This is a genomic window from Streptomyces sp. NPDC020747 (genome assembly GCF_044334695.1).
GTDB lineage: Bacteria > Actinomycetota > Actinomycetes > Streptomycetales > Streptomycetaceae > Streptomyces.
This window is the reverse complement of sequence record NZ_JBIRTJ010000005.1, coordinates 57,672-285,157: the sequence shown is the minus strand read 5'-3', so window position 1 is coordinate 285,157 and position 227,486 is coordinate 57,672. Positions and strand designations below refer to the sequence as shown.

Annotated in this window: 201 protein-coding genes, 6 tRNA genes, 1 other RNA gene, 1 pseudogene and 1 riboswitch (2 of these 210 cut by a window edge); of the genes and pseudogenes, 94 read left to right on the top strand and 115 right to left on the bottom strand. The window is 70.0% G+C overall.

What is annotated here, in order from left to right; genetic code table 11:
- Positions 1-32, top strand: the end of a protein-coding gene (locus tag ACH4YP_RS16465; RefSeq protein ID WP_398490954.1) for a DUF4429 domain-containing protein. Its footprint begins 847 nt before the window's first position; 32 of the gene's 879 nt are visible here — the last part of the coding sequence; the start codon falls outside the window, past its left edge; it ends in the stop codon at positions 30-32.
- 57 nt (positions 33-89) lie between these two features.
- Here ACH4YP_RS16465 and ACH4YP_RS16460 read toward each other — a convergent pair whose 3' ends face one another.
- The gene (locus tag ACH4YP_RS16460; protein ID WP_398491076.1) at positions 90-1,664 is read right to left on the bottom strand and encodes a purple acid phosphatase family protein; all 1,575 of its coding nucleotides are present in this window, start codon (positions 1,662-1,664) and stop codon (positions 90-92) included.
- Between the two features lie 163 nt (positions 1,665-1,827).
- Here ACH4YP_RS16460 and ACH4YP_RS16455 point away from each other — a divergent pair, with 163 nt between their 5' ends.
- Together ACH4YP_RS16455 and glmS are read left to right on the top strand one after the other, a co-directional pair.
- On the top strand, positions 1,828-2,085 hold the full coding sequence (locus ACH4YP_RS16455; RefSeq protein WP_143632453.1) for a hypothetical protein: 258 nt from the start codon (positions 1,828-1,830) through the stop codon (positions 2,083-2,085).
- A gap of 114 nt (positions 2,086-2,199) precedes the next feature.
- The gene (gene glmS, locus ACH4YP_RS16450) at positions 2,200-4,017 is read left to right on the top strand and encodes a glutamine--fructose-6-phosphate transaminase (isomerizing) (RefSeq protein ID WP_398490953.1); all 1,818 of its coding nucleotides are present in this window, start codon (positions 2,200-2,202) and stop codon (positions 4,015-4,017) included.
- A 111-nt stretch (positions 4,018-4,128) separates the two neighbouring features.
- Here glmS and ACH4YP_RS16445 read toward each other — a convergent pair whose 3' ends face one another.
- Both ACH4YP_RS16445 and ACH4YP_RS16440 read right to left on the bottom strand, forming a co-directional pair.
- Positions 4,129-4,698 carry an acetate uptake transporter gene (locus ACH4YP_RS16445; protein ID WP_398490952.1) on the bottom strand — a complete coding sequence of 190 codons (570 nt, stop codon included), beginning with the start codon at positions 4,696-4,698 and terminating at the stop codon, positions 4,129-4,131.
- Between the two features lie 213 nt (positions 4,699-4,911).
- Complete coding sequence (locus ACH4YP_RS16440; RefSeq protein ID WP_055616056.1) at positions 4,912-5,436, bottom strand: universal stress protein; 525 nt, start codon at positions 5,434-5,436, stop codon at positions 4,912-4,914.
- 510 nt (positions 5,437-5,946) lie between these two features.
- Between ACH4YP_RS16440 and ACH4YP_RS16435 the strand changes: the two genes are divergently transcribed.
- The 5 genes from ACH4YP_RS16435 (at position 5,947) to ACH4YP_RS16415 (ending at position 9,829) form a co-directional block, all read left to right on the top strand.
- Positions 5,947-6,330, top strand: a complete 384-nt coding sequence (locus ACH4YP_RS16435) for a hypothetical protein (protein WP_398490951.1) — start codon at positions 5,947-5,949, stop codon at positions 6,328-6,330.
- A 377-nt stretch (positions 6,331-6,707) separates the two neighbouring features.
- Positions 6,708-7,940: a helix-turn-helix domain-containing protein gene (locus ACH4YP_RS16430; RefSeq protein WP_361059712.1), complete on the top strand. Its 1,233-nt coding sequence runs from the start codon at positions 6,708-6,710 to the stop codon at positions 7,938-7,940.
- 205 nt (positions 7,941-8,145) lie between these two features.
- Complete coding sequence (gene orn, locus ACH4YP_RS16425; protein ID WP_361059715.1) at positions 8,146-8,748, top strand: oligoribonuclease; 603 nt, start codon at positions 8,146-8,148, stop codon at positions 8,746-8,748.
- Between the two features lie 94 nt (positions 8,749-8,842).
- Positions 8,843-8,915 (top strand) — tRNA-His (locus ACH4YP_RS16420).
- Positions 8,916-9,058: 143 nt separating this feature from the next.
- Positions 9,059-9,829 carry a hypothetical protein gene (locus tag ACH4YP_RS16415; protein WP_398490950.1) on the top strand — a complete coding sequence of 257 codons (771 nt, stop codon included), beginning with the start codon at positions 9,059-9,061 and terminating at the stop codon, positions 9,827-9,829.
- Between the two features lie 132 nt (positions 9,830-9,961).
- On the opposite strand, the gene ACH4YP_RS16410 is transcribed toward ACH4YP_RS16415, so the two are convergent.
- Complete coding sequence (locus ACH4YP_RS16410) at positions 9,962-11,017, bottom strand: LacI family DNA-binding transcriptional regulator (protein WP_361059742.1); 1,056 nt, start codon at positions 11,015-11,017, stop codon at positions 9,962-9,964.
- 766 nt (positions 11,018-11,783) lie between these two features.
- Between ACH4YP_RS16410 and ACH4YP_RS16405 the strand changes: the two genes are divergently transcribed.
- The 4 genes from ACH4YP_RS16405 to ACH4YP_RS16390 all read left to right on the top strand — a co-directional run bounded on the left by ACH4YP_RS16405 (position 11,784) and on the right by ACH4YP_RS16390 (position 16,654).
- Positions 11,784-13,109 (top strand): ABC transporter substrate-binding protein, encoded by a 1,326-nt coding sequence (locus ACH4YP_RS16405; RefSeq protein WP_361059745.1) that lies wholly within the window; start codon positions 11,784-11,786, stop codon positions 13,107-13,109.
- Positions 13,106-14,134, top strand: a complete 1,029-nt coding sequence (locus tag ACH4YP_RS16400; RefSeq protein ID WP_398490949.1) for a carbohydrate ABC transporter permease — start codon at positions 13,106-13,108, stop codon at positions 14,132-14,134. Before ACH4YP_RS16405 ends, ACH4YP_RS16400 begins: the two co-directional genes overlap by 4 nt.
- Entirely contained in the window at positions 14,131-15,048 is a 918-nt protein-coding gene (locus tag ACH4YP_RS16395; RefSeq protein ID WP_398490948.1) for a carbohydrate ABC transporter permease, read from the top strand. Before ACH4YP_RS16400 ends, ACH4YP_RS16395 begins: the two co-directional genes overlap by 4 nt.
- Positions 15,049-15,223: 175 nt before the next feature.
- Entirely contained in the window at positions 15,224-16,654 is a 1,431-nt protein-coding gene (locus ACH4YP_RS16390; RefSeq protein WP_361059750.1) for a GH1 family beta-glucosidase, read from the top strand.
- Between the two features lie 182 nt (positions 16,655-16,836).
- Here the strand turns inward: ACH4YP_RS16390 and ACH4YP_RS16385 are convergent, their stop codons facing one another.
- The 3 genes from ACH4YP_RS16385 to ACH4YP_RS16375 form a co-directional block, all read right to left on the bottom strand.
- Positions 16,837-18,324 carry a cellulose binding domain-containing protein gene (locus ACH4YP_RS16385; protein ID WP_398490947.1) on the bottom strand — a complete coding sequence of 496 codons (1,488 nt, stop codon included), beginning with the start codon at positions 18,322-18,324 and terminating at the stop codon, positions 16,837-16,839.
- Between the two features lie 135 nt (positions 18,325-18,459).
- Entirely contained in the window at positions 18,460-19,863 is a 1,404-nt protein-coding gene (locus ACH4YP_RS16380; RefSeq protein WP_398490946.1) for a sensor histidine kinase, read from the bottom strand.
- Positions 19,860-20,573, bottom strand: coding sequence for a response regulator transcription factor (locus ACH4YP_RS16375; protein ID WP_361059759.1), 714 nt, complete (start codon positions 20,571-20,573; stop codon positions 19,860-19,862). Before ACH4YP_RS16375 ends, ACH4YP_RS16380 begins: the two co-directional genes overlap by 4 nt.
- 145 nt (positions 20,574-20,718) lie before the next feature.
- Here ACH4YP_RS16375 and ACH4YP_RS16370 point away from each other — a divergent pair, with 145 nt between their 5' ends.
- Positions 20,719-21,273 (top strand): hypothetical protein, encoded by a 555-nt coding sequence (locus ACH4YP_RS16370; RefSeq protein WP_398490945.1) that lies wholly within the window; start codon positions 20,719-20,721, stop codon positions 21,271-21,273.
- A gap of 70 nt (positions 21,274-21,343) precedes the next feature.
- Here the strand turns inward: ACH4YP_RS16370 and ACH4YP_RS16365 are convergent, their stop codons facing one another.
- Together ACH4YP_RS16365 and ACH4YP_RS16360 are read right to left on the bottom strand one after the other, a co-directional pair.
- Positions 21,344-22,234 carry a spermidine synthase gene (locus ACH4YP_RS16365; RefSeq protein ID WP_398490944.1) on the bottom strand — a complete coding sequence of 297 codons (891 nt, stop codon included), beginning with the start codon at positions 22,232-22,234 and terminating at the stop codon, positions 21,344-21,346.
- A 66-nt stretch (positions 22,235-22,300) separates the two neighbouring features.
- Positions 22,301-22,669, bottom strand: a complete 369-nt coding sequence (locus tag ACH4YP_RS16360) for a hypothetical protein (protein ID WP_361059806.1) — start codon at positions 22,667-22,669, stop codon at positions 22,301-22,303.
- A gap of 276 nt (positions 22,670-22,945) precedes the next feature.
- Between ACH4YP_RS16360 and ACH4YP_RS16355 the strand changes: the two genes are divergently transcribed.
- Entirely contained in the window at positions 22,946-24,430 is a 1,485-nt protein-coding gene (locus ACH4YP_RS16355) for a hypothetical protein (RefSeq protein WP_398490943.1), read from the top strand.
- A gap of 104 nt (positions 24,431-24,534) precedes the next feature.
- On the opposite strand, the gene ACH4YP_RS16350 is transcribed toward ACH4YP_RS16355, so the two are convergent.
- On the bottom strand, positions 24,535-25,131 hold the full coding sequence (locus ACH4YP_RS16350; RefSeq protein WP_361059767.1) for a histidine phosphatase family protein: 597 nt from the start codon (positions 25,129-25,131) through the stop codon (positions 24,535-24,537).
- A gap of 206 nt (positions 25,132-25,337) precedes the next feature.
- Here ACH4YP_RS16350 and ACH4YP_RS16345 point away from each other — a divergent pair, with 206 nt between their 5' ends.
- The 7 genes from ACH4YP_RS16345 (at position 25,338) to ACH4YP_RS16315 (ending at position 32,852) form a co-directional block, all read left to right on the top strand.
- Positions 25,338-26,333, top strand: a complete 996-nt coding sequence (locus ACH4YP_RS16345) for a phosphatase PAP2 family protein (RefSeq protein WP_361059769.1) — start codon at positions 25,338-25,340, stop codon at positions 26,331-26,333.
- A complete protein-coding gene (locus ACH4YP_RS16340) occupies positions 26,266-27,672 on the top strand; it encodes a hypothetical protein (protein WP_398491075.1) in 1,407 nt (468 codons plus the stop codon). Before ACH4YP_RS16345 ends, ACH4YP_RS16340 begins: the two co-directional genes overlap by 68 nt.
- 202 nt (positions 27,673-27,874) lie before the next feature.
- Positions 27,875-29,557 carry a hypothetical protein gene (locus ACH4YP_RS16335; protein WP_398490942.1) on the top strand — a complete coding sequence of 561 codons (1,683 nt, stop codon included), beginning with the start codon at positions 27,875-27,877 and terminating at the stop codon, positions 29,555-29,557.
- Positions 29,554-30,888 (top strand): AAA domain-containing protein, encoded by a 1,335-nt coding sequence (locus ACH4YP_RS16330; RefSeq protein WP_361059775.1) that lies wholly within the window; start codon positions 29,554-29,556, stop codon positions 30,886-30,888. Before ACH4YP_RS16335 ends, ACH4YP_RS16330 begins: the two co-directional genes overlap by 4 nt.
- A 312-nt stretch (positions 30,889-31,200) precedes the next feature.
- The gene (locus tag ACH4YP_RS16325; RefSeq protein ID WP_361059778.1) at positions 31,201-31,566 is read left to right on the top strand and encodes a hypothetical protein; all 366 of its coding nucleotides are present in this window, start codon (positions 31,201-31,203) and stop codon (positions 31,564-31,566) included.
- Between the two features lie 433 nt (positions 31,567-31,999).
- The gene (locus tag ACH4YP_RS16320; protein ID WP_398490941.1) at positions 32,000-32,788 is read left to right on the top strand and encodes a hypothetical protein; all 789 of its coding nucleotides are present in this window, start codon (positions 32,000-32,002) and stop codon (positions 32,786-32,788) included.
- Positions 32,779-32,852 (top strand) — tRNA-Lys (locus tag ACH4YP_RS16315). Before ACH4YP_RS16320 ends, ACH4YP_RS16315 begins: the two co-directional genes overlap by 10 nt.
- A gap of 100 nt (positions 32,853-32,952) precedes the next feature.
- Here ACH4YP_RS16315 and ACH4YP_RS16310 read toward each other — a convergent pair.
- The gene (locus tag ACH4YP_RS16310; protein WP_398490940.1) at positions 32,953-34,404 is read right to left on the bottom strand and encodes a M6 family metalloprotease domain-containing protein; all 1,452 of its coding nucleotides are present in this window, start codon (positions 34,402-34,404) and stop codon (positions 32,953-32,955) included.
- A 404-nt stretch (positions 34,405-34,808) separates the two neighbouring features.
- On the opposite strand from ACH4YP_RS16310, the gene ACH4YP_RS16305 reads away from it, so the two are divergent.
- On the top strand, positions 34,809-36,953 hold the full coding sequence (locus ACH4YP_RS16305; RefSeq protein WP_361059787.1) for an EAL domain-containing protein: 2,145 nt from the start codon (positions 34,809-34,811) through the stop codon (positions 36,951-36,953).
- Here the strand turns inward: ACH4YP_RS16305 and ACH4YP_RS16300 are convergent.
- The 3 genes from ACH4YP_RS16300 to ACH4YP_RS16290 all read right to left on the bottom strand — a co-directional run bounded on the left by ACH4YP_RS16300 (position 36,944) and on the right by ACH4YP_RS16290 (position 39,919).
- Positions 36,944-38,101, bottom strand: coding sequence for an LLM class flavin-dependent oxidoreductase (locus tag ACH4YP_RS16300; protein WP_361059790.1), 1,158 nt, complete (start codon positions 38,099-38,101; stop codon positions 36,944-36,946). The genes ACH4YP_RS16305 and ACH4YP_RS16300 overlap by 10 nt on opposite strands.
- Before the next feature lie 283 nt (positions 38,102-38,384).
- Complete coding sequence (locus ACH4YP_RS16295) at positions 38,385-39,116, bottom strand: decarboxylase (protein WP_361055745.1); 732 nt, start codon at positions 39,114-39,116, stop codon at positions 38,385-38,387.
- Positions 39,113-39,919 (bottom strand): aspartate/glutamate racemase family protein, encoded by an 807-nt coding sequence (locus ACH4YP_RS16290; protein WP_398490939.1) that lies wholly within the window; start codon positions 39,917-39,919, stop codon positions 39,113-39,115. The genes ACH4YP_RS16295 and ACH4YP_RS16290 overlap by 4 nt, the downstream gene beginning before the upstream one ends.
- A 315-nt stretch (positions 39,920-40,234) precedes the next feature.
- Here ACH4YP_RS16290 and ACH4YP_RS16285 point away from each other — a divergent pair, with 315 nt between their 5' ends.
- Together ACH4YP_RS16285 and ACH4YP_RS16280 are read left to right on the top strand one after the other, a co-directional pair.
- Positions 40,235-41,209 carry a D-2-hydroxyacid dehydrogenase gene (locus tag ACH4YP_RS16285; RefSeq protein ID WP_398490938.1) on the top strand — a complete coding sequence of 325 codons (975 nt, stop codon included), beginning with the start codon at positions 40,235-40,237 and terminating at the stop codon, positions 41,207-41,209.
- A gap of 32 nt (positions 41,210-41,241) precedes the next feature.
- The gene (locus ACH4YP_RS16280; protein ID WP_398490937.1) at positions 41,242-42,642 is read left to right on the top strand and encodes an amidase; all 1,401 of its coding nucleotides are present in this window, start codon (positions 41,242-41,244) and stop codon (positions 42,640-42,642) included.
- 98 nt (positions 42,643-42,740) lie between these two features.
- On the opposite strand, the gene ACH4YP_RS16275 is transcribed toward ACH4YP_RS16280, so the two are convergent.
- Complete coding sequence (locus ACH4YP_RS16275; protein ID WP_055615649.1) at positions 42,741-43,241, bottom strand: DUF3830 family protein; 501 nt, start codon at positions 43,239-43,241, stop codon at positions 42,741-42,743.
- A 95-nt stretch (positions 43,242-43,336) separates the two neighbouring features.
- Here ACH4YP_RS16275 and ehuB point away from each other — a divergent pair, with 95 nt between their 5' ends.
- From ehuB to ACH4YP_RS16245, 6 genes are all read left to right on the top strand, one after another.
- The gene (gene ehuB / locus ACH4YP_RS16270; RefSeq protein ID WP_398490936.1) at positions 43,337-44,272 is read left to right on the top strand and encodes an ectoine/hydroxyectoine ABC transporter substrate-binding protein EhuB; all 936 of its coding nucleotides are present in this window, start codon (positions 43,337-43,339) and stop codon (positions 44,270-44,272) included.
- On the top strand, positions 44,269-44,994 hold the full coding sequence (ehuC, locus tag ACH4YP_RS16265) for an ectoine/hydroxyectoine ABC transporter permease subunit EhuC (protein ID WP_398490935.1): 726 nt from the start codon (positions 44,269-44,271) through the stop codon (positions 44,992-44,994). Before ehuB ends, ehuC begins: the two co-directional genes overlap by 4 nt.
- Complete coding sequence (ehuD, locus tag ACH4YP_RS16260; protein ID WP_055615646.1) at positions 44,994-45,644, top strand: ectoine/hydroxyectoine ABC transporter permease subunit EhuD; 651 nt, start codon at positions 44,994-44,996, stop codon at positions 45,642-45,644. The genes ehuC and ehuD overlap by 1 nt, the downstream gene beginning before the upstream one ends.
- A 10-nt stretch (positions 45,645-45,654) precedes the next feature.
- Entirely contained in the window at positions 45,655-46,464 is an 810-nt protein-coding gene (gene ehuA / locus ACH4YP_RS16255) for an ectoine/hydroxyectoine ABC transporter ATP-binding protein EhuA (RefSeq protein ID WP_361055734.1), read from the top strand.
- Positions 46,465-46,839: 375 nt separating this feature from the next.
- On the top strand, positions 46,840-47,595 hold the full coding sequence (locus ACH4YP_RS16250; RefSeq protein WP_361055731.1) for an IclR family transcriptional regulator C-terminal domain-containing protein: 756 nt from the start codon (positions 46,840-46,842) through the stop codon (positions 47,593-47,595).
- A gap of 87 nt (positions 47,596-47,682) precedes the next feature.
- Positions 47,683-47,756: transfer RNA gene (locus tag ACH4YP_RS16245), tRNA-Lys, on the top strand.
- A 95-nt stretch (positions 47,757-47,851) separates the two neighbouring features.
- On the opposite strand, the gene ACH4YP_RS16240 is transcribed toward ACH4YP_RS16245, so the two are convergent.
- The 6 genes from ACH4YP_RS16240 to ACH4YP_RS16215 all read right to left on the bottom strand — a co-directional run bounded on the left by ACH4YP_RS16240 (position 47,852) and on the right by ACH4YP_RS16215 (position 54,206).
- The gene (locus ACH4YP_RS16240; protein ID WP_398490934.1) at positions 47,852-49,513 is read right to left on the bottom strand and encodes a long-chain-fatty-acid--CoA ligase; all 1,662 of its coding nucleotides are present in this window, start codon (positions 49,511-49,513) and stop codon (positions 47,852-47,854) included.
- A 73-nt stretch (positions 49,514-49,586) separates the two neighbouring features.
- Positions 49,587-50,105, bottom strand: coding sequence for a hypothetical protein (locus tag ACH4YP_RS16235; protein ID WP_398490933.1), 519 nt, complete (start codon positions 50,103-50,105; stop codon positions 49,587-49,589).
- Positions 50,106-50,234: 129 nt separating this feature from the next.
- Positions 50,235-50,837, bottom strand: a complete 603-nt coding sequence (locus ACH4YP_RS16230) for a lytic polysaccharide monooxygenase (protein WP_398490932.1) — start codon at positions 50,835-50,837, stop codon at positions 50,235-50,237.
- 65 nt (positions 50,838-50,902) lie between these two features.
- Positions 50,903-51,562 (bottom strand): nucleoside/nucleotide kinase family protein, encoded by a 660-nt coding sequence (locus ACH4YP_RS16225; protein ID WP_398490931.1) that lies wholly within the window; start codon positions 51,560-51,562, stop codon positions 50,903-50,905.
- Positions 51,549-52,736 carry an SPFH domain-containing protein gene (locus tag ACH4YP_RS16220; protein WP_398490930.1) on the bottom strand — a complete coding sequence of 396 codons (1,188 nt, stop codon included), beginning with the start codon at positions 52,734-52,736 and terminating at the stop codon, positions 51,549-51,551. Before ACH4YP_RS16220 ends, ACH4YP_RS16225 begins: the two co-directional genes overlap by 14 nt.
- A 90-nt stretch (positions 52,737-52,826) precedes the next feature.
- Complete coding sequence (locus tag ACH4YP_RS16215) at positions 52,827-54,206, bottom strand: peptidoglycan-binding protein (protein ID WP_398490929.1); 1,380 nt, start codon at positions 54,204-54,206, stop codon at positions 52,827-52,829.
- A gap of 179 nt (positions 54,207-54,385) precedes the next feature.
- Here ACH4YP_RS16215 and ACH4YP_RS16210 point away from each other — a divergent pair.
- The 4 genes from ACH4YP_RS16210 to ACH4YP_RS16195 all read left to right on the top strand — a co-directional run bounded on the left by ACH4YP_RS16210 (position 54,386) and on the right by ACH4YP_RS16195 (position 59,610).
- Positions 54,386-54,462: transfer RNA gene (locus ACH4YP_RS16210), tRNA-Lys, on the top strand.
- Positions 54,463-54,558: 96 nt separating this feature from the next.
- Positions 54,559-55,269: a FadR/GntR family transcriptional regulator gene (locus tag ACH4YP_RS16205; RefSeq protein WP_361055649.1), complete on the top strand. Its 711-nt coding sequence runs from the start codon at positions 54,559-54,561 to the stop codon at positions 55,267-55,269.
- Positions 55,270-55,583: 314 nt separating this feature from the next.
- Positions 55,584-57,575, top strand: coding sequence for a glycosyltransferase family 2 protein (locus ACH4YP_RS16200; protein WP_361055646.1), 1,992 nt, complete (start codon positions 55,584-55,586; stop codon positions 57,573-57,575).
- A gap of 97 nt (positions 57,576-57,672) precedes the next feature.
- Positions 57,673-59,610 (top strand): kelch motif-containing protein, encoded by a 1,938-nt coding sequence (locus tag ACH4YP_RS16195; protein ID WP_361055643.1) that lies wholly within the window; start codon positions 57,673-57,675, stop codon positions 59,608-59,610.
- A 105-nt stretch (positions 59,611-59,715) separates the two neighbouring features.
- Here ACH4YP_RS16195 and ACH4YP_RS16190 read toward each other — a convergent pair whose 3' ends face one another.
- Complete coding sequence (locus tag ACH4YP_RS16190; RefSeq protein WP_361055640.1) at positions 59,716-60,756, bottom strand: glycoside hydrolase family 6 protein; 1,041 nt, start codon at positions 60,754-60,756, stop codon at positions 59,716-59,718.
- Positions 60,757-60,893: 137 nt separating this feature from the next.
- On the opposite strand from ACH4YP_RS16190, the gene ACH4YP_RS16185 reads away from it, so the two are divergent.
- Positions 60,894-61,709 (top strand): ANTAR domain-containing protein, encoded by an 816-nt coding sequence (locus ACH4YP_RS16185; protein ID WP_398490928.1) that lies wholly within the window; start codon positions 60,894-60,896, stop codon positions 61,707-61,709.
- 295 nt (positions 61,710-62,004) lie between these two features.
- On the opposite strand, the gene ACH4YP_RS16180 is transcribed toward ACH4YP_RS16185, so the two are convergent.
- The 6 genes from ACH4YP_RS16180 to ACH4YP_RS16155 all read right to left on the bottom strand — a co-directional run bounded on the left by ACH4YP_RS16180 (position 62,005) and on the right by ACH4YP_RS16155 (position 67,757).
- Positions 62,005-62,673: a class F sortase gene (locus ACH4YP_RS16180; RefSeq protein ID WP_361055634.1), complete on the bottom strand. Its 669-nt coding sequence runs from the start codon at positions 62,671-62,673 to the stop codon at positions 62,005-62,007.
- 6 nt (positions 62,674-62,679) lie between these two features.
- Positions 62,680-63,315, bottom strand: coding sequence for a hypothetical protein (locus ACH4YP_RS16175; RefSeq protein ID WP_398490927.1), 636 nt, complete (start codon positions 63,313-63,315; stop codon positions 62,680-62,682).
- A 118-nt stretch (positions 63,316-63,433) separates the two neighbouring features.
- Entirely contained in the window at positions 63,434-64,213 is a 780-nt protein-coding gene (locus ACH4YP_RS16170) for an HAD-IIA family hydrolase (RefSeq protein ID WP_361055628.1), read from the bottom strand.
- Positions 64,214-64,382: 169 nt separating this feature from the next.
- Entirely contained in the window at positions 64,383-65,138 is a 756-nt protein-coding gene (locus ACH4YP_RS16165) for a hypothetical protein (protein WP_398490926.1), read from the bottom strand.
- A gap of 314 nt (positions 65,139-65,452) precedes the next feature.
- Positions 65,453-66,484, bottom strand: coding sequence for a DUF6215 domain-containing protein (locus ACH4YP_RS16160; protein ID WP_398490925.1), 1,032 nt, complete (start codon positions 66,482-66,484; stop codon positions 65,453-65,455).
- A 115-nt stretch (positions 66,485-66,599) separates the two neighbouring features.
- Positions 66,600-67,757, bottom strand: a complete 1,158-nt coding sequence (locus tag ACH4YP_RS16155; RefSeq protein ID WP_398490924.1) for an ROK family transcriptional regulator — start codon at positions 67,755-67,757, stop codon at positions 66,600-66,602.
- 146 nt (positions 67,758-67,903) lie between these two features.
- Between ACH4YP_RS16155 and ACH4YP_RS16150 the strand changes: the two genes are divergently transcribed.
- Both ACH4YP_RS16150 and ACH4YP_RS16145 read left to right on the top strand, forming a co-directional pair.
- Positions 67,904-69,025 (top strand): Gfo/Idh/MocA family oxidoreductase, encoded by a 1,122-nt coding sequence (locus tag ACH4YP_RS16150; protein ID WP_398490923.1) that lies wholly within the window; start codon positions 67,904-67,906, stop codon positions 69,023-69,025.
- Positions 69,022-69,498, top strand: a complete 477-nt coding sequence (locus ACH4YP_RS16145; protein ID WP_398490922.1) for a heme-degrading domain-containing protein — start codon at positions 69,022-69,024, stop codon at positions 69,496-69,498. The genes ACH4YP_RS16150 and ACH4YP_RS16145 overlap by 4 nt, the downstream gene beginning before the upstream one ends.
- 144 nt (positions 69,499-69,642) lie before the next feature.
- On the opposite strand, the gene ACH4YP_RS16140 is transcribed toward ACH4YP_RS16145, so the two are convergent.
- From ACH4YP_RS16140 to ACH4YP_RS16130, 3 genes are all read right to left on the bottom strand, one after another.
- On the bottom strand, positions 69,643-70,500 hold the full coding sequence (locus tag ACH4YP_RS16140; protein ID WP_361055613.1) for a fumarylacetoacetate hydrolase family protein: 858 nt from the start codon (positions 70,498-70,500) through the stop codon (positions 69,643-69,645).
- A gap of 169 nt (positions 70,501-70,669) precedes the next feature.
- Positions 70,670-71,437 (bottom strand): YidC/Oxa1 family membrane protein insertase, encoded by a 768-nt coding sequence (locus ACH4YP_RS16135; protein ID WP_398490921.1) that lies wholly within the window; start codon positions 71,435-71,437, stop codon positions 70,670-70,672.
- A gap of 172 nt (positions 71,438-71,609) precedes the next feature.
- Positions 71,610-71,924 carry a DUF6412 domain-containing protein gene (locus ACH4YP_RS16130; RefSeq protein ID WP_361055607.1) on the bottom strand — a complete coding sequence of 105 codons (315 nt, stop codon included), beginning with the start codon at positions 71,922-71,924 and terminating at the stop codon, positions 71,610-71,612.
- A 217-nt stretch (positions 71,925-72,141) separates the two neighbouring features.
- Between ACH4YP_RS16130 and ACH4YP_RS16125 the strand changes: the two genes are divergently transcribed.
- The 3 genes from ACH4YP_RS16125 to ACH4YP_RS16115 are packed head-to-tail and all read left to right on the top strand — an operon-like array spanning position 72,142 to position 77,470.
- The gene (locus tag ACH4YP_RS16125) at positions 72,142-73,014 is read left to right on the top strand and encodes a hypothetical protein (RefSeq protein ID WP_398490920.1); all 873 of its coding nucleotides are present in this window, start codon (positions 72,142-72,144) and stop codon (positions 73,012-73,014) included.
- Entirely contained in the window at positions 73,011-75,191 is a 2,181-nt protein-coding gene (locus tag ACH4YP_RS16120) for a bifunctional serine/threonine-protein kinase/ABC transporter substrate-binding protein (protein WP_398490919.1), read from the top strand. Before ACH4YP_RS16125 ends, ACH4YP_RS16120 begins: the two co-directional genes overlap by 4 nt.
- Positions 75,192-75,250: 59 nt before the next feature.
- Complete coding sequence (locus ACH4YP_RS16115; protein ID WP_398491074.1) at positions 75,251-77,470, top strand: bifunctional serine/threonine-protein kinase/ABC transporter substrate-binding protein; 2,220 nt, start codon at positions 75,251-75,253, stop codon at positions 77,468-77,470.
- A 74-nt stretch (positions 77,471-77,544) separates the two neighbouring features.
- On the opposite strand, the gene ACH4YP_RS16110 is transcribed toward ACH4YP_RS16115, so the two are convergent.
- On the bottom strand, positions 77,545-78,357 hold the full coding sequence (locus ACH4YP_RS16110; protein ID WP_398490918.1) for a class E sortase: 813 nt from the start codon (positions 78,355-78,357) through the stop codon (positions 77,545-77,547).
- 200 nt (positions 78,358-78,557) lie between these two features.
- Between ACH4YP_RS16110 and ACH4YP_RS16105 the strand changes: the two genes are divergently transcribed.
- From ACH4YP_RS16105 to ACH4YP_RS16070, 8 genes are all read left to right on the top strand, one after another.
- Positions 78,558-79,574: an SEC-C domain-containing protein gene (locus ACH4YP_RS16105; protein ID WP_398490917.1), complete on the top strand. Its 1,017-nt coding sequence runs from the start codon at positions 78,558-78,560 to the stop codon at positions 79,572-79,574.
- 362 nt (positions 79,575-79,936) lie between these two features.
- Entirely contained in the window at positions 79,937-80,329 is a 393-nt protein-coding gene (locus ACH4YP_RS16100) for a very short patch repair endonuclease (RefSeq protein WP_398491073.1), read from the top strand.
- A 267-nt stretch (positions 80,330-80,596) separates the two neighbouring features.
- Complete coding sequence (locus tag ACH4YP_RS16095; protein ID WP_398490916.1) at positions 80,597-83,152, top strand: Z1 domain-containing protein; 2,556 nt, start codon at positions 80,597-80,599, stop codon at positions 83,150-83,152.
- Complete coding sequence (locus tag ACH4YP_RS16090; RefSeq protein ID WP_398490915.1) at positions 83,149-84,174, top strand: PD-(D/E)XK motif protein; 1,026 nt, start codon at positions 83,149-83,151, stop codon at positions 84,172-84,174. Before ACH4YP_RS16095 ends, ACH4YP_RS16090 begins: the two co-directional genes overlap by 4 nt.
- Positions 84,171-86,162, top strand: coding sequence for a hypothetical protein (locus ACH4YP_RS16085; protein WP_398490914.1), 1,992 nt, complete (start codon positions 84,171-84,173; stop codon positions 86,160-86,162). Before ACH4YP_RS16090 ends, ACH4YP_RS16085 begins: the two co-directional genes overlap by 4 nt.
- A 65-nt stretch (positions 86,163-86,227) precedes the next feature.
- Complete coding sequence (locus ACH4YP_RS16080) at positions 86,228-87,055, top strand: hypothetical protein (protein WP_398490913.1); 828 nt, start codon at positions 86,228-86,230, stop codon at positions 87,053-87,055.
- Positions 87,055-88,887: a DUF6339 family protein gene (locus tag ACH4YP_RS16075; protein WP_398490912.1), complete on the top strand. Its 1,833-nt coding sequence runs from the start codon at positions 87,055-87,057 to the stop codon at positions 88,885-88,887. The genes ACH4YP_RS16080 and ACH4YP_RS16075 overlap by 1 nt, the downstream gene beginning before the upstream one ends.
- A gap of 9 nt (positions 88,888-88,896) precedes the next feature.
- Positions 88,897-90,249: a DNA cytosine methyltransferase gene (locus tag ACH4YP_RS16070; protein WP_398490911.1), complete on the top strand. Its 1,353-nt coding sequence runs from the start codon at positions 88,897-88,899 to the stop codon at positions 90,247-90,249.
- Positions 90,250-90,404: 155 nt separating this feature from the next.
- On the opposite strand, the gene ACH4YP_RS16065 is transcribed toward ACH4YP_RS16070, so the two are convergent.
- Positions 90,405-91,064: an ATP-binding protein gene (locus tag ACH4YP_RS16065; protein WP_398491072.1), complete on the bottom strand. Its 660-nt coding sequence runs from the start codon at positions 91,062-91,064 to the stop codon at positions 90,405-90,407.
- A 227-nt stretch (positions 91,065-91,291) separates the two neighbouring features.
- Between ACH4YP_RS16065 and ACH4YP_RS16060 the strand changes: the two genes are divergently transcribed.
- The 4 genes from ACH4YP_RS16060 (at position 91,292) to ACH4YP_RS16045 (ending at position 93,333) form a co-directional block, all read left to right on the top strand.
- Positions 91,292-92,140 (top strand): helix-turn-helix domain-containing protein, encoded by an 849-nt coding sequence (locus ACH4YP_RS16060; RefSeq protein ID WP_398490910.1) that lies wholly within the window; start codon positions 91,292-91,294, stop codon positions 92,138-92,140.
- Entirely contained in the window at positions 92,137-92,352 is a 216-nt protein-coding gene (locus ACH4YP_RS16055) for a DUF397 domain-containing protein (RefSeq protein WP_361055582.1), read from the top strand. The genes ACH4YP_RS16060 and ACH4YP_RS16055 overlap by 4 nt, the downstream gene beginning before the upstream one ends.
- 83 nt (positions 92,353-92,435) lie before the next feature.
- Positions 92,436-92,726 carry a DUF6087 family protein gene (locus ACH4YP_RS16050; RefSeq protein ID WP_361055579.1) on the top strand — a complete coding sequence of 97 codons (291 nt, stop codon included), beginning with the start codon at positions 92,436-92,438 and terminating at the stop codon, positions 92,724-92,726.
- 181 nt (positions 92,727-92,907) lie between these two features.
- Positions 92,908-93,333, top strand: coding sequence for a nuclear transport factor 2 family protein (locus ACH4YP_RS16045; protein ID WP_361055576.1), 426 nt, complete (start codon positions 92,908-92,910; stop codon positions 93,331-93,333).
- A gap of 145 nt (positions 93,334-93,478) precedes the next feature.
- On the opposite strand, the gene ACH4YP_RS16040 is transcribed toward ACH4YP_RS16045, so the two are convergent.
- Both ACH4YP_RS16040 and ACH4YP_RS16035 read right to left on the bottom strand, forming a co-directional pair.
- A complete protein-coding gene (locus ACH4YP_RS16040; protein WP_361055748.1) occupies positions 93,479-93,751 on the bottom strand; it encodes a DUF1876 domain-containing protein in 273 nt (90 codons plus the stop codon).
- Positions 93,752-93,899: 148 nt separating this feature from the next.
- On the bottom strand, positions 93,900-94,562 hold the full coding sequence (locus ACH4YP_RS16035; protein ID WP_398490909.1) for a maleylpyruvate isomerase family mycothiol-dependent enzyme: 663 nt from the start codon (positions 94,560-94,562) through the stop codon (positions 93,900-93,902).
- A 295-nt stretch (positions 94,563-94,857) separates the two neighbouring features.
- Between ACH4YP_RS16035 and ACH4YP_RS16030 the strand changes: the two genes are divergently transcribed.
- Entirely contained in the window at positions 94,858-95,574 is a 717-nt protein-coding gene (locus tag ACH4YP_RS16030; RefSeq protein WP_361055570.1) for a hypothetical protein, read from the top strand.
- Between the two features lie 47 nt (positions 95,575-95,621).
- On the opposite strand, the gene ACH4YP_RS16025 is transcribed toward ACH4YP_RS16030, so the two are convergent.
- Entirely contained in the window at positions 95,622-96,479 is an 858-nt protein-coding gene (locus ACH4YP_RS16025) for an alpha/beta hydrolase (protein ID WP_361055567.1), read from the bottom strand.
- A gap of 157 nt (positions 96,480-96,636) precedes the next feature.
- Between ACH4YP_RS16025 and ACH4YP_RS16020 the strand changes: the two genes are divergently transcribed.
- Both ACH4YP_RS16020 and ACH4YP_RS16015 read left to right on the top strand, forming a co-directional pair.
- Positions 96,637-97,449 (top strand): rhamnogalacturonan acetylesterase, encoded by an 813-nt coding sequence (locus ACH4YP_RS16020; RefSeq protein WP_361055564.1) that lies wholly within the window; start codon positions 96,637-96,639, stop codon positions 97,447-97,449.
- A 120-nt stretch (positions 97,450-97,569) separates the two neighbouring features.
- A complete protein-coding gene (locus tag ACH4YP_RS16015; RefSeq protein ID WP_398490908.1) occupies positions 97,570-97,872 on the top strand; it encodes a hypothetical protein in 303 nt (100 codons plus the stop codon).
- A gap of 42 nt (positions 97,873-97,914) precedes the next feature.
- Here the strand turns inward: ACH4YP_RS16015 and ACH4YP_RS16010 are convergent, their stop codons facing one another.
- Positions 97,915-98,868, bottom strand: a complete 954-nt coding sequence (locus ACH4YP_RS16010; protein WP_398490907.1) for a GlxA family transcriptional regulator — start codon at positions 98,866-98,868, stop codon at positions 97,915-97,917.
- 197 nt (positions 98,869-99,065) lie between these two features.
- Between ACH4YP_RS16010 and ACH4YP_RS16005 the strand changes: the two genes are divergently transcribed.
- The gene (locus ACH4YP_RS16005) at positions 99,066-99,602 is read left to right on the top strand and encodes a protease (RefSeq protein WP_361055555.1); all 537 of its coding nucleotides are present in this window, start codon (positions 99,066-99,068) and stop codon (positions 99,600-99,602) included.
- Here ACH4YP_RS16005 and ACH4YP_RS16000 read toward each other — a convergent pair.
- Entirely contained in the window at positions 99,565-100,113 is a 549-nt protein-coding gene (locus tag ACH4YP_RS16000; RefSeq protein ID WP_361055552.1) for a hypothetical protein, read from the bottom strand. The genes ACH4YP_RS16005 and ACH4YP_RS16000 overlap by 38 nt on opposite strands.
- Positions 100,114-100,279: 166 nt before the next feature.
- On the opposite strand from ACH4YP_RS16000, the gene ACH4YP_RS15995 reads away from it, so the two are divergent.
- Positions 100,280-101,368 (top strand): helix-turn-helix domain-containing protein, encoded by a 1,089-nt coding sequence (locus ACH4YP_RS15995; protein ID WP_398490906.1) that lies wholly within the window; start codon positions 100,280-100,282, stop codon positions 101,366-101,368.
- 166 nt (positions 101,369-101,534) lie between these two features.
- On the opposite strand, the gene ACH4YP_RS15990 is transcribed toward ACH4YP_RS15995, so the two are convergent.
- Together ACH4YP_RS15990 and ACH4YP_RS15985 are read right to left on the bottom strand one after the other, a co-directional pair.
- The gene (locus ACH4YP_RS15990; protein ID WP_361055546.1) at positions 101,535-102,485 is read right to left on the bottom strand and encodes an alpha/beta hydrolase; all 951 of its coding nucleotides are present in this window, start codon (positions 102,483-102,485) and stop codon (positions 101,535-101,537) included.
- 187 nt (positions 102,486-102,672) lie between these two features.
- On the bottom strand, positions 102,673-103,281 hold the full coding sequence (locus ACH4YP_RS15985) for a TetR/AcrR family transcriptional regulator (protein ID WP_398490905.1): 609 nt from the start codon (positions 103,279-103,281) through the stop codon (positions 102,673-102,675).
- Between the two features lie 104 nt (positions 103,282-103,385).
- Between ACH4YP_RS15985 and ACH4YP_RS15980 the strand changes: the two genes are divergently transcribed.
- A complete protein-coding gene (locus ACH4YP_RS15980) occupies positions 103,386-104,135 on the top strand; it encodes an SDR family NAD(P)-dependent oxidoreductase (RefSeq protein WP_398490904.1) in 750 nt (249 codons plus the stop codon).
- A gap of 45 nt (positions 104,136-104,180) precedes the next feature.
- Here ACH4YP_RS15980 and ACH4YP_RS15975 read toward each other — a convergent pair whose 3' ends face one another.
- Positions 104,181-105,542: a DUF445 domain-containing protein gene (locus tag ACH4YP_RS15975; protein WP_398490903.1), complete on the bottom strand. Its 1,362-nt coding sequence runs from the start codon at positions 105,540-105,542 to the stop codon at positions 104,181-104,183.
- 219 nt (positions 105,543-105,761) lie between these two features.
- Here ACH4YP_RS15975 and ACH4YP_RS15970 point away from each other — a divergent pair, with 219 nt between their 5' ends.
- Positions 105,762-107,078, top strand: coding sequence for an SGNH/GDSL hydrolase family protein (locus ACH4YP_RS15970; RefSeq protein WP_398490902.1), 1,317 nt, complete (start codon positions 105,762-105,764; stop codon positions 107,076-107,078).
- A 250-nt stretch (positions 107,079-107,328) separates the two neighbouring features.
- Here the strand turns inward: ACH4YP_RS15970 and ACH4YP_RS15965 are convergent, their stop codons facing one another.
- From ACH4YP_RS15965 to ACH4YP_RS15950, 4 genes are read right to left on the bottom strand one after another with little or no spacing between them, the layout of a single operon-like run.
- A complete protein-coding gene (locus ACH4YP_RS15965; RefSeq protein WP_361055531.1) occupies positions 107,329-108,216 on the bottom strand; it encodes a DUF1707 domain-containing protein in 888 nt (295 codons plus the stop codon).
- Between the two features lie 11 nt (positions 108,217-108,227).
- On the bottom strand, positions 108,228-109,229 hold the full coding sequence (locus tag ACH4YP_RS15960; RefSeq protein ID WP_398490901.1) for an ATP-binding cassette domain-containing protein: 1,002 nt from the start codon (positions 109,227-109,229) through the stop codon (positions 108,228-108,230).
- Positions 109,230-109,235: 6 nt separating this feature from the next.
- A complete protein-coding gene (locus tag ACH4YP_RS15955) occupies positions 109,236-110,102 on the bottom strand; it encodes an ABC transporter permease (protein WP_398490900.1) in 867 nt (288 codons plus the stop codon).
- Complete coding sequence (locus ACH4YP_RS15950) at positions 110,095-110,904, bottom strand: ABC-2 family transporter protein (RefSeq protein ID WP_361055522.1); 810 nt, start codon at positions 110,902-110,904, stop codon at positions 110,095-110,097. Before ACH4YP_RS15950 ends, ACH4YP_RS15955 begins: the two co-directional genes overlap by 8 nt.
- A 199-nt stretch (positions 110,905-111,103) precedes the next feature.
- Between ACH4YP_RS15950 and ACH4YP_RS15945 the strand changes: the two genes are divergently transcribed.
- A complete protein-coding gene (locus ACH4YP_RS15945) occupies positions 111,104-113,539 on the top strand; it encodes a transglycosylase domain-containing protein (RefSeq protein ID WP_398490899.1) in 2,436 nt (811 codons plus the stop codon).
- A 79-nt stretch (positions 113,540-113,618) separates the two neighbouring features.
- On the opposite strand, the gene sugE is transcribed toward ACH4YP_RS15945, so the two are convergent.
- From sugE to ACH4YP_RS15930, 3 genes are all read right to left on the bottom strand, one after another.
- A complete protein-coding gene (sugE, locus tag ACH4YP_RS15940; RefSeq protein WP_361055516.1) occupies positions 113,619-113,939 on the bottom strand; it encodes a quaternary ammonium compound efflux SMR transporter SugE in 321 nt (106 codons plus the stop codon).
- 42 nt (positions 113,940-113,981) lie between these two features.
- Positions 113,982-114,052, bottom strand: a riboswitch (guanidine-III (ykkC-III) riboswitch).
- A gap of 100 nt (positions 114,053-114,152) precedes the next feature.
- On the bottom strand, positions 114,153-114,455 hold the full coding sequence (locus ACH4YP_RS15935) for a co-chaperone GroES (protein ID WP_055611843.1): 303 nt from the start codon (positions 114,453-114,455) through the stop codon (positions 114,153-114,155).
- 148 nt (positions 114,456-114,603) lie between these two features.
- Positions 114,604-114,942: a DUF3618 domain-containing protein gene (locus ACH4YP_RS15930; RefSeq protein ID WP_398490898.1), complete on the bottom strand. Its 339-nt coding sequence runs from the start codon at positions 114,940-114,942 to the stop codon at positions 114,604-114,606.
- 156 nt (positions 114,943-115,098) lie between these two features.
- On the opposite strand from ACH4YP_RS15930, the gene bcp reads away from it, so the two are divergent.
- Positions 115,099-115,566 carry a thioredoxin-dependent thiol peroxidase gene (gene bcp / locus ACH4YP_RS15925; RefSeq protein WP_200397919.1) on the top strand — a complete coding sequence of 156 codons (468 nt, stop codon included), beginning with the start codon at positions 115,099-115,101 and terminating at the stop codon, positions 115,564-115,566.
- A gap of 183 nt (positions 115,567-115,749) precedes the next feature.
- A tRNA-Leu gene (locus ACH4YP_RS15920) sits at positions 115,750-115,834 on the top strand.
- A gap of 79 nt (positions 115,835-115,913) precedes the next feature.
- On the opposite strand, the gene ACH4YP_RS15915 is transcribed toward ACH4YP_RS15920, so the two are convergent.
- The gene (locus ACH4YP_RS15915) at positions 115,914-116,525 is read right to left on the bottom strand and encodes an ArsR/SmtB family transcription factor (protein WP_398490897.1); all 612 of its coding nucleotides are present in this window, start codon (positions 116,523-116,525) and stop codon (positions 115,914-115,916) included.
- A 104-nt stretch (positions 116,526-116,629) separates the two neighbouring features.
- On the opposite strand from ACH4YP_RS15915, the gene ACH4YP_RS15910 reads away from it, so the two are divergent.
- The gene (locus ACH4YP_RS15910) at positions 116,630-117,406 is read left to right on the top strand and encodes a hypothetical protein (protein ID WP_398490896.1); all 777 of its coding nucleotides are present in this window, start codon (positions 116,630-116,632) and stop codon (positions 117,404-117,406) included.
- 238 nt (positions 117,407-117,644) lie between these two features.
- On the opposite strand, the gene rdgB is transcribed toward ACH4YP_RS15910, so the two are convergent.
- From rdgB to ACH4YP_RS15890, 4 genes are all read right to left on the bottom strand, one after another.
- Complete coding sequence (rdgB, locus tag ACH4YP_RS15905) at positions 117,645-118,247, bottom strand: RdgB/HAM1 family non-canonical purine NTP pyrophosphatase (RefSeq protein WP_398490895.1); 603 nt, start codon at positions 118,245-118,247, stop codon at positions 117,645-117,647.
- Between the two features lie 188 nt (positions 118,248-118,435).
- On the bottom strand, positions 118,436-118,840 hold the full coding sequence (locus ACH4YP_RS15900) for a hypothetical protein (RefSeq protein ID WP_398490894.1): 405 nt from the start codon (positions 118,838-118,840) through the stop codon (positions 118,436-118,438).
- A gap of 168 nt (positions 118,841-119,008) precedes the next feature.
- Positions 119,009-119,746, bottom strand: a complete 738-nt coding sequence (rph, locus tag ACH4YP_RS15895) for a ribonuclease PH (protein ID WP_361055501.1) — start codon at positions 119,744-119,746, stop codon at positions 119,009-119,011.
- A gap of 107 nt (positions 119,747-119,853) precedes the next feature.
- Positions 119,854-120,087, bottom strand: coding sequence for a PTS glucose/sucrose transporter subunit IIB (locus ACH4YP_RS15890; RefSeq protein WP_361055498.1), 234 nt, complete (start codon positions 120,085-120,087; stop codon positions 119,854-119,856).
- Between the two features lie 228 nt (positions 120,088-120,315).
- Between ACH4YP_RS15890 and ACH4YP_RS15885 the strand changes: the two genes are divergently transcribed.
- Together ACH4YP_RS15885 and ACH4YP_RS15880 are read left to right on the top strand one after the other, a co-directional pair.
- Positions 120,316-121,602, top strand: a complete 1,287-nt coding sequence (locus tag ACH4YP_RS15885) for a PTS transporter subunit EIIC (RefSeq protein WP_361055495.1) — start codon at positions 120,316-120,318, stop codon at positions 121,600-121,602.
- A gap of 263 nt (positions 121,603-121,865) precedes the next feature.
- Positions 121,866-123,116, top strand: a complete 1,251-nt coding sequence (locus ACH4YP_RS15880) for a PTS transporter subunit EIIC (protein ID WP_361055492.1) — start codon at positions 121,866-121,868, stop codon at positions 123,114-123,116.
- Between the two features lie 131 nt (positions 123,117-123,247).
- Here the strand turns inward: ACH4YP_RS15880 and ACH4YP_RS15875 are convergent, their stop codons facing one another.
- Positions 123,248-124,000, bottom strand: coding sequence for an MBL fold metallo-hydrolase (locus ACH4YP_RS15875; RefSeq protein WP_361055489.1), 753 nt, complete (start codon positions 123,998-124,000; stop codon positions 123,248-123,250).
- A gap of 187 nt (positions 124,001-124,187) precedes the next feature.
- On the opposite strand from ACH4YP_RS15875, the gene ACH4YP_RS15870 reads away from it, so the two are divergent.
- Positions 124,188-124,706: a type II toxin-antitoxin system PemK/MazF family toxin gene (locus ACH4YP_RS15870; RefSeq protein WP_361055486.1), complete on the top strand. Its 519-nt coding sequence runs from the start codon at positions 124,188-124,190 to the stop codon at positions 124,704-124,706.
- Positions 124,707-124,975: 269 nt separating this feature from the next.
- Here the strand turns inward: ACH4YP_RS15870 and ACH4YP_RS15865 are convergent, their stop codons facing one another.
- From ACH4YP_RS15865 to clpS, 7 genes are all read right to left on the bottom strand, one after another.
- On the bottom strand, positions 124,976-125,926 hold the full coding sequence (locus tag ACH4YP_RS15865) for a cysteine synthase (protein ID WP_361060173.1): 951 nt from the start codon (positions 125,924-125,926) through the stop codon (positions 124,976-124,978).
- 23 nt (positions 125,927-125,949) lie between these two features.
- Positions 125,950-126,228 (bottom strand): MoaD/ThiS family protein, encoded by a 279-nt coding sequence (locus ACH4YP_RS15860; protein WP_361060171.1) that lies wholly within the window; start codon positions 126,226-126,228, stop codon positions 125,950-125,952.
- Positions 126,229-126,340: 112 nt separating this feature from the next.
- On the bottom strand, positions 126,341-126,442 hold the full coding sequence (locus tag ACH4YP_RS15855) for a putative leader peptide (protein WP_313904860.1): 102 nt from the start codon (positions 126,440-126,442) through the stop codon (positions 126,341-126,343).
- 79 nt (positions 126,443-126,521) lie between these two features.
- Entirely contained in the window at positions 126,522-126,944 is a 423-nt protein-coding gene (locus ACH4YP_RS15850) for a M67 family metallopeptidase (RefSeq protein WP_361060168.1), read from the bottom strand.
- 99 nt (positions 126,945-127,043) lie between these two features.
- Entirely contained in the window at positions 127,044-128,522 is a 1,479-nt protein-coding gene (locus tag ACH4YP_RS15845; RefSeq protein ID WP_398490893.1) for an amino acid permease, read from the bottom strand.
- Positions 128,523-128,855: 333 nt separating this feature from the next.
- Complete coding sequence (locus ACH4YP_RS15840) at positions 128,856-129,461, bottom strand: DUF2017 domain-containing protein (protein ID WP_055617034.1); 606 nt, start codon at positions 129,459-129,461, stop codon at positions 128,856-128,858.
- 84 nt (positions 129,462-129,545) lie between these two features.
- Entirely contained in the window at positions 129,546-129,863 is a 318-nt protein-coding gene (gene clpS / locus ACH4YP_RS15835) for an ATP-dependent Clp protease adapter ClpS (RefSeq protein WP_055617033.1), read from the bottom strand.
- A 184-nt stretch (positions 129,864-130,047) separates the two neighbouring features.
- On the opposite strand from clpS, the gene ACH4YP_RS15830 reads away from it, so the two are divergent.
- Positions 130,048-131,376: a nicotinate phosphoribosyltransferase gene (locus ACH4YP_RS15830; protein WP_361060164.1), complete on the top strand. Its 1,329-nt coding sequence runs from the start codon at positions 130,048-130,050 to the stop codon at positions 131,374-131,376.
- A gap of 168 nt (positions 131,377-131,544) precedes the next feature.
- Positions 131,545-132,129 carry a nicotinamidase gene (locus ACH4YP_RS15825; RefSeq protein WP_361060162.1) on the top strand — a complete coding sequence of 195 codons (585 nt, stop codon included), beginning with the start codon at positions 131,545-131,547 and terminating at the stop codon, positions 132,127-132,129.
- A gap of 43 nt (positions 132,130-132,172) precedes the next feature.
- Here the strand turns inward: ACH4YP_RS15825 and ACH4YP_RS15820 are convergent, their stop codons facing one another.
- A complete protein-coding gene (locus ACH4YP_RS15820) occupies positions 132,173-132,508 on the bottom strand; it encodes a hypothetical protein (protein ID WP_361060160.1) in 336 nt (111 codons plus the stop codon).
- Positions 132,509-132,629: 121 nt separating this feature from the next.
- Positions 132,630-134,996: an immune inhibitor A domain-containing protein gene (locus ACH4YP_RS15815; RefSeq protein WP_398490892.1), complete on the bottom strand. Its 2,367-nt coding sequence runs from the start codon at positions 134,994-134,996 to the stop codon at positions 132,630-132,632.
- Between the two features lie 474 nt (positions 134,997-135,470).
- Between ACH4YP_RS15815 and ACH4YP_RS15810 the strand changes: the two genes are divergently transcribed.
- Positions 135,471-135,767 carry a hypothetical protein gene (locus tag ACH4YP_RS15810; RefSeq protein WP_361060157.1) on the top strand — a complete coding sequence of 99 codons (297 nt, stop codon included), beginning with the start codon at positions 135,471-135,473 and terminating at the stop codon, positions 135,765-135,767.
- A gap of 111 nt (positions 135,768-135,878) precedes the next feature.
- Here the strand turns inward: ACH4YP_RS15810 and ACH4YP_RS15805 are convergent, their stop codons facing one another.
- Positions 135,879-136,586 (bottom strand): RDD family protein, encoded by a 708-nt coding sequence (locus tag ACH4YP_RS15805; protein WP_361060155.1) that lies wholly within the window; start codon positions 136,584-136,586, stop codon positions 135,879-135,881.
- Positions 136,587-136,647: 61 nt separating this feature from the next.
- Positions 136,648-138,243 (bottom strand): RDD family protein, encoded by a 1,596-nt coding sequence (locus tag ACH4YP_RS15800; protein ID WP_398490891.1) that lies wholly within the window; start codon positions 138,241-138,243, stop codon positions 136,648-136,650.
- A 252-nt stretch (positions 138,244-138,495) separates the two neighbouring features.
- Here ACH4YP_RS15800 and ACH4YP_RS15795 point away from each other — a divergent pair, with 252 nt between their 5' ends.
- Positions 138,496-138,969, top strand: coding sequence for an SsgA family sporulation/cell division regulator (locus tag ACH4YP_RS15795; protein ID WP_361060151.1), 474 nt, complete (start codon positions 138,496-138,498; stop codon positions 138,967-138,969).
- A gap of 82 nt (positions 138,970-139,051) precedes the next feature.
- Here ACH4YP_RS15795 and ACH4YP_RS15790 read toward each other — a convergent pair whose 3' ends face one another.
- Positions 139,052-140,467, bottom strand: a complete 1,416-nt coding sequence (locus tag ACH4YP_RS15790) for an FAD-binding oxidoreductase (protein WP_055617025.1) — start codon at positions 140,465-140,467, stop codon at positions 139,052-139,054.
- 103 nt (positions 140,468-140,570) lie between these two features.
- Here ACH4YP_RS15790 and ACH4YP_RS15785 point away from each other — a divergent pair, with 103 nt between their 5' ends.
- On the top strand, positions 140,571-142,052 hold the full coding sequence (locus ACH4YP_RS15785) for a tetratricopeptide repeat protein (protein WP_398490890.1): 1,482 nt from the start codon (positions 140,571-140,573) through the stop codon (positions 142,050-142,052).
- A gap of 69 nt (positions 142,053-142,121) precedes the next feature.
- On the opposite strand, the gene hppD is transcribed toward ACH4YP_RS15785, so the two are convergent.
- A complete protein-coding gene (gene hppD / locus ACH4YP_RS15780) occupies positions 142,122-143,267 on the bottom strand; it encodes a 4-hydroxyphenylpyruvate dioxygenase (protein WP_361060147.1) in 1,146 nt (381 codons plus the stop codon).
- 123 nt (positions 143,268-143,390) lie between these two features.
- Between hppD and ACH4YP_RS15775 the strand changes: the two genes are divergently transcribed.
- The 5 genes from ACH4YP_RS15775 (at position 143,391) to ACH4YP_RS15755 (ending at position 147,686) form a co-directional block, all read left to right on the top strand.
- Entirely contained in the window at positions 143,391-143,864 is a 474-nt protein-coding gene (locus tag ACH4YP_RS15775) for an Lrp/AsnC family transcriptional regulator (RefSeq protein WP_055617039.1), read from the top strand.
- 52 nt (positions 143,865-143,916) lie between these two features.
- The gene (locus ACH4YP_RS15770; RefSeq protein WP_361060144.1) at positions 143,917-144,564 is read left to right on the top strand and encodes an ABC transporter permease; all 648 of its coding nucleotides are present in this window, start codon (positions 143,917-143,919) and stop codon (positions 144,562-144,564) included.
- A gap of 79 nt (positions 144,565-144,643) precedes the next feature.
- Positions 144,644-145,861: a betaine/proline/choline family ABC transporter ATP-binding protein gene (locus tag ACH4YP_RS15765; protein WP_361060179.1), complete on the top strand. Its 1,218-nt coding sequence runs from the start codon at positions 144,644-144,646 to the stop codon at positions 145,859-145,861.
- A complete protein-coding gene (locus ACH4YP_RS15760; protein ID WP_361060142.1) occupies positions 145,858-146,721 on the top strand; it encodes an ABC transporter permease in 864 nt (287 codons plus the stop codon). Before ACH4YP_RS15765 ends, ACH4YP_RS15760 begins: the two co-directional genes overlap by 4 nt.
- Complete coding sequence (locus ACH4YP_RS15755; RefSeq protein ID WP_398490889.1) at positions 146,718-147,686, top strand: glycine betaine ABC transporter substrate-binding protein; 969 nt, start codon at positions 146,718-146,720, stop codon at positions 147,684-147,686. The genes ACH4YP_RS15760 and ACH4YP_RS15755 overlap by 4 nt, the downstream gene beginning before the upstream one ends.
- Positions 147,687-147,717: 31 nt before the next feature.
- On the opposite strand, the gene ACH4YP_RS15750 is transcribed toward ACH4YP_RS15755, so the two are convergent.
- The 3 genes from ACH4YP_RS15750 to ACH4YP_RS15740 all read right to left on the bottom strand — a co-directional run bounded on the left by ACH4YP_RS15750 (position 147,718) and on the right by ACH4YP_RS15740 (position 150,570).
- Positions 147,718-148,509 carry a S16 family serine protease gene (locus tag ACH4YP_RS15750; RefSeq protein WP_361060138.1) on the bottom strand — a complete coding sequence of 264 codons (792 nt, stop codon included), beginning with the start codon at positions 148,507-148,509 and terminating at the stop codon, positions 147,718-147,720.
- Positions 148,510-148,597: 88 nt separating this feature from the next.
- On the bottom strand, positions 148,598-149,707 hold the full coding sequence (gene menC / locus ACH4YP_RS15745) for an o-succinylbenzoate synthase (RefSeq protein ID WP_398490888.1): 1,110 nt from the start codon (positions 149,705-149,707) through the stop codon (positions 148,598-148,600).
- Positions 149,704-150,570 carry a chorismate synthase gene (locus ACH4YP_RS15740; protein ID WP_361060135.1) on the bottom strand — a complete coding sequence of 289 codons (867 nt, stop codon included), beginning with the start codon at positions 150,568-150,570 and terminating at the stop codon, positions 149,704-149,706. Before ACH4YP_RS15740 ends, menC begins: the two co-directional genes overlap by 4 nt.
- Positions 150,571-150,724: 154 nt before the next feature.
- Between ACH4YP_RS15740 and ACH4YP_RS15735 the strand changes: the two genes are divergently transcribed.
- Positions 150,725-152,275, top strand: coding sequence for a helix-turn-helix domain-containing protein (locus ACH4YP_RS15735; protein WP_361060133.1), 1,551 nt, complete (start codon positions 150,725-150,727; stop codon positions 152,273-152,275).
- Here ACH4YP_RS15735 and dapE read toward each other — a convergent pair.
- From dapE to ACH4YP_RS15700, 7 genes are all read right to left on the bottom strand, one after another.
- Entirely contained in the window at positions 152,265-153,395 is a 1,131-nt protein-coding gene (dapE, locus tag ACH4YP_RS15730; protein ID WP_398490887.1) for a succinyl-diaminopimelate desuccinylase, read from the bottom strand. The genes ACH4YP_RS15735 and dapE overlap by 11 nt on opposite strands.
- Positions 153,392-154,846 (bottom strand): amino acid permease, encoded by a 1,455-nt coding sequence (locus tag ACH4YP_RS15725; RefSeq protein ID WP_361060131.1) that lies wholly within the window; start codon positions 154,844-154,846, stop codon positions 153,392-153,394. The genes dapE and ACH4YP_RS15725 overlap by 4 nt, the downstream gene beginning before the upstream one ends.
- Before the next feature lie 402 nt (positions 154,847-155,248).
- Positions 155,249-155,890: a helix-turn-helix domain-containing protein gene (locus ACH4YP_RS15720; RefSeq protein ID WP_361060129.1), complete on the bottom strand. Its 642-nt coding sequence runs from the start codon at positions 155,888-155,890 to the stop codon at positions 155,249-155,251.
- A 441-nt stretch (positions 155,891-156,331) separates the two neighbouring features.
- The gene (locus ACH4YP_RS15715) at positions 156,332-158,131 is read right to left on the bottom strand and encodes a DEAD/DEAH box helicase (RefSeq protein WP_398490886.1); all 1,800 of its coding nucleotides are present in this window, start codon (positions 158,129-158,131) and stop codon (positions 156,332-156,334) included.
- 237 nt (positions 158,132-158,368) lie between these two features.
- Positions 158,369-158,737 (bottom strand): Fic family protein, encoded by a 369-nt coding sequence (locus ACH4YP_RS15710; protein ID WP_361060125.1) that lies wholly within the window; start codon positions 158,735-158,737, stop codon positions 158,369-158,371.
- Complete coding sequence (locus ACH4YP_RS15705) at positions 158,737-158,934, bottom strand: hypothetical protein (protein ID WP_266762988.1); 198 nt, start codon at positions 158,932-158,934, stop codon at positions 158,737-158,739. The genes ACH4YP_RS15710 and ACH4YP_RS15705 overlap by 1 nt, the downstream gene beginning before the upstream one ends.
- Before the next feature lie 32 nt (positions 158,935-158,966).
- Positions 158,967-160,481: an MFS transporter gene (locus ACH4YP_RS15700; RefSeq protein ID WP_398490885.1), complete on the bottom strand. Its 1,515-nt coding sequence runs from the start codon at positions 160,479-160,481 to the stop codon at positions 158,967-158,969.
- Positions 160,482-160,760: 279 nt separating this feature from the next.
- Between ACH4YP_RS15700 and ACH4YP_RS15695 the strand changes: the two genes are divergently transcribed.
- The 7 genes and pseudogenes from ACH4YP_RS15695 to ACH4YP_RS15665 all read left to right on the top strand — a co-directional run bounded on the left by ACH4YP_RS15695 (position 160,761) and on the right by ACH4YP_RS15665 (position 165,769).
- Positions 160,761-160,832 (top strand) — tRNA-Cys (locus tag ACH4YP_RS15695).
- Between the two features lie 262 nt (positions 160,833-161,094).
- Positions 161,095-161,706 carry a hypothetical protein gene (locus tag ACH4YP_RS15690; RefSeq protein WP_398490884.1) on the top strand — a complete coding sequence of 204 codons (612 nt, stop codon included), beginning with the start codon at positions 161,095-161,097 and terminating at the stop codon, positions 161,704-161,706.
- Between the two features lie 87 nt (positions 161,707-161,793).
- Positions 161,794-162,944 (top strand): annotated as a pseudogene (locus ACH4YP_RS15685) (IS3 family transposase); the annotation flags it as partial.
- A 322-nt stretch (positions 162,945-163,266) separates the two neighbouring features.
- Positions 163,267-163,419, top strand: coding sequence for a hypothetical protein (locus tag ACH4YP_RS15680; protein WP_398491082.1), 153 nt, complete (start codon positions 163,267-163,269; stop codon positions 163,417-163,419).
- A 150-nt stretch (positions 163,420-163,569) separates the two neighbouring features.
- On the top strand, positions 163,570-163,818 hold the full coding sequence (locus ACH4YP_RS15675; protein WP_398490883.1) for a hypothetical protein: 249 nt from the start codon (positions 163,570-163,572) through the stop codon (positions 163,816-163,818).
- Between the two features lie 221 nt (positions 163,819-164,039).
- Positions 164,040-164,279, top strand: coding sequence for a hypothetical protein (locus ACH4YP_RS15670; RefSeq protein ID WP_398490882.1), 240 nt, complete (start codon positions 164,040-164,042; stop codon positions 164,277-164,279).
- A gap of 1,109 nt (positions 164,280-165,388) precedes the next feature.
- Positions 165,389-165,769 (top strand): VOC family protein, encoded by a 381-nt coding sequence (locus tag ACH4YP_RS15665; protein ID WP_398490881.1) that lies wholly within the window; start codon positions 165,389-165,391, stop codon positions 165,767-165,769.
- Here ACH4YP_RS15665 and ACH4YP_RS15660 read toward each other — a convergent pair.
- From ACH4YP_RS15660 to ACH4YP_RS15600, 13 genes are all read right to left on the bottom strand, one after another.
- Positions 165,766-166,577 (bottom strand): IS5 family transposase gene (locus ACH4YP_RS15660; protein ID WP_398490880.1). Its coding sequence is split into 2 segments (ribosomal slippage): positions 165,766-166,251 and positions 166,254-166,577, totalling 810 coding nucleotides; the frame shifts between segments, so codons are not numbered across the junction. The two genes, ACH4YP_RS15665 and ACH4YP_RS15660, sit on opposite strands and share 4 nt — an antisense overlap.
- Before the next feature lie 187 nt (positions 166,578-166,764).
- On the bottom strand, positions 166,765-167,127 hold the full coding sequence (locus ACH4YP_RS15655) for a hypothetical protein (RefSeq protein WP_398490879.1): 363 nt from the start codon (positions 167,125-167,127) through the stop codon (positions 166,765-166,767).
- 249 nt (positions 167,128-167,376) lie between these two features.
- Positions 167,377-168,849 carry a hypothetical protein gene (locus tag ACH4YP_RS15650; protein ID WP_398490878.1) on the bottom strand — a complete coding sequence of 491 codons (1,473 nt, stop codon included), beginning with the start codon at positions 168,847-168,849 and terminating at the stop codon, positions 167,377-167,379.
- 538 nt (positions 168,850-169,387) lie between these two features.
- Positions 169,388-170,560, bottom strand: coding sequence for an SUKH-4 family immunity protein (locus tag ACH4YP_RS15645; RefSeq protein WP_398490877.1), 1,173 nt, complete (start codon positions 170,558-170,560; stop codon positions 169,388-169,390).
- 402 nt (positions 170,561-170,962) lie between these two features.
- The gene (locus ACH4YP_RS15640; protein ID WP_361060089.1) at positions 170,963-173,272 is read right to left on the bottom strand and encodes a molybdopterin cofactor-binding domain-containing protein; all 2,310 of its coding nucleotides are present in this window, start codon (positions 173,270-173,272) and stop codon (positions 170,963-170,965) included.
- Positions 173,269-174,852 (bottom strand): (2Fe-2S)-binding protein, encoded by a 1,584-nt coding sequence (locus ACH4YP_RS15635; protein ID WP_398490876.1) that lies wholly within the window; start codon positions 174,850-174,852, stop codon positions 173,269-173,271. The genes ACH4YP_RS15640 and ACH4YP_RS15635 overlap by 4 nt, the downstream gene beginning before the upstream one ends.
- Positions 174,849-175,742: an FAD binding domain-containing protein gene (locus ACH4YP_RS15630; protein WP_361060086.1), complete on the bottom strand. Its 894-nt coding sequence runs from the start codon at positions 175,740-175,742 to the stop codon at positions 174,849-174,851. The genes ACH4YP_RS15635 and ACH4YP_RS15630 overlap by 4 nt, the downstream gene beginning before the upstream one ends.
- Positions 175,743-176,018: 276 nt before the next feature.
- A complete protein-coding gene (locus ACH4YP_RS15625; RefSeq protein ID WP_398490875.1) occupies positions 176,019-177,683 on the bottom strand; it encodes a beta-N-acetylhexosaminidase in 1,665 nt (554 codons plus the stop codon).
- 3 nt (positions 177,684-177,686) lie between these two features.
- A complete protein-coding gene (locus ACH4YP_RS15620) occupies positions 177,687-178,571 on the bottom strand; it encodes a carbohydrate ABC transporter permease (protein WP_398490874.1) in 885 nt (294 codons plus the stop codon).
- Complete coding sequence (locus tag ACH4YP_RS15615; RefSeq protein ID WP_398490873.1) at positions 178,568-179,647, bottom strand: ABC transporter permease subunit; 1,080 nt, start codon at positions 179,645-179,647, stop codon at positions 178,568-178,570. Before ACH4YP_RS15615 ends, ACH4YP_RS15620 begins: the two co-directional genes overlap by 4 nt.
- A gap of 5 nt (positions 179,648-179,652) precedes the next feature.
- On the bottom strand, positions 179,653-180,939 hold the full coding sequence (locus tag ACH4YP_RS15610) for an extracellular solute-binding protein (protein ID WP_398490872.1): 1,287 nt from the start codon (positions 180,937-180,939) through the stop codon (positions 179,653-179,655).
- Positions 180,940-181,267: 328 nt separating this feature from the next.
- Entirely contained in the window at positions 181,268-181,564 is a 297-nt protein-coding gene (locus tag ACH4YP_RS15605) for a DUF3039 domain-containing protein (protein ID WP_055614622.1), read from the bottom strand.
- Between the two features lie 29 nt (positions 181,565-181,593).
- The gene (locus tag ACH4YP_RS15600) at positions 181,594-182,166 is read right to left on the bottom strand and encodes a YqgE/AlgH family protein (protein WP_361060078.1); all 573 of its coding nucleotides are present in this window, start codon (positions 182,164-182,166) and stop codon (positions 181,594-181,596) included.
- A gap of 251 nt (positions 182,167-182,417) precedes the next feature.
- Here ACH4YP_RS15600 and murA point away from each other — a divergent pair, with 251 nt between their 5' ends.
- Positions 182,418-183,764 carry a UDP-N-acetylglucosamine 1-carboxyvinyltransferase gene (murA, locus tag ACH4YP_RS15595; protein WP_398490871.1) on the top strand — a complete coding sequence of 449 codons (1,347 nt, stop codon included), beginning with the start codon at positions 182,418-182,420 and terminating at the stop codon, positions 183,762-183,764.
- Positions 183,765-184,111: 347 nt separating this feature from the next.
- On the opposite strand, the gene ACH4YP_RS15590 is transcribed toward murA, so the two are convergent.
- From ACH4YP_RS15590 to ACH4YP_RS15565, 6 genes are all read right to left on the bottom strand, one after another.
- Entirely contained in the window at positions 184,112-184,393 is a 282-nt protein-coding gene (locus tag ACH4YP_RS15590; RefSeq protein WP_007382399.1) for an HU family DNA-binding protein, read from the bottom strand.
- Positions 184,394-184,909: 516 nt separating this feature from the next.
- Positions 184,910-186,325: an NAD-dependent malic enzyme gene (locus tag ACH4YP_RS15585; RefSeq protein WP_361060182.1), complete on the bottom strand. Its 1,416-nt coding sequence runs from the start codon at positions 186,323-186,325 to the stop codon at positions 184,910-184,912.
- A gap of 405 nt (positions 186,326-186,730) precedes the next feature.
- The gene (locus ACH4YP_RS15580) at positions 186,731-189,208 is read right to left on the bottom strand and encodes a UvrD-helicase domain-containing protein (RefSeq protein ID WP_361060184.1); all 2,478 of its coding nucleotides are present in this window, start codon (positions 189,206-189,208) and stop codon (positions 186,731-186,733) included.
- An 82-nt stretch (positions 189,209-189,290) separates the two neighbouring features.
- Positions 189,291-190,064 (bottom strand): zf-HC2 domain-containing protein, encoded by a 774-nt coding sequence (locus ACH4YP_RS15575; protein ID WP_398490870.1) that lies wholly within the window; start codon positions 190,062-190,064, stop codon positions 189,291-189,293.
- A 38-nt stretch (positions 190,065-190,102) separates the two neighbouring features.
- Positions 190,103-190,624, bottom strand: a complete 522-nt coding sequence (locus tag ACH4YP_RS15570) for a sigma-70 family RNA polymerase sigma factor (RefSeq protein WP_010039908.1) — start codon at positions 190,622-190,624, stop codon at positions 190,103-190,105.
- A 196-nt stretch (positions 190,625-190,820) separates the two neighbouring features.
- Entirely contained in the window at positions 190,821-191,420 is a 600-nt protein-coding gene (locus tag ACH4YP_RS15565; protein WP_361060188.1) for a CGNR zinc finger domain-containing protein, read from the bottom strand.
- A gap of 256 nt (positions 191,421-191,676) precedes the next feature.
- Here ACH4YP_RS15565 and ACH4YP_RS15560 point away from each other — a divergent pair, with 256 nt between their 5' ends.
- Complete coding sequence (locus tag ACH4YP_RS15560; protein WP_398490869.1) at positions 191,677-192,258, top strand: DUF1772 domain-containing protein; 582 nt, start codon at positions 191,677-191,679, stop codon at positions 192,256-192,258.
- Here the strand turns inward: ACH4YP_RS15560 and ACH4YP_RS15555 are convergent.
- From ACH4YP_RS15555 to ACH4YP_RS15515, 9 genes are all read right to left on the bottom strand, one after another.
- On the bottom strand, positions 192,207-193,481 hold the full coding sequence (locus ACH4YP_RS15555; protein ID WP_361060192.1) for a uroporphyrinogen-III synthase: 1,275 nt from the start codon (positions 193,479-193,481) through the stop codon (positions 192,207-192,209). The two genes, ACH4YP_RS15560 and ACH4YP_RS15555, sit on opposite strands and share 52 nt — an antisense overlap.
- Positions 193,482-193,696: 215 nt before the next feature.
- On the bottom strand, positions 193,697-195,079 hold the full coding sequence (locus ACH4YP_RS15550) for a nitrate/nitrite transporter (protein ID WP_361060193.1): 1,383 nt from the start codon (positions 195,077-195,079) through the stop codon (positions 193,697-193,699).
- A 148-nt stretch (positions 195,080-195,227) separates the two neighbouring features.
- Positions 195,228-196,172, bottom strand: coding sequence for a hypothetical protein (locus tag ACH4YP_RS15545; protein ID WP_361060195.1), 945 nt, complete (start codon positions 196,170-196,172; stop codon positions 195,228-195,230).
- 1,159 nt (positions 196,173-197,331) lie between these two features.
- Entirely contained in the window at positions 197,332-198,342 is a 1,011-nt protein-coding gene (locus ACH4YP_RS15540; protein WP_398491071.1) for a hypothetical protein, read from the bottom strand.
- A gap of 29 nt (positions 198,343-198,371) precedes the next feature.
- Positions 198,372-199,061 carry a hypothetical protein gene (locus tag ACH4YP_RS15535; protein ID WP_398490868.1) on the bottom strand — a complete coding sequence of 230 codons (690 nt, stop codon included), beginning with the start codon at positions 199,059-199,061 and terminating at the stop codon, positions 198,372-198,374.
- 290 nt (positions 199,062-199,351) lie between these two features.
- Complete coding sequence (locus ACH4YP_RS15530; protein ID WP_361060199.1) at positions 199,352-200,725, bottom strand: acyltransferase; 1,374 nt, start codon at positions 200,723-200,725, stop codon at positions 199,352-199,354.
- A 179-nt stretch (positions 200,726-200,904) separates the two neighbouring features.
- On the bottom strand, positions 200,905-203,100 hold the full coding sequence (locus ACH4YP_RS15525) for a glycosyltransferase (protein WP_361060200.1): 2,196 nt from the start codon (positions 203,098-203,100) through the stop codon (positions 200,905-200,907).
- Positions 203,100-204,005: a hypothetical protein gene (locus ACH4YP_RS15520; RefSeq protein WP_398490867.1), complete on the bottom strand. Its 906-nt coding sequence runs from the start codon at positions 204,003-204,005 to the stop codon at positions 203,100-203,102. The genes ACH4YP_RS15525 and ACH4YP_RS15520 overlap by 1 nt, the downstream gene beginning before the upstream one ends.
- 655 nt (positions 204,006-204,660) lie before the next feature.
- Complete coding sequence (locus tag ACH4YP_RS15515; RefSeq protein WP_398490866.1) at positions 204,661-205,632, bottom strand: LysR family transcriptional regulator; 972 nt, start codon at positions 205,630-205,632, stop codon at positions 204,661-204,663.
- Between the two features lie 83 nt (positions 205,633-205,715).
- Here ACH4YP_RS15515 and ACH4YP_RS15510 point away from each other — a divergent pair, with 83 nt between their 5' ends.
- The 6 genes from ACH4YP_RS15510 (at position 205,716) to ACH4YP_RS15485 (ending at position 213,994) form a co-directional block, all read left to right on the top strand.
- Positions 205,716-207,167 carry an MFS transporter gene (locus tag ACH4YP_RS15510; RefSeq protein WP_398490865.1) on the top strand — a complete coding sequence of 484 codons (1,452 nt, stop codon included), beginning with the start codon at positions 205,716-205,718 and terminating at the stop codon, positions 207,165-207,167.
- Between the two features lie 346 nt (positions 207,168-207,513).
- Entirely contained in the window at positions 207,514-208,812 is a 1,299-nt protein-coding gene (locus ACH4YP_RS15505) for an ABC transporter substrate-binding protein (RefSeq protein WP_398490864.1), read from the top strand.
- Positions 208,809-209,819: a carbohydrate ABC transporter permease gene (locus ACH4YP_RS15500; RefSeq protein WP_398490863.1), complete on the top strand. Its 1,011-nt coding sequence runs from the start codon at positions 208,809-208,811 to the stop codon at positions 209,817-209,819. The genes ACH4YP_RS15505 and ACH4YP_RS15500 overlap by 4 nt, the downstream gene beginning before the upstream one ends.
- Positions 209,816-210,637, top strand: a complete 822-nt coding sequence (locus ACH4YP_RS15495; protein ID WP_398490862.1) for a carbohydrate ABC transporter permease — start codon at positions 209,816-209,818, stop codon at positions 210,635-210,637. Before ACH4YP_RS15500 ends, ACH4YP_RS15495 begins: the two co-directional genes overlap by 4 nt.
- Positions 210,638-210,671: 34 nt before the next feature.
- Complete coding sequence (gene yicI, locus ACH4YP_RS15490) at positions 210,672-212,984, top strand: alpha-xylosidase (protein ID WP_398490861.1); 2,313 nt, start codon at positions 210,672-210,674, stop codon at positions 212,982-212,984.
- 2 nt (positions 212,985-212,986) lie between these two features.
- Positions 212,987-213,994: a LacI family DNA-binding transcriptional regulator gene (locus ACH4YP_RS15485; RefSeq protein WP_361070961.1), complete on the top strand. Its 1,008-nt coding sequence runs from the start codon at positions 212,987-212,989 to the stop codon at positions 213,992-213,994.
- 104 nt (positions 213,995-214,098) lie between these two features.
- Here ACH4YP_RS15485 and dacB read toward each other — a convergent pair whose 3' ends face one another.
- The 6 genes from dacB to ftsE form a co-directional block, all read right to left on the bottom strand.
- Positions 214,099-215,655: a D-alanyl-D-alanine carboxypeptidase/D-alanyl-D-alanine-endopeptidase gene (gene dacB / locus ACH4YP_RS15480; RefSeq protein ID WP_361070978.1), complete on the bottom strand. Its 1,557-nt coding sequence runs from the start codon at positions 215,653-215,655 to the stop codon at positions 214,099-214,101.
- Positions 215,656-215,840: 185 nt separating this feature from the next.
- Positions 215,841-216,229: a transfer-messenger RNA gene (gene ssrA, locus ACH4YP_RS15475) on the bottom strand.
- A gap of 151 nt (positions 216,230-216,380) precedes the next feature.
- Positions 216,381-216,914, bottom strand: coding sequence for an SsrA-binding protein SmpB (gene smpB, locus ACH4YP_RS15470; RefSeq protein ID WP_361070974.1), 534 nt, complete (start codon positions 216,912-216,914; stop codon positions 216,381-216,383).
- Between the two features lie 104 nt (positions 216,915-217,018).
- Positions 217,019-218,185: a S41 family peptidase gene (locus ACH4YP_RS15465; RefSeq protein WP_361070958.1), complete on the bottom strand. Its 1,167-nt coding sequence runs from the start codon at positions 218,183-218,185 to the stop codon at positions 217,019-217,021.
- A 67-nt stretch (positions 218,186-218,252) separates the two neighbouring features.
- The gene (ftsX, locus tag ACH4YP_RS15460) at positions 218,253-219,170 is read right to left on the bottom strand and encodes a permease-like cell division protein FtsX (RefSeq protein ID WP_361070955.1); all 918 of its coding nucleotides are present in this window, start codon (positions 219,168-219,170) and stop codon (positions 218,253-218,255) included.
- 88 nt (positions 219,171-219,258) lie between these two features.
- Entirely contained in the window at positions 219,259-219,948 is a 690-nt protein-coding gene (gene ftsE / locus ACH4YP_RS15455) for a cell division ATP-binding protein FtsE (RefSeq protein WP_143632723.1), read from the bottom strand.
- A 282-nt stretch (positions 219,949-220,230) separates the two neighbouring features.
- Here ftsE and ACH4YP_RS15450 point away from each other — a divergent pair, with 282 nt between their 5' ends.
- Positions 220,231-220,425 carry a hypothetical protein gene (locus ACH4YP_RS15450; RefSeq protein WP_361070951.1) on the top strand — a complete coding sequence of 65 codons (195 nt, stop codon included), beginning with the start codon at positions 220,231-220,233 and terminating at the stop codon, positions 220,423-220,425.
- A gap of 180 nt (positions 220,426-220,605) precedes the next feature.
- On the opposite strand, the gene ACH4YP_RS15445 is transcribed toward ACH4YP_RS15450, so the two are convergent.
- The 4 genes from ACH4YP_RS15445 to ACH4YP_RS15430 all read right to left on the bottom strand — a co-directional run bounded on the left by ACH4YP_RS15445 (position 220,606) and on the right by ACH4YP_RS15430 (position 225,988).
- A complete protein-coding gene (locus ACH4YP_RS15445) occupies positions 220,606-221,220 on the bottom strand; it encodes an LPXTG cell wall anchor domain-containing protein (protein ID WP_361070948.1) in 615 nt (204 codons plus the stop codon).
- Positions 221,221-221,522: 302 nt separating this feature from the next.
- The gene (prfB, locus tag ACH4YP_RS15440; RefSeq protein WP_361070945.1) at positions 221,523-222,629 is read right to left on the bottom strand and encodes a peptide chain release factor 2; all 1,107 of its coding nucleotides are present in this window, start codon (positions 222,627-222,629) and stop codon (positions 221,523-221,525) included.
- A gap of 253 nt (positions 222,630-222,882) precedes the next feature.
- Positions 222,883-224,127, bottom strand: coding sequence for a serine/threonine-protein kinase (locus ACH4YP_RS15435; protein WP_398490860.1), 1,245 nt, complete (start codon positions 224,125-224,127; stop codon positions 222,883-222,885).
- Between the two features lie 181 nt (positions 224,128-224,308).
- Positions 224,309-225,988 (bottom strand): serine/threonine-protein kinase, encoded by a 1,680-nt coding sequence (locus ACH4YP_RS15430; RefSeq protein ID WP_361069725.1) that lies wholly within the window; start codon positions 225,986-225,988, stop codon positions 224,309-224,311.
- Between the two features lie 439 nt (positions 225,989-226,427).
- Here ACH4YP_RS15430 and ACH4YP_RS15425 point away from each other — a divergent pair, with 439 nt between their 5' ends.
- A protein-coding gene (locus ACH4YP_RS15425; RefSeq protein WP_398490859.1) for an FHA domain-containing protein crosses the window boundary here: on the top strand, positions 226,428-227,486 show its start. 2,733 nt of this gene lie beyond the right edge of the window; 1,059 of the gene's 3,792 nt are visible here — the first part of the coding sequence; its start codon is at positions 226,428-226,430; its stop codon lies off the right edge, out of view.

The window sequence follows — 227,486 nt, the reverse complement described above, 5'->3', positions numbered from 1 at the left end:
TGGCCAAGCAGGCGGTGCTGAGGGGCATGTAGGGCTTCGAGGGAAGGCGCCCCCCGGAGGAGGCGCCTTCTTCAGGGGTGCGGGGGCCTTTACCGAACCCGCCGCGCCACAGTGAAGTGGTCGACCTCCTCCCCCGTCTCAGCGATCCCCCGCACCTTCAGCGTGGCGGTGCGCCCCTTCGACGCCGGCGTCACATCCACCCGCAGGAACGAGTAGTCGAGATACCGCACCCGGGACCAGGCGACCGTCTCGTTGACCTTGCCGTCCTTGGTGTTGATGAAGGACGCCACCGACTCGACCTCGTTCTCGTGGCCCTCGTAGGACAGCGGCGCGGTGAACCCGTACAGGCTGCGACCGGCCGCACCGGCCGTCACGTACACCACACCGTCCGTCTCGGGATACGCCGTACCGCCGATCGGAAGCTTCTTGGCGACCTTGCCCGCCTTGATGACGTCCGTGCGCTCGTACTGGTGGTTGTGGCCGTTGATGACCAGGTCGACCGTGTACTTCTCGAACAGCGGCACCCACTCCTGGCGCACGCCCCCCTCCGAGGCGTGCGAGGTGGAAGTGCAGTAGGCGCAGTGGTGGAAGAAGATCACGACGAAGTCGACGTCCTTGGACGCGCGGAACTTCTTGAGCTGCGCCTCCAGCCACTTGGTCTGCGTACCGCCGGAGATGCCGAGGTTGGCCGGGATCTCGAAGGAGATGTCGTTGGCGTCGAGCGAGATGACCGCCGTGTTGCCGTAGACGAAGGAGTAGACGCCCGGCAGGTTCTTCTTGTCGGGGCCGTTGTCGGGAAGGTTCCAGCGGGCGTCCTCGCCGCCGTAGCCGTTGGGCGAGTACCAGGCCTCCATGTCGTGGTTGCCGTAGGCGGGCATCCAGGGCACGGACTTGGCGACCGACTCGGTCTGCGCGAGGAACTGGTCCCAGACACGCGAGTCGAAACCGGTGTCGGAGGACTGGCCGGAACCGGACGGGTCGGCGTACGCGATGTCGCCCGCGTGCAGGTGGAAGGCCGGATTCTGACCGAGCAACAGGCTGTTGTTGGCGAGGCCGTGGTAACCGACGCCCTCGTCGCCGAAGGCGGTGAAGGTGAAGGGCTCCTTGTGCGCGGGGGCGGTGGTGAAGGTGCCGAGCGTGCCCAGCAGGTGCGCCTCGGCCGGGTCGAAGCCCGCGTGGCCGACTCCGTAGTAGTACGTCTTGCCGGGCCGCAGGTGGGTGAGCTTGGCATGCACGTAGTACTGGGTGTGGTTGCCGCTCGCGCCGACGCCGGCCGGGGTGAAGAGGGTGCGGACCTCGGCGTCGATCCTGTGGGAGAGGTCCCAGGGGTGGGCGCCGATGCGGACGAAGGGCCTCTTCACCTCGACCGGGACCTGCCAGGAGACGGTGATCTCCGTACGGGGGTCGTTGCCCCAGGCGAGGTGGCGGCCGAAGGGGGCGACGAGCGCGCCGTCGGCCTTCTCGGCGGTGGTGTACGTCTGCGTCGGTACGGAGGTCCGCGTCGCGGCCTGGGCGACGGCGCCCGGGACGAACGCACCGCCCGCGACGGCGCCCAGCGTGACCGCGCCGCCCCTGATCATCGTGCGCCGCGAGAATCTGGCGCGAAGGTATTCGTGCTGCTCGGCCATGCTCATGCGCGCGGCGAGCTTCTCCGGTACGCCCATGCGTGGAGTGTCCATGGCCGAAAAGGTGCTCCTGGCAACCATCGCACCGCGGGCCACAGGATGAACAGGCCGCTAACAGCCCCCCATAAGAGTTTCAACAGCCCCCTGCCCGAAATCGGGCAGGATTCTTGCGATTGCCAGCGCTTTACCTCAGGATCGACGGGTGCACGACGAACTTGTTGATCATCTGACGCGCTCCTCGCCCCTCAGCCGGGGCGAAGCACTGCGGGTGGTCCAGGACGTCCTCGCCTACTTCGACGAGGCGACCGACGACTACGTCCGTCGCCGCCATCGCGAGCTCCAGGCTCAGGGACTGGTGAACTCGACGATCTTCGAACGGATCGCGGCGGACCTGAAGTACCGCGCGGTCGCACCGCCCGAGCTCACACTCAGACAGCTGCGCCGCATCGTCTACGGCTGACGGCCGAACGAGACCTACAGCACGACAGCACGACAGAGCCGAACAGAACGACAGAGCCGGTCACGACGGAGCCGCTTCGGCGCGGCCGGCCGACAGAGGGGAACCGAAGAACGTATGTGCGGAATCGTGGGATACATCGGCAGGCGTGATGTGGCACCGCTCCTCCTCGAAGGCCTGCAGCGCCTCGAGTACCGCGGCTACGACTCGGCGGGCATCGTCGTGACGTCTCCGAAGACGGCCGGCCTCAAGATGGTCAAGGCCAAGGGCCGCGTCCGCGACCTGGAGGCCCGCGTCCCCAAGCGCTTCGCCGGCACCACGGGCATCGCCCACACCCGCTGGGCCACCCACGGCGCCCCCTCCGACGAGAACGCGCACCCGCACATGTCGGCCGACAACAAGGTCGCCGTCGTCCACAACGGCATCATCGACAACGCCTCCGACCTGCGGAAGAAGCTTGAGGCCGACGGCATCGAGTTCCTCTCCGAGACCGACACCGAGGTCCTCACCCACCTGATCGCCCGCTCGCAGGCCGAGAAGCTGGAGGACAAGGTCCGCGAGACCCTCCGGGTCGTCGAGGGCACGTACGGCATCGCCGTCATGCACGCCGACTTCCCGGACCGCATCGTGGTGGCCCGCAACGGCTCCCCGGTCGTCCTCGGCATCGGCGAGAAGGAGATGTTCGTCGCCTCGGACATCGCCGCGCTCGTCACGCACACCCGTCAGATCGTCACCCTCGACGACGGCGAGATGGCGACGCTGAAGGCCGACGACTTCCGTACGTACACGACCGAGGGCACGCGCACCACGGCCGAGCCGACCACCGTGGAGTGGGAGGCCGCCTCGTACGACATGGGCGGCCACAACACGTACATGCACAAGGAGATCCACGAGCAGGCCGACGCCGTGGACCGCGTGCTGCGCGGCCGGATCGACGACCGGTTCTCGACCGTGCACCTGGGCGGCCTGAACCTGGACGCCCGCGAAGCGCGCCAGATCCGCCGCGTGAAGATCCTCGGCTGCGGCACCTCGTACCACGCGGGCATGATCGGCGCCCAGATGATAGAGGAGCTGGCCCGTATCCCCGCGGACGCCGAGCCCGCCTCGGAGTTCCGCTACCGCAACGCGGTCGTCGACCCCGACACGCTGTACGTGGCGGTGTCCCAGTCCGGTGAGACGTACGACGTGCTGGCCGCCGTGCAGGAGCTGAAGCGCAAGGGCGCGCGGGTCCTGGGCATCGTGAACGTGGTCGGTTCGGCCATCGCCCGCGAGGCCGACGGCGGCATGTACGTGCACGCGGGCCCCGAGGTGTGCGTGGTCTCCACCAAGTGCTTCACCAACACCACGGTCGCCTTCGCGCTGCTCGCGCTGCACCTGGGCCGCACCCGTGACCTGTCGGTCTCCGACGGCAAGCGGATCATCGAGGGCCTGCGCAAGCTGCCCGGCCAGATCACGGAGATCCTCGACCAGGAGGACGAGATCAAGAAGCTCGCCGAGCAGTACGCCGAGGCGCGCTCGATGCTCTTCATCGGCCGGGTCCGCGGCTATCCGGTGGCCCGTGAGGCCTCGCTGAAGCTGAAGGAGGTCTCGTACATCCACGCCGAGGCCTACCCCGCCTCGGAGTTGAAGCACGGCCCGCTCGCGCTGATCGAGCCCGCGCTGCCGACCGTCGCGATCGTCCCGAACGACGACCTCCTGGAGAAGAACCGCGCGGCCCTGGAGGAGATCAAGGCCCGCAGCGGCAAGATCCTCGCCGTGGCCCACGAGTGCCAGGAGAAGGCCGACCAGACCATCGTCGTCCCGAAGAACGAGGACGAACTGGACCCCATCCTGATGGGCATCCCCCTCCAACTCCTCGCCTACCACACGGCCTTGGCCCTGGGCAGGGACATCGACAAGCCGAGGAACCTGGCGAAGTCGGTCACGGTGGAGTAGCACCCGCCCGCAGAGGACGGACAAACGGAACGGACCCCCACGTGTTGCCACCGGACACGCGGGGGTCCGTTCTCATCGCCGGGGCCGCCCAAAACCCCGGCAGGCTGCCAGTTAGCCGGTTGCCGTCACGCCCCGGCCGGCAGCACGACGCGGCATGGCCGTAGGCCAGTGAGCCAGCGCCGCGGTCGCGGCATACCAGGCGGCCAGCCCGCCGACCACCGCGAACCACCCGCCCACCTTGGCGAGCCCCGCGGAGTCACCGAACTGCGCGACGGCGAGCAACACCATCGCCACGGACAACAGCCCGTACGCACCCCTGGTGAGCGGCTCCGAGGCGGACGCACCCAGCGTCAGACTCAGCGCGACCAGTGCGAAGAGCAGCAGGAACAGCCCCGCCGCGTTGTCGGAGACCTGCGCGTCGGCTCCGACGCCCCAGGTGAACCAGAACGCCCCGAGCCCGGCGAAGGCCGTACCCGTGAACGTGTCGCGGTCGCGGAAGGCCATGAGACCGGCGACGAAGAGCGCGATGCCACCGACATAGGTGGCGAGAGAGACGGAGTCGGCTGCCGTGACGCCGTCGATCACTTCGGTGTGACCGAGGCCGAAGGCCAGCAGGGTGAGTCCGAGTGCGAGGTGGCCGAGGGTCCAGGTGGTGCTTCCCGCGGAGACGTCATTGTCCACGGCGGGCTCCCTTCGTGCATGTGCTGTCGTGCGGTGACCGGTATATGCCCTTCACAAGCGCACAAACACATCTACGCGCGAGTAGATTTACCCGACACGTAAAGGAAGTTGACCTCTCCCACGGCTCATCTCACCTGGGACAACGCCGAGTTGCGAAACGACAACACCGAAGGCGTTCGATCAAAGGCCGGTCCGGGGACGGCCGGAGGCCGTTCAGGGGATGACGACCACCGGTCGCTGCGCACGCTTCGCGAGCCGGCCGGCGACGGAGCCGAAGATGCGTCCGACGATGCCGTGGGTCGATCCGACGACGATCGCGTCCGCCTCGTACTCCCGCCCCACCTCTTCGAGTTCGTGGCAGATGTCGCCGCCGCGCTCGACGAGGATCCAGGGGACCTCGGCCAGATACTCCGCACAGGCGAGTTCGAGCCCGAGCACCTCGGTGCGGTGATCGGGGACGTCCACGAAGACCGGGGGCTCGCAGCCCGCCCACACCGTGGTGGGCAGCCGGTTGGCGACGTGGACGATGATCAGGCCCGAGCCCGAGCGGCAGGCCATGCCGATCGCGTACGCGAGGGCGCGCTCGCTGGACGTCGATCCGTCGAAGCCGACGACGACCCCGTGCTTGAAGGCGGGATCGCAGGACTGACGTGGTTCTTCCGCCGCCAAGGGCTCGGCCGCCGTGGGATCGGCGACGGGGCGCTTGCGGTCCGCGGGTTCGAATTCGTGACCGGCCATGAGTGTCTCGGCGTTCGGATCCTCGTGGGTGGGACGACAGGTGCTACGGAGCTGTGTCCGGGAATCATCTTCCCAACCCCATACCCCCAAGGGTACGGCGGCACGCCTCCTCTGCCCAGATCCCGCTCTCGCCGCGGGAGGGTTCCAGGGAGCATGCACGAGAGAACGCCCGTAACGCAATGGTTGCTGCCCCGTACAGGCGGTTTGCACGGCGTTCACCCAGCCAGAAAGCCCCAGGGCGGGTATTCAGGCCGCCGGGGTGGCCGGGAGCGGTGTTCCAGGGGCGCGGGGCTGATCGATACTCGGCTCCGCCGCGTGGGCGCGGCCGGCCCCCAGGCGTCCGCGGGCGGCCTCCACTCACCCGCGGACAACACGCAGGGCCCCGATGGACAAGACACAGGGCGCCGGTACGGCATCCGGAGTTTCCCTGGGCCCCGGGGAAACTCCCCGTGACCGCCCGGTCGAACACGCGTTGAACCCCTGTAAGCCACCGCCCCAGGGAGCCCCACCGTGTCCGGACGACCCTCGACCGCGCCCCAGCCCCCCTCCAGGACACCCGCCGCCCGGACCGCCGCCACCCAGGACACGGTGAGCGACGTGGTCCGCTGGGCGGCCTTCAGCTGCGTCCTGGTTCCGGTCGTCCTCGTCGGGTACGGGGCCTCGCTGGCGGGCGCCGCCGGTACGGCCCTCGGTCTGGCCGCGGTGACGGGGACGTGCCGGGTGCTGCTGCGCCGGTCCGAGCGGGGCGCGGCACGGCTGCGCGCGGAGGAACCGGCGCCGCGTCACGAGCTCCGCGGCGGGGAACCGGGAGCGCATCATGAGCGCCGCGGCAGGGTCGGCGCGGGTGCGCACCGGGGCGGTCGGCATGCCGGTGGAAATACGCCGGTTGACTGACCGGTTTCCGCGCACGGGCCCGTTGCTTTTCAGCCAACTTCTGGACACCGCACACCCCTTGGCCGACCAGGCCCCCAACCCCCGTTCGACCTGCGCTGAAAGGGTCCAGTAGGGTGCCCGCACCCTACTGGGACCGGCCACGCGAGCAAGGCGCACTTCCCTGCACGGCCCACGAGTGCAACGCTTCGTGATCGAATGCTTCACGCCAAGTTGCCATGTCGACAATCTGCCGAGTGCTGAACTGGCCACCTCGGCACCACGGGACACAGTAGATTCGATCTTGACGTCTTACGGCGGGGGACTCGTGCAGGACCGAGGGGAAACGTGCAGGAGCGACACAACCGAGGAGCCGCGACCACCGAGGGGGGCTTAGCAGTATGAGCCACGACTCCACTGCCGCGCCGGAAGCCGCGGCCCGGAAACTTTCCGGGCGACGCCGCAAGGAGATCGTCGCGGTGCTGCTGTTCAGCGGCGGCCCCATCTTTGAGAGTTCCATACCGCTGTCGGTGTTCGGGATTGACCGCCAGGACGCCGGCGTGCCGCGCTACCGACTACTGGTGTGCGCCGGCGAGGAAGGCCCACTGCGGACCACAGGAGGCCTGGAACTCACCGCGCCCAATGGGCTGGAGGCGATCTCCCGGGCAGGCACGGTCGTCGTGCCGGCCTGGCGGTCGATCACCTCACCACCACCGGAGGAGGCGCTCGACGCACTGCGCCGGGCCCATGAGGAGGGTGCCCGCATAGTCGGGCTGTGCACCGGCGCCTTCGTACTCGCGGCGGCCGGCCTGCTGGACGGCCGTCCCGCGACGACACACTGGATGTACGCGCCGACGCTGGCCAAGCGCTATCCGTCGGTGCACGTCGATCCCCGCGAGCTGTTCGTGGACGACGGCGACGTACTGACGTCGGCGGGCACGGCGGCCGGGATCGACCTCTGTCTGCACATAGTGCGGACGGACCACGGGAACGAGGCGGCCGGAGCGCTGGCCCGCCGTCTGGTGGTCCCGCCCCGGCGCAGCGGCGGTCAGGAGCGCTATCTCGATCGGTCTTTACCAGAGGAGATCGGCGCCGACCCGCTCGCGGAGGTCGTCGCCTGGGCACTGGAGCACCTCCACGAACAGTTCGACGTGGAGACGCTGGCGGCACGCGCGTACATGAGCAGGCGTACGTTCGACCGCCGGTTCCGCTCGCTCACCGGGAGCGCTCCCCTGCAGTGGCTGATCACGCAGCGGGTGCTCCAGGCGCAGCGGCTCCTGGAGACGTCCGACTACTCGGTGGACGAGGTGGCGGGCCGTTGCGGCTTCCGCTCCCCGGTGGCCCTGCGCGGCCACTTCCGCCGACAGCTCGGTTCGTCCCCCGCCGCGTACCGGGCCGCCTACCGGGCCCGCCGACCGCAGGGCGAGAAGCAGCAGTCGGACTCGGACGGCTCCGGGGCGCCACCACCGCCACCGGTGCAGCAGGAGGCACCCGTGCCACTGCAGACCCGGCGTACGGCGGCCGCGCACGCGGTCGGCCCGGCGACGTCGTCCCTCTCCACCGAGGGACGGACCGGCGCGGAGATGTACGCGGGAGGCCGGGCGAGCCTGCCCGGACAACGGAGCGCGCCCTAGCCACGGCAGCTTCAGAGCGTTGCGCGCCGGCCCCGGACCGTTGTGGTCCGGGGCCGGCGCGGTTCCTGCCGGGGGTCGGTTCGGTTCCTGTCGGGGGCCGACGTGGTTCTTTATCCGGGGCCGGCGCGGTTTTTGTCCGTCATCGGCCTCGACTGCCGAGGTCCCGGGCCTGCCCGGGCGCGGGAGCGGGCCGTAGGGTGAGCCCATGAACGATCGCATGGTGTGGATCGACTGCGAGATGACCGGTCTCTCGCTGTCGGACGACGCGCTCATCGAGGTGGCCGCGCTGGTGACCGACTCTGAGCTGAACGTACTCGGCGAGGGGGTGGACATCGTGATCCGCCCGCCGGACGCCTCGCTGGAGACGATGCCGGACGTGGTGCGCCAGATGCACACGTCCTCCGGCCTCCTCTCCGAGCTGGCCGGTGGCACGACCCTGGCGGACGCGGAGGAGCAGGTCCTCACCTACATCCGTGAGCACGTCAAGGAACCGGGCAAGGCCCCGCTGTGCGGGAACTCGGTCGGCACCGACCGCGGCTTCCTCCTGCGTGACATGGCGACCCTGGAGGAGTACCTCCACTACCGCATCGTGGACGTCTCCTCCGTCAAGGAGCTGGCCCGCCGCTGGTACCCCCGGGCGTACTTCAACAGCCCGGAGAAGAACGGCAACCACCGCGCGCTCGCCGACATCCGCGAGTCCATCGCGGAGCTCCGCTACTACCGCGAGGCGATCTTCGTCCCGCAGCCCGGCCCCGACTCGGACACGGCCCGCACCATCGCCGCGAAGCACGTCCTACCTGCGGGATAACCCCCACCGAAACACGGGCGCGAGCACCCCTTCGGACCCTGTACACTTTTTCTCGGCCGGTCGGTGAACCACTCGGAGAACCAGCCCGGTCATGGTGGGTGTAGCTCAGCTGGTAGAGCACCTGGTTGTGGTCCAGGATGCCGCGGGTTCAAGTCCCGTCACTCACCCTGGAGGTCCTGAGGGCCGGTCCGTGAAAGCGGATCGGCCCTCAGGCGTTTCCCGCACCACTCGGCACAACACCGCCACCGGACCCATCGGATTCCCCGGTGGTACTGGACTGTCCCTCCCGCCCCCCGCCACAGTTACGAGCATGCTGGAGGCAGTCGTCGGAGTGGTCGGGGTCGTTGTCGGGGTGGCGGGGCTGGTCACGAGCTATGCCGGGCATCGGCACTCCGTGCGGGAGGCGGTGCGGGTGGCGGCCATGGCCCGGGAGGTCGAGGAGCGGGAGCGGGAGCTCGCGAGGGAGGCCGAGCGGCAGGCGGAGGTGGTGCAGGCCTCCCTGGTGCAGGTGATGATGAGGAGCCGGCCGTCGCCGCTGACCGAGCAGTGGGTCGGCTGGAGTCTTCAGGCGACGAACGGCAGCAACCAGCCGGTCAGGGACATCGCTCTGCACTACGACGGCCGGCCACTCCCCACGAGCCTCACCGGCGGACTGCTGCACGCCGGGGAGAGCGTCAGCGCCCTGCTGCCCACGAGCGACACGAGCGACGGTCCCGCCCATCCCTCCCAACCCGCCCTCGGTGTCGTGGAGTTCACGGACGCGGCGGGAGTCCGGTGGCGGCGGTCGGCCGCGGGAACGCTGGAACAGCGGTACGAGAGCGGGAGTTGGGACGCCCGGCCCCCGCGGGTGGCTCCCTTTCAACCGCCCGCGACACAGACGGGGGCGTACGGCCGGCCGGGCCCTGCCGGACCGCCGGGCACGGGCGCGTCACAACAACAGCCACAACCACAGCTGCGGCCACAGCCGCAGTTGCGATCGAAGTCGCGGTCCCAGAAGCCGCTGCCTCCGTCGGTGTCCGCCGTGATGGTGCTCGTCGGCGCGGGTCTGGTCGCCTGGGCCGTGTGGTCCCTCACCCGGTAGGGCACCACCCGGGGGCCTGCGCCACCGGCGAGCCGGCAACCACCCGGCGGGCCCGCGCCACCGGAAACCGGCACCGCTCGGGGACCCGCGCCGCCCGGAGACCCGCGCCGCCCAGGGGCCGCCGCCCTCCCCCTACGAAGAAGCCCGCGCCACCAGCTCCGTAGGAAGAACCAGCTGTCGCCTCTCCAGCTCTTTGGACACCGCCGGGCGGCGGTCCGCGATCTCGTCGATCAGGAGGTCGAGCATCGCGCGGCCCATGTCCTCGATCGGCTGGCGCACGCTCGTCAGGGGCGGGTCCATGTGGCGGGCGATGGCCGAGTCGTCGTAGCCGACGAGGGCCACGTCGTCGGGTATGCGGCGGCCCGCCTCGCGCAGGACCTGGCGGGCACCGGCCGCCATCACGTCGGAGCCCGCGAAGACCGCGTCCAGGGTCGGGCAGACGGAGAGCAGCTCCTTCATCGCCCGGCGGCCGCCCTCCTCCGTGAAGTCACCGGGGACGATGAGGCGGTCGTCGACCTCGCGCCCCGCCTCGTGCAGGCCCGCGCGGTAGCCGTCGACCCGGCGCTGGGCACCGAACACGTCGAGGCGTCCCGCCAGGTGGGCTATGGTCTGCCGGCCCTGCGCGATCAGGTGTTCCACGGCGAACCGGCCGCCGCCGAAGTTGTCCGAGTCCACCGACGGCAGCGTCTCGTCGGCCGAGCGCCGGCCGCTGATCACCGCCGGGATCTCCAGCTGGGCCAGCAGGTCGGGAAGCGGGTCGTCCGCGTGGACCGAGACCAGCAGGACCCCGTCCACCCGGTGGGCCGCCAGGTACTGGGCCAGCCGGCGCCGCTCCCGGTCGCTGCCCGCGAAGATCAGCAGGAGCTGCAGCTCGGTGTCGGAGAGCGCCGCGCCGACTCCGCGCAGCATGTCGGAGAAGTAGGGCTCGGCGAAGAAGCGGGTCTCGGGCTCGGGGACGACCAGGGCGATCGCGTCCGTACGGTTGGCGGCGAGGGCACGGGCCGCCGTGTTGGGTACGTATCCCAGCTCCGCGACCGCCGCCTCGACGGCCGCGCGGGTGGCGTCGCTGACCCGCGGGGAACCGTTGATCACGCGGGAGACCGTGCCGCGGCCCACACCGGCGCGCGCGGCGACCTCTTCGAGGGTCGGCCGTCCGCCGCTCCGGCTACGCGCTCCGTGGACTGCCATGGTCCGCCTCCCGTCCGGCACGGCTCGCACCGTGCTTGGCCTGGAATGTAACAGTCGTGATCGGGACCGGGCTCCCGGAGTCGGAGCCTCCGCACTCCGGCCGCACTCCCCCGGCACTCCGGTCGGCGCTCCGGCCAACGCCTCGGTCGGCGCTCCGACCAACGCCTCGGCCGACACCCCGGCCGGCACTCCGGTCGTACTCGCTCAGCACCCCGGCCGCACCTCCTCGCTCACCCGCCGCACGTCCTCGTACTCCGCCGCGAGGCCCGCCCAGCGCTCGGACGCCACCCGGACCGGCACTCGGAACGCCGCCCGGACCGGCATCCGGACCGTCGTCCCAGGGCCTGCCCGGACATCCGCCCCGAAGCCACTCCGCGTCCACGACACATCCGTAACGCATCGACGATCCGCGTCCGCGACGCGCCGCACCACGCCCGCACCACGCCCGCGACGAACCCGCGACGAACCCACTCCGACGCCGATCCGGAGCCTTCCCGAGGCCGTCCCGAAACCGTCGGAGACCTACTCTCCCGAACCCAACCTCCGTTAGCTAACAGCCCGATAACTGAAGACATATCTCTATGCCCTCTCCCTTGACACCCCCGCGCCGAGCGACGAACCTTCAACACATCACCTGTGGGAGCGCTCCCACAGTACCTGACACATACACATCCCGCACGTTCCCCGCCCGAGCCGCAGCGTGAACTAACGGGCCCAACAATGCAGTTGGCCGGGGGGTCGGCACGTCAGGCAACAGGAGGACGCAATGCTCACGAGTACCCGCGGGTCCCGCAGGCTGATGACCCTCGCGGTCGTCGCCGCGCTGACGACGGGGCTGCTCGCCGGCTGCGCCGAGGACTCGGACGACGGCTCGTCGAACTCGGACGGCGGCAGCGGCGGCGGTGGCAAGACCACGCTGACCATCGGCACTTTCGGAGTCTTCGGCTACAAGCAGGCCGGCCTCTACGACGAGTACATGAAGAAGAACCCGGACATCACCATCAAGGAGAACGTCACCACCAAGACCGACGTGTACTGGCCGAAGACCCTGACCCGTCTGCAGGCCGGTTCCGGTACCGACGACATCCAGGCGATCGAGATCGGCAACGTCGCCGAGGCCGTGCAGACGCAGGCCGACAAGTTCGTCGACCTCGGCAAGGAGGTCGACAAGTCCCAGTGGCTGGACTGGAAGACCGCGCAGGCCACCACCAAGGACGGCAAGACGATCGCCCTCGGCACCGACATCGGCCCGATGGCGGTCTGCTACCGCAAGGACCTGTTCAAGAAGGCCGGCATCGAGACGGACCGCACCAAGCTCGCCGCGCAGTGGAAGGGCGACTGGTCCAAGTTCGTCGACCTCGGCAAGGACTACATGAAGAAGGCGCCGAGCGGCACCAAGTTCGTGGACTCCGCCTCCTCGGTCTACAACGCCTCGCTCGGTGGCGAGACCGAGCGGTACTACGACAAGGACGGCAACGTCATCTGGGACAAGTCCACGGGCGTGAAGCAGGCCTGGAACGACGCCATGACCGTGGCGACCAGCAACATGTCGGCGAAGCTGAAGCAGTTCGAGGACCCGTGGAACCAGGCTCTCTCCAAGGGCAGCTTCGCGGCGCTGGCCTGCCCCGCATGGATGATCGGCTACATCCAGGAGAAGTCCGGTGAGTCGGGCAAGGGCAACTGGGACGTGGCGGCGGCGCCGACCGCGGCCAACTGGGGTGGCGCGTTCGTCGGTGTGCCGACGGCGGGCAAGCACCAGAAGGAGGCCATCGCGCTGGCGAAGTGGCTGACCGCACCCGAGCAGCAGGCGAAGGTCTTCGCCAAGCAGGCGAGTTTCCCGTCGACCCCGGCGGCTTACCCGAACCTGAAGCCGCTCGCCGCGACCACGGCGTTCTTCTCGGACGCGCCGATCGCACAGATCTTCTCCGACTCGGCGAAGACCATCCCCACGCAGATCTTCGGCGTGAAGGACCAGCCGATCGGCACCGCGATCAACGACATCGGCATCGTGCAGGTCGAGCAGAAGGGCAAGACCCCGGCCCAGGGCTGGGACGCGGCCAAGGCTGAGATCAAGGACGTGCTCGGCCAGTGACCAGCTCCAAGCAGGCTCTCGCGCGAACAGCGACGAGCGCCGACGCCGCGCCCGGCCACCAGCCGGGCGCGGCGTGCCGTGCTCACGGTCGCGGTACACCGCCCCCGGACCCCGACTCCTGGCGCAGTCGGCTGTACCGCTGGGACATGAAGGCGTCGCCGTACGCGTTCATCGCCCCCTTCTTCATCTTCTTCGGGGCCTTCGGGCTCATCCCGCTGCTCTACACGGCCTGGTACTCGCTGCACAACGTGCAGTTGTCCAACCTGGACAACCAGACCTGGGTGGGCCTGGACAACTACAAGAACCTGCTGTCCTCGGACTTCTTCTGGAACGCGCTGCAGAACACCTTCACCATCGGTGTGATCTCGACCGTGCCGCAGCTGATCATGGCGATCGGAATCGCGCACCTGCTCAACTACAAGCTGCGTGGCTCCACCGTGTGGCGGGTCGTGATGCTCACCCCGTACGCCACCTCGGTGGCGGCGGCGACCCTGGTGTTCGTGCTGCTGTACTCCTGGGACGGCGGCATGATCAACTGGCTGCTGCACTTCGTCGGGATCGACCCGGTCAACTGGCGGGAGTCCGACTGGGGTTCGCAGTTCGCCGTCTCCTCGATCGTGATCTGGCGGTGGACCGGCTACAACGCCCTCATCTACCTCGCGGCGATGCAGGCGATCCCCGCCGATCTGTACGAGTCGGCGTCCCTGGACGGCGCGGGCCGCTGGCAGCAGTTCCGCCATGTAACGATCCCGATGCTGCGGCCGACGATCCTGTTCACGGTGGTCGTCTCCACGATCGGCGCGACGCAGCTGTTCGGTGAACCGCTCCTGTTCGGCGGGCTCAGCGGCTCCAAGGGCGGCTCCGAGCACCAGTACCAGACGCTCGGCCTGTACATGTACGACCAGGGCTGGATCATCGGCAACCTCGGCAAGGCGTCCGCGATCGCCTGGACGATGTTCCTGATCCTGCTGATCGTCGCCGCGATCAACCTGCTGATCACCCGACGGCTGAGGAAGTCCCAATGACCACAAGTGAACTGACGCCCCCTCAGGTGCAGGAGGAGACAGCGGGGAAGGCCGGCCGGAACGGCTCCGGGCGCCGTCGGATGCTCGGCGCGGGCAAACAGCTGCACGCGGGCCCCCTCACGTACGTCGTCCTGGCCGTCTTCGCCCTCGTCTCGCTGGCACCGCTGCTGTGGACGGTGGTCGCGGCCTCGCGCACCAACGCGCGGCTCGCCCAGTCACCGCCGCCGCTGTGGATCGGCGGGAACCTGTTCAAGAACCTCGAGACCGCGTGGGAGGAGGCGGGCCTCGGCACCGCGATGCTCAACAGCACGATCGTCGCCGGGACCATCACCGTCGGCACGGTCCTGTTCTCCACGCTCGCCGGGTTCGCCTTCGCCAAGCTGCGGTTCAAGTTCTCCAACGTCCTGCTGCTGCTGACCATCGGCACGATGATGATCCCGCCGCAGCTGGCGGTCGTACCGCTGTATCTGTGGATGAGCGAGCTGGGCTGGTCCAACCAGCTGCAGACGGTCATCCTGCCCACCCTGGTCAGCGCCTTCGGTACGTTCTTCATGCGGCAGTACCTGGTACAGGCGCTGCCCAGCGAGCTGATCGAGGCGGCGCGGGTCGACGGCGCGAGCAGTCTGCGCGTCGTGTGGCACGTCGTCTTCCCGGCGGCGCGGCCGGCGATGGCCGTGCTCGGGCTGCTGACGTTCGTGATGGCCTGGAACGACTTCCTGTGGCCGATCATCGCGCTCAACCAGCAGAACCCCACCGTGCAGGTCGCCCTGAACTCGCTCGGCACCGGCTACGTCCCCGACCAGGCGGTGATCATCGCGGGCGCGCTCCTCGGCACCCTGCCGCTGCTCATCGCCTTCCTGCTGTTCGGCAGGCAGATCGTGGGCGGGATCATGCAGGGCGCGATCAAGGGCTGAACCGCCGCACCCGCCTTCGCCCTGCGGAGTCGGCCCTTGCGGTGTCCGGCCGGACGGGGCGAACCGCCGCGCCCGGCCGAAGGGGCCGAGCCGCCGCTGCCTCGGCCCCTGCCACTCCCCCTCCGACCCTATATCCCTGGTCTTCTACGACCTTTCCTCCCATGGGAGCGCTTCCATGCCTGAGCCCGCAACGCCCGTGACCTTCCCGCCCGCCTTTCTCTGGGGCGCGGCCACCTCCGCGTACCAGATCGAGGGGGCGGTGCGGGAGGACGGCCGTACGCCCTCGATCTGGGACACCTTCAGCCACACCCCCGGCAAGACGGCGGGCGGCGAGAACGGCGACATCGCCAACGACCACTACCACCTGTACCGCGACGACGTGGCCCTCATGGCGGAGCTGGGCCTGACCGCGTACCGCTTCTCGGTGTCGTGGTCCCGGGTGCAGCCGACCGGCCGCGGCCCCGCCGTCCAGCGCGGCCTGGACTTCTACCGCCGCCTGGTCGACGAGCTGCTGTCCCACAACATCAAGCCCGCGCTCACCCTCTACCACTGGGACCTGCCCCAGGAGCTGGAGGACGCGGGCGGCTGGCCCGAGCGCGACACGGCGCTGCGGTTCGCCGAGTACGCGCAGATCGTCGGCGAGGCGCTCGGCGACCGTGTCGAGCAGTGGATCACGCTCAACGAGCCCTGGTGCAGCGCGTTCCTGGGCTACGGATCCGGGGTGCACGCTCCTGGGCGTACGGACCCGGAGGCGTCGCTGCGTGCCGCGCACCACCTCAACCTGGCGCACGGGCTCGGGACTTCGGCGCTGCGCACCGCGATGCCGGCCCGCAACAGCATCGCCGTGAGCCTCAACTCGTCTGTCGTCAGGCCGCGTTCGCAGGATCCGGCGGACCTGGTGGCGGTCCGGCGTATCGACGACCTGGCCAACGGCATCTTCCACGGCCCGATGCTGCACGGCGCGTACCCTCAGACCCTGCTGGCCGACACGTCGTCGGTCACGGACTGGTCGTACGTCCTGGACGGCGATCTCGCCCTGATCAACCAGCCGTTGGACGCGCTGGGCCTCAACTACTACACGCCGACGCTGGTCGGCGCCGCCGACACCGCCCTGAGCGGCCCGCGCGCGGACGGCCACGGCGCGAGCGACCACTCGCCGTGGCCGGGCGCGGACGATGTGATGTTTCATCAGACTCCGGGCGAGCGTACGGAGATGGGCTGGGCCATCGACCCGTCGGGCCTGCACGAGCTGATCATGCGCTACACGAGGGAGGCCCCCGGGCTCCCCCTCTACATCACCGAGAACGGCGCCGCGTACGACGACAAGCCCGACCCGGACGGCCGCGTCCACGACCCGGAGCGCATCGCCTACCTCCACGGCCATCTGTCGGCCGCACGGCGGGCGATCACCGACGGCGCGGACGTCCGCGGCTACTACCTGTGGTCCCTCATGGACAACTTCGAGTGGGCGTACGGCTACGACAAGCGCTTCGGCGCGGTGTACGTGGACTACGCGACCCAGGCCCGTACGCCGAAGTCGAGCGCCCTCTGGTACGGCGAGGCGGCCCGGACGGGAGCGCTTCCGCCGGCGAACACGACCGAATAGCCCTTCCCTCAGGGGGGACCCGGGCGGGGGACGGGGCGCGGCACTGTGAGGGGAGTGCCGCGCCCCTCCGCGAACCCCGGCCGGGTGGGGGGCAGGCCGGCCGGGGCGCGTAACCCCCGTGCGGGGATGGCTGCTTGGGCTTCTTACGGGCTGCTCGTCGGTCTGCTTGGTTGCCCGTCGGTCTACTTGTAGGCGGCGAGGGCCTTCGAGAAGGCGTGGGGGTCCTGGAGGATCGAGCTGCAGGTCGCGTCGGCGGAGGGCTTGGTGCCACCGGGGCACTGCTTGTCGCGGGTGGCGGACCACATGGAGAGCCAGCCGATCCCCTTCGACCTGGCGAAGTCCACGAGCTGGGTGGCGTCGTCGACCTTGAAGATCTCCGTCACCACGTCGTTGACGCCGATCATCGGGGTGACGGCGACCGCCTTCCAGGCGGCGGACTCGGACAGGCCCAGAACTCCCTTGATCTGCGCCTGCGTCGCCGTCGCGGCCTGTTCCGCGTAGGTGCCCATGTCGCCGCTGTACGCCGGGCCGTAGTCCATCGCCATGATGTTGACCGTGTCGATGCCGACGCCGTTCGACTTGGCGTTGGACAGGAGGTTCACGCCGTCCTGGGTGAGCCCTTCGGGCATGACGGGGAGGGTGAACGAGACGTCCAGGTCCGGGTGTTCGGCCTGAAGCGTGGCTATCGCCTTCGCCCGGCGGGTGTTGGCCGCGGTGTCGGGGAGCGCGCCGCCCTCGACGTCGAAGTCGACCTTCGTGAGCCTGTACGCGTCCACCACCTTCTCGTACGCCGCCGCGAGGGCGTCCGCCGACGGGCAGTTGAGGGCCAGTTCCGAGCCGGCCGCGCCGCCGAAGGAGACTCGGACGTCGCCGCCCTTGGCGCGCAGGGCGCCGATCTGCGCGGCGACCGCGTCGGTGCCGAGGTCCGTCACGCCGCCCCACTTGGGGGTGCAGCCGCCGCCGTCCGTGACGAAGGCGAGGTTGTAGTCCTTCACGCCGGTGGCCGTCGCGGCGGCGACCAGGTCGAAGGCGGGGTAGAGGGAGGTGTCGACGTAGGGCGCGAAGCCGGCGGTGGCCGCGGTGCCGTCGCCGGTGGACTCGGAGGGCGAGGCGGTGGGCGAGGCCGCGGTGCCCGACGTCTGGGAGGCGGTGGCCGTGGGGGTCGTCGCGGTGGGTTTCGGTGCCCCCGTCCCAGTGCCCGTCCCCGTCCCCGTCGGGCGGCCGGTCGGTTCCGGGGTCGCCCCGTCGTCCACCGAGCACTTGGCGTCGTCGATGAGGCAGCCGGTGGGGGTGCCGGAGCCGTTCACCACGAAGCCGACCGTCACCGACTCGCCCTTGGCCAGCCCGTCCTTGTCCCAGGCGGGCGGCCTCACGGTGACGTGCCGGCCGCTCACGCTCGACTCGCCGTTCCACAGCGAGCTCAGCTTGGCACCGGACGGCAGGTCGAACTCCAGCGTCCAGTCCGGCTTCGCCGTGCCGGTGTCGTTGGTGACGACGTACTGCGCGGTGTAGCCGGTCGACCAGTCGCTGGTCCTGGTGTAGGCGGCGCCGACGCCGGCCGCCTGTGCCGTACCGGAGAACACCAGGGCTCCACCGCCGACCACGGCCGCGGCGACCACGCCTCCGATCGCCTTGTTCCTGCCGTTGACCGTGCGCCGGTGGGTGCTCATGGGCGTGCCTGCCTTCGCTGTTCCGGGAGTCCCCGAGGGGGTCACGGAAGGGGGGTGGGGTGCGGCAGCACGCTAGCGAGCCGGAAACGGGCAAACGGCCTGATCCGGACGGGGGTTGGGGATCTTAGGGTGCGCTTAAGGAAGGGATCGGGACCGGTTAAAGGTCGAGACCAATTTGGCCGACCGGCGTCGGCGCACCGAGCCCCGGTGACCTCGCCGCTCGGGCTCCCGGCCGTCGAGCTGGATCCAGATGCGGACCTCGGTGCCGCCCAGCACGGAGCGCCCGATCCGTACGTCCCCGCCCGTCGACTCCGCGAGCCGGCGCACGATGTCGAGGCCGAGCCCGGTCGAGCCGTCGCTGCCCGATCCGCCGCCCCGCGCCATCGCCGCCTCGGGGTCGGTGATGCCCGGGCCCGCGTCCGAGACGAGCACGATGACGGCGTCCTCGCCGTTGTGCACGTCGACCGCGAAGGCCGTGCCCTCGGCGGTGTGCCGGAACACGTTCCCGAGCAGCGCGTCGAGCGAGGCCACCAGGTCGGCGCGGGCCACGGGTATCCGTACCGGCCGGTCGACCCCGGCCACCCGCACCTTGCGGCCCTCGTCCTCAGCGAGCGCCGACCAGAAGTCCATCCGCTCCCGGACGACCTCGGCCGCGTCGCACCCGGCGCCCACCCCTATCGCCGCGGTCTGCGGCTTGGCGTCCCGGGCGGTCCGGATGATCGTGTCGACCTCGCGCTCCAGCTGCGCGACGGCGGCCCGGGTCTGCTCGGCGGCGGGCCCGTCCCCCAGCGAGGCCGCGTTCAGCCGCAGCACCGTCAGTGGCGTACGCAGCCGGTGCGAGAGGTCGGCCGCCAACTCCCGCTCGTTCGCCAGTAGTTGGACGACCTGGTCGGCCATGGAGTTGAAGGCGACCGCCGCGAGCCGCAGTTCGGTCGGCCCCTCCTCGGGCACCCGGGCGCCCAGCTTCCCCTCCCCCAGTTCATGCGCGCTCTCCACCAGTCGCCGCGCCGGCTGCACCATCCGTACGCCGAGCCGGTCGGCCACCGCGACCGAGCCGACGATGAGCGCTATGCCGACCCCGGCGAGCACGGCCCAGGCCGTGGCCACGCCGTTGGTGACCTCCGACTCGGGCACGTACACCTCGACGACGGCGATCTTTCCCGAGCTCAGCGCGACGGGCTGGAGCAGCGTGGAGCCGCCGGGGACCTCGGTGGTGGAGGCCCGGCCCAGCTTCCGGGTCGTGGCGATGTCCTTGCCGACGGCGCGCTGGCGGCCGAGGTCGACCGCCTCCACACCGTCGCTCGCGGGTATGTGGACGGCCATCCCCGCGTCCGAGCCCGCCGAGGCGACGACCTTCTCCAACTGGTCCCGGTCGGTGGTGATGGAGAGGGCGGGGGCGATGGCCGCGGCCTCCCGCTCGGCGTTCGAGAACGCGCGGTCCCTTGCCATCTCCCTGATGACGAGCCCGAGCGGCACCGCGAAGGCCACCACGACCATGGTGGTGACGGCCACACAGACCTTGACGAGTGCCCACCTCATCGCGGCGGCTCCGCTCCCGGGGGTCCCGGCGGCTCCAGCTTGACACCCACTCCGCGCAGGGTGTGCAGATAGCGCGGGCGGGCCGCCGTCTCGCCCAGCTTCCGCCTCAGCCAGGACAGATGGACGTCGATGGTCTGGTCGTCCCCGTACGACTGCTGCCACACCTCGGCAAGCAGTTCCCTGCGGGCCACGACGACCCCGGGCCGCCCGGCGAGGAAGGCCAGCAGGTCGAACTCGCGCCGGGTCAGATCCAGGCGTACGCCGTCCAGTTCGGCCTGGCGGCGCAGCGGGTCGATGGACAGACCACCGACGCGGATCTCCGGCGACGGCGGGGCCCCGCCGGCCGAGGAACGGGCGCGGCGCAGCACCGCCGCCATGCGTGCCGCCAGGTGCTCGACCGAGAACGGCTTGGTCAGGTAGTCGTCCGCGCCGTCGTTCAGCAGCCGCACGATCTCGGTCTCGTCGTCCCGCGCGGTCGCGACGATCACGGGCACGTCGGTGATGCCGCGCAGCATCTTCAGCGCCTCCGACCCGTCCAGGTCGGGGAGGCCCAGATCCAGGATCACGACGTCGAAACGGAAATGGGCGACCTCGCGCAGCGCCTCAAGTGCCGTACCGACACTGCGCACCGTGTGCGCGGCCTCGGTCAGATGCCGGATGAGGGCGGAGCGCACGAACTGGTCGTCCTCGACCACGAGCACACTTGCCATGGCCCGCACCGTACGCCATAAGAGTTGGGCCGGTCCGGGGCCTGTGGATAACCGCCCGGCAGTACGGACAGGGGCATTGGCAGCGGCACCGACAGCAGTGCCGACAGGGGACATGTGTGGGGCGCGTGGGGCAGTATGGCCCGCGATGCGCAGAGGACTCGTACACGGTTTGGCTTGGTCGCTCGCCACGGGCGCGGCGGTCACGCTGTCGTGGTGGGGTGTCCACACGGTGATGGCGGGGACGGCCTACGACCCGCCGCGCGCGCTGCCGATCACGGCGGACGGGACGACCGCGCAGGGCGCGAAGCCGCTTGCCTCCTCGACGAGTCGGCCCGAGTCCGGACCCGGGCCGTCGAAGAGCCGCGAGCCGAATGCGGGGCGTTCGCCCTCCGCCCCGTCTTCGTCCGCATCCCCTCCCCCGCCCTCCTCGCCCTCGAAGTCGACGGCCGCCGGTCCAGGGGCCGGCGCGGGTGCCTCCGGCGAGGTGAAGAGTTACGACACCGATGGGGGCCGGGCCGTGTTCGACCTCGGCAAGTCGTACGCCTCGCTGGTGTCCGCGACGCCCGCGTCCGGGTGGTCGATGCAGGTGTGGAAGACCGAGACGTGGATTCGGGTGGAGTTCTCGGCCGGGGCGGATCGGGTTTCGGTGTTCTGCACGTGGCACGACTCCGCTCCGCGGGTTGAGATCAACGACTACTGAGTGAGCTGCGGAGTTCGTTGTTCGTCTGCGGGCACCTTCGCCACCCCGAGTGGAACAGTTGACGGGATATCTACCGGAACACCGACGGCGGGGGTGCCGGTGAGGCGACCGCCGCCGCGTCCGTCACCGGGGTCGCTCCGCCGGTGAAGTCCCGCAGAGCCCTGCCGTGTTCGACTCTTGCCGGGTGCGGGTCGGAGGCGGCGCGGCGGGTCAGTTCCGGTACGGGGAGGGGGAGCGCCGAGCCGATCAGGACGGCGTTGCCGAAGCGTTTGCCGCGCAGGACCGTCGGGTCGGCGATGAGGGCGAGTTCGGGGAAGACACCCGCGGCGGTGGCGATCTGGCCGCGCAGATGCGCGAGGGGCGGGCCGTCGGCGAGGTTGGCGGCGTACAGGCCACCGGCGTTGACGACCCGGCGTACGTCGGTGAGGAACTCGCCCGACGTCAGATGCGCGGGGGTGCGTGCCCCGCTGAACACGTCCGCGATGACCAGGTCCGCCCAGCCGTCAGGCACCTTGGCGAGCCCTTCGCGCGCGTCGACGGAACGTACGCGGATCCGGGCGTTCGGGTCCAACGGCAGTTCCCTGCGGACCAGTTGGACGAGCGCCGCGTCGCGTTCGACGACCTGCTGGGTGGAGCGGGGCCGGGTGGCGGCCACGTACCGGGCGAGGGTGAAGGCGCCGCCACCGAGGTGCACGACCTGTACGGGCTTGCCGGGCGGGGCGACGAGATCGATGACGTGACCGAGCCGACGCTGGTACTCGAAGCTCAGATACGAGGGGTCGTCGAGGTCGACGTGCGACTGCGGGGCCCCGTCGATGAGCAGCGTCCAGGCGCGCGCCCGATCCCGGTCGGGCATGAGCTCGGCAAGCCCCCCGTCCACACTCTCGACGACGGCAGAGGCGGCAACACGTCTGTCACCGCCCCGCTTGTCGTCCGCCCGCTTGTTCTTAGCCCGTGCCATCCACCCATTATCGACGGCACCGGTCGGTTCGGCCCAGCGACAGCAGGCTCCCGCCCCCGCCCGGCCTCAACGGCAGTTGTCCGCCGCCTCGATCAACCGGGCCGCCTCCCCCAACGCCGCCCGCAGCACAGCCGGATCGGTGGCCAGCTCGGCCTCCCCAGGAGGCAACAGCCAGTCCGACCCCTCGACCGGCGGCTCCGGCGCCAGCCGAAGCCCCCGCCCGTCCGTCCGCGTACACGTACTGCCCGGGACGTCCCAGGCGGAAGCCGTCCCCGACGGCACCAAAAAGCCGAGCGTGTCGCAGCTGTCGTCGTGCAGGACGGGGCCGACGGCCTCCGCCGACGCACCGCGCCGCAGGATGTCGACCGCCTCCAGCCCCTGCCGAGCGGGGACGGTCACGAGATCACAAGGATCGCCGCTCTGCCTGCTCTCCATCCTGGCCTCCACCACGGAACCCCTCCTCGATCGGGCACACCGCATGGTTCAACGCCGTGCGGCGTCAACGGCTACGGCGAAACTCGGCCGCAAAGGATGGCAGTTCATGGCAGATCAGGGATGAGATATCCGTTTTGTAGCCAAACCCCGAGTGGTGGACTCGTCACAGCGGGTACGTTCGTGCCCGCTGGAAACACAGGTGCGGCCAGGTCGACAACATGATCAACTCGCCCCGTTTCCGGCATGGTTCGACGGTTCGTGAGAGAGGGCCCGGCCATGGCGTCGTCACCGATGACCTCGTCGTCCCAGTCACCTCGGCCGACGCGGCCGAATCTCGTCTTCCGGCGGCTGCGCGGTCAGCGCTCGCCGGGCGAGTTCGCCGCGGCGGTGCGACGGGCCGCCCGGGAGATCGACGAGCAGGTCAGCTGCGACGCGCGCTACATCGGGCGGGTCGAAGCGGGAGAGATCCGGTGTCCCAACTACGCGTACGAGCGGGTGTTCCTGCACATGTTCCCCGGCCGGACGCTCACGGACCTGGGCTTCGTGCCCCGTTCGGCGGTACGCGGCCGGGGGGCGCGCACCTTCGAGGAGGCGCCCGACCCGCGCACCACGAGCCCGATGTACGCCCCGCATGAGACGGACGGGGCGTACGAGCCGTATGACTCCACGTACGCCACGCACGAACCGAACGACCGGTATGACCCGCACGAGATCGACGACCAGAACCACGAGGAGAGCGACGTGCAACGTCGCGCATTCATGAGCGGCGGTACCGCCACCGTGGCGGCCGCCTCACTGGGCCCCATAGGGCTCGCGTTCAGCGGCTCCGCCGCGGCCGCGGACCGTTCCGCGCGCCGGGCAGGCGAGGCCGAGGCGGGAGCGCTGGAGGAGGCCGTACGCAAGATCCGGCTGCTGGACGACCGGCACGGCGCCGACGGGCTGTACCGCAGGGCGTCGGCTCCGCTGCGGGCCGCGTACGCCCTGCTGGACGCGGGCGCCGCGCGGCGGGCGACCGCCGAGCGGCTGCACACGGGGGCCGGTGAGCTGGCCATCTCCGTGGGCTGGCTGGCACACGACTCGGGGCGTTTCGAGGACGCGCGTTCGCACTACGCGGAGGCGCTCGCGACCGCCCGGGTGGCCGGGGACCCGGCCCTGGAGGCACACGCCTTCTGCAACACGTCCTTCCTCGCGCGGGACGCGGGGCGGCCGCGCGAGGCGGTCCGGGCCGCCCAGGCGGCCCAGTACGCGGCACGTCCGCTGGGCTCGTCGCGGCTGCTGTCGCTCCTCTCGCTGCGCGAGGCGGGCGGCTGGGCCGGGCTCGCCGACCGCAGGGGCTGCGAACAGGCGCTGACCCGAGCACAGGCGCTGTACGGGCGCGGCCCGTGCGACACCGATCCGGAGTGGATGAGCTTCTACGGAGACGCCGAGTTGGCCGGTCTGGAGGCCCAGTGCTGGTCGACGCTGGGCGACTGGTCGCGCGCTGCCCATCAGGCACGGCGCGCGACCCGGCTCCAGGACCCGCACTTCACCCGCAACCTCGCGCTCTACACGGCCGAGCTGGCCGACGACCTGGCCCGCGCCGGGCACCCCGACGAGGCGGCGGCGGCCGGGCTGCGCGTCCTGGACCTGCTGGACGAGGTCCAGTCGTCCCGCGTGCAGACGATGCTGGCGGGGACGGCCCGGGTGCTGCTGCCGCACCGCCGCGCGTCGGGGGTGTCGGACTTCCTGGAGCGGCACGGGGCGCTGCCTCGACCGGCCTGAGCGGGTGCGCTCCGCGGTCGGGGCCTTGTGACATGGCTGCGGGCCGATGGGGGTCGATCGCGCAGTTCCCCGCGCCCCTTGAGGGCCCGGGTGCCGCGACCGGACTACGCCGCCAGGTGAGCGCAGTCGTTCCACGTCTCGATCGCGGGCTCTCCGTAGGCCCAGCCCAGGACCGAGAGGGACGTCGGGTTGAGGCGGATACGGGCCGCGAAATCGATGTCCAGGCCGAGCCAGCGGGCGCCGATGGAGCGCAGGATGTGTCCGTGGGCGAAGACCAGTACGTCACGGTCCGCGGAGCGGGCCCACTCGACGACCTCGTCCGCGCGCGCGGAGACCTCGGCGAGGGTCTCGCCCCGGGGCACCCCGTCCCGCCAGATCAGCCAGTCGGGACGGCCGGCCCGGATCTCGTCGGGGGTCATGCCCTCGTACGCGCCGTAGTCCCACTCCATGAGCGTGTCCCAGGGGGTCGCCCGGTCGCCGAACCCGGCGAGTTCGCAGGTCTCACGCGCGCGTGCCAGCGGACTCGTACGGATCTCCACCCCGGGCAGGCCGTCCAGCGGGGCCCTGTGCAGGCGCTCCCCGAGCAGTTTGGCGCCGCGCCTGCCCTCCTCCAGGAGGGGGACGTCGGTCCTGCCGGTGTGCTTGCCGGACAGCGACCATTCCGTCTGTCCGTGCCGGGCCAGCAGGAAACGCGGTGCCATGGAAGGGGCCTTTCGGGGAAGATCGAGCGGTGAACCGCAGGGGAACGAGGGGTGGATCGATCCATCATCGCTCACTCACAGGTTTGGCAACCCGCTGGGCGATCTCTGCGTCTATGAGCACCAGGGGGCGCGGCCACGGGGCGCGCGCACAGAACGTAAATTGGGCCAGGTCATTGCGGCCGGTAAGCAGGAGGGGGAGGGATCGGATGTTGCGGACCGATGCACCGAGCACCGAGGCGGCACCACGATCCCGCCTCCGCTGGTGGACCGAGCTGCCCCTGATCCTGCTGGTGTACGGGGCGTACTCGGCGGGCCGGCTCCTCGCGCGCGGGGACGTGACCAGCGCCGTCGACCACGGTCTGGCGATCCTGCGCGTCGAGAAGTTCTTCTTCCTCAACGCCGAGCACCCGCTGAACCGTCTCTTCACCCGCGAGCCCTGGATCGGCATACCGGCCGACTTCTGGTACGCGTCGCTGCACTACCTGGTCACGCCGGCCGTCCTGGTCTGGCTCTTCCGGTCCCGTGCCGTGCGCTACAGAGCGGCCAGGACCTGGCTGATGACGTCCACGTTCATCGGTCTGATCGGTTTCACGCTGCTGCCGACCTGCCCGCCGCGGCTGCTGTCCGCGAGCCACGGGTTCGTCGACACCATGGCCCAGTACAGCGACTACGGCTGGTGGGGCGGCGAGGCGAGCGCGCCGCGCGGGCTCGGCGGCATGACGAACCAGTACGCGGCGATGCCGAGCCTGCACTGCGGCTGGGCGCTGTGGTGCGGTGTGCTGCTCTGGATGTACGGCGGCACGCGGCTCACGAAGGTCGCGGCGGTCCTGTACCCGTTGATCACCACGATCGTGGTGATGGGCACCGCCAACCACTACTTCCTCGACGCGGTCGCGGGCTTCGTCGTGATGGGCATCGGGTTCCTGCTGACCCGGCCGGTGCTGCGGCTCGCGGACACGCTCCGGGCGCGGCTGGGGATCCGGCCCTTCGCACCGGGCACCGAGGGTTCCACAGGCGCCTCGTACGGCGCAGGGTCCTCAATTGTCAGTGCGGGGTGCCAGACTTCGCCGGGTGAGCGAATTCCCCGACAGCGCAAGGTCCCAGCCGTCCCGGGTACCGCCGAGCCGGGAGCCCCTGCGGGAGCCGAACCGGGAGCGAGTCCCCCCGGCGCGGAGGACGGGGCTCCGGCAGCGGCTCGCTGAGCTGCGCGGCCCCGAGGTCCCGCCGCAGCCGCTCGACGCGCGCGCCCTCGCGGCCCTCGCCGCGAACCCGGGGTGCAAGCGGCGCGCGATCCTCGACGGGGCCGGGGTGAACAAGGCCGTACTGGCGAGCGCGCTCGGCTCGCCTTCGGCCTTCGGGCAGTCGCAGTTCGCGTTCATGCGGGGCAACGCCTTCGAGGCGCGGGTCAAGGCCGACGGCGGCGCGGAGCTGCTGCGGCTCGTGCACGAGAAGCTGGACGCGGGGGCCGAGCCGCCCACCACCGGCACCGTCCCCGACCTGTCCGCCGTCGGCCCCGAGGGCCGTACAGCCCGTACGGCCCTGGCGCTGCGCGAGGCCACCGACGCAGGCGTCTGGACGCTGCTCGACCACCCCCTGCTCGCCCTGGACGTCGCGGGCTCCCCCGCCTTCCTGGAGCCCGACGCGGTCGTCGTGCATCCCGACGGCAGCTGGACCGTCGTCGAGATCAAGTCCTTCCCGATGCTGGACGGTTCGGCGGACGCGGCGAAGGTCGGCGCGGCCGCCCGCCAGGCCGCGGTGTACGTCCTGGCACTGGAGCGGGTGGCGGCCCGGCTCGGCGCGGGACCGGAGGGGCACGCGGGGGACGTAGGAGGCGCGGGGGCAATCCCGCTCACCCCACTCACCACGCTCGCCTCTTCGGACCTCCCCGCAGTCGCCCCGGCGACACCGGCCGAGACCACCGGGACCACCGGGACCACCGGGACCACCGGGACCACCGGGACCACCGGGACACAAAACACGCAGGACGGTGTCCGCACCCGCCGCCCGCCCGAGGTGCGGCACACAGTGCTGCTGGTCTGCCCCAAGGACTTCTCCAACCTCCCCACCGCGTCCGCCGTCGACGTCCGCAAGCAGCGTTCGGTCACCCGTCGCCAGCTGGACCGCCTCACCCGCATCGAGGACATCGCCGACCTGCTCCCCGAGGGCACCTGCTTCTCCCCCGAGCTCCCCACCGCCGACCTGACGGCCGCGGTGGAATCGGTCCCGGCGACCTACGCCCCCGAGTGCCTCTCCGCCTGCGAACTGGCCTTCCACTGCCGCGACCACTCCCGGGCGGAGGGCGCGGTGACGTCACTCGGCCGCTCCCTTCGCGCCGAGTTGGGCGGCCTGACGACAGTCGACGACGTCCTGTCGGCGGCCCGCGGCGAAACCGGCGACCCGAACGACCCGGCGGTTGCCCCTCTGCGCAGAGCGGCAACCTTGCGGGCGGAAGCCCTGGGCGCCGGGGCAAGGCCGGGAGCCGAGCTGCTGGGCAGTGCGGAAGGACCGCGGGCCGAGTCCTCAGGACGGGCGGCGTGCTGAAGTCCTCCCGGCCCCGACGCACACCGGGCCACCCCACCCAGACGGCAGAGCCCCGCCCCGAAAGGGGCGCGGGGAACTGCGCGAGCACCCCCCACCGCCCCGCACGTACAACACCGCACCCCGCGGAGCGCCCCGCAGCCAGAACACAACCCGCACATACGACACCGCACCACTCGGCCCGCCCCTCCCGGGAGGCAGCCCCATGTCGCTGATCACCACCCTCGCCCGCCTGGAAGCCGTGGACACCGGCCGAGCCCAGCCCCTGGCCACCACCCGCCACCGGCACCTCTCCGAGCACCCCCTCGTCTTCGTACCGCTGACCACCGCGGGAGAAGCCGGGGCCCCGCTGGGGGCGCTGGTCGGCACGGACCGCGAGACCCCCCGCCTCCTGGTCGTTCCGCAGCCCCGCGACCGCGACCTCCGCTTCGCGTTCCTCGCCGAGCTGGCGGACATCGTCCTGCCGTACATCGACGCGTACGCGGACGACGTCGAGCCGGCCGAGCGCAACGAGACCGACCCGGAGACCGGCAAGCGGGTCAAGGTCGAGGTCGAACTGTGCGCGGACGCACCGCAGTTGATCGTCCCGAGCCGGTCGGGCATCGACTTCGTCCGGCTGCTCGGCCGCTCCATGCGCTTCCGCCGCACCGCCGAGCAGGACCCGGAGACACCGCACCCGGCACCCCCGCGCGTACCGCTGCTCGGCCGATGGCTGACGCACTACGGCGAGCGGTCCCGCGTACCCGGATCCTCGCTCCTCCTCGCGCTCACCGACGTCCTGTCCCGGCACTGGGCGACCGGGCAGTCCAGCCTGGAGGACCAGCACCTCGCGGCGCTGCTCGCCTGGATCGACCCGCCGCGGGGCGAGTCCGGGGCCGAGGCCGCGCTGCGGGCCGAGCTGCGGCGGGACGGCAAGGGACAGCTCCTCTGCCCGCCGGCCGGGCCCGCCACCGACCCGGCGTTCGACAACAAACTGCTCGCCCCCGCCATCGAGCAGTACGACCGCGCGCGTACGGCACTCGCGGCCGCCGAGGACGGCATCGAGGCGGACGACCGACTCGGTGAACTCACCGCCGCCGAGCGGCAGATCCGCGACCTCGTGGAGAGCCGCACCCGCCCCACCTGGGACGCGGTGTGGCACGGCCTCGACCTCCTGCGAGCCCTCCCCGAGGGCGCCCACGCGGCCGACCGGTGGACCCGGGACCGCTGGTCGTTCACCGGCCATCGGGACCGGGTCCTGGCCGGCGAGCCCCCACAGCCGCGCCGCGACGACGCGGTCACGGCGGCGAACAAACTCGCCACGCGCGAGCGCGAACAGGCCCGTCTGGACGCCCAGGAGGCCCTCGACGACCCGCTCGTCATGGCCGGCCGACGGCTCGCGGGCGAGGCCTTCGCGGGCGAGGTCACGGATGTCGTGATGGCGTACAGCGAGGGCAAGCGCCCCAGCCCGCGCCCCCTCGTGACCGTCCGCACCGACGACCGACCGCACTTCGGCGAGCGAGCCAAGGTCTACCGGTCGCTCGGCGGCAAGGCGCAGGCGGCCGAGTTCGTCGAGTACGTCCGTCCGTACGAGGGCGAGGACGAGGGCGGAGGCGAGGACAAGGGCGACCACAGCGACGACAGTCACGGCGACACCCTCGGCTCCCTGGTCGTGCTGCGCGTGGTCGACAAGATGGGCCGCGGCAAGGAGCCCGAGACCGGATCCGTACCGGAGAAGGGCGACCTCGTCTGCTTCACGCTCTTCGAGCACGAGCAGCGGGGCGGTGCGAAGCTGCCCGACCCGGAGGACACGCCGTGGACGCACGGCGGGCCGCCCGGCGAGACCGATGCCGCCGCCCCGCGACTAGAGGTGCAGCCCGACGCCGTGACCGAAGAGGACGTCCTGTGACCACCGTGTTCGATCCGGGCGCCGAGGCCGCCCGCGCCACCGACGCGATCCTGCGCGACACCCTGCACGGGACGTCCCGCGGGGTCGTGGTCGACTCCCCGCCCGGCGCCGGCAAGTCCACGCTCGTCGTACGTGCCGCGCTCGAACTGGCCGACGCGGGGCGCCCGTTGATGGTCATCGCGCAGACGAACGCGCAGGTCGACGACCTGGTGCTGCGGCTCGCCGAGAAGAACCCCGAACTGCCCGTCGGCCGACTGCACAGCAGCGACGCGGACCCGTACGACAAGGCGCTCGACGACCTGCCGAACGTCCGCAAGTCCGCGAAGGCCGGGGACCTCGCCGGGCTCGACGTCGTCATCTCGACGGCCGCGAAGTGGGCGCACGTCAAGGGTGTCGAGCCGTGGCGGCACGCGATCGTCGACGAGGCGTACCAGATGCGGTCGGACGCGCTGCTGGCCGTGGCCGGGCTGTTCGAGCGGGCGCTCTTCGTGGGCGACCCGGGCCAGCTGGACCCGTTCGCGATCGTCGGCAGCGAGCAGTGGGCAGGGCTGTCGTACGACCCCTCGGCCTCCGCCGTCACGACGCTCCTCGCCCACAACCCGGAGCTGCCGCAGCACCGCCTCCCCGTGTCCTGGCGGCTGCCGGCGTCGGCGGCGCCGCTGGTCTCGGACGCGTTCTACCCCTTCACGCCGTTCCGCAGCGGCACGGGGCACGGCGACCGCCGCCTCGCGTTCGCCGTCCCGTCGGACGGTTCGGGCCCCGACCGGGTCATCGACGAGGCGGCGGAATCGGGCTGGGGCCTGCTGGAGCTGCCCGCCCGGAACACCCCGCGCACGGACCCGGAGGCGATCCGGGCACTGGCCCAGGTCGTACGCCGCCTCCTGGACCGGGGCGGCGCGGCGACCTCGGAGCGCTCTTCGGACCCGGCCCCGCTGACGGCCGACCGCATCGCCGTCGGCACCGCACACCGCGACCAGGCGGCGGCCGTCCGATCGGCCCTGGCGGAGCTGGGCGTCACGGACGTGACCGTGGACACGGCGAACCGCCTCCAGGGCCGCGAGTACGACGTGACGGTCGTCCTGCACCCCCTGTCGGGCCGCCCGGACGCGACGGCCTTCCACCTCGAAACGGGCCGCCTGTGCGTCCTGGCCTCCCGCCACCGCCACGCCTGCATCGTCGTCTGCCGCGCGGGCGTCACCGACCTCCTCGACGACCACCCGTCCACGGAACCGGTCCAGCTCGGCGTCACGGTGAAGTTCCCCGACGGCTGGGAGGCGAACCACGCCGTGCTGTCCCATCTGGCGGAGCACCGGGTGGCATGGGAGTCGTGATCGGCCCGCCCCGGGCACCTGGACAACAGGCGCCCGGCTCGACTCCGCCCCGCTCCGCCGGACGGAGTCCGGCACGCCGCCGAAGGCGGCCGATGGATACAGCCCCGACGGCTGGGAGGCGAACCACGCGGTGCTGTCCCATCTGGCGGAGCACCGGGTGGCATGGGAGTCGTGAGGGAGCGCGAAGGGTAGGAGAAAGCGTGCATCAGGGCCGGTCAGCCGTGCCCCGAGGCACTCTTGCGCAGTCAAGGGACAATGGACGGTGGCCCCTCACACACGGGCGGGCCGACCACCGTACGAGGAGGAGAAGTCATGGCGGAGCCCACGCCGCGTCGGAACGAGCCGCGGCTTCGCCCCGCGCCGCTGCTCTTCGAGCCCGCGGAGGCTGCTGCCGATCCCGAGCACTTCTTCGACCTGGAGTCGATAGAGGATCCCTCGGCGCTGCTGGACCGGGCCACGGAGCTGGCCCTCGCGTTCCGCGCGGCCACCGACCGGGCGGTCGAGTTCCAGGCGATGGCCGCCGCGCAGCTCGCCGATCCCCGCCGGTTCGACCGGCTGACGCCCGCGCAGATCGCCGAACGGGCCGAGTGGACCGAGGACTACGCGAAGAAGATGGTCGAGTTCGGCCGCGAACTGCTGCGCGGCGCGGACGCCGAGGGGTACGCCGACCCGGTCTGAGCGCCGACGTCGAGGGAAGCGCCAGCGAGCGCCCGGCGGCACGCCGGTCACACGTCGGCGGCGCGCAAGGACTCGGTATCGCACGGAAAGGCAACACGCAGGCACCGCACGCAGGCACGGCACGCAAGCACGGCACTCAAGCACCGCGCGCAGACAGGCCAGCCGGACACGACACGCTGACACGGCGCGCAGGCGGGGCGCCCAGGCCGGCCCGCCAGCCCCGCCGCCGAACCCACCGCTCAAGCCGTACGGGCAACCGGATCCCGGACACCCGTGCGTCGCTCGCGCGTCAGCGGTGCATCCAAGCCACTCTCAGCCGAAAACAACCGGTGGCATATGCCAGGCGGGCAAGATACCCCACCCCGCACCTCCCTGTCCCCCATTCCCGCAACCCTCGGGGACAGGCCGTTCACCCCCGGTAGCTCTAGACGACATGAGCAGCGATCGGAACCCGGCAGGCACCGCCCCCGACAGCCCCGGCTCAGGCCGCGGTCCCGAACCCGCCCCCACCCCCGCCCCCGGCTCGAACGCGGGCCACGCCACGGGCCCCGGCCCCGTCGAACCGCTCCCCGACCGGTTCGACGTGTCGGGGGTCACCGCCGAGGGCGCCGCCTGGCTCGCCTCGACAGGAACGTACCCGCGCGGCACGCTCGCCCACTGGGAGGACCGGCCCACCGCGCCGGTCGTCCTGTCCTGCGGCTCTGCCTTCGATGTCGTCAACGCGCCCGCGATCTTCGGCCGCCGCATGCTGGACCGGCTGTGGGACGAGGGCCCGGGATCGGGCCCCGTGGCCACCTACCGGGGCCGGATGCTGCTGTTCGCCGCGCCGGGCACCGCACAGCGGCTGCCCGCACTCCTGGAGTGGGAGGAGTGGGGCTCGGGCGGCGCCTCGGACCGGACCCGGACCGTCCCACCCCTCCTCTGCCACGGCACCGGAGACGCGGTGACGGTCCCGCCCCCCGCCGCGACCGCCCCGGCCGCGACCCGCATCGGCGACTCCCGTCCCCCCGCGGAATCCCGCTGGCTGGTCGCTCCCGACACCCGTCACCCCTGGCTGCCGACCCCGGCGATCCTGCTCTGGGCGGCGATACGAGCGGCCCGGTCAGGGGCCCGCCGACCCATCCCCGAGCCCTCCCCCGGACCCTCTCCCGAGCCCCGGATATCGATTTTTCCTCCCGCCGATCAGGATGCTAAGGTCTACGACGTCAGCAAGCGCCGCTAGCTCAGTTGGTTAGAGCAGCTGACTCTTAATCAGCGGGTCCGGGGTTCGAGTCCCTGGCGGCGCACAGACAGTGAGAAGCCCTTCGCGAGAGCGAGGGGCTTTTCGCATGCCGACATGCCGCCCGCACCCCGGCGGCCGACCGGGCGTGGACCCCGCCCAGGAGGTCAACGCCCGGTGGAGATCGTCACCGTCCACGCCCCCGAGGCCGTCCGGCCCTCCACCTCGACGCGGATGTTCTCGCCCGGCACGGTGAAACTCTCCCCGAGCCCGACCGGCGCGTCGGCGAGCGGCGGATAGACCGAGTCGTACCAGCAGTCCGCGGACGAGGGGTGCGCGTCGACGACCTCGATCGGGCCGCCGCCGGACTGCGTCCCGCCGCGCACACGGTAGACGAGCACTCCCTGTGAGCAGACCGCCGTGTCGTTGCCGACCGGCCCGCGCGCCTCGAAGGCGACCGCTGAGTCCCGCCCGGTCCGCACCACCGCCAGTTTCGTCCCGTTCCCGGACCCGAATCCGACGCCTTCCGACTCCGGCCCGGCACCGGAAGCACCGGGAAGACCCGCCCTCCCGAAGTCCTCCGAACCCGCCGCGGCCACCCCGGGCCCCGCCCCCAGAGACTCCAGCGTGAGCCGTGTACCCCGTCCGCCCGCGCCCCGCACACACGCCACCTGGCGTGTTTCCAGCCACCCGAGTTTCCACTTGTGCCAGCCGAACAGGTCGGGCGCCAGGCCGAACTGGCTGCCCATGAGGTCCCAGTCGCCGACGTACGTGTCCCAGTCGCCCTTGCCGTCGGCGGGGCGGTGGTAGAGGTCGGGCAGGTCGAAGACGTGCCCGGTCTCGTGGGCCAGGACCAGCCGGTCCGGCGGATGCTTCTCGAAGACCGTGACGACCCGTCGGATGTCCTTCCCGTCGGCCCGCAGCGGCGTGTCCATGTTCACCACCTTCGTCGCGTCCGAGTCCACGCCGGGCGCGTCCGGGTCGGCGACGAAGTAGACGATGTCGTAGCGGGAGAAGTCGACCTGGTCGTCCGCCGCGGCGAGGGCGTCGCGCAGATACGCCGAGCGCGCCGCCGCGTTCCAGTCGCGCTGTATGGCGTACGAGGTGGAGGCCCGCGGCATCCGGATCCACTCGGTGAGCGGGTGCGGGCGGAGCTGGAACCTGCCGTACGAGGCCCGTTCGAAGAAGCGGCTGGTGGCGGGGAAGTAGTCGGCCGTCAGTTCGTCCGGCGTGGTCAGCGGGTCGGCGTCCGGGAAGGAGAGGAAGACCATCACCGCGTCGAGGCGGCTGGTGGGGCGCGGATAGGCGGCGTTCCAGGTGTCCACGCCCTCCGAGTGGTGCGCCTCGGTGCGCTTGAGGGCGCACGGCATGGAGAGCGGCACGGCGACCGAGGGGCCCGTCACGAGGGAGGTGGCGGCGAGGGCGGTCATGGAGGTGAACACGGCCGCGGGCGCGTGCCACCACCGCTCCCGCCAGGTCTGCCCCCACCATGCCGGTACACGCCGGCCCGTACCGCGTCGGCCAGGACCGGGCCACCCCGGACCGGGCCGGCCGAGGCCTCGCCAACGGGGTCGAACCCCGCCACGGGTGAGCCCCTTGAGGGGGAGCAGACGCGGCACGTCGACCTCCGGATGCGGAATTCGGGATACCGCACCCAGCCTGTGCCGGTTTGATCACTTAAGCCCTGTTTATCTGAACCAAAGGAGTGAGAGGGCCGACATCCGACCGAGAACATCGGGGAGCGCCAGGGGGGCGCCAGGACGCGGCGACACCCCGAGCACTCACGGAACGTCACAAGTGATCGACCAGGGAAGGAACCCGTCCAGCTGCGGGCAGAAACGATCTGTCAGAGAGGGGGGTTCATCCGGGACACTGGACAGTAGCTGGAAGGCCCTACGGCCAACCTCTATGATCGGCACACTTTCCTGCGCGGACACGGCTAGAGCGGCCGTCCACCACCGGCCGACCCCCGACGAGACCTGTACGACGAACGAGTGCACAGCGGGAGCGAACGGTGAGCGGAATGTCCGATGGGCCGGCGCCCGCGGTAGACCTCGTCCGGCCGGCCGTCACAGAGAGTCACATCGCGGCCTCTCGTCGCGTCGGGACCCCTCCTCACGAGGAACGGGTCCCACGCGTCGAATCCCTGGTCGCACCCCCTCTGAACCTCTCGGCGGGACTCCCCGCCGAGCTACCGGCCGGGCTTCCGGCCGACTTCCTCGCCGGATTCCCGTCCGCTCTGTCGGCGGGACTTCCGGCCCGGCTCTCCGCCGGTCCCCCGGCCGGCCTCGCGCCGCGCCCCGGGATCGACTTCGACGCCGACGCCCACCCCCACACGGGCATCGATCCCCGTGCCGACGCCCATGCCCGCTCTCATCCCGGTGGCGGCTCCGGAACCCGTGCCGGTACCGACATCGAGGCCGGCACACGTACATTCCGCGCCACTTTCGCCGCCGCTCCCCTCGCGATGGCCGTCGTGGACCGGGAAGGCCTGGTCGTCACGGCCAACGACACCCTCGGCGCGCTCCTCGGTGCGGGTCCGGAAGGGCTCACCGGCCGGATCGCCGCCGACCTGGTGGACCTCGCCTCGGACGCCCGTACGTGGCACGCGTACCGCGAGGTGCTCCGCGGGCGCCAGGCCAGGCTGCGCTGCACCCGACGTCTCAAACACCCCGACGGCCACTCCCTCTGGGCCCAGGTGACGGTCAGTCCGCTGCCCGAGGAGGAGCGCGCGGTGCTGCTCTCGGTCTCCGACATCAGCGCCCGCCGCGAACTCCAGGCCCGGCTGCGCCACTTGCAGATGCACGACCCGGTGACCCGGCTGCCCAACCGCACCCTGTTCTTCGAGCGGCTCTCGGCCGCGCTGGAGGCTGAGGCGTACGAGGAGTCCGGCACCGGCCGGATCGGGCTCTGCTATCTGGACCTCGACGGGTTCAAGGCGGTCAACGACACGCTCGGCCACCGCGTCGGCGACCGGCTGCTCGCGGCCGTCGCCGAGCGGCTGACGCGCTGCGCGAACGAGCTGGGGTACGCGCGGGCGGCCACCCCGCTGGTCGCCCGGCTCGGCGGCGACGAGTTCGCCCTGCTGGTCGAGGACTCCACGGGTACGGAGCAGCTCGCGGACCTCGCCGACTCCGTACTGAAGTCCTTGCAGGTGCCGTTCGACCTGTCCGGGCAGCGGCTCTCGGTGTCGGCCTCGATCGGTGTCGTCGAACGGCACGCGGCCGGCACCACCGCGACCGGTCTGATGCAGGCCGCCGACACGACGCTGTACTGGGCGAAGGCCGACGGCAAGTCCCGCTGGACGCTGTTCGACCCGGAGCGCAACGCCCACCGGATGACCCGCCAGGCCCTCTCCTCCACGCTCCGACCGGCCATCGAGAAGGGCGAGTTCGCGCTGGAGTACCAGCCGCTCGTGTGCATGGAGGACGGCGGGGTGCGCGGGGTCGAGGCGCTGGTGCGATGGAACCATCCTCAGTTCGGCACACTGACGCCGAATCGGTTCATCGGACTTGCCGAGGAAGACGGTTCGATCGTGCAGCTGGGCCGCTGGGTGCTGGCCACCGCCTGCCGGCAGGCGCGTCGCTGGCAGCTGGACCACCCGGACGCGGAACCGATCTTCGTCAGCGTGAACGTGGCGGTGCGCCAGGTCTGGGACTCCGACCTGGTGGCGGACGTGGCGGCGACCCTCGCGGAGACCGGACTCGCCCCGCACCTGCTCCAGCTGGAGCTCACCGAGTCCGCGGTGATGGGCTCGGCGGGCCGCCCGCTGCAGGCCCTCCAGGCGCTGAGCGACATGGGCGTACGCATCGCCATCGACGACTTCGGCACCGGGTACTCGAACCTCGCCTACCTCAGCCGGCTGCCGGTCTCGGTGCTGAAGCTCGACGGATCGTTCGTGCGGGGCTTCCAGTACGAGACCGGCGAGAACGGCGCGGGTCCGGACGCTCGTTCCAACCCGGCGGACGAGGTCATCGTCGAGGCGATGATCCAGCTCGCGCACCGGCTCGGTCTGACGGTCACCGCCGAGTGCGTGGAGACCGCGGGCCAGGCGTCACGGCTGCGGCGTATCGGCTGCGACACCGGCCAGGGGTGGCTCTACTCCCGGCCGGTGGCGCCGGATCGTATCTCCGCGCTGTTGACGGCGGCGGCCTGCTCTCAGGCCTGAGGCGCCCCGGTCTCGGGCTCTCCGGTCTCAGGCTCTCCGGCCGCGGGCAACTGGTAGGCGTCCGCGATCAGTTCGTAGGAGCGCAGGCGTACGTCGCCGCTGTGGGCGTTGGCGGTGAGCATCAACTCGTCGGCGCCGGTGCGCTTCTGGAGGTCGTCGAGGCCGGAGCGGACCTCGTCGGCGGTGCCGTGGATGACGTTCGTGTTCCAGGAGTCGACGAACTCCCGCTCCATCGGGCTGAACTCGTACGCCTCCGCCTCCTCCGGGGTGGGGACCAGACCGGGGCGGCCGGTGCGCAGGCGGACCATGTTGAGCGCGGCGGCCATGACCTGGCGGCGGGCCTCCTTCTCGTCGTCCGTCGCGAGCGTGGAGACGCCGATCAGGGCGTAGGGCGAGTCGAGTACGGCCGACGGCCGGAAGGACTCGCGGTAGAGGTCGAGCGCCGGGACCGTGTTCTGCGCCGAGAAGTGGTGCGCGAAGGCGAAGGGCAGACCGAGGGTGCCCGCGAGCCGGGCGCTGAAGCCGGAGGAGCCGAGCAGCCAGATCGGCGGGCGGTGCGGGGACTGGACCCCGCCGGGGGAGGTCGCCTGGATCGGGCCCGGAACCGCGTGGATGCGGGCGTAGGGGTGGCCGGGCGGGAAGTCGTCGTCCAGGAAGCGGGTGAGCTCCGCGAGCTGCTCGGGGAAGTCGTCGGCGCCCTCGTTGAGCCTGTCCGTGCGGCGGAGGGCCGCGGCTGTGGCGCCGTCCGTGCCGGGGGCGCGGCCGAGGCCCAGGTCGATGCGGCCCGGGGCCATCGCTTCGAGCGTGCCGAACTGCTCCGCGATGACCAGTGGGGCGTGGTTCGGGAGCATCACGCCTCCCGAGCCCAGGCGGATGCGGGTCGTGTGGGCGGCGAGGTGGGCGAGGATCACGGCGGGGGAGGTGGAGGCCACGCCCGGCATGGAGTGGTGTTCGGCCACCCAGTAGCGGTGGAAGCCTCTGCTCTCGGCGAGGCGGGAGAGCTTCACGCTGGTGCGGAGGGCGTCCGTCGCGGTGCGGCCGGCGCCTACCGTGACGAGGTCGAGGACGGAGAGGGGTACCTGGGCGGTGCCCTTCGCCTCCGCCCTGATCTCGTCGGGTTCGCTGGGGGTGTGGTCCGGTGCCGCCACGGGGGTCCTCCTGTTTGGTACGACGCGTTCTCCGCGGTGCCGTAACAGGAGGATGGCTCCGCTTTATTCCTTCGCCCCCGCCGCCCCTTCCCATTCCCGTCACTACTCGGGGGCCAGCCCCCGAACCCCCGCTCCTCAAACGCCGGAGGGGCTGATTTTCAGCCCGTCCGGCGTTTGAGGACGAGCGCGTCAGCGCGATAGCGGGGGTCTGGGGGCGGCAGCCCCCAGGGACGGGACGGGAAGGGGCGGCGGGGGCGAAGAAAACCCGGCCCCGCCAACCCCCTCACGCCTGCACGATCGGCTCCCTCGTGAAGAGCGCCCCTAGTTCGGGGGCGTTCACGCGGCGGTCTGTGAGGCGTAGGGCCTCCCAGACCGTGACCTGGTTGGCGGTGAGGACCGGCTTGCCGAGTTCCTTCTCCAGGGCCGGGATGTGGGAGGCCGTGTGGAGGGCCGTGTCGGGGAGGAGGACTACCTCCGCCTCCGGGTGGTCGCCCGCGCGGGCGAGGGCCAGCACCTCGGACTCGCCCCAGGTGCCCACCTCGGCCGCCGTGATAATTCCGGAACTGCGCACGCCGAGGACGTCCAGACCCGCGTCCGTCAGGAAGTTCCCGAAGAGAACGGCCACGTCGTCGGGGTACGTCGCCGCGATCGCGACCCGCTTCGCGCCCAGCTCCCGTACGGCGTGGGCGAAGGCGAAGGACGTCGACGAGGCCGGCAGCCCCGCCGTCGTGGCGAGCGTGCGGACCTGATCGTGGGCGCCCTCCCAGCCGTAGACGAAACTGCCGCTCGTGCAGGCCCAGACCACCGCCTCGGCACCGGCCAGGCGCAGGTCCTCGATCCCGGCGGCGAGGCGGGCCGCCGAGCCCATCTCCAGCAGCGCGTCCACGCGATGGGCGTCCTCACCGATGTCGGTGTGGACGACCTGGAGGCGGATGTCGCTGCCGAGGAGCTGCTCGATGCGCGGGTAGTCGTCCTCGGCCGAGTGGCCCGGGTAGAGGAATCCGAGAGCCGTCATGCCCAACCTTCCTGTTCTTCCGGTAGCGCTGGTTCCGCCGGTAGCACGGGCGGTACGGGCCGCACTCGCGCCGACTCGTCGATCAGCGCCTGATACGGCCCTACCGCCCGGGTACCCAGGTGACGCAGCGCGGCCCACATCGTCACCTGGTTGGCCGAGATCACCGGGATGCGCAGCTCTGCCTCCAGCTGCGGGATGACGTCGTACGTCGGGAGATTCGTACAGCTGATGAAGAGGGCGTCCGCATGGCCGCGTACCGCGTCGCGCGCCATGTCGACCACGCTGCGGTACGGGACCTTCCAGATGTGCCTGGTCAGGCCCATGTAGGCGCGGCCGGTGACCGTGATGCCCGCCTCGGCGAGGTACTCCTCCAGGGACTGGGTCACGGAGACGGTGTACGGCGTGACGAGCGCGATCCGGCGTGCGCCCAGCTCCTCCAGTGCCTCCAGGAGGGCGCCGGACGTGGTCACGGAGGGGATCTCGCCGGCCCGGGTCATGGCCTCGCACATCGCGCGCTCGCCCGGGATGCCGCCGACGAAGCTGCCGGACGTACAGGCGTACGCGATGATCTCCGGCCCGACGGCGTTCAGCGCGCGCACCGCGTCGCCGAGTGTCTCGTGCTCGCTGACCAGTCGGGCCAGGTCGAGACTGACCTCCACGGGCACGAACGGGGTACGGGTGAGGTGGAGTGAGACCTCGTCGGGGACCCAGCGCCACAGTTCACGGTCGAGAGCGAAATCGAAGGGAGCGACGACGCCGACACCCCTTTGAGGGTGTGGTCCACCAAGGAAGGAGACGTCCATGAGCAGCCCCAACTCAGGTCGAACGAGCGGTGGTGACCGGCCCGGGGGCCGGGGGGACACAAGCCGGCGCATGCCGGGACGTCGGGACAGGGGAACGGACGGGACTCCGGGATTCCCACGGAAACTAGCCCTTGTTGACGAAGGTAGGTTCCGGTGCGAGCGTGGTCAATCCGCGCATCTGAGACGGCTGTGCGCCCCCGGCCCGACGGCCGGTCCCAGACGGTTCGGCCGATGTCCCGCAAGCACTTCAGAGCCCGGCGTCCAGCGTCCAGACACCAGAGAAGCGGACCCTCGTTGCGAAATGGTTTCCCCCCGATGACCTCTGCCACGCCCCCGAACCTGGCCGAAAAGACCACCCTCCTGGTGCTCGACACCGACCCGCCGCCCCGGCTCGGCCGGCTGACCGGCCGGGTGCGGGTCGAGCACGCCGACGAGTCGTCGCTGGCCGCGCTCCTGCCCACCGCCGACGTCCTGCTGGTCTGGGACTTCGCCTCGCACGCCGTGCGCCGGGCCTGGCCGGGCGAGGGCCCGCGACCGCGCTGGGTGCACACGGCGAGCGCGGGCGTGGACCACCTGATGTGCCCCGAACTCGCCGTGTCCGACACGCTGGTGACCAACGCGCGCGGCGTCTTCGACCAGCCGATCGCGGAGTACGTGGCCGCGCTCGTCCTCGCCATGGCCAAGGATCTGCCCCGCACCTGGGACCTGCAGCGGACCCGGGAGTGGCGGCACCGCGAGTCGCAGCGGATCGCCGGCACGCGCGCGTGCGTGGTCGGTTCCGGGCCGATCGGGCGCGCGATCGAGCGGACGCTGAAGGCCCTGGGCATCACGACGGCGCTCGTGGGGCGCACACAGCGCGAGGGGGTGCACGGCCCGGAGGAGCTCGACCGGCTGATCGCCCGCGCCGACTGGGTGGTGTCCGCGGCGCCCCTCACCGAGGACACGTACGGGATGTTCGACGCGCGGCGTTTTGGACTGATGCAGCCGTCGGCACGCTTCGTGAACGTCGGACGCGGGCAGCTTGTGATCGAGGAAGCGCTGGCCGAGGCTCTCGCGAGCCGCTGGATCGCGGGGGCGGCGCTCGACGTCTTCGAGCACGAACCGCTGGGCCCCGACAGCCCGCTGTGGGAGGCCCCGGGCCTCATCGTGTCGCCGCACATGAGCGGGGACACGGTGGGCTGGCGGGACGAACTCGGTGCGCAGTTCGTGGAGTTGTACGAGCTCTGGGAGACGGGAGAGCCGCTGCCGAACGTCGTCGACAAGCAGCGTGGATACGTACCTGGCCACTGAAGCACGTCCACTGAGGCACGTTGGAGGGGCGGATGACCGAGCTCACCGAGCTGACCGCTGTACGACTCGTCGAGGGATACCGCAAGGGCGAATTCAGCCCCGTGGACGTGGTGCGGGCCGCGCTGCGCAGGGCCGAGGAGGTCCAGCCCGCGGTGAACGCGTTCGTACGCGTCGAGGGGGACGAGGCCCTCGCGCAGGCCCGGGAGTCGGCCGAGCGGTGGCGCCGCGGCGAGCCGGCCGGGCTGGTCGACGGGGTGCCGGTCTCGGTGAAGGACATCCTGCTGATGCGCGGCGGGCCGACCCTGAAGGGGTCCAAGACGATCTCCCCGGAGGGGCGCTGGGACGAGGACGCGCCCTCCGTCGCCCGGCTGCGTGAGCACGGTGCCGTGTTCGTCGGCCGGACCACGACACCCGAGTTCGGCTGGAAGGGCGTCACGGACTCACCCCAGGCGGGCGTGACGCGGAACCCGTACGACCTCTCGCGCACCTCGGGCGGGTCCAGCGGCGGCGGCGCGGCGGCCGTGGCGCTGGGCGCGGGCCCGCTGGCGCTGGGCACGGACGGGGGCGGCAGCGTCCGTATCCCCGGCGCCTTCTGCGGGATCTTCGCACTGAAGGCGACGTACGGGAGGGTGCCGCTGTATCCCGCGAGCGCGTTCGGCACGCTGGCGCACGTCGGGCCGATGACACGGGACGCGGCGGACGCGGCCCTGATGATGGACGTCATCAGCGGCCCGGACCCACGCGACTGGTCGCAGCTCGGCCCGGTGAACGGCTCCTTCGTGGACGGACTGGCCGGCGGTGTGCGGGGACTGCGCGTCGCGTACTCGCCCTCCCTCGGCGGCCAGGTCGCCGTGCAGCCCGGGGTCGCCGCGGCGGTGCGGCGCGGCGTGGAGGGGCTCGCGTCCCTCGGGGCGTACGTCGAGGAGGCCGACCCCGACTTCACGGATCCCGTCGAGGCGTTCCACACGCTCTGGTTCGGCGGCGCGGCGCGCGTCACCCAACGGCTCGGCCCCGACCAGCGGAAACTGCTGGACCCGGGGCTGCGGGAGATCTGCGAGGCGGGGGCCCGGTCCAGCGCGCTCGACTACCTCGCGGCGGTGGACGTACGGATGGAACTCGGCCGGCGGATGGGCCTCTTCCACGAGAAGTACGACGTCCTGGTCACTCCGACGATCCCGATCACCGCCTTCGAGGCGGGCGCGGAGGTCCCCCGCGGCTCGGGCCACCGGCGGTGGACGGGGTGGACGCCGTTCACGTACCCGTTCAACATGACGCAGCAGCCCGCGGCGACGGTCCCGGTGGGCACGGACGGGGCCGGCCTCCCGGTCGGCCTTCAGATCGTGGGCGCGCGCCACCAGGACGCGCTGGTCCTGCGGACGGCGCACGCGTTGTACGAGGCGGGGGTCGCGGGGATCGCCCCACCCTCGCGTTAGCGCCCCTAAAAGCAAAAGATTGCGCAGTTCCCCGCGCCCCTGAAAGGGGCGCGGGGAACTGCGCAATCGGGCCTCACCGGCCCGCAGCCGTGCAGCCGCTACGCCCGGGAGAAGCTCAGCGTCTCCCCCAGCGCTCCCGCACGCCAGAGGTCGTTGCACGCCTCCGCCATCGCGTCGAGCCCCTCCACCACCTGCCCCCACACAATCCCGGGCACCCACCCCACATCCCCGTTGAGCAGCAGATTGTTGCGCTCGTAGAACAGGGCGAGGTCGATCACCGGCGTACCGGCCTGGACGCCGGAGGCACCCCCGTATCCGTACGCCTGCGTACCCAGCTGCGTACCGGAGAAGGAGAAATAGCAGAGGTCGCCCGGAATGGGCGTGACGGTCGGGTTCTCCAGCGGCGGCTCGGCCGGTGCGAACGCCGGGAACAGGGCGTAGATCTCGTTGCGGGCGTACTTCGCGTGATACACGTCACTGCTCAGCGGCAGTGCGTTCCACACCGCCTCGCAGGTGATCGGCGCACGGTCGTCGAGGAGCTTGGCAGTGCAGTGGACTCCGCGCTTGGACAGGGACACGTCGATGTAGCGGTCGGTCATGATTTCCATGGTCCACCCCGGGTCAAGAGGGCCCTCCGCAAACGGGGCGCGAACAGATCCGCATAACTCGCATCGTCCCGGGTAGCCGCGCGCCCATGGCTCCACCACTTGGGAACGACGCGAAGGAAGCTTCCGCGGAAGAGAAGAACCGCGACAGACACAGCGCGAGCCGCCGGTCACTGCTGGCCGGCGTCGCGGCGTTCGGTGCGCTCGGCGCGGCCGGATGCAGCCGCGTGGCCACGGCGTCCGGCAAGGACGGCGGTGATCTCCTGGACCGCCTGAAGGCCCAGGGCGTCGTACGCCTCGGCATCGCCGGCGAGATCCCTTTCGGCTACATCGACAAGAACGGCAAGCTGACCGGCGAGGCACCGGAACTCGCGCGGGTCATCTTCAAACGGCTGGGGGTGGACAGCGTCCAGCCCGTGCCCACGGAGTTCGGCTCGCTCATTCCCGGTCTGAGCTCCCAGCAGTTCGACGTCGTGGCCGCCGGCATGTACATCAACGCCGAGCGCTGCGAGCAGGTGATCTTCTCCGACCCCGACTACCAGATGCTCGACGCGTTCATCGTGCGCAAGGGCAATCCGAAGAACCTGCACGACTACAAGGACGTCGTGGAGTCGAAGGCGAAGTTCGCGACCGGAACCGGCTACGCGGAGATCCAGTACGCGGTCGACGCCGGGTACAAGGAGAGCGACATCCTGATCGTCCCGGACCAGGTCGCTGGTCTGAACGCCGTCGAGGCGGGCCGTGTCGACGTCTTCGCGGGTACGGCGCTGACCACCCGCGAGGTCGTCAAGAAGTCCCGAAAGACGGAGTCGACCAAGCCGTTCGCGCCCCTCGTGGACGGCAAGCCGCACGTCGACGGCGGTGGTTTCGCGTTCCGTCCGACGGAGACCGGCCTGCGGGACGCCTTCAACGTGGAGCTCAGGAAGCTGAAGGAGAGCGGTGAGCTGTTCCGGATCCTCCAGCCCTTCGGTTTCACCAAGAACGAGATGACCGATATGACCGCGAAGGAGTTGTGCGGCGGATGACATCGGGACTCTGGGAACTCGTACTGAAGGGGATCTGGGTCACGGTCCAGCTGCTGGTGTTCAGCGCACTGCTGGCCGCGGCCGTCTCCTTCGTGGTGGGCATCGCGCGCACCCACCGGCTGTGGATAGTCCGCTTCCTCGCGGGCTTCTACACCGAGGTGTTCCGCGGCACCTCCGCGCTGATCATGATCTTCTGGGTGTTCTTCGTGCTGCCGCCGGCCTTCGGCTGGCAGCTGGTCCCCATGTGGGCGGGCACCCTCGCACTGGGTCTCACCTACGGGGCGTACGGCTCCGAGATCGTGCGCGGCGCCCTGAACTCCGTCGACCCGGCGCAGCGTGAGGGCGGGATCGCGCTCAGCTTCTCGCCGTGGCAGCGGCTACGGCTGATCCTGCTTCCGCAGGCGGTGCCGGAGATGATCCCGCCCTTCTCCAACCTGCTGATCGAGCTGCTCAAGGGCACCGCCCTGGTGTCCGTGATGGGCATGGGCGACCTGGCGTTCAGCGGCAACCTGGTGCGGCTCGCGCTGCAGGAGAGCGCGGAGATCTACACGTACATCCTGCTGATCTACTTCGTGATCGCCTTCCTGCTCACGCGGATCATGCGCGGTCTGGAGAAGAAGCTGAAGGCCGGGCTCGGCAGAGTGCCCGAGGGCGGCGGGAAACTTCCCGCGCCCCGCCCGGAGACCACGGCCGTCGGTGCCGAAGCGGCAGGGGGTCGCTGATGAAATGGGACTGGAGTGCCGTCGGCGACTTCATGCCGCACTTCTGGGACGGACTGCTGGTCACCCTGCAGGCCCTGGTGCTCGGCTCGCTGATCTCCTTCGCCCTCGGACTGGTGTGGGCGCTGCTGATGCGCACGCCGAGCCGCTGGGTGCGCTGGCCGGTGGGGGTCGTCACGGAGTTCATCCGGAACACCCCGCTGCTGGTGCAGCTGTTCTTCCTCTTCTACGTGCTGCCCGAGTGGAACATCACGTTCTCCGCGATGACCACCGGTGTCGTCGCGATCGGGCTGCACTACTCGACGTACACGATGCAGGTCTACCGGGCCGGTATCGAGGGCGTGCCGGCCGGCCAGTGGGAAGCGGCCACGGCACTGAACCTGCCCATGACCCGGACGTGGACCGCGGTGATCCTGCCGCAGGCGATCCGCCGGGTGGTGCCCGCGCTGGGCAACTACGTCATCTCGATGCTCAAGGACACGCCGTTGCTGATGGCGATCACCGTCCTCGACATGCTCGGCGAGGCGCGGCTGTTCTCGCAGCAGAACTTCCAGTTCACCGAGCCGCTGACGGTCATCGGCGTGGCCTTCATCCTCATTTCCTATCCCGCTTCCCTCCTCATGCGAGCCCTGGAGCGACGTCTTGTCCGCTGACACCCCTTTGATGAAAGAGCCCGACGCCAACTCCGACGCCAACCCGGCGACGGACGGCAGCGAGCTGATCCGCTTCGACAAGGTCACCAAGCGCTTCGGGGACAACGTGGTCCTCGACGAGCTGGACTTCTCGGTCGCCTCCGGCAAGCACGTCACGCTGATCGGCCCGTCCGGCTCCGGCAAGACGACGATCCTGCGGCTGCTGATGACCCTGGCCAGGCCCGACGAGGGCACGATCAAGGTCAACGGCGACTACCTCACCCACGAGGAGAAGAACGGCAAGCTGGTTCCGGCCGGCGAGAAGCACATCCGCGAGGTCCGCAAGAACATCGGGATGGTCTTCCAGCAGTTCAACCTCTTCCCCAACATGAAGGTGCTGCGCAACATCACGGAGGCGCCGGTCACCGTGCTCGGCCTGTCCAAGGACGCGGCCGAGGAGCGGGGCCGGGAGCTGCTCGAACTGGTCGGGCTGACCGAGCACGTCGACAAGTACCCGAGCCAGCTCTCCGGCGGCCAGCAGCAGCGGGTCGCGATCGCGCGCGCCCTGGCGATGCGGCCGCAGGTCCTGCTCCTCGACGAGGTGACCTCCGCGCTCGACCCCGAGCTGGTCGCGGGCGTCCTCGACGTGCTCAGGGACATCGCCCGCACCACCGACATCACGATGCTCTGCGTGACCCACGAGATGAACTTCGCCCGGGACATCTCCGACCAGGTGCTGATGTTCGACTCGGGGCGCGTCCTGGAGTCCGGTCCGCCGGAGAAGATCTTCGGCGACCCGGAGCACGAGCGGACGCGGGAATTCCTCGGCGCGGTGCTGTAGTCCGCCGCGGTCCTTCGGGAGCGTCACCGCCGGTCTTCAGGAAGTGAAGGACGGCAGGGTTCCGAGGCCGCGCCGATGGGGCATGACTTTGGCATATGCCAGAAGGATGCCCCGCTGTTGAGGGGACTGGAACGCGCCACCAATCTCGCCAACACCCCCTCCCCGTAAGCCTCTTGACGGCTATCGTGGAGGGGGCCCGGCCGTCCGGGCTGCGTTGAAGTGAAAGCCGGGCCGAAGAGCGCAGGGGGACCCGACCGTGGCGCTGCCGCATTGTCCCGGGGGGCGCGGCACCCGACAGCGGCTCCGCCGCGGGCCGGACCCCCGGCGGAAAGAACTTCTGCCGGCACCCGGAGCGTCACTGCGAGGTGAGCTGTCGTGAAGGTCGAGCCGACCGTGCCGTACCACTCGGCCCAGGACGCCCTGCGCGTCCTGGAGACCGTGGCGGCGCGGCACACCACCGGTGTCACGGACACCGAACTCGCCAGCCGCACCGGCCTCGGCGCGGAGCGCCTCACCCCGCTCCTGCGGCTGCTGCGCCGCGAGGGGTACGTCGAGCAGATCGCCGACGGGGCGTACGTCACCGGGGCGGCGCTCGGCAGGCTCGGTTCCGCGCACGGCCGGGACGAGGCCCTGCGCGCCCAGCTCCAGCGGAACCTCGACCGGCTGCGCGACTCGGTCGGCGCCGCCGTCTACATGAGCCGGTACGTGGACGGCGAGATCCACGTCTCCCAGTGGGCCGACAGCCCGAGCACCCCGGCGGTCAACGAATGGGTGGACTTCCGCTCCGCGGCCCACGCCAGCGCGATCGGCAAGAGCCTTCTCGGCCAGCTCGACCTCAACGGCCGGCGCGACCACCTCTCCCGCCACCGGATGGCCCGCCTCACCTCGCGCACCATCACGAACGAGCGCGCGTTCCTGTCCGGACTCGACGCCCAGGCACCCACCGTGCCCGTGCTCGACCTCCAGGAGTACGCGGTCGGCACGGTGTGCGCGGCGGTCCCCATCACGGCCGGCTCCGCCGTGGGCTGCCTCGCCCTCTCCCTCCCGGTGTCCCACGCCCACCGCCTGCGCGAGGCGGCGGCCACCCTGAACCGGGGCGCGGCGCCGGTACTGCTCTCGCTCGCGATCTGATCGCAGGCGGCGCGGTCCGGAGCACCCTCACGGACCAGGTATTATTTTTCCTGTCGCCAGCCGCGAAAAGCGGTTGGCGAGAGTCATGCGCCGCTAGCTCAGTTGGTTAGAGCAGCTGACTCTTAATCAGCGGGTCCGGGGTTCGAGTCCCTGGCGGCGCACAAGACGAAGGCCTCCGCGAGAGCGGGGGCCTTCTGCGTTACCGCCTCGGCGTCACCCCTCGGCATCGCAGGGCTGCAACCGGCCGGGTCCTGCCCTACCTCACCAGCAGTTCCTCGCGCCCCCGCGCCCGGTACCGCGCCATCAGCTCCGCCAGGTCCGCCGCGTCCAGCCGCCGGTACCCGGACTCCCCCGGCGGACGCCACCACACCGGATCCGCGCACCGGAAGCCCTCCCGCCGCAGACCGACCCGGTGGATCTTGTTGGTGGCGGTGACCGGCATGCGGTCGACGATCCGTACGAAGCGGGGGGCCATCTTGGTGCCCAGGTCCGGCTGGGCGCGCAGGAAGGCCTCGAAGGCGAGGGGGTCGAAGGAGCCGGCCACGGTGGCCATCACCTGGTCGCCCGCCACCGGGTCGGGCACGGCGTAGACGGCCACCGCGTCGGCGTCCTCGTAACGGGCGAGGATGTTCTCGATCACCGCGGCGGCCAGGTTCTCGCTGTCGACGCGGAGCCGGTCGTCCGTGCGCCCCGCGAAGTACAGGAACCCGTCGGAGTCCCGGTAGAAGAGGTCCCCGGTCCAGTACCAGCCGTCCCTCTGCCGGGCCGCCTCCGCCGCCTCGTTGCGCCAGTAGCCCTCGAAGGGGTTGGGCCCGCGGTTCACCAACTCCCCTATCGACTCGCGCCCGTTGAGCAGCCTGCCGTCGGCTCCGAAGACCGCCGCGGGGCACTCCGTCCGGCTCGCCGGGTCGACCACCGCGAGGTCGTCGCCGGGGGCGGCCCGCCCGATCGCCCCCTTCGGCGTGCCGGGCGTCCGCTGGATGGCCGCCCCGCCCTCGGAGGACCCGTACCCCTCCACCAGCCGCACCCCGAACCGCGCCTCGAAGGCGGCCGCGTCCACCGCACCCGCCTCCGTCCCGAAGCCGGTGCGCAGCGGGTTGTCCCGGTCGTCGGCACGGGCGGGGGTGGCCAGGATGTACTGCACGGCCCGTCCCACGTAGGTGAAGTACGTGGCCCCGTACGCCCGTACGTCCGTCAGGAAGCCCGAGGCCGAGAACCGGCGCCGCAGGGCGACGCCCGCGCCGGCCGCGAGGGCGGGCGCCCAGTCCGCGATGACCGCGTTGCCGTGGAACATCGGCATGCAGATGTAGTGCACGTCGTCCGCGCGCACCCCGAAGTGGTCGACGAGCGACCGCCCGGCCGCCGCGAGCCGCCCCTGCGAGCAGATCGCCGCCTTGGGCGCCCCGGTCGAGCCGGAGGTGAAGTACAGGAGGAGGCGGCTCTGCGGGATGGCCCGCGCCGGCTCGGGGCGCGCGTCCGCGTACGGCGCGAGCAGTTGCTCGTACGCCTCGGTGTCGGTCACCAGCAGCCGTACTCCCGGGAGTTCGAGTCCGTCGAGGAGGGGGAGGTGGGCCCGCTCGGTGACCAGGACGCGGCACTCGGTGTGCAGGATGTCGCGGGCGAGTTCGGGGCCGCGGCGGGTGGGGTTGATCCCGGCGACGGCCGCGCCCGCCAGGGCCGCCGCGCTCAACCACAGGGGGTATTCGGGGGTGTTGTCGAGCAGCACCCCCACGTGTGGTTCCGCGCCGGGCGGCAGCAGGTCCCCCAGCAGTGCGGCCCGCGCCGCCGCGCCCGCGGCCACCTGGTGGTGGGTCAGGGTCCGCTCCTCGAACCACAGCCCCGGCCGGTGGTCGCCCCACCGGTCCCGCACGAGCTCCGCGACGGTCCGCGCGCCGGTCCCCACGCTCCTGGATCCCATGGAGGCGCACCATAATTGACGGAGCGTCAGATGTGGAGGCCCAGGCGCGGAAGGGTCAGGTACCGGAGGGTGGTCACGGCACCTCGTTGTACGGCCTGTCGTTGATCGACGGAGGCTCGTCCACCTGGGAGACGGAGGAGTCGTCGCCGAAGGCCTCGGTGTACGTGACCATGAAGCCGGCGCAGAACACCACGACCACGGCGAGGAACACCAGGATGCCGGCGGTGGAGGCCGTGTTCCTGACGTGGCCCGGCGCCTGGGCCGTGGCCTTCACCATCTCGCCCTCGGCGTAGTGCACGACGACGATGTCGCCCTCGACCGTCGTGCCCGGCCCGCCCTCCTCCTCGAAACGGATGGTGCGCCCGTCCCGGGCCGTGAACTCGTACACGTGGTGCAGCGTCGTGTGCACGGAGGAGTCGCCGCTGCCGCCGCTGGTCTTCGTGTACGTACGCAGGCAGCGCGCCTCCGCGGTCAGCCCGCTGTTCCAGGCCCGCCTGAGCTCCAGTGAGCGGCGGATCACCCTGGCCGCCACGAAGACGGCCACGGCCATGATCAGGCCCGGCACCGCATAGAACATGACGTCCATCGACATCCCCCGACACTCGGTACAGCTCCACGCACGCCGTCATGGTCATGTCGACGTGCGTGGAACCTACCCGTGGGGGGTGGGCAAGAGCCTCAAGAGATGCTCAGAGTTACGCGCCGAACGGGTGGCGGGCGCTCAGAACGTGACGTCCGAGCAGGCGTAGAACGCGTTCCCCGTGTCCGCGATCGTCCACACCGCGAGGATGACGTGGTGACCGCTCTTGCCGGTCGGCAGGGTGCCGCTGTGCGAGAGCGTCGCCGGCGGCTGGCCGCTGTAGGGGACGGTCAGGAACGGGGCGGTGACCAGCGCGGACCGGGTCAGCGGAGCGTTCTGGTTCCAGCCGTTCTTGGTGACGTAGTACTTGAAGTCGGTCGTGGAGTGCCGGGCCGTGAACTGCCAGCGGAAAGTGTAGCTCTGCCCGCCGTTGACCCTGGTCGTCGGCCAGGCACCGCCCGAGGGCGTCGCCGCCTTGTCGAGCGCGCCGAAGTTGCCGTGGTTCGCGGAGCAGATCTGCCCGTCCGCGGGCCCGGCGGCCGGGAACCCCTTGGGCCCCTCGACGCTCTGGGGCTCCCACTGGATGTCACCGCAGTTGGGCACGGAGCCGTTCTGGCAGAGCTTCTGCCGGCTGATGGGGAGATCGGTGTAGCCGTGGCCGGTGGCGCCACCGCTGGAGAGCACGAACGCTCCCGCGGTGGCTAGGCCGACCGCGGCGGCGTACAACTTCGTCTTTTTCCGCATGCTGCCGCTCCTGGAGAACGTGGGGGAACTTCCGTGAGCTTTGCAGGTCTAGACCAAGTCCCAGATTATTGCTGATTGTTGAACATGTCCATACCAATCGTGGACAGGATTCGCTGGCAGCGGTCCCGGGACTTCTCCACGAGTTCGCCGTTCGGGTCGTCGTTGGTGGCGACCCAGGCCCGGGCCCGGGCCTCGTCCCTCCCACCCGCCAACTGCCGCTCCACCAGCCTCACCTGACGCACATCCCCGGGCACCTCGACGTACCAGCACTCCCCCATGAACACGTACGCCTCCCGCCATCCCGGCAGGTCGCAGGCGAGGTAGTTCCCCTCCGTGACGATCAGCCGGGCCGCCGGGGGCACCACATGCCGTGCGGCGACCGGCTCGTCGAGCGTGCGGTCGTAGTCCGGTACGTAGATGTCGCGGCCGGTCTCGTCGAGGACCCGGCGCAGCAGATCGACGTACCCCCACACGTCGAAGCTCGGCTCGGAGCCCTTGCGGGCGGTCAGGCCGAGGCGTTCCAACTGGGCGTTGGAGAGATGGAAGCCGTCGAGCGGCAGATAGGCGGCCCCCTCCCCCAGGTGCGCGACGAGGGCGCGGGCGAGGGTCGACTTGCCGGCGCCGGGCGGTCCTGCGAGGCCCAGCACGGCGCGCGGTGTTCCGTCGGTCAGACTCCAGGCGTCCGAGGCGAGCCCGGCGAGGGTGGGGTGGTCAGCGATCTCCATGTCCCGTATAGAACGCCACCGTCAGATCCTTCACCAGAGCCTTGCGCTCGTAGTCGTCGAGTTCGACGAGCCCGCGCACGGTCAGCCGGGTCACCGTGTCCTCGACGGAGTCGACGACCGAGGTGAGGACCTTGTCGCGGTGCTGGGCGTCGAGTGCCGCGATCCGGCGCCGCTGCATCACGGCGGCGACCTCGGGGGCGTACTCGACACGCAGCGGCTGCGCCGAGAACACCTGGAGGCCGGCCGCCGCCGCGTCCGCGGCCACGATGCGGGTCAGCGAGTCGCCGACGGCCTCGGTGTTGCGCAGGGTCGCGGAGTCGGCGGCCCTCGGCGAGTTGGGCGCGACGTCGGCCGGCAGCTGCGCGAGCACCCGGGCGAGCGCCGCCTCCACGCACTCGCGCAGATACCGCTGGTGGTCCTCGACGCCGAGCGCGGCGCGCGCGGTGTCCCGCACCCGCCAGACGACGAGCACGACGACCCTGAGCGCGACCCCGTTCGCGTCGACCGCCGGCATCGGGTCGCTGCGCCAGTGCCGCAGGCGTACGTCGATCCGGCGGCGCAGCACCAGTGGGTTCACCCACATGAGCCCGGTGCGCCGGACCGTGCCCCGGTAGCGGCCGAAGAGGCCGAGCACCCAGGCGCGTCCGGTACGGCCGCGGGCCAGCCCGCCGAAGCCGAACAGGGTGAGCGCCCCGGCCCCGGCGAGCGCCGCCCACTGCGGTCCGCCGAGCCCGGCGCTCATCCGCACCGGCAGCCCCAGCGCGTCCACGGCGAGCGGCGGCAGCACACCAGCCCACCACGACGCGAGGACGCAGCCGGCCGCGCCGGCGGCACCGGCCAGTACCCCGGCCATCCCCGGCAGTACGCCCGCGGGCCGCTCCACCAGGTCGGGGTCGACCTCCACCACCGGCCGCGGCCGCACCGGGGCGGACGTCCGCCGGGTGACCCTCGGCTGCTCGCCGGTGCCGCGCCGCCGACTCACGACGGCGGGCGCGAGCGGTACGGACACCGGCTCGGGCTCGTCACGGAACAGCAGGTGGACCGGGATCTCGGTGGTCGCCTCGTTGTGGATGAGCCGCGCCCCGCGGCCACCCGTGTCCCGACCGCCCGAATCCCGACCGCCCGCCTCCGGGGTCCCCTCGAACTCCGGGGACTGTTCAGTCGTCGTACTCATAGTGCCTCCGTGCCTCCGCGCCAGGAAGAACTGTCATGCGAGAGCTGTCATGAGAAGTGCCGTCAGGAGCCGTCCGAACGGTCCGGCCGCTCAGGAGAAGAGCCGGCGCCAGGTCTCCGGACCCGGGTAGCCGTCGGCCGCACCGCCGCGCCACCCCTGCGCACGCTGGAACGCCTCGACGTTGCGCCGGTCGCCCTCGCCCCAGCGCGGTCCCGGCCCCTGCGTGTAGTGCTTGCCGAACCCCTTCTTCACCAGCTGCTTCCCGAGCCGGGTGACGTACTCGTTGCTGGCGCCCGGCCGGAACAGCGCCCGCCCGGGATAGCCGGGGACGCCGTGCGAGGCGACACCTCCGGCCGGGGGCCGCCCGGGCTTGCCGGAACTGCCGCCGCTCGGGGCGACGATGTCCCGTCCCTTGTCACTCACCAGATACGCCCAGGTCGCCGGCCCCGGGAACCCGTCCGCGTCCGCCCCCGTCCAGCCCTGCGCCCGCTGGAAAGCCTGGGTGGCCCTGCGGTCCGCCTCCGACCAGCTCGGCCCGGGCCCCGCCGAGTAGTACGCGCTCGCGCCCCGCTCGACCAGCATCCGCCCCAGCCGGGTGACATTGGCGTTGCTCACCCCGGGCCCGAAGGCCGCAGCGCCCGGGTAGGGAACCGTCGTCGGATTCGTCCCCGGAGAGGTGACGGGGGTGGCCGGAGCGGCCGGAGTCTTCGGGTCGGCCGGCGAAGCCGGACCCTCCGCCTCGGTTCCCCCTTTCAGCCCCTTGTAGCGGTACGCCAGATAGCGGTCCGAATACTTCCAGTAGGCGTACGGGGTGGCCTGCTTGCGGGCGCGCGGGCGGGCCTCCTCGTACGCGATGTAATAGTCCTGCGTGTAATCCGTCCAGCCCCCGAAAATCACGACGTGCGACCCCTTCTCGGGGTCCGCCGGATTGTGGAACAGGAGAATGTCGCCGGGCTCCAGCTGCTCCCGGGAAATCCGGACGCCGAACTTGTCGAGGCTGCCCGTCCATTCGTTCCCGCCGAGGTTCCAGGCCATCGAGACGAAGCCCGAGCAGTCCTGGCGGTACCCGTCGGACCAGTACGCGCTCATGCTGTAGGGCACCTCGGCGGCGACCCACTCCTTGGCCCGGTTGATGATCTCGGACCGGGTCGTCGGGGGTGCCTTGACCTTGGCCGGAACGCCCCCGGGGCCGTGGAGCGGGGTCTTGCCGCCCTGCGGTGTGTCGGGTTCGTCGGCCACCGGGGCGCCGGGCAGCCGCGGGGCGTGCGCGGCGGCCGCGACGGCCGGTACGACGTGGCCCGCGCCGAGCGCCGTGCCGGCCGCGGCGGCCAGGACGAGCGCTCGGTGGGCCGCCGGGTGGCCGCCGAATCCGGTGGCCGCGGAATGTGGCAGCACAAGCCGCCAGTGAGTACATCCGGGGCAGTCACAGTCGCTCTCGGGATCGAATTCCTCGAATACCGGAGCCGCCATGCGATTCCCCTCACAGTGCTGGTGGAAAAGTCCGCGCTTCTGCACGTCCGTCAGTTTCTCAACTGTCACCGGGTGTCGCATGTTGACGGTCCAAATGATGTACGGGCCGCCTCCGGCGGTTCGGGAGGGGCCCGGGCCGGGGCACCCCCCGACACCAGGTAGAGTCTGCGGAGCAGCACGCGCCGCTAGCTCAGTTGGTTAGAGCAGCTGACTCTTAATCAGCGGGTCCGGGGTTCGAGTCCCTGGCGGCGCACCACGAAAGAGGCTCCCCGTCATCGCGGGGAGCCTCTTCGCATGCGGCCGAAACTCCATCACGTATGGCCGAACCCTTTCGGCCCGCTACCCTCTGGCCATGGCGCGCGATCTCCAGGAGCGGATCAAGAAGCTCATCATTGACCGCCGGCTGCCCTCGGGCGCCGTACTTCCGACCGAGCCCGAGCTCATGGAGCTGCTCGGCGCCAGCCGCAATTCCGTGCGCGAGGCGCTGAAGGCACTCCAGGCGATGGGCATCGTCGAGATCCGGCACGGTTTCGGCACGTACGTCGGGCCGATGTCCATGGCCCCGATGATCGAGGGCCTCGCCTTCCGTACGGTCGCCGGGCACTACCGGGGCGAGGACAGCCTCCTCCAGCTCCTGCAGCTGCGCGAGGCCGTGGAGACCGGGCTGATCGTCCGGCTCGCGGGCCGGGTCCCGGCGGACGATCTCGCCGAGCTGGACGCCCTGGTGGACCGGATGGACGCCGAGGCGGCCGCCGGTACCGGTCTCGCGGACACCGACCGCGCCTTTCACGCCACTCTCTACCGCGGTCTGGGCAACCTGCTGCTGAGCGAGCTCCTGGAGGCGTTCTGGGACGCCTTCCACCGCGTACGCACGGATCTCGTGGGGCTGCCGCAGGACCCGAAGGTCACCTGCCGGCAGCACCGGGAGATCCTCGACGCGGTGCGCTCCGGCGACGCCACCAGGGCGGAGGACGCGATAAGGGAACACTTCGGCAACATCCGTACGCGCTTGACCGCAACCGCACCGAACGAGACCATCAGACACCCCAATGAGCGCGTATGACCGGTAAACACCATGTTTCGCGTCTTGCGATCATGGTGAACGGCGTAGAACCCTGGGCGACAAGAGGCTGCGGTTACAGGGCAGTTGGGGGCTTGGAACCGGTTGCGTGCGAAGGCGGGGAATAGGAACCCGTTCATGAACGGATGCCGAGGGGGGCATCATGCAACCGGAAGGCCGGTGCGCCGTGTCTATAGGGTATGTGGATGATGTGGTGGCGGGGGCCTGCTGTTGATGCGCCTGTGAATGTCTAGGGGGACATGCACAGGCGAACGGAACAACGAGCACGCGATGGTTCGCGTGTGGGGGGAAGACTCATGACGTCGACGCCGACGGGCGCCCGGCAGAACTCCGATCCGTCCGAGACCACCCAACTGAGGGTGCCGTCACAGACTCGGACCGGCAGCTTCCGGAGAATCAAGAAGACACTGCCGAGATACGACTACGAGCACTACAGCAGGCTTGCGGGGCCTCTCACACAGCCCGATCCGACGCAGCCGTACAAGGTGCAGTACCGCTCGCTGCTCTCGCAGGAGCCGCACCGGCTGCGCGCTGCCCTGATGCTGGGCGCCGCGCCGCTGCTCTCGCTCGTCCTGCTCTTCTGGCTGCTCCAGCCGGCGCACTGGACCGAACGCGACTACCCGGCCTTCGACTTCCTGCCCGCGCTCGACATCGTGATGCTGGTCTCGATCGGTCTGATCGAGCTCTTCCGCTGCATGAACGTGCTGTCGAACGCGCACGCCACACTGGTCGCCCGCGACCCGATCCCGGTGGTGCCCGAGACCGGTACGAGAGTGGCCTTCCTCACCTCCTTCGTGCCCGGCAAGGAGCCGCTGGAGATGGTGACGAAGACCCTCGAAGCCGCGGTCAAGATCCGCCACCGCGGCCTCATGCACGTCTGGCTGCTCGACGAGGGCAACGACCCCGAGGTCCGGGAGGTCTGCGAGCGCCTCGGCGTGCACCACTTCTCCCGCAAGGGAGTCGCGAAGTGGAACATGCCCAAGGGCCCGCACCGCGCCAAGACCAAGCACGGCAACTACAACGCCTGGCTGGACGCGCACGGCGACAACTACGACTTCTTCGCCTCGGTCGACACCGACCACGTGCCGCTGCCGAACTACCTGGAGCGGATGCTCGGCTTCTTCCGCGACCCGAACGTCGGCTTCGTCATCGGCCCGCAGGTCTACGGCAACTACGACAACCCGATCACCAAGGCCGCCGAGTCGCAGCAGTTCCTGTTCCACGCGCTGATCCAGCGGGCCGGCAACGCCTACGGCTCCCCGATGTTCGTCGGCACGTCCAACGCCGTACGCATCAAGGCGCTGAAGCAGATCGGCGGTCTGTACGACTCGATCACCGAGGACATGGCGACCGGCTTCGAGATCCACCGCGCCAAGAACCCGGCGACGGGCAAGAAGTGGCGCTCGGTCTACACGCCGGACGTGCTGGCCGTCGGTGAGGGCCCGAACGCCTGGACGGACTTCTTCACCCAGCAGATGCGCTGGTCGCGAGGGACGTACGAGACGATCCTCAAGCAGTACTGGAAGGGCTGGTACTCGCTTCCGCCGAGCAAGCTCTTCAACTACACGATGATGATCATCTTCTACCCGATGTCGGCCCTCAACTGGATCCTGGCGGCGCTGAGCTGTGCGCTGTTCCTGGGCCTGGGCGCCTCGGGTGTGAACATCGACCCGGCGATCTGGCTGATGCTCTACGGCAACGCCTCGGCGCTGCAGATCGGTCTCTACGTCTGGAACCGCCGCCACAACGTCTCGCCGCACGAGCCCGAGGGTTCCGGCGGTGTGGCCGGCATGGTCATGTCCGCGCTGTCGGCGCCGCTCTACGCGAAGGCGCTGATCGACTCGGTCCTGCGTCGCAAGAGCAAGTTCGTGGTCACCCCGAAGGGCGATTCCGCGAGCCCGGACACCTGGTTCGGGACCTTCCGGTACCACTGGTACTTCATGCTGATCTTCGCCGGTTCGATCGCCGCGGGCTTCGTCTACGGTCACGCCCACCCGGCGATGATCATCTGGGCGACCTTCGCGCTGCTCATCACCGCCTCGCCGATGTTCGCCTGGCGCTGGATGATGCGGCAGGAGAAGAAGGGGCGGAAGCACCGGCAGGGCGGTCCCCAGGACCCGCCCGGGCCCCCGCAGGACAGCCGCATTCCCCACCAGCCACAGGGTTCACAGCAGCCTCCGGCCGCACCGCACACGCCCCAGCAGAAGCCGAGCTGGGCGGCGGGCGGGGGAAACGACCAGACCGTGCAGATCTCCCTCGGGGGACGGCAGCATCAGTCCGGGGGCTGAGTCCGCCGGCGCCTCCGCCGTCGGCCTCCGGGCTCCCGGACCCCAGCCAGAAAAGCCTTGCACACCAGCAGTCAAGACACGTTAGACGGGATTTGAAGTGAAAGACGGTTCCAGCCGCCGCCGCGCCCGCCGCATCGCGATAGGTGCGGCGGTGGTGCTTGCGCTGGCCGGGATGAACGGACCCGCGCTCTACCGCTTCGGGACGGATCAGTACCACGAGTACAAGATCAACAAGCCCGAGTACAAGGCCGACAACGGCAAGTGGGACATCGTCGAGTTCCCCGAGGAGTACCGGCTCAACACCATCCACGCCGCGCTCCTGCACACCGGCAAGATCCTGCTGATCGCCGGTTCGGGCAACAACCAGGACAACTTCGACGCGAAGAAGTTCGACACGCGTGTCTGGGACCCGGTCAAGAAGACGATCAAGAAGGTCCCGACGCCGGCCGACCTGTTCTGCACGGGCCACACGCAGCTGCCCAACGGCAACCTGCTGATCGCCGGCGGCACCAAGCGGTACGAGAAGCTCAAGGGCGACATCACCAAGGCCGGCGGCCTGATGGTCGTCCACAACGAGAACCCGGACAAGCCGATCACCCTGCCCGCCGGAACCCGGTTCACGGGCAAGGAGGGCGGCAAGACGTTCGTGTCGAAGGACCCGGTCGTCGTCGAGCGGGCCAAGAAGGTCTTCGACAAGGCGACCGGCAAGTTCCTGCGCAACGAACCGGGCCTGGGCCGGATCTACGTCGAGGCGCAGAAGAGCGGCAAGAAGTACGAGACGGGCACGCAGGACAACTACCGCGTGCAGGGCCTGTCGGGCGCCGAGGCGCGCAACACGTACGGCATCGCCGAGAAGCTCGCCCTGGACAAGAAGGACTTCCAGGGCATCAAGGACGCCTACGAGTTCGACCCGGTCGCCGAGAAGTACATCAAGGTCGACCCGATGAACGAGGCGCGCTGGTACCCGACCCTCACCACCCTGTCCGACGGCAAGATCCTCAGCCTCTCCGGACTGGACGAGATCGGCCAGCTGGTGCCGGGCAAGAACGAGGTGTACGACCCGAAGACCAAGAAGTGGACGTACACCAAGGGCGTCAGGCAGTTCCCGACCTACCCGGCGATCTCCCTGATGCAGAACGGCAAGCTGTTCTACTCGGGCGCGAACGCCGGTTACGGCCCCGACAACGTCGGCCGTGACCCGGGCATCTGGGACCTGAAGTCGAACAAGTTCGACAAGCTCAAGGGCATGTCCGACCCGAAGCTCCTGGAGACCGCGGGCACGGTGCTGCTGCCGCCCGCGCAGGACGAGAAGTACATGGTGATCGGCGGCGGCGGGGTCGGCGAGTCCGAGCGGTCCAGCAAGAAGACCCGCATCATCGACCTGCTGGCCGACGACCCGAAGTTCGTCGACGGTCCCGAGCTGGAGAAGGGTACGCGCTACCCGCAGTACTCGATCCTGCCCAACGACGACGTGCTGGTGTCCGGCGGCTCGGAGGACTACCGCGGCCGCGGCGCCTCCAACATCCTCCAGGCGCGGATGTACGACTCGAAGTCCAACGACTTCAAGCGGGTCGCCGACCCGCTGGTGGGCCGGAACTACCACTCGGGCTCGATCCTGCTGCCCGACGGCCGCGTGATGTTCTTCGGCTCGGACTCGCTCTACGCCGACAAGGCCAACACCAAGCCGGGCAAGTTCGAGCAGCGCGTGGAGATCTACACGCCGCCGTATCTGTACCAGGGTTCGCGGCCCTCGCTCTCGGGCGGTCCCAAGACCATCGAGCGCGGCGGCTCCGGGACGTTCACCTCGCAGCACGCCTCGTCGATCAAGTCGGCCCGGCTGATCCGGCCGAGCGCGTCGACGCACGTCACCGACGTCGACCAGCGGTCCATCGCGCTGGACTTCACGAAGACGAAGGACGGCATCGAGGTCACCGTGCCCAAGAGCCGCAACCTCGTCGAGTCCGGCTGGTACATGCTGTTCGTCACCGACGACCAGGGCACCCCGAGCAAGGCCCAGTGGGTCAAGATCCCCTGACCCGGAGCAGAGTCACATGACTGGGGGCGCCCTCCTTCACGGAGGGCGCCCCCAGTCACGTACGGGCTGTCGCCTGATCGCTCAATTGATCGCTTACTTGATCGCTTACTTGGTCGCTTTCGCGAGCTTCAGTGCGTACTCGGGCCACCACTGGCCGGCCTTCGGGCCGCCCTTGCACGTTCCGTCGGACTCGCCGGGCCGCTTGACCCACACGTACGCGTCGACGAGGTCGTCGTCGGTCCGGGTGGTGGGCGACTCCCCGAGCGCACGGCCGGGCGGGTTGCACCAGTTCTCCGCCGGATCGCCTTCCGTGTACGGCCCGTTGCCGTTGCGACTGGTGTCGACCACGAACGGTTTGTCGCCGACCTTCGAGGACAGCTCCTTGCCGTACTTCGTGCTTTCGGCGGTCTTGTAGAAGTTGGACACGTTGACCGAGAAGCCGTCGGCCTTCTCGACGCCCGCCAGTTTCAGCGGCTCGGCGATGTCGTCGGGCTTGCCCCAGCCCGTGTTGCCCGCGTCCAGGTAGACCTTCGTGTTCTTCAGGGACTTGAGCTTCTCGACCGCGCCCCGCAGAAGGTCGTAACGCTCCTCGTGGAACTCGTCCGGAGTGCAGCCGTCGACCAGGTGCAGCACGGCGTCCGGCTCCAGGATCACCGTGGCCGCGCGGTCGCCGATGCCGTTGGCGACCTGGTCGATGAAGCCCCGGTACGCGTTGCCGTCCGCGGCGCCGCCGCCGGAGAACTGGCCGCAGTCTCGGTGCGGGATGTTGTAGACGACGAGCAGCGCGTCCCGGTCGGCCTTCGCGGCGGCCTCGGTGAAGCCGCGCGCCTCCTGCTCCGCGTTCTCCGGAGTGAGCCACTCACCGGTGGGCTGCTCGGCGATCTTGCGGATCAGCTCGGCGTCGTCCTTCTTGCCGTCCTTCGCATATGTGGCCACCTGCTCGGCGGCGTTCCCGTCGGGATTGACCCAGAACGGGTCCTTGTCCTTGGGCTGCTGGCTCACCTTGGCGCCCGACTTGTCCTTGTCGCCGTCGCCGTCCGAGGAAGAACACCCCGCGAGCAGCAGCACTGCCCCAGCCACCGCCAAAGACGTCCTGGCCCGCGTACCTGACGCGAAAAGAGACACAGCCCCCCTGCTCCCGTACATCAAACTCCCCCTCGGGTGACCGTCCGAAGTACCAATCCTGACATAGGTGTCGGTCCGCCCACGAGCGCAGTCGACCCTTGTCCATTACCTGTTACACCGCCTCCCGCCGCGGGTAGTCGCCGGACGGAGGAGCGGGAGTGGGGGCCGATCCCGGAGAGGGCGTGGACATGCACGGTGACAGCCGCGAGATCCAGCTGGGGGCCGCCCTCGTGGAGGCCGCGGACACGCTCGCCGAGGACTTCGACACGGTGGCGTACCTGCGACGGGTCTCCGACCACTGCGTGGCCCTCCTGGACGCCTCGGCGGCCGGCATCATGCTGATCGACGACGGCGAGCCGGTGTCGTTCGGCGTGAGCGGCCGCCGACAGGAGCTGGCGCTCGACCTGTTGGAGGTCCAGCATCACGGCGGGCCCTGTCTGGAGAGCCACGGCAGCGGAGAACCCGTCCCGCCGGTCACGATCCGCGCAGCCCACGCCTCCTCCCGCTGGCCCGACTTCACGGAACGGGCGCTGCGGTACGACATCGGGTCCACCTTCGCGGTGCCGCTGCGCCGGGAAGGGACCGCGCTCGGCGCTCTCAACGTGTTCGTGCCGGAACCGGCCCATCCGTCGCCGTCGCCGGCTCCGGCCGATGAGACGGGGCTGCTCCTCGCGCAGACCCTGGCCGACGCGATCGCCCTCGGGCTCGCCAACCACCGCATGTTCACGCGGTACCGGACGCTGGCGGGCCAGTTGCAGGAGGCCCTCTCCAGCCGCGTACGCGTCGAGCAGGCGAAGGGCATCCTCGCCGAGCGCCGGCGAACCGGAACGGACGAGGCGTTCGTCGCGCTGCGCCAGTTCGCACGCAGTCACCGGCTGCCCCTCGACGAGGTCGCGACGGCCGTGATCACCGGCTCGCAGGACATCGCCGAACTGGGCCGCGAGCGCCCGGACCCGCCTAGACCCCGCGACTAGCTGCGCGGATAACACAGTGCCACCGGACCGGGACTTGGCGTCAATCAGACCCTAGGCCGGAGCGCTCATCCGAACTAGAGTCTTAACAGACGGCCCCGGCCCCCGGCTGTCGGACCAATCCCGAGGCGCGTTCGTGGCGCGCGGACGGGCCCCTGAACCTCCCGTGCCGGCCACCGGGTTACTCCCGCAGCCCGGGCGCCCGCGGTCGAGGACCAGCCCGGTCGACGGCTCCGGGGGGAGCGGGTCGTCGACCGGGCCAGGTGCGGTACGAGGGTTCCGGCGATGCTCCTCGGGCTCACAGACCCGTGCCGCTGAGGTACGCGGAGACGACCACGTTCGCCGTGTAGGTGCGGCTGGTCCGGTCGAAGGTGCCGCCGCAGGTGATCAGGCGCAGTTCGGCGCGGCCGGTCTGCCGTGTCCCGTACACCTTCTGGGCGTCGAAGCGGTCCCGGGCGAAGACCTGGACGTCCTCGACGGTGAACTCGGCGACCCCGCCGTCGTCGCGGATCACCCGGACCGTCTCGCCCGGCCGCACCTCGCTGAGGTGGTAGAAGACCGCGGGCCGGCTCTCGGTGTCCACGTGCCCGACGAGCAGCGCGGTCCCGGCCGCCCCGGGCCGCGCACCGTCCCCGTACCAACCGACGGTCCCCGGCTGTCCGTACGGCGGCGGATCGATCGCTCCGCGGGGGTCGAGGCCGCGGGTCACCACGGGTGCCTGTACGCCGAGCGCGGGGATGTCCACGCGCTGGGGCCGCGCGTCCCCCAACGGCTCGGCCGCGGGCGGCAGTTCGACGCCGAGGGGCCGCCCGACCGCCGCCACGTCACCCGTGGTCGGCGCGGCTATGCCCTGGCGTACGTCGGTCACCTCGCGGCCCCACAGCCACAGCCCGAGGAGCAGCAGCGCCCAGGCCACACCCATGAGCAGACGGCCACCGCCGGAGGTGCGTTCCTCCCGGTCGGACATGGCCGGTCAGTCCGTACCGCGGGTACTCCCGCGACTCCGGCGGGCACTGCGGACCGCCACGGCTACGGCCGCGACACCGGCCAGGACCAGCCCGACCACCGCGTGCCGGGTGCCGGGCCCCTCCGAGCGGGCGTCGACGACGGCGAGCCGCGCGGTGCCGCCACCGCCCGCGTGCACGGGCGCGACGGGCGCGACGGGCGAGGCCGCCGAGTCCCCGGGCTGCTTCTCCCGCTGTTCTTTCTGTTCCTTCTCTTCCTTCTGTTCTTTCTCTTCCTTCTGTTCTTGCTTCTCCTGCTTCTCCCGCTGCTTCTTGTCGAGGACGGTGACGGCGCCCTTGACCTTGTCCTCGAAGCCGTCGCAGGTGACCTTGACGTCGTACGTGCCGGGGTCGAGCGTCGAGCGGACGCGGGTCTCGCCGGTGAGGACCCCGGGCTTCCCGGTGAGCTGCGCGTCGGCGACGAACGCCTCGGACGCGGCGGTGCCGGACATCCCGGAGCAGCCCTTGACCCGCAGTTGGATGTCGCTGCCGGGAGCGGGGGACCCCGGGGTCACGGAGACTCCCCCGTCGGCCGCGTACGCGGTGGGGGCGAGCGCGGCGGCGGCCACCACCCCGGCACAGAGAGTCAGTCGCAGTGAACCCATCGTGAACCTCCAGATATCTGGAGCGTCCTCCTCGGGGCACGGGGCCGCATCCGGGGAGGGGGTCCGCTGCTCCGTACGGGTGGCGCTCCCATGCGGGTGGCGCTCCCGTACGGGCGGCTCAGACGCGGTCGACGAGGTCCGCGATGGAGTCGACGACCGTGGACGGGCGGTAGGGGTACTTCTCGATCTCCGCGGCCGTGGTGAGACCGGTGAGGACGAGGAAGGTCTCCATGCCCGCCTCCAGTCCGGCCAGGACGTCCGTGTCCATCCGGTCGCCGATCATCGCGCTGGTCTCGGAGTGCGCCCCGATGGTGTTGAGTCCGGTACGCATCATCAGCGGGTTCGGCTTGCCCGCGAAGTACGGCTGCTTGCCGGTCGCCTTGGTGATCAGCGCGGCGACCGCACCGGTGGCGGGCAGCGCGCCCTCGGCGGACGGGCCGGTCTCGTCGGGGTTCGTCGCGATGAAACGGGCGCCGTCGTTGATCAGCCGCACGGCCTTGGTCATGGCCTCGAAGGAGTACGTACGGGTCTCGCCGAGGACCACGTAGTCGGGGTCGTGGTCGGTCAGCACGTACCCGATGTCGTGCAGCGCGGTGGTCAGACCCGCCTCACCGATGACGTACGCGGAGCCGTCGGGGCGCTGGTCGTCCAGGAACTGGGCGGTGGCCAGGGCGGACGTCCAGATGTTCTCGACAGGCACGTCCAGGCCCATCCGCCGCAGCCGGGCGTGCAGATCACGGGCCGTGTAGATGGAGTTGTTGGTGAGCACCAGGAAGGGCTTCCCGGACTCCCTGAGCTTCTTTATGAAGGCGTCGGCGCCGGGGATCGGCACGCCCTCGTGGATGAGCACCCCGTCCATGTCGGTGAGCCACGATTCGATGGGCTTGCGCTCTGCCATGTGCCGTCTCCTGCCGTACGCGTGCTGCGTGAGCCGTGCGGGTCTGCCGCGGGTGTGGGGACGCCGTCACAGCTGTGTGCCGACGCCTCCAGACTAGCCATCCGCCCGATCTTGGTGGAGGGGGGCGGCAGCGGCCCGAGCAGAGAATCCCGCGACTCCCGCGGCGCCCTCAGCGCCTGCGGCGGGCCGCGAGCAGTGCGCCGAGCCCCGCGCCGAGGAGCAGGAGCGCGCCGGCCGTCGCGGCGAGGATCCCCCGGGTCGAGTGCAGCCCCGTCCGGGCCAGCTCCTCCGCGAAGGGAATTCCGTCCGGTACGCGTCCGGAGGCGTCCGCGCTGTCCCGGCCGCCCGTGCCGCCGGCGTCGTCCTTGCCGCGGGCCTCACCGCTCTCACCCCCTTCGCGCTCGGCCGCGCCCTCGCTCTCGCTCTCGCTCTCGCCGAGGATGCGGAAGCGGTAGTCGTTCGACTCCCCGACCCAGTCACCGTCGTCGCCGTCGTCGCCCCGCCGCTGCACGACGGCCGCGTGCGCGACGACGTCGTTGGCCACGGCGTCCGAGGTGACCGCGAGCCGCACCTTGACGGAGAGGGTCGCGCCGGGCGCCACGGTGAATCCGGGGAACGGAGCGACTTCGGCTTCAGCTCCGCTTTCGGCTTCGGATCCGTCGGCCCGGCCCGCGGGGGAGCCGAGAACCCCGATGTTCTCGTCCTGCCCGGTCCGCTCGAAGTTGACGGCACGGGGCCGCTCCCCGTCGTAGAACTCAAGACGCGGCTGCTCCGGCCGCAGCGCCCGCTTCCCGTCCACGAGGACGACGACCGGGTGGATGTTCCCGCAGGTCGCGTCGGTGGTGTTGGTGAGATCGATGTACCAGGTCCGGAATCCGCCCCCGGCGTCGTACTCGGCGGGCCCGCCATGGATCCGCGTACGCACGGGAAACTCCCCGTTCCCCGGCTCGGCACAGGTGGGCCGGCCCGGCCGTTGGTCCACCCCCGCCGCGGCATCGGCGGGCACGGGAGCGAGGGCGGCTGCAGCACTGACGGCGAGACACACGGGCTTGCTCAGTCGCATGGACACGGGAGCCTGCCACGCCACCGCCTCCGACCGGCGACGGCACGCTGACGCGGGGGCCGTTCGGGGCGGGGGTTGCGCCCGGTCGGGGCAGCGCGCGGCGAGTCGGGGCCGAGGCGGAACGAAGTCGTCGGCGTTCGTGCGGTAGCGCCCTCATGGATGCCGCCGCATGGATGTCATCGGCGCTCCGGGATCCTCGGAAGAACCTTTCCGGCGATGTCGAGGAGAACGCTGTCGTCCGGAAGGGCTCCGGACTCGCTCCACACGGTGATCTCGCAGTAGCCGCCCCGGTCGTCACGGTCCAGGGCCACTGCCAGCGTCCTGGCCAGGGGACCTTGTCCGACCGGTCCGCCGGATCCGCCATTCCTGAGATCGATCTCGATCTTCATGGTGGGAGCCGAGGAGAGGACCGCGGGCCGGCCTCGAACCTTGAGGGTCCTGACGTCCGTCTCGTCCCCGAACTTCATCAGCTTCACGTACTGGTCGATCGACAGCTTGTTGTAGGTGGCCAAGACATTCACGCTGTACGTGTCGAACGCGACCTCGGCCTCGGGTTGGGCGACCTTGCCGTCGGTCAGAGGAGCTGTGCCGCTGGTGCCGGAAGCGGTGGTCGCGGTCTCTCCGGGCGTTCCCAGGAGCTTGGCCAGGTCCGGCCGGTTGAGCACCTCGCACAGCTCTTCACCGGTCACGGGCCGGGGCGTCCGCTTGTAGACCTTCGGCGGCTCCTCCTGTTCCCCGCCCGAACACGAGGCGGGCTGTGAGGTGACGTCGTCGGACGGCATCACGTGCGGGCCCACCCACACCGCGGCCCCGAGCGCCCCGAACACGGCCACGGCCGCGACGGCCTGGCCCCATGCGTTGTGCTCCTTCTCCCGGGCGGGCGGGCCGGGACGCGGCCCGGTTCCGGCCTGGGCCATGACCGTCTGGGCCGTGACCGCCTGGGCCTGGGCGGCAGCATCGACCGCCGCCGGGTCCTCGGAGGCTGCCGGGGCTTCCGGAACCTGGTTCCGGCGCAGGCGCAGGGCCCGGACCACGGTGTGGACGCGTACCGCGGTGAACACGAGGAACACCACGCCGAGAACGGCCGCGACCCGATCGCGATCGTGGACGGCGAGATACATGATGCGTACGCCGAGAACGGACCCGACCACGATGAGCAGGGGCTCGCGGACCCAGAAGGGCAGGAGGCGGATGAGGAAACCGAGCATCCGGTGATCTCACCAGGACAGGACCGCGTTCGCCGTGGTGGAAGCCACAGTTCCGGGTACATGCGATGTCGTTACAACCGGGCCGAGGCGGACCCACCCACCCGCTCCCCTCGACTCACTCCTCGGCCCGCCCGAACAACGGCACCAGCAACAACTGGGCCGCGCCCTCAGCCACCCCCCGCACCCCGCCGGAGGCAACCCGCACGGGCACAGGGCTGCCCACCCCCTCCCGCCGGGCCCGGGCATCGAGCACCGCCCCGACCCCCCGCACGAACCGCGCCGACTCCGTGGCGACCGTGCGCCCGCCCAGCAGCACGAGGTCGATGTCCAGGAGCCCCACAAGGTTCCCGGCTCCTTCGCCGAGGACACGCGCCGCCTCGTCCACGTCCCCCCGGGCCACCGCCGCGAGGCACAACGCCTCGACGCACCCCCGGTTGCCGCACGAGCAGGGCGGCCCGTCCAGCTGGATGACCTGGTGCCCGAACTCGCCCGCCCCGGTACGGGATCCGCGATGCACGGCCCCGCCGAGGACGAGCCCGGCCCCCAGCCCCGTACCGAGATGGAGATAGGCGAAGGCCCCGGCCTCACCCCCGACCGCCAGCCCGAGCGCAGCGGCGTTCGTGTCCTTGTCCAGGACGACCGGCACGCCGAGCCGCCGCGCCAGCGCATCGCGCAGGGGAAAGCCGTCCCACTCGGGAAACCCGGTCACCCGGTGCAGCACGCCATGCGTGTGGTCGAGGGGCCCGGGCATGGCGACACCGGCCCCGAGAACGGTGGCCACGGCGGCTCCCCGGCCCTCCGAGCTCGCCCCCAGCCCCGCCACCACCTCCCCGAACTCCGCCACGACCACATCCAGCACGGCATCCGCCCCGGCCCCCAGATCCAGCGGAGCGCACCGCTCCCCCACGACCGCCCCGGTGAGATCGACGAGCACGACCCGCAGTTCGTCCCGGTCGAGGTGCAGCCCCACCGCGTGCCCGGCCTCCGGCACCAGCCGCAGCACCGTGCGCGGCTTGCCGCCCGTGGAGGCCTGCCGCCCGGCCTCGGTCACCAGCCCGTCCTCCCGGAGGCGGGCGGTGATCTTGCTGACGGCCTGCGGCGTCAGCCCCGTACGCTCCGCGAGTTCGAGGCGGCTCATCCCCGTACGCCCGGCACGTCGCAGCAGATCCAGCAGCAGGGCCGCGTTGTGACTGCGCAGCGCGAGCAGGTTCACCCCGCCGCCGACCCGGGCCGCTCCGGAACCAGCTCCGATCCCAGTCCCGATCCCAGCCACTCAGATCCTCCCTGTGCCACGTGCGCCAGCACTGCGTGTGCCAGCACCGCGTGTGCATGTACCGCGTGTGCCTGTACCGCGTGCGTCCACAGCCCCATTGTCTCCCGCGCTTGCACTTCGGCAACAGCGTTGCTTAAGTGGATGGCATGACTGGTACAGGTACTGGCACCTCCCTCGGCGCAGGCCCCGTGCGCGAGGGCCCCTTCCGCGTGGGCCTCGTCGGCTACGGCCTCGCGGGCTCCGTCTTCCACGCCCCGCTGATCGCCGCCACCGAGGGCCTGGCCCTCGACACGGTCGTCACGTCGAACGCGGACCGGCAGCAGCAGGCGAGGGACGAGTTCCCGGGCGTAAGGATCGCGGCGGCCCCCGACGAACTGTGGCCGCGCGCCCACGAGCTGGACCTGATCGTCATCGCGTCCCCGAACAAGACGCACGTCCCGATCGCCACGGCCGCCCTCAAGGCGGGCCTGCCGGTCGTCGTCGACAAGCCGATCGCGGGCACGGCGGCGGACGCCCGCGGGCTCGCCGCCCTCGCCGACGAGCGCGGACTGCTGCTCTCCGTCTTCCAGAACCGCCGCTGGGACAACGACTTCCTGACCCTCCGGAAGCTGATCGCCGAGGGCGGCCTCGGTGACGTCTACCGCTTCGAGTCCCGTTTCGAGCGCTGGCGCCCCGAACTCAAGGGCGGCTGGCGCGAGTCCGGCGACCCGGCAGAGGTCGGAGGTCTGCTGTACGACCTCGGCAGCCACGTGGTCGACCAGGCGCTGGTCCTCTTCGGCCCGGCGGCCACGGTGTACGCGGAGTCGGACGTACGCCGCCGTGGCGCCGAGGCCGACGACGACACGTTCTTCGCGATCACGCACACGAACGGCGTCCGCTCCCACCTCTACGTCTCCGCGACGACCGCCCAACTCGGCCCGCGCTTCCGCACGCTGGGCTCGAAGGCCGGTTACGTGAAGTACGGCCTCGACCCCCAGGAGGCCGCCCTGCGCGAAGGCGAGCGCCCGGTCGCGGGCAAGGAGAAGGAGTGGGGCGTCGAGCCCGAGGAGTTGTGGGGCCGCGTCGGCTCCGGCGAGTCCCCGGCGACCGGCGGGGGCACTCCGGTCCCGACCGTTCCGGGCGCGTACCCCGCGTACTACGCGGCCGTCGCCGCCGCCCTGAGCGGCACCGGCGAGAACCCGGTCACCGCGCTGGAGGCCGCCGCCGCCCTGGACGTCCTCGAAGGCGCGCGCCGCTCGGCCCGCGAGAACGTGACGGTGACCCTGTGAGCACCCCCACCGCACCGACCATCGCCGAACTGGATGAGCAGGAGCGCCGCCTGACGCTCCCTCACTTCACGTACGACGACGCGTGGACCCTCGGCACGCTCCTCGTCGAACTGGCCCGCGAGCAGGGCGCCCCCGTGGCGATCGACATCCGCCGGGGAGGCCAGCAGCTCTTCCACGCCGCCCTCCCCGGCTCCACCCCCGACAACGACGCCTGGATCGACCGCAAACGCCGGGTCGTCGACCGCTACGCCGCCTCGTCCCTCCTGGTCGGCACCCGCTTCCGCGCCAAGAACACCACCTTCGAGGACTCCTCCCGCCTTGACCCGGACGTGTACGCGGCCCACGGCGGAGCCTTCCCCATCACGGTCGAGGGCGCGGGCGTGATCGGCACGGTCGTGGTCTCCGGCCTACCCCAACTGGAGGACCACGCAATGGTGGTGGAGGCCCTGGAACGCTTCACGGCGACTTCGTAGGGACGCGTTTTTGGGCTCTTAGGGGCGCGTTTTCAGGGGCGCGGGGAACGGCGCAATCTTTTGGCTTTCAGGGGCGCGGGGAACTGCGCAGTCTTTCAGGGGCGCGGGGACCCACCACAGTCCCCCGCCCCACCCAGCGGAGCGCTACGCCGGCTTGAACTCCTGCCGCTGCCGCCCGAGCCCCTCGATCTCCAGCTCCACGACATCCCCCGCCCGCAGGAACGGCTTGGGCTCGGGCATGCCCAGAGCGACCCCCGCCGGCGTACCGGTGTTGATCACGTCTCCGGGATAGAGAGTCATGAACTGACTCACGTACCGCACGACTTCGGCGACGGAGAAGATCTGGTCGGACGTGCTCCCGTCCTGCCGCAGCTCCCCGTTGACCCACAACTTGAGCCCCAGCCCCTGCGGATCGGGAACCTCGTCCGCCGTCACGAGCCACGGCCCGAGCGGATTGAACGTCTCGCAGTTCTTCCCCTTGTCCCAGGTCCCGCCCCGCTCGATCTGGAACTCCCGCTCGGACACGTCGTGCGCCACCGCGTACCCGGCGACATGCGCGAGCGCCTCCTCGTGCGAGCCGAGATACCGGGCCGTACGCCCGATGACGACCGCCAGCTCGACCTCCCAGTCGGTCTTCACCGAGCCGCGCGGCACCAGCACGGTGTCGTACGGCCCGACGACCGTGTCCGCCGCCTTGAAGAAGATCACCGGCTCGGCGGGCGGCTCGGCGCCGGTCTCCTTGGCGTGGTCGTGGTAGTTGAGGCCGATGCAGACGACCTTGCCGATGCGGGCGACCGGCGGGCCGACCCGCAGCCCGTCCGCGTCGAGCACGGGCAGTTCCCCGGCCTCGGCGGCGGTACGGATCCGGCCGAGCGCCGCGTCGTCGGCGAGCAGCGCCCCGTCGATGTCCGGCACGACGCCCGACAGGTCCCGCAGGACTCCTTCGGCGTCGAGGAGCGCGGGACGCTCGGCCCCTGTCGTACCGACTCGCAGCAGCTTCATGGTCACAATCTCCCTTGATCGCGGGCGGCCCGTCCGACGGGTGCAGCCATCGGAGGACTGGTTGATCGTCCAAGGTCGGCGTCCAGTCCGCAATACCCGGTTCACGGACTGGACCGTAACCGCCCGCCCGGACCGGCAGTCCAGACCGGCCCATGGGGACCCTGCCGCGTCAGCCGAGTACCGCGGCGGCCGGCGCGGCCCCCGGCATGTCCCGGTACAGCACGGCCCGCTCGACCGCGCTCCACGTCGTACTGGTCACCACGTACAGCGCGGCGGCCAGCGGCACCACCGCCACGGTGAACAGCGTGAGGAAGGACATCAGCGGCATGACCTTGGTGATCGCGCCCATCCCGGGCACCTGCTGCCCACCGTCGGCCGACGCCACCGCCGGCGCCATCGGAGAGTTGGCCGCCATCATCCGCTTCGTACGCCGGTAGTTGAAGGTGGCGACGGACGCGACGATCACGAACAGGGCCAGGTACACCAGCCCGGACGCGCCGAGGACCCCGCCGTCACCGAGGGCGTCCGCCCACCGGTCGCCGAGCGGCGCGGCGAAGAGCTGGTGGGCGAGCAGGGAGTTGGCCTCGCCGCCGATCCGCGAGTTCGAGAACAGGTGGTAGAGGAGGAAGAAGGCCGGCAGCTGGAAGAGGCTGGGCAGGCAGCCGGAGAGCGGCGAGACCTTCTCCTTGGCGTGCAGTTCCAGCACCGCCTTCTGCAGCTTCTCCGAGTTCTTGCCGTGCTTCTTGCGCAGCGCGGCGATCTGCGGCTGCAGGGCCGCCCGCGCCCGCTGCCCGCGCGCCGAGGCCCGGGACAGGGGGTGCACGAGGAGTCGTACGAGCGCGGTGAACAGGACGATCGCGGCGGCCGCCGCGGAGGCCTGGAAGAGCGGTTCGAGCAGCTCGGCGAGCCCCTCGACGAGGCTCGCGAAAGCGGACATGAGGGAAGAGAAGAGGGAAGAGAAGCCGGACATGGATGAGCCCTCCGTGGGTCTCGTCGTGCCGAGGAGATGAGACGTGACGTACGTCGGCATGACGACCCGCGAGGGGTCTGCTGAGGTTCTCCGGAAATCTCCCGCGGACGCTCTGCGAGCGCCCCGAAGACTGGATCCCCTACGCGGCCGTCAGGAGGGAACGGCCGGGTGCTCGGGGACGCCTGCGCCCCCGGGCGTCGGGGTCGCGCTGCGGCAGGAACGCCGTGCGCTGTTCACGGTCGCGCATCGCCGTACGGACCCGTGTACGGGGTACGGCGGGCGCGAGCCGTGAGGCGATGAGGGAACAGGCGGCGAGCGCGGACCCGGCCGCGGCGGTCGCCGCGAACGTGACGGCGACGGCTCCGGCGAGGCTGCCGGTGTCGAGGAGCGCCACCTGCAGAAGGACGACGAACAGCAGAACGGCGGGCTTCAACTGCGCCCAGGTCCGTGTCATCGGCTGCTCTCCTCCCTCTGATGTCCTTCTGAGTCCCGCTGGGTCCCGCTGGCTCTGTGGCCTCCTGCCGTTATACAGGATCGGTTCGAAAGGAGCAGCGAACAAGGAACAGCGGACTCCGCCGGAGCCGTAGTACCCCAGGGGCATAGTCGCTACTCTCCCTGCGGGGGAACGCGCGTACGTGTGTGGGGAGTTGGGGAAGTTGGGGGAGTTGATGGTGAGCCCAAGACGTGTGCGGCTGCGGCTGTGTGCCGGCGTCTTGTCAGCCGGGCTGTTACTGGCCGGCTGTTCGGGGGGCGGTGGTGACGGAACCGCCGAGCCCGCCCGGTCCGGATCCACCGGCTCCGGATCCACCGGCTCCAAGAGCCCGACGAGCCCGACCGCGAGCGGTGACACCCGCTCCGGCGCGACCCCCAGTCCCACCCCCAGCGCCAGTACCGCAGGCCTGGACTTCACCCCCGATCCCGGCCGCGTACCCAAGACCCGCGCGGAGGCGCTGCGCCTGGCCCGCGCAATCGCCACGACGCCCGCCAAATGGGGCCCCGGCTACGTCAGGCGCACGCCGTACGAGAGTGACCCCGGTCTCCGGCCCGTGCTCGACGCGGACTGCGTCTGGCAGCTCAAGCCACTGCCCGCGACGGTGCTCGCCACCCTCACCCGCTACAGCGAACTTCCCGCGGAGGACGGCAAGGGCCCGATCCGCGTCGCCGCCGTCGTCACCGTGCACCGGACCGTGAAGGACGCCGACTGGGAGATGGCCGGAACGCTGGAGGAGGCGCTGCGCTGCCCCGACCAGCAGCTCCGCCAGGGTGAACGGATCACTAAGCTGGGTTCCCTGGGCGCGGGCTTCGGCCTGCTGGGCAACCTGACCGCCGAGGACATGCTCACCGAAGGCGGCAAGTACTACAGCGACGACCTCGGCGGCCCCCACCACTACTACTCGACGCAGAGCCGATGGGGCCAGGTCACCGTCGCCGCCTTCGGCAAGGCATCCAAGGGCCGGTCCGCGGACGAGGTCAACACCGCCCTCATACAAGGGGCCGGCACCATGGTGAGTCGTGTCGAAAGCGAGTTGGGGGCGTCCCGATGAGCGAACCACTGCTCCCCACCGACCCCGCGTCGATCGGCGGACACCGGCTGCTGGCCCGCCTCGGCGCGGGCGGCATGGGTGTGGTCTACCTCGGCCGTACGAAGGCCGGGGCCTTGGCCGCGGTCAAGGTCATCCAGGCCGAGTACGCGGACGAGCCGGACTTCCGCGCCCGGTTCCGCCGTGAGGTCGAGACGGCCCGCCGGGTGACCAGCCCCTGGGCGGTCCCAGTCACCGGCGCCGACCCGGACGCGGACGAGCCCTGGCTGGCCACCGCCTTCGTACCCGGCCCCTCGTTGGAGGAGGCGGTCGCCCGCCACGGGCCGCTGCCCACCCACAGCGTGCGCGTCCTGGCCAGGATGCTCGCCGCCGCGCTCCGCGAGGTGCACGCGGCCGGGCTGGTCCACCGCGACGTCAAGCCCGCCAACGTCCTGCTCGCCGTGGACGGCCCGCGCCTCATCGACTTCGGGATCGCCCGCGCGACCGACGAGACCGCGATCACCTCCACCGACCTGGTCGTCGGCACCCCCGGTTTCCTCTCCCCCGAGCAGGCCGAAGCACGCGGCGCGGCGGTGGGCCCGGCGAGCGACATCTTCTCGCTGGGCTGCCTGCTGGCGTACGCGGCGAGCGGCCGTCCGCCGTTCGGCACCGGCACGGCCGACGCCCTGCTCTACCGCACGGTCCACGACGAGCCCGACCTCTCCGGTATCGAGGCCGAGGAGGAGACGGAAGGCGTCGAGCTGCTGACGCTGCTGCACCTGTGCCTGGCGAAGGACCCGGCGGACCGTCCGACGGCCGAGCAGTTCGGCACGGTGCTGCTGGTCGAGGACGCGGTCCCCGAGGGCGGGCGGATCGACTGGCTGCCCGAGGACGTCGTACGGGGAATCGCGGATCGCTCGTCCGAAATGCTGGCACTTCCCGACATCGAGCCGACCGCCGCCGAAGCACCTGCCGGACCACCGGAGGACACCGCGCCGACGTCACCCGGCCGACGGCGGCTGCTCCTGGCCTCCGGCGCGGCGGTGCTCCTCGCGGCGGGCGGAACCGCGGCCTGGGCCGTCCTGCGCGACGAGGACACCCCGGGCGGGTCGGCGTCGGGAGCCCGCCGCTGGGCGATCGGCGTACAGGCGGATCTGAGCGGGACCCGTCGCACGGCGGGCCAGGCGCAGGAGCGGGGCGCGCGGCTGGCGGTCGAGCAGTTCAACTCCCGTAAGAACAAGCCCTTCGAGCTCACGCTGAAGACCTCTGACGACGGCGGCAGCGCCGATCGCGCACCGGCCGCGGCCAAGAAGCTGATCCAGGACGAGGACGTGCTCGCCGTACTCGGCCCGACCAACGACGAAACGGCCTACGCGGTCCTCGCCACGTACGACGAGGCCCTGCTGCCGCTGCTGTCCGTCTCGGTCGGAGGGTTGCTCCTGACCTCGCAGGAATACCGGTCCTTCCTGCAGTGCCGCGCCTCCGACCCGATCGTCTCCATGGCACTCGCCGTCCGTCTCGCGGGGCAGAAGAAGACGCGGCTGCCCGGGCTGCTCCAGGACCGGACCGCGCAGACGTATTCCTGGGATTCCGCCCAGAGCACCACTCTCATGCTGCGCAGCCACGGCCTCCCGCCCTACCCCCGGGTGATCCCGGCGGACACCGAGGACGTCGGGCCCGTCGTCACCGACATGCTGCGGGCCGGGATCGACTCCTTCGTGTACTCCGGCTACGCGCCAGGCGCGGCCCGGGTGGCCCGCGCGCTGGCGACGGCCGGCTTCGACGGGCCGCGGCTCGCACCGCAGGCCGTACTCGACCCGGAGTTCCTGGAGCGGGCCGGGGACGCGGCCGAAGGCTGGCTGATCACCTCCTCCTTCGTCGACCCTTCCGCCGTACCGGCCGCGAAGGCCTTCACCGCCGCCTTCCGCAAGCGCTACGACGCCGCGCCCGGCTACTACGCCGCCGAGGCGTACGACACCGTCAACCTCGTCCTCCAGGAGGTGGTGAAGGCCACGAAGGGCAAACGGCCGCCGGGGCGCAAGGAGTTGGTGGGCCTGCTGCGCAAGAGCCGCTACAAGGGAGTCACCAAGGAGTTCACGTTCAGGCCGACGGACGGCCAGTTCAACGGCTGGGGCGTATCGCTGCACCGGGTCGAGGGCGGCCGGTTCCGCTACGTCGGCGAAGCCGCCTCCAGGGTGTAGCGGTGAGCGGCGCGCACTCGGAGGGGCCCGCGGAGGGGCGGACGGGAGTGCGCTCGGCAGTGCGCGCCCTCAAGCCGGGCGACCCGCCCTTCATCGGCGGCTACCGGCTGCTCGGCCGGCTCGGCGCGGGCGGCATGGGCGTGGTCTACCTGGCCCGTTCGACGGGCGGGGCGCTGGTCGCGCTGAAGGTGATCCGCGCCGAGTACGCGGCCGACCACGACTTCCGGGCCCGGTTCCGGCGCGAGGCCGAGGCGGCGAGCGGGCTCACCGGGCAGTGGGTGGTACCGGTGACCGCGGCGGAGCCGGCGGCCCGCGAGCCCTGGCTGGCGACCGCCTTCGTACCGGGCCCGTCACTGGCCGAGGCCGTCACGCTGCACGGGCCGCTGCCGGAGCGTACGGTCCGCGCCCTGGGCGCCCGGCTGGCCGAGGCGCTCACCGAGGTGCACGCCGTGGGCCTGGTGCACCGGGACGTCAAGCCGGGCAACATCCTGCTCGCCCTGGACGGCCCCCGGCTGATCGACTTCGGCATCGCGCGTTCCACCGGTGCCACCGCGCTGACCGCGAGCGACGTGGTGATCGGCTCGCCCGGCTATCTCTCGCCCGAGCAGGCACGGGCGCGGGGCGGTGACATCGGCCCGCCGAGCGACGTCTTCTCGCTGGGCTGCGTCCTGGCGTACGCGGCGACCGGCCGCCGCCCGTTCGGCACCGGCACCGCGGCCGCGATCATCTTCCGTACGGTCCACGAGGAACCGGACCTGGACGCCGTGCCGTGGTCCCTGGTCCCGCTGCTGTCCGACTGCCTCGCCAAGGCCCCGTCGGCCCGCCCCACCGCGGAGGCGGTACGGGATGCCTTGGCCGGCGAGGGCGAGGGGGAGGGGGAGAACGACCGGGGGCGGGAGGCCGACTGGCTTCCGCCCTCGCTGCCCCGGCTGATCGCGGAACGCTCGTCCGCCGTCCTGGCCCTGCCCGACCCCGATCCCATCCCCAGCCCCATCTCCGGCCCCGGCCGGACCACGCTCGTGGAGCAGCAGCAGCCGTCGGAGGAGCCCGCCGTCTCCCGGCGCCGCCTGCTGACGCTGGGCTCGGCGGCGGCGGTGGTCCTGACGGGCGGCGGCCTCGCGGCCTGGGCGGCCTCCAGACCCTCGTCCGGCGGCGACGGCGCGACGAGTTCCGCACCACTGCCCCGGTACGTCATCGGCCTGCACGCGGACCTCTCGGGCCCGGACAAGGCGATCGGCAGGGCGCAGGAGCGGGGTGCCCGGCTGGCCGTCGCGGACTTCAACTCCCGCTCCCGTGACGGCCGCGCCTTCGACCTGGCCCTGAAGGTCCTCGACGACGCGGGCGAGGCGAAGCGGGCCGAGGAGGTGGCCGGAAAGTTCGTCGCGGACCACGACGTGTACGCCGTCATCGGCCCGACCGGCAGTGCCTCGGCCGAGACCGCCGTATCCCGCTACGAGAAGGCCCTGCTGCCCATCGTGACCGTCTCCTCCGGTGACGATGTGTACTCCCAGACGACCACCCGCGCGTACTTCCAGCTCAGGCCCGACGAGAACACCCTGTCGACACCCTTCATCCACTACCTCACCCACGCCGAGAAGAGCCGCAGGACCGCCCTCGTGGACGACAGGGCGGCGAACCGGACCAGTTGGCAGATCGTCAGGACCCTGACCGCGTACCCGCCCTCCAAAGGCACGACCACGACCCATGCCGTCCCCGCGGACAGCGAGGACTTCGACACGGTCGCCGCCGCCGTGCTCGCCTCCGGCGCGCAGGCCGTCGTGTACGCCGGCTCCTCCCCGCACCGGGCCGCCCGCTGCGCCCGCGCGCTGGAACAGGCCGGATTCCGGGGCACGCGCATGGCCCCGGAACCCGTCCTGCAGACCGCGTTCCTCAAGGAGGCGGGACGGGCAGCCGAAGGCTGGGTGATGGTGACGACCTACGTCGACCCGGCCGAACTGCCGGCCGCGGCACGCTTCGTGAAGACGTACAGGAAGCGCTTCGGAGTACGCACGGTCGGCACGGTCGGGCGCTTCGCGGTGGAGGCGTACGACGCACTGCTCTTCGTCGCCCAGGGCATGAGCGAGCTGGGCAGTGTCGAGCCCGAACGGGGCGCCATGGTGCGCAGGCTCCGCCAGACCACCCACAAGGGGCTCGCCAAGACCATCGAGTTCGACCCGGTGACCAAGGAGTTCCGCTGGGTCAACGGACTCTTCCTCCACCGGGTCCGTAACGGCACTCCGGACTTCCTCGGCCGCTACGACCAGGTCAAGAAGGCCTGATCCGGCGGGACCTGGGCTGCTCGGCAGGGGGCGGCTCGGCGGGGTGACTCGGCAGAGCGACTCGGCGGGGCGGCTCAGCGGGGCCGCATGGAGCCGAGCTTCCCCCAGACCACCAGGCGGTACTTGGACGTGTACTCCGGAGTGCACGTGGTGAGCGTGAGGTAGTAGCCGGGGTCGGTGTAGCCGTACCCCGTTCTGACCGTGCTGCGAGGAATCTCCCGGATCACTCCGCCGTCCCTCGCCGAGGTCTGCGCCAGCGTCCTGTCGACGACGTACGTGTAAACGGCGGCCGGGGTCTCGACCTCGATCCGGTCCCCCCGCCGGAGCCGGTTGATGTACCGGAACGGCTCGCCATGGGTGTTCCGATGCCCGGCAAGCGCGAAGTTCCCGGCCCGCCCGGGCTGCGCGGTCCCCGGATAGTGACCGACGTACCCCTTGTTCAGCACGTTCCCCTTACTGATGCCTTCCGCGACCGGGACGCGGAGATCGAGGCGGGGGATGGTGAGGATGGCGTATGCCTGGGTCCAGCGGGGACGGGGATTGCCGGCGGAGCCGGAGGCGGGCGCGCGCCGGGAACCGGCACCGGACCGGTCACCGAGGTCGACGGAGCCACCGTCCGCACCTGATCCGCCGCCCCCATCGACGTCGGTGCCACGTAACTCCCCCTCCCCTTCCCCCTCTCCCGTCCCCTCCCACTCCCTCTCCAGGGCTTGGACCTTCCTCTCGGCGCCCTCCCGGGCCTGCCGATTGGTCCACCACAGCTGGTGGACGACGAGGAGCATGAGGACGACACCGAGGGTCACGAGGACCTCGGCACCGTTCCAGAGAAGGCGGGCGTAGCGGGCACGCCGCCGCCGGGCCTGCTGATGGATGACGGGGACTCGCATGCGGACGCCTGCCTCCTCCCCGCAAGAGCCTCAGCCTGCTGTGGCTGCCGCAAGATAAGGGCTGAAGCCCCAACTCACCATCCCCATGAACGAGCCGCCCCCTCCCCACCGCTCACGACCGCTCACTCCCCACCCCCGATCCAACCCCTGGCCTGCCCATACCTCTCCTCCGCCGGGCGGTCGGCAGTACGGTGTCCACCATGCGCCCCGACACGTCTGCCGAGTACGTCGACCACAACGCCGAAGCAGCACGCCTGGAGCGGACCGCCGGCCTCTACCCCGAGGACGCCGAGCACCTGCTGCTGCAGGCTGCGGCCCACCTCGAACTGGCCGACGACCGCCCGCGAGCCACCGCCTTCTACGACCGCCTGCTCTCCAGCGAGACCCCCCTGGAGAACCCGTTCCTGGTACGGGCCCTCAAGGCGGCCAACCTCTGGGAGTACGGCCACGAGGCGGAGGCGAAGGCGATCATCGAGGGCGTCCGCGCGGCGGCACCCCGCGACCCGGCCCCCTGGGTGATCGTGGCCGAGTCCCTGGAGTCCCACGACGAGCTCGAAGCCGCACAGCAGACGTTCACAGAGGCGGCGACCCACCTCCTGACGGACGTCCCCGAACCCCCGTACGCGACCCACCCCGTCCTCTTCGGCCGCCACCGCGTACGCCGCATGCTGGGCCTCGCCCACGACAACTGGGACTCCCTCGCGGACACCCTCCACTCCTCCCCCGTCTCCCTGGACGAGCTCCACGACCCCAAGCGCGTCTGGTCCCTGGGCTCGGACAACCCGGCAGAACTGGAGGCCGAAATCTCCCGCCTCCGCGCCGAGTTGGGCACGTACAGGGAGGCCCTGTCCCGCCCGTTCCCGGTGGCGGTACTCCACTGGCCGGCCCCAGAACTGACGGAACTGGTAACGGCGTACCCGACCTTGGCGCAGGAGTACCCGTCCCACGAGGAGCACCTCGCGACGATAGAGGCCTCACTGAGGGAGCTCGCGGCCTCGGGCACGCCCAACTTGGGAATCGTCACGGGCACGGTCCCCTCTTACGAGGCGTTCGCCGCCTCGGAGGGGGCTTCGCCTGGGGACGCGTCACTGCTGCCGCAGTATGCGACGACACTGGCGGCGAGGGGGCGGGCGGAGGCTTGGCCGCCGGAGCGGGGGGCGTCTTGTTGGTGTGGGTCGGGGCGGGGGTATGGGGAGTGCCACGGAGAGACCGCCTGAACAGCTCACGCGACAACTCGCGTGACCGGACCACCTGAACAGACCGTCCGCGCCAACCAGTTGACCCGACCGCCCAGCGAGCCGCCCGACCGAACAGACTGGCTGCCCGGAGGAGCACGACGTGGACCAGCCCCGGCTCACCGTCGCGCTCCTCTTCTCGGCGTTCTGGTCGGTCATTGGCGTCTCCGCCACCCGTCGCGCCCTCCGTGAGCGCCCGACGGCCGACTCACCCGAGGTCCGCTGCAGGCCTCGCTTTCGACCACCCGGACTTCGCCGCAGAACAGACCTACGGTCGACACCGCCGGCACAATGCCTCCGTGCCTGATGCTGCTGTCCCGTCCTCCCCCGCCGTCTCCGCCCGCATGAGCCGCCAGGGCTCACGAGACACTGCGCCGGAGGTGGCGGTCCGACGGCTCCTGCACGCCGCCGGCATGCGCTACCGAGTGAACGTCCCGGTTCCTGGCATACCGCGTCGCACAATCGACGTCGTCTTCCCCAAAGCCAAGGTCGCCATCTTCATGGACGGCTGCTTCTGGCACGGCTGTCCCGTGCATGCGACCCACCCCAAGGCGAACGCCGAATGGTGGCGCGCCAAGCTCGACAAGAACATGGCTCGCGACCTCGAGACGACCAAGCACCTCTCAGCGGCGGGATGGACGGTGCTGCGCTTCTGGGAGCACGAGTCCGCCGAAGACGTTGCCCGCCGCGTTGCTGCCACCGTGGCGTCGCGGCAGTCGCACCTCGGCGGATCCTGACTCAAGGTGTCCTCATCCGGCGCCAAGCCTGGATCAGGCGGGCTGGGACGCTGCTCCACCGTGACCTGACCGGTCCGTCAGCACCCGAACACCGATCGTAGTTGCGATTTCACACATCGACACCCACCCGCCTAATAGTGTTGTAGGTCTTGTACGAGAGTGCGTGCCATTACATGCCTCAGGCCCCCTGTGCGTTCACGGAGCAATCCATGAAGGCGGACGGAGCCCTACGGTTCAGCCAACAAGAGTGGGGAACGGTCCACGCCCATGACCGACGAATTCGATGGTATGTACGACACATTCAAGGCGCTCTTGGATTCGTTCCCTCCGTCGGAGGCGGTCAAGCGGCTGGAGCAACTGGGCATCAGCCCGGACATCGTCCAGCAAATACGCGAGCGGCACGAGCAGCAGACCATACGAGTCAAGGAGCTCGAGGAACCGCACGCGGTGGTTCTGGGCAACCGCGACACCTGGTACACGGGCCCGCGCGCCAAGGACAAGTGCTGGCCGGCGATCATGGACCTGCTGCGCAAGGACGGTTGGCCTCAGGAGCCCACAATCAGGAGCCTCGACGACTCCTCCACCCGCGTGGTCTCACTGCTGAACCACCCGAAGGAGAAATCGTTCTCCACGAGAGGCCTCGTCGTCGGCTACGTACAGTCCGGCAAGACGACCAACTTCACCTCGGTCATGGCCAAGGCAGCCGACCGCGGCTACAAACTGTTCATTGTCCTGGCCGGGATCCACAACGGGCTCCGGCGTCAGACCCAGGCACGGCTGGTACAGCAGCTGGTGGAGCCGAATCCCTCGATGTGGTCCCAGTTGACCGGACTCGACAAGGATTTCACTCCGCAGGAGAACCCGGCCTCCTACTTCGGAAAGAGCAACAAGACGCGCGTGCTGTGCGTGGTGAAGAAAAATGCCACAGTGCTCCGGAAGCTCGCTCGATGGCTAGAGAAGGCGTCCGACTACCTTGAGGACTGCCCCGCACTGATCATCGACGACGAGGCCGACCAGGCCACAGTGGCAACGAAGTCGATCAACCCACTGATCCTGGACATCATGGGCTCCCTGCCGAGGTCTGCCTACGTCGGGTACACGGCCTCGCCATTCGCGAACCTGTTGATCGACCCGAGCGCCAAGGATCTGTATCCCGAGGACTTCGTCGTCAACCTTCCCAAGCCCCAGGGCCACTTCGGCACCGAGGTCCTGTTCGGACGCTACGCACTCGACGGCGAGGACCCGGAACAGGTCGACGACGGTTACGACATGATCCGATCGGTCCCTGACGATGATGTGTCGTGCGTGCGTCCCGGAACAAAAGCCGACATCGAAGGCTTCGAGCCCGTCATCACCGAAACCCTTCGCAGAGCCGTCGAGTACTTCTGGCTGGTCACGGCCGCCCGGCGTGTACGTGGCGCGGGCAACGCGCACAGCACGATGCTGATCCACACCAGCGTCAACACCGCGGTGCACAACAGCTTCAAGAAGCCGCTGGAGCATTTGCGCGAACGGTCCGCCCGGTCTTTGACGAACGCCGGTTTCCTCTCCGGTCTGCGTGGCCTGTGGGAGCAGGAGACCGACCGCGTTCCGGCCGAGGACTTCGGTGAGACGAATGTTTCGTTCGAGGAGTTGCTGCCCGAATTGCCGGGCGTCCTCAAGAGCTGTCGCGTCATCATGGACAACTCGAGCAGCGAGTACCGTCTCGACTACGAGAACGGCCCCGTGGTGGCGATCGCCGTGGGCGGAAATACCCTCTCCCGGGGGCTGACGCTCGAGGGTCTGTCGGTCAGCTATTTCGTCCGCGCCGTCTCGGCGTACGACACGCTGCTGCAGATGGGACGCTGGTTCGGCTTCCGAAACGGCTATGCCGATCTTCCTCGTATCTGGATGACGGACGAACTGGCCGAATGGTTCCGACACTTGGCCACGGTCGAGACCGAGATGCGCCGCGACATCGACATCTACATGACCGAGGACGAAACTCCCCGCACCTTCGCAGTCCGCCTACGTACGCACCCGGCGCTGCGCGTGACCGCGGCCGCCAAGATGCGCAATGCCGTTACGGCGGCCTCCTCCTACGGAGGCAAGCGGGTCCAGACCCACTACTTCCACACCAACACCGACTGGCTTCGCCAGAACATCACCGCCGCACGGAACCTGGTCACTTCCGCTGGCGCAAGCGCTGTAAGGATTGAGGAGCGATCGACTGAAGGTCGATACGTCTTCCGCGACGTGCCGCACAACGTAGTCACCGATTTCCTTTCGGCCTACAGGTTCCACGAGAAGTCCCCTGAGAACGACGCGGACCTGATCATTGATTACATCAGGAAACGGGTCGCCACAGCCGGCTCTTTGGGGCGATGGAACGTCGCAGTCGTCGGCAACCCAAAGGGAGAGAACGACTTCTCCTTTGCCCCCGATGTGACCGTTGGACTCAACAATCGTGCTCGTCTCGCCATTACCAACTCGGCCCCGGATTTTGCCGATATCAAGACACTCATGAGCCGTCGCGACGCCGCGGTGGACCTGGACGGTGACACGGGCAAGCTCACCGAAAAGGGAATCACGGACATGCGTCGCGCCAAGCTTCCCGACACTGGTCTCTTGGTTCTGTACCCGATCGACAAGATGTCCGAGCCAAGCCCGTCGAAGAAGCTTCGCGCGCCTCTGAACGCCGAGGAGCACGTGATCGGTGTCGGTCTGGTATTCCCCGAACCCTGGGACAAGGACAGCGAGGTGGACAAGTACGTATCGGCTGACCTCTCCAACGTGTGGATCGAAGAAGAGGACTACAGCCTCGTCGACGGCGAGGACGCATGAACGACGACGCGCTCCGCAAGCTGGTCGACGAACGCTGGGCCGCACTGGATGCCGAGCAGACAACAGGTGAGCGTCGCCTGCGCGTGTCTCCTCTGCCTGTAGTCGCCGAACAGGGCCCACTGGCGGTGGCCGTCGACCACGACGGTCACCGTCATCTCCTGGTTCCGATACACGCGCATCGCAAGGTCCGTCCCGGCCTGGACGGACCAGTGCTCCGATTGCGCAAGCGGGCCCTTGAGGACGAGGAGACCTACCAGTCCTACGTCGATCTGGCCTGTCTGCGCGACGACCTAAATGATCTGTTCACGGAACTGTGCGTGGACGTGCTCAGTGCGGCCGAGGAGTTGCCCGAGAACCCCGCCAAGGCGCTCTACCGCGTTCTCGATCGTTGGAAGGCCCTGTTCCGCACTCAGGGAACACTGCTTGGTCCCGAACAACTCGCAGGATTGTTTGGGGAGTTGTTGGTGCTCCGCCGGCTCCTCAAGCAGGACTCCAGCGCACATCGGATCTGGCGGGGCCCCGAGAGACACCGCCACGATTTCTCGGCCAGAACCATGGCTGTCGAGGTGAAGGCGGGCACCGGCGGCACGGGACGCAAGCCCCGGATCCACGGGCTCGACCAACTCGAAGTGCCGGAGAGCGGGACACTGTGTCTGGCCTGGTTCCGCCTGCAAAGCACAACCGTGGCCGGTTCCGGCACTGCACTCGCCGATTTGGTCGGGCAGACACTTCGCTTGTGCGACGACGAAGGTGCGCTCCTCGCGCTGCTCGCAGGGGTGGGATACCGACCGTCCGATGCCGACCTGTACCACGATGTGCGCTTCGTGGTCAGCGAGGAACGGTGGTACCGGGTCACTCCCGAATTCCCCGGGTTGACCGGTCAGGCACTCGTTACGGCCGGAGTACCCGTGTCGATACTGGATGTCGAGTACACCATCGACCTATCCGGTGAGACCCCTGCACCCATGGCGCCCGACCAGGTGTCTCAGATGATCGACAGTTTGATCCAGGAGTCCGCGTGACGGGGCCCCGCTGGTTCTCCCAGCCCTACCCTCCAGAAGGCGCGAGCGCCGCCGAAGGTATCCGCAACCAACTCGGACGGCCAGAACTCGACCTGCTCACGATCCTGGTGCGCGAGTCGGCCCAGAACAGTTGGGACGCCCGTCTGCCACCGCCTTCGGGCCCGGTCGACTACCGCATCGACATGTGGACGGTGGGCCCGGCCCACACTCTTGCGTGGCGAGAGCTTCTGCTCGACGGGGCACCCGCCGGCGCGGAGGACTTTCCGCTGCGCGAGACCCTCCGGCACGGCCCGATCCGGGTTCTGGCCGTCTCGGACCGCAGTACTCGCGGGCTCGGAGGACCAACTCGGGCGGATGACGCCGTCGGCCCCGACCGCGATTTCGTCTCCTTCATCCGCAACATTGGTGAGCCGCGAGACACCGCTCTGGGTGGCGGCACCTACGGCTTCGGCAAGGGCATCTTCTACCTTCTGTCCAAGCCCGGAACCGTCCTTGTGCACTCTCGCTGTCGTACCGCTCAGGGAGGGTACGAGACCCGGCTCATCGGTTGCACTCTCTGGAGGAGCTACGTTGCCGACGAGCCCAACGGAAACCGCCGCTACACCGGTCGACACTGGTGGGGCAACACATCCGGAACTGTCGTCGAGCCCTTGGTCGGCCAGGAAGCGGAGACCACCGCACAACGTCTGGGCCTCAAGGCCTTCGGCGCTGAGGCGACCGGCACGACTGTCGTCGTCATCGATCCAAACCTGGACGAACTCGAGCCGCCCGAGGCTGCCGACTACCTGGCAGAGACCATCACCTGGCACCTCTGGCCAAAGATGATCTCCACCGCCGGGAAGCCGTCCGCCATGAGGTTCTCCGTCACTTGCGACGGAGTCCAGTATCCCGTGCCTGATCCGCGGGAGACCCGCCCCCTCAATATGTTCGTCACCGCCTACGAGACGATGACCGGCTCCGACGGCAGCGATCTGCACTGCCTGAAGCCCAAGCGGTATCTGGGGCGTCTTGGTCTTGTGAAGCGGATCATGCCGCCGCTGGAGCCGACCCGGGCATCCCGCATGCTCGACATCGAGGACCTGGTCCATCACGTCTGTCTGATGCGACCCGCAGAGCTCGTCGTCACGTACAAGCCCGGGCCGAAGCCTCCCAGCGTGAACCAGGGGTACGCCGGCGTCTTCCGAGCCGACGAAGCCATGGACGAGATCTACGCGAAGGCCGAACCACCCACGCACGACGCCTGGCATCCCCAGTCGCTCGACAGACCCGAGAGCACCTTCGTGCAGACGACGTTCAGGCGCATTGCGGAGGCTCAGGAACGTCTCCTCTCTCTCGGCGGCGTCGCGCGAGCAGGGGCCAGCAACGTCGCTCTGGGCGCAGCCAGTTCGCTGTTCTCCGGGTTGGTCGGTGGAGCCTGGGGAATCGGCGGCGCCACTGCCTACTCGAAGCCGGGCAGCACGGCCACACGCGCTTCCAAGCCGGATGGCACGGAAGAGAACACGAAGCGTTCGTCCTCGGGCCGACCGGTTACGAAGGCTGCTCCGGCCGATACAGGTCGACCCGCTGCCGACGGAGCCGGCGGGCCGGGTGCTCTAGACACCGACGGGCAGACGTTCACCGACGCGTCGGGGAGCACGGGCACGCCGCGCCGTCGTCCGCGGGTGCAGTACGTCGGTGACCCGTACTACGACGATCGTGACGACGCCTCCGTGCTCATCCAGGCGTTCCGACTGCCCGTGCCCGGGGCACAGCGAGTCCGGATCGACCTCGCCGTCACCCTCCCCGGAACCGGCGGGCGCGAGACGGATCCGCCCATCGGAGCCAGCATGCCCGTGCTCATCGGTTGGGAGGACGACGAGGGCCGTCTGAACGCCTCAGAGGACTACATCATCGAGGGCGGCGAGTCCGTCTGGCACGCGGTCGTGCGTCCGGCCCCGGACACCATGACCGAGATCGGCATCAAGGTCGAGGCGGTGAGGGCCCCGTGACTCGGCGCGTTCTCCCTTACCGCATCCCGTCCGAGGACGTGGTCGCTGCCGCGGCGTGGTCATTGATGACCGAGGACGGCGAGGTCGCCATGCCCGAAGCACTGCCGGACTGGGACTATCAAATGGACCTGCACCTGCGCAGGACTGTCCGCGTCGACCTGGGCCGGGCGCGTTCGCAGTCAGGTCTTCCGAAGGACGCCTCCCTGATGCTCTCGGCGGTGTGGACAGCGACCGGATCCAATCTCAGCGGGCCCGCACAACAGGTTCGCCTGACCGAGAGCGGCATGAGCACCGTAGAACTCGATTTCCGACTACGGGGTGCCGATCTGGGAGGTTTGCTCCTCCTCGACACTGCCCTCGTCCTGGCCGAGCGCCGGAGTGACGCACGCCCCTCCTCCCCCCGCCGCGCAGGCTCCGTGCTGTGGAGCGATCGCGAGGCACTGCGCCTCCAGGGCGACGCACCACAGTTCCCCATGGCAGTGATCGACTTCGCCCGGACGTCCTTCCCCGAAGGAGCCGCCTGGCACTTGCAGATCAGCGGAGGCCTCGAGAGCGCCACCATGGGGTCCCTTCTCCTGCTCGTCAATGAGCAGAACACGATCACTGCAACCGCATTCGAGAACGCGGGAAAGCCTCGTCCGATCGATCGGGTCGTGCTCTCCGCGGTGTATGCGGACGCCGCGAGGATCATGGTCGAGCACGCACTCGGAAACGACGAATTCGCCGAGGATGCCGACTTCCCCGAGGGCTCTCTGGGCGCCACTCTCCTGAGCCTGTTCGACCAGCTGTTCCCCGAGCAGTCGATCACCGACATCCGCCTGCGCCAGCGGCAGTCCCCCGCCCTGTTCGCCTCGGATCTCCAGGCGGCGGTCAAGATGTTCGAGGTGTCGTGATGAGCTTCCTCTACCCGCGGTTGCTCGCCGAGCAGGCCAGACCGCTCTTCGAGGAGTATCGGCAGCTGACCGTCTCGGAGTTGGTGGGTCGAGTAGCCGTCTCCCACGAGTCAGCGGTGTACGTGGCCACCGGCGGCGACCGGATTTCCGCCGCGCAACTCCATGAACTTCGCGCGGGAGTTGTCGATCTCGCCAAGCGAGCCGGTTTCCCCGATGACTCGGACCGCGCACGCAACGCCGACTTCGACCTCCGGCTCGCCGCTCTGCTCCATGCCGAAATGGGCATGGTGCCCGCCGAGGCCGCCTCCCGGGACGTCTGGGCGTTCCTTGCACTGGTCCTGCTCCCGGACGTCGCCTTCTGGCGCTATCCCCAGCCGCCCAAGGACCGTGTCCTGGGCACGGACCTCACCCGGCACGTCTTCGGACGACTATGGTGGCGTGCTCAGCTCGTGCGCTCGTCCGGTGACCCGGAACCGTACGGTGCCCTGGCCATCCTCGGCGAGGCAGCATTCGACCAAATCTACGCTCGGCGTGCAGCGCTAGGCGGAAGCCCGCACATGGTCCGGGCCATCCTCCGTGTCTGGAAAGACCTGGATCTGGCTGGTCTGAACGAGCGTGACACTCTTCGCGACTTCCTCAAGAGGTTGCTGCGGCTCGCTCCCTTCGTACTCTTCGACGGCATTGAGGAGCATGCACTGGACGACGAACTCCGTACCGTCGCCCATGAGTCCGTCAGCGCTCAGCGTCCTGCTACGGACAACGCGACGAAGGCCGGGCAGGAAACAGCCCGAAGCACTGTCGCTGATGGATCACCCTCGGCCACAAGGCAACGAGGGGTGCCGTCGAATCCCCAGCGTGCACCGGAGGCACCGGTCGAATCCCTCCGATTCAGGTCTGTGGAAATCTGTGCCGGGGCCGGAGCGCAGGCCCTTGGGCTGGAGCGTGCCGGGTTCGACCCGGTACTGCTCATCGACAGCAAGGCCGATGCCTGCTTCACGATCGACCTCAACCGGCCCCACTGGGATGTGGTCTGCATGGACGTCGTGCACTTCGATCCGAGCGTGCGTCCCGAGACACAGGAGGTCGATCTCATCAGCGGTGGCCTCCCCCGCGTGAAATCGTCGGCCAGTGTCGGTCGCGCCGAGGACACGGAGGAACGTGGAGTCCTGAGGGCTGCGATCAAGCTGGTGAGCGACATCAACCCGAAAGCCGTGCTTCTGGAGAACGTGCCGGATCTGGTTGAGAGTTCGGGCTTCGAGGCCGATCGATCATGGATCCAGACCGAGCTCGGCAGAGCGGGCTACCGCTGGAGCTGGCGAGTCCTCAATGCCGCGACCTTCGGCGTTCCGCAGAATCGCAGCAGCGGCTTTCTGATCGCTCTGAAGGAACCGTATTTCTCCCGATTCTCCTGGCCCGAGCCTGATGGGCTGCCGACCCCGACCGTTGGTCAAGTCCTCGGCCCTTCCATGTCCGGGCGTGGATGGCCCGGCGCGGAACGCTGGATCAAGGGCGCCGACCGCATCGCTCCCGCTCTCGTCGGGGGCTCCGACCGGCGCGGCGGTGCCGACCTCGGTCCCACCGGCAGCAAGAATGCGTGGGCCTCGCTCGGCGTGAACGGCAACAGCCTCGGTGACGAACCCCCGGACTCAGGTTTTCCTGCAGACGGCCAACCCAAGTTGACCGTCGACCAGGCCGCAACGATCCAAGCGATCCCAGCGGACTGGCGCTTCTTCGGCGGCAAGACGTCCAGGTACCGTCAGATCGGCCACGCGATGCCGCCGCCCCTTGCAACCGCCGTCGGACAGGCCATCGCGGCCGCACTCCGAAGCTAAGATCACCCCATGCACACGCCCCGCCCCCTCGACCCCGAGCCGATCACTGTCGTCGACCTGTTCAGTGGGTGCGGCGGGTTCACTCAGGGGTTTCACGAGTTCCGCCCGGCTGGGGCGGAGGAGGACGGGCCTGTCTTTCACAGCGTCGCGGCGGTCGAGCACGACCTCGCTGCGGCTGCTACCTACGCCTCAAACTTCGGAAGCCATCGACTGGACATGGCCCTTCCGGCTGCTCGTGTGCACCTCGAAGACATTGAGGGCTGGGCGCCGGCGGAGGAGGCCCTCCATGCGGACGTGGTGGTCGGAGGACCTCCCTGCCAGGGATTTTCGGCCTTGAACCGCCTGAAGAAGGGCTCAGAACGTAACCGCCTGTGGGAGGAATACGTTCGCATTGTCGCCGAAATTCGCCCCAAGGTCTTCGTGATTGAGAATGTTGACCGTTTCCTCAAGTCGGACGAGTTCCGCAACCTCCTCAGCGAGGTGAAAGAGGGCGGTCTACTGGCCGACTATCGACTTGTCGACCCTCCGGGCCATGAACGGACCGACACTGAGGAGCAGAAGCACAAGCGCTATCTCCTCAACGCCGCCAACTACGGTGCAGTCCAGGCGCGTCGGCGAGCCATCGTCATCGGAGTGCGCCGTGATGTCGACAATGATCGCGCGATGACGTATCCCGTCACAACACATGTCCGACTGCCGAAACGCAATAACGGCACCCCGACTCAGCCGATCGACGGTATCAACGTCGGGCCGTCGTACTGGAAAGCAGTGGACGATGTGTTCAATGAATCGTCCCTTCTATCGGTCCGAGGCACCGAACTTCCGGACGGCAAGGATTTCGTTCCTGACGTGGATGCCTTCCTACCTGGAGTTTTCACCACACGCGATCTCCATTTCGGACGCAATCCGGAGCCAATTTCGATGGCACGATACGAAGCCATCCCTCCGGGCGGGAACCGAAAGAATCTGCGGGACAAGTGGTTCACCGTGAACAAGAACGGAAAGATCCGAATCTTCGACACCCCCACTCCTCCAGGCGTAAAGACACCGATCCAATACCTCTCGACCGAAAGCTGGGATAATCACAACACCGGCACGGGAGACGTCATGGGCCGGCTACGCCTGGGGGAGCCCTCGGTAACCATCCGAACCGAGTTCTTCAAGCCCGAGAAGGGCCGCTACCTCCACCCCACCGAGGCTCGTCCAATCACCCACTACGAGGCCGCCCGTATACAGGGCTTCCCCCTCCACTTCCGCTGGTGTGGCTCGAAGACCGACATCGCTCGGCAGATCGGCAACGCCGTGCCCATTCCGCTCGGAACGGCCATCGCCGCGGCGATCCACGCTTACTTGCGCGCCTGAACCAGGTCGGGCACTCGGCTTGGCGTAACTGCGTTCGGCGCGTACGGGTCATGCCGACTGTCGCTACCCGCTCGCATAGGCTTCGAACCCAAGCCGCCTACCGGGCGCCCGTCAACGGCAGAGGGACCGTATTCAGGGCGACTCTGAGGGCTTGCTCATCTCAGGGCGTCACAAGGCAGATCCCCGATTTCCGTGGTTTCCGCCTCGAAGCGAGTCTGGGCACGGTCCAGGATCTCTTCCGCGTCACACCCGTGCACCCGGAGCCAGTTGAGCAAGTCCGCGATGGCACTGATCACGACGTTCTGGACCACAGCCATGCCCAGTCTGCTCGTTCTCGAATCCGAACTTCGCGTCGATGCCACGTAGAGATCCAGCAATGCCTCGGCCCGCGCAACACCGGGGCGTCCGACGTGACCACTCGGGGAGGTCAACCCGGTTTCCAACTCGCACCAGGTCACTTTCCGATCAGGGAGGAGTTGGACGCCCCAGCGGGAGGCGAGGGCACCAACGAGGGCCATACCTCGGCCGGCCTCGGCGTCTGACGTCGCGTCGAGCAAGGTCGGGAGGGCGCGCGTGTCGGGGTCGTGGACTTCAATGCGCAAGTACGTGCCATTCATCGAGACGGCCAGCGTCGTCGGTGTGCCGAGACCGACATGCGTGACGACGTTGGACACGAGTTCGCTGACGCAGAGTTGGGCCTCGTCGGTGATGTCGTGCAGGCCCCAGACGCCCAGGTGCAGCCGCATGATGCGGCGCAGGGCTGCCACCTCCTCGGGTTCGGCCGTGAAAGCCAAGTCCCATGGCTTCCGGGGCATGCACGCTTCCTGAATCACCGGGTCCCCTCTCGTCGCTCGCCGTCGCCGCCGACGCCGGATGCTCGGCGGAGTGTCACGAACACTCACAGTGAGTGGCGTTGCATGCCAGGATGGCGTCCGCGCATCCCGTCGTGCAATGTGCACGACGGGATTCCCACTTCCGAGTGATTGGCAAGCATGCCCCTTGGCACGAAACTGAACGCCGGCTATTGAGAAAGGTGTTAGGAATGGCAGGTTCACCGACGGCACGCCGCCGTCGCCTCTCGATCGAGCTGAGGAAGCTCCGCGAGCAGAGCGCTCTAACGTGCGCACAAGTGGGTTCCGCACTGGACTGGAGCGGCTCCAAGGTCAATCGGATGGAGACGGGAAGCGGCAGGGTCCAGCCGTCCGACATCGATGCGCTGTGCCGCTTCTACGAGACCGGCGACGAACTGCGCGAGTTCCTGAAGTCTCTGGCGAGGCAGGCCAAGACGCGCGGCTGGTGGCAGGAGCACGGATCCGGGGTGCCCCAGTGGTTCTCCATCTACATCGGCCTGGAACAGGAAGCCTCCACGTTCCGCCAGTACCAGTGCGAGTTGCTCCCCGGGCTCATGCAGACCCCGGCGTACGCCTGCGAACTTCACAAGACAGGTGCGCATCTGCCCGCCCAGGACATCGATCGGGCGGTGCGAGTGCGCATGGAGCGCCAAGCCATGCTGGCGCGACCCGAGGCCCCGAATGCCTGGTTCGTCGTGAACGAGGGGTCCCTCCGCAATGTCATCGGGGAGCGGGCGTTGATGAGAGAGCAGCTCGAACGCGTCCTGGAGTCATCGGAGTTGCCGAGCGTCACACTGCAGGTACTCCCGTTCGACTCAGGCACCTACCCGGCCACGGGATCGTTCACCATGCTCGGCTTCCCGGACCAGGAGGACCCGGACATCGTGTACCGGGACGGCATCACCGATGCCGTCTACCTGGAAGGGGAGCATCATGTGCATGAGTACACCCGGGCCTTCGACGGTTTGAGGGCCGCCGCCCTGAGTCCCCAGCGCTCCGTCCAACTGATCAAGTCCGTTCTTAAGGAATATGCAAGATGAGCATTGCGCGGTCTGCTCCCGAAGCACCCTCGTCTTGGTTCAAGTCCTCTTACAGCAACGGCGCGGGCGGTGAGTGTGTCGAGTGCTCCCACGCTGACGGCCGCTTGCACGTGCGCGACTCCAAGTGTGGCAACGGCCCGGTTGTGGCCGTCCATGCTCATGCTTGGCGGGCTTTCATACGGGCCATAGAGGGCGACTCCCTGGTGGGGTGAGGTGGTAGACCACCTATTTTCGCCGCCTCAGGATCTCGCTGTCGCTCGGCCGACAACGGTCTCGGCCTGAGAGCATCAAGCGCATGGGCAAGCATTCCCGACCCGGGCCGCCGAACCAGCCGTCGCGCGCCATCCCGCGCGCCGACGCCGACGACCCGCTCGCGCCGTACAACAAGCGGCGCCGCCCGCCGATGGACCAGTACCGGCGCCACCGGCCCGCAAGCGACGGAGGCGGCCACCTCCGGTCCGGCGAGCCGCGTGTCCTGGAAGAGTGGGACGGCTTCGCCTACCAGGTCGTCGGGACCGCCCTCGATCTTGCGGCGGCGCAGAAGTGGGTGAACGAATTCCAAGTCGGCGACGAGCCCTCCAGGTGACGCCCTTTGGTCGGTGGTCAGCGGCGGAACGCAGATCGTGTTCCAGCGGTGGACGACACCCCGCACACCCGTACCGACCGGTGCCCACTGCGCAAGGCGGGAGAGTCAGGCCCCGCACCACCAAGGGATGATGTCGGAGAACCGCCAGCCCCTTCGCCTTGCCTCGCCTAGGTTCGCGGGCATGTCACAGCAGAGCCGCGCCGTCGTTGAGAACGCCTGGAAGGCGTTCGCCAGCCATGATGCTGACCGGATCTCCGCGGTCTTCACCGAGGACGCCGAGTGGCTGGCGCCGCCGGGGAACGCTACTGCCGTCGCGTTGGAGAGTCCCAGCCACTTGGTCGGCAGGAAGGCGATCGTGCGCTTTCTCGCCGAGGACTTTCCCCGCTTTTTCGTGCGGGACGTCACCGTCACCTTTCACGGGATCTACGCCGACGGCGAGCGGGTGGTCGTGGAGGAGACCATGACGGCGACTCTGGCGAACGGCAGCCACTACGCCAACGACTACTGCTTCGTCTTTGAGCTCCGGGACGGGCTGATCCACCGGGTCCGCGAGTACATGGACACAGCCCGCGGGCACCGCATGATCTTCGGCGAAGTTCCGCAGTAGTCGCAGTAGTCGTCGTGGGCCCGGCTGAAGACGGCGCCGACCGGACATACGTATATCAACACCCCGCCCGTCCATCGCGATTGAATGAACGCGCGAGTGAGCTGCGACCCCCTGCCCGTTGTCCTGTCGGTCAGGTCAGGTCAGGTCAGGTCAGCGGGTGTGATGTCCTGCCCGAGGCCTCGTCTATTTCGTCGTGGGCCTTGGTCAGGAGTTTCATGGCCAGTTCGTTGAGGGCCCTGGCGCCGGCCACTTCCTCGCCCACCCTCGGCTGGTTGGAGTCGGAGGGGTGGCGGCTGGCGTAGCCGTGGGCCCGTACCTCGCTTCCGTCGGGGAGGCGTACGAGGGCGGCTGCGCGGGTGCGGTTGTCGTCCTCGTCGAATTCCAGCTCTATGTGCCATCCGACAGCGGTCTTCATCATCATCACGATCACCTCCGGAGCCGCTGTTTCCAGCTGCCTCCAGCTGTCCTCAGCCGCTTCCACCTTCCTCCAGAGTGCGCCTGCTCGGCTGCGATTGCACGGCGCACCTCGTGACCCTCGCGACCCTCGTGACAGAAGTTCCCTCGCGTCACGCCGTCTCGCAGCGGCCTCGTAGGAGCTTCACGCCCTCGCCTTCCAGGTCGTCGCAGTACGCCGTACGCCCCGTCATCGCCATAACCAGGGCCAAGGTGCTGCCGGAGACCAGCGGCCCCGCGCCGGTCGTGAAGGGGCCGTCCGTCGCGGTGAGTCTCAGGCCGGCGATGCGGCCCTTGGCGAGGACCACGAGGTCCGAGCCCCGGTAGTAGTCGGCCACCAGCGTGATCGTCTCGACCGGGTGGGCGCGGACGATGCCCAGCGGGCGTCGGATGTCCTCTCCGTGCACGATCGTCTCGCCCAGCATCGCCAGAGTGGGAAGGGGAGGCTTGGTCGTGCTTGGGACCACTCTTCGGAATCTCTCCAGTGTTTCCGCCGGAGTGGCGCCCAGTTGCTCGGCCAGCCTCATGGCCACCTGTTTGTCGAAGTCGAACCGGCAGCGGATCACACCCGCCAGCCAGCGTACGGAGTTGAGGCTCGCTCCCGCGGTGAGGTGCGCCAGCACCTCGCGCACCGTCAGCTCGGTGCACAGCGAGGGTGTTGCCCACCGCTCGTCGGTCAACTCCGCGAGATCGGCCGCCAGTGCCGTTCGCTCGGCGTGGATCAGGGGCCAGACTCCGGTTGTCCCTCGGCTGCCGAGGGTTGCTCCCGGGTCCACCGGGTCTGGCGGGTCTGGCGGGGCTACCGGGTCTACCGGCTCACTTGCGTCTCTTGGGTCCGGGTCCGTCATACGAGGACGTCTCCTGTCAGCGTGCGTGGGCGTGGTCTCCGGCCCTCTTCCGGCCTGTGACCCAGGTCTCATCATCTCCGTACAGCAGAAAACACGTGCCGCTCCGCGTCGGCTGACCCGAGGCCCCTCCTCGCCCCCGCCCCTCTCGTACGGGTACCCGTACGAGTACCCGTACCGGTGCCCGGAGGAGCGGGGCGCGGCGCGCTCAGGGATGATCTGTGCCATGGGGCATGGGAAAGGGCACGGGGCGGACATGGACGACGCCCGGGCGTGGGACAAGCGGCTGGCGTGGGCGTACGGGCTGATCGCGAACGAGCCGGCCGAACGGGCCGCCGCGCTCGACCACTTGGCCTCCGCGCGGAGGAGGACCGAGGAGGCTCAGCATCGGTTCAACGAGACGTTGCGGATGCTGCAGGGGCAGGGGGTGATGTACCCGTACGAGGATCCGGCGCTGCGGTCGGCCAACGAGGAGTACCTGTGGGCCCGGAGCCATTCGCTGCCCAGCGGTATGTGGGACAGAGGGCCCGGTGAGGATCTTTCCGAATGGCCCGGGCTGCCCTACGCGCTGCTCTTCCTGGAATGGGAGGCCCGGTATCCGGAGGAGTGGACCCGGCATGCCAAGGCGTGGGGGACCAAGGAGGGGCTCATCCGGGACCTGGCCACCGACGCCGTCGGGCAGGATCCGGTCGCCAGGACCAAGCTGATCGACCTGGTGGAGATCGTCGTACGGCGTGCCTACCGCTGCAAGGACCGCGAGTACGTGCGCATCGCCCGGGTCGTCGACGGGGACCCGCTGCGGGTACGGCTGGAGGGCGCCCGGCGTTCGGAGAACCCCTGGGCCCAGTTGCACGCCGGGTACGTGCTGTGGATTCTGGACCGGCCCGAGGTGCCCAACAGCCGCCATGTCTGGCGGACTTGGCTGGCGGACGCGCGTCAGTAGACCCGCGGGGACCGAGGACCAGAGGCCGACGCCCGCCCGGGGCCCGTTCACGTGGTGTGTCCCGCCGCGAGGAACGTCCGTACCGCCGCGTGCAAGCGGTACGGCTGGTCCAGGTGCACGTCGTGACCCGCGTCCTCGATGACCTCGGTCCCGGTCCGCATCCGCGCCATGCGTGTCATGCGCGTCATCTGCGTCATGCGCGTCATCTCCGCCTCCCGCATCGTGCCCTTCGCGCCGCGTACGACGAGGGTGGGGCAGGCGACTCGGGCCCACTCGGGCCAGTACGCGCGGGTGGCCAGGTCTGCGACGGCCGCGAGCATCGAGTCGCGGTCCCAGCGGGGGTGGAGACCGTCCTCCCGTTCCTCCAGGCCTCTCGCCCAGGCCTCGTGGCCGAGGAAGGCGGCGGCGGAGGAGAAGGACGTGAAGGGAGTGGGCCAGCTGTCCAGCCAGGTGCCGATCTCGGTGGGCAGGTCCGGGTTCGGGCCGGCCGGGCCCGCCTCGATCAGGATCAGGGAGTCGACCAGGTGCGGGTGGGCGGCCGCGGTGAGCAAGGCCGTGTGGCCGCCCAGGGACTGGCCGAGGAGGGTCACCGGGACGGGGAGGGACAGTTCCTCGATCAGGGTGGTCACGTCTCGTACCGCCGACTCCCGCGTCATGTCCGGCGGGCGGCGCGTGCTCGCGCCATGGCCCCTGGCGTCGTACGCGATCACGCGGTGGCCGTCCGCCAGGAGGAGCGGGAGCAGGTCGTCCCACTCCCCCATGTGACCCGCCAGGCCGTGCAGGAGCAGCAGCGGGGGGTGTCGGAGGCCGGCGCCGAACTCCGGTTCGGGCTCGGGTGCGTGGTGGTCCCGGTAGGCGAGGCGGGTGCCGTCAGGGGTGGTGGCGTTGCCTGTGTGGGTGTCCAACCGGGGTGTCTCTCCTTGTCGTTGGTCCGGAGCTTCTCAGCACCAGGACACCCTTGTCGTACGGATTTCGCGGGGCGCGGAAGCACCCGGCAACCTTTCCCCTCCCTGCTGCGACCCCTCCCTGACAGTTCCTCAACTCCTGCGCAGGGATGGTCGGATGAGCCGCAATGTCAGTGTGAGCAGTCGTAGACGGTTCCTTGTCGGTACCGCTGGTGCGGTCGGGGGTGGGGCGCTCGGGGTGCTGGGGCTGCCCGGTACCGCCGTCGCCGCCGCGGCGGCCACCGGCACCGTGTACATCGCCAGTGACTCCACCGCCCAGACGTACAACTCCCGTTACTACCCCCAGGCCGGCTGGGGGCAGAAGCTGTCCTCGTTCCTGACCTCGAACATCACCGTCGCCAACCATGCGATCGGCGGGCGGAGTTCGCGGTCCTTCATCGAGCAGGGGCGGCTGGCCGCGATCCATCAGGTGATCAGGGCCGGTGACTACCTCTTCACGCAGTTCGGGCACAACGACGCGACCGTGAGCAATCCCGAGCGGTACACCTCGCCCGCCGGCTACAAGGAGTACCTGCGCGACGACTACATCCGGGCGACCCGGGCGCGGGGCGCGACGCCCGTCGTCGTGACGCCGGTGTCGCGGCGCTCCTACAACGCGTCGACGGGGAAGTTCAACGTCTCCTTCCCGGCGTACGTGGATGCCGCTAAGGCCGTCGCGCGGGAGGAGGGTGCCCCGCTGGTCGACCTCTCGGCGGCCAGCCGCGTGTACCTCGACGGGGTCGGGATCGAGGGGTCCAAGGGGATCTTCCTGTGGCTGGCCGCAGGGCAGTACCCGAACTTCCCGAACGGCGTCCAGGACAACACCCACTTCCAGGAGCGGGGCGCGGTCGAGATGGCCCGGCTGGTCGCCCGGGCCGTGGCGGGGCTGGGGCTGCCGATCTCGGGAGAGGTGGTGCCGGGCGCCCGGTAGGGGCGGGTTAGCCTCGGTCGACCGTACGGAAGCCGGTACAGAGGGCCCGTACGGAAGCACGCGCGGAGGCCCGTACAGCCCGTACGGCGGCCCGTGCGGAAGCAGCACCAGGAGGCAGTGATGGCGAAGGTACCGGCCGCGGCGGTGGCCGCGAGTGGGCTCATCGGTGGGTACGGGGTCGCTCGCTGGACCGGGAAGCGGCAGCTCGGCGGGGCCGTACTCGCCGTCGCCGGGGCCGCGGCCGCACAGCGGTGGCGGCAGCAGGCCGGTGGGCGGGCGGCGGGTGCGCTGACCGTCGCGTACGTCGCCGGGTTCGCCGGATCGCATCCGCTCGCCAAGAAGGTGGGCGCGTGGCCCGCGGTGGTCGGTGTGGCCGGGGCCGTGGCGCTGGCCTCCTGGGCGGTGGCCGACCGGCGCGGCTGAGGCCGTACTTCTTCCGGGGCCGCCCCGGGGAGCGCCTTGCCTCTACGGCACCGGCGCTCCCCGGAACGCCCTCCGGTAGGCCTGCGGGCTCGTTCCCACCACCCGCTTGAAGCGGTCGCGGAAGGCCGTCGGTGAGCCGAACCCCGTCTGGGCCGCGATCCGTTCGACCGGGTGGGTCGTGGTCTCCAGGAGGTGCTGGGCGCGGCGCACCCGCGCCAGGTGCAGCCACTGCAGGGGCGTGGTGCCGGTCTGTTCGCGGAACCGGCGGTTGAGCGTACGGGCGCTCGTGCCCGCCCGGGCCGCGATGTCGTCCAGGGTCAGGTCTCGGTCGGAGTGCTCCTCCAGCCAGCTCAGCAGGGGTTCCATCGTCGTGCCGGCCGGTGCCGGGGGCTGGGCGTGGACGATGAACTGGGCCTGCCCGCCCTCCCGTTCGAGCGGCATGACGGACATCCGGGCCGCGTGCGCGGCGACGGCCGAGCCGTGGTCCAGGCGGATCATGTGCAGGCACATGTCCATCGCCGCGGCGGCGCCGGCCGAGGTGAGGAACTGGCCGTTGTCGACGTAGAGGACGTTCGGGTCGACCGTCACCTTCGGGTACATGGCCGCCAGGTCCGCGGCGGCGATCCAGTGGGTCGTCGCCCGCCGGCCGTCCAGCAGCCCGGTGGCGGCGAGGATGAACGCGCCGACGCAGATCGACGCGATACGCGTCCCGTTCGCCGCCGCCACGCACAGGGCCTCGGCCACGCCCGGCGGCAGCGGCACGGTCGGGTCGGCGGTGCCCGGCACGACGATCGTGTCGGCCTCGGCCAGCGCGTCGAGACCGTACGGCGCCCGCACGTTGAACGGGCCCGCGCTCACCTCCTCCGCCACCGAGCAGACCTTGACCCGGTAGGGCGCGCGGCCGTCCGGCAGCCGGGCCCAGTTGAACGTGTCGATCGGCGCGGCGAGATCGAACGGGATGACCTGGTCGAGTGCCAGTACGGCCACTGTGTGCATGGCAAAAGGGTAGGGGCAGCGCGGGTTCTGGCCAACCGTGCATCAACCTGGTGCCGAGCCGCTGTTCCGTCTGGTGCCGGCTCCGACGATGGTGGTGAGCTGGTGGCGAGGCAGCAGCGAGGTGGTGGCGAGAATCCGTTGAACCCTGGCAGTACCGCCACTTCCACAAGATCCGGTACGCCGCCTACCGTCCCCTCGTGACCAAGTTCTTTCTCGTTCTCCATGTCCTCGCCGCGATCGTCGCCGTCGGGCCCGTCACCGTGGCGGCCAGCATGTTCCCGCCCGGCGCGCGCCGCGCCCTCGCCGATCCGGGGGACCAGCGGGCGGCGGAGACGCTACGGCTGCTGCACCGGATCTGCCGGGTGTACGCGGGCCTCGGCATCGCTGTTCCCGTACTCGGCTTCGCCACGGCCATGAGCATGGGCGTACTCGGTGACGCCTGGCTGATCGCCTCGATGGCCCTGACCGGGATCGCGGCGGCGGTCCTGCTGGCGCTGGTGCTGCCGCGTCAGGAGGAACTCCTCGAAGCGGTCGAGGCGGCGGCCGGAGCGGACGCGGCCACCGAGGTCACCGGCACCACCGGCACGACCGGTGCTGGTGCCGCGTCCACCGGCGTCGCCGCGAACCCCCGCGCCACCGTGCGGCTCGCCATGTTCACCGGAATCTTCAATCTGCTCTGGGCCACGGTCACGATCCTCATGATCGTGCGCCCGGGTTCCACGACGGGCGCCTGACGGCCGAGGAACCGCCGCCCGTTCCCGAGGACGCTCCCGGCGAGGAGCGGGCGAACACCAGCCCGTCCGTCGAGTCCCCCGTGTCCTCCCTGAACCGCCGGGCGACGGACGCGGCGACGAGTACCCCCGCCGCCATGACGAGTATGGAGAACGCCCAGGTCAGAGGCCACAGGGACGCGTCCGGCGGCTCGGGGTTCGTGCGGAACGAGAGGTACATGAGTGTCGCCGGGGGCGCCGCCACCAACAGCAGTGGCCAGGCGAGGGCGTCGCGGCGGCCGAAGTACACGGCCAGGAGGAGCAGGGTCACGGCCAGGGCCGCGACGCCGAGGACGGTCACCGGAGTCGTCTCGGTCGTCGAACCGGGTGACTCGGGGCGGTTGCGCAGATCCCAGGGCAGGCAGAGAAGGTACGCCGCCGAGGACAGGGCGGCACCCAGCAGGCGGGTCAGCCAGCGTTCCGTCCAGGGGCGCTTCGACAGCAGGCCCAGCGGCTTCTCGGTCATGGGAGTCATGGGAACGAGAGTTCCTCAGACGCACACGGGGCCGACAGAGTACGCGTACTCAGATCGCCGGAGCATTCGCGTTCCTCCCGGCCGTGCGGCCCTGCGGCCCTGCGGCCGTGAAGCAGGGGCGCACGACCGACCCGTACACCCCACCCACGGCCTAGACTCCCAGGTCATGAAGGGACTGCTGCTACGGCTGTCGGCCCTCGACGCGGATGCCGCGGCGGCGCTGCGGGTCATCGCGCACTTCGAGGCGCTGCTCGGGGCCGGGCGGCTCGACGCCGTGTCGCTCGTGCGGTCCACGGCAGGGCTGGCCGAGTGTCCGGCGGGCCTTGAGGTGGGCGGGCGTGTGGTGCGGTTCGGGCCGGCCGGGACGGTACCGGCGGGGCCTGTCGGCACGGTCTCCGGGAGCGCCGAGTTCGCGCCGGGCGGCCGGGTGTGGCTGGAGCGGGCGGGGACGCCGGGGCCCTTCGACGAGCTGGTGCTGGAGTGGATGGCCATCGCCGCGGGCGTCGTACACGGCAGCCGTGACCAGGACAGCGCACCCCATCAGGTGGCGGACCCGGCGCTGGTCGAGCGGGTGCTGTCGGAGCGTGAGGCCGTCGAAGACCGGGCGCGGGCGCTGCGCCTGCTGGGTCTGGTGCCCGAGCAGCCGTTGCGGGTGGTCGCCGTCGCCGGGGCCTCGTCGGTGGCCGTGCTGGGGCGGCACGAACTGCGTCCGGGTGTGCGGGTCGCCGCGGTCGGTCCGCTGGCCGTGGCGCTGGCGCCGGGTGCCGGGTCGGCCGCTGAGGAGCTGCGGGCGCTGCTTCGTGAGCACGGCGCCGAGGGGGTACGGATCGGGATCGGCGGCAGTGCTCCCGCCCTGGACGCCGGGGTCTCCTGGGCGCAGGCCCGGCTCGCGCTGCGGTTCGCCGTCGATGTGGCCGGGCTGCCCGACGAGGCGGTCGTCGACCACGACACCCTCGGGCCGGTGGCGCTGCTCGCCGACATCCCCGTCAACCGGCTGCGGGCCCAGCCCGACGTGGGCGCCCTGGCCGGACTCGCCGGGGGCAAGGGCGGCCCGGCGGCGCTGGCCGCCCTGACCGCCTTCCTGCGCACCGGCTCCCTCCGCCACGCCGCCACCGACCTCCACCTGCACCACAGCTCGGTCGCCGCCCGCCTCGCAGGCGTGGAAACCGCCCTGGGCTACCGCCTGAGCGACCCACAGGACCGCTTCAGGGCCCAACTGGCGTTGTACGCGCTGCGATTGGCGGACGAGGACTGAGGCGCCGGGCTCCGCGCGAGAGCCACGGCGACACCGGCACTTTCGGGGGCGCGGGGCTGTGACATGTGAGGCTCGGCCGCGTGGGCGCGACCAGCCACAGCGCACCGGCACCGGCACCCGCACCCGCACCCGCACCCGACAGGCCCGCACCCCACCCGGCGGAGCGCTACCGCAGCGCCTTCCGAAGCACCGCGATCGACTCCGCCGCGTCCCTCTGGGAGACCTCCGCGTGCGTGACCATCGCCGAGCCGTGGAACGTACCCGGGAACAGATGCAGCTCCACACTCACCCCGGCCGCGAGCAGCGCACGGGCGTGGTCGATGCCCTCGTCCCGCAGCGGATCGAACTCCATCACCGAGATGTAGGCGGGCGGTAGCCCCGCGAGCTGCTCGGCGGTGGCCCGGGCGGGAGCCGCGTAGATCGGGACGTCGGGGCCGCCCGGCACCCCCGCACCGAGGTAGGCGTCCCAGCTGACGATCGCGTTGGGCCGGTTCCACAGGGGCGTGTCGGTGAAGTCCCGCATGCTGGGCGTGTCGAGGCGGTCGTCGAGTTCGGGGATGCCGAGGTACTGGAAGACGATCGCGGGGCCGCCCCGGTCACGGGCGAGCAGCGCCAGACCGGCCGCGATACCGGCACCGGCGCTGAAGCCGAAGAGGGCGACCCTGGCGGGGTCGATACCGAACTCGGCGGCGTTCTTGGTGACATGGACGAGTCCGGCGTACGCGTCTTCGAGTCCGGCCGGGTACGGGTTCTCGGGGGCGAGCCGGTATTCCACGGAGAAGACGGCGGCGCCCAGCTCCCGCGCGAGCGTCACGTTGACGCCGTGGTCGAAGTCGACGGTACCCAGCATGAAGCCGCCGCCGTGGATGTCGTAGACCACCGGGAGCGGGCCCTCGACGCCCTGCGGGCGGTAGCCGCGCAGGACGACGTCCGGGGCGCCCTCCGGCCCGGGCGCCACCACGTCGAAGACGTCCACGCCGGTGGTGTCCACATCCGCGGAGGCCGCCGCGATGCCGACGAGCATCTCGGCCCGGGCTCCTTCGAGGTCCGAGGTGTCGGCCCTGGGCAGCATGGGCACGACCGCGGCAAGCTCCGGGTCCAGCGGGTAGGTCGTCATCTCGTCCTCCGATTCGACGCGCGGTCCCGTCGTCGTCGCGGCTCTGCGTCGTTACGTCGCTGCGTCGTTCCGGAAACGGTGACACGGCGCATCCTCGCAGGTCACCCGACGGGCGTCGGGGAATCCGGAAGGGCGGCCCGACAGCCGTACGGACCGGCGCCCTCGGCCCCGGGAGCCGCCGGAGCCGTCAGGCGGACGGCCAGTTTCGCAGTGCCATGTCGGCCACCAGTCGCAGGTCGTCCCGGGTGGCACCGCCGACGGCCTGGACGGCGATGCCGTTCGCCACGGTCATGAGGTAGCGGGCGAGCACCCCGGGATCGGCGTCGCCGGGCAGGTCGCCTTCGTCGACGGCCAGCCGGAACCGGTCGCGGAGGAGGGAGGTGTGCTCGTTGCGCCAGGCGGCGAGGGCGTCGCGGGCGCCGCGCCCCGGGTCACCGGTGGCAAGGGCGCCCTGGACACCGAAGCAGCCGGTGGGGCAGCCGGGAAGGGTGGTGGCCTGAACTGAGCCGGCGAGGAACGCGATGGCCACCTGCCGGGCGGTCGGCTCCCGCATGGCCCGGGCCCCGTACGAGGCTGGGCCCTCGGTGTAGCGCTCCAGGGCCTTGCGGAACAGGTCCTCCTTGTTGCCGAAGGCCGCGTACATGCTGGTGCGGGTGATGCCCATGGCGTTGGTCAGCTCGGTGAGGCCGGCGCCTTCGTAGCCCTGTTCCCAGAAGACCCGCATGGCCTGTTCGAGGGCCTCGTCGGCGTCGAACCCTCTCGGCCGGCCGATCGGTGCCTTCTGTCGCGTCGCCATGCGGGCAACCATACCTCTTCCGTACCGGTCGGTGCAGATGTGCTACGTTCTCGCTCAACACCGATCAGTACCGATCGGTACTGAAGTTTGTGGAGGTAGTCACCATGGGACAGCTCGAAGGCAAGACCGCCGTCATCACCGGCGGCGGCACCGGGATCGGCCTGGCCACCGCCGTGCGGCTGGCGGCCGAGGGCGCACACGTGTTCATCACCGGCCGGCGCAGGGCCGAGCTGGACAAGGCCGTGGAGACCATCGGCCCGGCGAGGGCCACCGCGGTGGTGGGTGACATCTCCGACCCGGCGGACCTGGACCGCCTGTACGACGCGGTCCGCGCCCGCGGCCGGGGCCTGGACGTGGTCTTCGCCAACGCGGGCATCGGGTCGTTCGCGACACTGGAGGAGATCACCGAGGAGCACTTCGACCAGACGTTCGGCGTCAACGTGCGGGGCACGTTGTTCACGGTGCAGAAGGCGCTGCCGCTGCTCAACGACGGTGCGTCGGTGATCCTGAACTCGTCGGTGCGCGCCGACGACGGTGTCGCGTCGTTCGGCACGTACGCGGCCTCCAAGGCGGCGGTCCGGTCCTACGCCCGGACCTGGGCCAACGAGCTCAAGGACCGGAACGTCCGGGTCAACGCGATCTCCCCGGGCACGATCGACACTCCCGGACTCGATGCCGTGGTCGATACGTCGGACGCGCCGGTCACCAAGTCACAGTTCGCCGCGGGTGTCCCACTCGGCCGGATCGGGCGCGCGGACGAGGTAGCCGACGTGGTCGCGTTCCTCGCCTCCGAGCGGAGCAGCTTCATCCTCGGAGCCAACCTGTACGTGGACGGCGGCGAGAACCAGATCTGACCCGCCGGGGTCACGCCCCTTCAGGGGTGCCCCCCGAGGGGGACGTCACGCCCCCAGCGCCCGCGACACCGTATAGATCAGCACGCCCGCCAGCGAGCCGACCACCGTGCCGTTGATCCGGATGAACTGCAGGTCACGCCCGATGTGCGCCTCGATCTTCTTGGAGGTGTGCTCGGCGTCCCAGCCCGCGACGGTGTCCGTGATGAGCGAGGTGATCTCGTCCCGGTACGTCGTCACGACGTACACCGCGGCCCCCTCGACCCAGCCGTCGACCTTGGCCTGGAGCTTCGCGTCGATGGCCATCCGCGCGCCGAGCGAGAGCAGCGAGGCCCGCACGCGCAGCCGCAGCTCGCTGCGCTCGTCCTCCGCCGCGGACACGATCATCTGCCGTACGGAGGACCAGGCGGACGCGATCAGATCCTGGACCTCGCCACGGCCCAGGACCTCCCGCTTGAGGTTCTCCACCCGGGCACGCGTGTCGGTGTCGGACTGGAGGTCGGAGGCGAAGTCGGTGAGGAAGCGGTCGAGGGCGCCGCGGGCCGGGTGGGTGGGCATGTCGCGCATCTCGGTGACGAAGCGCAGCAACTCCTTGTAGACGCGCTCGCCGACCCGCTTGTCGACGAACCGCGGGGTCCAGCCGGGGGCGCCGCCCTGGACGGCGTCCATCACCTGGTCGTTGTGGAAGACGAGCCAGTCGTGGGCGCGTACACAAATGAGGTCGACGACCCGCCGGTGGCCGCCGTCCGCGACGACCTTCTCCAGCATCCTCCCTATGCCGGGGGCGATCTCCTGGGCGTCGGCCCGCCGGTTGATGGCCTCGCCGACAACGGCCTGCACGTCCGAGTCGCGCAGCACGGCGAGGGCGCCGCGCAGGGCGGTGGCCAGCTCCGCGGTCACCCGGTCGGCGTGCTCCGGATCGGCCAGCCAGGAGCCGAGGCGGCTGCCGATGCCGACAGCGCGCAGCCGCTGCCGTACGACGTCCCGCGAGAGGAAGTTCTCCCCGACGAACTCGCCCAGGGAGACGCCGAGTTGGTCCTTCTTGGTGGGGATGATCGCGGTGTGCGGGATACGGATCCCGAGGGGGTGGCGGAACAGCGCGGTGACGGCGAACCAGTCGGCGAGCGCGCCGACCATGCCGGCCTCGGCGGCAGCGGCGACATAGCCCGTCCAGGCGCCCGCTCCGGAGTTCCCGGCCCACTTGGCGAGTACGTAGACGACGGCGACGAACAGCAGCAGGCCCGTCGCCGTGAGTTTCATCCGGCGCACCCCGCGGAACTTCTCCTCGTCCGCGGGGCTGAACGAGTTCATCGCGCGCCCGGGCACCGTGCGGTTCGCCGCACCGCCGGGCCGGGCATGCTGCCCTTCGGGCCCCGCGTCATCCTTTTGCTCCGCTTTCGTACTTTCCATCCACTCCACCCGTTCCCTGTCCCCCACACCCATTGTCCCAACCTGACCGACTACTGGAACGGAACAGGAGTTCCCGGCGTCTTGCCGGGCGGGGCCGGAAAAACGGTTACGGGCGGCGGGAGCAATGGGGCCCCGTCCGCTTCCCCTCACTCCATGCCTCATCATGGGGTCATCACATCGGAGCCTCGGGCTCCCTTTGCCCGAGGAGACTTGCACCGCATGACCAAGCGTCACGGTTATGCCTTGCTGGCCGCGATCGTCGCCGTAGTCGTGGTCATCTCAGCCGCCATATACGTCGGGGTCGCGGCCGACGACGGCGAGGAGAAGCCGCTCGTGGGCGGCGGTACGCCACACAACTCGGCGGCCCCCGCGTCCGTCGGCACCTGGGTCGGCGCCTGGTCGGCGTCCCCGTCCGGCGCGGAGCCCGGCACCGAGGCCAACGGAATGGCGGGCCGCTCGGTCCGCAACATCGTGCATGTCGGCGTCGGCGGCACCGCGGCCCGGATCACCCTGTCCAACCTCTACGGACAGCAGCCGCTCAGCATCACCCACGCCTCGGTCGCCGTCGCCGCGGCCGCGAACAACCCGGCCGCCGCCGCCGGCACCATGCGCCGCCTCACCTTCCACGGCAGTCCGTCGGTGATCGTGCCGGCCGGGCAGCAGGTGGTCAGCGACGCCGTGCGCCTGCTCGTCCCGCACGACACGGACGTGCTGGTGACGACGTACTCGCCGACCCCGTCCGGGCCGGTCACCATCCACCCGCAGGCACGGCAGATCTCGTACACCGCCGAGGGCGACCTCACGGAGGACGTGACCGGCACCGCGTACACCGGGCAGACGCCGTACTGGCGCTATGTGACCGCGCTGGACGTGCTGAGCAACGAGTCGGACGGCACGGTCGTCGTCATCGGCGACTCGCTCACCGACGGCTCGACCTCGTCCGTGGGCGAGAACCGGCGCTGGACGGACGTCCTGGCCGACCGGCTGCGCGACGATTCCGACGGGCCCCGCTACAGCGTGGTCAACCAGGGCATCAGCGGAAACCGCGTCCTCGGCAGCGGCCTCGGCCGGCCCGCCGAGAACCCGAGCGGCCTGATCCGCTTCAACCGTGACGTGCTCGGCCGTACGAACGTCAGGGCGGTCGTGGTCGCCCTCGGCGTCAACGACATCCTGCGCACGCCCCAGCAGACCGACGCGAACAAGATCACCGCCGGGCTGCGCGAACTGAAGCGCCTGGCCCACGCCCGGGGCCTGCGGGTCGTCGGGGCCACGCTCATGCCCTTCCAGGGCCACCGCGGCTACCGCCCGCACCTGGAGGACACCCGCCAGGCCGTCAACGCCCAGATCCGCGCCGGCAAGGTCTACGACGCCTACGTCGACTTCGACAAGGCACTCCGCGACCCCTACAACCCCCGCCGCCTGCGCTCCGACTACGACTCCGGCGACCACCTCCACCCCAGCGACAAGGGCTACAAGCGCATGGCGGAGGTCTTCGACCTGGACGACCTGAAGGGATCGGTCCCGGCCGAGCTGTGATCTTTCAGGGGCGGGGGGTGCGCCCCTCGCTTTCAGGGGCGGAGGGTTGCACCACTTACTTTCACGGGCGCGCGGGCAGCACCCCTGGCTTTCACGGGCGGAGGGTTGCGCCCCTTGCTTTCAGGGGCGCGGGGGCAGCACCCTATTGCTTTCAGGGGCGCGGGGAACTGCGCACCCAGCCACGACGGACCCGCACCCGACAACCCACCCGCGGAAACACTCGGGCCAGGGCCAGGGCCAAGGATCGGGATCAGTCCCGGTCCCGCCGCTCGTCCCGCCGCTCGCGGCGTTCCTCCCGCCGCGCCTCCCGGTGCTCCCGCATCAGCTCCCGATGCTGGTCCATCGCGGCCCGGTGGATGGACCGCGCGTCGTCGAGCGAGTCCCGGTGGCCAAGCGAGCCGGTGCCCTCCAGGGCCCGGCGCCGGGACTCCTCCAACTCCTCCTGCCGCGCGGCCTTCCGCTCCAGCTTCTCCAGCCGCCGCTCCTCCTTCTGGCGGAGCCGCTCGGCCTTGGTCACCTTGCGCTCGACACCGACACCGCCCCAGAAGGCGAACCCGGTGACGACGACACGCGGGGCCCCGGGGTCGCCCTCGACGCCCTCCTCGCTGTGGTCGAAGCCGCCCATGACGCCGATGCCGCGGACAAGGACCTCGACGCCGGGCGGCACGATCACACTCATCCCGCCCATGATCGCGACGCAGTTGACGACGACCTCGCCGTCGGCGAAGTTCGCCTCGCGCAGGTCGATGACACCGCCGCCCCAGAACGCGAAGGAGTTGAACCGCTTCGGCATGGTCCAGCGCCCCTTGCGCTCGAACCCGCCCATGATCGCGACACCCCACCGGGACGTACCGTCACCGCCGACGATGCGGCCCGCCCAGCCGCCGGCCCCCGCGGGCTGCTTGACCATGGAGACGGTGGGAGCGGGAGGCGTCACCCCGGGCGCGGGCAGATCCCGTGTGATGGGCGCCAGCTCCTTGTACGTACGGGCCTTGTACGTGGCCTCCAGACGCTCCTCGAACTCCTCCATGTCGAGGCGGCCCTCCGCGAGGGCGTCCCTCAGCACTTCGGAGACCTGCTCGCGGTCGGCGTCGGAGGCTCGCAGCTCGGGAAGCCCGTCGGGGAGTTCGTCCGTCATGGACACCAAGCCTACGAGGTTGCCTTCTCCGCGTACATGCGGCTGATGACCGCCTCGATGTCCGGCTCGCGCACCGACAGGTCCACCAGCGGATACGCGGCGGCGATCCGCGCCACCAGCGGCGCCGCCGACTGAGCCGCCGGGAACGCCAGCCACTGCCGCGGCCCCTCGACCTTCACCACCCGGGCCGACTCGACGTCGATGGGCGGGAGTTCACGCTCCAGGTCCACCACGAGCGTCCGCTCGCTCTCACCGATCTCGTGCAGCCCGGTCAGCGGCCCGTCGTACATCAGACGCCCGTGGTCGATGACCATCACGCGCCGGCACAGCTGCTCGATGTCGGTCAGGTCGTGGGTGGTCAGCAGCACGGTCGTGCCGCGCTCGGCGTTGAGGTCCCGCAGGAACTCCCGCACCTTCGCCTTGCTGATCACGTCGAGCCCGATCGTCGGCTCGTCCAGGTACAGCACCTCCGGGTCGTGCAGCAGCGCCGCCGCGATGTCCCCACGCATCCGCTGCCCGAGCGACAGCTGCCGTACGGGCACGTCCAACAGCTCGCCCAGTTCGAGGAGTTCGACACACCGGTCGAGGTTCTCGGCGTACCGCGCGTCCGGGATCCGGTACATGCGGTGCATCAACCGGTACGAGTCGATCAGCGGCAGGTCCCACCACAGGGTCGTACGCTGCCCGAACACCACCCCGATGCGCTGCGCGAGCCGGGTGCGCTCGCGGGACGGATCGATACCCGCCACGCGGAGCCGACCGCCGCTCGGGGTCAGGATCCCCGTGAGCATCTTGATGGTGGTCGACTTACCCGCGCCGTTCGGCCCGATGTAGCCGACCATCTCGCCGCGCGCCACGGTGAAGGAGATCGAGTCGACCGCCCGCACCTGCCGCCGCTCACTACGCATGAAGCCAGTCTTCTTGCGTACGTCGAAGACCTTCTCGACGCGGTCGAGGTGAATGAAGCCGCCGTCGTGGTCGAAGTCCTTCTCTGTGTCCGTCTGCGTGTCCATGTGCGGCTAACTCCCCGTGCTCCGGTACGAACGAAGACCCGCGCGCCAGGCGACCCCCGAGAGCGCGCAGCAGACGACCGCCACCGGCGGCGGCAGGAACGCGACCCACTCGGGCAGGTCGAGCGGATACGGCAGCTCCAGCACGTACAGCGCGGGCAGCCAGTTGACGAAGGCCAGCGGCAGCACGAACGTCACCCCGCGCACCAGGTCCTTCGCGAAGACCGTCGGCGGATACTGCAGCAGCGTGGTGCCGCCGTACGTGAAGGAGTTCTGCACCTGGGACGCGTCCTGCGCCACGAACTGGAAGGCCGCGCCCGCCACGAACACCGACGCGAAGATCGCGGCCCCGCTGACCACCATCACCGGCACCAGCAGCACCTTCAGCGGGGTCCAGGAGATGTCGACCACGACGAGCGCGTACCCGAGGACCAGCAGTCCCTGCGTGATCCGGCCCAGGCGGCGCAGCGCGAACCGGTCCGCGGCGACCTGCGCGAGCACCGGCGCGGGCCGCACCAGCAGCGTGTCGAGCGTGCCGTCGCGCACCCGCCGCCCCAGCCGGTCCATCGAGCCGAGCGTCAGGTCGGCGAGACCGAACGCGGTACTGGACAGCCCGTACAGGAACGCCACCTCGCCCAGCGAGTAGCCGCCGAGCTCGTCGACCCGCGAGAACATCAGCAGAATCGTGACGAAGTCGAGCGCGGTCCCCGCGAGGTTGCCGAAGACGGTCATCGCGAACGACGCCCGGTACGCCATCGTCGAGCGGATCCACATCCACGCGATCAGCCGGTAGGCCCGCAGCCCGTCCACCACACGCGAGCGACCGGTCGGCGGGAAGCCCCGGTGCACGTCGTGCCGCTCCTGAAGGTCAGCCACCCTGGACCACCACCCTGCGCGTCGCCGCCGACTGGACCAGGCGGCCCACCGCGAGCAGCCCGACGGCCCACGCGGCCTGGAAGGCGTACGTACGCCACAGCGCGAAGCCGGTGCGCTCGCCGAGCAGCACATCCGCCGGGGCCTGCACCAGCGCCGACCAGGGCAGCGCCCGGGCCAGCTCGCCGAGACCACCCGGGAAGACGTTCAGCGGCAGCGTCATCCCGGAGAAGAAGATCCCCGCGAGCACGGCCAGCTGCTGCACCCCCGCCCCGTCCATGAACCAGAACGCCAGCAGCGCCACGAGATAGCGGATCGCGAAACTCACCAGGACACCGAGGACGACGGCGACGAGGAACGCCAGCCAGGTCCCGGCATCCGCCGGCAGCGCGAGATGGAACACGAGCCCCCCGAACGCCATCGGCACCACACCACGCCCCAGCAACTGGAACGCCGCCCGCCCCCCGTCGGACGCCAGCCACCACAGCTGAAGGTCCACGGGCCGGTACAGGTCGATCGCGATGTCACCCGTACGGATTCTCTCGACCATCTCGTCCTCGAAGCCGCCGCCCATCACCGCGACCGCCGCGAGCAGCCCCTGCCCGAGCCACACGTACGTCACCGCCTGGGACTGGTCGTACCCGCCGAGGCCAGGCCTTTCGTCCCACAGCGCGATGTACGTGTAGGCCAGGATCAGCCCGAAGACGGTGTTGGTGAACACGCCCGCGGCGGTGGCCACCCGGTAGGTCGCGTACCGCCGGAACGCGCCCACCGCGACGGCCGCGTACAACCGCCATGTCCCCATGTCGGGCCCCCTTCCGCCGATCCGGACCAAAACGCAGGAGCCTAGCCCCGGGGCCCTACCGCGTGCCACGCGTTTTCTCCCCAGGACGCGTGCCACGTACCGGGAACGAATCGTCGGATGCGACAGTCTTCAAGGAGGGGCGCACAAGGCGTACGAGGGCGTACGAGACGTATGACGTGAAACGGGAGTCCGGCACAACATGAACGACCAGCCGCAGCCGCAGCAGCCGAGCGAGGGCTGGGCACCGAGGGAACCCGGACCCGCCACCGCGGCGGCACCGGACACACCCGGCAAGAAGCCCAAGAGACCGAAGCGCACCGGATGGCGACGCGTCATCCCGACCTGGCGGCTGGTGCTCGGCACGGTCCTCACCGGGCTCCTCCTGCTCATCGGCGTGTTCGCACTCGGCTACTACCTGGTGAAGATCCCGGCCGCGAACTCGGCGGCGATGAAGCAGAGCAACGTCTATCTGTACTCGGACGGCAGCCAGCTCGCCCGTGACGGCGAGGTCAACCGGGAGAACGTGACCCTGGCGCTGATCTCCAAGGACGCCCAGCACGCGGTGCTGGCCGCCGAGGACCGCGACTTCTACAGCGAGTCGGCGATCGACCCCAAGGCGATGATCCGCGCCGGCTGGAACACCGCGACGGGCAAGGGCAAGCAGTCCGGCTCGACGATCACCCAGCAGTACGTGAAGAACTACTACCTGGCCCAGGAGCAGACGGTCACCCGGAAGGCGAAGGAGTTCTTCATCGCGATCAAGCTGGACCGCGAGAAGAGCAAGGACGACATCCTGGAGGGCTACCTCAACACCAGCTACTTCGGCCGCAACGCCTACGGCATCCAGGCCGCCGCCCAGGCCTACTACGGCGTGGACGCCAAGGACCTGACGGTCGGCCAGGGCGCCTACCTGGCGTCGCTGCTGAACGCGCCGAGCGAGTTCGACGTCGTGGCCCACCCCGAGAACAAGCCCGCGGCGCTGGCCCGCTGGAACTACGTCCTCGACGGCATGGTCAAGAAGAAGTGGATCACCGCGTCCGAGCGCTCGGGCGTCAAGTTCCCCGAGCCCAAGCAGACGGTGATCGCGGCCGGCATGTCCGGACAGCGCGGCTACATCGTGAAGGCCGTGAACGACTACCTCACCGACAACAAGATCGTCGACGAGGACGAGCTGAACGCCGGCGGCTACCGCATCACGACCACCCTGCAGAAGCCCAAGCAGGACGCCTTCGTGAAGGCCGTGAACGACCAGGTGATGGAGCAGCTCGACAAGAAGGACCGCAAGGTCGACAACTACGTCCGCGCGGGCGGCGCCTCCATCGACCCGAAGACCGGCAGGGTCCTCGCGATGTACGGCGGCATCGACTACACGAAGCAGTACTACAACAACGCGACCCGCCGGGACTACCAGGTCGGCTCCACCTTCAAGCCCTTCGTCTTCACCGCGGCCGTGCAGAACGACTCGACCACGCAGGACGGCCGCACGATCACCCCGAACACCGTCTACGACGGCACCAACAAGCGCCCCGTACAGGGCTGGGAGGGCGGCACGTACGCCCCGGAGAACGAGGACCAGGTCTCGTACGGGCAGACCCCGGTCCGCACCGCCACGGACAAGTCCGTGAACTCCGTGTACGCGCAGATGGCCGTGGACGTCGACCCGGAGAAGGTCGAGAAGACGGCCGTCAGCCTCGGCGTCCCGTCCGACACCCCCGACCTGACGGCGTCCCCGTCGATCGCGCTCGGCCCGGCCACGGCCAGCGTCCTCGACATGGCGGAGGCGTACGCGACCCTCGCCAACCACGGCAAGCGCGGCACGTACACGATGATCGAGAAGATCACCAAGGACGGCGCGGACGTGGTGGACCTGCCCGAGCGCAAGACCTGGCAGGCGGTGAGCCGCGAGGCCGCCGACACCACGACCTCGATCCTGCAGAGCGTCGTCGACGGCGGCACCGGCACGGCCGCGCGGGCCGCCGGGCGGCCCGCGGCGGGCAAGACCGGCACGGCGGAGGAGGACCAGGCGGCCTGGTTCGCGGGCTACACCCCGAACCTCGCCACGGTCGTCGCCATCATGGGCCAGGACCCGGACACGGGCGCGCACAAGTCGCTGTACAACGCACTCGGACAGGCCCGCATCAACGGCGGCGGCTACCCGGCGCAGATCTGGGCCCAGTACACGAAGGCCGCCCTGAAGGGCACCAAGACCCAGAACTTCGACCTGCGGCTCCAGGACGGCGCGGAGGAGCAGCAACTCCCACCGGCCGACCCCGACGAGGACCAGGACCAGGACCAGGACCAGGACCAGCCGGGCACGGACGCCGGGCAGGACAACGGCGGCACGACCACCGGCGGCGAGGAGACCCCCACGACCGAGGGCCAGACCGACGGCGGGACCACCACGGACGGCGGCACCACCGGCGACGGCGGGACGACGACCGACGGCGGCACCACGGGCGACGGCGGAACGACCACCGGGGGCGCGACAACGGGTGGTGGCACCGGCTTCCCCACGGGTGGCACCGGCGACTCGGGCGGCACCACCGACGGCGGTACGACGGACAGCGGGGGCACGACGGACGGAACGGGGGACGACGGCGGGGTCACGGGGACGAACTTCGGCGGCTTCACGTAGTTCGGGGGCCGCCGCAGTTCGGGGTCGGCGCAGTTCGGGGGCCGGCGTCCTGGAGTCAGTGACCGGTCCGGTCCAGGGGTCAGTGACCGGAGGTCGCCTTCAGCCCCACCACGGCCACCAGCAGCAGGCAGACGAAGAAGATCCGGGCGGCGGTCGCCGGTTCACCCAGCACCGCCATGCCGAACACCGCCGCCCCGGCCGCGCCGATGCCGACCCAGACGCCGTAGGCGGTACCGATGGGCAGCGTCTTCGCCGCGTACGACAGCAGGAACATGCTGGCGACGATGCCCGCACCGGTGAGAACGCTCGGCGCGAGCCGCGTGAAACCGTCGGTGTACTTCATACCGATCGACCAGCCGACTTCCAGCAGACCGGCGACGACGAGCAGGACCCAGGCCATGAGGCACCTCCGTGAACGGATCAACAGGCGTTGATCAACAGGGGTGCGTCGTCTTTGCGAGTCCCGGTACGGCGCGTCTCGTCGGGGTCCTTCCAAAGGTAGCAAAGGGCAGGGAAAAGGGGCTGGTGACGATGGTCACCAGCCCCTCAGGCCTCTGTTCCAAAGGCGCCGGAGATCTCAGTGGCACCAAGAATGTCTTGGATATCAGGGATGTCAGAGGTACAGACCGGTCGAGTCCTCGGAGCCCTCGAACCGGTCCGCCGCCACGGCGTGCAGGTCCCGCTCGCGCATCAGCACGTACGCGGTGCCGCGCACCTCGACCTCGGCGAGATCCTCCGGGTCGTACAGGACACGGTCGCCGGGCTCCACGGTCCGCACGTTCTGCCCGACCGCGACGACCTCGGCCCAGGCGAGCCGTCGGCCCACGGCCGCCGTCGCGGGAATCAGGATGCCGCCGCCGGACCGGCGCTCACCCTCGGCGGTGTCCTGCCGCACGAGCACACGGTCGTGGAGCATCCGGATGGGCAGCTTGTCGTGATGGTTCTTCTCGCTCACGTCTCGAACCTACCTGCCTTCACACGGTTCGTACGTACGTGGGGTGCGGTCGGCCGACCGGCGGAGCGCCTCGGGTACGGGCGCGGGTGCGGGCGGGGGTGACGGTGGGTCAGCCCCTGCGGCGCCTGGTGCCCAGGGTGAGCAGTCCGACGACGCCGACCACGACGAGGGCGACGGGCACGATACGGTCCAGCCGCGGCGCCCCCTCCTCGGTGACGAACTGCCCCTTCACATCGCCGACGACGCGGTTGACGCCGACGTAGACGCGTCCGAGCGTGTGGTCGACGCTGGACGCCACCTTGGCCTTGGCGTCCCCGACGATGGTCTTCGGATGCACCCGCACACCGATCTCGTCGAGCGTCTCGGCGAGAGTTTCGCGACGGCGCTTGATGTCCGCCTCGATCTGCGCCGGAGTCCTGGTGTCCGGCGTGCTCGACGTGTCCGACACGCGCTGCCTCCGTGGTCGTGGTCGTTTCTTCCCGTGGCCTGTTCTCTTCGGCCTTTTCTCTGGTCGACAGTCTGTCAGCTCCGCACGCCGCGCACCGCCCGGCACCCCCATTACGCTCGGGTGCGTATCCACCACCCCGCGAGGAGACCCCACGAGATGAGCGAGCGACTCCAGCCCGGCGACACCGCCCCCGCCTTCACCCTGCCCGACGCCGACGGCAACGAGGTCTCCCTGGCCGACCGCAAGGGCCGCAAGGTCATCGTCTATTTCTACCCGGCCGCCCTGACCCCGGGCTGCACCAAGCAGGCCTGCGACTTCACGGACAACCTCGAACTCCTCGCCGGCGCGGGCTACGACGTCATCGGCGTCTCCCCCGACAAGCCCGAGAAGCTCGCCAAGTTCCGCGACAAGGAAAACCTGAAGATCACCCTCCTCGCCGACCCCGACAAGACGGTCACCGAGTCCTACGCCGCCTACGGCGAGAAGAAGAACTACGGCAAGACCTACATGGGCGTCATCCGCTCCACGATCGTGGTGGACGAGGAGGGCAAGGTGGAGCGGGCGCTGTACAACGTCCGGGCCACGGGCCACGTGGCGAAGATCATCAAGGACCTGGGGATCTGAGGGCCTGAGGCCATGAGCCCCTGAAACCCTGAGGCCCGCGCGAGAACTCAGGGCTGCCGCGCTCCAACTGCCGTGCGACCACCGGCACCTGATGCGGAGGAGGCAGCCGAAGCGGGGGAGAACCGCGTGACGCAAACCCCCGCTCACCAGCGCCCACGTGACCGGTACGATGACAGTCGGCTGGCGGCGGTGGCGCAACGGCTGACGCAGCAGACTTAGGATCTGTGGCCCGTGAAACGGCTTGAGGGTTCGAATCCCTTCCGCCGCACAGCAAACGGCCTGCGAATCGAAGGATCGATTCGCAGGCCGTTCCTTTGCGCCGAGCACCGCACCCGAAGACGGGACCGCTACTCGACCGGCAGCGCGAACCACCGCAGCAGCACCGGCCTGGCGTCCGGCGGGGCGCCCTCCGGCCCCCGCGCGAAGCGGGCCAGGAGGTCGAGGTAGGCGTCATGGAAGGCGGTCACCTCTTCCCTGGTGAGGTGACTGAGGCCGCGGGAGCCGCGCATCCAGCCGTCCGACTCGGCCTGTTCCTCGGTGAAGCGCCGGGCCAGCTCGATGTCCTCGTCGAGCCGCATCCGGTCCAGGGCCCCCGCGACAGCCCGCTCACCGTCGGTCATCTCGTCCTGCGCGGGCCTGCGTACGTCGAGTCCGCGCACCGCCCGCCACCAGCGCTCACGGCTGTTGGGCCGTTCCGGCACGTCCTCGATGAAGCCGCCGCGTTCCAGGCGGCGCAGGTGGTAGCTGAGGGTGCCGGTGTTCTCCCCGAGGGCGGCGGCGAGGGTCGTGGAGGTGGCCGGGCCGGAGACGGCCAGCTGGCGGAGGATCTTCAGCCGGAGCGGGTGGGCGAGGGCCTTGAGGGCCGCCGGGTCGCTGACCGTACGGCGTTCGCCGGCGGGCTCGGCGTTGGTTCCGGCTTCGGCGTCAGGGGTGGGCTCCGGCTCGGCTGCGTCACTCATGAGGACAGCCTACGCCGCACACAGCCATTCCTCTGCAGAGTTAAGTCTGCAGAATTTTCTCTGCAGATCTTCCATTGCAGAGAAATGGCTGCAATCCTTGAGGCGTGGACATCGACATCGCGGGACCCTCCCGCCCGTCCGCCATTCACCTGGAGGCCTTCATGCTTCGCGCCCGACGTCTCGTCATGGCCCTGTCCGCCCTGGCCCTCGCCGCCGGCACGGGCGCGGCGACCGCTGGTCCCGTGCACGCCGGTGCCGGTGCCGATGCGGGCGCGGACGCGCGGCAGCTTGACTTCGCGGACTGTCCGAGCCTCTCCGAGCTTCCCGAAGGCGCCGATCCGGCGAAGTGGCGGTGCGAGGCCATGACCGCGACCGGGCAACTGAGCCTCGGTCGCGTCGAGGTGCCGATCGACCGGCCCCTTGCGATCACCTTCGCGGAGGGCACGGTCGACGGCCAGTTCCGTCAGGTGTTCGGGGCGATGGCCGCCACTCCCCTACGAGTTCGGGGCACACCGCTGTCGATCACGCCTCGGTACGGCGGATATTCGGACTTCGAGTCCAACGACGAGCGGCGCGGCGAGCTGGATCTGACGTTCCGTATATCCGGGCCGGGGGTCCCGCCCGGTTGTTCCATAGGCACCGACGCGGCCCCGGTCCACCTGGTGCTCAAGGAGACGGATCCGCCGAGGGTCGTCTCGCCGGATCCGCTGGTCGTCGCCTTCGGGGTGGCCGACAACCGCTTTACGGCGCCGGGCACTTCGGGCTGCGGCCGACTGGGACCCGTGCTCGACAAGGTGCTGCGGCTACCGGCCCCGGCCGGCGTGAACGGCATCGACCTGGACGCGCGGGTGGCGCTGCGGCCGTACGGCGGGGCGGGGTAGCCGGGCCGACATCGGGCGGGCTGTCGCCCGGCGGGCCGAGCAGTGAGTCGTGGCTGGCTACCGGCGGGCCCCGGTGGAAATTGTCGGCCGATCCGCAGGCCGAGGCAACTGTCGCGAGAGTCCCAGCGACACGCCGTGAACCCGGCGTGTCGCTGGGACTCACCGCCCACTTACCGGGGGATCTGACGGATTCGCCAGCGGCATCGGCTCCGGTGGGTCCCGGGGATCGGCGGGCTCCTCAGCCCAGCAACTCCCGCACGACCGGCACCAGTCCGCGGAACGCCTTGCCCCGGTGGCTGATCGCGTTCTTCTCGTCGGGGGTGAGTTCCGCGCAGGTGCGGGTGTCGCCGTCGGGCTGGAGGATCGGGTCGTAGCCGAAGCCGTGGGAGCCGGTGGGCTCGTGGCGCAGGGTGCCGCGGAGGCGGCCCTCGACCACGCGTTCCGTTCCGTCGGGGAGGGCGAGTGCGGCGGCGCAGGCGAAGTGGGCGGCGCGGTGTTCGTCGGCGATGTCGCCGAGTTGGGCGAGGAGGAGCCTGAGGTTGGCCAGGTCGTCGCCGTGGGTGCCGGACCAGCGGGCGGAGAAGATGCCGGGGGCGCCGCCGAGGACGTCGACGCAGAGGCCCGAGTCGTCGGCGACGGCCGGGAGGCCGGTGGCCCGGGCGAGGGCGTGCGCCTTGAGGAGGGCGTTCTCGGCAAAGGTGACGCCGGTTTCCTTGACGTCGGGGATCTCCGGGTAGGCGTCCGCGCCGACGAGGTCGTGGTCTAGACCTGCGGCGGCGAGGATCGCCCTCAGCTCGGTGATCTTTCCGGGGTTGCGGGTGGCGAGGATCAGGCGGGTCATGGTGCTCACCCTAGCCAGGCGGGCGGTGCCGCTCATGCGATGCCTGTGATCGCCCACCGGTGCGCGTGATCCGATCGCCTGCTGACACCGACACCGCTGCCGCTGCCGCTGCCGACGATCGTCTGCCACCCGCACCGGGGCCGGCCGTTCACCCACGGCGGGGACGGCCGATGCCGCTGCCGATGCCGCTACGGCGTGCAGACCTTGGTGAGTTCGCCGGCCGCGTCCGTGACGGGGCTGATGTCCGGGGTCTCGTCGCCGTTCTTGATGGAGTCGCGGACGTTGGTGACCGCCTTCTGGAGGTCGTCCACGGCCTTGTTGATGTCGGTGTCGTCAGTCTTGTCACCGATGGTGTCGAGGTTCTTGTCGATGGAGTCGAGCGCCTCGTCGGCCTGCGTCGGGTCGTTCGCGGCGTTCTCCACGGCCTGCTGGAGGTCGGTGACACTGTCGGCGATCGTGTCGGCGGTCTGGACGCAGTCCAGGGCCTTGTTGACGGCGTCGCAGCCGGCGGTCAGCCCGGCCGTCAGCGCGACGGCTGCCACGACGGCGGCGATGGCGGTGGTGCGGCGTGCTCGGCGGCGACTCGCGGCCATGGAACGGTCCTCCCGTTGGATCAGGCCCGAGGGCCCCGTTGCGTAGGCCACAAGGCCCCCGTGTGGTGCTGGCCGGGCGTACAGCGGTGTGCCGTACGCCCGTACTCGTAGGGACGCGACGGCCGGTGCCGTGGTTGCCCGTGGCAGGAGGCCGTCTTGGTGTGTCCTTTACCTTTCCAGGACCGTATCAAGCGCCGTGCGCTGGGCGACAGCGAGTTCCGTGCAGCCCAGAACGGCCAGGTCGAGAAGGGAGTTGAGCTCGTCGCGGGCGAACGGTTCGGCCTCGGCGGTGCCCTGGACCTCGACGAAGCGGCCGTCGCCGGTGCAGACGACGTTCATGTCGGTGTCGGCGCGGACGTCCTCCTCGTAGCAGAGGTCGAGGAGGGGTACGCCGCCGACGATGCCGACGGAGACGGCGGACACCGTTCCCGTCAAGGGCTGGCGGCCGGCGCGGATGATCTTCTTGCCCTGGGCCCAGGAGATGGCGTCCGCGAGGGCGACGTACGCGCCGGTGATGGCGGCGGTGCGGGTGCCGCCGTCGGCCTGGAGGACGTCGCAGTCGAGGACGATGGTGTTCTCGCCGAGTGCCTTGTAGTCGATGACGGCGCGCAGGGACCGTCCGATGAGGCGGCTGATCTCGTGCGTACGGCCGCCGATCTTGCCGCGGACGGACTCGCGGTCGCCGCGGGTGTTGGTGGCCCGCGGGAGCATGGAGTACTCGGCGGTGACCCAGCCCTCGCCGCTGCCCTTGCGCCAGCGCGGGACGCCCTCGGTCACGGAGGCGGTGCAGAAGACCTTCGTGTCGCCGAAGGAGACGAGGACGGAGCCCTCGGCGTGCTTGCTCCAGCCGCGTTCGATGGTGATCGGGCGGAGCTGTTCGGGCGTGCGGCCGTCGATTCGAGACATGGCGTCGAGCCTAGTCGTATACGGGTGTGGGGCCGCCCCGGGTAGCGGAAGCGGCCCCTCAGGAGTGAGTCCTCAGATCCCCGGGCCGGGGCCCGGAGTCGGAGGGTTCACATCATGTCTTCGATGTCCGCGGCGATCGGGTCCGCGTCGGTGCCGATGACGACCTGGATGGCGTTGCCCATCTTGACGACGCCGTGGGCGCCCGCGGCCTTCAGGGCGGCCTCGTCGACCTTGCTCGGGTCGACGACCTCGGTGCGGAGGCGGGTGATGCAGCCCTCGACCTCTTCGATGTTCTCGATGCCACCGAGCCCGGCGACGATCTTCTCAGCCTTGCTGGCCATGTCCTACTCCCTGATCCGAACCGCTTTGTCGCAGTAACCCACAGTTGGCCCATCTTCGCGAGCGGTCACGTCACCCGTACCGAATGATGGCGAACACGACAGCGCGACCGTTCGCCGACTGGTCTACACCAGTTTTCAACGGCCGCCAAACCCGGCCCCGTTCCAGGGGGTGCGGGAGGGCGGCGGAGGACCGGTGGAGGGGCGCGGGAGGACGCAGGAGGACCGCCGATGAGTGCCGACAGCGCCGCCGCGCCCGCGCGCGCCCGCTGGAGCAACCTGTTCCAGGGCCTGCAGAAGATGGGCCGCAGCCTCCAACTGCCCATCGCCGTACTGCCGGCCGCCGGCATTCTCAACCGCCTGGGCCAGCCGGACGTGTTCGGTGCCGACGGTCTCGGCTGGACGGATGTCTCCAAGGTGATGGCGGGCGCGGGCGGCGCGCTGCTGGACGGCTCGCTCGGTCTGCCGCTGCTGTTCTGCGTCGGTGTGGCGATCGGCATGGCGAAGAAGGCCGACGGTTCGACGGCGCTCGCGGCGGTGGCCGGGTTCCTCGTCTACTACAACGTGCTGCGGCAGTTCCCCGAGGACTGCGCGCAGCAGGCGAAGGTGGTGGCGGCCGGCTGTCAGGCGGACGACGGCTCGGTGGTCGTGTTCACGTACCAGAATCCGGGTGTTTTCGGCGGCATCGTCATGGGGCTGATGGCTGCCTACTTCTGGCAGCGCTACCACCGCACCAAACTGGTGGACTGGCTCGGCTTCTTCAACGGCCGCCGTCTCGTGCCGATCATCATGGCGTTCGTGGCGATCGCGTTCGCGGCGCTGTGTCTGTGGGTGTGGCCGCCGGTCGGCCGGGGTCTTGAGGACTTCAGCGACTGGCTGGTGAGTCTGGGTTCGTGGGGTGCGGGCCTCTTCGGTGTCGCCAACCGCGCGCTGCTGGTGATCGGGCTGCACCAGTTCCTGAACGTGCCCATGTGGTTCCAGTTCGGCAGTTACACCAAGCCGGACGGCACGGTCGTGCACGGCGACATCAACATGTTCCTGGCGGGCGACCCCGACGCGGGGCAGTTCACGTCGGGCTTCTTCCCCATCATGATGTTCGCCCTCCCGGCCGCGTGTCTGGCGATGACGCACTGCGCGAAACCCCATCGCCGCAAGGAAATTGGCGGCCTGATGATGTCGATCGCCCTGACGTCGTTCGTCACGGGCATCACGGAACCGATCGAGTACTCCTTCGTGTTCATCGCACCCGCGCTGTACGTGGTGCACGCGATCCTCACGGGCGCCTCGATGGCGGTGACATGGGGGCTGGGCGTGCATGACGGTTTCAGCTTCTCGGCAGGCCTGATCGACTACGTCATCAACTGGAATCTGGCCACGAAGCCCTGGGCGATCATTCCGATCGGCCTGTGCTTCGCCGTCGTCTACTACGTGGTCTTCCGGTTCGCGATCACGAAGTTCGACCTGCCGACACCCGGCCGGGAGCCGGAGGACGAGGTCGAGGACGTCACGAAGGCGTAGCGCACAACGCACCCCGCACCGCGGCGGTAACGCCACAAAGGGCCCCGGAACTCCCCGTTCCGAGGGCCCTTTGCCGTGTTTGCTCGCACTCGCTGCGCTATGACCCAGGCCACAAAAACTGCGGGTTCCTTATCTCACCTTCACCGTGCTACAACAGGTCTACACCACTGAGTGGTGTAGACCACGTGGATGCTGTCCATCCCCCGTGCAATTTCCTTCCGTTCATGTCCCGTCCCCGGCAGCACCCTGCACATGGAGGAACCATGACCACCGCCACAGCTCCGGCGGCCCCCGCGAAGAAGTGGGGATCCGGCCTGCTCCAAGGCCTGCAGAAGGTCGGCCGCAGCCTGCAACTCCCCATTGCCGTGCTGCCGGCCGCCGGCATCCTGCTCCGCCTCGGCCAGCCCGACGTGTTCGGTGCGGACGGGCTCGGCTGGAACAAGGTCGCGTCCGTGTTCGCCACCGCCGGCGACGCGGTCTTCGCCAACCTGCCGTTGCTGTTCTGCGTCGGCATCGCCATCGGCTTCGCCAAGAAGGCGGACGGCTCCACCGCGCTCGCGGCGCTCGTCGGCTTCCTCGTCTACAAGAACGTCCTCACCGCGTTCCCGATCACCGAGGCCAAGGTCCAGAAGGGCGCGGACGTCGCCGCGACCTACAACGACCCCAAGGTCCTCGGCGGCATCGTGATGGGCCTGATAGCCGCCGTCACCTGGCAGCGCTTCCACCGCACCAAGCTCCCCGACTGGCTCGGCTTCTTCAACGGCCGCCGGCTCGTACCGATCCTGATGGCCTTCATCGGCACCGCCGTCGGCGTCTTCTTCGGCCTCGTCTGGGAGCCCATCGGCGACGTCATCACCAACTTCGGCGAGTGGATGACCGGCCTCGGCGCAGTCGGCGCGGGCATCTTCGGCGCCATCAACCGCGCGCTGCTGCCGGTCGGCATGCACCAGTTCGTGAACACCGTCGCCTGGCAGGAGATCGGCTCCTACAAGGACTCCGCCGGTGCCGTCTGGCACGGTGACCTGCCGCGCTTCTTCCACGGCGACCCGACCGCCGGTCAGTTCATGACGGGCTTCTTCCCCATCATGATGTTCGCGCTCCCGGCCGCCGCCCTGGCGATCACGCACTGCGCCCGCCCCGAGCGCCGCAAGGCCGTCGGCGGCATGATGGTCTCCCTCGCGCTGACCTCCTTCGTCACGGGCATCACCGAGCCGATCGAGTTCTCGTTCATGTTCATCGCGCCGGTCCTGTACGCGATCCACGCGGTCCTCACCGCGATCTCGATGGCCGTCACCTGGGCGCTGGGCGTCCACCACGGCTTCAGCTTCTCCGCGGGCGCCATCGACTACTTCCTGAACTGGAACCTCGCCACCAAGCCATGGATGATCATCCCGATCGGCCTGGTCTTCGCGGCGATCTACTACGTGACCTTCCGCTTCGCGATCATCAGGTTCAACCTCGCGACACCGGGCCGCGAGCCCGACGAGGAGGTCGAGGACCTCACCAAGGCGTGAGGAACGAGGCGCGAGGCCCAAGGCACAAGACATGACGAAGGCCCCCGGAGCCGATGGACTGGGCTCCGGGGGCCTTGTGCTGCGTAGCCGGCCTGCTCAGGGCCTGCGCGGTGCTGCGTGTACGGACGACGTCAGATCTCGTACGTCACTCGCGGCGTGGCGAGTTCCACCGGTCCTCCGAACGCCGCTCGGGCGTCCGCCAGGTTCGCCTGGGGGTCCGTCCACGGCGGGATGTGGGTGAGGACCAGGCGGCGGGCCGCGGCGCGGGTCGCGGTCTCGCCGGCCTCGCGGCCGTTGAGATGGAGATCCGGGATGTTCTCCTTGCCGTGGGTGAACGCGGCCTCGCAGAGGAACAGGTCGGCGTCCCGGGCGAGTTCGTCGAGCGTGTCGCACACGCCCGTGTCCCCGGAGTACGTGAGCGACCGGCCGCCGTGCTCGACACGGATGCCGTACGCCTCGACGGGGTGGCTCACCTTCTCGGTGTGCACCGAGAACGGGCCGATCTCGAACGAGCCCGGCTTGACCGTGTGGAAGTCGAAGACCTCGCTCATGGAGGAGGCGGAGGGAGTGTCCGCGTACGCGGTGGTCAGGCGCTGCTCCGTGCCCTCGGGTCCGTAGACGGGGATCGGATCGCAGCGGCCGCCGTCATGGCGGTAGTAGCGTGCGACGAAGTACGCGCACATGTCGATGCAGTGGTCGGCGTGCAGGTGGCTGAGGAAGATCGCGTCAAGGTCGTAGAGACCGCAGTGGCGCTGCAGCTCGCCAAGGGCACCGTTGCCCATGTCGAGAAGCAGCCGGAAGCCGTCGGCCTCGACGAGGTAGCTCGAGCAGGCCGATTCCGCGGACGGGAACGACCCCGAGCAGCCGACGACGGTGAGCTTCATAAAGCAGAAACCTCCGCTGGCGGGGAGTGAAGACGGGGGTCGTGCGGTCCGTCGAGCGTAAGGCGCAAAAGGTCCTGTCGCTCCTCCGTCGAGGGCTGTTGTGGGGGAACTCACCTGCGGTGTCACCGGTTCGGGGGCCAGCGGGGTGGCCAAGCGTGGGCCCCGTCACGCCGGTACCGTCATATCCATGGATACGTCGTGGTGGCTCGCGTTGGCGGCCGTGGTGCTGTTGGCGGGTGTCGCGACAGTGGTGGACGGATGGGGGCGGGGGTCATCCCGCGGGCGGGGCCGTTCGCGGGGACGTCCGACAGGCCGATCGCCCGGTCGCGGGCCGGACCGTCCTCCGGGGCGGCCGGGGGGCCGGGGTGGCCTCCTGCGTTCTTCTCGCCCTTCCCGTCCGCGGCCCGCCGAGATCTGGTGGGCGAACGTTCCCTACGAGGACGGGCCCGGGGCGAAGGACCGGCCCTGTCTCGTTCTGTCTGTGCGGGGCCGTACCGCCGTCGTCGCCAAGATCACCAGCAAGAACCACGACGAGCGGCGGGCCGGGGTGATTCCGCTGCCTCCCGGGTCCGTCGGGGACGCCCGCGGGCGGGCCAGCTTCCTCGAAACGGATGAGTTGCGGGGGTTGCCGGTGCGGGAGTTCCGTCGGCGGGTGGGCCCGGTGGACCCGTCGATCTGGGAACAGGTCCGCGACTTGACCCGGTAGGGCATTTCCTCGCCCCCGCCGCCCCTACCCGTTCCCGTCCCTTTCGGGGGCCAGCCCCCGAACCCCCGCTCCTCAAACGCCGGAGGGGCTAAATACTTCGCGGCCGGGGCTGAAGACTTCGCAGGCTGGGCTGGACTTCTATAGCCCAGTCCAAGCACATCTCAGCCCGTCCGGCGTTTGAGGACGAGCGCGTCAGCGCGACAGCGGGGGTCTGGGGGCGCAGCCCTCAGGGACGGGACGGGTAGGGGCGGCGGGGGCGAGGAACCCGGTTACGCCCAGAGCTGGCCCTGCAGTGTTTCGATGGCCTCTTCCGTCGTGGCCGCCGTGTAGACGCCCGTCGAGAGGTACTTCCAGCCGCCGTCGGCCACGACGAAGACGATGTCGGCGGGCTCGCCCGACTGCACGGACTTCCGTCCGACGCCGATCGCCGCGTGCAGCGCCGCCCCCGTGGAGACGCCCGCGAAGATCCCCTCCTGCTGCAACAGCTCCCGCGTACGGGTAACGGCATCGGCGGAACCGACGGAGAACCGGGTCGTCAGGACGGACGCGTCGTACAGCTCGGGGACGAAGCCCTCGTCGAGGTTGCGAAGGCCGTACACCAGGTCGTCGTACCGCGGCTCGGCGGCGACGATCTTGACGTCGGGCTTGTGCTCGCGCAGGAAACGGCCCACGCCCATCAGCGTGCCGGTGGTGCCGAGCCCGGCGACGAAGTGCGTGACGGAGGGCAGGTCCGCCAGGATCTCCGGCCCCGTCGTGGCGTAGTGCGCACCCGCGTTGTCGGGGTTGCCGTACTGGTAGAGCATCACCCAGTCGGGATGCTCGGCGGCCAGCTCCTTCGCCACCCGTACCGCCGTGTTCGAACCCCCCGCCGCCGGAGACGGAATGATCTCGGCGCCCCACATCCCGAGCAGCTCCCGCCGCTCCTGGGAGGTGTTCTCGGGCATGACGCACACCATGCGGTAGCCCTTGAGCTTCGCCGCCATGGCGAGCGAGATGCCGGTGTTGCCGGAGGTGGGCTCCAGAATCGTGCAGCCGGGCGTCAACCGGCCGTCCTTCTCCGCCTGTTCGATCATGTGGAGCGCGGGACGGTCCTTGACCGAGCCGGTCGGATTGCGGTCCTCCAGCTTCGCCCAGATGCGGACGTCGGCGGACGGCGAGAGCCGCGGCAGGCGCACCAGAGGGGTGTTGCCCACCGCGGCCAGCGGGGAGTCGTAACGCATCAGCGATCAGAGCCCTGTGCCGGTCAGACCATGCCGCCGGCCACGGCCGGCAGGATCGTGACGTTGTCGCCGTCGGTCAGTTTGGTGTTGATGCCGTCGAGGAAGCGCACGTCCTCGTCGTTCAGGTACACGTTCACGAAGCGGCGCAGCTCGCCGCCGTCCACGATGCGGGCCTGGATGCCCGCATGCCGGGTCTCCAGGTCGGCGAAGAGGGCGGCGAGGGTCTCCCCGCCGGCCTCGACGGCCTTCTGGCCGTCGGTGTAGGTGCGGAGGATGGTGGGGATGCGGACCTCGATGGCCATGGCTGTGGGCTCCTGTCGGGAGTGAGTCGGTCAGTCGGTGGGCGCGCGGCGGCGCGGAAGAACAGGTGAGCGTTGTGAGACGCCGCGGCTCACAGCCGTACGGCGGCAGGGTTCAGCGCGTACAGATGGCGCTCTGCAGCCTGCACAGGTCGACGTGCAGCCGCGCCACGAGCAGCATGCCCGGCGTCTTGTCGCTCACGTCGTGGGAAACCATGGGGTCATCGTATCGATTCCCGGTCCGGGTTCTGGAATGTGATCTCAGATAGTGGATGAATTCCGACCGAAATGCGGGATCAGTAGGTCTCCACGATCGTGACCTCCTCCTCCGTCACCTCGCCCTCCAGGATCCGGAAGGACCGGAACTGGAAGGGTCCGGCGTCGTCGGCGTCCGCCGTGGAGACCAGGACGTAGTGCGCGCCGGGCTCGTTCGCGTACGAGATGTCGGTGCGGGACGGGTACGCCTCGGTGGCCGTGTGGGAGTGGTAGATGACGACCGGTTCCTCGTCGCGGTCGTCCAGCTCGCGGTAGAGCTTGAGGAGGTCGCCGGAGTCGAACTCGTAGAACGTGGGCGAGCGCGCGGCGTTGAGCATCGGGATGAACCGCTCGGGGCGGCCGGTGCCCTCCGGGCCGGCGACCACGCCGCACGCCTCGTCGGGGTGGTCCTGGCGCGCGTGCGCGACGATCTGGTCGACGAGGGCCTGGGTGATGGTCAGCATGGTCGTCAGGATAAGCAGAAGGGCCTCCCTGTACCGAGGGGTGGTACAGGGAGGCCCACATGCTGGGCCACGAGCCCGGCATGGTCTGCGCGAGGTCCGTCAGCCGATCTTCTCGAACTCCGGGTCGCGGCGCTCGGTGACCTCCGGGTTCCGTGACTTCAGTACGGTCCAGCCGATGCCCAGTGCCGCCGCCCAGCCCGCCATCACGTAGAGGCAGACGCGGGAGTCGGCGTCGTACGCGATGAGGCAGGTGACGAAGAGCAGGAACACGACCGCGACCCAGCTGAGCTTCGCGCCGCCCGGGGCCGGGAAGGACGAGGCGGGCAGCCGCCCGGCGTCGACCGCGCGGCGGTAGAGGATGTGGCTGACCAGGATCATCAGCCAGGTCCAGATGCCGGCTGCGGTGGCCACCGAGGTGACGTAGCCGAAGGCCTTCTCCGGGACGATGTAGTTCAGGATCACGCCGATGCCCATGAAGAGCATGGAGACGGTGATGCCGAGCGCGGGCGTCTTGGTGGAGGACAGCCTGTTGAAGATCCTCGGGGCCTCGCCGTTGTCCGCCAGGGTGCGCAGCATGCGGCCGGTGGAGTACATGCCGGAGTTGCAGGAGGACAGGGCCGCCGTCAGGACGACGAAGTTCACGATGCCCGCGCCCGCCGGGATGCCGATCCTCGCGAAGGCCTCCACGAAGGGGCTCACCCCCGGTGCGAACTCGGTCCACTTCACGACGCAGAGGATGACGGTGAGGGCGCCGACGTAGAAGAGGGCGATGCGCCAGGGCAGGGTGTTGATCGCCTTGGGGAGGGTCTTCTCCGGGTTCTCGGACTCACCGGCGGTGACGCCGACGAGTTCGACGGCGAGGTAGGCGAACATCACGCCCTGCAAGGTCATCAGGGACGAGCCGATGCCCTTGGGGAAGAAGCCGTCGAAGGCCCAGAGGTTGGAGACGGCCGCCGAGTCGCCCGCGGAGCTGAAGCCGAAGGTGAGGACGCCCAGGCCGATCACGATCATGCCGATGAGGGCGGTGACCTTGACCATCGAGAACCAGAACTCGATCTCGCCGAAGAGCTTCACCGAGATCAGGTTGGCCCCGAAGAGGACCAGCAGGAAGACCAGGGCCGTGACCCACTGCGGGATCTGCGGGAACCAGTAGTTGACGTAGATCGCGGCGGCGGTGAGTTCCGCCATGCCGGTGACGACCCACATCAGCCAGTACGTCCAGCCGGTGAAGTAGCCGAAGAACGGGCCGAGGAACTCGCGGGAGTACTCCGCGAAGGAGCCCGAGACGGGACGGTAGAGCAGCAGCTCCCCGAGGGCCCGCATGATGAAGAAGATGATGACGCCCGCGAGGGCGTACATGAGGATGAGACTGGGGCCCGCCTTGGCGATGTTCGCCCCGGCCCCCAGGAAGAGGCCGACGCCGATGGCGCCGCCGATCGCGATCATCTGGACCTGACGGCTGTTGAGGCCGCGTTCGTAGCCCTCTTCGGGTGCGTGACCCGTTTCGGGGCCTTCGCTGCCCACGACACCCTTGCGGTCGTGCCCGTCGTCGTTCTTGCCGACCTGCACCGAGGTCATGTCTGGTGCGCCTTTCTCCATGCCGATCCGAGCCGTCGTCGGCTCCGGATCGGGTCCCGGTCCCCCCGGAAATTGATGGAGCGGAGCGGGCTCCCCGGCCCACTCGTGCCTGGTCGGCGATCCGCCGACCGGTGGCGCACCCGGCGGGACATAGGTGGTGTCCTGTCGGGCGGTCGTGAAGATTTATCACGGCTGCAACATTGATCACCCGTGCGGCTCGTGGCACACACCACAGGAAGAAGTGGACAAAAGTCGGACCGCGCCCCATAGGACGCGGTCACGGTGACGGGATCGTTATTCGGATTTGAGCGTCCGCTGAGCGAACGGAATATGTCAGGACATCAACGTTTCAACCAACGTCTCCTGGAGGCCGCCCAGCCACAGGTACGCCATCACCATCGGCTTGCGCGGGTCCTCGTCCGGCAGCCGGTAGAGGAGGTCGGTGTCCTCCTCGTCGACGACGTCGAGGCGGGATCCGATGGCCAGGCGCAGGTCGTTGAGGGCCCGCAGCCACTGCTCGGACTCCTCGGCGGAGAGCTTGAGGACCGCGCCGCCCTCCCCCACGGCCGAGAGCGTGTCCAGGGAGCGGATCACCGTGAGCGCGTTCTCGCGCTTGGCCGCGCGCAGGTCGTTCTCGGTGAAGCGGCGGAACTCCGCGGAGTACGCGCGCTGCTCCTCGGCCTGCTCGGGCGAGTTCGCCTCGACGTCGGGCCCGCTGTACGCGTCGGGGAAGAGCCGCTTCAGTACGGGATCGGAGGGCGGTTCGCTCGGACCCTCCGCGAACAGCTCGGCGAGCGGGTCGTCGGAGGCGTCCTCGCCCGGTCCCGGTCCGATGAGCTCCAGGAGCTGTACGGCGAGGGAGCGGATGATGGAGATCTCGACCTCGTCGAGCGCGACGGCCGCGCCGCCGCCGGGGAGCGGTTCGAAGTGTCCTGGCATCAGGTGCGTCGCTACTTCCAGTACTGCGCGGGCGTCGGGCAACTGCCGGTCGGGCCGGGTCCCACCGGCCTCTTTCCGGTCGTGCTATTTCCGGTCGTGCTGGAGGGTGGCCCACAGACCGTAGCCGTGCATGGCCTGTACGTCGCGCTCCATCTCCTCACGGGTGCCGCTGGAGACCACGGCCCGGCCCTTGTGGTGGACGTCGAGCATCAGCTTGGTGGCCTTGTCCTTCGGGTAGCCGAAGTACGACTGGAAGACGTAGGTCACGTAGCTCATCAGGTTGACCGGGTCGTTGTGGACGATGGTCACCCAGGGGACGTCGGGCTCGGGTACGGCGAAGACCTCCTCCGCCGACTCGGTTTTTTCGGTCTCTAGGGGTGCGGGAGCCGTCACACGGCCCATGCTGCCACCACAGGTGGGTGCCCGGCCAAACGAGCCCACAAATCGTCAGAGTGACGAGATAGGGAGTACCATCCCTTGCCATGCCGCTATTCCCGGGGGACGCGGCACCCGACAGCGGCTCCGCCACGGGCCGGACCCCGGCCGACCTGGGAGTGCCCCCTGTGTCATCGCGAGGAGACCCTAAGTGAACGCAGCGGACCTAGGGCTGCCGGTTGATGTTCCCTCCACCGCGCTCTTCACGGACCACTACGAGCTGACCATGCTGCAGGCCGCCCTCAAGGGCGGGGCCGCCGACCGGCGCTCGGTCTTCGAGGTCTTCACGCGCCGGCTGCCCGAGGGCCGCCGCTACGGCGTCGTGGCGGGCACCGGACGCGTACTGGACGCGATCGAGAACTTCCGCTTCGACGCGGACGTCATCGGCTTCCTGCGCGAGCGCCGCGTGGTGGACGAGCCGACCCTGGAATGGCTGGCCTCCTACCGCTTCGGCGGCGCCGTCTGGGGCTACCCCGAGGGCGAGGTGTACTTCCCCGGATCGCCGATCCTGCGGGTCGAGGGCTCCTTCGCGGAGTGCGTGCTCCTGGAGACCGTGATCCTCTCCATCCTCAACCACGACTCGGCGATCGCGGCCGCCGCCTCCCGGATGGCCTCGGCCGCCGGCGAGCGCCCGCTGGTCGAGATGGGCGCCCGCCGCACCCACGAGCTGGCCGCGGTGGCGGCGTCCCGCGCGGCGTACGTCGGTGGCTTCACGACCACCTCCGACCTGGCCGCGGGCTTCCGCTACGGCATCCCGACCGTCGGCACCAGCGCCCACGCCTTCACGCTCATCCACGACAACGAGCGGGACGCCTTCCAGGCCCAGGTGGACTCGCTCGGCCGGGGCACGACACTGCTGGTCGACACGTACGACGTCGCCGAGGCCGTCCGGCTGGCCGTGGAGGTGGCCGGGCCCGAGCTCGGGGCGGTCCGCATCGACTCCGGTGACCTGCTGCTCGTGGCGCACCGGGTACGCCAGCAGCTGGACGAGCTGGGCGCCACGAACACCCGCATCATCGTGACCTCGGACCTGGACGAGTACGCGATCGCCTCGCTGGCCGCGGCGCCCGTGGACGCGTACGGCGTGGGCACGCAGCTGGTGACGGGATCCGGCCATCCGACGTGTTCGATGGTCTACAAGCTCGTCGCCCGTGCCGAGTCGGCGGACCCGAAGGCTCCGCTGGTTCCGGTGGCCAAGAAGTCGACGGGCGGCAAGACGTCCATCGGCGGCCGCAAATGGGCCGCGCGGCGGCTCGACGCGTACGGGGTCGCCGAGGCCGAGGTGATCGGCCTCGGGGCCGTTCCGGCGGAGCTCAGCGACCGCCAACTCCTGGTGGAGCTCGTCAAGGGCGGCCAGGTCCTCGCCCGCGAGCCGCTGGACGTCGTACGCGACCGGCACGCGGCGGCCCGCGCGAACCTGCCCCTCTCGGCGACCCAGCTCTCACGCGGGGAAGCCGTCATTCCGACCGAGTACGTATGAGCCACCTGGGACCGGATCCGGGGAACACCCGGGGCACCACCTCAGGCCACCCCGAGCCCGAACGGGCATGAACGGACGGGGAGCGGGAATGCAACGGCGAACGACTCGGTCACACACCCGCAGACTACGAACCGCTCCCCGCGGAGCGCCTCGCAGAAGGACACCGACATGCGCCGCGCCTTGATCGTCGTTGACGTGCAGAACGACTTCTGCGAAGGCGGCAGCCTCGCAGTGTCCGGCGGAGCCGACGTCGCCGCCGCGATCACGGAGCTGATCGGGCAGGCCCCCGCCGGCTACCGCCACGTCGTGGCGACCCGCGACCACCACATCGCCCCCGGCGGCCACTTCGCGGACAACCCCGACTACGTCCACTCCTGGCCCGCGCACTGCGTGGCGGGCACCGAGGGCGTCGGCTTCCATCCGAACTTCGCCCCGGTGGTCGCCTCCGGCGCGATCGACGCGGTCTTCGACAAGGGGGCGTACTCGGCGGCGTACAGCGGCTTCGAGGGCGCCGACGAGAACGGCGTGACGCTGGGCGACTGGCTGCGCGCCCGCGAGATCACCGAGGTCGACGTGGTGGGCATCGCCACCGACCACTGCGTCCGCGCCACCGCCCTGGACGCGGCCCGCGAGGGCTTCCGTACGCAGGTCCTGCTCGACCTCACGGCCGGCGTGGCCGAGGAGAGCACCGAGCGGGCCATGGAGGAGCTGAGCGCCGCGGGCGTGGAACTGAGCGGCAAGCCGGTCGTCTGAACCGGAAGCCGCCCGCGCACCCCTGCCCGGTCCGAGGCCCGGCCTAGAACCCCTGCGGCGTCGCCGTGCGCCGCATCAGCGCCCGGATCGGGTGCCAGAGCTCGGCGGCACACGCGTCCGCGCCCGGTGCCGTGCGCCATATGAGGCCGTCGGGATGGTGCAGGACCGCGGTGATCTCGTCCGGGGTCGGGGGCTGCCCGTTGCCGCGCAGGTACACCGCCCGCATGCCCAGGTTCCGCAGCCGCGTCAGGGCGCGGGCGCGGTTCTGGGCGTGCACGAGCACGCGTACCGAGCCGCTGCCCGCGGCGAGTGGTCGTGGCAGGTTCAGCGCCACCACCACCGTGCCGTTCGGCAGCTTGCAGAAACCTCCTGCGGCCATGCAGTCACACCCCCGTGAGAACCGGTGTCAATAAGAGAGTCACAGCACGCACCTAAACACGATCGGCCGCAACCCGCCAGAGGGTTGCGGCCGATCATGGTTTGACCTGCGGAAATGCCTTTTACTTCGTCGCGGCCGAGACCTTCACCGTGATCGTCGAGCCGTCGCGCGGCTCCTTCACGATCGCGATCTTGGTGTTGGTGTCAGTGACGCGGACACCGGAGGTCGGGTTGGTCTCGTCGTAATACGTGCTCTTGTGGTCGTTGAAGATCCGGTTACCCGGAAGCGACGGGATCTTCGTGGCGACGTCCGCGTTGTGCAGCCTGAGGGCGTCCGTCCGGTACGAGCTGAAGGGCGAGTCGTACGACTGGATGCGGGTGCGCATCAGCGTGCCGTCGGACCACTTCAGCGGCTTCGGGTGGGCGTCCACCGGCAGCAGCAGACCGGTACCCGCGTGCCGGCTGACGTTGTTGTCGTTCTGGGAGGTGTCCCACTTCCAGATCAGCAGACCGTTCTGGTAGGGGAAGTGCTCCACCCAGGACGGGCGCGTGTTCGAGAAGCCGAAGTTGTACGGGCCGGCCTTGAGGGTCTTGTCATACGACACGTACTGACGGTTCTCGGCGATGTAGTACTGCGCGTAGTCGTCCGTGACGGCCGCACCGATACGGGAGAAGCCGGTGGCCTTCCAGGCGGTGTCGGCGGTCTCGGCGCTGTCCGAGAAGACCGGCGAACCGTCGGCCGTCACCGTGATCACGTCGGCCGCGAAGCCCTTCTGGGCCACCCCGCCGTCGGTCTGGTAGCGGAAGCGGAGGTCGAACTTCTTGCCCGCGTAGGCGTCGAGCGGAAAGGAGAGCTTCTTGTACGCGTCCACGGTGCCGGTCAGCGCGGGCTTGCCGCTGCCGTCGCGCGGGAGGGACGCGCCGTCGACCGTGCCCTCCAGCGGCGTCCAGTTGGCGCCGTCGGTCGAGACCTCGGTGTAGAGGTAGTCGAAGTCGGTCTCGATGTCGTACCAGCCGTCGAGGGTCAGCGCGGCCGAGGACTTGCCGGTGAGGTCGACGGAACGGGTCAGCGTGTTCTTGAGGTCGTCACCGCTGCCGCTCCACCACTGGGTGGCACCCTGAGCCGGGGTGACCACCGGGTTGGTGACCTCCTTCTCCGGCAGTTCGACCACCAGCGCCTGGGCGTTCTTGGTGTTGTACTCCGCCACGCCCAGCTTGTGGGTGGAGCGCGTCGCGGCCTTGGCCGTGTCGTACTTCAGCCAGCCCAGCTGGAGTTTGTCCCAGGCGGTCATGTCGCCGGGCAGGTCACCGATGGTGCCCTTGCCCTCGCCGAGCCAGGAGCCGGACGACATCAGCGTCCAGAACCCCGTGGAGTTCTCGGCGGTGTTGGTGGTGTCGTAGTGGTCCGGCAGACCGAGGTCGTGGCCGTACTCGTGGGCGAAGACGCCGAGTCCGCCGTTCTCCGGCTGGATGGTGTAGTCGCCGACCCAGATGCCGGAGGAGCCGATCTGCGCCCCGCCCATCTTGTTGCCCGTGGGGCCGGTGGCGCCGGCGTCCGTGCCGAACGCGTACCAGCGGTGGGCCCAGATGGCGTCCTCGCCCTGGGCGCCGCCGCCCGCGGACTCGTCCTCGCCGGCGTGCACGATCTGGAAGTGGTCGATGTAGCCGTCGGGTTCGTTGAAGTCGCCGTCGCCGTCGAAGTCGTTGCGGTCCCACTTGTCGTAGGCAGCCAGCTCGGACTTGATGTCGGCGTCGGACTTGCCGGCCGCCTTCTGGGCGTCGGCCCAGGCGGTGACGCCGTCGGCGACGGCGTTCCACGCGCAGGTGTCGGGGTCGCACTTGTTGGAGCCGTAACGGGCCTCGTTGTAGGGCACCTTGACCCAGTCGGAGACCGCGCCGCCGATGGAGTAGCGGCCCGAGGACTGCTTCTCGTAGTACTTCTTCATCGACTCGACACCCTTGCCGGTGCCGAAGTAGAGCTCTTCGAAGTGCTTCTTGTTGTAGTCCGCCTGCCAGGCCGTGCTGTTGTCCTCGGCACGGTCCGGCTCGGCTATCTGGTTGTGCAGGGGACCCGGGGTGCCGCCGTAGCGGGGGTCCGTCCTGTCGCCGAACTCCACGAGGATCGTGAAGATCTGGTCGGTCTTCTCCCGGCCGAGCTCGACGTACTTGCCGTCCTGGAGTTTCACGACCTGCGAGCCGCCGCGGTTCTTGACGGTGGCGTCGCCGGATATGACCTGCTTGAGCGCCTCTTCGCGCTGGGCCTCCTGACGCTCTGTCAGCGGGCCCTTCAGGTCGTGCTCGCGATCGGTGTTGTGCTCGGCGCGCGCCGGGTCCTGCCGGTTCGCGGCCGGATCCTGACGGGCCGCCGCCGCGGCCGGCTGATCGCCGGCAGCGGCCTGCGCCACCGCGAAGGTCGAGAACGTGGCAGCGGCCGCTGCGAGCGACACACCCACCGCGGCTGCTCTGAACGTCCATGGTCTGCTGGTCACTTGATGCAGTCCTCCCCTGCGCCCGGGCGCGCGGAATGGAGGGGTGTCCAGGTCATGGAGTCCGCGCGCGCTCTATGCGCGTCACAAGTGACGACATTCGATCGGAGTTGCAGGAGAAAAGACAGATCTTGACTTGAACAGGTCAAGTGGGCTATACACCGGCGGTCGTGCGCCGCGCACCGGCATCCGTCCGCTCACAGTAGAACGGCGCAGCGCCCAACGGGCGCGTTCGAACGTCCACTTGATGGACGCCATGACTCCGTGCGCCCCCTGTGCACCGGCACCGTGGGTTAGGTCACGCTTACTGCTCGTTCCACTCGGGCAGACAGCCGATTAGAGTCGGTTGGCGGCTCGCCGGATTTCCGGTGGTTTGCCAACCGGACACCGTTGTCGAACCCCAGATTCTTATCCGCACCCTCCCCCATCGCGAGAGGCACGGGGGGAGACCCCCACCCCCCGAGGATCGGAATAGCCATGCCTCGTCCGACCGCCGCACAGCTCGCCTACGGTTCCTGCACCGTGATCTTCTCCACGCTCGCCATGCTGCTGCTGTCACAGACGAGTTCGGGCCTGGGAGTCGTGGTGATCGCGCTCTCCGCCCTGGTGCTCGGCCTCCTCGTGGCCATGACGGTTCCGGTACCGAAGCCCGCCGCGCCGGCGGCGGCCGTTGCCCGGCCCGCGACCACCACCGTCACGGAACGCCGTTTCCCGGTGCGGCGCGAGACCGTCGCGGCCGCCGGCGCACCCGAGCCGGTCCGCGAGCGCGCCTGAGCCCAACCAGAACGCCCGGAACCAGTACGCGAACCGGCGGGCCCGTTGACCACGGACCCGCCGGTCGTCTGTGCCGCCTGTGGACTCAGCCCGTGCTGACTCCTGTGGAACTCAGCCCGTGCTGACCACCACCGTCTTGGCCGCCTTGTCGTGCAGGCCCTGCTTGTAGGGCTTGTCGAAGAAGCTCCAGCCGCCCGAGATCGCGGTCCAGATGCACGCGCAGCAGAAGGCGAACGGCAGCCACAGGACCAGTGCGCGGACCAGCGAGGTCTGCACGGAGGGCGTGGCGCCGTTGTCGAGGTTCGCCACCCGCAGGTGCAGCCACTTCTTGCCGAGGGTCTGCCCCGCCCTGGCGGTCATGACGGTGTCGTAGCCGACGTAGAGCACCGCGGCGACCAGCGCCTGGCCGAACGACCTGCCGTAGTCGATCCTGTCCGTGTCCACGTCGTACTCGTTGACGTTGAAGGCCCACGTCACCAGCCACACCACGATGACGACGAGGATCATGTCGATGATCCGCGCGAGCGTCCGCTTGCCGCTGTCGGCCAGCGGAGGCATCCCGGCCAGCGGGTCGTTGCCGTACGGACCGCCGCCGTAAGGGTCACCACCACCGCTGCCGTACGGATCACCGCCGCCGTAGGGCGGGGGCGGCGGAGTGGCGCCGTACGGGGAACCGGTGCCCGGCGGAGGCTCGTTGCCGTACGAGGGGTCGAACGGCGGGCCCTCGCCGGGTGGCGTCGGCTGCTGTCCGGACGAGCCATCGTCCGGCTTCTTCTTGAACGGATCGTCATCCGGCGGGGGCGGCGGCTCGGTCGTCATGTCCCGAGTCGACCGCGAACCCTCCGACTGCGCAATGGGGGGCGGCCGTCCGGGGGACCGGTCAGCCCGCGACGAACGTGTGGGCCGCCTTGTCGTGCCAGCACTGGCGCCACGGGCGGTCGAACGCGCCCCACAGGACACCCACGACACCGATGGCGAGGAGGCCGGGAACGCTGTAGACGAGCCAGCGGCGCAGCGCCAGACCGAACGACGGCGGGTCGCCGCCCTCGATGTCCCGCACCTGGAGGCCGCACAGCTTCTTGCCCAGGGTGCGGCCCCACTTGGCGGTGGGCAGCGCCTCGTAGAGGACACCGAAGAGGAGCAGTACGGCGAGGATGATGCCGAGGTAGACCGCGGTGGTGCCGTCAAGCAGCCAGACCGTGACGGTCTCACCCGACAGCTTGGCCGCGTCGATCTTCTCGTTGACGTGGTCGAGGGCCCTGGTGCCCAGCGGAACGGCGGCCGCGCCGGTGACGGCGGCCAGCACGAGCGTGTCCACGAGCCTGGCCGCGAAGCGCTTGCCGAGTCCCGCCGGGCGCGCGTTCGCCTGCGAGCGGGCCACCGCCTGGAACGGGTCCTCCCGCACCGGCTTCCACGGCACGACGGGCTGGTCCTCGTCCGGCCCGGCCAGGCGGTGCACCTGCTGGGCCCAGGAGGGCTGCCCACCGCCGACACCCGCGGCCATGGGGGCACCGGAGCCGGACTGCGGAGGGGTTCCGGGGGTGGGCTGCTGCGGGGTCGCGGGGGCGGCCGGGGAGGTGACTGCGGGGCCCTGGGGGGCCGCCTGGACGGGGCCCGCCTGTGCCTGGGCCGCGGCTGCCTGGGCCGCCGCGGACTGGGAGGCGGAGGGCTGGGCCGCTGCAGGCTGCGCCCCGCGCTGCTGTCCCTGCTGTCCCCCGCGCGGTACGGCCCTGAAGGTCATCGTGCCCTCGGAGGCGAGAGGTTCGCGGGAGCCGGGGACACCACCCGAACGGTCGGCGCCCGAGACATGCGCGCGCCCCGCGCCCATGGCTCCGGCCGCGCCCGCTCCCCCGGCGCCCCCGGGTCCGGCGGAGCCCGCCGCTCCGGTGGGCCGCACCGGTCCGGTGGGCCTGCGGAACACCACCGAGCCGCCGGAGCCCGGCGGCTTGAGGCCCCCTGAGCCCCCGTCGGACCCGGCAGCGGCACCGGGCTGGGACTCGGACTCGGGCGAGTGGAACGTGGCCATGCCGTCCGTGTGGTCCGACCTGCCGTCGGGCTGGGACGGCAGAGCGGGCCCGGCGGACTCGGCCGACTGCTCGGTGGGAACGCGGGGATCGGGCTTGCCCCAGCGGATCCGGCGGTCCGGGTCGCCGCCGAAGCCGGTCTGCCGTGAGCGGTCGGCGCCCCACGCGGTCGCGGGCTCGGGCCGGCTGCCGTGCTGGGCGTCGGCGGGCGACGGGCTCGCGGCCGGCGGGTCCTCGTCGAAGAAGTGCGGGCCCGTCTCCTCCGTGGAGGCGGGCACGGACCGCTCGTCCGCGGGCGACGAGAGCGGCTCGCCGCCGGACGGCGCCGGCCGGCTGGTGCCCGGCACCCACGAGGCACCGTTCCAGTACCGGACATATCCGGGAATGGAAGGGTCCGGGTAATACCCTTCGCGGGGCCTGTCGTCGCCGGGGGCCGGGGTTGGGGCGCTCATGTCCGTCGTCCCGTATCTGCTCGGGGGTCGTGTTGAGCGTCCACATCTATCAGACCGGCGCGAGCACCAGTGCCGCTCCTGGCGTACCTACCCCCTTCGAGCAAGGTTCCGCCACGTTTTCCGGCCGCTTCCGGTCGGGTGTGGGCGGCTTCGGAAAAAGTTCCGCGAACCCGCGTAATGCTTCGCGGCCCGTGCCCTCTCAACTCGTACGGGCCCGCTCACCGGGCCCCCGGACGAGAGGAAACGCACGACATGTACACCGTGGTGGAGCGCGAGCTCGAACTGAAACTGGTCCTGTCCCCCGAGCGCAGCATCCCGGTCCCGGCCCGGCTGAGCTACCGCACCGACGATCCGTACGCCGTCCACATCGCCTTCCACATCGGCTCGGACCACCCCGTGAACTGGACGTTCGCGCGCGAGCTGCTCGTGGAGGGGGTGTTCCGGCCGTGCGGGCACGGGGATGTGCGGGTGTGGCCGACGAAGGTCGCCGGGCGGAGCGTGGTCCTGATGGCGCTGAGTTCACCCGACGGGGACGCGCTGCTCGAAGCGCCCGCCGCGCAGGTGTCGGCCTGGCTTGAGCGGACCCTGCGGGCCGTGCCCCCGGGCGCCGAGGCCGAGCAGCTCGGTATCGACGACGGCCTCGCCGAGCTGCTCGCGCCCACCCCGGCCGACGACCTCTGGCTGCGCGACCCCTGGCCCTCGGACGAGTCCAAGGACGGGGAGTGAGACGGAGGAGGGGGAGAGGGAGGCGGGTGAGAGGGAGAGGAGCGAGACACGGAGGAGGTGGGTCAGAAGAGTTTTCCGGGTCTCAGAAGAGCTTGCCCGGGTTGAGGATGCCGAGCGGGTCGAACGCCGTCTTGATCGCCCGTTGCATCTCCACGCCCACCGGACCGATCTCGCGCGCCAGCCACTCCTTCTTGAGGACGCCCACGCCGTGCTCGCCGGTGATCGTGCCGCCGAGTTCCAGGCCGAGGGCCATGATCTCGTCGAAGGACTCGCGGGCACGCCGGGACTCGTCGGGGTCGCCCGCGTCGAAGCAGACGGTCGGGTGGGTGTTGCCGTCGCCGGCGTGTGCGACGACCCCGATGGTCAACTGGTACTTCTCGGCGATCCGGTCGACCCCTTCGAGCATCTCGGCGAGCTTCGAGCGCGGTACGCACACGTCGTCGATCATCGTCGTGCCCTTGACCGCTTCGAGCCCGGTGAGGGACAACCGGCGTGCCTGGAGCAGCAGTTCGGACTCGGCCGCGTCGTCCGCCGGTACGACCTGGGTGGCGCCGGCCGCCTCGCAGAGCGCGCCCACGGCCGTCAGGTCGGCGGCAGGGTCGAGGGTGTCGAAGGCGGCGAGGAGCAGGGCCTCGGTGGACTCCGGCAGGCCCATGTTCGCCATGTCGTTGACGGCCTTCACCGTCGTACGGTCCATCAGTTCGAGGAGCGACGGCACATGGCCGCCCTCCATGATCCGGCAGACCGCGTCGCAGGCGGCCGCCGCGGAGGCGAACTCGGCGGCCAGCACCAGCTGTTGGGGCGGCTGCGGCCTGAGGGCGAGAGTGGCCCGTACGACGATGCCGAGCGAGCCCTCGGAGCCGACGAAGAGGCGGGTGAGGTCGTAGCCGGCGACGCCCTTCGCCGTACGGCGGCCGGTGGACATCAGGCGCCCGTCGGCGAGGACCACGTCCAGCCCGAGGACGTACTCGGCCGTCACCCCGTACTTCACACAGCACAGGCCGCCGGACGCCGTGCCGATGTTGCCGCCGATCGTGCACATCTCCCAGCTGGAGGGGTCCGGCGGGTAGTAGAGGCCGTGTTCGTTGACGGCGCGGGAGAGCGTGGCGTTGATGACGCCCGGCTCGACCACCGCGATGCGGTCGACGGGGCTGATCTCCAGGATCCGGTCCATCTTGACGAGGGACAGCACGATGCAGCCCTCGGAGGCGTTGGCGGCGCCCGACAGACCCGTACGGGCGCCCTGCGGGACCACCGGGATCCGCAGTTCGGTGGCGACGCGCATGACGTGCTGGACCTGCTCGACGGTGCGCGGCAGCACCACGACGGCGGGGGTGCCGGCCTCGCAGAAGCTGGCCATGTCGTTGGCGTACGAGCTGGTGACGTCCGGGTCGGTGAGGACCGCCTCGGCCGGCAGACCCGCGAGGAGACGCTCGGCGAGGCTGCCCGGCGCCACGGTGTCTTCATCGGGACGGGCTTCGATACGGCTCATGATCACAGCGTCGCACTCGGGGCCATCGGTGTGAACCCCGCCCGCGAGGGGCTTTCCGCGCCGGGGTGGTGGCCGGGTGTGCTCTTCGTATTGGCGCACAGTGAGCCGCATGGAGAGCGGCATGGGAAAAGAGCTGGCCTCGGGTTCGGCGGGCGGTCCGGGGGGTGACCCGGCGGGTGGTTCGGTGGGCCGTCCGGCGGATGGCTCGGCGGGCGGTTCGGCCAAGAGGCGGACGCTCGCCGGTGTCGTCGTGGGATGTGCCGTCGTGGGGTGTGCCGTGCTGGGCGGGGTGCTGATGGTGGCGCCCCCTGGGCGCGGCGGGCCGTCGCCCGCGCCCGGTCCGGTGGCTCGGGCCGAGACCGCCGTCGGGGCCGGGACGCCCGCCTCGCTGCCCGATCTGGTCGCGCTGATCGGGGACCGCGAGGCGCATCTGCGGGCCCATCCGGGTGATGTGCGGTCGTGGGCGGTGCTCGGCGCGGCGTACGCGGAGCGGGGTGAGCGGACCGGCGACGCGCGGTTCTACCCGAAGGCCGAGAAGGCGTTGCGTACGTCGTTGCGGGCGAAGCCGAAGAAGAACGTGGAGGCGTTCGACGGGCTGGCCGCGCTCGCCAATGACCGGCACGACTTCCGGGCCGCGCGGAAGTGGGGCGAGGCCTCGGTGGCGGCCTCGCCGAAGCGGTGGACGGCCTATCCGGCGCTGATCGACGCGTACCGGGGGCTCGGCGAGTTCAAGGCCGCGGACAAGGCGCTGGCCAGGCTCGTCCGGCTGCCGAAGGGGGCGGCGGCGCCGAGGGCGCGGGTGCTGACGCGGGCGGCCCTCGTGTACCGGGACCAGGGGCAGCGCGAGGACGCCGCCGCCGCGCTCTGGGACGCGGTGGCGCTCGCCTCCGCTCCGGCCGAACGGGCGGACTGTCTCGTCGGGGCCGGGGAGTTGGCCTGGGAACGCGGGGAGCCCGCCGAGTCGCTGCGCGCCTTCGAGGCCGCTGTGCGGGCCGATCCCGACGGGCACGCCGCGCTCGCCGGGCAGGGCCGCGCGCTGGCCGCGCTGGGACGGACCCCGGAGGCCGTGAGCGCGTACCGGGCCGCGTCGGAGAAGCGGGCGCTGCCCCAGTACGCCTGGGAGCTGGGCGAGTTGTACGAGTCGCTGGGGATGGGCGGCGAGGCGCGGGCCGAGTACGACGTGGTGCGGACGCGGGTGCGGGAGGGCGCCGCCGGCGGGGTGAACTCCGCTCTCGTGGCGGGTCTCTTCGAGGCGGACCACGGTGACCCGGAGGCCGCCGTCCGGCTGCTGCGGGAGGAGTGGGAGCGGCATCCCTCCGCGGCGGTCGCGGACGCGCTGGGGTGGGCGCTGCATCGCGCCGGGCAGCACCAGGACGCGCTCGTCTTCGCCACGAAGGCCACGGACAGGCAGCACGTGGGCGCGGTCCGCAGCGCGCCCCACGCGTACCACCGGGGCATGATCGAGCGGCAGTTGAAGCTGGAGGGACCCGCGCGCCGCCATCTTGAGGAGGCGCTGCGGGTCAATCCGTACTTCTCGCCGCTGGGTGTTCCGGTGGCGAAGGAGGCGTTGGGGGCACTGGGTTCGGTGTGAGTCGGTGTGGCTCGGTGTGACAGCGCCCCCAACGGCCCTGCGGGTTACGGCACTTACAGGTCGCGGCGCTTACAGGTTGCCGCGCTTCTCCTGCTCCCTCTCGATCGCCTGGAAGAGGGCCTTGAAGTTGCCCTTGCCGAAGCCCATCGAGCCATGGCGCTCGATGATCTCGAAGAAGACCGTCGGGCGGTCCTGGACCGGCTTGGTGAAGATCTGGAGCAGGTAGCCGTCCTCGTCGCGGTCGGCCAGGATCTTCAGTTCGCGCAGGGTGTCGACGGGGACGCGGGTGTCGCCGGCCCACTCGCCGAGGGTGTCGTAGTAGGAGTCCGGGGTGTCGAGGAACCGGACGCCGGCCGCGCGCATGGTCCGTACGGTCTCCACGATGTCGTTCGTGTTGAGCGCGATGTGCTGGACGCCGGCGCCGCCGTAGAACTCCAGGTACTCGTCGATCTGGGACTTCTTCTTGGCGATGGCGGGCTCGTTGATCGGGAACTTGACCTTGAGCGTGCCGTCGGCGACGACCTTCGACATCAGGGCGCTGTACTCGGTGGCGATGTCGTCGCCCACGAACTCCTTCATGTTCGTGAAGCCCATGACCTTGTTGTAGAAGGCCACCCACTCGTTCATGCGGCCGAGTTCCACGTTGCCGACGCAGTGGTCGATGGCCTGGAAGGTGCGGTGGGCGGGCGGCTCGACGATCGGGTCCGCGGCCGTGAACCCGGGGAGGTAGGGGCCGTCGTAGCCCGTGCGCTCGACCAGGGTGTGGCGGGTCGTGCCGTAGGTGGCGATGGCGGCGAGTACGACAGTGCCGTGCTCGTCCTTCAGCTCGTAGGGCTCGGTAACCGGACGGGCGCCGTGCTCGACGGCGTAGGCGTACGCGGCGCGGGCGTCCGGGACCTCGATGGCGAGGTCGACCACGCCGTCACCGTGCTCCGCCACGTGTTCGGCGAGGAAGTGGCCCCAGGGGGTGGCTGCCTTGATGACGGAGGTGAGGACGAAGCGGGCGGAGCCGTTCTCCATGACGTAGCTCGCGGTCTCGCGGCTGCCGTTCTCCGGTCCGGAGTAGGCGACCAGCTTCATGCCGAAGGCGGTGGAGTAGTAGTGCGCCGCCTGCTTGGCGTTGCCCACGGCGAAGACGACCGCGTCCATTCCCTTGACCGGGAAGGGGTCTGCCTGCCGCGCGGTCTCGGGGGTGTGGTGAGTGGTCTGAGTCATGGCCGCAGGCTCTCTCCCTTCGGCAAGGTGCGCAATAGTTTGCGGATCTACTGGGCAATATGTTCAGTGAAATGCCTGTCTGGTCGGGCTTTGTGTACAGGATGACCACCTCGGGAGGCCTGCATGGCGATCGATCATCTGGACGGGCGGCTGCTGGTGCTGCTCGCGCGGGAGCCGCGGATCGGTGTGCTGGAGATGTCCCGGCGGCTCGGGGTCGCGCGCGGGACCGTGCAGGCGCGGCTCGACCGGCTTCAGTCGAATGGAGTCATCCGGGGGTTCGGGCCGCAGGTGGATCCCGCGGCACTCGGCTATCCCGTCACCGCCTTCGCGACGCTGCAGATCCGGCAGGGCCAAGGCACGGACGTACGGGCGCACTTGGCGACCGTGCCCGAGGTGCTGGAGCTGCACACGACGACGGGCGGCGGGGACATGCTGTGCCGGCTCGTGGCGCGGTCCAACGCCGATCTTCAGCGGGTGATCGACCGGGTTGTCGGTTTTGATGGCATCGTCCGGGCCTCCACGGCGATCGTCATGGAGAACCCCGTACCGCTGCGGATCATCCCGCTGGTGGAGCAGGCCGCGGAGGACGACGACTGAGGCGACAGTGACGACCGAGAGTGCCGACTGAGGCGACAGGGGTGAAAAGCGGGTGAGCTTCTGGGAGTACCTGGGCAGTCGCCATCAGCAGCTCCTCGCCGACGCCTATCAACACGCCAGCGCCGTCTTCCAGTGCATGGTCGTCGCCACGGTGATCGGCGTGGTGGTCGGTGTCGCCACCTACCGGAGCGAGTGGGGCGGGAACCTGGCCACGACCACGACGGCGACCCTGCTGACCATCCCCTCGCTCGCCATGATCGGTCTGCTCATCCCGATCGTGGGGCTGGGGGTGCCGCCCACGGTGATCGCGCTGACCCTGTACGGACTGCTGCCGATCGTGCGCAACTCGATCGTGGGGCTGCGCGGGGTCGATCCCTCGCTCGTCGACGCGGCCACCGGCATCGGGATGTCGCGGCTCGCCCGGCTCCTGCGGGTCGAACTGCCGCTCGCCTGGCCGCCGATCCTGACCGGGATCCGGGTCTCCACCCAGATGCTGATGGGGATCGCCGCGATCGCCGCCTATGCCTCGGGACCGGGGCTCGGCAACGAGATCTTCCGCGGCATCGCCTCCCTGGGCAGCAAGAACGCGCTCAACCAGGTGCTCGCGGGCACGCTCGGGATCATCGTCCTGGCCCTGCTGTTCGACGCCGCGTACGTCCTCATCGGGCGGCTGACCATTCCCAGGGGGATCCGTGCCTGAGCCGACCACCGGCACCGCCACCACGTCGACCACCGCGACCGCCACGACGACCGGGGCCAACGCCACCACCGGCGCCACCATCGAGCTGGAGAACCTCACCAAGCAGTACGCGGGGAGCCCCGACCCCGCCGTGGACAGCGTCAACATGGAGATCAACGCCGGTGAACTCGTCGTCTTCGTAGGCCCCTCGGGGTGCGGGAAGTCCACCACCCTGAAGATGATCAACCGGCTGATCGAGCCCACAGGCGGCCGGATCAGGATCGGTGGCGAGGACGTCACCCACATGGACCCCGTGAAGCTGCGCCGCAAGATCGGGTACGCGATCCAGGCCTCGGGGCTCTTCCCGCACATGACGGTCGCTCAGAACATCGCCCTCGTACCGAGGATGGTGGGGTGGCCGAAGGCGCGGATCAACGCCCGCGTCGAGGAGATGCTGGACCTGGTCGGTCTCGACCCGGGCGAGTTCCACGGGCGCTATCCGCGGCAGTTGTCCGGCGGGCAGCAGCAACGGGTGGGCGTGGCACGGGCGTTGGCCGCCGATCCGCCCGTGCTGCTGATGGACGAGCCCTTCGGGGCCGTGGACCCCATCACCCGTGACCACCTCCAGGACGAGTTGATCCGGCTTCAGCACGAGCTGCACAAGACCATCGTCTTCGTCACCCACGACTTCGACGAGGCGATCAAGCTGGGCGACCGGATCGCCGTGCTGCGGGAGCGGTCGCACATCGCCCAGTTCGACACCCCGGAGGCGATCCTCACCAACCCCGCCGACGACTTCGTGTCCGGGTTCGTGGGCGCCGGGGCCGCGTTGAAGCGGCTCAACCTGTCGCGCGTACGGGATGTGGAGATCACCGGCTATCCGACGGTGACCGTCGACGATCCGCTCCAGGAGATCTTCAACAAGCTGAGGTCGAGCGGTACGAACGAGATCCTGCTGCTCGACCGGCGCGGGCGGCCCTACAAGTGGCTGCGGCGCGGGGACCTGATGCGGGCCAAGGGCTCGCTGGCCCGCGCGGGCACGCTGGTGCACGACACGGTGACCCGGGACGCGACGCTGCGGGACGCGCTGGAGGCCGTGCTCATCGACAACGCGGGGCGGGTCGTGGTGACGGGGCGGCGCGGGGAGTACACCGGCGTGGTGGACATGGAGACGCTGATGAACTCCGTGCACGAACTGCTGGAGGCCGACCGGCTCGACGCGATGGAGCACCAGCACGAACTGGAGGAGACCCGCGCCGAGCAGACCCATCACGCGCAGGAGGGCATCGGTGGTGCCGGCGGGGAGGCGAAGGCGTGAGGGCCCCGGAGACCGGCCACGACACCGAGGCGGACCCCGACGGCGAGGTCCCCGGGACGGACTCCGGGCCGGACGCAGAATTCGGGGAGGCGGCGGCTCCCCCGCCCGACGGGTCCCGTGCGTCTCGGCTGACCTGGCAGAAGCTGACCCTGCTGCCCGCCGTGCTCACCGTCCTGCTGCTCACCACCTGGCTCTGGTTCCGGCAGGCGGAGCTGGACCCGCTCTCGGAGAACGCGCTGTCGGGCGGCCAGGTGTGGAAGGCGCTGCGGCAGAGCATCGAACTGACCGTGATCTCCACGTTCTTCGTGCTGATCATCGCGATTCCGCTGGGCATCCTGCTGACCCGCAAGGCATTCCGGCAGGCGACCCCGGTCGCCATGTCCGTCGCCAACATGGGGCAGGCGACCCCTGCCATCGGCCTGCTCGCGCTGCTCGTGATCTGGCTGGGCATCGGGCAGCGGGCGGCACTGATCGGCATCATCGCGTACGCCGTCCTGCCCGTCCTGTCGAACACGATCGCCGGGCTCAAGGCGAACGACCCGACGCTCCTTGAGGCCGCCCGGGGCATCGGAATGTCGCCCGCGGGAGTGCTGGCCCGTGTCGAACTGCCCCTCGCCGTACCGCTGATCCTCGCCGGTGTCCGTACCGCGCTCGTCCTGAACGTGGGCACGTCGACCCTCGCCACCTTCGGCGGGGGCGGCGGTCTCGGCGTACTGATCACGACCGGGATCACCAACCAGCGGATGCCGGTCCTGGTGCTCGGCTCGATCCTGACCGTGGCCCTCGCGCTGCTGGTGGACTGGCTGGCCTCGCTGGCCGAACTGCTGCTCAGCCCGCGCGGGTTGGAGGCGGGGACATGAGACGGCGTACGGGTCTGGTGGCCGCCGGGGCGCTGCTGGCGGCCTCGGCCGGGTGCGGACTGACCAGCGGCTCGCCCATGGTCGACGACGTGGAGCCCGGCTCGATCGGGCAGGGGCAGCCGCTCAAGGGCGCCGATCTCACCGTGACGTCCAAGGAGTTCACCGAGCAGCTGATCCTCGGCGCGATCATGGGCATCGCCTTCCAGGCGGCCGGCGCGGACGTACTGGACCGCACGGGCATCCAGGGCTCCATCGGCGCCCGCGAGGCCGTCAAGAGCGGGGACGCGGACGGCATGTACGAGTACACGGGCACCGCCTGGATCACGAACCAGGGCAACAGCGAGCCCATCACCGACCCGCGCAGGCAGTGGGAGGCCGTGCGCGAGGCCGACCTGAAGAACGGGCTGACCTGGCTGCCCCCGTCGGCGCTGAACAACACCTACGCCCTCGCCATGAACCAGGCCAACTTCAAGAGGTACGGCACGAAGACCCTCTCCGACGTGGCCGCGCTGTCGAAGTCCGACCCGAAGGCGGTCACGCTCTGCGTGGAGAGCGAGTTCGCCAACCGGGCCGACGGACTACCGGGCATGGAGAAGGCGTACGGCATGAAACTGCCCGCCGGGAACGTCACACAGATGGACACCGGGATCATCTACACCCAGGTGGCGAAGGGGAGTTGCACGTACGGGGAGGTCTTCACCACCGACGGGCGCATCAAGTCGATGAACCTGGTGGTGATGGCGGACGACAAGAAGTTCTTCCCCAACTACAACGTGGCTCCGGAGATCAACTCCAAGGCGCTGAAGAAGTATCCGGCGATCGCGACCGTCCTCGACCCGATCACGAAACGCCTGGACAACGACGTGGCACAGGAGTTGAACGCGCGGGTGGACGTGGACGGGGAGGACCCGCACGCGGTCGCGCTGGACTGGATGAAGGACGAGGGGTTCGTGAAGGAGGGCTGAGCGATGACTCTCCGGCGGGGGGGCGGTTCCGCTAGCAGCTCGGAACCGAGCCCTGCCCCTTCTCCAGGGCCACCAGGGCGGTGATCGCGCCCTTCAGAGTGGTCACCGGGATGAGGCGGAGCCCCTTCGGGAGGTCCGACTTCGCGTCAGAGCACTCCGCCTTCGGGACCAGGAAGACCGTGGCGCCGTCGCGGCGGGCGGCCTGTGTCTTGAGGGCGACGCCGCCGACCGGGCCGACCTTCCCGTCGGCGTCGATCGTCCCGGTGCCGGCGATGACCCGGCCGCCCGTGAGGTCGCCGCCGCTGCCGTCGCCGTCCAGCTTGTCGACGATGCCGAGGGAGAAGAGGAGCCCGGCGCTGGGCCCGCCGACGTCGGCGAGCCTGAGGGTGACCTCGATGTCGTCCGACTGCTCGCCGAGGTGGTTCAGGGCGGCCTCGGTGGCGGTGTCCTGGGACTTCCTCATCTCGTCGGCGTTGTGCTCCTCGATCTCCTTCACGCTGTCGCCGCTCGGGTACACGGAGTCGCGCGGCATGATCGCCTGGTCCGTACGGAACCAGCCGTCGAGCACGTCACTCAGGCTCACGTCCTGGTCGGGGCCCGTCGCCTCGATGGTCGTCATCCGCAGCTGGCCGCGCGTCCTGTGGGTGTCAGCGCCGGTGACCGTGATGACCGGCTCACCCTTGTTCTTACCGAGGACGTTCGCCGTCATCCCGGGCTGGGCCACCGAGAAGGGCAACGGCGCGAACACCGCCGTGGCGAGCAGGGCCACGACGGGAAGGGCGCAGACGGCGACGGCCCGGGGGCGCGTGAGGCGAGAGAGCACAGGATCAATCTAACGCGAGGGCGAATTCCGGCCGGGGCCCGGTCGGCACCGGGGGCCGCCGGCCCCGATCCCCAGCCTCTGCCCCCGGTCAGCGCCCGTGCAGCACCCTGCGAGCCGTGGTGAAGCGGCGCAGGGCGTCCGGCAGCGGCTCGGTCCCGATGCCCGGCGTACGCGGTACCCGTAGCTGACCGTCCTCCAGCACGAACGGCTCGGTGATGTCCTGAGCGAAGTAGCGGCTGGACGCCGAGGTGTCTCCGGGGAGGGTGAAACCAGGGAGGGCGGCCAGCGCCAGGTTCGGGGCGCGGCCGATTCCCGTCTCCAGCATGCCGCCGCACCAGACGGGGACGCCGTGCGCGTGGGCGACGTCGTGGACGCGGCGGGCCTCCAGATAGCCGCCCACCCGGGCGGGCTTCACGTTGACGACCCGGCACGCGTCCATCGCGATCGCGGACGCCGTGTCGCGGGCGCTGTGCAGGGACTCGTCGAGGCAGACGGGGGTGGTGATCCGCCGCTGGAGCCGGGCGTGGGCGTGGAGGTTGTTCTCCTCCAGGGGCTCCTCGATGAGCAGCAGCCCGAACTCGTCGAGCCGGCCCAGGTGTTCGGCGTCCGCGAGCGTGTAGGCGGTGTTGGCGTCGACCTGGAGGGGAAGCAGGTCCCCGAACCGCTCCCGCACGGCTCGTACGGGGGCCAGGTCCCAGCCGGGTTCGATCTTCAGCTTGATGCGTACGTAGCCCTCGTCAAGGTAGCGCTCGACGTCGTCCAGCAACTCCCCGAGGGACTCCTTGATGCCGACCGAGACACCGGCCGGCACCCGGTCGCGCACGGCACCCAGATAGGTCGCGAGCGGCATCCCGTACGCGCGCAGCTCGGCGTCCAGGACGGCCGTCTCCAGTGCCGCCTTCGCCAGCTCGTGGCCCTTGATCTTCGCCATCGCGGGGGCGAGAGCCGCCGCGGTCAGGTCCGGGAGGGCGGCGACGCGGGGCAGCAGGAAGTCGCGGAGCACGATCTCGGCGCCCGCCACGAACTCCGAGCAGTAGAGCGGCTCGGGGTCGGCGGCGAACTCCGACCAGCCCTCGGCCGCGTCCGTGACGACGTGGAGGAGGAAGGTGTCCTTCGTCGTCATGGTCCCGAAGGACGTACGGAACGGGGTGACGAGGGGCAGCGCGATGTGGACGATCTCCACGCGTTCCAGCTTCATGCGGGGGTGCCTTCCTCGGCGGGGAGTTCCTCGACCGCGGGTTCTTCGGGCGCGAGCCCTTCGGCGGCTTCATCGGAGGCTTCTTCGGAGGTGCGGGTCAGCGTGTACCAGCCGTCGCGGGACATCGCCGTGGCCGTGCAGCCCTCGGCGAAGGCCTCCGTGAAGACCTCGCGGACGGCGTGGCGCCAGCGCAGGGCGAGTACAGGGTCGGTGGCACGGAGCTTGACGACGTCCTCGGGCACGCGGCACCAGATGCGGCGGCCGGCCGGGTCACGACGGGCGAGGGGATCGCCGTCGGGAGCGCGGCGGGTGACGGGGGCGGCGGCCCGGTCCTCCTCCGGCGGGGCGGGGCGGTCCGCCTCCCGCGCGGTGGGGCGGGGCCGCGCCAGGTCCCAGGTCACGGTCAGCCGGTCGCTCTCGTCGCCGTCGTTCACGCCGTCGGCCATCGGCCCGTAGAAGTCGACCAGGTACTCCGTGCCGACCGCGCCCAGCTTGACCAGGTTGAAGCGGGCGTTGCGGCCGACGAGCGGGTCGAAGGTCCAGCGCATGGTGCGGGCGCCGCGCTCCAGGGCCCAGGCGCGCTGGGCCTGCTTCACCGCGTGGCCGATCCCGGGGTCGGCGGCGGCGACCAGGGAGTACGTGTCCCGGTGTCCGGGCGGCCCGAAGACGGCGACGGAGGCTCCGGCCAGCCGGCTCCCGTCGTACGCGGCGTGCACCGCGCCGCCCGCGTGGACGAGGCTGTGCAGCACCTCGGCCGGGTACGGCGGGGTGCTGCGCGGGGTCTGCCAGACGTCGCTGAGGAAGTCGGTCACGGCGGCGAGGCCGGTGACGTCGTGGACCGTGCGGATGCTGACCTCTGTCATGGGAACGAGTCTCGGAGCCCACCCCGCCGCCCACGTTGTGCAAGCAGACAACGCTCACGTACGTTCCTGGTGAGATCGGCCAAGCCCACCAATGGCCACCAGGGGCCCACCACGGGCCCTCGGCTCGGCCGGGCCACGACGGAAGGGACTCCCGATGGACGCCTGCACCCTCGGCGACCTGCTGGACGTCATCGGCGGCCCCTCCGTACGCCTGCACACCGCGCCCGCCGGACTCACCGCACCCGTCACCGAGGCGCTGCTGTACGACGCCCACGCGCCGCTGCCGCACGCGCCCGGGGCGCTGCTGCTCGCGGTCGGCGTGCGGGCCGCGGCGGCCGGACCGCTGGCCCGCGCCGCGGCGGAGGCGGGGATGACCGGTCTCGTCGTACGCGGCCCGGGCGGCCCCGTCGCCGAGGCGGAGGCCGCGGGCGTGGCCCTGCTCTCCGTCGACGAGGACGCGGCCTGGCACCACGCCCATCTGCTGCTGGCGTCGGCGATCGGCGCCGGCCCCTCCCCCGCCGGGAACGGACTCGGGGACCTCTTCGCCCTCGCGGACGCCGTCGCCGCGGCGGTCGGCGGTGCCACCGCGGTCGAGGACCCGCGCCAGCGGATCCTCGCCTACTCGACCATCCCGGGACAGGTGGTCGACGAGGACCGCCGCCAGGGCATCCTGGGCCTCCAGGTGCCGGGCAGCCCAGCCAACTCGGAGCAGTACCGGGTGCTGTTCGCGGCGCGGGGCGTGGTGCGGCTGCCCGCGCTGGGCGAGGGGAACCTGCCCCGCCTCGCGGTCGCCGTGCGCGCCGGGGGCGAGACGCTCGGGTCGCTGTGGGTCGTGGACGACGGTTCGCCGGCGGAGGACGCCGAACGGGCGCTCGCGCAGGGGGCGTCCACGGCGGCGCTGCTGCTGTTGCGGGCGCGGGCCGCTCAGGAACTGGCCCGGCATCAGGACGGTGAGCTGCTGCGGCGGCTCCTCGACGGTACGGCGGAGACCGCGACCGCCGCCCCCCGCCTGGGACTCGGCGAGGGCCCGGTGCGCGTGGCGGCGTTCGTGCTCGGCTCCGGAACGCCCGCGCACGACAGCGAGCGGACCTCGCTGCGGCTCCTGGACCTCGTACGGCTGCAGTGCGAGGCGCGGTACGGGCGGCACGCGTGCGTGCTGATGGACGGGGTCGTGTACGCGCTGCTGCCCGCTGTGGGCGAGCGGGGCGGGGCCCGCCATCGTCGGCTGGCCGAGGACATCGTGGCGCGGGCCGGGCAGGCGCTGCGGGTTCCGGTGCGGGCCGGGCTCGGGGAGGTCGTGCCGGGGCTCGCGGACGTCACGGCGTCCCGGGACGACGCGGACCTGGTGCTGCGCGTACTCGGCCCGGAGCTCCCGGTCGCGGCGGCCGACGAGGTGCGTGCGCGGGTCACCCTGCTCAGGCTCACCGAACTCCTCGGCGAGCGGCGGGAGTTGTCGGCGGGCTCGTGGCGGCGCGTGCTGGCGTACGACGCCGAGCACGGCACCGACTACGCCCGTACGCTCATCTGCTGGTTCGACGCCGGCTGCGACATGGCGGGGGCGGCGAAACTGCTCGCCGTGCACCCCAACACCTGCCGCTACCGGCTGCGGCAGGCCCGGCTGCACGTCGGGATCGACCTGGACGATCCCGACGAACGGCTGGTGCTGTGGCTGCAGTTGAGGACTCTGGCCGGGCTCAGGGCGTGACCGGAGGGCGGGGCTTCGCAGGCACGCCGGCCAGCCAGCCCCTGAGCCTCTCCTCGCACTCCCGCAGCTGCGCGAGCGGCACGTACTCCCCGGCCGTGTGCGCCAACACCGGGTCCCCGGGGCCGTAGTTGAGCGCGGGCGTGCCGAGCGAGGCGAAGCGGGCGACGTCGGTCCAGCCCAGCTTCGGGCGCGGCGCGGCCCCCAGTACGCCGACCAGCGAGGCGACCGCCTCCTGGCCGAGCCCCGGCAGGGCGCCCGGCACGACCTCGGTGACGTCGACCTCGTACTCCGGCTCGGGGAAGAGCCCCCGCACGAAGGCCGCCGCCTCCTCGGCCGAACGGCTCGGCGCGAAACGGGAGTTGACGGTGATCACGCACTCGTCGGGCACGACGTTCCCGGCGACACCGGCGCGTACGGCGACGGCGCCGAGCCCCTCTCGGTACTCCAGGCCGTCGATCACGACCCGCTCGGGCGTGTGGTCGGCGAGCCGCTGGAGGACGGGCGCGGCGCGGTGGGCGGCGTTCACTCCCCGCCACGCGCGGGCCGTGTGCGCCCGTTCCCCGCGGACGGTGATGTCCGCCGTCAGCACGCCCTGGCAGCCCGCCTCGACGCCCGCGTCGGACGGCTCCATGAGGACGGCGAGATCGGCCTCCAAAAGCTCGGGCCGGCAACTGGCCACCTTCTGGAGCCCGTTGCGGTCGCCCTCGACCTCCTCGCACTCGTAGAAGACGTACGTCACGTCACGCACGGGTTCGGTGACGGCGGCGGCCAGGCGCAGGGCGACGGCCACACCGCCCTTCATGTCGCAGGCGCCGAGCCCGTACAGGCGGTCGCCCGCCAGGCGCGCGGGCAGGTTGTCCGCGGCGGGCACGGTGTCGAGGTGCCCAGCGATGATCACCCGCTCGGCGCGGCCCAGTTCCGTACGGGCCACGACCGAGTTCCCGACACGCTCCACCGCGAGGTGGGGACAGCCGCGCAGGGCTGCCTCGACACTGTCGGCGATGACCTCCTCCGCGCCGCTCTCGGAGGGGATGTCGACGAGAGCGCGGGTGAGTCCGACGACGTCGGTGGCGAGCGGATCGAGCGGGACCAGAGGAGCCAGGGGGTCGAGGGGGTTCAACTGGCGCTCCCCTGCGGCCGGTTGAGCTTCGAGTGCCGGATCCCGTACGTCCAGTACACCAGCAGCCCGACCGCCATCCAGCCGCCGAACGCGATCCAGGTGTCCGGCCCGAGGCTGAACAGCATGTAGACGCAGAAGCCCACGCCCAGCAGCGGGGTGACCGGCGAGAACGGGACGCGGAAGGAGCGCGGCGCCTCCGGGCTGCGGCGGCGCAGCAGCACCACGGCCAGGTTGACCAGCATGAACGCGAAGAGCGTGCCGATGCTGGTGGCGTCGGCGAGGGCGCCGAGCGGAACGAGGGCCGCCAGGACCGCGATGAAGGAGGAGACGATGACCGTGTTGGCGCGCGGGACGCCGGTCCTCGGGTGGACCCGGGAGAACAGCGGCGGTATCAGTCCGTCGCGGGACATCGCGAAGAGGATGCGGATCTGCCCGTACTGGACGGTGAGCACCACGCTCGTCGTCGCGACGACCGCGCCGACGGAGAGCAGGATCGGCCACAGGCTGCCCCCGCCCACGGACTGCACGAGCACCTGGCTGAGCGTCGCCTCCGTGCCCTCGAACCGCTGCCACGGCATCGCGCCGAGCGCGGCGACCGCGACGAGGACGTACAGCGTGGTGACGACGAGCAGCGAGAGGATGATCGCCCGGGGCAGGTCCCGCTGCGGGTTCTTCGCCTCCTCACCGGCGGTCGACGCGGCGTCGAACCCGATGTACGAGAAGAACAGCGAGGCGGCGCCCGCGCTCATACCGGCCGCGCCCAGCGGGAAGAGCGGCGTGAAGTTCCCGGCGCGGAACGCGGTGAAGGCGACCGCGCAGAACATCACGAGCGCGACGACCTTCACGGCGACCATGACCGTGTTGACGACGGCGCTCTGCCGGGCGCCGCGCAGCAGCACGACCATGGAGAGTACGACGATGAAGGCGGCCGGGATGTTCAGCAGGCCGCCGTCGCCGGGCGGGGCACTGAGCGAGTCGGGGAGCGTGACGCCGACGGTGAGGTCGAGCAGCTCGTTGACGTACTGGCCCCAGCCGACGGCGACCGCGGCCACCGACACCCCGTACTCCAGGATCAGACACCACCCGCAGACCCAGGCGACGAGTTCGCCGAGCGTCGCGTAGGTGTAGCTGTACGAGGATCCGGAGCCCGGGATCATGCCGGCCAGCTCGGCGTACGACAGGGCGGAGAACAGCGCGGTCGTCCCGGCGACGAGGAACGACACGACGATGGCGGGACCGGCCTTTGGCACCGCCTCCCCGAGCACGACGAAGATGCCCGTACCGAGCGTGGCACCGATGCTGAGCAGCGTCAGCTGCCAGAGCCCCATGGTCCGCCTGAGCGGACTGTCGGCCGCGTCGGCGACAAGCGCCCCCACCCCCTGCCGCCGCGTCAGCCGCCCGGCAACCCCTTGCCCCTGCCCCGCCCCGGGCGGCGCCCCAACCGTCTTCACCCTGACTCCCTCCACCGTTCCCTACCTGGCCCCTGATGATGGAGAGCGAGCGGCAGGGCCCGGTGGGCGAATCGGCCAGAGCCGGGGGCAGGACTTTGGCCACAGGGCCAAAGCCGCGGACGGCCTGGAAACACGGGGCTGGAGGTGCGGGGAACGGCCCGTTGTTCAGGGCACGGCGAACGGCACGTCACTCAGGGGCGCGGGGAACCGCGCGTTTTTTGGGGCACGGCGACTGGGCGCCCCTTTCCTGAGGGGCTGCGGGGAACCGCGCGCCTTTAGGGGCGCGGGGAACTGCGCAATCTTTTAGGGGCGCGGGGAACTGCGCGACCAGCCCTCACGCACCCGCAGACGACGCACAGCCTCCCCCACGGCACCCGGCCCCGAGCACCCCCTGAACCAAGTTCAACGCAAGGCCTCAGCCACTTCCTTCGCCGCGTCAACGACACGCGGCCCCACCCGCTCAGGCACGGCATCCGCGAGCATGACCACCCCCACGCTCCCCTCCACCCCGGTCACCCCGAGCAGCGGCGCGGCCGCCCCACTGGCGCCCGCCTCCAGCTCCCCGTGAGTGAGGGTGAAGCCGGGCTCCTCCGCGGAAGCGGCCCGCGCGGCGAGGATCGCCTTGCCGGCGGCCCCCCGGTCGAGCGGATGCCGGAATCCGGCGCGATAGGCCACGTGGTAGTCGGTCCACGTCGGCTCGACCACGGCGACGGCGAGCGCCTCCGCACCGTCGACCAGCGTGAGATGGGCGGTCGCCCCGATGTCCTCGGCCAGCGAGCGCAACGCGGGCAGCGCGGCCTCGCGGACCAGCGGATGCACCTGCCGCCCGAGCCGCAGCACGCCGAGCCCGACGCGGGCACGGCCGCCCAGGTCACGGCGTACGAGGGCGTGCTGTTCCAGCGTGGCGAGCAAGCGGTACACAACGGTCCGGTTGACTCCGAGTTTGTTGGACAGCTCGGTGACGGTCAGACCGTGGTCGGTGTCGGCGAGCAGTTTGAGGACACGCAGTCCCCGGTCGAGCGTCTGGGAGGTTTCCGCGGTCACGACGCCCACTCCTTAGTGGTGAGAGTCGACGGCCCCCTACGCGGCGGATACGTCACCGGTCCCATCGGCGACGCGCGTCAGAGGCCGCCGGTCGGCAGCGTCCCGGGCTCTCCCGGGCGGGCACCGGCTGCGCTCCGCGGCGGCGCTGCCACGGGGCGTGTGCGTAGCGGGACAGTAGCGAGCTGGTTCGCTCAGCGGAAGTCTCCGTCCAGAATCCGGGCGTTCGCAGGTACGGACCGGGTTCGGTTACCCGGAGTTAGGTTCACTTTCGCCCCGATATATCCGGCGCACACCACTCGGCGTGCACGACCCCTGCACAGAGCGCGCACACACGCGAGCGCCGGTGTCATGACGACACCGGCGCTCGTGTGGACGTACGGGGGCAGGCAGGGCGGGCAGGACAGTGGCCACCGCATACCGCGGTCACCGCATGCCGCGGGGTCACCGCATACGGGTGGCCCACTCCTGCACCTTGGCGATCCGCTGACGCAACTGCCCGGCCGTGGCCTCCGCGCTCGGCGGACCGCCGCACACCCGCCGCAGTTCGGTGTGGATCACACCGTGCGGCTTGCCGCTCTGGTGGACGTACGCGCCGACCATCGTGTTGAGCTGCTTCCTGAGCTCCAGCATCTCCTTGTGGGAGACCACGGGCCGCCGCTCGGCGGGCAGTTCGAGAAGGTCGGCCTCGTCGTCCGGCTTCTTGCGGCTGTGCGCGATCTGCCGGGCCTGCCGCTTCTGGAGCAGGAGCTGGACCTGGTCGGGTTCGAGGAGCCCCGGAATACCGAGGTAGTCCTGCTCCTCCGCGCTCCCCGGGTGGGCCTGCATACCGAACTCGGCGCCGTCGTAGAGCACCCGGTCGAAGACGGCCTCGGACTCCAGGGCCTCGAAGGAGAACTGCTCCTGCTCCCCGGTGTCCTCGTCCTCCTCCCGGTTCGCCTCCTCCATCTCCTTCTCGGACTCGGCGTACGGGTCCTCCTCGCCCTCCTTCTTGGGCTTGTCGAGGGCGTGGTCGCGCTCGACCTCCATCTCGTTGGCGAAGGTGAGGAGGTCGGGGACGGTCGGCAGGAAGACGGAGGCGGTCTCGCCGCGCCGCCTGGACCGTACGAAGCGGCCGACGGCCTGGGCGAAGAAGAGCGGCGTGGAGATGGTGGTCGCGTACACGCCCACCGCCAGCCGGGGCACGTCGACGCCCTCGGACACCATCCGGACGGCGACCATCCAGCGGTCGTCGCTGTGGCTGAACTCGTCGATGCGGTTGGACGCGCCCGTGTCGTCGGAGAGGACGAGGGTGGCCTTGCTGCCGGTGATGTCGCGGATGAGCTTGGCGTAGGCGCGGGCGGATTCCTGGTCGGAGGCGATGACGAGGGCGCCGGCGTCCGGGATGCCCTTCCTGACCTCGGTGAGCCGCTGGTCGGCGGCGCGCAGCACGCTCGGCATCCACTCGCCGCGCGGGTCGAGGGCGGTGCGCCAGGCCTGGCTGACGGCGTCCTTGGTCATCGGCTCGCCGAGCCGGGCGGCGATCTCGTCCCCCGCCTTCGTACGCCACCGCATGTTGCCGCTGTAGGAGAGGAAGATGACGGGCCGCACGACGTGGTCGGCGAGCGCGTTCCCGTACCCGTACGTGTAGTCGGCGGCGGACCGCCGGATCCCGTCGTTCCCCTCCTCGTACGCAACGAAGGGGATGGGGTTGGTGTCGGACCGGAAGGGCGTACCGGTGAGCGCGAGCCGCCGGGTGGCGGGCTCGAAGGCCTCAAGGCAGGCCTCGCCCCAGGACTTGCTGTCACCGGCGTGGTGGATCTCGTCGAGGATCACCAGGGTCTTGCGCTGCTCGACGCGGTTGCGGTGCAGCATGTGCCGCACGCCGACACCGGCGTACGTGACCGCGACGCCCTGGTACTCCTTGCTGAGCGGCCCCGCGCTGTACTCGGGATCCAGCTTGATCCCTATCCGCGCGGCCGCCTCCGCCCACTGCTTCTTCAGATGCTCGGTCGGCGCGACCACGGTCACCTGCTGCACGACATGGTGGTGCAGCAGCCAGGAGGCGAGCGTCAGCGCGAAGGTCGTCTTCCCGGCCCCGGGCGTGGCGACGGCGAGAAAGTCACGCGGCTGCTCCTGGATGTACTTCTCCATCGCCCCTTGCTGCCAGGCACGCAGCTTGCTGGCGGTACCCCAAGGGGCCCGCCCGGGAAACGCGGGTGACAGGTGGTGCGAGGAGGTGGCACTGGCGGCGGTGGTAGTCACGGTCTCCGTGGGGGTGGTTGGAATCAAAGGGGCCGTGCGCAGCACGTCGGGTAGGGCGGTGGTGGGAGACGGGCGGGCGGCTCGGCTACGTATGACATCTGCTGCTGACTTCTGCTGCGTATGACAACCGGGCCACCCTACCGGCGGGCCCACCGCGTCAACGCGCGGACGACGCGGGGTCACCCTTGGATGGGACTCAGGTCACAAACGGCGCCTGGGATCAGCGGGCGCCACGGGTCAGCGCGCGAAACGTGGCAGCAGGGCGGCGGTTTTCGGTACGTCCAAGGCGCCCTGGCAGACGTCGAGGACGAACGCCTCGGCCTCGTCCACGTCGAACTCCGCGTCCAGGGGATGGCCGTTCACGTGCAGAAAGACCCAGGTCGCGTACCAGGCGATGCGCTTGTTCCCGTCGACGAGGGCGTGGTTACGGGCGAGCGACTCCATCAACGCGGCCGCCTTCTCCCAGACGTTCGGATACGCGTCCTGTCCGAAAACACTCGACTGTGGCCGGGCCAGCGCCGAGTCCAGAAGCCCGTAGTCACGCACCTCGTCCACGCCGAGCCGCTTCGCGAGGTTCAGCAGCTCGGGCAGCGTGAGGTAGTGCATCAGGCGAGCCGTCGGTTCAGCTCGGCGCTCGCCTTCAGCACATGGTCGGCCGCTTCGTTGAACAGCCGCGAGTGCTCGTTGATGGCGGAGATCACGGCATCGTGGGCGAAGGCCTGCATGCTGCGCCCTTCCGCCGCCGCGCGCTCACGCAGGGCATCGAGCTCTTCGTCCGTAAACCGCAGGTTCAGTCCAGCCATTTTTCGACGGTACTACGCGGTACCACCCTGCGTCACTTGGAATCGGTCCGCAGCCTCGTGGTCACCCAGGCCCCCACCAGCGCCACCCCGGCCATCGGCAGGAACACCGCGGCGAAGGCGGCCGGGTGGCCGCCTGAGGCGTCCGTGGCGGCATGGGTGACCGTGCCGCCGCCCAGGGCCGCGAAGGCCGCGCCGCCCGCGGCGAGAAGGAGGACGTTCGAGAGGCCGTCGGATATCTGGAGGGCGGCGGAGTTGGTGCCGGCCTCCTCGGGGGCGGAGAGGTGGAGCAGGAGGACGCTGGTGGAGGAGATCACCAGGCCCATGCCGAAGCAGCCGAAGGACCAGGCCACCGCCAGCGTCCACACCGGCACCCCGTCGATCAGCACGCTCGGCGCGGCGGCGATGGCGGCCGCGGTCAGGACCATGCCCAGCATCATCAGCCGGTCCCGGTACGGCTCCACGCGTGCCCTGGACTGCACGAAGGAACCCAGCGCCCAGGTGCCCCCGCCCGCCGCCAGTGAGAATCCGGCCAGCGTCGGCGACAGCCCCCGCTCGGTGACCAGCATCAGCGGCACGAAGGACTCGGCCGCGATGAAGGACCCGGCGGCGATCCCGCGCAGCAGCACGACGGACGGCAGCCCGCGCGCGGCCAGGTAGGTCCCCCTGGGCAGCAGCCCGAGCACCGCCGGGATCAGCAGGGCGACCCCCGCCACGGCCGGGACCACCGACAGCCACCTCAGGTCCTGCGCCCCGTACTGCAGCAGCCCGGCGCCCAGCGAGATGCCCAGCGCCAGCCGGATGCGCCGCCGGTCGAAGGGCCCGGCCGCGGCTCCCCCGGCCGGGCCGGACGCCCGCCGCCGTATCTGCGGCAGCGCGAACGCCAGCGGCAGGAGGACCAGGACCGGTATCCCGACGAACACCCAGCGCCAGCCGAGGTGTTCGGTCACCGCGCCGGAGGCGAGCGGCCCGACCACGGACGGGATCACCCAGCTCGCCGCGAACGCCGCCATGATCGACGGCCGCAACCGCTCCGGATAGGCCCGCCCCACGACCACGTACAGCGCGACGATCACCAGCCCGCCGCCGAGCCCCTGCACGGCCCGCCCGAGGATGAACAGCCACATCACCCGGGCCGTCCCCGACAGCAGCAGCCCTGCCGCGAACGCCCCGATCCCCGCCGTCAGCGACCCCAGCGGGCCCGCGCGGTCCGACCACTGCCCGGCCAGCACCATCCCGAACAGACTCGTCGTGAAGTACCCGGAGAACGCGAACGCGTACAACGAGACCCCGCCCAGCTCCCGCGCTGCCACCGGCATCGCCGTCCCAACGGCAGTCGCCTCGAAGGCGATGAGCAGCACGACGGACACGATCCCGATACTGAGCGCCCGATGATCACGCCCCAGGACACCTTCACGGGCGCCGGCGTCGGTCGCCGAGATCTGTACGGCCGATGCCGCGGGGGCTGCTGTGCCGGCCGGGTCGGCCAGGTCGGCCAGGTCGGCCAGGGTCTCAGCGACGCCGGTGTCGCTCGGTTCCAGGGTGGTCATGCCCGCCAGAGTAAGGGGCACTACTGACATTGACCCCTGTCCAGAGACTGGTCCCAACCCGGGACCTTGGTCGTACGACCACCCTCGCCCGACCTCCCCTCAGTCCCCTCCATGCCTCCTCCCCCGTCTCCTCCTCGCCCCCTTTCATGAACGCCGTGTGGCAGTCCCATTGCAGCCCCGCCCAGTCCCTTGAGCCCCCCACCGACAACGCCGTACGTTCGACACAACGAGTCCGGCACACCGGATGACCAGATCACCTGGGACACCGGACTCAAGCTTGGCCGTGTGCCCGAGTGGCTTAGGGACTCGCCTGCAAAGCGAGGCACGTGGGTTCGATTCCCGCCACGGCCTCTGGCTGCCTGACCAGGCAAAAGGAAAGGGCGGCACCCGGAAGGGGTGCCGCCCTTTTGGTCGTCCGTCTCAGTTAGCACTACCGCATCTGTCACCACTTCACTGACGGACGGCGCTTGGTACCCCAAAGTGAAGGCAAGCGATGACAGCCACTCCTTCGAACCTAAGCCCTAGCCGCAGACGTCGACTATCTGACTACAAACCATCCCCTTCATCTGGCAGCATTAGGGCACGGTCCAAGCCTCAGGTCCGGCGGGGGGACATGGAAAGCCTTGGCGCATCGAACAGTCGACCATCGAACACAAAAAAGACGCCCGAGCATTGGGCGGCCGTCGCGGGATTGATCTCTGCCGCCACGGGACTTTTAACCTTCTTGGTGACGTTCTTTGGCCTGCCTGCAGCAGGCATCGATTCACCCACAGCGTCCTCTGCCACAGCGACCGCAACAGTCACTGCCACGGTCACCGCTAGGGGCGAGGGCCAGGATACAGATGGAGAGAACCAGCCCTCATCACCGAGTAGTAACCAAGTACGCTGGTCGGACTCGCTCTTACTTTCCGGCGGCCACGACCTCGACTTGATCCCGCCCGAGGAATCCGTCGTCAAGGATCTCCATTTCAGACTCTCGGATGACAGCACGTCTGCATATCTCTATAATGCCGACGCCATAGCCTCAGTACCTGCAGGGGAAACGGTGGAAGCCGATGAATGCACGTACCTGGCAAAGACACAAAATCAGGACTCCGTTGAGATTCCTGTTGGCGGGAGTGCATGCCTACTGACTGATGGTGGCCGCACCGCACTGATCACAATCAATTCTTTGGACACGACGGCGGAAACTGCGCAGACTCAAACCACAGTTTGGCAAAAGTAAGCACAGTGGAGTCGACTACTGGGCCTGCTGCAGGGTTGGGTGACACCTGACCTGGCTTGCTGAGAGGCGGCCTGGAAGGATGTTGCAGTGCCCAAGCCGTGTCCGAAGAAGTTCCGCGAGGACGTCGTGCGGGTCGCCCGCAACCATGAGCCCGGCGTCACGCTGGAACAGATCGCCGCCGACTTCGGCGTCCACCCGATCACGCTCTCGAAGTGGCTGCGCCGCGCCGACACTGACGAGGGCACCGGGCCCGCACCGACGTCGGGTGAGTCGGCCGAGCTGCACGAGGCCCGCAAACGGATCCGGCTGCTGGAGCAGGAGAACGAGGTGCTCAGGAGGGCGGCGGCGTATCTGTCGCAGGCGAACCTGCCGGCAAAATGATGTACCCGCTCGTCCGCGAGCCAGCCGCCGCTGCCTCTTACCGGGTGCCGGTGGCGGTGACGTGCCGGGTGCTCGGGCTGGCCCGCCAGCCCTACTACCGGTTGCTGGCCCGGCCGGTCACCGACGCCGAATTGGCCGGGGCATACCGGGCCAACGCCTTGTTCGGCGCGCACCGCGACGATCCTGAGTTCGGCCACCGCTTCCTCCTCCACGAAGCGCGCGTCGCCAGTGAGGCGATGGCCGAGCGGACCGCCTGGCGGATCTGCCGGGACAACGGCTGGTGAAGCGCCTTCGGCAAGCGCAGGGGCCGCGGCAAAAACGCGAAGGCTGGCCCGCCGGTCCACGACGACCGGGTGCGCCGCAACTTCGCCGCCCGGGCGCAGAACCGACTGTGGCTCACGGACATCACCGAGCACGCAACCGGCGAGGGCAAGCTGTATCCGTGCGCCATCAAGGACGTGTACTCCGGCCGTATCGTGGGCTATTCCATCGACGCGCGGATGAAGTCCCGCCTCGCGGTGGCCGCGCTGGAATCGGCCGTCGCCCGCCGCGGCCCCGCTGCGGGGTGCACTGTGCACTCCGCAGCGGGGCTCGCAATTCCGGTCCCGCAAGGTCGCCGCCGTACTCACCCGGCAAGGCCTGGTCGGCTCGATGGGCCGGGTCGGGGCCGCCGGCGACAACGCCGCGATGGAGAGCTTCTTCGCGCTGCTGCAGAAAAACGTCCTCGACCGCCGTACCTGGGCCACCCACCAGGAGCTGCGGACCGCGATCGTCACCTGATCGTGCGGACCTACCACCGGCGCCGACGGCAACGACGCTTGGGCCGATTGACCCCCGTCGAGTACGAGACCACCATGACCCCCACCCGCAGCTCTGGCTGCATAAACCCCGCTGCCACCCGATCATGCAGCAGTCCCCTTCGCCGCCCGCATCGAGTAAGCGGTCCAGGCTCTCGGCCAGTTCTATGGACGGCAGTTGCTTGCCCGCCAGGACGCGTGACAGGAACGCGTCGTTGTAGTTCATCAGCCGCGACGCACCACAGATCGACATGTGCCCTTCCCGTAGCGCGGCTCTCACACGCTGGCCGAACTCCCCGCTCATGGTGCCAGCGTAGACAGTCACCAGTCAGTCAACAATCAGTCACCGGGAGTGAGTGCTCCGAGCTTTCAGACTCGGAACATGAGCGAGCCGAAGCGATCACACAGTGCGCCGCTGGACCTGCCGGACCGTACTGAGCAACTGGAGCCCACGCCGGTTGAAGGCTGCGCGGGTGTGCCGAGTTGGCGAGGGTTCGTGACCGTGCTCGGGCTGGGCGCGACCTCACCACCGTGACCGACTGCAACGTCCTGATGGCCAGGCACCCCGACGGGCACTGATGAGGATGACCGCGCAGGCCGTCAGCTCTCCGAGACGAATGAGCCTTGCCCGAGCACGGTGTAGAGACGTCCCTCTTCACGGAGGGCGGCCACAGCCTTCTGCACCGTGGACGGCGCTACGTTCCAGCTCGCCAGCAAGGTCGACCAAGGCGGGGACCCGAGAGCCTTTCTCGTACTGGCCAGCGTCGAGACGGCGGCGCAGTACGGCCGCGACCTGGGGCCAGAGGACATCCCGCTCATCCGGCCGTACCTCATCGCCTACGAGCGAGAGCAGGAGCGGCGAGGACAGCGGGACAGGCGCACCGCCGCCACGATCGCAACCCTCGGCATCGACGTCCACGGAGCGGCGGTATGACCAACGTCGAACTTCCCCCCGGCGGGCGCCCTGGTGCGAGACACGGTCAGGAACCGCGTCGGCGAGTACATGGGCAAGGGCGGCCCCTACGCCATGCTCCGCCCTATCGGCGGTGGTCGTGAGTGGGAGGTGTCCCCGGATTACGTGGAGGCGCTGACCCCGGAAGAAGCGCTGTCCCTCAAAGTCAAGCGAGCCAACGCACAGAGCACTGGAGCCGTGCTGTGACCCGAGCCGTGTACCGCTTCGTAGACCACACGATCAACCACGCGCCCGAGGGCGGATACACCTTCGAGGCTTTCTGTACCGCCCACGAGTGCGGGGAGGACAGCGGCCCGCAGGGTGAGCAGAACGATGCCCAGGACTGGGCGCTCCGTCACACGGGCCGGACGGGTCACGACCTCTTCCGCCGCGTCGTCACCGACCACGCGAGGGTGACGCGAGCCGACCAGGCCACGGACTAGCAGCACAGCACGACGCACGAGGTTGGGCGTGGAACGGCAGATGTCCCACACCCAACCTCGTGCGCACGAGAGAGCCCAGCCACTCATGACGAGTGCCGGGCTTCTCTGCTGGGTTGCGCGGTCGTAGTCGCAGCTCAGCGGAGTTGGTCCTTCTTCACGACCGTTTGACACTGAGAGCACTTCAACTGATTGGTGGTGTACGGCTGAAGCGTGTTCTTGTCACAGACCGGACACTTGTGACCCTTCGGCACGGCACTTCCTCTCGCAGGATGCGCTCGCGCCAGAAGCGAGCAGCCGAGGCCCCATGGTGGTCGGATTTTTTGATTGCGTCAATACAGGTGGTCTGACCTGCGAGTTTAGAACTAATGGTCGGAAGGGAGTCCAGCTCGGCCTCCCTGCACCGATGTTACGAGCAGCCGACGGTTGACCACGGAAAGCTGTCTCGCCCCTTCGGACGGCTTGTCTGCTCTTGGGACTGTCTGCCGTGTCAGCAACACCTCCCCGAACACCTGGAGTTCAGATGACCCGCCAGCACTTCGACCACAGCAACTGCGAGCACGCCAGCACGAAGGCCGGGCGTGCAGCGTGCAGGAAGACCATGCGAGCCAAGGCGCTGGGCGAGAGCGCTGCGAAGGCCCCGACCGCAGGCACCGCGAAGCCCTGCACCACATCCGAGACGTCACCTACGGCGAGGACGCCTCACGAATACGCACCGGCACCACACCCCGCACCATGGCCACCCTGCGCAACCTCGCCACCGGACTCACGCGCCAAGCAGGCTGGACCAACAACGCCGCCGCAGCCGATCACTACAGGTCACGGCCTCAGCACGCGACCGCCATGCTCCGACTCACAGCCTGAGAGCGCATCGTCCCTGCCTACAGCGCCCTAATCGTCTGGCACGCCCTAACACCGCTTAGAACGGCTAACACAATGAAGCCGATCAGCTCCGGGAGCATGCACGGCCTTCTGCGTAAGGTCTCCTGGTCCTCGTGCTCGGGCGGTCGATAGGGTCCAGAGCTCAGCCTTGAAGAGGATCTGCGTCGGAGCATCCGGAGGTAGTTGGCGGCATGCGTGGACGACCCAGTCATGAGCCCGGTACTCCTCGCATGTCGAGACACGACTGGTGGGGCGTCGTACTTGAGGCGCCCGATCCGCGGGCGCTCGCCCACTTCTACTCGGACCTGCTGGGCTGGGAGATCGCCAAGGAAGAGCCTGATGGGGCGGCTGTCGCGCCCTCGGAGAGTGTGGGCTACATAGCCTTCCAGCTCTCGGACGGCTACGTCCCTCCAGTCTGGCCCGCTCAAGAGGACGCCCAGCGGATCACGATGCACCTGGACTTCGAAGTCGTCGATCTGCAGGCCGCCGTAGCCCACGCGCTGGAACTCGGTGCGCGGGAGGCCGGGTATCAGCCGCAGAACAACGTCAGGGTGATGCTCGACCCTGCTGGTCATCCCTTCTGTCTCTATATGGATGACGGCAGCAACTAGCAGAGTGACCGAAGCCGGCGGTGCGTGATGAGGCAGCAGGCCAGTTTCAGGAAGGCTTCGTGGATGTCGGCCCGGCGTTCCCAGCGGACTCGCAGTCGCCGGAAGCCGTGCAACCAAGCGAAACTCCGCTCCACCACCCACCGGTAGACGCCAAGTCCGGTGCCGTGCCGGGTGTTTCGGCGGGCGATGGCTGGCACGATGCCTCGGGCGCGGACCTGGTCACGGTAGACGTCGTGGTCGTAGCCGCGGTCGGCGAACAGCGACTCCGGCTTGCGCCGTGGGTGGCCGACACGGCCACGGACAGGCGGGACCGCATCCAGCAGCGGCATGAGCCGTGTTACATCGTTGCGGTCGCCGCCGGTGAGAATCACTGCGAGCGGGGTGCCGTGGCCGTCAGTGATCAGGTGATGCTTGGAGCCGGCCCGGCCCCGGTCGACCGGCGACGGGCCCGTGTGGAGCCCCCTTTTAGGGCCCTGACGTGGGAGGAGTCGACCACGCAGCGGGACCAGTCGAGCCGTGCTGCCGCGTTCAGCTCGGCCAGCAGGACCTCGTACAGCCGTTGCCAGACTCCGGCCTCGTTCCAGTCCCGAAGCCGGCGCCAACAGGTCATGCCCGAGCCGAAGCCGAGCTCCTTGGGGAGATGTTCCCACTGGATGTCGGTGTGCAGTACGTACAGGATCCCGCACAGGACCTGGCAGTCCGGGACGGGCAGGCGGCCGGGGTAGCGGAACCGCCGCTCCTTCTTAGGGAGCAGCGGCTCGATCCGCTCCCACAAGTCATCCGGCACGGTCCACGGTGAAGTCCCCACGGCCAGGAAAAACGCCCAACTCGCCCGTCAGGCACGGCTACCAGGGGCGATCCACCTCATTGTGTTAGCCGTTCTTAAGCCTCCCACCAATCACGAAATGACGCCTTCTCAACCCTGAGCGATGATCGAAGGGGACTCCAGCGGAAGGGCAGGTGCTCCAATGGAAGAGGGAGAGTCCAACAGATCTCTAGGGCAGCGTATAAAGGATCACATCGGCTGGTGGCTTGCGACTATCGCCGCCATTTCTGCGATAGTCGGACTCCTTATAAGCATGACGTGGCCAGCGGAATGGCGAAGCGACGCCAACTCTGTATGTGACCGACTCGTTCCACAATTTTGGACGTCCATGGGGGACGCTACCACCTCCCTTCAGAGTCTGATTGACCAGCAAAAGGACGGTCTCGTAGTGGCGGACAGTGACGTCCGTGCGGCCGGAAAGCAGTACGAAGATGCTGGCAACAATCTGAGTGAGCTCATCGGAGAGCTTCGCGACCTGGACAGACCTTGGCTGGGCGGCATGGGTGACCAGATTGAGACCGCCATGGACCATGGAAGCTCCTTGGCTAGATCTCTCAATCAAGCTGGTAGGGCTATTTCCGATCGAAACCCGAGCAAAGGCGCGCAGCACATCAGTGATGCCAAGATCCGACAGGACGAATGGCGCACAAGCATGCAAGCGCTAAAAGCCGATCAGTGTGTACCCGCCAAGAATAACTAGACGCCTCGGGCCCGAGAGGCACAGCTCATCCCAGAGACTTCCGAGTAGCCACACAAACCATTGCCGCCTGTCCTGTCTGAACTATTTCTTATCCGTAAAGGCCCCACTAATCTTTGAAGCGCTTCCGATGCGTTCCACAATGGCGGGATCAATCGATACACTGAGAATTGCGGCAAACATCAGCATGAATGACGAAACCGCGGGGCTAAAAGATGCCCCAAACCATGAAAATGGATCAAATAGCACTACATAGGCAGTTCCGCCCATAGTCGCGAGCGCCAACACTCGGCGAGCCATCCTGAACAGTTTGCGCCGCAACAGCTCCCTTTCGGATGTTTCCGTAGCCAGAAGCTCCCAGTTTCCTTTCGCTGCATCGACAAGCGCATTCACGAATGCGTTATTCATGTCCACCAATTTATCGCCCCCCGTGGCCGCCGCAACCTTCCACTTTCTGGCAGCTGCCGCTATTCCGTCACCAATTTCATAAATCGCTCGATCGGAGATCTCATCGCCGACCCGCAGACTCCTCTTCCAGCGACCCTCTGCTGCTTGCGCGACCTTTTCAAGATGTAGGAGAATATCGACTCGGACCGAGCTAGTCAGATAGGTCCTCAATCCGTCGCTTTGCACACTCCCTTGCTTCAGAGCTTCCTGAGACAGGAAGGCCAGGTCCAAAAGATCCAAGAGTATGCGAGCGGACGTTACGGCACCATCGGGCTCTTTTGGCCCCACCTTGTACCTGACGTCGTCAAGGAAGGAGAGGGTCATCCCAATTAAGACCAGCGCAGCGAACCCCTTGAGTGCATACAAAACACATACATCAACGTACTTGATGGCAATGTGGAAGAAATCCGGAACATACTCTTTCTTCTTCGATACCCACTCGACCACGCCAGCTTGCCAGCCGTCTTGCACCACAAGATATATGGCGGAGCTAGCCGCTATAAGGCGCCAGAGGCTGAGCAACTTTGAGCTCATGAGACCCAACACTGCGAGAATTCGCCCGTGAATAAATAGGAAGGCGACCATGAGAACGCCAATAGCAATCCCTCCTTGCCCCGGAAAGTTCGCGAAATCCTCCTTCCTTACGAGCAGCAGCACTACTAGCCAGAATGAAACTATGAACGACAGGAACGATAGCGCACCAAAGAGCGACGGGTGCTCATCCGTGAAATCTGCAAGAACGATCGACCAGCTTGCCCTCGCATTACCTGTCCAGTACGCAGAGCAAATAGCATCTTCAACAACAGGAATATCTTCGTGTTCAATTCCATCCAACAGCAACACTCTCCCCCCACACTTTTCAGCACCATCCCTTAGCTTCTGAATCCTCTTTTCGGGTAACTCTTTGATTTTCTCATTATGTTCCTTCAACCAAGATAAGAGAACCTCACGAGAGGTCTCTGGTTCCGCCTCCTCAGGGTGTGTGGACGTCCACCATTCAATGATTTCACGGCGAACGGCATCTCTCGCCTTTGTTAGCTCCTGCCGAAAGTGAAACTGCTCGTCCCCTTCGTTACCCGGACCACCTGACGATTGACCCTGATGTGCCATGAGTCGAACCTCCCGTAACGTTGACTCCGGGAAAGGTAGCGCAAATGCCAGCTGCCTGAGAGCTCATCGCTAAGCCAACTGACCACGCGCATCGTGGACGCGCGCACGTCAACGGAGATGAAGAGCAGGGCGGTGCCATCCAGCGCCCAGGGCACGCGCCACGCCGGGAGAGGAAGACGTGCGCGCACAGCCATCCGGACACACTGTCCTCGGACTCCTGAAAGCAGGCTGCGACCGTCTCAGTTTCCGTCTCGTTCATCCTCGTACGCTGCCGTCCAAAGCCGTTCATACCGCCTCGGGAATCACGCCGTACATACGGAATTGAACGACGGTGTACGGGATCAGGCTCTGCCAGCCCGGACAAACCTGTTAAGCGAGGCACGTGGGTTCGATTCCCGCCACGGCCTCTGTTCGGTGTCGGGGTCGGTCGCTGTCAGGCGGTTGGCCCCGACGTATGTGTGGCGGGCGTACGCAACCGGACCGGGCTCCCGTACACCGTCGGCTCAGGCGGGGGCGTGCCTCCGTGTGCGGATGGGGCTCACAGCACCCCGCCCGCCTCGTCCTGGAACAGTTCCGTCCAGTAGTGCCAGTCCGCCTGGGGGGCGGAGCCCGTGGGGTCGACCGTCGACAGGGTCTGCGTCATCGTCGTGGCCAGCTGGTCGTAGGCCTCTGTGGTCAGTTCGTGGGACAGGGTGCCGTCGATGGCCTTCTCGCGGTGGAGCAGCCAGAGGGTGAAGGCCAGTGTGGAGACGTCCGTGTTGAGGGCGTGCAGGGTGGCCTCGGGCTCGCTCCAGTTGAGGACCGCGCCCGTCGAGCCGTCCACGACCAGGCTGTTGTCCTCGATGAGGTGACCGAGGCGTATCAAGTGGTCGGATCTGTCGGGGAGTTCGGCGGCGGTGTACTCGCCCGGGCGCTCGTCCTCGTAGTACTCGGCGAGGGTCGGCAGCGGAACGTCCGTGTCCAGCTGGAAAAGGAAGCCGTCCTCCGGCAGGCCCGTGTCCCGCAGGAAACGGCGGGTCGGCTCGTGCGCCAGCGCCGCCGGGAAGTCGACGTCCTCGAAGCGCACGACCCGGCCCTGGCCGAACTCCTGGTCCAGCAGGCGGTCGGGCAGGTCCAGGGTCAGGGTCTCGTCGGCGGGCGGGCCCGCGACCAGGGCCAGCGGGCGGATCAGCGCCGCCATCCGCCAGAACGGCGGGACCTCGCCGCCGGTGCCCTCCTCGAACACCGCGAGCAGCTGCCGTGACATCGCGGCCACGGCCTTCGGCCCGAACCGGCCCTCGTAGGAGGCGAACCGGCCGCGTCTGGCGGCCATCTCCTCCGTCGCCGCCACGAACTCCGTCAGTGCCTGGAGCGAGGGCGCGAGCGGGCGACGGTCCATCAGGTCGGGGCGGTCGTGGAAGAAGTACGTGGTGGAGACCTCGCCCGTCTCCCCGTCGAGCAGGACCGACTCCGTCTCGGCGTCGGCGGGGCCGCGCAGCGCGCCTATCACCAGCTGGTCCCGCAGGTCGTCGGCGAGCAGGTCCGGGTCCCCGGTCGAGTCCGCCACCGTCCGGGGGCCGTCCGCGCGCAGTGCCTCGAAGGTCAACAGGCCACCGTCGCCCGGCAGTCCGGGGCCCGCCAGCCAGCGGCGCGTCGCCGCGTGCGTGACGTACGGGTCCAGTTCGTTCTCGGTCAGGGTGATCGTCCTGGTGCCGGCGTCCGTCGTGCTCATCGTTCCCCCGCGCATGGTTGCTCACAGTCCCCCGGCAGGACCGGACCGGGCGGCACACTCAGGGAAACCACGGAGACGCATGGACAGAAACCCGTGGCCAGAGCCACGGGAAAGCCAATGAGAACCCGTGGAGGATGCCCCGCCGCCCAGCGGTCCTCCCCACTGCCCAGAACACTACGCGGCACCACTGACAACGCCCCGGCACGGCCGTGACCAGCGGGTTCCCGGCAGCGCTCGGCCGGATCCGGACCTCGGGCCGGATCCGGACCTCGGCCGAAGTACCTCAGCCGAAGTACACGCCGCCCGCGACGACAACCACCGCCGCCACCACGAACACCAGCAGCCACAGCATCAGTTTCCCGACGCTCGGCCCCGGTTCGTAGCGCGGCGGCTCGGGAGGCATCACTGCGTCGCCGTCACCACGGCCGCCTGCGGCCTTATCGGCAGCCGGTTCACCGGACGGCCCGTGGCCGCCCGTACCGCGGAGGCGACCGCGGCCGGGGAGGTGACCACCGGCACCGCGCTGACGGCCTTCGCGCCGAAGGGCGCGACCACGTCACGCTCCTCGACGAGCTTGACGATGCGGATGTCGGGGGTGTCGAGGGCGGTCGGCAGCGAGTAGCCCGTGAGGTCGGGGTGGCGCACCAGCCCGCGCGCGGTGCGCAGGTTCTCCGTGAGGGCGACGCCGATGCCCTGGGTGACTCCGGCCTCGATCCGGGAGGCGATCTGCGCGGGGTTCAGCACCCGCCCCACGTCCTGGGCGAGCGCCACCTCCACGACCCGTACCGAACCCAGCTCGATGTCGACGTCGACGACCGCGCGGACCGCGCAGAAGGCGAGCCCCACGAAGGCGTCGCCCTGGCCGGTGCCGTCGAGCGGCTCGGTGGGGTGCGGGCGGCACTGCGCGGTGGCCCACAGCTCCTTGCCGTCCATCGCCTCCGTGACGGTCGTCGAGAGGACACCGTCGTACGAGGTGATCTTGCCGTCGGTGATCTGGAGGAGCTCGGTGGACATCCCGAACTTGTGCGCCAGGGGCTGCAGCAGCTGCGTACGGACCATCTTGGCGGCCCGTTCGACCGCGCCGCCGGACACCCAGGTGTGGCGGCCGCGGCAACTGGGCCCCGCGGGGGGCTGATCGGTGTCCACGGAGGCGACGTGCACCTCTTCGATGCCGAGCGTCTCCTGGACGATCTGCCGGGCCAGCGTGGTGAAGCCCTGGCCGGTCTCCACGGCCGCGCAGAGCACGGTGGCGATGCCGTCGTGGACCTTCACGGTGGCGGTCGAGACCTCGTCCGCGCCCTCGGCGCCGAGCATGTGGACCATGCCCAGGGCGTAGCCGACGCCACGCCGTACGGCACCGGGTTCGCCGGCGCCCTCGGGTCCGCCGGGCAGCAGCCACTCGTCCTCGGGCGTGTCCTTCGGGAGGGCGGGCAGCGGGAAGTCCTGTACGGCCTGCAGCAGTTCGGCGACCGGGGCGGGGCACGTCACGGTCTGGCCGGTGGGGAGCACGTCCCCCGTGGCCATCGCGTTCTGCAGGCGCAGTTCGGCCGGGTCGACGCCCAGCTTCTTCGCGAGCTTGTCCATCTGGGCCTCGTAGGCGGCGCACACCTGCATGGCGCCCTCGCCGCGTACGTGCCCGGAGGGCGGGTTGTTGGTGCGGACGGCCCAGCCCTCGATGAAGGCGTTCGGGACGACGTACGGGCCGCAGGCGAAGGAGACGGCGGCGGCGAGGGCCTCGGACGACGTGTCGGCGTACGCGCCCGCGTCGAGCAGGATCTGTGCCTCGACCTTGACCAGCTTGCCCTCGGCGTCGGCGTGGTGCCGGTAGCGCAGGAGCGTCGGGTGCCGGTGGGCGTGCCCCAGGAAGGACTCTTCGCGTGTCGCGGTGAGTTTGACCGGACATCCGGTCGTCATGGCAAGCAGTCCGAGGGCGAGCTGGAAGCTCTGGTCCTCGCGGTCGGCGGTGGCGCCGGGCACGCCGGTGACGACGACCTTCACGCGCTCGGGTTCCAGGCCGTAGCAGGCGGCGGCCGTGTCGCGGTCGGCGTGCGGGTCGGTGGACGCCACGTAGAGCTCGACCCCGCCGTCGGGGCGGGGCACCGCGAGGCCGGCCTCCGCGCCGATCGGGGCCGGGTCCTGGCGGCCGATGCGGTACAGGCCCTCGACGACGATCTCGCCGGCCGCGTCCGGGTCGCCGTGGCGCAGCGGGATGTGGCGGATCAGGTTGCCGTCGGGGTGCAGGGGTTCGGCCTCGAAGGCCTGCTCCGGGTCGGTCACCGGGTCGAGTGTCTCGTACTCGACGATGACGGCGGCCGCGGCCATGCGCGCGGTGTCGGGGTGGTCGGCGGCGACGGCCGCGATGGGCTCCCCGTGGTGGCGTACGACCTCGGAGGCGAACACCGGACGGTCGGCTCTGCCTCGGCCGTGCAGGGCGGCGCCGGGCACGTCCTCGTGGGTGATGACGGCCCGTACGCCGGGCATCTCGCGCGCGTGGGTGGTGTCGATGGACAGGATGCGCGCGTGCGGGTGCGGTGACCTGAGGACGGCCGCCCACAGGAGGCCCTCGGCCCACAGGTCGGCCGCGTACGGGAAGGTGCCCTCCGTCTTGGCGCGGGCCTCCGCGGACGGCAGGGACACGCCGAGGCCGTGGGGCAACGGCTCCGGGGCGGCGGAGGGCTCCACGGTGGTCGCGGTGGCGGTGTCGTTGCTCACGCCTGGCCTCCGTCCTGGCCGTACGGCTGCTCGTGCGGCTGTGGGGACTCGAACGCGGACGGGTTGACGCCGCCGGCGCCGGGGCCCGCCTGGTGCGGGATGCGGGCATCCGCAGAGTCCGCGGCGTCCGCGTTGTCCGCGGCCGCGTGGGCCTCCCGCTCGGAGACGACCTCGCGTACGGCGTTCAGGACGCCGCGGTAGCCGGAGCAGCGGCACAGGTTGCCGCACAGGGCCTGGCGCGTCTCCAGTTCGGTCGGCGCCGGGTTGCCCTCCAGGAGGTCGTGCACGGTCATCGCCATGCCCGGGACGCAGAATCCGCACTGCACGGCGCCGCACTTGGCGAGCGCCCGCTGGACGTCGGAGGGCTGCCCGTCGGCGGCGAGCCCCTCGACGGTGCGCACCTCGCTCCCGGCGGCGGTCACGGCGGGCACCAGGCAGGACGCCACGAGCCGGCCGTCCACCTGCACGTTGCAGGCCCCGCACTCGCCCTGCGAGCAGCCGTCCTTGGCGCCCGCGAGTCCGAGCCGCTCGCGCAGTACGTAGAGCAGCGATTCGCCGATCCAGGCGTCCGTCACGGGCCGTTCGACACCGTTCACCCGCAGGACGTACGAGGCGAGGGGGTGGTCGTTGTGCGCGGGAGTACCCGGCGTGTCGTCGGCCGCGGGTTCCTCGGCGGCGTCGGCAGGGGACTCGGCGGGCTCCTCCGGAGAGTGCGTTCCGGGCTCGGAGGCCGGTTCGTCGGCCCGTTCCGGAGAGCCGTGAAGCGCCGCTGCCTCACCCGGCTCCTCGCGCATCGTGCCTTCACGCATCGATTCTTCGCGGTCCACGGAGACCGCGATCTCGTCGGCGTGCTCTCCGGAGACGTCGATGATCTCGGCGGCCTCGATCTCCGCCGCTTCGATCGCCGCGGCGCTGGGCCCGACGGCGCCGTGCTCGGCGTGGGCCGCGGCCTCCTCGGCGGGCGGCCGCGGTTCGGGGCCCGGCTGCTGGGCCCAGGGCTCGTTGGCCCAGGGCGCCGCCGCTCCGCCCGGCAGGGTGGCCGGAGGGGTCCCGCCCCACTGCTCGACCAGGGCCGACGTCGTGAACTCGCCGGACTCGTCGGGCAGATCACCGTCGGCGACGGGAATGGACCACTGTCCGGTCACGTCCTGGCGGGGCGTGCCCTGGTCCCCGGGAGCGCCCTGGCCGCCCTGTGAGGGGTCGTCGAAGGTCCACTGGCCGGTTGCCCCCGGGTTGTACGCGAAAGCGTCCTGGGCGCCCTGTCGGTGCTCCTCGGGCAGGGCGTTGGGGTCGGGCCACCGCACGGCCTGCGACTGCCCGCCTTCGGTGCCCTCGGGCGGCGCGGCCCAGGCGCCGGGCGCGGCCGGGTCGGTGCCCTCGTCCGTGGGCGCGGCCGTTATCGGCGGCGGTACGTAGCCGTGGCCGGGCGCGGCGAGCGGCGAGTCGGCAAGGAGGGCGTCGATGCCCCCTTCGGGGAGCTTCACGAAGGCGGTGGCGCCGTCGTCGTAGTCGCCCTGGGGCAGCGGATCCCAGCGGCTGCCCGACCGGGGGCCGCTCTCTCCGTGCTGGTCGTCGGTCACGAAAGTGCCCTCCCCAGTGCTCGTCGGGCCAGCGCGGCGACGGTACGCCGCAGGTGCAGTACGGCGGGTGGCAGTTGCTGGGCGGAGCCGTCCTCGGCGGGCGCGGGGTCCGGGATGCAGGCCGCGGCGACGTACTCCCCGAAGGCGTTCAGCGCCTCGGGCACGATCGCGCGGTTGTTGTCCCAGTCGATCAGCGAGGCGACCCACTGCTCGGCGTCCAGGGGGCGCAGCGGCATGGGCGCTATGGCACCCACGGCGCACCGCACTCCGCGCCGGGCGGGGTCGAGGACGAGCGCGACGGACGCGATGGCACGCCCGGGCCCGGTCCGTCCGGTCGCCTTCAGGAAGACCTGCGGGGCGTGCAGCAGCGGCACGCGCACGTACCCGATGAGTTCGCCGCCGCGGAGCAGTTCCATGCCCGCGAGCAGGTGGGAGACGGGGATCTCACGGCGGGCGCCGCCCGGGCCCGCGATGATGAGCGTCGCCTCCAGCGCGGCGAGCACGGGAAGCGCGTCCCCCGTGGGGGACGCCGAGGCGATGTTGCCGCCGAGGGTGCCCGCGTTGCGGATCTGCGGCGGTCCCGCGGCCCTCGCGGCGGCCGCGAGGGCGGGGATGAGGGCGGCGAAGTCGGGGCGTCCCATGCGGGCGTGGGTGAGGCCGGCGCCGAGGAGCGCGTGGCCGTCCTGGTACTGCCAGCCGCGGATCTCGCTGATCCGGCCGAGGCCGACGAGGGCGGCGGGCCGCAGTTGCCCGGAGTTGACGGAGGCCATGAGGTCGGTGCCGCCGGCCACGGGAACGGCCGCGGGCATGGCTGCGAGAGCCGCCACGGCCTCGTCCAGCGAGGCGGGCAGCGTCACGGCCTGCGCCGCCTGCGGTGCGTGCGTGGTCAAACCGGCTGCCCCTTCCCGCTGCCCCACCTGGTCCCACCTGTGTTGCCGTACGGTACGTGCTGACAGGGCGGACGTGGCAACTCTGGCACATCTTCCCCGCCCCTCGACGCGGGGGTCCGCTAGGAGGCATTCCTACCGCCACCAGCGGATGGTCCGTTTTCGCACCACATCGCCCGTCAGCGCGAATTGACAGCCTTCGATGACCCTTGGGGCCTTTCTCCTTGACGGTCACCGTCCCAGGGCAACCGCTTCGGACGACACCCCTTGGGAGGCACCTCACACGTTCGGGGGCGCTCCCTCGATCGGGCGTCCGAGCACTCCTGGACGCTGCTGCCACGGCAACGGCCCGGTGGGGGGCCGGTAGGAGACTCCGAGGGCGTCAAGTCGCCCGTAGTGGGCGGTCATCCGCCGCTCGAAGTCGGCGAAGTCGCGCTCCGCGGGGTCGGGCAGAGCACTCCAGGCGACCTCGGCGAAGGCCGCGAGCCGGGGAAACGCCTGGTAGTCGACGCGCGTGCGGTCCTCCATGACCTCGGTCCACAGGTTGGCCTGGGTGCCCAGCACGTGCCGCGCCTGATCGGAGGTCAACTCCGGTGGAACGGGCTCGAAGCGGTAGACGTCCTCAAGGGTGCGTACGAACCCGATCGGCACCGGCTCGTCGGGGCCGCCGTGCTGACGGTGGTCCAGGTAGACCTGCTGCTCGGGGCACATGACGACGTCGTGGCCCGCCCGCGCGGCCGTGATGCCGCCCCGGTAGCCGCGCCACGAGGACACGGCGGCGCCCGGGGCGAGGCCGCCCTCCAGGATCTCGTCCCAGCCGATCAGCCGACGCCCGCGCGCGGTCAGCCAGTTGTCGAAGTGCCGGATGAACCACGACTGCAGTTCGTCCACGTCCGCGAGCCCGAGGTCCGCGATCCGCGCCTTCGCGGTCGGCGAGGCCTCCCACTGGTCCTTGGCGCACTCGTCGCCGCCGACGTGGACGAACTCCGAGAAGCCGACGGCGTCCGCGGGGAACAGGTCGAGGACTTCCTCGAAGACGCCCTCGTAGAAGCGAAGGACGTTGTCAGTGGGGGCGAGTACGTTTTTGGAGACGCCCCAGGTGTCCCAGACGGAGAGGGAGGTCGTGTCGATGACGTCGGTGTTGCCGAGTTCCGGATATGCGGCGATGGCGGCCTGCGAGTGCCCCGGGATGTCGATCTCGGGGACGACGGCGATATGCCGCTCGGTGGCGTAGGCGACGATCTCGCGGATGTCGTCCTGGGTGTAGAAGCCCCCGTGCGGCTTGTCCTCCCAGAGAGGTGAGGCGCGATGGCCGAATTTGGTGCGCGCCCGCCACGATCCGGTCTCCGTGAGCTTCGGGTACCGCTTGATCTCGATACGCCAGCCCTGGTCGTCCGTGAGGTGGAAGTGGAAGACGTTCAGCTTGTGCGCCGCCATCAGGTCGAGATAGCGCAGGACACCGTCCTTGGGCATGAAGTGCCGTGAGACGTCGAGCATGAGGCCGCGCCAGGCGAATCGCGGGGCGTCCTGGATCTCGGTCTCCGGCAACTGCCAGCCGGTGCGCCTCAGAGGGGCGCTCCGGAAGGCGTCGGGGCCCAGCAGCTGCCGTAGCGTCTGGGCGCCCCAGAACACCCCGGCCGGGCCGCCGCCGGTGACGAGGGCCCGCCGGTCGCGGACGGTGATCCGGTAGCCCTCGGGCGGCAGTTGCGGGTCGAGACGGAGCTCGACGGAGTTCTCCGCCGCGTCCCCGGGCGGACCGGGTTCGCCTTCGCGCAGGGGAAGCCCGGTGGCGGCGACGAGCACCGCGCGCAGCCAGCGTGCCGTGCCGTCGGTCTCCGGCCCCGCCGTGAGGGTCGTCTGCTCGTCGAGCGGGAAAACCGGGAAAACACCGTCGCCCCAGGTCGACGCGGAGAGCGGCCCGGGAATCAGTTCCGTGGTGGTCATGTCTCAGTCCTTCACCGCGCCGCCCAGTCCGGAGACCAGCCGCCGCTGTACGAGTACGAAGAAGATCAGTACCGGAATGGTCATCACCGTGGACGCGGCCATCACACCGCCCCAGTCGGGGTCGTCGGGCTTGTAGAAGACAAGGAGGGCCATCGGCAGTGTGGACTGCGAAGTGTCGCTGATGATGAAGGACTTGGCGAAGAGGAAGTCGTTCCACGCGGAGATGAACGAGAACACGCTGGTGGCGACGAGCCCGGGAAAGACCAGCGGGAAAAGGATCTGCCACAGGAACCGCGTCCTGCTCGCCCCGTCGATGTAGGCGGCCTCCTCCAGTGCCTCCGGGACGGCCTTCACAAAGCCGCGCAGCATCCAGATCGCGAAGGGCAGCGAGAAGGCGATGTGCGGCAGGATCAGCGCGCCCAGCGTGTTGAGCTGCCCGAAGTCCCGCATCTGGAAGAAGAGGGGGATCGTCAGGGCCTCGACGGGCACCATCTGCGCGATCAGGAACATGATGAGCAGGGTGGTGCGGAACCGGAAGCGGAATCGTGTCACGGCGGTCGCCGCGAGAAACGCGATGAGCGCCGAGACGGCGACCACGGTGACCGCCACGACGAGGCTGTTGAGGAAGTACCGGCCGAATTCCTGCTGCCCGAAGACGCGCCGGAAGGAATCGACCGTCGGGTCCAGTGTCCAGGGCCGCGGCTCGGTCGACTCGATCTCCCCGGCGGGCTTGAAGGCGCTGAGCACCATCCAGTAGAGGGGGAATGCGACGACGGCCGCGATCAGCAGTGCGGACGCCTCGGCGGCCAGCCGCCACGGCCGCTGTACGGAACGGCGTGCGAAATCACGTACAAAGCCTTGGGTTTTCACGGGACTTGCGGAACTCACAGCTCCTCCCCCTGCCTTCTGATCAGCCTCAGATATACGAGCGTGACGGCGAGCAGAATCAGCAGCATCACCACTCCGATCGCCGAGCCGAGGCTGTACTGGGAGGACGCGAAGGCCTTCTGGTAGGCGTACACGTTCAGTACGAGGTTCTGGCCGGCGATGCCTCCGCCGCCCGTCATGACGTAGATCTGCGTGAAGACCTTGAAGTCCCAGATGACCGACTGGATGGTGACGACCACGAGGATCGGCCGGAGCATCGGGGCGAGCACCGAGCGCCAGATCCGCCACTGGGAGGCGCCGTCCAGGGACGCGGCCTCCAGCACCTCGGCCGGAACGGCGCGGATGCCGGCGTACACCGTGACCATCACGAACGGGAAGGAGCACCAGACCACTTCGAGCAGGACGAGGGCGAAGGCGCTGTAACGGCCGTACGTCCAGGAGTGGTCGCCCAGTCCGAGGATCCGGTTGACCGGACCGAAGTCGGGGTCGAAGAGGAGCAGCCACACCGTCGACCCGGTCACCGCGGGTGTCGCCCACGCGCCGAGCGCGGCCATCATCAGCGCGAGCCGCGGCACGGCACGGACACGTGTCAGGAGGACGGCGAGCGCGCAGCCGACCGCGAGCGTCGACACCACACACGCGCCGGCGAACAGCACGGTGGCCAGCAGGACCTGCCAGAACTGCGGGTCCCCGAAGAGCGTCGCGTAGTTGCCGAACCCCTGGAAGGTGGCCGGCTCCCCGCCGCTGACCTGTGCCTGCGTGTACTCCAGGAACGAGATCAGCCCGAGCTGGTAGACGGGGTAGACGAGCAGCCCGCCGATGACGACGAGTGCCGGGGCGAGGTAGAGCCAGGGCGTCCAACCGCCGCGCGCGAGCGGGGACTTGCGGCCCCCGCCGCCACGGCGGCCCGGGCGGGCCGCCGTGCGGACGGGTGCGGGCGAGGCGCCCTTGGCCGGACCGGACCCCGCGCCCCGACGGGCCGCGGGCAGAGCCGCGGCCCCGGACTCCGCCCCGTCCGGCCCGCCCTCGCGCGAGGGCGATTCCGCGGACGGGCCCGGCAGCGGACGGTTCGTCATCCGGGTCACCCCGCGGAGCTGAACGCGGCGTTCATCTTCTTCGCCGCGTCCTTCGAGGCCGCGTCCACGCTCTTACGCCCGCTGACGACCTCCTGGAACATCGTCGGCAGTACGAGGGACGCGTCGATCTGGGACCAGGCGGGCGAGGCCGGGACGAACTTGGCGCCCGCGCCGAGGGTCTTCACGAAGGGCGCGACGTACGGCTCGCGCTTCGCGGCGTCCTGGCGTACGTCCGTGAAGGTCGGCAGGAAGCCCATTCCGTCGAAGAGTGCGCCCTGCGACTTCTTCGAGGCGAGCTGCTCCATCAGGTCGACGGCGAGCGTGCGGTGCGAAGTGCTGTTCAGCACACCGAGGTTGTTGCCGCCCGCGAAGGCGGGGGCTATCTCGCCCGACTTGAGCCCCGGCAGCGGTACGACGGCGAACTTGCCCTTGACCTTCCCGGCCTCGACCGCCGCGTGGTTGAAGTCGCCGCCGATCGCCATCCCCGCCTTGCCGGAGGCGAACGCGGTGACGGTGTCGTTGCCGCCCATGCCCGCGCACTTGGCGGCCGGACAGTTGTCGTCGCCGAACAGCGAGGTGTACGCCTTGATGCCCTTCTGGGCGGCCGCGCTGTCGATCGTCGAGGCGTACGAGCCGCCCTTGCCCTCGGCGATCTCGCCGCCGTTGGACCAGATGAACGGCATCGCGCCGTACGTGTAGGCGCCGCCGACCGCGAGCCCGTACAGGTCCGGCTTCGCCGCCCGGATCGCCTTGGCGGTGCTCATCAACTCGGCCTGGGTCTTGGGGACTTCGAGGTCGAGCTCCTTGAACACGTCCGTGCGGTAGTAGAGGGCGCGGACGCCGACGAAGTACGGGGCGCCGTAGATCTTGCCGTCGACCGTGACGGACTGCTTGGCGGTCGGGTCGGTGTCCTTGGACTCGCTCCAGTCCGTGAACTCCTTGGTGACGTCGGCGAGTCCGCCGTCCTTGACGTAACCGGCCGTGTCGGTGTTCCCGTACTCGATGAGGTCGGGCGCGCTCTTGGGGTCGTTGAAGGCGGCCTTGATCTTCTCGGCGCGGGTCTCGACGGGGATGTACTGGACGTCGACCTTCGTGCCCTTGTGGGCCTTCTCGAAGGCGGCGACGACACCGTCGACCACCTTCTCCTTGGGACCGCTGTCGACCTCCTGGAAGAGCCACACCCGCAGGGTGCCGCTCTTCTCGTCCTTGCCCCCGGAGTTGTCGGAGGACTCGGGGGCGCAGGCGGTGGCGGTGAGCCCGGCGACGACGAGCGCGGCTGTCGGGGCGACCATTCGGGCAGAGAGTCTTGAGAGCTTCACGGGGCGTCCTCCGGGGGAGCGCGTTGCAGCACGTGCAATGGTGGTTTTGCGCTGCACAACACGTCGGAGGCTATGGACTACATGAACATGGCCACAAGAGGTCTCAACCACTCTGTGACCACTCGAAGCACTCCTTGCAACGAGTGGGTCGTACACGGGCAGTTCAAAGGCCCCGGAGGCGCCCAAAGAGCGCATCCGGGGCCCAAAGCCGCACAGACCGGCACCGCTCGGCACGGCACCACCGCGCCCGGCGCCCGGAGCCCCGCACCGGGCGGGAAGTCACCGGGGGCGCACAGGGGCGCTACTTGTCGCCGCCGCCCTTGCCCTCGTCGCCGCCGGCGCCCATGGACTCGTAGATCTCCTTGCACATGGGGCACACCGGGTACTTCTTCGGGTCGCGGCCCGGCACCCACACCTTGCCGCAGAGCGCCACGACGGGCGTGCCGTCCAGCGCGCTCGCCATGATCTTGTCCTTCTGGACGTAGTGGGCGAAGCGCTCGTGGTCCCCGTCGCCGTGCGACGTCTGCGGCGTCGGCTCTACGAGGGTCCCCGTCCCAGTGCCTCGCTGGGGCTGGGTCTCAGGCTCAAGAGTGCTCATAGACGCAAGAGTACTGAAGCCCGGAGGCATCAGTTGAGCGAAGGGTCGTCCGGGTACGTGGCCACCATCGCCAGCTCGTTGCGCTGGCGGCGCAGCACCTCTCGCCACAGCCGCTCCGGAGAGGGCGAGGAGACGTCTCCGGGCTCCGACTCCACCACGTACCAGGCGCCCTCGACGAGTTCGTCCTCCAGCTGTCCGGGGCCCCAGCCCGCGTAACCGGCGAAGATCCGGAGCGAGCCGAGGGCCGAGGCGAGCAGCTCCGGCGGGGCCTCCAGGTCCACGAGCCCGATCGCCCCGTGCACCCGCCGCCAGCCGAGCGGAGCGCGCTCCCCCGACGCGCCCCCCGGGATCACCGCCACACCGAGCGCGGAGTCGAGCGAGACCGGGCCGCCCTGGAACACCACGCCGGGCTCGCCCGCGAGTTCCGCCCAGCCCGAGAGGATGTCGCCCACGTCCACCGGTGTGGGGCGGTTGAGGACGACACCGAGGGAGCCCTCCTCGTCGTGGTCGAGGAGCAGCACCACCGCTCGGTCGAAGTTCGGGTCCGCCAGGGCGGGCGTGGCCACGAGCAGCCGCCCTGTGAGCGAGGACACCTCGGTCATGCGAGACATGATCTCGCATCTTCCCCGTGCGGGGGGAGGCAATACCCGTACCCGGGTGAATGCAGCTCAGGGCGTACAGATGCAGGTGGAGCGCACACCCCCGTCGGTGACCCCGCGTGTCCGTTTAGGAGCGGTTCGTGTTGTGGCAAAGCTATGACGTCCCTGGGGCGCCCTTGGGCTTACTGAACGGGGGTAGGCGGCCATTACGCTTGCTTCTTCGCCCCTGCCCAACCAACCGGAACGCGAGATACATGACCGTCAACGGCTCAGACGACGTACTCCTTGTCCACGGCGGAACCCCGCTGGAAGGCGAGATCCGGGTCCGCGGTGCGAAGAACCTCGTACCGAAGGCCATGGTCGCCGCGCTGCTCGGTAGTGCTCCGAGCCGACTGCGCAACGTCCCCGACATCCGTGACGTGCGGGTCGTACGCGGGCTGCTGCAGCTGCACGGTGTGACGGTCCGTCCGGGCGAGGAACCGGGCGAGCTCGTCATGGACCCGTCGCACGTGGAGAGCGCGAACGTCGCGGACATCGACGCGCACGCGGGCTCGTCGCGTATCCCGATCCTCCTCTGCGGCCCGCTCCTGCACCGCCTCGGGCACGCGTTCATCCCGGGCCTGGGCGGCTGCGACATCGGCGGCCGGCCGATCGACTTCCACTTCGAGGTGCTGCGGCAGTTCGGCGCGACGATCGAGAAGCGCGCGGACGGCCAGTACCTGGAGGCTCCGCAGCGGCTGCGCGGCACCAAGATCGAACTCCCGTACCCGTCCGTGGGCGCGACCGAGCAGGTGCTCCTGACGGCCGTCCTCGCGGAGGGCGTCACGGAGCTGGCGAACGCCGCGGTCGAGCCCGAGATCGAGGACCTGATCTGCGTCCTGCAGAAAATGGGCGCGATCATCGCGATGGACACCGACCGCACGATCCGCGTCACCGGTGTCGACAAGCTCGGCGGCTACACCCACGCGGCCCTCCCGGACCGCCTGGAGGCCGCCTCGTGGGCTTCCGCGGCACTGGCCACCGAAGGCAACATCTACGTCCGCGGCGCCCAGCAGCGCTCGATGATGACGTTCCTGAACACCTACCGGAAGGTGGGCGGTGCCTTCGAGATCGACGACGAGGGCATCCGCTTCTGGCACCCCGGCGGCCAGCTGAAGTCCATCGCGCTGGAGACGGACGTCCACCCCGGCTTCCAGACGGACTGGCAGCAGCCGCTCGTCGTCGCCCTCACACAGGCGACCGGCCTCTCCATCGTCCACGAGACGGTGTACGAGTCCCGCCTCGGCTTCACCTCCGCGCTCAACCAGATGGGCGCACACATCCAGCTCTACCGCGAGTGCCTCGGCGGTTCCCACTGCCGCTTCGGCCAGCGCAACTTCCTCCATTCGGCGGTCGTCTCGGGCCCGACCAGGCTCCAGGGCGCCGACCTGGTCATCCCCGACCTTCGCGGCGGCTTCTCGTACCTCATCGCCGCGCTGGCGGCCCAGGGCACGTCCCGCGTCCACGGCATCGACCTGATCAACCGCGGCTACGAGAACTTCATGGAGAAGCTGGTGGAGCTGGGCGCGAAGGTGGAGCTGCCGGGCAAGGCGCTCGGCTGACGGCCCGCTCTGACACCGGCTCACGGCAGTCCCGCCACCGGCTGGGGGTCCGGGGGTCATCCCCCGGACAGACACAGCATGGAGAAGCTGGTGGAGCTGGGCGCGAAGGTGGAACTGCCGGGCAAGGCGCTCGGCTAGCGGGACTCGTCCGGCCGGGCGCCATACGAATCATCCCGGCCGGGCGCCATCCAGCCCGGCCGGCTTTTGAGGCCGTCGGTCATCGGCAAGCGCAACAGCGATGGGGCGGCACCCGGATCCGGGTGCCGCCCCATCGCATTACCTACTGTTACTGCCTACCTGCTACCTACCTGCCGAGAACACCGTCCCGCGACGTGTAGACGGCAAGGTCACTTGCCCTTGGCGGCTTCCTTGAGCTTGCTGCCTGCGGAGACCTTCACGCTGTAGCCGGCGGGGATCTGGATCGGGTCGCCGGTCTGCGGGTTCCGCGCGGTGCGAGCGGCACGGTGGGTGCGCTCGAAGGTCAGGAAGCCGGGGATGGTGACCTTCTCGTCGCCCTTGGCGACGATCTCACCGACGGTCTCGGCGAAGGCGGCCAGAACGGCGTCGGCGTCCTTGCGGGTCACCTCGGCACGGTCGGCCAGCGCGGCCACCAGCTCACTGCGGTTCATGTTGTTACTCCCGTGTTCTTCTTGCCGTTGAGGCGTGCCACGCGGCGGAGCCGCATATTGGGCACGTCGAAGCCGATGCTGCCAGGTTCCTCGTCGGTCCACGGACCCGGGTCCGTGGCCGGACCCTCGCGCCCGAAGACGCATCCTGCCCCCACCTGCGGCGGGAAAGCCAATCCGGCACCCCTGGGAGTCACACGAAAAGCGCCACGGCCTCGAATTGGTGACGCTCCGTCGGTTCCCGGCAGCGGACCGCAGGGCCTGAAAGGGCTGGTGGGCCCTCAGGGACTGAGCCATGGCCGCCACCCTAGAGGCGGCCCGAGGCCCCACGTCCGGCGACGCGCCGGTACGGGGGCCGGGTGGCAACCGTCACAGTCGCCACCTGGCGGGGGATTTCCCCGCCCCAGCCTCCCCTACCCAGTCCCGTCCGGTTCAGGGGCTCCGCCCCCGAACCCCCGCTCCTCGAACGCCGGAGGGGCTGAAATACCGGCGGGACGCCCTTCAGGGACGGACGACCACTCAGGCCGTCGCGCCCGCCGCCTTCGCCGCGGTGCGGACCGCTCCCGCGACCGCGCCCGCGACCTTGTCGTTGAAGACGCTGGGGATGATGTAGTTCGGGTTGAGCTCGTCCTCGGTCACCACGTCCGCCAGAGCGGTTGCGGCTGCAAGCATCATCTCCGTGTTGACCGTGCGGGACTGGGCGTCCAGCAGACCGCGGAAGACACCCGGGAAGACCAGCACGTTGTTGATCTGGTTCGGGAAGTCGGAGCGGCCGGTGGCCACGACGGCCGCGGTCTGGCGGGCGATCGCCGGGTCGACCTCGGGGTCGGGATTCGCGAGCGCGAACACGATGGCACCCTCGGCCATGGCGGCCACGTCGTCGCCGTCCAGCACGTTCGGGGCCGAGACGCCGATGAAGACGTCCGAGCCGCGCACGGCCTCCTTGAGCGTCCCCGTGACCCCTTCGGGGTTGGTGTTGTCGGCGATCCACCGCAGCGGCGAGTCGGCGGCGGCCTTCACCAGGTCCTCACGGCCCGCGTGCACGACACCATGGATGTCGGCGACGACGGCGTGCTTGACGCCGGCGGCGAGCAGCAGCTTCAGGATGGCCGTACCGGCCGCGCCCGCGCCGGACATGACGACACGGATGTCGCCGATCCCCTTGCCCGCCACTCGCAGCGCGTTCGTGAGGGCCGCGAGCACGACGATCGCCGTGCCGTGCTGGTCGTCGTGGAAGACGGGGATGTCGAGGGCCTCGCGGAGGCGGGCCTCGATCTCGAAGCAGCGCGGGGCCGAGATGTCCTCGAGGTTGATGCCGGCGAAGCCGGGGGCGATCGCCTTGACGATCGCGACGATCTCGTCGGTGTCCTGGGTGTCCAGGCACAGCGGCCAGGCGTCGATGTCGGCGAAGCGCTTGAAGAGGGCCGCCTTGCCCTCCATGACCGGCATGGCGGCCATCGGGCCGATGTTGCCCAGGCCCAGGACCGCCGAGCCGTCCGTCACGACCGCGACGGTGTTGCGCTTGATGGTCAGGCGGCGGGCGTCCTCGGGGTTCTCGGCGATCGCCATGCACACCCGGGCCACGCCCGGGGTGTAGATCATCGAGAGGTCGTCACGGTTGCGGATCGGGTGCTTGGACTGCATCTCGATCTTGCCGCCGAGGTGCATCAGGAACGTACGGTCGGAGACCTTGCCGAGCGTGACGTCCTCGATGCCGCGCAGCTGCTCGACGATCTCGTCGGCGTGCGCAGTGGACGACGCCGCGATGGTGACGTCGATCCGGAGCTTCTCGTGGCCGGAGGCCGTCACGTCGAGGCCGGTGACCGAGCCTCCGTGGGACTCCACGGCGGTGGTGATCTGGGAGACCGCGGTTCCGCTCGCGGGCACCTCCAACCGGACCGTAATCGAGTAGGAGACGCTGGGCGCCGTTGCCATGGCCGACTTCCTCTGCTTTCACCGGGTGCTGCGAGCGCTGTTGGTTCGCGGGTTTGCCGTCCGATCGTCGCACCTACCGCGGAGTACTTGGTAGCCGCCCCGGATTGCGAACGTTTTGTTCTCAATCGAAGAGAGGCCCCTGTCACTGAGTGACAGGGGCCTCTTTTCCGCTCACGACACGTCGAACGGAACTCGTTCAATGACACCGACCCGCCATGCTCGCCTCGCGGCAAGTGGTCGCTCGTAGCGACGAAGGTTGGGCCCGGGGGCTTGGATCGGGCCGGTGCCACACCAACCGTAACAAACGATCCCCGTAAGGCAATTCCCGTACCGGAGGTTCACGGAGAAGGTTCCGCGGACTCGGTCCGGTCCGGCTCGCGGAGCGGGCCGCGAGCCGGGGCCCGGTCAGTCCCGCAGCAGGTCCGGCACCCCGTTCGCGTCCGGTTCGTCGCGGTCGGCCGAGACGACGGTGAGCTGCTGGGTGGCCCGGGTCAGCGCCACGTACAGCACGCGCAGCCCGGCCGGGGACTCGTCGGCGATCTCCGCCGGGGAGACGACCACCGTGGCGTCGTACTCCAGGCCCTTCGCCTCCAGACTGCCGAGCGCCACCACGCGGTCGCCGAGCCCGGCGAGCCAGCGCGCGGCCTCGGCGCGGCGGTTCATGGCGACGACGACACCGACCGTGCCGTCGACCTGGTCGAGCAGCCGCGCGGCCTCCTCCCGCACGGCCTTGGCCAGGGAGTCCCGCACTACTGCGCTGTGTCCATTGTTCGTTGCCACAAAACGCGGCCGTACGCCCGTGGAGCGCACTGCGGACGGGGAGGTGGAGCCGGGCATGGCCAGGGCCAGGACCTTGGCGGCGAGCTCGGCGATCTCGGCCGGATTGCGGTAGTTCACGGTGAGCTCGAAACGGCGGCGCGGGCGCGTGCCGAGGGCCTCGTCGCGGGCCTCGGCGGCCTCGTCCGGGTCCGACCACGAGGACTGGGCGGGGTCACCGACCACCGTCCACGTGGCGTGCCTGCCGCGGCGGCCGATCATGCGCCACTGCATGGGCGTGAGGTCCTGCGCCTCGTCGACGATGACGTGCGCGTACTCCGTGCGCTCCTGGGCCAGCCGCTCGGCCCGCTCGCGCTGCGACTCCTCGCGTACGGGCATGAGCTCCTCCAGGCCCGTCAGCTGGTCGAGCGGGTCGAGGTCGCGCTTCCTGCGGGGGCGGGCCGGGCTGCCGAGGATGGCCTGGAGCTCGTCGAGCATGGCCACGTCGTGCACGGAGAGGCCGTCCCGCTTGAGGGAGCGGGCGACCCGCCGTACCTCACCGGGGTTGAGGATCCGCCGCGCCCAGCGACCGAGCCGTTTCTCGTCGGCCATCGCCTCCAGAACGGCACTGGGTGCCAGCTCGGGCCACCAGGCGTCGACGAACGCGATGAAGCTGTCCTCGGAGCTGACGTCCTCGTCGAACGAGGAGCGCAGCTCGGCCGCCAGCTCGGGATCCGTGTGCCGGGTCCCGGCGCCGGACCGCGCCCAGAGGGCGTCGAGCAGCAGCTTGCGGGCGCGCGGGCGCAGCAGGTTCACGGGGGCGGTCCCGGAGAGCGCGTTCTGGCGGATCCGGTCCAGCTCGGGCGCCTCCAGCTCCAGCCTGCGCCCGAAGGCGACGACACGGAGACGGGTGGTGGAGGGGGCAGAGGGGGCTTGAGATTCGTCGTCGGAGTCGTCGGAACCGGCGAAGCCGTCTTCCAGGTCGCCGAACGCGAGCTGACCGGCCTGGCCGTTGTGGCCGTTGTGCCTCGCCTGTCCGTTCCGCCTGCCGCGCGCGGACCCCTGGCCGGGCCCGCCCGGCGCCTCCAGTGCGCCCCGAGCCGCCTTCCGCAGCACCTTGAGCATCCTGTACGAGCCCTTGGCCCGGGCCACCGCCGGCGAGTCGTACAGCGTGGCCTCCGCGCCGTCGACCAGGGAGCCGACCGCGCGGATGGCGACCTGGCCCTCCTCGCCGAGGGACGGCAGGACGCCTTCGGTGTACGCGACCAGCAGGGGCGTGGGCGAGACGATCAGGATGCCGCCCGCGTACCGCCTGCGGTCCTGGTAGAGCAGGTAGGCGGCCCGGTGCAGGGCGACCGCCGTCTTGCCGGTGCCCGGCCCGCCCTCCACGTACGTGACGGACGCGGCGGGCGCCCGGATCACCATGTCCTGCTCGGCCTGGATGGAGGCGACGATGTCCCGCATGGTGTGGCTACGGGCCTGGCCCAGCGCCGCCATCAGCGCGCCGTCGCCGATCACCGGCAGCTCGCGGCCGGCGAGGGAAGCCTTCAGTTCCGGGCGCATCAGGTCGTCCTCGACCCCGAGGACCCTGCGGCCCTTGGAGCGGATGACCCGGCGGCGTACGACCCGGCCGGGATCGACCGGTGTGGAGCGGTAGAACGGCGCGGCCGCCGGGGCCCGCCAGTCGATGACCAGCGGCGCGTAGTCCGAGTCCAGGACGCCGATACGGCCGATGTGGAGGGTCTCCGCGATCTCGGCGGTGTTGTCGGGCCGTACGGCGCCTTCGGCGGGTTCCACCGCCGTGTACGCGCCGTCCGGGCCCTTCTTGCCGTCCTTGCCGAGGAGGAGGTCGATCCTCCCGAAGAGGAAGTCCTCGAACTCGTTGTTCAGGCGGTTGAGGTGGATCCCCGCCCGGAACACCTGCGCGTCACGCTCCGCGAGTGCTCCGGGTGTACCGACCTGGCCGCGCTGGGCGGCGTCGTTCATCAGGAACTCCGCCTCGTGGATCTTTTCCTCAAGACGCCGGTACACCCGATCCAGGTGTTCCTGCTCGACTCCGACCTCCTGGTCGCGCACGGAGTCGCCCACCGGATCGAACGCCGTTTCCTGCTGAACCTGAGCCGCCACCGGGCCCCCTTCTGACGTGCATCGCAGCCGTCAACCGTACGCGAAGGGGAGCCCGTCAGGCTACGTTTCCGCTCTTGATCGCCTACACGTCGACCTCGACCAGCTTCTTGCCGGCGAAGGTCATGACCTCGAAGTGGTCGATGTCCTCGGGGTTCATGGCGACGCCACCGTGTACGTAGAGCGGGTTCTTGGCCTGCTCGGTGGTGGCGTTCTTGATGCCGTAGCCCCACTTCGGGACCGCCCAGGTGGTCGCCGTCTCCCGCTCGCCGTTCTTGCCGACGGCGATGAGGGAGCACTTCTCCGGCCCCTTGACGTTCTTCAGCTCCAGGACCGAATGGGTGCCCCAGGCCTTGCCCTCCATGCCCACCACAGCGCTGACCTTGGTGCTCGGGTCCGTGGCCTCGACCTTGTCGGTCATGTGCGTGAAGGCGTCCTTGGCGGGGCTGGTGGACTGCAGGGGCTTGTTGGCCTCCTGAGCCGTCTCCCCGCCGGTGGCCGCGATCGCGACGATGGGGCCGCCGATGATCAGCGAGGCCGCGAGCCCGAAGAAGGCACGCCTGCTTCGCTTGGCGCGGACCCGGCGCTCCACGACCTCGCCGACCAGCCGGTCCGCGAGCTGTGGGCTCGGGCGGGCGGAAAGCGACTCCCCGATGGCCGGGGTGCCCTGTGCCGCGGGCAGATCCGCCAGGGCGGCGAGCATCGGCTCCATGCCGGCGAGTTCGTCGAGTTGCTGGCCGCACCACTCGCAGGTCGCGAGGTGGGCCTCGAAGGCGGTGGCTTCGGCGTCGTCGAGGATGCCGAGCGCGTACGCACCGACCGTCTCGTGCACATCACCCTGCCCTTGCGAACTTTGCATGGGTCCAGGACTACCCGTTCCGTATCCCCCATATGTGCTCATGCCGTCACCCCCCGCTCCTCCAGTGCGAGCTTCATCGAACGCAGGGCATAGAACACCCGTGAGCGCACCGTGCCGCTGGGTATCCCCAGGGTTTCGGCGGCCTCGTTTACGGTACGCCCCTTGAAGTACGTCTCGACCAGTACCTCCCGGTGGGCGGGGGTCAGGTCGTCGAGCGCGTCAGAGAGTGTCATCAGCCACAACGCCTTGTCGATCTCGTCCTCCGCGGGAATGACCTCCAGCGGCGACGGGTCCACCTCCTGCGGCCGGGCCTGCCGGCTGCGGTGCCCGTCGATGACGATGCGCCGAGCGACCGTCACCAGCCAGGGGCGCACCGAACCGGTAGCCCGGTTGAGCTGTCCGGCGTTTTTCCAGGCACGGATGAGCGTCTCCTGTACGACGTCCTCCGCACGCTGCCGGTCCCCGGCGACCAGCCGCAGCACATAGGCGAGCAGAGGCCCGGCGTGTTCGCGGTAGAGCGCACGCATCAGCTCCTCGTCCGGCTCCGAGGGCTGGGACATACGATGTCGGGCCCTCGGCAATCGTTCATCGGCCACGGCGGAATCCTTGCGCACGCCTACCTCCGGTGTCCGGGGGATCCCCCAGTCGGTCGCTCATCCCGGGATACGGGCGCAGGCGCGGCTGTGTTCAAAGTGACGGGCATTCTTTGTGAGGAGAGTGTGGGGAAGTTGGGGGGCTCTCCTTCACGGGTGAACTCTAAGCCCGCGCGAGGGCTGCTCTGCGCCGGTGCCTGGCGACGCGTTCGCGGTTCCCGCACACCTCACTGGAGCACCACCTGCGACGACGCCCTCTGGACGTATCCAGGTACACGATGGGGCAGTTGTCTCCCTCACACTGCCTGATGCTCGCGCGGGCGGCCGGATCCGTCAGCAGTTCCACCGTGTCACGGGCGATGGCCGCGAGCAGCGCGGCAGGGGCCGGCGGGCCGTCCAGGGCGCGGACGAGCGAGCCGCCCGCGTCCCACACCGCGTGCGCCACGGGCGGTGCGGTGCGGGCGAGTTCGTTCACGCGGGCCAGCGCGATGACGAAGGGCCGGGAGTCCTGGGAGGGCTCCGCGCGAACCAACTGACCTATATGGCCGCGTAGTTCGCGAAACCCGACGAGCCAGGAGGAATCGACGGGCCCGAGCGGCGTGCCCGCCGGGACGAGTCCTGATCCGGTGATCCAGGCCCGCAACGGCTCCGCCGAGTCGAGCCGTTCCTCGGGGTGCGTGGTCGCCAGGAGATCGAGACAGATCCGTCCGGAGTCGAACCGCAGCTCGTGGGAGACCGTGGCTGTGGCCGTGCCCAGTGCCATGTGCCTGTCACCGCCTTGGGGTTGCCGCCGTGCGGGGCCGGTGAGTGATCGTGATTGGGGGGGTATGGGAGGGGGCCGTGCATGGCCCGTACTCCCTACAGTGCCCTCCCCCGCGCGCGGCGGGAAGCCCCGCGCCGGGCCGTACCCTCCCCCGCGCCGTCCGGCCCTCCCCGGCCGTCCCTCGCTGGACGTCCGCTTATGCGGGCGCGCGTCCGAAGCATGTCGTCCGCCGGGGCCCGCCGGTTGACTGAGAGACATGGCAACCACCACAGAGAGCGACAAGGGGCGGCGTTCGACCGCCGGGGGTGTACTGGTCGCGGCCACGGTCGTCACGGGTCTGGTCGCCGGGCTGTTCTACGCGTACGCGAACAACGTGATGCCGGCGCTGGCCCGCAGCGGCGACCGCACCTACATCGAGGTCGTCCAGAACATCAACGACGTGATCCAGAACCCGGTGTTCCTGCTGACCTTCAACGGCGCGCTGCTGCTGACGGCCTTCTCGGCCTGGCAGTTGCGCGGCTCGCCACGGGTGAGGGTATGGGTGTTCGCGGCACTCGTCGTGTACGCGCTCGCGTTCCTGGTGACCGTCGTCTTCAACATCCCGCTGAACAACGAGATCATGGACGCCGGGAATCCGGCCACGACGGCCGATCCGGCCGCCGTGCGCGAGAGGTTCGAGGACCCGTGGGTGGCCTGGAACGTCGTACGCGCCGTACTGCACGTCGTGGCGTTCGGCCTGCTGGCGCAGGCTCTGGTGCTGTACGGGCGCCACGGCCGGAGCGGTCGTCAGTCGTCGCCGTACTTGGAGTCGGCCACCGGGTCGAGCGCCAGCCGGTAGCCGCGCTTGACGACGGTCTGGATGAGCTTGGGCGCCCCCAGTGCCGTACGCAGCCGGGCCATCGCGGTCTCCACCGCGTGCTCGTCCTTGCCGGCGCCGGGCAGGGCCCGCAGCAGCTCGGCCCGGGCCACCACCCAGCCGGGCCGCCTGGACAGCGCGCGCAGGAGGGACATCCCGGCGGGCGGCACGGGCCGCAGCGTGGCGTCCACCAGCACGGCGTGCCCCCGGATCTCCACCCGATGACCGGCGATCGGCAACGTTCGCGCCCGGGACGGCAGTTCCTGACACAACACCTGTACGAGGGGCCCGAGCCGGAAGCGCTCCGGCTGAACCGTGTCGATGCCCCTGGCCTGCAGCGGCAGTGCGGTGACCGGGCCGACGCAGGCGGGCAGCACGTCGTGGCTGAGGGCGGCGAGCAGCTCGGGCAGCAGCCCGCGGTCCTCGGCGCGGCCGAGCAGCGAGGCGGCGGCCGGGGCGCTGGTGAAGGTCAGCGCGTCCACACCGCGGGTGACCGTGGCGTCGAGCAGCCGGTCGACGGGCGCGATGTCCTCCGGCGGCATCCACCGGTACACGGGCACGCCGACGACGTCTCCGCCCGCGGCCCGCAGCGACTCGACGAACCCGGGCAGCGGCTCGCCGTGCAGCTGGACCGCGATCCGGCGCCCTTCGACGCCCTCCTCCAGCAGCCGGTCGAGCACCTCGGCCATGGATTCGGAGGACGGGGACCACTCCTCGGTCAGCCCCTGGGCACGTATCGCACCTTTGACCTTGGGTCCGCGGGCAAGCAGCTCGACTCCGCGGAGCGTGTCGAGCAGGTCCTCCCCCAGCCCCCACCCGTCGGCGGCCTCGACCCACCCGCGAAATCCGATGGCGGTGGTCGCGACCACGATGTCCGGGGCCTCGTGGAGCAGTTGCTTGGTCGCCGCGAGCAGCTCGCTGTCGTCGGAGAGGGGCACGATGCGCAGGGCGGGCGCGTGCATGACGGCGGCGCCGCGCCGCTGGAGCAGGGCTCCGAGCTCGTCGGCACGGCGGGCGGCGGTCACACCGACGGTGAACCCGGCGAGGGGGCCGTGATCGGGCCGGTCGGCCCGGTCGGCCCGCTGCTCGGGTCGTTCCTCGGGCGGCTGCTCGGGGCGCTGTTCAGAGCGCTGTTCGAGGCTCTGCTCGGTTCGTTGCTCGGTTCGTCGCTCGGGGCGTTGCTCCGGTCGCTGCTCTTCGTACATGGCTCTCGTCCCGCTCGAGTGGTGTTCGTCCTGCGTCACCCGCTGGGTTGGGGCGTACCGCGTGGAGCCTCCATGGTGGGGCGCCCGGTCCCAGGGCCGGTGCGTCCTGCTCCGGGCGTCTGCCGCACGCCCTATTTGCCCGCATCATGGCGGATGACCGAGCCTGTCAATGGTGCGTGACAGGCTCGGTTCCGCTTGATGTCATCCGTGTTACGTCACACTTCCGCGTAGTTGAGCTGCGGCTTCGCCTCGGAAGCGGACACCGCCGGGGACTCGGCGGTGGCCGGGCGGCGAAGGTATACGGCCCAGGTGACCCCGAAGCAGACCGCGTAGAAGGCGAGGAAGGCGACGAAGGCCCCGGTGCCCGATCCCACGCTCAGGAACGACTGCCGGAAGGCGAGGTTGATGCCGAGACCGCCGACCGCGCCCACGGCCCCGATGAGCCCCATCGAGGCACCGGACAGCCGCCGCCCGTACGACGCGGCCTCCTCGCCGGTGAGCCCCAGGGCGGTGGCCTTGGCCTGGAAGATGCCGGGGATCATCTTGAACGTGGACCCGTTGCCGAGCCCGGTCAGCACGAACAGCACGATGAACGCCGTGGTGAACAGGGGCAGGGACTTCTCCATGGAGGCGACCACGATGACGCCGGTCGCGGCGCCCATGGCGACGAAGTTCCACAGGGTGATGCGCGCCCCGCCGTACTTGTCGGCGAGCCAGCCGCCCACGGGCCGGATCAGCGAGCCGAGCAGCGGCCCGATGAAGGTGACGTAGGCCGACTCCAGCGGCGTACGCCCGAACTGTGTCTGGAGCACGAGCCCGAAGGCGAAGCTGTAGCCGATGAACGACCCGAACGTCCCGATGTAGAGGAAGGACATGATCCAGGTGTGCGGGTCCTTCACCGCCTCCTTGGCGGCGCCGGTGTCGTTCTTCACGGACGTGATGTTGTCCATGTAGAAGGCGCCGAGGACGGCGGCGACGACGATCAGCGGGATGTAGATCCCGAGCAGCACCCGCGGACCGCCGCTGGCCCCGATGACGGCGAGCGCGACGAGCTGCACGACCGGCACCCCGATGTTGCCGCCGCCGGCGTTGAGCCCCAGCGCCCATCCCTTCTTCCGCAACGGGAAGAAGGAGTTGATGTTGGTCATCGAGGAGGCGAAGTTCCCGCCTCCCACACCGGCGAGCATGGCGCACACGAGGAAGGTCCCGAAGGACGTCCCCGGCTCCATCACCACGAAGGCCGCGATCGTCGGAATGAGCAACATGCTCGCCGCGATGATGGTCCAGTTCCGGCCACCGAAGCGCGCGACGGCGAAGGTGTACGGCACCCGCACGATGGCGCCGACCAGCGTGGCCATGGAGATGATGAAGAACTTGTCGGCCGGGGTGAGCCCGTACTCGGGCCCCATGAAGAGCACCATCACCGACCACAGGGTCCAGATCGAGAACCCGATGTGCTCGGAAAGAACCGAGAAGAACAGATTGCGCCGGGCGACCTTCTCCCCCGTCTCCTTCCAGAACGTCTCGTCCTCCGGGTCCCACTGCTCGATCCAGCGGCCCCCCTTGCGCGGTGCGATGCTGCTGCTCGGGGCTGTCATCTCACGCCTCCACAATTTCTCCGGCTGGTCCACCCGAAGGTAGGGACGACTCGTTTCCGGCCTGTGGCAACGGGTGACCGCCCGGGAACGTTGCTCTCACCCCGGGGCAGGGGGCGCGGTGAGGGTTTTTTCGGGGGGTGGGGGGTTTCTACTGGTGAGGGGGGTGGCATGGGGGCGTCTCGGGGTGGCCATTGGGAGCGGCTGGGGCACCGCCGCCGCCATACGGGCCGTGACCCTGCCGGCCAGGGTACGGGGCGGGGCTCTGGGGCGCGGGGTACGGGCCCGGAGCGTAGGGGGCCGGGGTCGGGTGGGGAGCGTGTGAGCCTGCGGCGGCACCGGGCGGGGGTCCGTACGGACCTGCGGCACCAGGCTGAGGGACATACGGACCGCCGGAGCCCAGCGGCGGTGCGTACGGACCACCGACACCCGGCTGCGGTGCGTACGGACCACCGGCGCCGGGCATTCCGGCGCCGCCGAAGGGGTTGGCGTGCCCGGGTACCTGCGCACCCTGCGGCAGGTAGCGAACCCGCCCGGTCCCGTCCGTCACCGGCGTGAACCCGGCGGCCCGCAACCGCGCCGCGAACTTCGCGTTGCGCTTGCGTGTGACGGCGAACCCGATACCGAGGACCCCGAGGAGCAGCGCCCACACGATCCCGGACCCGGCGAAGGCGACGCCGTCACCACCGGTCCGGAGGGCCAGGACCACACATCCGACGGTGCCGCCGAGGGCCCCGTAGAGCATCGACTTCTCGGCACTCTTTCCGGTCAGGTCGAAGTTGATCCGCGCCTTGAGCAGCTCCAGAGCGTCGGGCACGAAGGGCGGCAGGGGCCCACCACTGGCGGCCTGCGGAAACTGGGCCCAGTTCTGAGCGGCCCGCTGCCGGGCGTGGAGACCCGGATCGGGCACGATGAGCATCCTCAGCGCGCTGTTGCGCCCGCCCCCTTGCCGCACGTCCGCGTACTCGTACCCGAACTGCTGCGCAACGAAGGCAAGCCGCGCCAACTTCTTCACGGACGCCATGGGGCTGGTGACCTCAACGGCCTCACCACTCGCCATGAGCCGGAACATCTTCTGCACTTGGCGATTGCTCATGGCTGTGTACTCCGTCGGCTGCGGGTGAGGATCATTCGGGGGCAGCCTATCCACGGCTGCTGGAGGGCCTGGGGCGGAGGGCCGTTCCCTCGGCCGGAAGGAGGAGTCTTGCCGCCCACCAATGCCCCGACTCTGCGCCAGCGGCGAATGGGCGCCGAACTCCGCAGACTCCGTGAGCGGGCGGAGCTCCCTCGGCGCCGACCACGTCCGCGCCCTGGCACGCCCGAGCGGTGATGCGCGAGGCGGTTCCGCCGCTGCGGTCGTACGAGATCGAGAACCGCGTCTCGCACCGCGTGAAGCGCCAAGCCGTCCTCTTCGAGTTCGAGGGAATCGCGACGCGACCCCGTACACGGCCATCGTGCACGAGGCGGCGCGCATGGGCTTATGGGGACCTGAGAGCGGCCGGGCGCAGCTCGGCTATCTGCCGGAGATGAGCGAGCAGCCCACGATCACCATCCTGGTGATCGTGGTTCGGGGATGCGGGGTTCGAGGCACAGTTGGAGCGCTACCGCTCCGTTCTGGACCGCATGGAATCGCGGCCTGCCCGAGTCGAAGTCCCGAGACCTCATCCAGCGCATCGCACAAGACCTCTGAGAAGCCTCCATGCCCGAACTCACCTGGCAGAAGTAGTCGTACAGCACCGAAGCGGCGAACTACGTCTACAGGAACAGTCCACCTCCACGAGAGCACCGACCCCGTCGGTGTGCAGCGCCTGATCAATTGGCAACTTCGGGACATCCGATCGGAGCCTAGGCGCCGCACCCTGTGTCCCAAAACTGCCACATGGTGACGCGCAAGGCAGGCAGCGTCAGAGGCGACGCCGGAGCGGTTCGCGGGCGCACGAGGCGGGAAGAGCCTGTCGTGCACGCGGACAACGAAAGGGCGACGGCTCGATACCCGGCGTCTGGGTCACTTCTTGCCGCCTCCGCTGCCGTCCCCGGCCTTCTTCGGCGCTTCCTCCAGCGCCTTGTCGACCTCGCGGTAGCTGTCCCGGCTTGAGCTCATCGCCGTCGACCGCCAACCGCTCCGCCACGCCCCGTTGCCTCTCCCCGTTCGCCCACCGTCCCTGAGAGCGGAATCACGCTATCCGTTCTTCACGGCGTTCGGCCAACCACCCTCGGGAAAGCGGTTGGCCGGCCGGCTGAAACCGGCAACTCGGTCAGCGGTTGACGGCCTGGATCTCCTGGACGATCACGTCCTGGTCCGCCCCGAACTCGCCGTCGGGCAAGGGCTGGTCACCGTTCACACCGGTGCCGGTCCAGTGGATCTTCCAGGTGACCGTGGCCTGGAGCTTGTAGGAGTCGTCACCCGAGGAGCGGAGGTACCTCACTCCGCACGGTGGGGTCTCGTCGGACTTGCCCTTCGCGAAGGGCTCGCCGATGCGGCCGTTCACGATCTGGCATTCACCGGAAGCGGGGTAGGTCTCCGCGTCCGCGGTGCCCGGCTCGATCTTCAGGGAGACCGGTTCGGCGGTCGTGGTCGCCTGGATGCCGATCGCGGGTACGGACGCGGTGACCGAGACCGGCTTGAAGTCGGCACCGTCCAGCCAGGCCCAGGTCGGCAGGTTCACCTTGGTCGTGCCTTCGGGGGCGAGGGTCACCTCGGTGCCGGGTACGCGGATCTCGGCGTACGCGAGTTGGGCGAGTATCTCCGGCGTGACGGCGTTCTCGATGTCGGCCGGCGGAGGATCGCCCTGGTCCACCCAGAAGGGCGGCTTCTCGCACTTGTCCCAGCCCGGCGGATAGCTCTCGTCGACGTACGAGTCCCAGAAGTAGCCCTTGCCGGTCTTGTCCTTGTTGAAGTCCTTGTACGGCTCGCCGTTGACGTAGCGGTTGCGTTGTTCGGAGTCCCACTGGCCGCCGGTCGATCCGGCTTCCCAAATCGGCTCCATCTCAGCCTGGAGCTGGGCGGGGGTGTACTTCGGGGCGTACCAGCAGGCGGGCGGCGTCCAGTTCGTGGCGGGGCGCACGGCTCCGACGGAACCACCACTGCCGTTCTTGGAACGGTCGTAGACGATGCCGCCGACGGCGGAGGAGATGGTGTCGTCGTCGACACGGCCTGACGGGCCCGTCTCTTTTCCGGAGCCACCACCGATTCCACCTTTGCCGGGAGGGTTCTGGGTCGCACCGGCCGAGGGAGCGGTGGCCAAACAGGCTGATCCGGCCACCATCGCGATCGCGGCAAGGCGAAGAAGTCGGGTCACGGTTGGCACCTGTCAGCCCCCTGGGTGGACGAGATCTTCACGAGTTCCCAGACCCCTTGCTTGTTCTTCTGGAGTTGCACCCCATAGGCGGTGTAACTGTCCTTGGTGACCTTGGTTCCCTTGAGCTCCTTGGTCTTGATCACCTTGCTGAAGCCCTTGCTTTCGTCACCGCAGTAGCTGAGCGAAGCGCTGTTCTTGGAGTTGACCGTGACCTGTCGGTCGAAGTAGCGCACGGTTCCAGTGACCGTCCAACCTGCGTCCTTGAAGGCCCCCACCCAGTCCTGGGCCGCCACCGCGCCTTCGCCCTCCGTGTAGTACTCCAGGGCGGGAAGTCGTGGGTTCTGGGCGACGATCGCGGCGTTGAGTGCACGGATGAACTCCGCGTTGTCCTTCAGAACCGCGGTCTGAACAGCGTCACTGGCCTGTTCCGGCGTGAAGGTGAGAGTGATGTCCGAAGGCAGCTCGATCTTCGGGCGCCCTGCAGCAGCCGGCGCACTCGCGCTCGGCGACGCCGACTTCTCGGAGCCCGTGTCGGCGCCCGCGATCTTGTCGTTGTCCTTGTCCTTGGAACTGTCGTCGCTACCGCAGGCGGACAGCGACAGGGCCGCGGCGGCGGTCAGCGCGATCGCTGCGAGCAGGGTGGGGCGGCGGTTCACGGACGGCTCCCGGTGGGGCGAGGGGGTCATGAGCGCAGCCACGCTACCGAGGGGGCGAGACCGACACCAGAGCGAACTACGCCGACGCCGTGACGAAATGGTCACCAAAGCTGGCAATCCGGCACACCAGATCGCCGAAACAGCTACGACAAATGGCGGGCCAAGTCCCTGACTTGGCCCGCGCAAACAGCGTGAAGCGAGACAACGCGGGGTGAGGCGAGGCGACACCAGGCAGCGCGACGCCCTGCCTCAGCCTCAGCCCCGGCTCCGGCCTCGACCCCGAGCTCCAGCTCCAGCCCTCGCCGGCCTACCCCTACCCCCTACCGCGCCCCAGCCCGATGTCCCCGTGAGCCGGTGGCCGATGGCTTCTTCTTTGGTCCCGTCGGCCAGAGTTGGGGGCGGCGTTTGGCCGCCAGGTCCTCTGCCCAGCCGAAGGAGAGGATGCAGGCGCCGATGAGGACCCAGGTGAGGGCGAGGACGGGCCAGACGCTTTCCAGGAGCCAGGGGACGTTCTGCCAGATCACGTCGTAGTTCCACAGGCGGTCCCACTGCGTCGCGGCGATGAGGATGCACGTGTTGTGCCAGAGGTAGATCGTCACGGCACGGGAGTTGAGGAGCGTGATCGGCTTGTCCCAGCGGCGCAGTCTGCGTGGCCATTCGGACCAGGACGGGCTGAAGTGCAGCAGGAGCAGCACGGTTCCGCAGGACCAGAGGGCCTGGGCCAGCGGAATGCTGTCCAGGTCGTGGCCCTCGGTGAAGTTGTTGTTCGTGGCGTACCAGAGGCCCAGAAGGGCGACCGCCGGGGCGACCGAAGGGACCACATAACGCGGGAGGCGCTGGAGGATTCCCTCCTGGTGCGCCATACCGAGGATCCAGCAGGCTCCGAACGTGCTGAAGTCCGTGAGCGCGGACGGGATCCGCTCGCCCGGGAGCGACAGCCACTCGAGCTGGAACGCCGCCGACAGGACGATCGGCGCCGCGATCGTCGCGATCGGCAGCGCGCGCAGGGCGCGGAGCAGGAACGGCGACAGCAGTACGTACCAGAGGTACGCGCGGACGTACCAGAGCGGGCCCGCGAGTTCCGAGGCCCAGTCGTCGCCGATGAAGCCGTGGATTCCGGAGAGGCCCTCGGCGTACGGCGGATCGCTGATCGGGATGATCCAGAAGGTGAGGTGGAGGAGCCACCAGCCCGGGTGGCCGTCCTCGTCCGGGCCCCAGCCCTGGAGGACCATGCCGGTGACGCCGATCGCGCCGAGCAGCCAGATCGGGGGGATGAGGCGGCGGATGCGGCTGCGGATGACCTGCGGGGCCGGGCGCTTCAGCGAGCGGGCCATCAGGTTGCCGGCCAGCGCGAACATCACGCCCATCGACGGGAACACCAGCGGCAGCCAGGCCCACCCCGTGAGGTGGTAGAGGACCACCCGGAAGAGCGCGAGTGCGCGGAGCAGGTCGAAGTACCGGTCCCGGACGGGGCCCGACCGCTTGGCCGCCGACGGGGCGGAGTCCGGAGCAGCGCCCGACCCGGAGGCCGACGCGGAGTCCGAAGCCGAGCCCGGTTCCGAACCCCACCCCGGCGCCGTACCCGATCCCGCCCCCGGTCCCGGTCCCGGCTTCGTCGCCGTCGGGACGGCTCCGTCCGGGTAACCCGGTGCCGCCGCGGGGCCGGGGAACGTCCCGTCGTACGAGTCCTGCATCGAGGTGTCCTGTCCGGCCCATGTGCCAGTGCCGGTGCCGGTGCCGGTACCGAGTCCGGTACCTGTCCCTGCACCCGTACCGATTCCGGTACCTGTGCCTGTTCCTGCTACCGCTCCTGTGTCCGTGCCCGGCCACGGAGTGCCGGACGGTTCCGGCCACGTCCCGGGTGGTGGCGTGCTCATCCGACCGGCCTCCGGTCCATCTCGGGCTGCTGTGCGGCGCCGCCGCTCGGGCCCGCGGCGCCGGGGAGCCCGACCGCGCCCGTGCGCCGGAGCTTCTGCCAGCGCAGTCGGCCGCCGGTGAGGGCGGTGATCCAGGACTGGAGCAGCACGACGTACATGAGCTGGCGGTACAGGATCTGTTGGAGCGGGAGGGAGAGGAGGTGGGTCATGCGTTCCTTGTCGAGGCGGAACGCGTACGCCGCGCAGATGGCCTGGACCGCCAGGACGCCGAACCAGGCGAGGATCGTCTGCTCCGTGGGGCCGAACACCAGCCCGTAGAGGAGGAACACGTCGATCAGGGGGGCGAGCAGCGGGGCCAGGATCATGAAGAGGGAGACGAGGGGCATGCCCACGCGGCCGAAGCGGCCCGACGGACCTCGCTCGATGACCGCCCTGCGGTGCTTCCAGATCGCCTGCATCGTGCCGTACGACCAGCGGTAGCGCTGGGACCACAGCTGCTGGACGGACTCCGGGGCCTCGGTCCACGCGCGGGCGTTCTCCGCGTACACGACCCGCCAGCCGTCGCGGTGCATCGCGATGGTGATGTCGGTGTCCTCGGCGAGCGTGTCGTCGCTCATGCCGCCGACGCGCTTGAGGGCGGAGCGGCGGAACGCGCCGACCGCGCCCGGGATGGTCGGCATGCAGTTGAGCATGTCGTACATCCGGCGGTCGAGGTTGAAGCCCATCACGTACTCGATGTGCTGCCAGGCGCCGATCAGCGAGTCGCGGTTGCCGACCTTCGCGTTGCCCGCGACGGCGCCGACGCTCGGGTCGCCGAAGGGCTGGACCAGCTCGCGGACGGTGGCCGGTTCGAAGACGGTGTCGCCGTCCATCATCACGATGAGGTCGTAACGGGCGTTCGCCACACCCCTGTTGAGGGCGGCGGGCTTGCCCGCGTTGAGCTGGCGCACGACGCGTACGTTCGGCAGGCGCAGGTTCTCGACGATGCGCGCGGTGCCGTCGCTCGACCCGTCGTCGATGACGATCACCTCGATGGGGTGATCGCTCGCCACGAGCGAGTGGACCGTCTGCTCGATGCACTTCGCCTCGTTGTAGGCGGGCACCAGGACGGAGACCGGTTCGGTGATCGGCCGCCCCCAGCTGAAGCCGCGGCGGCGGACCTTGCGGGCGTGCAGGACGGACAGCAGCAGCATCAGCCCGAAGCGTGCGATGACGAGGGCGCCGATGACGGCGAGGCCGACGACCAGGACGGAGGTCGTGTTCTCGGAGGCCTGGACCGCCACGACCCACGCCTTGCCCTTCCACAGGTCGGGGCCGCTGACCGGGGTGTGCGCGCTGGGCACCTTCAGGGCCGCGGTGAGCGTGTCGAAGCGGTAGCCGTCGTCCTGGAGTCCGGAGATGAACCGGTCGAGCGCGGCCACGGTCTGCGAGCGGTCGCCACCGGAGTCGTGCATCAGCACGATGGCGCCCTTGCCGCCCTTGGGCGTGGCGTTGCTGATGATCTTTTCGACGCCGGGCTTGCGCCAGTCCTCGCTGTCGGTGTCGTTGACGATCGTGATGTAGCCGCGGCTGCCGATGTACTCGGTCACCGGCCACGACGTGTTGTCCATGGCACCGGCCTGCGACGAGTACGGCGGCCGGAAGAGAGAGGTCCGGATGCCGGCCGCGCCCGCCAGCGCGAGCTGGTTCTGGGACAGCTCCCAGTCGACCCGGCTCTTGGACTGGAGGGAGAGGTCGGGGTGGTTGAAGGTGTGCAGGCCGATCTCGTGGCCCTCGTCGACCATGCGCTGGACGAGGTCCGGGTAGCGCGAGGCCATGGTGCCGGTAATGAAGAAGACGGCGTGCGCGTCGTACCGCTTGAGTACGTCGAGCACCTTGGGCGTCCACTCGGGGTCCGGGCCGTCGTCGAAGGTCAGGACCAGCTTGTGGTCCGCGATGTGAACACTGTCCTCGCGGCCGTTGCGGGTGTCGATGACCGGGCCGCCCTCAAGGATCTCCTTGGGGACCCGGTCGGACGCGGCCGGCGACTGGACGCGGTGGTCGGCGAGGATCTCGCTGTGGACGAAGCCGCGCAGCATCAGCATCGCCATCAGGGCGACGAGGATGAGCGAGGGCAGTAGATAGCGCATGGGCAGGCGTCGGCGCCGGACGGCGCCCCGCTCTGCGCCGCGGCGGCTGGTGCGGGGTGCCATCAGAGGGTGTTCTCCGGGGACTGTGCGGTCGGGGCTGCGGACGGCTCCGGTGAGCCGGTGACCGGTGCGGGCGTGAGCGGGTCACCGGCGACCGTGTCGGTCTCGCCACCGACCGGCGGATCCGAGGGGTTGCTGCTGACGCTGTCGGTCGGCTCGGGGTCGGGCGAGACCGGAGCCGTGTTCGACGGCGCGGTGTTCGTCGGCTTCGTCGTGGTGGGCTTGGTGTTGGTCACCGTCGGCTTCGGAGAGGCGCTCTTCCCCGTGTCCGTGGGGCTGGCCGACGGGCCCTTCGAGGTGCCGGCGCCCGGCGAGTTGCTCACCGTGCCACCCGCCGAGGGCGTCACGCCGGGCGAGGGGACCACCGAGCCGGACGGGTCCGCGGAGTCGGCGGGCAGCGCCGGGATCTCGACCTTGCCGGCCGGCTTGTCCTCCTGCTCCTGGCCCAGTTCCGGGAGCCAGGGCGCGCTGGAGTTGCCCGACAGGAGTGTGACGAGGATGACCACCGCGTAGACCGCGCAGGTCATGCCTACGGCCATGCCTATCCTGCGGTACCTGCGGCTGCGGCGTCCCGTCTCGTCGACGAAGACCGGGCCGTCCGAGGCCTCCTTGGTGCTGGGGGCACCCTTGGCCTGCTGGACGAGCCAGTCCTCCAGCTGCCGTCCGACACCGTCGAGCTGGACCGTGACCTCGTGCGGGTCGTGGGTGTGCTCGGGGTGCTCGGACTCCTGCCAGGAGTCCTGGGCGGCGTCGGAGTCCGCGTCGTCCCAGACGGATCCGGTGCCGCCGGGTGTACCACTGGCCCCGGTGGCGCCGGTGGCGCCGGTGGCGCCGGTGGACACGACTGGTCCGACGGGCCCGATGGACCCGGCAAGCCCTCCGGGCCGACCGGATTCCGGACTGCTCACGCCCGGATCACCGTCTCTCCGTGCCCCATGCTCGCCGCGTCCGCCGCTCTCGGCACGTTCCCCGTACTTCCGGTGTTCGCCGTCACTCCGCGGGCCGTCGCTCCGCGGGCCGTCACCGCGCCGGTCGTCGCTCAGCACGTCGTTGTTCCGCCCGTCATCGTTCGCGTCATCGTTCGGCTCGTCGTCTCTCTGTCGCGGCACCGATGGGGCCGCCGGACGGCGGAACCACACGTCGGTGTCACGCCGGCCGGAATCCCGCCGGCCGGAATCGCCGCGGTCGAAGTCCCCGCGGTCGGCGGGTCTGCCGCCGAACTCATCGCCACCGGAGTCGCCGCGAAACGGCTGACCGGTCTCCCGAGGGGCCGCATGACCGGCCTCACCACGGAACGACAGAGTGTCCTTACGACGGGCCGACGGATCGGCTCCACGCTCACCCGGATGATCGGAATCACTCCGACCCGGTTGGGCGTCTTCCCGCCAACTTTCCACGCGCACGCACATCCCCCCACGGGACTGGTTCCAGGGGTGCATGTACGACCCGGGCAACTCGTACTCGTCGTCCGGACCGGACCCCCATCCGGCCCGAGCGCCCCCTTTATCACACTGCACCCGGCCCATGAATGTAGCGCACGTAAGCAACAGTGAGGGTTCTGTGTCAGGCCCGACTCATCATGATGAGTGCATCTGTGGCCGGAATCCAACCCTCCGAAGGTCGCTCCAGCCACCCTTCCACCCCCGCAAGTCGCGCCGCCGCGGTGCGCAACGCCTTCACTCCACGATGCATCAGTCCCTTGCGCCACACCAGCGACACCGGTGACAGCGGAACGGGGTCGACCAAGGGCCGGAGGACGGATTTGGGCATGGCCGGAAAATCCATCACGGCCAGGACGGGGTTTCGCTTCTTGGCCATGATCCTTTGGAACTCCTCGGTGCCGACGGCGAGCGGTGCCGGCGCCGCGACCTCGATCCCCCGTCCCTCGAAAAGCTGACGGGCCAGGTCGGTCCACTCCAGCGTCCGGGGATTCCCGGCTCCCGCGTACACCTGTTCGCCCGCCAGCGCGTCGAGCGGTATGGCATCCATTTCGGCCAGCCGGTGGTCCTCCGGCAGCACGACGGCCATGGGCTCGTACCTCACGGGCTGCTGCTCCAGGCGCGTGCGGACCGCCGGGTCCAGGCCGGCGAACCGCCCGAAGGACGCGTCGAGCCGCCCGGCGAGCAGTTCGGCGGCGGCGCCGGTGAGGCCGCTCTCGAAGCGGGTCATCAGCTCGCAGTCCGGGGCGAGTTCACGGGCCAGGGCCAGCACGCGCCCGGAGAACAGCCCGGGACTGTTGACGTCCACGAGCAGGGGCCGCTCGGCGTCCGGCCGCCCGAAGGCGGAGAGCAGTTCGTCCTGCGCCTCCAGCGCCCGCCGCGCGTAGGGCAGCAGCCGCTCGCCGTCGAGGGTGAGCGTCACCTGCCGGGTGGTGCGTACGAAGAGGGTGGCGCCCAACTCCCGCTCCAGGCGCCGGATGTCACGGCTGAGGGCCTGCTGGGCGACGTACAGCCGGGCGGCCGCGCGGGTGAAGTGCAGGTCCTCGGCGACGGCGAGGAAGGCGCGCAGCAGGCGGGGGTCGAGGTGGGCGGGCATCCTGCGAACTTACAACGCGGGTGCGTCAATCGGTACGGAGTAAGTGTTGGACCCCCGTCGACCGGCCGGGCGAACGTTGGCCCATGCCGCGACCGCCCTTCCAGCAGCCTCCTCGGCCGTATCCCCGACCCCGCCCCGACGCACGTACGACCGTCCCCGCCGTCACCGCCGACAGCCTGGTGGTGGCCGATTTCGGCCCGCGGCGGCGGCCCACCGGCCCGGGCCCCAGCCCCCGGCCCAAACCCGATGCCGGTCCTGGTCCCGGTCCTGGCCCCGGTCCGAAGCGGCCTCGGCGCGACCCCGCCGCCCCACGCGGAAGCAACCCGCACGGAAACAACCCGTACCGCCGCCTCTTCGCCATCCCCGGTACTCGCGCCTTCACCCTCGGGAATCTGATCGCGCGGCTCCCCATGGGCATGTTCAGCGTGAGCGCGGTGATCATGATCGCGGGAGCGCGGGGCTCGTACGCGCTCGCCGGTGCCGTCACCGCGACCGGGCTGGCGGCGACGGCGGTCGTGGCGCCCTGGACGGCGCGGCTGGTCGACCGGCACGGGCAGGCGCGGATCGCCGTGCCCGCGACGGCGGTCGCCGCGCTCGGCTCGCTCGCGCTGGTGCTCTGCGTCCGGTACGGGGCGCCCGACTGGACGCTGTTCGCCGCGTACGCCGCCACGGCCACCACGCCCAACACCGGCGGTATGTCGCGGGCACGGTGGGCGCATCTGCTGAAGGGCGATCCGGCACGCCTCCACACCGCGAACTCCTTCGAACAGGCCGTGGACGAGCTGTGTTTCATGCTCGGGCCGGTACTCGCCGCGTTCCTGTGCGGGGCCCTGTTCCCGGAGGCCGGCACCCTCGTCGGGGTCGTGCTGCTGCTGACCGGTGTGCTGGCCCTGGCCGCCCAGCGCTCGACGGAACCGCCCGCCCGGGGCCGTACGACCGCGGCCACCCGGTCGCCGGTCCGGGCGCCCGGGATGCCGCCGCTGCTGGTCGGATTCCTCGCCACCGGTGCGGTGTTCGGCTCGATGGAGGTGGTGACGATCGCGTTCGCCGACGCGCAGGGGCACCGGGCGGCGGCGGGCGTGGTCCTCGGGCTCCAGGCGGCCGGATCATGCGCCGCCGGGCTCCTCTACGGGGCTCTGAAGCCGGCGGGCCCGGCCGAGCGGCGCCACCCGTGGAGCCTCGCCGCGATGGCCCTCCTCATGTGGTTGCCGCTCCTTGCCGCCTCGTTCACGGGTTCCCTCGTGGTGCTCGCCGGGGCGCTGCTGGTGGCCGGGATGGCGACCGCCCCCGCGATGGTCACGGGCATGACCCTGGTCCAGCACCGCACGCCCGAGGGCCGGTTGAACGAGGGGATGACCCTGGCGGTGACGGGGCTGCTGGGCGGGATCGCCTGCGGGGCCGCGACCGGCGGCTGGGTCGTGGAGCACGTGTCGGCGACGGCCGGTTACGGAGTACCGGTCACAGCGGCGGCGGCCGCCCTCCTGATCTCCGTCACGACGACGACAGCGGGCCGCCGGGCCCCGACCCGGCGCTGACGCTGCCCCTGACGCCGTTGGCGAACCCGCCGCGCGGCGGTAAGTGTCTGCCCAGTCCCAGCGACACGCCGCATGCACGGCGTGTCGCTGGGACTCAGACCCCACTTGCCCTCGCCGGCGCCGGACGCGACGATCCGGCCACCGCCATGCCAACCCGGACCCGCACCCGGCGCTCCCGCCCGTCCGGCCCGCCGAACGCCCGCCCCAATTCGCGCGCACCCCATTGACGCGCCCACAGCCCCCACATACCTTCGCCCGTCGAAGCGCTTCGACGTCGTGCATCGAAACGATTCGACGAACGCTGCGTGATGTCCCGATACCCATCCGACTCCCCCGGAGGCACTGGATGTTGACGGCACGAAGGCGTGTGATGGCGACGGCCGCCGCGGTTCTGAGTGGAACCCTGCTGCTGGCCTCCTGCGGCGGCGACTCGGACAGCGGGTCCTCCGACGGGAAGACGCTCAAGCTGTGGCACTACGAGGCGCCCAACAGCGCGATGGGCGTGGCCTGGAAGGCGGCCATCAAGGAGTTCGAGAAGACCCATCCGGGCGTCGAGGTGAAGTTCGAGGAGAAGGGCTTCGAGCAGATCCAGAAGACGGCCCCGATGGTCCTCAACTCCAATGACGCGCCCGACCTCATGGAGTACAACAAGGGCAACGCGACGGCCGGGCACCTCTCCCGGCAGGGCCTGCTCACCGACCTGACCGCGCAGGCCACCGAGCGCGGCTGGGACAAGAAGCTCAGCGCCGGCGTGCGGACCACCAGCCAGTACGACGCCAAGGGCGTGATGGGTTCCGGCAAGTGGTACGGAATCCCCAACTACGCCGAGTACACGATGGTGTTCTACAACAAGGACCTCTTCAAGAAGTACGGGATCGCCGAGCCGAAGACGTTCGGCGAACTGACCGCCGCCATGGACAAGTTCGTCGACGAGGGCATCACCCCGCTCGCCAACGCGGGCGCCGAGTACGTGGCCCACCAGTACCTCTACCAGCTGGCCCTGTCGAAGGCCGACCGCGCCTGGGTGGACTCCTACGAGCTCTACAAGGGCAAGCCCGACTTCCACGACGCAGCCTGGACGTACGGCGCCGAGACCTTCGCGGACTGGGTGAAGAAGGGGTACATCAGCGAGAAGTCCACCGGTACGAAGGCGGAGGACGCCGGGGTCTCCTTCATCCAGGGCAAGAGCCCGATCCTGTTCTCCGGCAGCTGGTGGTACGGCCGCTTCGTCGCGGAGAGCAAGGTCGACTGGGGCACCTTCCTGTGGCCCGGCTCGAACATGACGCTCGGCTCGGGCGGCAACCTGTGGGTGGTCCCCAAGGGCGCCAAGAACAAGGAACTGGCGTACGACTTCATCGACATCACCATGTCGAAGAAGATCCAGAACCTGCTGGGCAACAACGGCGGAGTCCCGGTGGCCGCCGACCCCGCCGCCATCACGGATCCGCGTTCCAAGGAGCTGATCGCCGACTTCAACACCCTCGCCGAGCGGGACGGCCTGGCCTTCTACCCGGACTGGCCGGTCGCCGGCTTCTACGACGTGCTCGTCTCCGAGACGCAGAAGCTGATCACGGGAAGCGCGAAGCCGGACGCCTACCTGGACGCGGTGGAATCGGCGTACGACAAGGGCGTAGAGGCCCCATGACGGTCACCGTCGAACGGGGCGGCAAGGGTGGCCGGGGCAGTCGGCGCGGCCCGGGCAGTCGGGGTGGTGATGTTGTCGAAGCGCATCACCACGCGAAGGGGCCGCGCCGCCCCCGCGACTCGTACGCGCTGTTCCTGCTCCCCGGAGTGCTCGCCTTCTTCGCGATCATCGTCGTGCCGTTCCTGATGAACACGGGCGTGAGCTTCACCGAGTGGCAGGGCGTGGGTACGCCGAAGTGGACCGGGCTCGCCAACTACCGGGAGCTGCTGGACGATTCGGAGTTCTGGGCGTCCTTCCGGCACAGCCTGTTCATGGTCGTGGCGATGGCGGCCGTACCGACCGTCGTCGGGCTCGTCCTCGCCGCCGCCCTCTTCGACTTCGTCGGCAAGCACTTCGGCAGCAGGACGGTCGCCGTGCTGCGCGCCTGCTTCTATCTGCCGCAGGTGCTGCCGATCGCGGTCGCGGGCATCGTGTGGAGCTGGATCCTCGCGCCGGAGAACGGCTCGCTGAACGAGCTCCTGAAGGCCATCGGCCTCGGCGGCCTCCAGCAGGACTGGCTCGGCGACCCCGACCTCGCCCTCTACACCGTCATGGGCGTGATGGTCTGGGTGCAGCTCGGCTTCCCGCTCGTCGTCTTCATGGCGGGTCTGCAACGCGTCGACCCGCAGCTGTACGAGGCCGCCGAGCTGGACGGGGCGGGCTGGTGGCGGCGGTTCTGGCACCTCACGCTGCCGCAGATCAGGCCCGAGATCTACGTCGTACTCCTCTGGTGCACGATCGCCGCGCTCAAGGTGTTCGGGGCTGTCTACGTGCTCACGAAGGGCGGGCCCGGCGGGGCGACCAACGTCCCCTCCTACTTCTCCTTCACCACGTTCTTCGAGAAGACGCAGGTGGGCTACGGCGCCGCGATCTCCACGGTCCTGACCGTGATCATCCTCGTCCTCGCCCTCGCGGGGCTGAAGCTCCAAACCCGCGCCGAAGACGCCGAGGAAGGGCTCCGGGTATGACAGCCGTCCGCCGCTATCCCGTGCTCGTCGCCCTGTTCATCGGGGCCCTGTTCATGGTCCTGCCCTTCCTGATCGTCGCCGTCAACGCGGTGAAGTCGCCCGCCGAGTACTCGTCGAACGGCCCGCTCAGCCTGCCCGAGGGCGTCTACCTCGACGGTCTGAAGGACTTCTGGAAGCGCGTCGACTTCGGGCAGAAACTGATCAACTCGGTACTCATCAGCGGGTCGGTGGCCCTGGGCGCCGTCGTCCTGTCGGTCCTCAACGCGTACGCGATCGGCATCGGCCGGATCAGGGGCCGCACCTGGGTGCTCGCCTTCTTCGTGCTGGCGAACATGCTGCCGCAGGAGGCGCTGGTCTACCCGGTCTACTACCTGAGCAAGGAAGCGGGCCTGTACGACACCAGGCTCAGCGTGATCATCGTCTTCGTCGTGATCCAGGCCGCCTTCGGTACGTATCTCCTCGCCTCCGTCCTCGGGCAGTTCCCGCGCGAGATCATCGAGGCCGCCCGGATCGACGGGGCGAACAAGTGGCAGGTGCTGTGGCGGATCGTGGTGCCCGTCAGCCGGCCGACCATCGGCGTGCTGCTCGTCTTCTTCTTCATCTGGACCTGGAACGAGTTCCTGCTCCCCCTGGTCATGCTGATCTCCAACGACAACCAGACCGTGTCGGTGGCACTCGGCGTCCTCCAGGGCCAGCGCCTGATGGACGCCACGATGACGAACGCGGCCGCGCTCCTGGGCGTCCTGCCCGCCCTCGTCTTCTTCCTCGTCTTCCAGCGGACGCTCACCCGCGGCATAGCCGTGGGCGCGGTCAAGTGACCCGCATCGGCGCGGTCAAGTAAGGGGTGTGCGTGTGAAGTTCACCGACGGCTACTGGATGTTGCGCGAGGGCGTGAGCGCCGCCCATCCGGTCGAGGTCCTCGATGTGACCGCCGGGCAGGGCGCGTTGGCGATCCACGCGCCGACCCAGCCCATCCGCCACCGCGGCGATCTGCTGAAGGGACCGGTCGTGACGATCAGCGCACACGCGCCGATGCCGGACGTCATCGGCGTCACGTTCACGCACTTCGAGGGCGAGGAGCCGCGCGGCCCCCAATTCGAGCTGGGGAAAGAGGAGTTCACCGCTCACGCCGAGTACGACGAGGAGTCCGCGACCCTCACCGCGGGCGCCCTGTCCGTGCGGGTGAGCCGCACCGGACCCTGGCACGTCGACTTCCTCGCGGACGGCCGCACCCTGACCACCAGCGGCGCCAAGGGCATGGGCATCATGCGGGACGCGGGCACCGGCGGCCACTATCTGCGCGAACAGCTCAACCTCGGTGTGGGTACTCAGGTCTACGGCCTCGGCGAACGCTTCGGGCCGCTCGTCAAGAACGGCCAGGTCGTCGACATGTGGAACGCCGACGGGGGCACGGCCACGGAACAGGCGTACAAGAACGTGCCGTTCTATCTGACGGACGCGGGCTACGGGGTGTTCGTCGACCATCCGGGCCGGGTCTCGTTCGAGGTCGGCTCGGAGGCGGTGTCCCGGGTCCAGTTCAGCGCCGAGACACAGCAGTTGACGTACTACGTGATCTACGGCCCGACCCCGAAGGACATCCTCCGCAAGTACACGGCCCTCACCGGCCGTCCGGCGCTGCCGCCCGCCTGGTCGTTCGGGCTGTGGCTGTCGACGTCCTTCACCACGTCGTACGACGAGACGACCGTGACCTCCTTCATCGACGGCATGAAGGAGCGCCGACTCCCGCTCTCCGTCTTCCACTTCGACTGTTTCTGGATGCGGGAGTTCAACTGGTGCGACTTCGAGTGGGATCCCCGGGTCTTCCCGGACCCGGAGGGGATGCTGGCCCGCCTGAAGGAGCGCGGGCTGCACATCAGCGTGTGGATCAACCCGTACATCGCGCAGCGCTCACCGCTGTTCGCGGAGGGCAAGGCCCTCGGACACCTGCTGAAGCGGCCGGACGGCAGCGTCTGGCAGTGGGACCTGTGGCAACCGGGCATGGCGCTGGTCGACTTCACCTCTCCGGCGGCCCGTGACTGGTACGCGTCGAAGCTGGAGGCGCTGCTCGCGCAGGGCGTCGACTGCTTCAAGACCGACTTCGGGGAGCGGGTCCCGCTCGACGTGGCGTACGCGGACGGCGGCGACCCCGAGCGGATGCACAACTACTACACCTACCTCTACAACCGGACCGTCTTCGACGTGCTGCGCAAGCACCGGGGCGAGGCGGAGGCCGTCGTCTTCGCCCGCTCGGCGACCGCCGGCAGCCAGAAGTTCCCCGTGCACTGGGGCGGCGACTGCGAAGCCACGTACGAGTCGATGGCGGAGTCGCTGCGCGGCGGCCTGTCGCTCGGCCTCTCCGGGTTCGGCTACTGGAGCCACGACATCGGCGGCTTCGAGGGCACCCCGACACCGGCCCTGTTCAAACGGTGGCTCGCCTTCGGCATGCTCTCCTCGCACAGCCGCCTGCACGGCAGCTCCTCCTACCGGGTGCCCTGGCTCTTCGACGAGGAGGCCGTGGACGTCCTGCGCCTGTTCACCCGGCTGAAGCTGCGCCTCATGCCGTATCTGTACGAGGCCGCCCGCACCGCGCACACCGAGGGCGTCCCGATGATGCGCGCGATGCTCCTGGAGTTCCCGGACGACCCCGGCTGCGCACACCTGGAACGGCAGTACATGCTCGGCCCGGACCTGCTGGTCGCGCCGGTGTTCTCCGACGACGGCGAGGTGTCGTACTACGTGCCCGAGGGCACCTGGACCCACTTCCTGAGCGGCCGGCCGGTGACCGGACCGCGCTGGGTGCGCGAGAAGCACGGCTTCTCCAGCGTGCCGCTGCTCGTCAGGCCGGGCGCGGTGATCCCGGTGGGAGCCGTCGACGACCGGCCCGACTATCCGCACGCGGACGGCGTGACCATGCACGTGTACGGGCTCGATCGCGGCGCGCAGGTCACGGTGCCCGTGGACGGCGTGACCTTCACCGTCGTACGCGAAGGTGACACACTGCGGGCCTCGTCGAGCGATCCGTCGGCGCCCTGGGCGCTGGCGGCCGGGGAACGGGTGGCGCGGGCGAAGGCCGGGACCGGGTTCCTCTCCCTCGAACTGGGCCCGGCCTCCGGTGAGTCGGGCCCCGAGTCTCTCGATCCGGGACCCGGGCAGGAGCGGGGCTGAGCATGGTGAAGATCACCGACGTGGCACGGCACGCGGGAGTGTCCGCGAGTACCGTCTCGTACGCGCTGAGCGGCAAGCGTCCGATCTCGGAGGAGACCCGGCAGCGCATCGAGGACAGCATCCGCGAGCTGGGCTACCGGCCGCACGCGGGCGCCCGGGCCCTGGCGAGCAGCCGGTCGAACGTGCTCGCGCTGGTGGTGCCGCTGCGGGCCGGCATCCATGTGCCGGTGGTGATGCAGTTCGCGGTGTCCGTGGTGACGGCCGCGCGCCGGCACGACCACGACGTGCTGCTGCTCACGCAGGAGGAGGGCGAGGACGGGCTGCGCCGGGTCGCGGACACCGCCCTCGTGGACGCGCTGATCGTGATGGACGTCCAACTCCACGACCGGCGGCTGCCGTTGCTGCGGGCCCTGGACCGCCCGTCGGTGCTCATCGGCTTCCCGGCCGAGCCCGCCGGACTGACCTGCATCGACCTGGACTTCCGGGCGGCGGGCGAACTGTGCGTCGAGCACCTCGCGGGCCTCGGGCACCGGGTGATCGGCCTGGTGGGCTCGCCGCCCGAGGTGTACGTGCGGGAGACCGGGTTCGCCCAGCGGGTGGTCCAGGGCTTCACGGCCGCGGCCGACCGCAACGGCCTGTCCTCCTCGGTGCACCCGTGCGAGGCGGCACCCGCGGCGGCCCGGCAGGTCGCCGAGCAACTCCTGCGGGAGCGACCCGCGTTGACGGGTGTCGTGGTACACAACGAGCCGGTCCTGGAACCGCTGATCGACGCGTTCGAGGCACTCGGCCTACGGGTGCCCGGGGATCTGTCGGTCACGGCGATCTGCCCGGACGAGGTGGCCGAGCAGACCCGCGTCCCCGTCACCTCGATCGCCATCCCGACCGCCGAGGTGGGCACGGGAGCGGTGGACCTGCTGATGAGAAAGCTCGGCGGCGCGACTTCCGTACCGGAGGCCACCCTGCTCTCGCCACGGCTGACGGTACGGGCGAGCACGGCGACGCGTCCCTGACCCTGCGAGGGGCCCGGGACGCGGGCGGCCAGGACTCCGAAAGCCGCCCCGGGCCGCCCTCGCCCTGTCGTTCAGCGCCGCCTCAGCACTGGCTCAGCGCTGCCTCAGCACTCCCCCGGCTTGCGCCACGAGCACTCCAGGTCCGCGTTCCGCTCGGCGGCCCGCGCGGTGCCGGGCTTCACCGGTACGACCTCGTCCGCCGTGGAGCGCGCCAGCGTCACCACGATCGCGTCCTCCAGCGGTTTCACGGAGGAGGCGAGGTGATTATTGAGCACGATGCTGTAGACGAGTTCGCGTCCGTCCGCGTCCGTCACGTACCCGGAGAGCGCGGACGACCCGGTCAACGAGCCTGTCTTGCCACGGGCGTTGAGCGCCGCGGGCGTCCCGCACATCCTGGTCCGCAGTGTGCCGCCCACGAAGCGGTCGGGGCCGCAGGCGACCGGCAGGGACTTGTACCAGTCGGCGTACCAGGGCTCGGCCCGCACCGCGAGCAGCAGCTTGGCGAACTGGCCGGCGGTGAAGTTGTTCATCCGGGAGAGCCCCGACCCGTCGACCTGCCGCAGCTTGCCCGTGTCGACGCCGACGCCCTTCGCGTAACCGCTGATGGCGGCGAGCCCGGCGCTCCAGCTCCCCTCCCCCGAGACCTTCCGGCCCATGGCCTTGGTGAGGATCTCGGCGTGCATGTTGTTGGACAGCTTCATGAACGGGATCAGCAGGTCCTTCAGCGGCATCGAGGCGTGCGAGGCGAGCTGCCGTGCCCCCGCGGGCGTTGCGCGTCCGAGCCGGGTCGGCCCGGTCACCTTCACCCCGTGCGCGGCGAGCGCGTCCCGGAAGACGGCGGCCGCGTACCCGGTGGGCTCCCACACGCTCACCCACTCCGTGGCGCCGGAGCCGCCCACGGGTGTCGTGCCGCTGACCACGATGGTGTTGGTGCCGTGCTCCCGCTCGACGGTGAGGTCGTTCGAGCCGCCCGCGGCGACGGTCGTGGCCCGGACGTCCAGGTCGACGTAGTCCGTCTTCGGCGTGACGGTGACGGCCGGCTCGTCCCCGGCCTCGGCGCCCGGCGCGACCTCCACGATCACGGTCCCGGTGTCGTAGTCGGTGTCGGGCGCGACGCTCAGCGCGCTGATCTGCGCCGAGTAGTACGCGGACTCGTCGTCGGCGGCCCAGGACCGGCCGAGCCGGGCGCTGTCGAAGCGGGTGTCGTCGGCGAGGAGCCGCCCGTCGACTCGGGTGACGCCGGACGCGGCGAGGTCGGCGGCCAGTTTGTCGTAGTCCTTGGCGAGTGCGGTCGGGTCGCCGCTGCCGCGCAGGTACAGATCGCCACGCAGCACTGAGCCCTGCCGTCTGCCGTTCGTCAGGACGTCCGTCGTGAACCTGTGGTCGGGGCCGAGGATCTCCATCGCCGCGGCCGAGGTGGGCAGTTTGGTGTTGGAGGCGGGCATCAGCCGCTCGGTCGGCCGGTGCTGGTACAGCACGTCGCCGCTCGTGGCGTCGGCGACCACGACACTCGCCGCCCCGCCCTCCATCCGGCTGTCCCCGAGGATGGTGTCGATGGCCTCCGGCAGTCCGCTCCGGTCGGCGTCCGCCCCGGCCGGCGAACCCGAGCCGAGCGCGGCCGCCGCGAGCCCGATCACGACGGGCCAGATCCACCGTTTCATACGGGAGTTGACGCGCTCTCCAGAACTCTTCGCGGTTCCACTCACGGGTCTACTCATGCCACAGGAGCATCCCGGACGAGGCGTCCCGTGGACAGTAGGCAGACACGACGGAGGCCCGGACAGCCAGCTCAGACATGGCAAAGGCCCCACTGCCTGAGCAGTGGGGCCTTTGCCTAACATGGGATGAGTGGAGATGGCGGGAATCGAACCCGCGTCCACCGGTGCAGAATCAGGGCTTCTCCGTGTGCAGTTCGCTTCGATTTTCTCGGCCCCGGTGATCACGCGAACAAGTCGCCGACGGGCCCAGTCACTGTTTGATTTCCCATCGAACCCCGTGACCGGGCTCGATGGTTTAGTTCCCTAGATTATGCCAGGGTCCGGGTCGGGAACACCCCCGGGCTGACACCCTTTTAGGGTCCCTCACTCACTGCTTATTAGGCAGCGAGGGCGAAGGACTGGGAATCGCTCTTGGAATTGGCGATTATTGGTTGCGACATATGGTTAACGAGATCATTGCCGCTTCCTCGACACGCTTCCCCTGCTTCAACATCCGCTGTCGAAACCGATCATCCCCATGTTGATTTTTCAAGCCTCTCCGGAACTTCTCCAAGCGAAGAGGCGCGCACCCGCTATGAGGTGCAGTGCCATCGTACGTGACCAACGCGCACACATGCCACCGTATTCCCGGCCGCCGCGCGCCCACCGGCCCGCCGCCGGCCGCGCGGCTACTCGCCCCGCTGCTTCCTCTTGGCCGCCGCGATGGCCCGGTCCGACTCCCGCCGGTCCTGCTTCTCGCGCAGGGTCTGCCGCTTGTCGTACTCCTTCTTGCCCCGGGCGAGCGCGATCTCGGCCTTCGCGCGGCCGTCCTTGAAGTAGAGGGCGAGGGGCACGATCGTGTGACCCGTCTCCTCGGACTTCGACGACAGCTTGTCGATCTCCTCGCGGTGCAGCAGGAGCTTGCGCTTGCGGCGCACGGTGTGGTTGGTCCACGTGCCCTGGCTGTACTCCGGGATGTGGGCGTTGTGCAGCCACGCCTCGTTCCCGTCGATCTGGACGAAGCCGTCGGTCAGCGAGGCCCGGCCCTGGCGCAGGGACTTCACCTCCGTGCCGGTGAGGACGAGCCCGGCCTCGTAGGTGTCGATGATGGCGTAGTCGTGCCGCGCCTTCTTGTTCTGCGCGACGATCTTGCGCTTGCCGTCCTTGACCTTGCCGGAGGTGCCCCCTCCCTGCTTCGGCTGGGATTCTTTCGGTACGTACATGCCCTTGCTCATAGTGCTGGCCATTTTCGCACTAGAGGGGCCCGCGAGGGAAAGCCGATTACGGGAGACGCGGACCGTCGGCCCGGAATGCCGTGTCCGGTCGGTTACGAGGGGTCGCCGAGCCCGCTCAGTACGGTCTCGGCCCGCTCCAGCGCGCCCGTCTCGGCCTCCAGGTCGGGGGTGATGCCGCGGCCGTCGACCCCGCGTCCGGAGGGGGTGCGGTAGTGCCCGACGGTCAGCTCGGCGACGGAGCCGTCGGGCAGCCGGCTCGGCATCTGGACCGAGCCCTTGCCGAAGGTCCTGGAGCCCACGACGACCGCGCGTCCGCGGTCCTGCAAGCCCCCGGTGAGGAGCTCGGCCGCGCTCATCGTGCCGCCGTCGACGAGCGCGACCAGGGGTCTGGTGGTGTCACCGCCGGGATCGGCATGCAGGGCGCGCTGGTCGCCGTTCACGTCGTACGTGGCGACGAGGCCGCCGTCGAGGAAGGCGGAGGCGGCGGTGACGGCCTCGGTGACCAGGCCGCCGGAGTTGCCGCGCAGGTCCAGGACGACCCCGGTGCCCGTGGGGGCGTCGGCCACGGCGGTCCGTACGAGGTCTCCGGAGCCCTTGGTGAAGGCGGCGACCTTGATCACGGTGACGCCGCCGGGCAGTTCGCGGACCGTCACGGAGTCGGTGGACAGGCGGGCCCTGCGCAGGGTCTCGCGCCACGCGCGCGTGCCGCGCTCAAGGCCGAGAGCGACGGTCGTGCCGGCGCTCGCGTCGGTGGCGTCGCCCCTCAGTAACGAGACGACCTCCGTGACGGGCCTGCCGTCGACCCGGCGGCCGTCCACGCTGCGCAGCCGGTCGCCCTCGCGGATCCCGGCGGCCTGCGCGGGTGAGCCGGACTGCACCCGGGTCACCTCGATACGTCCGTCACGCTCGCGCCGGGCCCACAGGCCGACGCCGGTGTACTGGCCGTCGAGGGCTTCCTCGAACTCCTCGTACTCACCCGGGGAGTAGACCGCGCCCCAGCGGTCGCCGCTTCGGCTGACGGCCCGCTCGGCGGCCTCGACCGGGGACTTGCCGTCGGCCATGGCCTCGGCGGCGGCGTCGGCGACATCCTCCTGGTGGCCCGCCGGGGCGGACCCGGTGGACGGGGAGCCGCTCTTTCGGTCGGGGGTGTCGAACGAGCCGGTCGCGGCGCCCGCCGCGAGAACGCTCGCGAAGACCAACGTCAGGGCCGCCCCGCGGCCGAAGCGGCGGGGCTGACAGAACAGGTCACGGCCTGACATGCCGGTGAGTCTAGGACAACGAGAAGGGCCGTACCGGCGCTTGCCGGTACGGCCCTCTTGTCATGCGTCACACCTTCAGGTACTTGCGCAACGCGAAGAACGCGGCAAGCGCGGGCATCAGCAGACTCGTCGCGAGGATGAGCGGCAGCTTCGTGAGAACGGCGTCCCAGCCGATGAAGTTGATCAGATTCAGCTTCTCCGACAGGGCCAGGCCGTGGTCGATGATGAAGTACCGGGCGATCAGCAGGAAGCCACACGCCACCCCGCCGCCGATGAGCCCGGCGACCGCGGCCTCCGCGATGAACGGCGCCTGGATGTAGAAGCCGGAGGCGCCCACCAGGCGCATGATCCCGGTCTCACGCCGACGGCTGAAGGCGGAGACGCGCACCGTGTTGACGATCAGCATCAGCGCGACGACGAGCATCATCGCCATCACCGCCCGGGCGGCCCAGTTCATGCCGTTGAGGAGCCCGAAGAGGTTGTCGAGGATGCCCTTCTGGTCCTGCACGGACTGCACGCCGTCACGGCCGTCGAAGGCGGTCGCGATGACCTGGTACTTCTCCGGGTCCTTCAGCTTGATGCGGAAGGACTCCTGCATCTGGTCCGGGGTGAGCGAGGCGGCCAGCGGGGAGTCGCCGAACTGCTCCTTGTAGTGCTTGTACGCCTGGTCGCTGGACTCGTGCGAGACGTTCTCGACGACGGACATCTTGTCGAGGTCGGTCTCGATCTGCTTCTTCTGCTCGGTGGTGACCGCTCCCTTGGCGCAGTTGGGGTCGGACTCCGCGTCGCTCTTGTTGCAGAGGAAGATCGAGACGTTGACCTTGTCGTACCAGTAGCCCTTCATCGTGTTCACCTGGTCGCTCATCAGGAGCGAGCCGCCGAACAGCGCGAGGGACAGGGCGACCGAGACGACGACCGCGAAGGTCATCGTCAGATTGCGGCGGAGACCGACACCGATCTCCGACAGAACGAACTGGGCGCGCATGGCGTCTTCTCAGGCCTTTCCGTGGCGGATGCGTGGGGAGTCCTCCCCCTGCTCAGCGGTGGCGCCGCGAGCGTGGGGGAGGTCGCGGTCAGTGCTGGTAGCCGTACACGCCGCGCGCCTGGTCGCGGACTAGTCGGCCCTTCTCCAGCTCGATGACGCGCTTGCGCATCTGGTCCACGATGTTCTGGTCGTGCGTCGCCATCAGGACGGTCGTGCCCGTCCGGTTGATCCGGTCGAGCAGCTTCATGATGCCGACGGACGTCTGCGGGTCGAGGTTTCCGGTGGGCTCGTCCGCGATCAGCAGCTTGGGTCTGTTGACGAACGCTCTCGCGATCGCCACCCGCTGCTGCTCACCGCCGGACAGCTCGCCGGGCATCCGGTCCTCCTTGCCGCCGAGCCCGACGAGGTCGAGCACCTGCGGCACGGACTTGCGGATCTCGCCGCGCGACTTGCCGATGACCTCCTGCGCGAAGGCGACGTTCTCCGCGACCGTCTTGTTCGGCAGCAGGCGGAAGTCCTGGAACACGGTCCCCAGCTGGCGGCGCATCTGCGGCACCTTCCAGTTGGAGATGCGCGCGAGGTCCTTGCCCAGGACGTGCACCTGGCCGTGGCTGGTCCGCTCCTCGCGGAGGATCAGCCGCAGGAAGGTGGACTTTCCGGAGCCGGAGGACCCCACCAGGAACACGAACTCGCCTCGCTCGACCTCCAGGGACACGTCCCTCAGAGCGGGGTGGGTCTGCTTGGGGTAGACCTTGGACACGTTGTCGAATCGGATCACGGATGCACCACAGGCCGTCGGGGATATCGGGGCTAGATGAGCGTGACCATACGCGACCCGGGTACACGCGCGCAGTCGCCGGGAGAGGTTGCGCAAGGGTTGTGCGCTTTTGTGCGGGGCAACCTCGGAAGAGGGCCCGAGGACCTCGCCCCGTGGGGCACCTTGCCCAGCCCCCGCACGAGAACCCGCGCAGCCTCCGGAGGAACCTGGCACAGTGGAGGGGGAACGTATCCGTTCCCGAGAGCGTTGTGTACGTGGAACCGGTGCAAGGAGGGCGAGCGCATGACGTACGACCGGCTGGTGTGCGCGAACTGTGCCGCGCCCGTGAACGAGGGCCGCTGCCCCGTCTGCCGCGCGAACCGTGCGCGGCTGGAGCAGGAGGGCCCCTTCGGAGGCGGCCTCAACCCCATGGCGCTGATCGCACTGCTCGCCATCCTGATCGCGGCGGTGGCCCTGCTGGCCCACCAGACCGCGTAGGACGCACGCGAGGCACGAGCGGGACACGCACGAGGCACGGCGGCAGCGCGCAGGGCACAGTCAAGGCATGCGGACAAGGCATGAAGAAGGGCCCGGAGCTTGAAGCTCCGGGCCCTTCCCATGTCTCACGCACTCACGCTCACGCGCGTACGCCTATGACGTCCGCCAGGCGGACATCGGTCAGGCAGCCGCGCCGCGACCGTTCATCAGGCGGGGCAGCATACGGAAGCCGATGCCGCCGGCGATCATCGTGGCGGCGCCGATCAGCAGGTACGTGATGTTCTCGGCGGCGCCGGTCTCGGCCAGCTCGCCGCCGGTGCCCTGGGCGGAGGTGTCCGAACCGGTGTCGGTCAGGCTCTCCTTGCCCGCGCCCTGCTCGACCGGCTGGGAGCCACCGTCGGGGTCGGCGTCGTTGCCGCCGGTGCTGCCGCCGTTGTCGTTGCCCGGGTCGCTCGGCTCGGTGGTGGGCTCGGTCGGCTCCTCCGTCGGCTCGGTGGGCTCCTCGGTCGGCTCCTCCGTGGGCTCCTCGGTGGGCTCCGTCGGGATAACCGTCGGGTCCTCCGTGGGCGGCTCCTCCGTGGGCGGCTCCTCGGTGGGCGGCTCCTCGGTCGGGTCCTCGACATTGAGGCCGACCTCGACACCGCTCTCGTCGGCGGTGGCGCCGACGTTCAGACCGCCCACCTTGACACCGACGTCGAGAGCCGAAGCGGCACCGGCGGCGGTCAGTGAAGCACCGGCGGCGATCACCGCGCCGGCGGCTATCCGCGCGATCCGGATACGCGTCTTCTTGGTCATCTGGTTGCTACCCCCAGTAGCTCATCGTTATTGGTGCAGCGCCCGGGGCCACGACGTCGGGGGGTTCGGTGAAGCCCCCGGTACACATGCGCCCCAGAGATACGCATGCCGCGCGCCAGCCTTCCCACTTTTCAAACCAACGTCAAGGTCGTTGCGACCGCGATGTCCAGATCACTCTCATTTGACCGGCACAGCGACATGTGAGTGTGATGTAAAACCCAGACATCGGCCTACACAAAGGGCAACTGCCGTCCGATGGATGGCAGTTGCCCTGTCGACAAAACGACGCCTGTAAATGTCGCCTACTTCTCCTGCTGCTTGCGCCAGCGAATTCCGGCCTCCAGGAACCCGTCGATCTCGCCATTGAAAACGGCCTCGGGGTTTCCGACTTCGAACTCCGTGCGCAGATCCTTGACCATTTGGTACGGGTGCAGGACGTACGAACGCATCTGGTTGCCCCAGGAGTTGCCGCCGTCGCCCTTGAGAGCGTCCATCTTGGCCTGCTCCTCCTGCCGTCGCCGGTCGAGGAGCTTCGCCTGCAGCACGTTCATCGCGGACGCCTTGTTCTGGATCTGCGACCGCTCGTTCTGGCAGGAGACGACGATGCCGGTGGGGAGGTGGGTGAGCCGCACCGCGGAGTCGGTCGTGTTGACGCCCTGGCCGCCGGGCCCGGACGAGCGGTACACGTCCACCCGGAGCTCGGACTCGTCGATCTCGATGTGGTCGGTCTGCTCGACCACGGGGAGGATCTCGACACCCGCGAAGGAGGTCTGGCGCCGCCCCTGGTTGTCGAAGGGCGAGATGCGCACCAGCCGGTGCGTGCCCTGCTCGACCGAGAGCGTCCCGTACGCGTACGGGATCTGGACGGCGAAGGTGGTCGACTTGATGCCGGCCTCCTCCGCGTACGAGGTCTCGTAGACCTCCGTCTTGTATCCGTGCTGCTCGGCCCAGCGCAGGTACATGCGCTGCAGCTTCTCGGCGAAGTCGGCGGCGTCCACGCCACCGGCCTCCGCGCGGATGTTGACGAGGGCCTCGCGGGAGTCGTACTCCCCGGAGAGCAGCGTCCGGACCTCCATCTCGTCCAGCGCCTTCTTGACGGCGATGAGCTCGGTATCGGCCTCGGCGCGGGTGTCCGGGTCGTCCTCCTCCTCGGCCATCTCGAAGAGAACGCTGAGATCATCGATGCGCCCGCGGAGCGCTTCGGCCTTGCGCACCTCGGCCTGGAGGTGGCTCAGCTTGCTGGTGATCTTCTGCGCCGCGTCGGGGTCGTCCCACAGGGACGGCGCCGCCGCCTGCTCCTCGAGCACGGCGATGTCCGCCCTCAGCTTGTCGAGGTCCAGGACGGCCTCGATCGACTCCATGGTCGAGGAGAGGGACTTGAGCTCTTCGGATACATCGACGACTGCCACGCCTCCAGCGTAACGGCTCCACGAAGTGGCTCCGCCGGTGGAACGGGGGGCTTGCTGGTGGGGGGCTCCATTTGTCGTCTGCGGGTTGGTCTGTGCTGGCCGCGCCCACGCGGCGAAGCCGCATATCGGTACAGCCCCGCGCCCCTGAAAAGCGGCGCTGCGCCCCTGGCTTTTCGTCTTCAGGGGCGCGGGGAACTGCGCGCTCAGCACAGACCGACCCGCACCCCGCACCCCGGAGGGCAACCGCGGCCCGTCAGGGCGAAGCCGGCGCCGACGTCTCCGTCTCGGACGGCGTCGCACCCGCGTCGTCACCCGAGGTGGCGAGCCACGCGCCCACCCCCACCGCGGCGACGAGCGCCACCCCCGCCGCCCCCAGCGTGATCCGGCGGCGCCGGGCCGCGGCGGCCCGATGGCGGGCGGACCCCGGCCGGGGCGCCCCCGCGGCCCGCGGCGCCCGGGCCGTGCCACGGGCGCCGCCCGCGAGCTCGTCGGGCCCCGGCACCCTCATCGACGTATGCGTGTCACGGTTCGAGTCCGGCTTGGCGCCGGGTACGAGGGGAACGGCCCCGCGCCGGACGCGCTCCCGCGGAGCCTCCGGCTCGGCCGGCCCGTCGTCGTATCCGCCACCCCCGTCCTCGTCCCCGTCCGGCTCGTCCACGTCCAGCGGCGGAATCCCCGCCAGCAGGGGCAACTGCTCCCGCAGCCGCTCGCCCAGCTCGGACGCCCGCAGGCGGGAGGCGGGCGCCTTCGCCAGGCACTGCACGAGCAGCTGCCACAGCTCCTCGGGAATCCCGGGCAGCGGGACGACGGTCTCGGTGACGTGCCGCCGCAGGACCGCCCCCGGGTGTCCCCCGCCGAACGGCGTGAACCCCGCGAGGAGTTCGTACAGCACGGTCGCCAGCGCGTAGATGTCGACGGCCGCCCGCGGGGGCAGGCCCTCGATGATCTCGGGCGCCAGGTAGTCCGGCGTACCGATGATCTTCGTCGCCCGCGTCCGCCGCGGTGAGTCGATGAGCTTGGCCACGCCGAAGTCGGTGAGCAGCGCGGGGTGCGAGCCGCCGGGTCCGAGCGGTCCCTGCATGTCGAGCAGCACGTTCTCCGGCTTGACGTCCCGGTGCACGACCCCCGCCGCGTGCGCCGCGGCGAGTCCGTCCGCGACGTCGGCCACGATGGCGACGGCGGACTCGGGCGCGAGCCGCCGCTCCCGGTCGAGCCGGGTCCGCAGATCCGTACCGCGGACGAGGTCCATGACCAGGGCGAGGTCGTTGCCGTCGACCACGAGGTCCCGTACGGAGACGACGTGCGGGTGGTCGAGGCCCAGCAGGGCCGTCCGCTCCTGCACGAAACGGCCCACGAGCTCCTGGTCGGACGCGAGGTCCTCGCGCAGCAGCTTGATGGCGACAGGGCCCTCGGGCCCCTCGCCGAGCCACACCGTGCCGGCGCTGCCCCGCCCCAGAATCTGGTTGGCGGTGTACCGGCTGCCGATCTTCCGTACCAAGACTGCTCCTACGGGCGCGTGTTGCCGATAAAGCTACGCGCCCAGAGCGCCAACCTCCGCTTCGGCGACAGAAATCACCCCCCAGGTGTCGACAAATCCCCAGAACCGCACCGCGGTTCCGGGGATTTGAAGGGGCAATGCTCTGAAATTCCTGAAAAGGCTTACTGGCACCTAAAAAGACTTACTTCCCGGAACCGCCGCCCAGCTTCTCGACCCACCCGGAGACCGTGTCGAACCACTCCGTCAGTTGGCCCCAGTAGCTCTTGGACGTGCCGATCCAGCCCTGGAGCGGGCTGAACTCCCAGATCGCCCACCCGGCCAGGAACAGGATGACGACGGTGAACAGACATCCCTTGAGACAGCCGAGCCCGGGGATCTTCATCGGGTTGGCACTGCGCTGCCGGGGCTCGCGCGGCGGCCTCGGCGCGGGCTGCTGAGGCTGCTGGGGCGGAGCGTGCCGCTGCTGCGGCTGCTGGGGCTGATGCTGGGGCGCGTACCCCTGGGGTTGCTGGCCCTGCTGCGGATAGCCGTACCCGGGCTGGTTCTGGGGCGGGCGCTGCCTGCGCTGCTGGGGCTGCTGGGGCCTCTGCGGCGGCGGTGGCTGCTGCTGGGGCCTGGCGACCTGGCGCTGCGGGCGCCGCCGCAGCGGGTCCTCGTTCGGGTCGAGGTACGGCTGCATCTGCGTCGGCTCGTTGCGGTCGCGGGCCGCCCGCAGCTGGTTCTGCCAGGGGTGCGGGTCCTCGGGTCCCGCCCCGGGCTGGCCCTGCGGCACCGGCGGCATCACGGCCGTCGGGTCGGCCGCGCCACGGTTGGGCAGTACGGCGGTGGGGTCGGCGGCGCCGGTGTGCGGCAGGACGCTGGTCGCGCCGTTCGGGTCGAACGAGGCGGCGCCCTGCGGGAGCACCTGGGTGGGGTCGGCGGCGCCGAAGTCGCCCGGCACGGCGGCGGGCGACAGATCCGGGGCGAGCAGGACGCCCACGGCCTCGGCGGCGGCGATCTGCGCGGAGTTGGAGTGCACGCCGATGCCCTCGGCGACCGTACGCAGACCGCGGGCGAGGTTCTCGGCGCTGGGCCGTTCGTCGGGGTTCTTGCGCAGGCAGCGCTCTATGACGGTCCACAGCGGGTCGGGGACCGTGGAGGGCCGGCGCGGCTCGGCGCTCAGGTGCTGGTGCAGGACCTCAAGGGCCGACCCGCCGCCGAACGGGGGACGGCCGGTGACCAGCTCGTACAGCATGATTCCGGCGCCGTAGATGTCGACGGCGGAGGTCTGCGGGCGGCCCTCGGCCGACTCGGGCGCGACATAGGCGGGCGTGCCGACGAACTCGTGGGTGCGGGTCAGGCCCGGGGAGTCGGCGAGGCGGGCGATGCCGAAGTCCGTCAGCATCGGGTGCATCTGGCCGCCGTCCTGCTTGAGCAGGACGTTCGCCGGCTTGAGGTCGCGGTGCACGACGCCGTCGGCGTGGCTGGCGGCGAGCGCGTCGGCGACCTGGGCGGTCAGGAGCGCGGCGGCGACCGGCGAGAACGGGCCGTTCTGGCGCAGGTAGTGATGGAGGTCCGGGCCCTCGATCAGGTCCATGACCAGGGCCAGCAGATCGCCCTCGACCACGAGGTCCCGTACGCGCACGATGTTCGGGTGGGTCAGCCGGAGCAGCACCGAGCGCTCGCGCAGGAACCGCATCACGATGTCCGCGTCGTTGGCGAGCTCCTCCTTGAGGACCTTGATCGCCACCGTCTCACCCGGCTGACCGGGCACCGCCGCCTCGGCGCCCGCGGTCTCCCGCTGGCTGGCACGCCAGACGGTGCCTGTGGCGCCGCGCCCAAGCGGCTCCTCAAGGAGGTACTTGCTCCCTACCGGCCGCACGTCATGCGCTCCCTGCTGCTTGCCTGACTGATCCGTCCACCCCGCTACGGGTGGTTCCGACCCACTGTAGTGCCGTCGAACGTGGCACCGGGCTGTCGTCCCGCTGCGGTTTCCCTCACCCCGCCTGCCCATGCATTACGTAAGGCGTTCCTGTATGTGTTCGATGAAAAGACGCTCGCTTTGGGTGGTTTGGTTGCCGCATCTTGACGTGACCGATCTCAATCGGACATCGGTCGGGCATTGGTCAGGCACTTTTGCGGGCAGAGCCGACCAATCAAGATCACTTGCCGGTGGAGGACGGGCGTGTTGTCAGTGGCAGGTGCGAGGATGCTTTCCGTACTGGCCGACGTGCCCGTGTGCGGTGGGGGGAATCTGCGGTGGGGGGACCGCAGGTCAGCCTCGTCGCGGGCGCCCGCGACAGAAGGGACCGCTGACGGCGATGCAGATCCGGCTGACCGTCGTAGACCCGCTGGGGACGCGCCCCGAGGGACGCCCCGCGTCCTGCGACGTGCTGGTCACAGCACCCGCCGGGACCGCGCTCGCGGCGGTGGCCTCCGGCCTCGCCTCGGCGGTCGGAGGCGAGGGCGCCGGGGTGCTGTACGCGGGAGCGGAGCGGCTCGACGCGCAGCGCTGCACGCTGGGTGAGCCACCTCTCATGGACGGTGCCGTGCTGTCGCTCGGCGCCCCCGCGGAGCCCGGTCCCGATCTCGACCCCGCCGCGGCACAGCTGCGCGTGGTCGCCGGACCCGACGCCGGAGGCGTCCATTTCCTGCACGGCGGCCGGATCGACATCGGCCGCTCCGCCGACGCCGACGTGCCGCTGGACGACCCGGACGTCTCCCGCCTGCACTGCGCCGTGACGGTCGCGGCCGACGGCCGCGTCTCGGTGGCGGACCTGGGCTCCACGAACGGCACGACGCTGGACGGCCGACGCGTGAGCGAGCGGCAGGTGCGGTTCGCGCCGGGGGCACTCCTTCGGGTGGGCGAATCGGCGCTGCGCCTGGCCCCGGCGGGCGAACCGGCCGTCGTGCGGGAGACCGCACCGGACGGCGAGGGACACGTCCGGGTCGTGACGGCACCGGAGACCCCCGAGCAGGAACAACCGCCGCCGACGGCCGGTGGTACGGGACAGCGGGCATCGGCGGCCGGAGCGGCGAGGGTGCCCCACGCGCGCGACGGGGGCGCCCGGGGTGACGAGGACCACGGAGGCGCTTCGGAAGCGGCGTCCCGTTTCCAGGTCGCGCCGCCGACCGGCGAGACGCATCACGGGTACGGCACCGCCGGGTGGGGCTCCGCCGAGGGCGGGCGCTCCCACGGGACCGCGCCCGCGCCCCAGGGGCGCACGCCCGCGGATCCGACCGTCGTGCCGGGACAGGGCCGGGCGCCGCGGATCGAGAGCGCGGGCTTCGGAGCGCCTTCGGCGGCGGCCCCCGAGGAGAACCGGGACGCACCCGCCCCAGGTGAGGGCGGCCGAAAAGGCACTCCCCTCCGGGGGACA

Excerpts from the sequence above, each read along its gene's own strand:
- ACH4YP_RS16460 (WP_398491076.1), bottom strand. The coding sequence starts at position 1,664 with ATGGGCGTACCGGAGAAGCTCGCCGCGCGCATGAGCATGGCCGAGCAG.
- glmS (WP_398490953.1), top strand. The coding sequence starts at position 2,200 with ATGTGCGGAATCGTGGGATACATCGGCAGGCGTGATGTGGCACCGCTC.
- ACH4YP_RS16440 (WP_055616056.1), bottom strand. The coding sequence starts at position 5,436 with ATGGCCGGTCACGAATTCGAACCCGCGGACCGCAAGCGCCCCGTCGCC.
- ACH4YP_RS16430 (WP_361059712.1), top strand. The coding sequence starts at position 6,708 with ATGAGCCACGACTCCACTGCCGCGCCGGAAGCCGCGGCCCGGAAACTT.
- orn (WP_361059715.1), top strand. The coding sequence starts at position 8,146 with ATGAACGATCGCATGGTGTGGATCGACTGCGAGATGACCGGTCTCTCG.
- ACH4YP_RS16415 (WP_398490950.1), top strand. The coding sequence starts at position 9,059 with ATGCTGGAGGCAGTCGTCGGAGTGGTCGGGGTCGTTGTCGGGGTGGCG.
- ACH4YP_RS16410 (WP_361059742.1), bottom strand. The coding sequence starts at position 11,017 with ATGGCAGTCCACGGAGCGCGTAGCCGGAGCGGCGGACGGCCGACCCTC.
- ACH4YP_RS16405 (WP_361059745.1), top strand. The coding sequence starts at position 11,784 with ATGCTCACGAGTACCCGCGGGTCCCGCAGGCTGATGACCCTCGCGGTC.
- ACH4YP_RS16395 (WP_398490948.1), top strand. The coding sequence starts at position 14,131 with ATGACCACAAGTGAACTGACGCCCCCTCAGGTGCAGGAGGAGACAGCG.
- ACH4YP_RS16390 (WP_361059750.1), top strand. The coding sequence starts at position 15,224 with ATGCCTGAGCCCGCAACGCCCGTGACCTTCCCGCCCGCCTTTCTCTGG.
- ACH4YP_RS16385 (WP_398490947.1), bottom strand. The coding sequence starts at position 18,324 with ATGAGCACCCACCGGCGCACGGTCAACGGCAGGAACAAGGCGATCGGA.
- ACH4YP_RS16380 (WP_398490946.1), bottom strand. The coding sequence starts at position 19,863 with ATGAGGTGGGCACTCGTCAAGGTCTGTGTGGCCGTCACCACCATGGTC.
- ACH4YP_RS16375 (WP_361059759.1), bottom strand. The coding sequence starts at position 20,573 with ATGGCAAGTGTGCTCGTGGTCGAGGACGACCAGTTCGTGCGCTCCGCC.
- ACH4YP_RS16370 (WP_398490945.1), top strand. The coding sequence starts at position 20,719 with ATGCGCAGAGGACTCGTACACGGTTTGGCTTGGTCGCTCGCCACGGGC.
- ACH4YP_RS16365 (WP_398490944.1), bottom strand. The coding sequence starts at position 22,234 with ATGGCACGGGCTAAGAACAAGCGGGCGGACGACAAGCGGGGCGGTGAC.
- ACH4YP_RS16360 (WP_361059806.1), bottom strand. The coding sequence starts at position 22,669 with ATGGAGAGCAGGCAGAGCGGCGATCCTTGTGATCTCGTGACCGTCCCC.
- ACH4YP_RS16355 (WP_398490943.1), top strand. The coding sequence starts at position 22,946 with ATGGCGTCGTCACCGATGACCTCGTCGTCCCAGTCACCTCGGCCGACG.
- ACH4YP_RS16350 (WP_361059767.1), bottom strand. The coding sequence starts at position 25,131 with ATGGCACCGCGTTTCCTGCTGGCCCGGCACGGACAGACGGAATGGTCG.
- ACH4YP_RS16345 (WP_361059769.1), top strand. The coding sequence starts at position 25,338 with ATGTTGCGGACCGATGCACCGAGCACCGAGGCGGCACCACGATCCCGC.
- ACH4YP_RS16335 (WP_398490942.1), top strand. The coding sequence starts at position 27,875 with ATGTCGCTGATCACCACCCTCGCCCGCCTGGAAGCCGTGGACACCGGC.
- ACH4YP_RS16325 (WP_361059778.1), top strand. The coding sequence starts at position 31,201 with ATGGCGGAGCCCACGCCGCGTCGGAACGAGCCGCGGCTTCGCCCCGCG.
- ACH4YP_RS16320 (WP_398490941.1), top strand. The coding sequence starts at position 32,000 with ATGAGCAGCGATCGGAACCCGGCAGGCACCGCCCCCGACAGCCCCGGC.
- ACH4YP_RS16305 (WP_361059787.1), top strand. The coding sequence starts at position 34,809 with ATGTCCGATGGGCCGGCGCCCGCGGTAGACCTCGTCCGGCCGGCCGTC.
- ACH4YP_RS16295 (WP_361055745.1), bottom strand. The coding sequence starts at position 39,116 with ATGACGGCTCTCGGATTCCTCTACCCGGGCCACTCGGCCGAGGACGAC.
- ACH4YP_RS16290 (WP_398490939.1), bottom strand. The coding sequence starts at position 39,919 with ATGGACGTCTCCTTCCTTGGTGGACCACACCCTCAAAGGGGTGTCGGC.
- ACH4YP_RS16285 (WP_398490938.1), top strand. The coding sequence starts at position 40,235 with ATGACCTCTGCCACGCCCCCGAACCTGGCCGAAAAGACCACCCTCCTG.
- ACH4YP_RS16280 (WP_398490937.1), top strand. The coding sequence starts at position 41,242 with ATGACCGAGCTCACCGAGCTGACCGCTGTACGACTCGTCGAGGGATAC.
- ACH4YP_RS16275 (WP_055615649.1), bottom strand. The coding sequence starts at position 43,241 with ATGACCGACCGCTACATCGACGTGTCCCTGTCCAAGCGCGGAGTCCAC.
- ehuB (WP_398490936.1), top strand. The coding sequence starts at position 43,337 with ATGGCTCCACCACTTGGGAACGACGCGAAGGAAGCTTCCGCGGAAGAG.
- ehuC (WP_398490935.1), top strand. The coding sequence starts at position 44,269 with ATGACATCGGGACTCTGGGAACTCGTACTGAAGGGGATCTGGGTCACG.
- ehuD (WP_055615646.1), top strand. The coding sequence starts at position 44,994 with ATGAAATGGGACTGGAGTGCCGTCGGCGACTTCATGCCGCACTTCTGG.
- ehuA (WP_361055734.1), top strand. The coding sequence starts at position 45,655 with ATGAAAGAGCCCGACGCCAACTCCGACGCCAACCCGGCGACGGACGGC.
- ACH4YP_RS16240 (WP_398490934.1), bottom strand. The coding sequence starts at position 49,513 with ATGGGATCCAGGAGCGTGGGGACCGGCGCGCGGACCGTCGCGGAGCTC.
- ACH4YP_RS16235 (WP_398490933.1), bottom strand. The coding sequence starts at position 50,105 with ATGTCGATGGACGTCATGTTCTATGCGGTGCCGGGCCTGATCATGGCC.
- ACH4YP_RS16230 (WP_398490932.1), bottom strand. The coding sequence starts at position 50,837 with ATGCGGAAAAAGACGAAGTTGTACGCCGCCGCGGTCGGCCTAGCCACC.
- ACH4YP_RS16225 (WP_398490931.1), bottom strand. The coding sequence starts at position 51,562 with ATGGAGATCGCTGACCACCCCACCCTCGCCGGGCTCGCCTCGGACGCC.
- ACH4YP_RS16220 (WP_398490930.1), bottom strand. The coding sequence starts at position 52,736 with ATGAGTACGACGACTGAACAGTCCCCGGAGTTCGAGGGGACCCCGGAG.
- ACH4YP_RS16215 (WP_398490929.1), bottom strand. The coding sequence starts at position 54,206 with ATGGCGGCTCCGGTATTCGAGGAATTCGATCCCGAGAGCGACTGTGAC.
- ACH4YP_RS16205 (WP_361055649.1), top strand. The coding sequence starts at position 54,559 with ATGGCGCGCGATCTCCAGGAGCGGATCAAGAAGCTCATCATTGACCGC.
- ACH4YP_RS16200 (WP_361055646.1), top strand. The coding sequence starts at position 55,584 with ATGACGTCGACGCCGACGGGCGCCCGGCAGAACTCCGATCCGTCCGAG.
- ACH4YP_RS16190 (WP_361055640.1), bottom strand. The coding sequence starts at position 60,756 with ATGTACGGGAGCAGGGGGGCTGTGTCTCTTTTCGCGTCAGGTACGCGG.
- ACH4YP_RS16180 (WP_361055634.1), bottom strand. The coding sequence starts at position 62,673 with ATGTCCGACCGGGAGGAACGCACCTCCGGCGGTGGCCGTCTGCTCATG.
- ACH4YP_RS16175 (WP_398490927.1), bottom strand. The coding sequence starts at position 63,315 with ATGGGTTCACTGCGACTGACTCTCTGTGCCGGGGTGGTGGCCGCCGCC.
- ACH4YP_RS16170 (WP_361055628.1), bottom strand. The coding sequence starts at position 64,213 with ATGGCAGAGCGCAAGCCCATCGAATCGTGGCTCACCGACATGGACGGG.
- ACH4YP_RS16160 (WP_398490925.1), bottom strand. The coding sequence starts at position 66,484 with ATGCTCGGTTTCCTCATCCGCCTCCTGCCCTTCTGGGTCCGCGAGCCC.
- ACH4YP_RS16150 (WP_398490923.1), top strand. The coding sequence starts at position 67,904 with ATGACTGGTACAGGTACTGGCACCTCCCTCGGCGCAGGCCCCGTGCGC.
- ACH4YP_RS16140 (WP_361055613.1), bottom strand. The coding sequence starts at position 70,500 with ATGAAGCTGCTGCGAGTCGGTACGACAGGGGCCGAGCGTCCCGCGCTC.
- ACH4YP_RS16135 (WP_398490921.1), bottom strand. The coding sequence starts at position 71,437 with ATGTCCGCTTTCGCGAGCCTCGTCGAGGGGCTCGCCGAGCTGCTCGAA.
- ACH4YP_RS16130 (WP_361055607.1), bottom strand. The coding sequence starts at position 71,924 with ATGACACGGACCTGGGCGCAGTTGAAGCCCGCCGTTCTGCTGTTCGTC.
- ACH4YP_RS16120 (WP_398490919.1), top strand. The coding sequence starts at position 73,011 with ATGAGCGAACCACTGCTCCCCACCGACCCCGCGTCGATCGGCGGACAC.
- ACH4YP_RS16110 (WP_398490918.1), bottom strand. The coding sequence starts at position 78,357 with ATGCGAGTCCCCGTCATCCATCAGCAGGCCCGGCGGCGGCGTGCCCGC.
- ACH4YP_RS16105 (WP_398490917.1), top strand. The coding sequence starts at position 78,558 with ATGCGCCCCGACACGTCTGCCGAGTACGTCGACCACAACGCCGAAGCA.
- ACH4YP_RS16100 (WP_398491073.1), top strand. The coding sequence starts at position 79,937 with ATGAGCCGCCAGGGCTCACGAGACACTGCGCCGGAGGTGGCGGTCCGA.
- ACH4YP_RS16095 (WP_398490916.1), top strand. The coding sequence starts at position 80,597 with ATGACCGACGAATTCGATGGTATGTACGACACATTCAAGGCGCTCTTG.
- ACH4YP_RS16090 (WP_398490915.1), top strand. The coding sequence starts at position 83,149 with ATGAACGACGACGCGCTCCGCAAGCTGGTCGACGAACGCTGGGCCGCA.
- ACH4YP_RS16080 (WP_398490913.1), top strand. The coding sequence starts at position 86,228 with ATGACCGAGGACGGCGAGGTCGCCATGCCCGAAGCACTGCCGGACTGG.
- ACH4YP_RS16075 (WP_398490912.1), top strand. The coding sequence starts at position 87,055 with ATGAGCTTCCTCTACCCGCGGTTGCTCGCCGAGCAGGCCAGACCGCTC.
- ACH4YP_RS16070 (WP_398490911.1), top strand. The coding sequence starts at position 88,897 with ATGCACACGCCCCGCCCCCTCGACCCCGAGCCGATCACTGTCGTCGAC.
- ACH4YP_RS16065 (WP_398491072.1), bottom strand. The coding sequence starts at position 91,064 with ATGCCCCGGAAGCCATGGGACTTGGCTTTCACGGCCGAACCCGAGGAG.
- ACH4YP_RS16060 (WP_398490910.1), top strand. The coding sequence starts at position 91,292 with ATGGCAGGTTCACCGACGGCACGCCGCCGTCGCCTCTCGATCGAGCTG.
- ACH4YP_RS16055 (WP_361055582.1), top strand. The coding sequence starts at position 92,137 with ATGAGCATTGCGCGGTCTGCTCCCGAAGCACCCTCGTCTTGGTTCAAG.
- ACH4YP_RS16050 (WP_361055579.1), top strand. The coding sequence starts at position 92,436 with ATGGGCAAGCATTCCCGACCCGGGCCGCCGAACCAGCCGTCGCGCGCC.
- ACH4YP_RS16045 (WP_361055576.1), top strand. The coding sequence starts at position 92,908 with ATGTCACAGCAGAGCCGCGCCGTCGTTGAGAACGCCTGGAAGGCGTTC.
- ACH4YP_RS16040 (WP_361055748.1), bottom strand. The coding sequence starts at position 93,751 with ATGATGAAGACCGCTGTCGGATGGCACATAGAGCTGGAATTCGACGAG.
- ACH4YP_RS16030 (WP_361055570.1), top strand. The coding sequence starts at position 94,858 with ATGGGGCATGGGAAAGGGCACGGGGCGGACATGGACGACGCCCGGGCG.
- ACH4YP_RS16020 (WP_361055564.1), top strand. The coding sequence starts at position 96,637 with ATGAGCCGCAATGTCAGTGTGAGCAGTCGTAGACGGTTCCTTGTCGGT.
- ACH4YP_RS16015 (WP_398490908.1), top strand. The coding sequence starts at position 97,570 with ATGGCGAAGGTACCGGCCGCGGCGGTGGCCGCGAGTGGGCTCATCGGT.
- ACH4YP_RS16010 (WP_398490907.1), bottom strand. The coding sequence starts at position 98,868 with ATGCACACAGTGGCCGTACTGGCACTCGACCAGGTCATCCCGTTCGAT.
- ACH4YP_RS16000 (WP_361055552.1), bottom strand. The coding sequence starts at position 100,113 with ATGACTCCCATGACCGAGAAGCCGCTGGGCCTGCTGTCGAAGCGCCCC.
- ACH4YP_RS15995 (WP_398490906.1), top strand. The coding sequence starts at position 100,280 with ATGAAGGGACTGCTGCTACGGCTGTCGGCCCTCGACGCGGATGCCGCG.
- ACH4YP_RS15990 (WP_361055546.1), bottom strand. The coding sequence starts at position 102,485 with ATGACGACCTACCCGCTGGACCCGGAGCTTGCCGCGGTCGTGCCCATG.
- ACH4YP_RS15985 (WP_398490905.1), bottom strand. The coding sequence starts at position 103,281 with ATGGCGACGCGACAGAAGGCACCGATCGGCCGGCCGAGAGGGTTCGAC.
- ACH4YP_RS15980 (WP_398490904.1), top strand. The coding sequence starts at position 103,386 with ATGGGACAGCTCGAAGGCAAGACCGCCGTCATCACCGGCGGCGGCACC.
- ACH4YP_RS15975 (WP_398490903.1), bottom strand. The coding sequence starts at position 105,542 with ATGGAAAGTACGAAAGCGGAGCAAAAGGATGACGCGGGGCCCGAAGGG.
- ACH4YP_RS15970 (WP_398490902.1), top strand. The coding sequence starts at position 105,762 with ATGACCAAGCGTCACGGTTATGCCTTGCTGGCCGCGATCGTCGCCGTA.
- ACH4YP_RS15965 (WP_361055531.1), bottom strand. The coding sequence starts at position 108,216 with ATGACGGACGAACTCCCCGACGGGCTTCCCGAGCTGCGAGCCTCCGAC.
- ACH4YP_RS15960 (WP_398490901.1), bottom strand. The coding sequence starts at position 109,229 with ATGGACACGCAGACGGACACAGAGAAGGACTTCGACCACGACGGCGGC.
- ACH4YP_RS15950 (WP_361055522.1), bottom strand. The coding sequence starts at position 110,904 with ATGGGGACATGGCGGTTGTACGCGGCCGTCGCGGTGGGCGCGTTCCGG.
- ACH4YP_RS15945 (WP_398490899.1), top strand. The coding sequence starts at position 111,104 with ATGAACGACCAGCCGCAGCCGCAGCAGCCGAGCGAGGGCTGGGCACCG.
- sugE (WP_361055516.1), bottom strand. The coding sequence starts at position 113,939 with ATGGCCTGGGTCCTGCTCGTCGTCGCCGGTCTGCTGGAAGTCGGCTGG.
- ACH4YP_RS15935 (WP_055611843.1), bottom strand. The coding sequence starts at position 114,455 with ATGCTCCACGACCGTGTGCTCGTGCGGCAGGACACCGCCGAGGGTGAG.
- bcp (WP_200397919.1), top strand. The coding sequence starts at position 115,099 with ATGAGCGAGCGACTCCAGCCCGGCGACACCGCCCCCGCCTTCACCCTG.
- ACH4YP_RS15915 (WP_398490897.1), bottom strand. The coding sequence starts at position 116,525 with ATGAGTGACGCAGCCGAGCCGGAGCCCACCCCTGACGCCGAAGCCGGA.
- rdgB (WP_398490895.1), bottom strand. The coding sequence starts at position 118,247 with ATGACCCGCCTGATCCTCGCCACCCGCAACCCCGGAAAGATCACCGAG.
- ACH4YP_RS15900 (WP_398490894.1), bottom strand. The coding sequence starts at position 118,840 with ATGGCCGCGAGTCGCCGCCGAGCACGCCGCACCACCGCCATCGCCGCC.
- rph (WP_361055501.1), bottom strand. The coding sequence starts at position 119,746 with ATGTCTCGAATCGACGGCCGCACGCCCGAACAGCTCCGCCCGATCACC.
- ACH4YP_RS15890 (WP_361055498.1), bottom strand. The coding sequence starts at position 120,087 with ATGGCCAGCAAGGCTGAGAAGATCGTCGCCGGGCTCGGTGGCATCGAG.
- ACH4YP_RS15885 (WP_361055495.1), top strand. The coding sequence starts at position 120,316 with ATGAGTGCCGACAGCGCCGCCGCGCCCGCGCGCGCCCGCTGGAGCAAC.
- ACH4YP_RS15880 (WP_361055492.1), top strand. The coding sequence starts at position 121,866 with ATGACCACCGCCACAGCTCCGGCGGCCCCCGCGAAGAAGTGGGGATCC.
- ACH4YP_RS15875 (WP_361055489.1), bottom strand. The coding sequence starts at position 124,000 with ATGAAGCTCACCGTCGTCGGCTGCTCGGGGTCGTTCCCGTCCGCGGAA.
- ACH4YP_RS15870 (WP_361055486.1), top strand. The coding sequence starts at position 124,188 with ATGGATACGTCGTGGTGGCTCGCGTTGGCGGCCGTGGTGCTGTTGGCG.
- ACH4YP_RS15865 (WP_361060173.1), bottom strand. The coding sequence starts at position 125,926 with ATGCGTTACGACTCCCCGCTGGCCGCGGTGGGCAACACCCCTCTGGTG.
- ACH4YP_RS15860 (WP_361060171.1), bottom strand. The coding sequence starts at position 126,228 with ATGGCCATCGAGGTCCGCATCCCCACCATCCTCCGCACCTACACCGAC.
- ACH4YP_RS15855 (WP_313904860.1), bottom strand. The coding sequence starts at position 126,442 with ATGGTTTCCCACGACGTGAGCGACAAGACGCCGGGCATGCTGCTCGTG.
- ACH4YP_RS15850 (WP_361060168.1), bottom strand. The coding sequence starts at position 126,944 with ATGCTGACCATCACCCAGGCCCTCGTCGACCAGATCGTCGCGCACGCG.
- ACH4YP_RS15845 (WP_398490893.1), bottom strand. The coding sequence starts at position 128,522 with ATGACCTCGGTGCAGGTCGGCAAGAACGACGACGGGCACGACCGCAAG.
- ACH4YP_RS15840 (WP_055617034.1), bottom strand. The coding sequence starts at position 129,461 with ATGCCAGGACACTTCGAACCGCTCCCCGGCGGCGGCGCGGCCGTCGCG.
- clpS (WP_055617033.1), bottom strand. The coding sequence starts at position 129,863 with ATGGGCCGTGTGACGGCTCCCGCACCCCTAGAGACCGAAAAAACCGAG.
- ACH4YP_RS15825 (WP_361060162.1), top strand. The coding sequence starts at position 131,545 with ATGCGCCGCGCCTTGATCGTCGTTGACGTGCAGAACGACTTCTGCGAA.
- ACH4YP_RS15820 (WP_361060160.1), bottom strand. The coding sequence starts at position 132,508 with ATGGCCGCAGGAGGTTTCTGCAAGCTGCCGAACGGCACGGTGGTGGTG.
- ACH4YP_RS15810 (WP_361060157.1), top strand. The coding sequence starts at position 135,471 with ATGCCTCGTCCGACCGCCGCACAGCTCGCCTACGGTTCCTGCACCGTG.
- ACH4YP_RS15805 (WP_361060155.1), bottom strand. The coding sequence starts at position 136,586 with ATGACGACCGAGCCGCCGCCCCCGCCGGATGACGATCCGTTCAAGAAG.
- ACH4YP_RS15800 (WP_398490891.1), bottom strand. The coding sequence starts at position 138,243 with ATGAGCGCCCCAACCCCGGCCCCCGGCGACGACAGGCCCCGCGAAGGG.
- ACH4YP_RS15795 (WP_361060151.1), top strand. The coding sequence starts at position 138,496 with ATGTACACCGTGGTGGAGCGCGAGCTCGAACTGAAACTGGTCCTGTCC.
- ACH4YP_RS15785 (WP_398490890.1), top strand. The coding sequence starts at position 140,571 with ATGGAGAGCGGCATGGGAAAAGAGCTGGCCTCGGGTTCGGCGGGCGGT.
- hppD (WP_361060147.1), bottom strand. The coding sequence starts at position 143,267 with ATGACTCAGACCACTCACCACACCCCCGAGACCGCGCGGCAGGCAGAC.
- ACH4YP_RS15775 (WP_055617039.1), top strand. The coding sequence starts at position 143,391 with ATGGCGATCGATCATCTGGACGGGCGGCTGCTGGTGCTGCTCGCGCGG.
- ACH4YP_RS15755 (WP_398490889.1), top strand. The coding sequence starts at position 146,718 with ATGAGACGGCGTACGGGTCTGGTGGCCGCCGGGGCGCTGCTGGCGGCC.
- menC (WP_398490888.1), bottom strand. The coding sequence starts at position 149,707 with ATGAAGCTGGAACGCGTGGAGATCGTCCACATCGCGCTGCCCCTCGTC.
- ACH4YP_RS15740 (WP_361060135.1), bottom strand. The coding sequence starts at position 150,570 with ATGACAGAGGTCAGCATCCGCACGGTCCACGACGTCACCGGCCTCGCC.
- ACH4YP_RS15735 (WP_361060133.1), top strand. The coding sequence starts at position 150,725 with ATGGACGCCTGCACCCTCGGCGACCTGCTGGACGTCATCGGCGGCCCC.
- ACH4YP_RS15710 (WP_361060125.1), bottom strand. The coding sequence starts at position 158,737 with ATGCACTACCTCACGCTGCCCGAGCTGCTGAACCTCGCGAAGCGGCTC.
- ACH4YP_RS15705 (WP_266762988.1), bottom strand. The coding sequence starts at position 158,934 with ATGGCTGGACTGAACCTGCGGTTTACGGACGAAGAGCTCGATGCCCTG.
- ACH4YP_RS15700 (WP_398490885.1), bottom strand. The coding sequence starts at position 160,481 with ATGACCACCCTGGAACCGAGCGACACCGGCGTCGCTGAGACCCTGGCC.
- ACH4YP_RS15690 (WP_398490884.1), top strand. The coding sequence starts at position 161,095 with ATGGAAAGCCTTGGCGCATCGAACAGTCGACCATCGAACACAAAAAAG.
- ACH4YP_RS15680 (WP_398491082.1), top strand. The coding sequence starts at position 163,267 with ATGAGCGAGCCGAAGCGATCACACAGTGCGCCGCTGGACCTGCCGGAC.
- ACH4YP_RS15665 (WP_398490881.1), top strand. The coding sequence starts at position 165,389 with ATGTCGAGACACGACTGGTGGGGCGTCGTACTTGAGGCGCCCGATCCG.
- ACH4YP_RS15655 (WP_398490879.1), bottom strand. The coding sequence starts at position 167,127 with ATGGTCCATGGCGGTCTCAATCTGGTCACCCATGCCGCCCAGCCAAGG.
- ACH4YP_RS15650 (WP_398490878.1), bottom strand. The coding sequence starts at position 168,849 with ATGGCACATCAGGGTCAATCGTCAGGTGGTCCGGGTAACGAAGGGGAC.
- ACH4YP_RS15645 (WP_398490877.1), bottom strand. The coding sequence starts at position 170,560 with ATGAGCACGACGGACGCCGGCACCAGGACGATCACCCTGACCGAGAAC.
- ACH4YP_RS15625 (WP_398490875.1), bottom strand. The coding sequence starts at position 177,683 with ATGACCACCACGGAACTGATTCCCGGGCCGCTCTCCGCGTCGACCTGG.
- ACH4YP_RS15615 (WP_398490873.1), bottom strand. The coding sequence starts at position 179,647 with ATGACGAACCGTCCGCTGCCGGGCCCGTCCGCGGAATCGCCCTCGCGC.
- ACH4YP_RS15610 (WP_398490872.1), bottom strand. The coding sequence starts at position 180,939 with ATGGTCGCCCCGACAGCCGCGCTCGTCGTCGCCGGGCTCACCGCCACC.
- ACH4YP_RS15605 (WP_055614622.1), bottom strand. The coding sequence starts at position 181,564 with ATGAGCACTCTTGAGCCTGAGACCCAGCCCCAGCGAGGCACTGGGACG.
- ACH4YP_RS15600 (WP_361060078.1), bottom strand. The coding sequence starts at position 182,166 with ATGACCGAGGTGTCCTCGCTCACAGGGCGGCTGCTCGTGGCCACGCCC.
- murA (WP_398490871.1), top strand. The coding sequence starts at position 182,418 with ATGACCGTCAACGGCTCAGACGACGTACTCCTTGTCCACGGCGGAACC.
- ACH4YP_RS15590 (WP_007382399.1), bottom strand. The coding sequence starts at position 184,393 with ATGAACCGCAGTGAGCTGGTGGCCGCGCTGGCCGACCGTGCCGAGGTG.
- ACH4YP_RS15585 (WP_361060182.1), bottom strand. The coding sequence starts at position 186,325 with ATGGCAACGGCGCCCAGCGTCTCCTACTCGATTACGGTCCGGTTGGAG.
- ACH4YP_RS15575 (WP_398490870.1), bottom strand. The coding sequence starts at position 190,064 with ATGCAAAGTTCGCAAGGGCAGGGTGATGTGCACGAGACGGTCGGTGCG.
- ACH4YP_RS15570 (WP_010039908.1), bottom strand. The coding sequence starts at position 190,624 with ATGTCCCAGCCCTCGGAGCCGGACGAGGAGCTGATGCGTGCGCTCTAC.
- ACH4YP_RS15565 (WP_361060188.1), bottom strand. The coding sequence starts at position 191,420 with ATGGCACTGGGCACGGCCACAGCCACGGTCTCCCACGAGCTGCGGTTC.
- ACH4YP_RS15560 (WP_398490869.1), top strand. The coding sequence starts at position 191,677 with ATGGCAACCACCACAGAGAGCGACAAGGGGCGGCGTTCGACCGCCGGG.
- ACH4YP_RS15555 (WP_361060192.1), bottom strand. The coding sequence starts at position 193,481 with ATGTACGAAGAGCAGCGACCGGAGCAACGCCCCGAGCGACGAACCGAG.
- ACH4YP_RS15550 (WP_361060193.1), bottom strand. The coding sequence starts at position 195,079 with ATGACAGCCCCGAGCAGCAGCATCGCACCGCGCAAGGGGGGCCGCTGG.
- ACH4YP_RS15545 (WP_361060195.1), bottom strand. The coding sequence starts at position 196,172 with ATGAGCAATCGCCAAGTGCAGAAGATGTTCCGGCTCATGGCGAGTGGT.
- ACH4YP_RS15540 (WP_398491071.1), bottom strand. The coding sequence starts at position 198,342 with ATGGTGGCCGGATCAGCCTGTTTGGCCACCGCTCCCTCGGCCGGTGCG.
- ACH4YP_RS15535 (WP_398490868.1), bottom strand. The coding sequence starts at position 199,061 with ATGACCCCCTCGCCCCACCGGGAGCCGTCCGTGAACCGCCGCCCCACC.
- ACH4YP_RS15530 (WP_361060199.1), bottom strand. The coding sequence starts at position 200,725 with ATGCAGGACTCGTACGACGGGACGTTCCCCGGCCCCGCGGCGGCACCG.
- ACH4YP_RS15525 (WP_361060200.1), bottom strand. The coding sequence starts at position 203,100 with ATGGCACCCCGCACCAGCCGCCGCGGCGCAGAGCGGGGCGCCGTCCGG.
- ACH4YP_RS15515 (WP_398490866.1), bottom strand. The coding sequence starts at position 205,632 with ATGCCCGCCCACCTCGACCCCCGCCTGCTGCGCGCCTTCCTCGCCGTC.
- ACH4YP_RS15510 (WP_398490865.1), top strand. The coding sequence starts at position 205,716 with ATGCCGCGACCGCCCTTCCAGCAGCCTCCTCGGCCGTATCCCCGACCC.
- ACH4YP_RS15505 (WP_398490864.1), top strand. The coding sequence starts at position 207,514 with ATGTTGACGGCACGAAGGCGTGTGATGGCGACGGCCGCCGCGGTTCTG.
- ACH4YP_RS15500 (WP_398490863.1), top strand. The coding sequence starts at position 208,809 with ATGACGGTCACCGTCGAACGGGGCGGCAAGGGTGGCCGGGGCAGTCGG.
- ACH4YP_RS15495 (WP_398490862.1), top strand. The coding sequence starts at position 209,816 with ATGACAGCCGTCCGCCGCTATCCCGTGCTCGTCGCCCTGTTCATCGGG.
- ACH4YP_RS15485 (WP_361070961.1), top strand. The coding sequence starts at position 212,987 with ATGGTGAAGATCACCGACGTGGCACGGCACGCGGGAGTGTCCGCGAGT.
- dacB (WP_361070978.1), bottom strand. The coding sequence starts at position 215,655 with ATGAAACGGTGGATCTGGCCCGTCGTGATCGGGCTCGCGGCGGCCGCG.
- smpB (WP_361070974.1), bottom strand. The coding sequence starts at position 216,914 with ATGTACGTACCGAAAGAATCCCAGCCGAAGCAGGGAGGGGGCACCTCC.
- ACH4YP_RS15465 (WP_361070958.1), bottom strand. The coding sequence starts at position 218,185 with ATGTCAGGCCGTGACCTGTTCTGTCAGCCCCGCCGCTTCGGCCGCGGG.
- ftsX (WP_361070955.1), bottom strand. The coding sequence starts at position 219,170 with ATGCGCGCCCAGTTCGTTCTGTCGGAGATCGGTGTCGGTCTCCGCCGC.
- ACH4YP_RS15450 (WP_361070951.1), top strand. The coding sequence starts at position 220,231 with ATGACGTACGACCGGCTGGTGTGCGCGAACTGTGCCGCGCCCGTGAAC.
- ACH4YP_RS15445 (WP_361070948.1), bottom strand. The coding sequence starts at position 221,220 with ATGACCAAGAAGACGCGTATCCGGATCGCGCGGATAGCCGCCGGCGCG.